General features: G+C 46.0%; 204 protein-coding genes, 5 pseudogenes and 1 other annotated feature (2 of these 210 only partly in view). Of the genes and pseudogenes, 73 read left to right on the top strand and 136 right to left on the bottom strand.

Annotated elements, in window-relative coordinates; genetic code table 11:
• The 4 genes from AC0OMA_RS02350 to AC0OMA_RS02335 all read right to left on the bottom strand — a co-directional run.
• On the bottom strand, window positions 1-691 hold the 5' portion of the coding sequence (locus AC0OMA_RS02350) for a putative hydro-lyase (protein WP_080262675.1). Its footprint begins 83 nt before the window's first position; only the first 691 of its 774 coding nucleotides appear in the window; it begins with the start codon at window positions 689-691; its stop codon lies beyond the left edge, outside the window.
• Window positions 692-714: 23 nt separating this feature from the next.
• The gene (locus AC0OMA_RS02345; protein WP_003234422.1) at window positions 715-1,929 is read right to left on the bottom strand and encodes an NRAMP family divalent metal transporter; all 1,215 of its coding nucleotides are present in this window, start codon (window positions 1,927-1,929) and stop codon (window positions 715-717) included.
• Window positions 1,930-1,943: 14 nt separating this feature from the next.
• Complete coding sequence (gene pxpA / locus AC0OMA_RS02340; RefSeq protein WP_474221860.1) at window positions 1,944-2,717, bottom strand: 5-oxoprolinase subunit PpxA; 774 nt, start codon at window positions 2,715-2,717, stop codon at window positions 1,944-1,946.
• 205 nt (window positions 2,718-2,922) lie between these two features.
• The gene (locus AC0OMA_RS02335) at window positions 2,923-3,672 is read right to left on the bottom strand and encodes a phosphoglycolate phosphatase (RefSeq protein ID WP_003234424.1); all 750 of its coding nucleotides are present in this window, start codon (window positions 3,670-3,672) and stop codon (window positions 2,923-2,925) included.
• 132 nt (window positions 3,673-3,804) lie between these two features.
• On the opposite strand from AC0OMA_RS02335, the gene AC0OMA_RS02330 reads away from it, so the two are divergent.
• Window positions 3,805-3,969 carry a hypothetical protein gene (locus AC0OMA_RS02330; RefSeq protein ID WP_003234425.1) on the top strand — a complete coding sequence of 55 codons (165 nt, stop codon included), beginning with the start codon at window positions 3,805-3,807 and terminating at the stop codon, window positions 3,967-3,969.
• 32 nt (window positions 3,970-4,001) lie between these two features.
• Here AC0OMA_RS02330 and AC0OMA_RS02325 read toward each other — a convergent pair whose 3' ends face one another.
• Window positions 4,002-4,394 carry a 3-hydroxyacyl-ACP dehydratase FabZ family protein gene (locus AC0OMA_RS02325; RefSeq protein ID WP_003246580.1) on the bottom strand — a complete coding sequence of 131 codons (393 nt, stop codon included), beginning with the start codon at window positions 4,392-4,394 and terminating at the stop codon, window positions 4,002-4,004.
• Window positions 4,395-4,479: 85 nt separating this feature from the next.
• Between AC0OMA_RS02325 and AC0OMA_RS02320 the strand changes: the two genes are divergently transcribed.
• Window positions 4,480-5,088, top strand: a complete 609-nt coding sequence (locus tag AC0OMA_RS02320) for a dienelactone hydrolase family protein (protein WP_047182102.1) — start codon at window positions 4,480-4,482, stop codon at window positions 5,086-5,088.
• A gap of 68 nt (window positions 5,089-5,156) precedes the next feature.
• Here AC0OMA_RS02320 and sipU read toward each other — a convergent pair whose 3' ends face one another.
• From sipU to AC0OMA_RS02290, 6 genes are all read right to left on the bottom strand, one after another.
• Complete coding sequence (gene sipU, locus AC0OMA_RS02315) at window positions 5,157-5,720, bottom strand: signal peptidase I sipU (RefSeq protein WP_015382785.1); 564 nt, start codon at window positions 5,718-5,720, stop codon at window positions 5,157-5,159.
• 133 nt (window positions 5,721-5,853) lie between these two features.
• Entirely contained in the window at window positions 5,854-6,918 is a 1,065-nt protein-coding gene (locus AC0OMA_RS02310; protein WP_003234436.1) for a tartrate dehydrogenase, read from the bottom strand.
• Between the two features lie 90 nt (window positions 6,919-7,008).
• Window positions 7,009-8,130 carry a mannitol-1-phosphate 5-dehydrogenase gene (locus AC0OMA_RS02305; RefSeq protein WP_047182101.1) on the bottom strand — a complete coding sequence of 374 codons (1,122 nt, stop codon included), beginning with the start codon at window positions 8,128-8,130 and terminating at the stop codon, window positions 7,009-7,011.
• A gap of 1 nt (window position 8,131) precedes the next feature.
• Window positions 8,132-8,563, bottom strand: coding sequence for a PTS mannitol transporter subunit IIA (locus AC0OMA_RS02300; RefSeq protein ID WP_003246714.1), 432 nt, complete (start codon window positions 8,561-8,563; stop codon window positions 8,132-8,134).
• 24 nt (window positions 8,564-8,587) lie between these two features.
• Window positions 8,588-10,024 (bottom strand): PTS mannitol transporter subunit IIBC, encoded by a 1,437-nt coding sequence (locus AC0OMA_RS02295; RefSeq protein WP_046340204.1) that lies wholly within the window; start codon window positions 10,022-10,024, stop codon window positions 8,588-8,590.
• 172 nt (window positions 10,025-10,196) lie between these two features.
• Window positions 10,197-10,550, bottom strand: a complete 354-nt coding sequence (locus AC0OMA_RS02290) for a hypothetical protein (RefSeq protein WP_003234445.1) — start codon at window positions 10,548-10,550, stop codon at window positions 10,197-10,199.
• A 164-nt stretch (window positions 10,551-10,714) separates the two neighbouring features.
• On the opposite strand from AC0OMA_RS02290, the gene ycnK reads away from it, so the two are divergent.
• From ycnK to AC0OMA_RS02275, 3 genes are read left to right on the top strand one after another with little or no spacing between them, the layout of a single operon-like run.
• Window positions 10,715-11,287 (top strand): copper uptake transcriptional regulator YcnK, encoded by a 573-nt coding sequence (gene ycnK / locus AC0OMA_RS02285; RefSeq protein ID WP_047182098.1) that lies wholly within the window; start codon window positions 10,715-10,717, stop codon window positions 11,285-11,287.
• Between the two features lie 34 nt (window positions 11,288-11,321).
• Window positions 11,322-12,947 carry a copper transporter YcnJ gene (gene ycnJ, locus AC0OMA_RS02280; protein ID WP_474222415.1) on the top strand — a complete coding sequence of 542 codons (1,626 nt, stop codon included), beginning with the start codon at window positions 11,322-11,324 and terminating at the stop codon, window positions 12,945-12,947.
• Window positions 12,948-12,959: 12 nt separating this feature from the next.
• Complete coding sequence (locus AC0OMA_RS02275; RefSeq protein ID WP_474221859.1) at window positions 12,960-13,574, top strand: YcnI family copper-binding membrane protein; 615 nt, start codon at window positions 12,960-12,962, stop codon at window positions 13,572-13,574.
• A 44-nt stretch (window positions 13,575-13,618) separates the two neighbouring features.
• Here the strand turns inward: AC0OMA_RS02275 and gdh are convergent, their stop codons facing one another.
• The 4 genes from gdh to gabT form a co-directional block, all read right to left on the bottom strand.
• On the bottom strand, window positions 13,619-14,404 hold the full coding sequence (gdh, locus tag AC0OMA_RS02270; protein WP_014475815.1) for a glucose 1-dehydrogenase: 786 nt from the start codon (window positions 14,402-14,404) through the stop codon (window positions 13,619-13,621).
• Between the two features lie 19 nt (window positions 14,405-14,423).
• Window positions 14,424-15,287, bottom strand: coding sequence for a glucose uptake protein GlcU (gene glcU, locus AC0OMA_RS02265; protein WP_003234455.1), 864 nt, complete (start codon window positions 15,285-15,287; stop codon window positions 14,424-14,426).
• 122 nt (window positions 15,288-15,409) lie between these two features.
• Window positions 15,410-16,798, bottom strand: coding sequence for a succinate-semialdehyde dehydrogenase (gene gabD, locus AC0OMA_RS02260; protein WP_015382777.1), 1,389 nt, complete (start codon window positions 16,796-16,798; stop codon window positions 15,410-15,412).
• Between the two features lie 68 nt (window positions 16,799-16,866).
• Window positions 16,867-18,177, bottom strand: a complete 1,311-nt coding sequence (gene gabT / locus AC0OMA_RS02255; protein WP_474221858.1) for a 4-aminobutyrate--2-oxoglutarate transaminase — start codon at window positions 18,175-18,177, stop codon at window positions 16,867-16,869.
• Window positions 18,178-18,282: 105 nt separating this feature from the next.
• On the opposite strand from gabT, the gene gabR reads away from it, so the two are divergent.
• Complete coding sequence (gene gabR, locus AC0OMA_RS02250) at window positions 18,283-19,722, top strand: MocR-like transcriptional regulator GabR (protein WP_474221857.1); 1,440 nt, start codon at window positions 18,283-18,285, stop codon at window positions 19,720-19,722.
• A gap of 1 nt (window position 19,723) precedes the next feature.
• Here gabR and AC0OMA_RS02245 read toward each other — a convergent pair whose 3' ends face one another.
• Window positions 19,724-20,038: an ArsR/SmtB family transcription factor gene (locus AC0OMA_RS02245; RefSeq protein ID WP_003234476.1), complete on the bottom strand. Its 315-nt coding sequence runs from the start codon at window positions 20,036-20,038 to the stop codon at window positions 19,724-19,726.
• A gap of 139 nt (window positions 20,039-20,177) precedes the next feature.
• Here AC0OMA_RS02245 and AC0OMA_RS02240 point away from each other — a divergent pair, with 139 nt between their 5' ends.
• From AC0OMA_RS02240 to AC0OMA_RS02225, 4 genes are all read left to right on the top strand, one after another.
• Entirely contained in the window at window positions 20,178-20,465 is a 288-nt protein-coding gene (locus tag AC0OMA_RS02240; protein ID WP_003234477.1) for a putative quinol monooxygenase, read from the top strand.
• A gap of 16 nt (window positions 20,466-20,481) precedes the next feature.
• Window positions 20,482-21,231 (top strand): oxygen-insensitive NADPH nitroreductase, encoded by a 750-nt coding sequence (gene nfsA / locus AC0OMA_RS02235; protein WP_003234479.1) that lies wholly within the window; start codon window positions 20,482-20,484, stop codon window positions 21,229-21,231.
• A gap of 163 nt (window positions 21,232-21,394) precedes the next feature.
• Window positions 21,395-22,273 carry a TetR/AcrR family transcriptional regulator gene (locus AC0OMA_RS02230; RefSeq protein WP_474221856.1) on the top strand — a complete coding sequence of 293 codons (879 nt, stop codon included), beginning with the start codon at window positions 21,395-21,397 and terminating at the stop codon, window positions 22,271-22,273.
• A gap of 19 nt (window positions 22,274-22,292) precedes the next feature.
• On the top strand, window positions 22,293-23,711 hold the full coding sequence (locus tag AC0OMA_RS02225) for an MDR family MFS transporter (RefSeq protein WP_014478836.1): 1,419 nt from the start codon (window positions 22,293-22,295) through the stop codon (window positions 23,709-23,711).
• 46 nt (window positions 23,712-23,757) lie between these two features.
• On the opposite strand, the gene yclQ is transcribed toward AC0OMA_RS02225, so the two are convergent.
• The 4 genes from yclQ to yclN are packed head-to-tail and all read right to left on the bottom strand — an operon-like array spanning window position 23,758 to window position 27,375.
• The gene (gene yclQ / locus AC0OMA_RS02220) at window positions 23,758-24,711 is read right to left on the bottom strand and encodes a petrobactin ABC transporter substrate-binding protein YclQ (protein ID WP_015482797.1); all 954 of its coding nucleotides are present in this window, start codon (window positions 24,709-24,711) and stop codon (window positions 23,758-23,760) included.
• 21 nt (window positions 24,712-24,732) lie between these two features.
• Window positions 24,733-25,491 (bottom strand): petrobactin ABC transporter ATP-binding protein YclP, encoded by a 759-nt coding sequence (gene yclP / locus AC0OMA_RS02215; RefSeq protein ID WP_003234487.1) that lies wholly within the window; start codon window positions 25,489-25,491, stop codon window positions 24,733-24,735.
• Entirely contained in the window at window positions 25,485-26,432 is a 948-nt protein-coding gene (gene yclO / locus AC0OMA_RS02210; RefSeq protein ID WP_003246705.1) for a petrobactin ABC transporter permease YclO, read from the bottom strand. The genes yclP and yclO overlap by 7 nt, the downstream gene beginning before the upstream one ends.
• Window positions 26,425-27,375, bottom strand: a complete 951-nt coding sequence (gene yclN, locus AC0OMA_RS02205; RefSeq protein ID WP_015382768.1) for a petrobactin ABC transporter permease YclN — start codon at window positions 27,373-27,375, stop codon at window positions 26,425-26,427. The genes yclO and yclN overlap by 8 nt, the downstream gene beginning before the upstream one ends.
• Window positions 27,376-27,759: 384 nt before the next feature.
• On the opposite strand from yclN, the gene AC0OMA_RS02200 reads away from it, so the two are divergent.
• The 3 genes from AC0OMA_RS02200 to AC0OMA_RS02190 all read left to right on the top strand — a co-directional run bounded on the left by AC0OMA_RS02200 (window position 27,760) and on the right by AC0OMA_RS02190 (window position 29,561).
• Window positions 27,760-29,124, top strand: a complete 1,365-nt coding sequence (locus AC0OMA_RS02200) for an aspartate kinase (protein ID WP_181218240.1) — start codon at window positions 27,760-27,762, stop codon at window positions 29,122-29,124.
• Between the two features lie 152 nt (window positions 29,125-29,276).
• Window positions 29,277-29,390 (top strand): YjcZ family sporulation protein, encoded by a 114-nt coding sequence (locus AC0OMA_RS02195; RefSeq protein WP_014478831.1) that lies wholly within the window; start codon window positions 29,277-29,279, stop codon window positions 29,388-29,390.
• Between the two features lie 81 nt (window positions 29,391-29,471).
• Window positions 29,472-29,561, top strand: a complete 90-nt coding sequence (locus tag AC0OMA_RS02190) for a YjcZ family sporulation protein (RefSeq protein WP_015482794.1) — start codon at window positions 29,472-29,474, stop codon at window positions 29,559-29,561.
• A 99-nt stretch (window positions 29,562-29,660) separates the two neighbouring features.
• On the opposite strand, the gene phrC is transcribed toward AC0OMA_RS02190, so the two are convergent.
• The 4 genes from phrC to yclJ form a co-directional block, all read right to left on the bottom strand.
• The gene (gene phrC / locus AC0OMA_RS02185) at window positions 29,661-29,783 is read right to left on the bottom strand and encodes a phosphatase RapC inhibitor PhrC (RefSeq protein ID WP_003224994.1); all 123 of its coding nucleotides are present in this window, start codon (window positions 29,781-29,783) and stop codon (window positions 29,661-29,663) included.
• A complete protein-coding gene (gene rapC, locus AC0OMA_RS02180) occupies window positions 29,767-30,915 on the bottom strand; it encodes a response regulator aspartate phosphatase RapC (RefSeq protein ID WP_014475800.1) in 1,149 nt (382 codons plus the stop codon). Before rapC ends, phrC begins: the two co-directional genes overlap by 17 nt.
• Before the next feature lie 163 nt (window positions 30,916-31,078).
• Entirely contained in the window at window positions 31,079-32,500 is a 1,422-nt protein-coding gene (yclK, locus tag AC0OMA_RS02175; protein WP_080467384.1) for a two-component system sensor histidine kinase YclK, read from the bottom strand.
• The gene (gene yclJ / locus AC0OMA_RS02170; protein ID WP_015482792.1) at window positions 32,487-33,170 is read right to left on the bottom strand and encodes a two-component system response regulator YclJ; all 684 of its coding nucleotides are present in this window, start codon (window positions 33,168-33,170) and stop codon (window positions 32,487-32,489) included. Before yclJ ends, yclK begins: the two co-directional genes overlap by 14 nt.
• 211 nt (window positions 33,171-33,381) lie before the next feature.
• Here yclJ and AC0OMA_RS02165 point away from each other — a divergent pair, with 211 nt between their 5' ends.
• Window positions 33,382-34,842 carry an ABC transporter permease gene (locus tag AC0OMA_RS02165; protein WP_474221855.1) on the top strand — a complete coding sequence of 487 codons (1,461 nt, stop codon included), beginning with the start codon at window positions 33,382-33,384 and terminating at the stop codon, window positions 34,840-34,842.
• 15 nt (window positions 34,843-34,857) lie between these two features.
• A complete protein-coding gene (locus tag AC0OMA_RS02160) occupies window positions 34,858-35,538 on the top strand; it encodes an ABC transporter ATP-binding protein (protein WP_015382762.1) in 681 nt (226 codons plus the stop codon).
• A gap of 104 nt (window positions 35,539-35,642) precedes the next feature.
• On the opposite strand, the gene gerKB is transcribed toward AC0OMA_RS02160, so the two are convergent.
• From gerKB to gerKA, 3 genes are read right to left on the bottom strand one after another with little or no spacing between them, the layout of a single operon-like run.
• The gene (gene gerKB / locus AC0OMA_RS02155) at window positions 35,643-36,764 is read right to left on the bottom strand and encodes a spore germination protein GerKB (protein WP_174616555.1); all 1,122 of its coding nucleotides are present in this window, start codon (window positions 36,762-36,764) and stop codon (window positions 35,643-35,645) included.
• A 24-nt stretch (window positions 36,765-36,788) separates the two neighbouring features.
• The gene (gerKC, locus tag AC0OMA_RS02150) at window positions 36,789-38,012 is read right to left on the bottom strand and encodes a spore germination protein GerKC (RefSeq protein ID WP_181218238.1); all 1,224 of its coding nucleotides are present in this window, start codon (window positions 38,010-38,012) and stop codon (window positions 36,789-36,791) included.
• Window positions 38,002-39,636 carry a spore germination protein GerKA gene (gene gerKA, locus AC0OMA_RS02145; RefSeq protein ID WP_474221854.1) on the bottom strand — a complete coding sequence of 545 codons (1,635 nt, stop codon included), beginning with the start codon at window positions 39,634-39,636 and terminating at the stop codon, window positions 38,002-38,004. Before gerKA ends, gerKC begins: the two co-directional genes overlap by 11 nt.
• 125 nt (window positions 39,637-39,761) lie before the next feature.
• Here gerKA and AC0OMA_RS02140 point away from each other — a divergent pair, with 125 nt between their 5' ends.
• Window positions 39,762-39,983 (top strand): YczF family membrane protein, encoded by a 222-nt coding sequence (locus tag AC0OMA_RS02140; RefSeq protein WP_014475793.1) that lies wholly within the window; start codon window positions 39,762-39,764, stop codon window positions 39,981-39,983.
• 14 nt (window positions 39,984-39,997) lie between these two features.
• Here the strand turns inward: AC0OMA_RS02140 and AC0OMA_RS02135 are convergent, their stop codons facing one another.
• The gene (locus AC0OMA_RS02135) at window positions 39,998-41,752 is read right to left on the bottom strand and encodes a right-handed parallel beta-helix repeat-containing protein (protein ID WP_474221853.1); all 1,755 of its coding nucleotides are present in this window, start codon (window positions 41,750-41,752) and stop codon (window positions 39,998-40,000) included.
• A 279-nt stretch (window positions 41,753-42,031) separates the two neighbouring features.
• Between AC0OMA_RS02135 and AC0OMA_RS02130 the strand changes: the two genes are divergently transcribed.
• Window positions 42,032-43,510 (top strand): peptide MFS transporter, encoded by a 1,479-nt coding sequence (locus AC0OMA_RS02130; protein WP_015482789.1) that lies wholly within the window; start codon window positions 42,032-42,034, stop codon window positions 43,508-43,510.
• A 40-nt stretch (window positions 43,511-43,550) separates the two neighbouring features.
• On the opposite strand, the gene AC0OMA_RS02125 is transcribed toward AC0OMA_RS02130, so the two are convergent.
• The 5 genes from AC0OMA_RS02125 to AC0OMA_RS02105 form a co-directional block, all read right to left on the bottom strand.
• Window positions 43,551-44,396, bottom strand: a complete 846-nt coding sequence (locus tag AC0OMA_RS02125; protein ID WP_327830917.1) for an alpha/beta hydrolase — start codon at window positions 44,394-44,396, stop codon at window positions 43,551-43,553.
• Window positions 44,397-44,461: 65 nt separating this feature from the next.
• Window positions 44,462-44,926, bottom strand: coding sequence for a pyridoxamine 5'-phosphate oxidase family protein (locus AC0OMA_RS02120; protein ID WP_015482788.1), 465 nt, complete (start codon window positions 44,924-44,926; stop codon window positions 44,462-44,464).
• The gene (bsdD, locus tag AC0OMA_RS02115) at window positions 44,923-45,150 is read right to left on the bottom strand and encodes a phenolic acid decarboxylase subunit BsdD (RefSeq protein ID WP_010886405.1); all 228 of its coding nucleotides are present in this window, start codon (window positions 45,148-45,150) and stop codon (window positions 44,923-44,925) included. Before bsdD ends, AC0OMA_RS02120 begins: the two co-directional genes overlap by 4 nt.
• Before the next feature lie 16 nt (window positions 45,151-45,166).
• On the bottom strand, window positions 45,167-46,588 hold the full coding sequence (gene bsdC, locus AC0OMA_RS02110; RefSeq protein ID WP_003234529.1) for a phenolic acid decarboxylase BsdC: 1,422 nt from the start codon (window positions 46,586-46,588) through the stop codon (window positions 45,167-45,169).
• 2 nt (window positions 46,589-46,590) lie between these two features.
• A complete protein-coding gene (locus tag AC0OMA_RS02105) occupies window positions 46,591-47,205 on the bottom strand; it encodes a non-oxidative hydroxyarylic acid decarboxylases subunit B (protein WP_014478815.1) in 615 nt (204 codons plus the stop codon).
• A gap of 89 nt (window positions 47,206-47,294) precedes the next feature.
• On the opposite strand from AC0OMA_RS02105, the gene bsdA reads away from it, so the two are divergent.
• The 6 genes from bsdA (at window position 47,295) to AC0OMA_RS02075 (ending at window position 52,283) form a co-directional block, all read left to right on the top strand.
• Window positions 47,295-48,167 (top strand): transcriptional regulator BsdA, encoded by an 873-nt coding sequence (bsdA, locus tag AC0OMA_RS02100; protein WP_309529874.1) that lies wholly within the window; start codon window positions 47,295-47,297, stop codon window positions 48,165-48,167.
• Window positions 48,168-48,282: 115 nt separating this feature from the next.
• A complete protein-coding gene (gene tcyA, locus AC0OMA_RS02095) occupies window positions 48,283-49,089 on the top strand; it encodes a cystine ABC transporter substrate-binding lipoprotein TcyA (protein WP_015382752.1) in 807 nt (268 codons plus the stop codon).
• On the top strand, window positions 49,076-49,780 hold the full coding sequence (gene tcyB, locus AC0OMA_RS02090) for a cystine ABC transporter permease TcyB (RefSeq protein WP_003234541.1): 705 nt from the start codon (window positions 49,076-49,078) through the stop codon (window positions 49,778-49,780). Before tcyA ends, tcyB begins: the two co-directional genes overlap by 14 nt.
• 13 nt (window positions 49,781-49,793) lie before the next feature.
• Window positions 49,794-50,537, top strand: a complete 744-nt coding sequence (gene tcyC / locus AC0OMA_RS02085) for a cystine ABC transporter ATP-binding protein TcyC (RefSeq protein ID WP_047182080.1) — start codon at window positions 49,794-49,796, stop codon at window positions 50,535-50,537.
• 319 nt (window positions 50,538-50,856) lie between these two features.
• Complete coding sequence (locus AC0OMA_RS02080) at window positions 50,857-51,504, top strand: YczE/YyaS/YitT family protein (RefSeq protein ID WP_003234545.1); 648 nt, start codon at window positions 50,857-50,859, stop codon at window positions 51,502-51,504.
• A gap of 104 nt (window positions 51,505-51,608) precedes the next feature.
• On the top strand, window positions 51,609-52,283 hold the full coding sequence (locus AC0OMA_RS02075; RefSeq protein WP_100506685.1) for a 4'-phosphopantetheinyl transferase: 675 nt from the start codon (window positions 51,609-51,611) through the stop codon (window positions 52,281-52,283).
• Here the strand turns inward: AC0OMA_RS02075 and AC0OMA_RS02070 are convergent.
• Entirely contained in the window at window positions 52,278-53,612 is a 1,335-nt protein-coding gene (locus AC0OMA_RS02070; RefSeq protein ID WP_416720774.1) for an aminotransferase-like domain-containing protein, read from the bottom strand. The genes AC0OMA_RS02075 and AC0OMA_RS02070 overlap by 6 nt on opposite strands.
• Window positions 53,613-53,735: 123 nt before the next feature.
• Here AC0OMA_RS02070 and AC0OMA_RS02065 point away from each other — a divergent pair, with 123 nt between their 5' ends.
• Both AC0OMA_RS02065 and AC0OMA_RS02060 read left to right on the top strand, forming a co-directional pair.
• Window positions 53,736-54,674: a DMT family transporter gene (locus tag AC0OMA_RS02065; protein WP_416720773.1), complete on the top strand. Its 939-nt coding sequence runs from the start codon at window positions 53,736-53,738 to the stop codon at window positions 54,672-54,674.
• Window positions 54,675-54,727: 53 nt separating this feature from the next.
• Window positions 54,728-55,285, top strand: coding sequence for a YcxB family protein (locus tag AC0OMA_RS02060; RefSeq protein ID WP_047182076.1), 558 nt, complete (start codon window positions 54,728-54,730; stop codon window positions 55,283-55,285).
• 14 nt (window positions 55,286-55,299) lie between these two features.
• On the opposite strand, the gene AC0OMA_RS02055 is transcribed toward AC0OMA_RS02060, so the two are convergent.
• The 6 genes from AC0OMA_RS02055 to hxlR form a co-directional block, all read right to left on the bottom strand.
• Window positions 55,300-56,526 carry an MFS transporter gene (locus AC0OMA_RS02055; protein WP_474221852.1) on the bottom strand — a complete coding sequence of 409 codons (1,227 nt, stop codon included), beginning with the start codon at window positions 56,524-56,526 and terminating at the stop codon, window positions 55,300-55,302.
• Between the two features lie 100 nt (window positions 56,527-56,626).
• Window positions 56,627-57,355 (bottom strand): surfactin biosynthesis thioesterase SrfAD, encoded by a 729-nt coding sequence (srfAD, locus tag AC0OMA_RS02050; protein ID WP_181218208.1) that lies wholly within the window; start codon window positions 57,353-57,355, stop codon window positions 56,627-56,629.
• 28 nt (window positions 57,356-57,383) lie between these two features.
• Window positions 57,384-61,211 (bottom strand): surfactin non-ribosomal peptide synthetase SrfAC, encoded by a 3,828-nt coding sequence (gene srfAC, locus AC0OMA_RS02045; RefSeq protein WP_474221851.1) that lies wholly within the window; start codon window positions 61,209-61,211, stop codon window positions 57,384-57,386.
• 36 nt (window positions 61,212-61,247) lie between these two features.
• Window positions 61,248-71,999 carry a surfactin non-ribosomal peptide synthetase SrfAB gene (srfAB, locus tag AC0OMA_RS02040; protein ID WP_474221850.1) on the bottom strand — a complete coding sequence of 3,584 codons (10,752 nt, stop codon included), beginning with the start codon at window positions 71,997-71,999 and terminating at the stop codon, window positions 61,248-61,250.
• 12 nt (window positions 72,000-72,011) lie between these two features.
• On the bottom strand, window positions 72,012-82,775 hold the full coding sequence (gene srfAA / locus AC0OMA_RS02035; protein ID WP_474221849.1) for a surfactin non-ribosomal peptide synthetase SrfAA: 10,764 nt from the start codon (window positions 82,773-82,775) through the stop codon (window positions 72,012-72,014).
• Between the two features lie 575 nt (window positions 82,776-83,350).
• The gene (gene hxlR, locus AC0OMA_RS02030; RefSeq protein WP_015482783.1) at window positions 83,351-83,713 is read right to left on the bottom strand and encodes a transcriptional activator HxlR; all 363 of its coding nucleotides are present in this window, start codon (window positions 83,711-83,713) and stop codon (window positions 83,351-83,353) included.
• A 231-nt stretch (window positions 83,714-83,944) separates the two neighbouring features.
• Between hxlR and hxlA the strand changes: the two genes are divergently transcribed.
• The 5 genes from hxlA to nin all read left to right on the top strand — a co-directional run bounded on the left by hxlA (window position 83,945) and on the right by nin (window position 88,014).
• On the top strand, window positions 83,945-84,577 hold the full coding sequence (gene hxlA, locus AC0OMA_RS02025) for a 3-hexulose-6-phosphate synthase (protein ID WP_063336040.1): 633 nt from the start codon (window positions 83,945-83,947) through the stop codon (window positions 84,575-84,577).
• A 5-nt stretch (window positions 84,578-84,582) separates the two neighbouring features.
• Window positions 84,583-85,140 (top strand): 6-phospho-3-hexuloisomerase, encoded by a 558-nt coding sequence (gene hxlB / locus AC0OMA_RS02020; RefSeq protein ID WP_474221848.1) that lies wholly within the window; start codon window positions 84,583-84,585, stop codon window positions 85,138-85,140.
• Between the two features lie 110 nt (window positions 85,141-85,250).
• Window positions 85,251-86,972: a methyl-accepting chemotaxis protein TlpC gene (tlpC, locus tag AC0OMA_RS02015; RefSeq protein ID WP_474221847.1), complete on the top strand. Its 1,722-nt coding sequence runs from the start codon at window positions 85,251-85,253 to the stop codon at window positions 86,970-86,972.
• A gap of 167 nt (window positions 86,973-87,139) precedes the next feature.
• The gene (gene nucA / locus AC0OMA_RS02010; RefSeq protein ID WP_014475770.1) at window positions 87,140-87,589 is read left to right on the top strand and encodes a DNA-entry nuclease; all 450 of its coding nucleotides are present in this window, start codon (window positions 87,140-87,142) and stop codon (window positions 87,587-87,589) included.
• Between the two features lie 26 nt (window positions 87,590-87,615).
• Window positions 87,616-88,014 carry a DNA-entry nuclease inhibitor gene (gene nin / locus AC0OMA_RS02005; protein ID WP_015252845.1) on the top strand — a complete coding sequence of 133 codons (399 nt, stop codon included), beginning with the start codon at window positions 87,616-87,618 and terminating at the stop codon, window positions 88,012-88,014.
• 36 nt (window positions 88,015-88,050) lie between these two features.
• On the opposite strand, the gene bglC is transcribed toward nin, so the two are convergent.
• From bglC to AC0OMA_RS01970, 7 genes are all read right to left on the bottom strand, one after another.
• Window positions 88,051-89,484: a 6-phospho-beta-glucosidase gene (bglC, locus tag AC0OMA_RS02000; protein ID WP_181218200.1), complete on the bottom strand. Its 1,434-nt coding sequence runs from the start codon at window positions 89,482-89,484 to the stop codon at window positions 88,051-88,053.
• A 72-nt stretch (window positions 89,485-89,556) separates the two neighbouring features.
• The gene (locus AC0OMA_RS01995; protein ID WP_021481826.1) at window positions 89,557-90,285 is read right to left on the bottom strand and encodes an AAA family ATPase; all 729 of its coding nucleotides are present in this window, start codon (window positions 90,283-90,285) and stop codon (window positions 89,557-89,559) included.
• Window positions 90,286-90,303: 18 nt separating this feature from the next.
• Complete coding sequence (locus AC0OMA_RS01990) at window positions 90,304-90,645, bottom strand: DUF3147 family protein (RefSeq protein ID WP_032724911.1); 342 nt, start codon at window positions 90,643-90,645, stop codon at window positions 90,304-90,306.
• Complete coding sequence (locus tag AC0OMA_RS01985; protein WP_181218387.1) at window positions 90,633-91,055, bottom strand: MarR family winged helix-turn-helix transcriptional regulator; 423 nt, start codon at window positions 91,053-91,055, stop codon at window positions 90,633-90,635. The genes AC0OMA_RS01990 and AC0OMA_RS01985 overlap by 13 nt, the downstream gene beginning before the upstream one ends.
• A 127-nt stretch (window positions 91,056-91,182) precedes the next feature.
• Window positions 91,183-91,515, bottom strand: coding sequence for a YckD family protein (locus AC0OMA_RS01980; RefSeq protein ID WP_015252849.1), 333 nt, complete (start codon window positions 91,513-91,515; stop codon window positions 91,183-91,185).
• Window positions 91,516-91,596: 81 nt separating this feature from the next.
• Window positions 91,597-92,022, bottom strand: a complete 426-nt coding sequence (locus tag AC0OMA_RS01975; protein ID WP_181218385.1) for an RDD family protein — start codon at window positions 92,020-92,022, stop codon at window positions 91,597-91,599.
• A 49-nt stretch (window positions 92,023-92,071) separates the two neighbouring features.
• On the bottom strand, window positions 92,072-92,269 hold the full coding sequence (locus AC0OMA_RS01970) for a hypothetical protein (RefSeq protein ID WP_144052033.1): 198 nt from the start codon (window positions 92,267-92,269) through the stop codon (window positions 92,072-92,074).
• A 161-nt stretch (window positions 92,270-92,430) separates the two neighbouring features.
• Here AC0OMA_RS01970 and AC0OMA_RS01965 point away from each other — a divergent pair, with 161 nt between their 5' ends.
• Window positions 92,431-93,294, top strand: coding sequence for a transporter substrate-binding domain-containing protein (locus AC0OMA_RS01965; protein ID WP_181218198.1), 864 nt, complete (start codon window positions 92,431-92,433; stop codon window positions 93,292-93,294).
• A 9-nt stretch (window positions 93,295-93,303) separates the two neighbouring features.
• Complete coding sequence (locus AC0OMA_RS01960) at window positions 93,304-93,984, top strand: amino acid ABC transporter permease (RefSeq protein ID WP_015382730.1); 681 nt, start codon at window positions 93,304-93,306, stop codon at window positions 93,982-93,984.
• 47 nt (window positions 93,985-94,031) lie between these two features.
• Here AC0OMA_RS01960 and zinU read toward each other — a convergent pair whose 3' ends face one another.
• The 5 genes and pseudogenes from zinU to AC0OMA_RS01935 all read right to left on the bottom strand — a co-directional run bounded on the left by zinU (window position 94,032) and on the right by AC0OMA_RS01935 (window position 98,479).
• The gene (gene zinU / locus AC0OMA_RS01955; RefSeq protein ID WP_133953712.1) at window positions 94,032-95,225 is read right to left on the bottom strand and encodes a zinc metallochaperone ZinU; all 1,194 of its coding nucleotides are present in this window, start codon (window positions 95,223-95,225) and stop codon (window positions 94,032-94,034) included.
• 27 nt (window positions 95,226-95,252) lie between these two features.
• A pseudogene (locus AC0OMA_RS01950) lies at window positions 95,253-95,433 on the bottom strand (hypothetical protein).
• Between the two features lie 228 nt (window positions 95,434-95,661).
• Window positions 95,662-96,246, bottom strand: coding sequence for a L,D-transpeptidase (locus tag AC0OMA_RS01945; protein WP_015382728.1), 585 nt, complete (start codon window positions 96,244-96,246; stop codon window positions 95,662-95,664).
• On the bottom strand, window positions 96,243-97,157 hold the full coding sequence (gene folE2, locus AC0OMA_RS01940) for a GTP cyclohydrolase FolE2 (protein ID WP_015382727.1): 915 nt from the start codon (window positions 97,155-97,157) through the stop codon (window positions 96,243-96,245). Before folE2 ends, AC0OMA_RS01945 begins: the two co-directional genes overlap by 4 nt.
• A 116-nt stretch (window positions 97,158-97,273) precedes the next feature.
• Window positions 97,274-98,479, bottom strand: a complete 1,206-nt coding sequence (locus tag AC0OMA_RS01935; RefSeq protein WP_003246358.1) for an MFS transporter — start codon at window positions 98,477-98,479, stop codon at window positions 97,274-97,276.
• A gap of 179 nt (window positions 98,480-98,658) precedes the next feature.
• Between AC0OMA_RS01935 and nasB the strand changes: the two genes are divergently transcribed.
• From nasB to cobA, 5 genes are all read left to right on the top strand, one after another.
• Window positions 98,659-100,974, top strand: a complete 2,316-nt coding sequence (gene nasB, locus AC0OMA_RS01930; RefSeq protein WP_174616573.1) for an assimilatory nitrate reductase electron transfer subunit NasB — start codon at window positions 98,659-98,661, stop codon at window positions 100,972-100,974.
• 6 nt (window positions 100,975-100,980) lie between these two features.
• Window positions 100,981-103,113, top strand: coding sequence for an assimilatory nitrate reductase catalytic subunit NasC (gene nasC / locus AC0OMA_RS01925; protein ID WP_181218194.1), 2,133 nt, complete (start codon window positions 100,981-100,983; stop codon window positions 103,111-103,113).
• Between the two features lie 120 nt (window positions 103,114-103,233).
• The gene (gene nasD / locus AC0OMA_RS01920) at window positions 103,234-105,651 is read left to right on the top strand and encodes an NADPH-nitrite reductase (RefSeq protein ID WP_047182058.1); all 2,418 of its coding nucleotides are present in this window, start codon (window positions 103,234-103,236) and stop codon (window positions 105,649-105,651) included.
• 31 nt (window positions 105,652-105,682) lie between these two features.
• Entirely contained in the window at window positions 105,683-106,003 is a 321-nt protein-coding gene (gene nirD, locus AC0OMA_RS01915) for a nitrite reductase small subunit NirD (protein WP_160221330.1), read from the top strand.
• 60 nt (window positions 106,004-106,063) lie between these two features.
• Window positions 106,064-107,515, top strand: coding sequence for a uroporphyrinogen-III C-methyltransferase (gene cobA, locus AC0OMA_RS01910; RefSeq protein WP_181218193.1), 1,452 nt, complete (start codon window positions 106,064-106,066; stop codon window positions 107,513-107,515).
• A gap of 31 nt (window positions 107,516-107,546) precedes the next feature.
• Here the strand turns inward: cobA and ffoR are convergent, their stop codons facing one another.
• Window positions 107,547-108,557, bottom strand: coding sequence for a ferredoxin--NADP(+) reductase (gene ffoR, locus AC0OMA_RS01905; RefSeq protein ID WP_181218191.1), 1,011 nt, complete (start codon window positions 108,555-108,557; stop codon window positions 107,547-107,549).
• Window positions 108,558-108,722: 165 nt separating this feature from the next.
• On the opposite strand from ffoR, the gene AC0OMA_RS01900 reads away from it, so the two are divergent.
• The 3 genes from AC0OMA_RS01900 to AC0OMA_RS01890 all read left to right on the top strand — a co-directional run bounded on the left by AC0OMA_RS01900 (window position 108,723) and on the right by AC0OMA_RS01890 (window position 111,420).
• Window positions 108,723-109,577, top strand: coding sequence for an alpha/beta fold hydrolase (locus AC0OMA_RS01900; RefSeq protein WP_181218189.1), 855 nt, complete (start codon window positions 108,723-108,725; stop codon window positions 109,575-109,577).
• A gap of 99 nt (window positions 109,578-109,676) precedes the next feature.
• Window positions 109,677-110,558 carry a permease gene (locus tag AC0OMA_RS01895; protein ID WP_181218188.1) on the top strand — a complete coding sequence of 294 codons (882 nt, stop codon included), beginning with the start codon at window positions 109,677-109,679 and terminating at the stop codon, window positions 110,556-110,558.
• Between the two features lie 4 nt (window positions 110,559-110,562).
• On the top strand, window positions 110,563-111,420 hold the full coding sequence (locus AC0OMA_RS01890) for a TIGR03943 family putative permease subunit (protein WP_163138452.1): 858 nt from the start codon (window positions 110,563-110,565) through the stop codon (window positions 111,418-111,420).
• A gap of 36 nt (window positions 111,421-111,456) precedes the next feature.
• Here AC0OMA_RS01890 and putR read toward each other — a convergent pair whose 3' ends face one another.
• The 7 genes and pseudogenes from putR to AC0OMA_RS01855 all read right to left on the bottom strand — a co-directional run bounded on the left by putR (window position 111,457) and on the right by AC0OMA_RS01855 (window position 119,922).
• Window positions 111,457-112,692, bottom strand: a complete 1,236-nt coding sequence (gene putR, locus AC0OMA_RS01885; protein ID WP_015382716.1) for a proline utilization transcriptional regulator PutR — start codon at window positions 112,690-112,692, stop codon at window positions 111,457-111,459.
• Window positions 112,693-112,844: 152 nt separating this feature from the next.
• Window positions 112,845-114,265 (bottom strand): annotated as a pseudogene (gene putP / locus AC0OMA_RS01880) (sodium/proline symporter PutP).
• A gap of 123 nt (window positions 114,266-114,388) precedes the next feature.
• Window positions 114,389-115,936: an L-glutamate gamma-semialdehyde dehydrogenase gene (pruA, locus tag AC0OMA_RS01875; protein ID WP_003234655.1), complete on the bottom strand. Its 1,548-nt coding sequence runs from the start codon at window positions 115,934-115,936 to the stop codon at window positions 114,389-114,391.
• Window positions 115,937-115,952: 16 nt separating this feature from the next.
• On the bottom strand, window positions 115,953-116,864 hold the full coding sequence (gene putB / locus AC0OMA_RS01870; protein ID WP_080030710.1) for a proline dehydrogenase PutB: 912 nt from the start codon (window positions 116,862-116,864) through the stop codon (window positions 115,953-115,955).
• Between the two features lie 189 nt (window positions 116,865-117,053).
• Window positions 117,054-117,836: a nucleotidyltransferase domain-containing protein gene (locus AC0OMA_RS01865; RefSeq protein WP_015482769.1), complete on the bottom strand. Its 783-nt coding sequence runs from the start codon at window positions 117,834-117,836 to the stop codon at window positions 117,054-117,056.
• A gap of 83 nt (window positions 117,837-117,919) precedes the next feature.
• Complete coding sequence (cah, locus tag AC0OMA_RS01860) at window positions 117,920-118,876, bottom strand: cephalosporin C deacetylase (RefSeq protein WP_015382711.1); 957 nt, start codon at window positions 118,874-118,876, stop codon at window positions 117,920-117,922.
• Window positions 118,877-118,947: 71 nt separating this feature from the next.
• The gene (locus AC0OMA_RS01855) at window positions 118,948-119,922 is read right to left on the bottom strand and encodes a LysR family transcriptional regulator (RefSeq protein WP_015482768.1); all 975 of its coding nucleotides are present in this window, start codon (window positions 119,920-119,922) and stop codon (window positions 118,948-118,950) included.
• Between the two features lie 116 nt (window positions 119,923-120,038).
• Between AC0OMA_RS01855 and AC0OMA_RS01850 the strand changes: the two genes are divergently transcribed.
• Complete coding sequence (locus AC0OMA_RS01850; protein WP_015382709.1) at window positions 120,039-120,800, top strand: class I SAM-dependent methyltransferase; 762 nt, start codon at window positions 120,039-120,041, stop codon at window positions 120,798-120,800.
• 27 nt (window positions 120,801-120,827) lie between these two features.
• Here the strand turns inward: AC0OMA_RS01850 and AC0OMA_RS01845 are convergent, their stop codons facing one another.
• Window positions 120,828-121,388 (bottom strand): shikimate kinase, encoded by a 561-nt coding sequence (locus AC0OMA_RS01845; protein ID WP_014475740.1) that lies wholly within the window; start codon window positions 121,386-121,388, stop codon window positions 120,828-120,830.
• 277 nt (window positions 121,389-121,665) lie between these two features.
• On the opposite strand from AC0OMA_RS01845, the gene tmrB reads away from it, so the two are divergent.
• Window positions 121,666-122,259 (top strand): tunicamycin resistance ATP-binding TmrB, encoded by a 594-nt coding sequence (gene tmrB, locus AC0OMA_RS01840; protein ID WP_063336043.1) that lies wholly within the window; start codon window positions 121,666-121,668, stop codon window positions 122,257-122,259.
• A gap of 49 nt (window positions 122,260-122,308) precedes the next feature.
• On the opposite strand, the gene nadE is transcribed toward tmrB, so the two are convergent.
• Together nadE and AC0OMA_RS01830 are read right to left on the bottom strand one after the other, a co-directional pair.
• Entirely contained in the window at window positions 122,309-123,127 is an 819-nt protein-coding gene (gene nadE / locus AC0OMA_RS01835) for an ammonia-dependent NAD(+) synthetase (protein ID WP_003246440.1), read from the bottom strand.
• Between the two features lie 129 nt (window positions 123,128-123,256).
• On the bottom strand, window positions 123,257-123,853 hold the full coding sequence (locus AC0OMA_RS01830) for a DUF1989 domain-containing protein (RefSeq protein ID WP_003246345.1): 597 nt from the start codon (window positions 123,851-123,853) through the stop codon (window positions 123,257-123,259).
• Window positions 123,854-123,982: 129 nt separating this feature from the next.
• Between AC0OMA_RS01830 and AC0OMA_RS01825 the strand changes: the two genes are divergently transcribed.
• Window positions 123,983-125,323, top strand: coding sequence for an amino acid permease (locus tag AC0OMA_RS01825; protein ID WP_063336022.1), 1,341 nt, complete (start codon window positions 123,983-123,985; stop codon window positions 125,321-125,323).
• Between the two features lie 4 nt (window positions 125,324-125,327).
• Here AC0OMA_RS01825 and AC0OMA_RS01820 read toward each other — a convergent pair whose 3' ends face one another.
• The 3 genes from AC0OMA_RS01820 to AC0OMA_RS01810 all read right to left on the bottom strand — a co-directional run bounded on the left by AC0OMA_RS01820 (window position 125,328) and on the right by AC0OMA_RS01810 (window position 127,326).
• Window positions 125,328-126,089 (bottom strand): YqcI/YcgG family protein, encoded by a 762-nt coding sequence (locus AC0OMA_RS01820; RefSeq protein WP_322840110.1) that lies wholly within the window; start codon window positions 126,087-126,089, stop codon window positions 125,328-125,330.
• A gap of 69 nt (window positions 126,090-126,158) precedes the next feature.
• Window positions 126,159-126,788 carry a LysE family translocator gene (locus AC0OMA_RS01815; RefSeq protein WP_003246469.1) on the bottom strand — a complete coding sequence of 210 codons (630 nt, stop codon included), beginning with the start codon at window positions 126,786-126,788 and terminating at the stop codon, window positions 126,159-126,161.
• A gap of 73 nt (window positions 126,789-126,861) precedes the next feature.
• A complete protein-coding gene (locus AC0OMA_RS01810) occupies window positions 126,862-127,326 on the bottom strand; it encodes a MarR family transcriptional regulator (protein WP_003246360.1) in 465 nt (154 codons plus the stop codon).
• 112 nt (window positions 127,327-127,438) lie between these two features.
• On the opposite strand from AC0OMA_RS01810, the gene bmr3 reads away from it, so the two are divergent.
• Window positions 127,439-128,977, top strand: a complete 1,539-nt coding sequence (gene bmr3, locus AC0OMA_RS01805) for a multidrug efflux MFS transporter Bmr3 (protein ID WP_474221846.1) — start codon at window positions 127,439-127,441, stop codon at window positions 128,975-128,977.
• Window positions 128,978-129,021: 44 nt separating this feature from the next.
• Here the strand turns inward: bmr3 and AC0OMA_RS01800 are convergent, their stop codons facing one another.
• The 5 genes and pseudogenes from AC0OMA_RS01800 to AC0OMA_RS01780 form a co-directional block, all read right to left on the bottom strand.
• Window positions 129,022-130,647: an L-lactate permease gene (locus AC0OMA_RS01800; RefSeq protein WP_322840112.1), complete on the bottom strand. Its 1,626-nt coding sequence runs from the start codon at window positions 130,645-130,647 to the stop codon at window positions 129,022-129,024.
• A 31-nt stretch (window positions 130,648-130,678) separates the two neighbouring features.
• A complete protein-coding gene (locus AC0OMA_RS01795; RefSeq protein ID WP_015382701.1) occupies window positions 130,679-131,644 on the bottom strand; it encodes an L-lactate dehydrogenase in 966 nt (321 codons plus the stop codon).
• A gap of 175 nt (window positions 131,645-131,819) precedes the next feature.
• Window positions 131,820-133,799: an alpha-amylase gene (gene amyE, locus AC0OMA_RS01790; protein WP_015382700.1), complete on the bottom strand. Its 1,980-nt coding sequence runs from the start codon at window positions 133,797-133,799 to the stop codon at window positions 131,820-131,822.
• 147 nt (window positions 133,800-133,946) lie between these two features.
• A pseudogene (locus tag AC0OMA_RS01785) lies at window positions 133,947-134,548 on the bottom strand (DUF6773 family protein).
• A 115-nt stretch (window positions 134,549-134,663) separates the two neighbouring features.
• Window positions 134,664-136,097, bottom strand: coding sequence for a YfcC family protein (locus tag AC0OMA_RS01780; protein ID WP_003246402.1), 1,434 nt, complete (start codon window positions 136,095-136,097; stop codon window positions 134,664-134,666).
• 149 nt (window positions 136,098-136,246) lie between these two features.
• Here AC0OMA_RS01780 and AC0OMA_RS01775 point away from each other — a divergent pair, with 149 nt between their 5' ends.
• Window positions 136,247-137,398 (top strand): M20 peptidase aminoacylase family protein, encoded by a 1,152-nt coding sequence (locus tag AC0OMA_RS01775; protein ID WP_474221845.1) that lies wholly within the window; start codon window positions 136,247-136,249, stop codon window positions 137,396-137,398.
• A 37-nt stretch (window positions 137,399-137,435) separates the two neighbouring features.
• On the opposite strand, the gene opuAC is transcribed toward AC0OMA_RS01775, so the two are convergent.
• The 3 genes from opuAC to opuAA are packed head-to-tail and all read right to left on the bottom strand — an operon-like array spanning window position 137,436 to window position 140,423.
• Entirely contained in the window at window positions 137,436-138,317 is an 882-nt protein-coding gene (opuAC, locus tag AC0OMA_RS01770; RefSeq protein ID WP_015382696.1) for a glycine/proline betaine ABC transporter substrate-binding protein OpuAC, read from the bottom strand.
• Window positions 138,317-139,165, bottom strand: a complete 849-nt coding sequence (gene opuAB / locus AC0OMA_RS01765; protein WP_003234703.1) for a glycine/proline betaine ABC transporter permease subunit OpuAB — start codon at window positions 139,163-139,165, stop codon at window positions 138,317-138,319. Before opuAB ends, opuAC begins: the two co-directional genes overlap by 1 nt.
• Window position 139,166: 1 nt before the next feature.
• Window positions 139,167-140,423, bottom strand: a complete 1,257-nt coding sequence (opuAA, locus tag AC0OMA_RS01760; protein WP_015382695.1) for a glycine/proline betaine ABC transporter ATP-binding protein OpuAA — start codon at window positions 140,421-140,423, stop codon at window positions 139,167-139,169.
• Between the two features lie 289 nt (window positions 140,424-140,712).
• Here opuAA and AC0OMA_RS01755 point away from each other — a divergent pair, with 289 nt between their 5' ends.
• Entirely contained in the window at window positions 140,713-141,015 is a 303-nt protein-coding gene (locus AC0OMA_RS01755) for an ArsR/SmtB family transcription factor (protein WP_010886398.1), read from the top strand.
• A gap of 68 nt (window positions 141,016-141,083) precedes the next feature.
• On the top strand, window positions 141,084-142,256 hold the full coding sequence (locus tag AC0OMA_RS01750) for an MFS transporter (protein WP_474221844.1): 1,173 nt from the start codon (window positions 141,084-141,086) through the stop codon (window positions 142,254-142,256).
• A gap of 286 nt (window positions 142,257-142,542) precedes the next feature.
• Here the strand turns inward: AC0OMA_RS01750 and niaP are convergent, their stop codons facing one another.
• The 7 genes from niaP to AC0OMA_RS01715 form a co-directional block, all read right to left on the bottom strand.
• A complete protein-coding gene (niaP, locus tag AC0OMA_RS01745) occupies window positions 142,543-143,745 on the bottom strand; it encodes a niacin permease NiaP (protein WP_474221843.1) in 1,203 nt (400 codons plus the stop codon).
• Between the two features lie 121 nt (window positions 143,746-143,866).
• The gene (locus tag AC0OMA_RS01740; RefSeq protein ID WP_003234715.1) at window positions 143,867-144,958 is read right to left on the bottom strand and encodes a toxic anion resistance protein; all 1,092 of its coding nucleotides are present in this window, start codon (window positions 144,956-144,958) and stop codon (window positions 143,867-143,869) included.
• A 15-nt stretch (window positions 144,959-144,973) separates the two neighbouring features.
• Window positions 144,974-146,587 (bottom strand): YceG family protein, encoded by a 1,614-nt coding sequence (locus tag AC0OMA_RS01735; protein WP_474222414.1) that lies wholly within the window; start codon window positions 146,585-146,587, stop codon window positions 144,974-144,976.
• Between the two features lie 83 nt (window positions 146,588-146,670).
• A complete protein-coding gene (locus AC0OMA_RS01730; protein WP_003246458.1) occupies window positions 146,671-147,444 on the bottom strand; it encodes a TerC family protein in 774 nt (257 codons plus the stop codon).
• 51 nt (window positions 147,445-147,495) lie between these two features.
• Window positions 147,496-148,074, bottom strand: a complete 579-nt coding sequence (locus tag AC0OMA_RS01725) for a TerD family protein (protein WP_003241242.1) — start codon at window positions 148,072-148,074, stop codon at window positions 147,496-147,498.
• Between the two features lie 34 nt (window positions 148,075-148,108).
• Window positions 148,109-148,690: a TerD family protein gene (locus AC0OMA_RS01720; protein ID WP_003234723.1), complete on the bottom strand. Its 582-nt coding sequence runs from the start codon at window positions 148,688-148,690 to the stop codon at window positions 148,109-148,111.
• Between the two features lie 21 nt (window positions 148,691-148,711).
• Entirely contained in the window at window positions 148,712-149,311 is a 600-nt protein-coding gene (locus AC0OMA_RS01715; protein WP_015482760.1) for a TerD family protein, read from the bottom strand.
• 283 nt (window positions 149,312-149,594) lie between these two features.
• Here AC0OMA_RS01715 and AC0OMA_RS01710 point away from each other — a divergent pair, with 283 nt between their 5' ends.
• Entirely contained in the window at window positions 149,595-150,590 is a 996-nt protein-coding gene (locus AC0OMA_RS01710) for an LLM class flavin-dependent oxidoreductase (protein ID WP_327844641.1), read from the top strand.
• Window positions 150,591-150,627: 37 nt separating this feature from the next.
• Here the strand turns inward: AC0OMA_RS01710 and znuB are convergent, their stop codons facing one another.
• The 6 genes from znuB to rapJ all read right to left on the bottom strand — a co-directional run bounded on the left by znuB (window position 150,628) and on the right by rapJ (window position 157,040).
• Complete coding sequence (gene znuB / locus AC0OMA_RS01705) at window positions 150,628-151,470, bottom strand: zinc ABC transporter permease ZnuB (RefSeq protein ID WP_041053073.1); 843 nt, start codon at window positions 151,468-151,470, stop codon at window positions 150,628-150,630.
• Window positions 151,428-152,123: a zinc ABC transporter ATP-binding protein ZnuC gene (gene znuC, locus AC0OMA_RS01700; RefSeq protein WP_014475714.1), complete on the bottom strand. Its 696-nt coding sequence runs from the start codon at window positions 152,121-152,123 to the stop codon at window positions 151,428-151,430. The genes znuB and znuC overlap by 43 nt, the downstream gene beginning before the upstream one ends.
• 54 nt (window positions 152,124-152,177) lie before the next feature.
• On the bottom strand, window positions 152,178-153,137 hold the full coding sequence (locus tag AC0OMA_RS01695) for a metal ABC transporter substrate-binding protein (protein WP_003234733.1): 960 nt from the start codon (window positions 153,135-153,137) through the stop codon (window positions 152,178-152,180).
• A 187-nt stretch (window positions 153,138-153,324) separates the two neighbouring features.
• Entirely contained in the window at window positions 153,325-155,010 is a 1,686-nt protein-coding gene (locus tag AC0OMA_RS01690) for a glycoside hydrolase family 13 protein (RefSeq protein ID WP_474221842.1), read from the bottom strand.
• Between the two features lie 24 nt (window positions 155,011-155,034).
• Complete coding sequence (locus AC0OMA_RS01685; protein WP_015382686.1) at window positions 155,035-155,811, bottom strand: SDR family oxidoreductase; 777 nt, start codon at window positions 155,809-155,811, stop codon at window positions 155,035-155,037.
• Window positions 155,812-155,918: 107 nt separating this feature from the next.
• Window positions 155,919-157,040 (bottom strand): response regulator aspartate phosphatase RapJ, encoded by a 1,122-nt coding sequence (rapJ, locus tag AC0OMA_RS01680; RefSeq protein ID WP_015715201.1) that lies wholly within the window; start codon window positions 157,038-157,040, stop codon window positions 155,919-155,921.
• Window positions 157,041-157,162: 122 nt separating this feature from the next.
• Between rapJ and cwlK the strand changes: the two genes are divergently transcribed.
• Window positions 157,163-157,666, top strand: coding sequence for a peptidoglycan L-alanyl-D-glutamate endopeptidase CwlK (gene cwlK / locus AC0OMA_RS01675; protein ID WP_047182036.1), 504 nt, complete (start codon window positions 157,163-157,165; stop codon window positions 157,664-157,666).
• A gap of 7 nt (window positions 157,667-157,673) precedes the next feature.
• Here the strand turns inward: cwlK and AC0OMA_RS01670 are convergent, their stop codons facing one another.
• A complete protein-coding gene (locus AC0OMA_RS01670) occupies window positions 157,674-159,035 on the bottom strand; it encodes a YcdB/YcdC domain-containing protein (RefSeq protein ID WP_474221841.1) in 1,362 nt (453 codons plus the stop codon).
• Window positions 159,036-159,221: 186 nt separating this feature from the next.
• Entirely contained in the window at window positions 159,222-160,643 is a 1,422-nt protein-coding gene (locus AC0OMA_RS01665) for a YcdB/YcdC domain-containing protein (RefSeq protein ID WP_474221840.1), read from the bottom strand.
• 173 nt (window positions 160,644-160,816) lie between these two features.
• Here AC0OMA_RS01665 and AC0OMA_RS01660 point away from each other — a divergent pair, with 173 nt between their 5' ends.
• Entirely contained in the window at window positions 160,817-160,948 is a 132-nt protein-coding gene (locus tag AC0OMA_RS01660) for a hypothetical protein (protein WP_003246334.1), read from the top strand.
• Between the two features lie 22 nt (window positions 160,949-160,970).
• The gene (locus AC0OMA_RS01655) at window positions 160,971-162,035 is read left to right on the top strand and encodes a DUF4352 domain-containing protein (RefSeq protein WP_003234750.1); all 1,065 of its coding nucleotides are present in this window, start codon (window positions 160,971-160,973) and stop codon (window positions 162,033-162,035) included.
• Window positions 162,036-162,073: 38 nt separating this feature from the next.
• Here AC0OMA_RS01655 and AC0OMA_RS01650 read toward each other — a convergent pair whose 3' ends face one another.
• The 3 genes from AC0OMA_RS01650 to natA all read right to left on the bottom strand — a co-directional run bounded on the left by AC0OMA_RS01650 (window position 162,074) and on the right by natA (window position 165,043).
• Window positions 162,074-163,006 carry an aldo/keto reductase gene (locus tag AC0OMA_RS01650; RefSeq protein ID WP_047182034.1) on the bottom strand — a complete coding sequence of 311 codons (933 nt, stop codon included), beginning with the start codon at window positions 163,004-163,006 and terminating at the stop codon, window positions 162,074-162,076.
• Between the two features lie 135 nt (window positions 163,007-163,141).
• A complete protein-coding gene (gene natB, locus AC0OMA_RS01645) occupies window positions 163,142-164,302 on the bottom strand; it encodes a sodium ABC transporter permease NatB (RefSeq protein WP_251218042.1) in 1,161 nt (386 codons plus the stop codon).
• On the bottom strand, window positions 164,303-165,043 hold the full coding sequence (natA, locus tag AC0OMA_RS01640; protein WP_015252894.1) for a sodium ABC transporter ATP-binding protein NatA: 741 nt from the start codon (window positions 165,041-165,043) through the stop codon (window positions 164,303-164,305).
• Between the two features lie 143 nt (window positions 165,044-165,186).
• On the opposite strand from natA, the gene natR reads away from it, so the two are divergent.
• The gene (natR, locus tag AC0OMA_RS01635) at window positions 165,187-165,888 is read left to right on the top strand and encodes a two-component system response regulator NatR (protein WP_003234759.1); all 702 of its coding nucleotides are present in this window, start codon (window positions 165,187-165,189) and stop codon (window positions 165,886-165,888) included.
• 12 nt (window positions 165,889-165,900) lie between these two features.
• The gene (gene natK / locus AC0OMA_RS01630) at window positions 165,901-166,857 is read left to right on the top strand and encodes a two-component system sensor histidine kinase NatK (RefSeq protein ID WP_047182032.1); all 957 of its coding nucleotides are present in this window, start codon (window positions 165,901-165,903) and stop codon (window positions 166,855-166,857) included.
• A 39-nt stretch (window positions 166,858-166,896) separates the two neighbouring features.
• On the opposite strand, the gene AC0OMA_RS01625 is transcribed toward natK, so the two are convergent.
• Complete coding sequence (locus AC0OMA_RS01625; RefSeq protein ID WP_474221839.1) at window positions 166,897-167,973, bottom strand: helix-turn-helix domain-containing protein; 1,077 nt, start codon at window positions 167,971-167,973, stop codon at window positions 166,897-166,899.
• Between the two features lie 234 nt (window positions 167,974-168,207).
• On the opposite strand from AC0OMA_RS01625, the gene AC0OMA_RS01620 reads away from it, so the two are divergent.
• Window positions 168,208-168,591 carry an RDD family protein gene (locus AC0OMA_RS01620; protein ID WP_015482755.1) on the top strand — a complete coding sequence of 128 codons (384 nt, stop codon included), beginning with the start codon at window positions 168,208-168,210 and terminating at the stop codon, window positions 168,589-168,591.
• 38 nt (window positions 168,592-168,629) lie between these two features.
• Here the strand turns inward: AC0OMA_RS01620 and lipA are convergent, their stop codons facing one another.
• Both lipA and ansZ read right to left on the bottom strand, forming a co-directional pair.
• Window positions 168,630-169,268, bottom strand: a complete 639-nt coding sequence (gene lipA, locus AC0OMA_RS01615) for a lipase LipA (RefSeq protein WP_474221838.1) — start codon at window positions 169,266-169,268, stop codon at window positions 168,630-168,632.
• 161 nt (window positions 169,269-169,429) lie between these two features.
• The gene (gene ansZ, locus AC0OMA_RS01610; protein WP_251218044.1) at window positions 169,430-170,557 is read right to left on the bottom strand and encodes an asparaginase AnsZ; all 1,128 of its coding nucleotides are present in this window, start codon (window positions 170,555-170,557) and stop codon (window positions 169,430-169,432) included.
• A gap of 216 nt (window positions 170,558-170,773) precedes the next feature.
• Between ansZ and lmrA the strand changes: the two genes are divergently transcribed.
• Together lmrA and lmr(B) are read left to right on the top strand one after the other, a co-directional pair.
• Window positions 170,774-171,340 carry a transcriptional regulator LmrA gene (gene lmrA, locus AC0OMA_RS01605; RefSeq protein ID WP_063336002.1) on the top strand — a complete coding sequence of 189 codons (567 nt, stop codon included), beginning with the start codon at window positions 170,774-170,776 and terminating at the stop codon, window positions 171,338-171,340.
• 38 nt (window positions 171,341-171,378) lie between these two features.
• Window positions 171,379-172,818, top strand: a complete 1,440-nt coding sequence (lmr(B), locus tag AC0OMA_RS01600) for a lincomycin efflux MFS transporter Lmr(B) (protein WP_063336001.1) — start codon at window positions 171,379-171,381, stop codon at window positions 172,816-172,818.
• Between the two features lie 42 nt (window positions 172,819-172,860).
• Here the strand turns inward: lmr(B) and AC0OMA_RS01595 are convergent, their stop codons facing one another.
• Window positions 172,861-173,973, bottom strand: a complete 1,113-nt coding sequence (locus AC0OMA_RS01595; RefSeq protein WP_474221837.1) for an aminotransferase class V-fold PLP-dependent enzyme — start codon at window positions 173,971-173,973, stop codon at window positions 172,861-172,863.
• Window positions 173,974-174,051: 78 nt separating this feature from the next.
• On the opposite strand from AC0OMA_RS01595, the gene pcp reads away from it, so the two are divergent.
• The gene (gene pcp / locus AC0OMA_RS01590) at window positions 174,052-174,699 is read left to right on the top strand and encodes a pyroglutamyl-peptidase I (RefSeq protein ID WP_474221836.1); all 648 of its coding nucleotides are present in this window, start codon (window positions 174,052-174,054) and stop codon (window positions 174,697-174,699) included.
• Here pcp and tatC read toward each other — a convergent pair.
• The 6 genes from tatC to cwlJ form a co-directional block, all read right to left on the bottom strand.
• The gene (gene tatC / locus AC0OMA_RS01585) at window positions 174,696-175,424 is read right to left on the bottom strand and encodes a twin-arginine translocase subunit TatC (protein ID WP_015382674.1); all 729 of its coding nucleotides are present in this window, start codon (window positions 175,422-175,424) and stop codon (window positions 174,696-174,698) included. The genes pcp and tatC overlap by 4 nt on opposite strands.
• A gap of 60 nt (window positions 175,425-175,484) precedes the next feature.
• Entirely contained in the window at window positions 175,485-175,697 is a 213-nt protein-coding gene (gene tatAD / locus AC0OMA_RS01580) for a sec-independent protein translocase protein TatAD (RefSeq protein WP_003223835.1), read from the bottom strand.
• Window positions 175,698-175,709: 12 nt separating this feature from the next.
• Window positions 175,710-177,461, bottom strand: coding sequence for an alkaline phosphatase PhoD (gene phoD / locus AC0OMA_RS01575; RefSeq protein WP_474221835.1), 1,752 nt, complete (start codon window positions 177,459-177,461; stop codon window positions 175,710-175,712).
• 18 nt (window positions 177,462-177,479) lie between these two features.
• Entirely contained in the window at window positions 177,480-177,656 is a 177-nt protein-coding gene (locus tag AC0OMA_RS01570; protein WP_003234785.1) for a hypothetical protein, read from the bottom strand.
• A 79-nt stretch (window positions 177,657-177,735) separates the two neighbouring features.
• A complete protein-coding gene (locus tag AC0OMA_RS01565) occupies window positions 177,736-178,467 on the bottom strand; it encodes a vWA domain-containing protein (RefSeq protein ID WP_474221834.1) in 732 nt (243 codons plus the stop codon).
• 105 nt (window positions 178,468-178,572) lie between these two features.
• On the bottom strand, window positions 178,573-179,001 hold the full coding sequence (gene cwlJ / locus AC0OMA_RS01560) for a cell wall hydrolase CwlJ (RefSeq protein WP_015715185.1): 429 nt from the start codon (window positions 178,999-179,001) through the stop codon (window positions 178,573-178,575).
• Window positions 179,002-179,286: 285 nt separating this feature from the next.
• Here cwlJ and AC0OMA_RS01555 point away from each other — a divergent pair, with 285 nt between their 5' ends.
• Together AC0OMA_RS01555 and AC0OMA_RS01550 are read left to right on the top strand one after the other, a co-directional pair.
• Window positions 179,287-179,673 (top strand): YndM family protein, encoded by a 387-nt coding sequence (locus AC0OMA_RS01555; protein WP_003246313.1) that lies wholly within the window; start codon window positions 179,287-179,289, stop codon window positions 179,671-179,673.
• Window positions 179,633-179,767, top strand: a complete 135-nt coding sequence (locus AC0OMA_RS01550; protein ID WP_119122840.1) for a hypothetical protein — start codon at window positions 179,633-179,635, stop codon at window positions 179,765-179,767. Before AC0OMA_RS01555 ends, AC0OMA_RS01550 begins: the two co-directional genes overlap by 41 nt.
• On the opposite strand, the gene AC0OMA_RS01545 is transcribed toward AC0OMA_RS01550, so the two are convergent.
• The 15 genes and pseudogenes from AC0OMA_RS01545 to glnK form a co-directional block, all read right to left on the bottom strand.
• A complete protein-coding gene (locus AC0OMA_RS01545) occupies window positions 179,728-180,414 on the bottom strand; it encodes an ABC transporter permease (RefSeq protein ID WP_080467383.1) in 687 nt (228 codons plus the stop codon). The genes AC0OMA_RS01550 and AC0OMA_RS01545 overlap by 40 nt on opposite strands.
• A gap of 18 nt (window positions 180,415-180,432) precedes the next feature.
• Window positions 180,433-181,356 (bottom strand): ABC transporter ATP-binding protein, encoded by a 924-nt coding sequence (locus AC0OMA_RS01540; RefSeq protein WP_251218046.1) that lies wholly within the window; start codon window positions 181,354-181,356, stop codon window positions 180,433-180,435.
• A 91-nt stretch (window positions 181,357-181,447) separates the two neighbouring features.
• Window positions 181,448-182,383 carry a two-component system sensor histidine kinase YcbM gene (gene ycbM / locus AC0OMA_RS01535; RefSeq protein WP_181218142.1) on the bottom strand — a complete coding sequence of 312 codons (936 nt, stop codon included), beginning with the start codon at window positions 182,381-182,383 and terminating at the stop codon, window positions 181,448-181,450.
• 1 nt (window position 182,384) lies between these two features.
• Window positions 182,385-183,065: a two-component system response regulator YcbL gene (ycbL, locus tag AC0OMA_RS01530; RefSeq protein WP_100506714.1), complete on the bottom strand. Its 681-nt coding sequence runs from the start codon at window positions 183,063-183,065 to the stop codon at window positions 182,385-182,387.
• A 96-nt stretch (window positions 183,066-183,161) separates the two neighbouring features.
• Complete coding sequence (locus tag AC0OMA_RS01525; protein ID WP_474221833.1) at window positions 183,162-184,100, bottom strand: DMT family transporter; 939 nt, start codon at window positions 184,098-184,100, stop codon at window positions 183,162-183,164.
• Between the two features lie 20 nt (window positions 184,101-184,120).
• Complete coding sequence (gene rtpA / locus AC0OMA_RS01520) at window positions 184,121-184,282, bottom strand: anti-TRAP regulator (protein ID WP_015382665.1); 162 nt, start codon at window positions 184,280-184,282, stop codon at window positions 184,121-184,123.
• A 96-nt stretch (window positions 184,283-184,378) separates the two neighbouring features.
• Window positions 184,379-184,626: a binding site (T-box leader), on the bottom strand.
• 56 nt (window positions 184,627-184,682) lie between these two features.
• Window positions 184,683-185,603 (bottom strand): macrolide 2'-phosphotransferase MphK, encoded by a 921-nt coding sequence (gene mphK / locus AC0OMA_RS01515; protein ID WP_047182023.1) that lies wholly within the window; start codon window positions 185,601-185,603, stop codon window positions 184,683-184,685.
• A gap of 277 nt (window positions 185,604-185,880) precedes the next feature.
• A pseudogene (gene garD, locus AC0OMA_RS01510) lies at window positions 185,881-187,412 on the bottom strand (galactarate dehydratase).
• A gap of 91 nt (window positions 187,413-187,503) precedes the next feature.
• Entirely contained in the window at window positions 187,504-188,205 is a 702-nt protein-coding gene (locus AC0OMA_RS01505; protein WP_100506649.1) for a FadR/GntR family transcriptional regulator, read from the bottom strand.
• Window positions 188,206-188,274: 69 nt separating this feature from the next.
• A complete protein-coding gene (gudD, locus tag AC0OMA_RS01500; RefSeq protein WP_041340032.1) occupies window positions 188,275-189,642 on the bottom strand; it encodes a glucarate dehydratase in 1,368 nt (455 codons plus the stop codon).
• Window positions 189,643-189,678: 36 nt separating this feature from the next.
• Window positions 189,679-191,046, bottom strand: a complete 1,368-nt coding sequence (gene gudP / locus AC0OMA_RS01495) for a glucarate transporter GudP (protein ID WP_003234818.1) — start codon at window positions 191,044-191,046, stop codon at window positions 189,679-189,681.
• An 84-nt stretch (window positions 191,047-191,130) separates the two neighbouring features.
• Complete coding sequence (gene gucD / locus AC0OMA_RS01490; protein WP_063335990.1) at window positions 191,131-192,597, bottom strand: alpha-ketoglutaric semialdehyde dehydrogenase GucD; 1,467 nt, start codon at window positions 192,595-192,597, stop codon at window positions 191,131-191,133.
• 29 nt (window positions 192,598-192,626) lie between these two features.
• Complete coding sequence (kdgD, locus tag AC0OMA_RS01485; RefSeq protein WP_003246372.1) at window positions 192,627-193,553, bottom strand: 5-dehydro-4-deoxyglucarate dehydratase; 927 nt, start codon at window positions 193,551-193,553, stop codon at window positions 192,627-192,629.
• Between the two features lie 226 nt (window positions 193,554-193,779).
• Window positions 193,780-194,724 carry a glutamine utilization two-component system response regulator GlnL gene (glnL, locus tag AC0OMA_RS01480; RefSeq protein WP_003234824.1) on the bottom strand — a complete coding sequence of 315 codons (945 nt, stop codon included), beginning with the start codon at window positions 194,722-194,724 and terminating at the stop codon, window positions 193,780-193,782.
• Between the two features lie 10 nt (window positions 194,725-194,734).
• On the bottom strand, window positions 194,735-195,967 hold the full coding sequence (gene glnK / locus AC0OMA_RS01475) for a two-component system sensor histidine kinase GlnK (protein ID WP_474222413.1): 1,233 nt from the start codon (window positions 195,965-195,967) through the stop codon (window positions 194,735-194,737).
• A gap of 301 nt (window positions 195,968-196,268) precedes the next feature.
• Here glnK and AC0OMA_RS01470 point away from each other — a divergent pair, with 301 nt between their 5' ends.
• The 4 genes from AC0OMA_RS01470 (at window position 196,269) to mmuP (ending at window position 201,321) form a co-directional block, all read left to right on the top strand.
• Entirely contained in the window at window positions 196,269-197,252 is a 984-nt protein-coding gene (locus AC0OMA_RS01470) for a glutaminase (RefSeq protein ID WP_063335988.1), read from the top strand.
• Window positions 197,253-197,274: 22 nt separating this feature from the next.
• Entirely contained in the window at window positions 197,275-198,711 is a 1,437-nt protein-coding gene (locus AC0OMA_RS01465; RefSeq protein WP_015382657.1) for an alanine/glycine:cation symporter family protein, read from the top strand.
• A gap of 128 nt (window positions 198,712-198,839) precedes the next feature.
• The gene (mmuM, locus tag AC0OMA_RS01460; RefSeq protein ID WP_474221832.1) at window positions 198,840-199,787 is read left to right on the top strand and encodes a homocysteine S-methyltransferase; all 948 of its coding nucleotides are present in this window, start codon (window positions 198,840-198,842) and stop codon (window positions 199,785-199,787) included.
• A 121-nt stretch (window positions 199,788-199,908) separates the two neighbouring features.
• Window positions 199,909-201,321: an S-methylmethionine permease gene (mmuP, locus tag AC0OMA_RS01455; RefSeq protein WP_015482742.1), complete on the top strand. Its 1,413-nt coding sequence runs from the start codon at window positions 199,909-199,911 to the stop codon at window positions 201,319-201,321.
• A 36-nt stretch (window positions 201,322-201,357) separates the two neighbouring features.
• On the opposite strand, the gene AC0OMA_RS01450 is transcribed toward mmuP, so the two are convergent.
• From AC0OMA_RS01450 to gamR, 3 genes are all read right to left on the bottom strand, one after another.
• Complete coding sequence (locus AC0OMA_RS01450) at window positions 201,358-202,428, bottom strand: branched-chain amino acid aminotransferase (protein ID WP_015482741.1); 1,071 nt, start codon at window positions 202,426-202,428, stop codon at window positions 201,358-201,360.
• Window positions 202,429-202,637: 209 nt separating this feature from the next.
• Entirely contained in the window at window positions 202,638-202,913 is a 276-nt protein-coding gene (locus AC0OMA_RS01445) for a DUF1648 domain-containing protein (protein WP_015382652.1), read from the bottom strand.
• 21 nt (window positions 202,914-202,934) lie between these two features.
• Window positions 202,935-203,651: a transcriptional regulator GamR gene (gene gamR / locus AC0OMA_RS01440; protein WP_015382651.1), complete on the bottom strand. Its 717-nt coding sequence runs from the start codon at window positions 203,649-203,651 to the stop codon at window positions 202,935-202,937.
• 218 nt (window positions 203,652-203,869) lie between these two features.
• Here gamR and nagB point away from each other — a divergent pair, with 218 nt between their 5' ends.
• The 3 genes from nagB (at window position 203,870) to gltP (ending at window position 207,924) form a co-directional block, all read left to right on the top strand.
• Window positions 203,870-204,619: a glucosamine-6-phosphate deaminase gene (gene nagB, locus AC0OMA_RS01435; protein ID WP_474221831.1), complete on the top strand. Its 750-nt coding sequence runs from the start codon at window positions 203,870-203,872 to the stop codon at window positions 204,617-204,619.
• Between the two features lie 20 nt (window positions 204,620-204,639).
• Window positions 204,640-206,535: a glucose-specific PTS transporter subunit IIBC gene (gene ptsG, locus AC0OMA_RS01430; protein WP_474221830.1), complete on the top strand. Its 1,896-nt coding sequence runs from the start codon at window positions 204,640-204,642 to the stop codon at window positions 206,533-206,535.
• 144 nt (window positions 206,536-206,679) lie between these two features.
• On the top strand, window positions 206,680-207,924 hold the full coding sequence (gltP, locus tag AC0OMA_RS01425; RefSeq protein ID WP_003234847.1) for a glutamate-aspartate/proton symporter GltP: 1,245 nt from the start codon (window positions 206,680-206,682) through the stop codon (window positions 207,922-207,924).
• A 35-nt stretch (window positions 207,925-207,959) separates the two neighbouring features.
• On the opposite strand, the gene trhO is transcribed toward gltP, so the two are convergent.
• The 11 genes and pseudogenes from trhO to purT all read right to left on the bottom strand — a co-directional run bounded on the left by trhO (window position 207,960) and on the right by purT (window position 217,570).
• Entirely contained in the window at window positions 207,960-208,928 is a 969-nt protein-coding gene (gene trhO, locus AC0OMA_RS01420) for an oxygen-dependent tRNA uridine(34) hydroxylase TrhO (protein WP_015382648.1), read from the bottom strand.
• Between the two features lie 199 nt (window positions 208,929-209,127).
• Complete coding sequence (locus AC0OMA_RS01415) at window positions 209,128-210,015, bottom strand: helix-turn-helix transcriptional regulator (protein ID WP_003246240.1); 888 nt, start codon at window positions 210,013-210,015, stop codon at window positions 209,128-209,130.
• A 107-nt stretch (window positions 210,016-210,122) separates the two neighbouring features.
• Window positions 210,123-211,463: an erythromycin esterase family protein gene (locus tag AC0OMA_RS01410; RefSeq protein WP_047182012.1), complete on the bottom strand. Its 1,341-nt coding sequence runs from the start codon at window positions 211,461-211,463 to the stop codon at window positions 210,123-210,125.
• Window positions 211,464-211,567: 104 nt separating this feature from the next.
• Window positions 211,568-211,846 carry a hypothetical protein gene (locus AC0OMA_RS01405; RefSeq protein WP_047182011.1) on the bottom strand — a complete coding sequence of 93 codons (279 nt, stop codon included), beginning with the start codon at window positions 211,844-211,846 and terminating at the stop codon, window positions 211,568-211,570.
• A gap of 54 nt (window positions 211,847-211,900) precedes the next feature.
• Window positions 211,901-212,692 (bottom strand): phosphatidylserine decarboxylase, encoded by a 792-nt coding sequence (locus AC0OMA_RS01400; protein ID WP_014475662.1) that lies wholly within the window; start codon window positions 212,690-212,692, stop codon window positions 211,901-211,903.
• On the bottom strand, window positions 212,685-213,173 hold the full coding sequence (locus tag AC0OMA_RS01395) for a DedA family protein (RefSeq protein WP_309529907.1): 489 nt from the start codon (window positions 213,171-213,173) through the stop codon (window positions 212,685-212,687). Before AC0OMA_RS01395 ends, AC0OMA_RS01400 begins: the two co-directional genes overlap by 8 nt.
• Window positions 213,164-213,698: pseudogene (pssA, locus tag AC0OMA_RS01390) on the bottom strand (CDP-diacylglycerol--serine O-phosphatidyltransferase). The gene AC0OMA_RS01395 and the pseudogene pssA overlap by 10 nt, the downstream one beginning before the upstream one ends.
• Before the next feature lie 194 nt (window positions 213,699-213,892).
• Window positions 213,893-214,783 (bottom strand): enantioselective carboxylesterase CesB, encoded by an 891-nt coding sequence (cesB, locus tag AC0OMA_RS01385; RefSeq protein WP_474221829.1) that lies wholly within the window; start codon window positions 214,781-214,783, stop codon window positions 213,893-213,895.
• Window positions 214,784-214,954: 171 nt separating this feature from the next.
• On the bottom strand, window positions 214,955-215,353 hold the full coding sequence (locus tag AC0OMA_RS01380; RefSeq protein ID WP_015482736.1) for a YbfJ family protein: 399 nt from the start codon (window positions 215,351-215,353) through the stop codon (window positions 214,955-214,957).
• Window positions 215,316-216,257, bottom strand: coding sequence for an extracellular metalloprotease Mpr (gene mpr, locus AC0OMA_RS01375; RefSeq protein ID WP_015252930.1), 942 nt, complete (start codon window positions 216,255-216,257; stop codon window positions 215,316-215,318). The genes AC0OMA_RS01380 and mpr overlap by 38 nt, the downstream gene beginning before the upstream one ends.
• 143 nt (window positions 216,258-216,400) lie before the next feature.
• Window positions 216,401-217,570: a phosphoribosylglycinamide formyltransferase 2 gene (purT, locus tag AC0OMA_RS01370; RefSeq protein WP_284692428.1), complete on the bottom strand. Its 1,170-nt coding sequence runs from the start codon at window positions 217,568-217,570 to the stop codon at window positions 216,401-216,403.
• A gap of 215 nt (window positions 217,571-217,785) precedes the next feature.
• Here purT and AC0OMA_RS01365 point away from each other — a divergent pair, with 215 nt between their 5' ends.
• The 4 genes from AC0OMA_RS01365 to AC0OMA_RS01350 all read left to right on the top strand — a co-directional run bounded on the left by AC0OMA_RS01365 (window position 217,786) and on the right by AC0OMA_RS01350 (window position 222,294).
• A complete protein-coding gene (locus AC0OMA_RS01365) occupies window positions 217,786-218,613 on the top strand; it encodes an AraC family ligand binding domain-containing protein (protein WP_015382640.1) in 828 nt (275 codons plus the stop codon).
• Entirely contained in the window at window positions 218,610-219,530 is a 921-nt protein-coding gene (locus tag AC0OMA_RS01360; RefSeq protein WP_474221828.1) for a DMT family transporter, read from the top strand. Before AC0OMA_RS01365 ends, AC0OMA_RS01360 begins: the two co-directional genes overlap by 4 nt.
• Window positions 219,531-219,604: 74 nt before the next feature.
• Window positions 219,605-221,794: a glycoside hydrolase domain-containing protein gene (locus AC0OMA_RS01355; protein WP_474221827.1), complete on the top strand. Its 2,190-nt coding sequence runs from the start codon at window positions 219,605-219,607 to the stop codon at window positions 221,792-221,794.
• Between the two features lie 74 nt (window positions 221,795-221,868).
• Complete coding sequence (locus AC0OMA_RS01350) at window positions 221,869-222,294, top strand: hypothetical protein (protein WP_335388817.1); 426 nt, start codon at window positions 221,869-221,871, stop codon at window positions 222,292-222,294.
• A gap of 33 nt (window positions 222,295-222,327) precedes the next feature.
• On the opposite strand, the gene AC0OMA_RS01345 is transcribed toward AC0OMA_RS01350, so the two are convergent.
• The 3 genes from AC0OMA_RS01345 to AC0OMA_RS01335 all read right to left on the bottom strand — a co-directional run bounded on the left by AC0OMA_RS01345 (window position 222,328) and on the right by AC0OMA_RS01335 (window position 224,832).
• Entirely contained in the window at window positions 222,328-223,578 is a 1,251-nt protein-coding gene (locus tag AC0OMA_RS01345) for an MFS transporter (protein ID WP_047183523.1), read from the bottom strand.
• Window positions 223,575-224,492 (bottom strand): bifunctional helix-turn-helix transcriptional regulator/GNAT family N-acetyltransferase, encoded by a 918-nt coding sequence (locus AC0OMA_RS01340; RefSeq protein WP_367148136.1) that lies wholly within the window; start codon window positions 224,490-224,492, stop codon window positions 223,575-223,577. The genes AC0OMA_RS01345 and AC0OMA_RS01340 overlap by 4 nt, the downstream gene beginning before the upstream one ends.
• Before the next feature lie 91 nt (window positions 224,493-224,583).
• Window positions 224,584-224,832: a YbeF family protein gene (locus AC0OMA_RS01335; protein WP_251218059.1), complete on the bottom strand. Its 249-nt coding sequence runs from the start codon at window positions 224,830-224,832 to the stop codon at window positions 224,584-224,586.
• 297 nt (window positions 224,833-225,129) lie between these two features.
• Between AC0OMA_RS01335 and glpT the strand changes: the two genes are divergently transcribed.
• Together glpT and AC0OMA_RS01325 are read left to right on the top strand one after the other, a co-directional pair.
• The gene (gene glpT, locus AC0OMA_RS01330; RefSeq protein ID WP_003246460.1) at window positions 225,130-226,464 is read left to right on the top strand and encodes a glycerol-3-phosphate transporter; all 1,335 of its coding nucleotides are present in this window, start codon (window positions 225,130-225,132) and stop codon (window positions 226,462-226,464) included.
• A gap of 98 nt (window positions 226,465-226,562) precedes the next feature.
• On the top strand, window positions 226,563-227,444 hold the full coding sequence (locus AC0OMA_RS01325; protein ID WP_124060143.1) for a glycerophosphodiester phosphodiesterase: 882 nt from the start codon (window positions 226,563-226,565) through the stop codon (window positions 227,442-227,444).
• Between the two features lie 46 nt (window positions 227,445-227,490).
• On the opposite strand, the gene AC0OMA_RS01320 is transcribed toward AC0OMA_RS01325, so the two are convergent.
• Complete coding sequence (locus AC0OMA_RS01320; protein ID WP_309529910.1) at window positions 227,491-229,110, bottom strand: APC family permease; 1,620 nt, start codon at window positions 229,108-229,110, stop codon at window positions 227,491-227,493.
• A 267-nt stretch (window positions 229,111-229,377) separates the two neighbouring features.
• On the opposite strand from AC0OMA_RS01320, the gene AC0OMA_RS01315 reads away from it, so the two are divergent.
• Window positions 229,378-229,638, top strand: coding sequence for a hypothetical protein (locus tag AC0OMA_RS01315; RefSeq protein WP_003234883.1), 261 nt, complete (start codon window positions 229,378-229,380; stop codon window positions 229,636-229,638).
• A gap of 40 nt (window positions 229,639-229,678) precedes the next feature.
• Here AC0OMA_RS01315 and cypC read toward each other — a convergent pair whose 3' ends face one another.
• Window positions 229,679-230,686 carry the 3' portion of a fatty-acid peroxygenase gene (gene cypC / locus AC0OMA_RS01310; RefSeq protein WP_015382632.1) on the bottom strand. The gene runs 246 nt beyond the window's last position, so only the last 1,008 of its 1,254 coding nucleotides appear in the window; the start codon falls outside the window, past its right edge; it ends in the stop codon at window positions 229,679-229,681.

Genomic DNA, 230,686 nt, shown 5'->3' with positions numbered 1-230,686 from the left:
CATTCATAGCCACGGCATGCGGGGTCACCCCGCATGCCCAAAAAACAGGAACCTCGCCGTCACGAATGGAAACGGCATCTCCGAAATCCGGTTTCCCGAGATCGCGAATCCCGATTGCTCCCGGATTGCCAATATGGATCGGCCCTCCGTGCACAGCCGGAAAACGCGAGGTCACTTGTGCGGCACGTACAGCCAGCCGTTCAGGAACCGGCCTCATGCTGACAACCATCTGTCCGTGAAACGCCCCCGCCGGAACACAATCGATATTCGTTTTATACATCGAGACGTTTGTCCCCTCATCAATATGCCGGACAGCTATCCCATTATTGATCAGTGCCTGTTCAAAGGAGAAACTGCATCCGATCAGAAAGCCGACAAAATCGTCCTCCCAGTATGGCGTAATATCAGATACTTCTTCCGTTAAGATACCGTGCCTGTAAATACGGTATTTCGGAAAGTCCGTTCTGATATCAGCATCAGGCGCAGCCAGAGACGGCACAGGCGAACCTGCTTCAGTCACATCCAGCACGGGGCAGGGCTTTTGATTTCGCTGGCAAAACAGCAGAAAATCAAAAGCAAGGTCCTTTTTCAAAACCACAAGATTCGCTTGGGCGTAGCCGCCGGACATGCCTGCGGTCGGCCCGTTTATTTTCCCCTCTCGTATCAGGGCGCGTACATCCTTTGGCGCCATTTTGTTTAATTGCTCCACTTATATCAGCTCCACAATTGAGGAAGTTGTGTACATAACGTGTAGATTCCCATAACTGCCATTACAATCACTACAAGCGCGCCTGTGCTTGTCAGCCAAAGCGGATGCTTATAATCACCGACAATGTTTTTCTTGTAGGCGGCAACAAGCAGCGTTCCGAGCGCAATCGGCAGAATTAAGCCGTTCAGTGAACCGACAAGGACGAGGATCTTCGCAGGCTGGCCGATTGTGACAAAAGCTAACGTAGAAACCACAATAAATCCGATAATAATACCGCGTGAATTCTTTTCAATTTTTGGAGAAAAAGTTTTAAAAAATGAAACAGATGTATAGGCTGCTCCAATAACAGACGTAATCGCCGCAGACCACATGATCAATCCGAAAATTTTATAACCGACATTTCCAGCAGCCAGCTTGAAGACAGAAGCCGCCGGGTTGCTTTCATCGATGTGCAGGCCTTTCGATACAACGCCTAGAACCGCAAGAAAAAGAGCGATACGCATGACAGATGTAATTAAAATGCCGACAACCGAGCTTTTTGTCACCTGCGGAATGGATTCCTTCCCTTTAATTCCGGCATCAAGCAAACGGTGTCCCCCGGCAAATGTGATATAACCGCCGACGGTTCCGCCCACTAGGGTGACAATGGCAAATATGCTGATGTGTTCCGGGACGAATGTATTTGCGACTGCCTGTCCGACCGGAGGAGCTGTCGTCGCCGCAACGTAGACCGTTAAAATAATCATCACGAACCCCGCGATTTGCGTAAAACGGTCCATCGCTTTTCCTGCTTCCTTGATGACAAAAATCAAAATGGCGATAACGGCACTGATTAAAGCGCCTGTTTCAGGTGTAATGCCGAACAGCACCTGAAGTCCCAGCCCGGCCCCTCCGATATTCCCAATATTAAAAGCTAGTCCGCCAAGCACGACGAGAATGGCGATGAAATACCCCAGTCCGGGAAGCACCATATTCGCAATTTCCTGACCTCGTTTTCCAGAAACTGCGATGATGCGCCACACATTGGTTTGAGCGAAAATATCTAAAATAATAGAGATTAAGATGACAAAACCGAAGCTTGCTGCGAGTGTGTTTGTGAATGTTGCGGTTTGGGTGAGGAAACCCGGTCCGATTGCTGATGTCGCCATTAAAAAGGCGGCGCCCATCAGCAATGACCAGCTGCCCGCTTTTTTTCCTGCTGTCTTTTTCTGCTGCTCCATCTATTGTTCCTCCTTTATGTTGACTTCTGTTCTGAAATAGCTGTCACTTCAATTCCAGCCGCTTTGAGCTGTTTTCTGATTTTTTGCGCAAATGTCAGCGCATGGGCTCCATCTCCATGAATGCAGACTGTATCTGCTTTTAATGGCACATCATGTCCTTGCTGAGATTTGACCGCCCCTTCTTTCACCATTTCGATGACCTGGGTGACGGCGGCATCATCACTTTCAATGAGTGCGTCCGGCTGGGAGCGCGGTGTCAGCGTGCCGTCCGATTGGTATGTTCTGTCGGCGAACACTTCATTTGCGGTCTGAAGTCCGATCCGTTCTCCCGCTTTTACAAGCTCGCTCTCAGCAAGACCGAAAAGAATCAGGCCTGGATCAACCTTATAGACAGCTTTCGCGATAGCATCCGACAGTTTTTGATCGACTGCCGCCATATTGTATAAAGCGCCATGCGGCTTGACGTGCTGCATGTGAAGTCCCTCTGCTTTTAGAAAGCCAGAGAGCGCGCCAATTTGATAAACGACAAGATCATACGCTTCCTCAGGAGAAATCGCCATATTTCGGCGCCCAAAACCGAGTAAATCCGGCAAGCCCGGATGCGCACCGATTTTTACGCCTTTTTCCGCTGCAAGCGCGACGGTTTTTCGCATAACACTAGGATCTCCTGCATGAAATCCGCATGCGATATTCGCTGATGTCACATACTCTAAAATATCTTGGTCAAGGCCTATCTTGTAGGCTCCGAAGCTTTCTCCTAAATCACAGTTTAAATCAATCTGAAACACAGAATCCCTCCTGCCAAAGCAAACGATATGCTTTATGTCATTTATTGTCCCGAAATTCGGAATGACTATTCCGAATTTTTGAACTTTATTTCATTATAAGTGAATCATATCAGTTTGTGAAATACTTTTGTCAGAAAACCTACCATGGTCCCAGAAGAAAACCTGCCAAACTAAAAAAGAGAGTCCATCTTAGGACTCTCTTTTTTTATAATACCCAATGGCGAATCGCTTTAGCGACACCATCCTCAATATTTGTATCCGTGATATAATCAGCCGTTTCTTTTACGATGTCTTGCGCATTGCCCATTGCGACGCCAAGACCCGCTTCTTTGATCATCGCAATGTCATTAAGGCTGTCACCCATCGCCATCACATTCTCCATTGTAAAGCCGAGTTTTTCCGTAACCTTGGCAAGGGCTGCAGCTTTGTTGATGCCAAGCGCGTTGACTTCAATGTTTGTCGGACTTGAATTTGTGATTTCGAGCTCTTTGTTTTTTCTCAGCTCCTCCAGCACTTCATTTCGGATATCATCATCCTCGATGTCAAAGCCGAATTTGAGCCATTCATGATCCGTAATGTTTTCCGGAAACTCGCCTCTCCATACTTTATTCACCGTAGAGGCCCAGAAATTAGTGTTGTGCTTATTCCGCAAATCCCACATCATTTGAATATGGTCCGTATGGAGCAGCTTCCGTTCCACCAAATTAAAATTCGAATCCCAAATTTCACTTCCGTTTGCCGTGATTAGAAAGGATGACAGCTTTAGCGATTCCGCCAGCTCCCGGCACGTCATCAGCGTCCGGCCCGTGCTGATCACCACATACACACCTTTATCCTCCGCTTCACGAATGGCTTTGCGGTTTTCATCCGAGATCAGCTGCTCGTCGTTCAGCAGTGTACCATCCATATCAATTGCGATCAGCTTGATATCTACATCTTCTCTTTGAACAGACATATATGTACCTCTCTTTATCTTTTTGTTGTGCTTCTCTCTATTCTAATACATTATACCCAGCGGGACAAAAAAGCGATTTCCTATGTTTGAGGAGAACGGATAAGAGGAAAACAAACGATGAGGTGATCAAACATGACAGAAAAAAAACAGCAAAACAAACCAAATGAAAACCCCGAGCACAACGACTTAACCGATCCGATTCCTAATGAAGAGCTGAAGGAAAATATGAATGATGAAAAACACAAACGCCAGCAAAGAGATAACTCTCAAAGCGAACGGGATTACGACACAAAATAGAACCCCTCACAAAATGTTGTGAAGGGTTTTTTTCATTTTTCAATATAGATGCCGATTTCAGCTTCAGCAACAGGCTGCTCTCCAACTGATGCCTTGGCATGTCCGAACACAAACCCGCGCCGATTGCGCGTGACTTCAAACGTAAGATCAAGCCGGTCACCGGGCACAGCTTCTCCCAGCTTTTCCGCTTTCTTCACCGAAGACAATAATCCCAAGCTGTTCTCATCTGTAATTCCTGTAAAAGCCGCGGTTTGCGCAAGCGCTTCAATCACAAGTGAAAACGGCATTTCTGTTTGCGTATCAGTGATAAACCAGTCGTTCTCACTAATCAGCTTATAAGCTGCCGCGTGTTTGCCGGGCTCGCTATCCGTCACGCCATCAATAAACAAAAATGGATAGCGGTGAGGCAAAGATAATGAGTTCATTTTATATCTCCTTTTTTTGACCATTATATCTCAGCCTAAAGCGAAACGATAGGATATAATGGAAAAAACACAAAAGGAGGCCGCTATGTCCCCAAAACCGCTTGTCATTCTCGCACACGAAATATACGGTGTAAACAGCCATATGAAAAAGATGGGCCGGCTGATCAAAATGGCTGGATATGATGTGTTGACGCCCAACCTGCTCGGCGAAGATGAAGTCTACACACTGCAAGAAGAAAAAACGGCATACGAACAATTTACAAAACACGAACGGCTGAAAACGGGAGAAACCATCATCCAGAATGTGATCAGGCAAAACGCCGGACGGCACATCTTTGTGATTGGCTTCAGCGTAGGGGCTACTATCGCATGGAAATGCAGCAGTATGCCTGAGGTGAGCGGATCGGTTTGTTATTACGGTTCCCGGATACGCGACTCTCTTCATCACGTGCCAGCCTGCCCGGTCCTATTGTTTTTCCCTAATTATGAGCCGTCGTTTGACGTAGCGCTTCTTATCAATAAACTGCGGGAAAAACAGCATACCCATCTTGAGATTTATCAATTCGATGCGCTTCACGGTTTCGCCAATCCTGATTCTGTTTATTTCAACAGGACCCTTTTCTTCCAAACGCTTTCTATCATAAAAAACGGGGCGGAAAAACGGCTCCGCCCTGTTTCATCAGAAATTTATTAATCGCTTACAGTGCTTTATTATCGCGTGTTTTGGTTCCATACGTTCCATGTTCTTTGTTGCACTGAGTTTTATTTTGCCTGTCTCATCTCACCGAATGGATAAAAGACGAGAGATTCAGTACCGATGATATCGTCCTCAGAAGGCATGCCCATTCCGTTTCTGCTATCCAGTGAATTGAGACGGTTATCTCCCATTACAAAATATTTACCGGTAGGAACCTCAACCTCGAAGTCACCCGTTAAGGTTACACCCGATTCTTTGACCTCTTGTTGTTGTTCCTTTAAGTACGGTTCTTCCACCTTTTTATCATTTATGTACAGCTGATCATTTTTCATTTTAATGCTGTCACCAGGCAAACCGATTAAACGTTTGACAAATGAGCGGCCGCTCTTTTTGTCATGAATGACTATGATGTCGCCTCTGTGAAACCCGCCAGTCCATTTGACTGCTTTATCAACCAGAATTCTTTCTGAGTCTTTAAGCGTTGGGGCCATTGATGATCCTTCAATAAGAAAAGGCTTGTAAAACACCAATCTGATCGTAAAAATGAGAGCTGCGATCATAATGATACTGAGTACAACGATCGTTTTGACTTTTCTTTTTTTCTTTAACGTGATTGTTTTTGCATTCAACTTCCTTCACCCGATGCTTTCCTAAGAATTCCAAATTATTATACAGCATTTGGAACTGCTTGGTTAGACTTTCGTGGAAATTTTCGTAAGGAAATGGACAGGCCGGGGCAGCCATCTGCCCCGGCCTGATTCATCAGAGCTTTCTTAAGCGCGAACAGATTTCATCAGTGACCTCAGCCGTTGTGCTTTGTCCCCCAATGTCGCGTGTTTTGATGCCGTCGGCAGTCACTTGCTCCATTACATCCAGAATTTTCGCCCCCAATTCTTCCTCTCCGAAGTGGTCGAGCATCAGCTTCGCTGTCCAAATCTGGCCGATCGGATTGGCAAGGCCCTGTCCGGCAATGTCAGGAGCAGAGCCGTGAACCGGTTCAAACATGGACGGATATTTGCCGGATGGATTGATGTTCGCAGAAGGCGCAATGCCGATGCTTCCCATCAGGCTTGAGCTGATGTCGGTTAAAATATCACCGAACAAGTTGCTCGCCACAATGACATCAAACGTTTCCGGACGCGTCACAAAAAAAGCGGCCAGCGCATCAATATGCTGAGATGATGTTTCGATTCCGCTATAATCAGCGGCTGTCTGCTGAAAGACTTCATCCCAAAACGGCATCGCGTGATAAATGCCGTTAGACTTTGTGGCGCTTGTCACATGGCTGCGCCGTTTTTTCGCCAATTCGAAGGCAAAGCGCATGACACGTTCTGTCGCTTTTCTCGTAAACACGGCATTCTGGATGGCGATTTCATCATCGCCTCTGTGAATGCGCCCGCCGACTTCACTGTATTCACCTTCACTGTTCTCGCGAATCACCACGAAGTCAAAATCATTTGGATGCAGAAGCGGCGACGTAATGCCTGCCATTTGTTTGGCGGGTCTCATATTAATGGAAAGCTCAAGCTCCCTCCGGATTTTCAGCAGCAGTCCCCATAACGATATATGATCGGGAACCAGCTTCGGATTTCCGACGGCTCCCAAAAAAACCGCTTCAAATTGAGTAAGCGTATGTATTCCATCTTCGGGCATCATTTTGCCGTGCTCCAAGTAATAATCACAGCTCCATGGAAAAGCCGTGAATGAGAATGACAAACCTCCGTGTACCTCAGCCGCTGTATGAAGCACTTTCTCAGCAGCAGCTACAACCTCTTTTCCTACTCCGTCTCCCGGTATTGCCGCAATCTCGAATTGTTTCATCGTCATTCTCCTTCCCCTGTTTTCGTAAGCGCTTTCTATTATACTAGATTGCGAGATAGTAAAAAAAGCCCGTGACATTGTGTCACGGGTGGTCGGTTATTGATTAAGTTTCTTTAAAATGATGGCGTGCAACGGTTCATGGGACTGAATGCCGCACACCTCTTGAAGTACGCCGCTGTATCCTTTTTCTTCGATCAGCGCTTGCAGTTCAACCGCTTCAGGGTCACCGGTGAAATCGAAGCGCAGTGCTGCGGCAATTCCTTCCGCCAGTGCATTCGGTTCTTTTATTTTCTTTGCCGGGCCTACAAGTCTATCATTTTCTCCCAGTTTTCTGAGAGGTGACCTCGCTACGCGGGTCACATCGTCCGAAATGAAAGGATTTTCAAAGCGACCGATGATTTTTTTGATATATTGTTCGTGTTCAGTTTGCTTAAAGCCATACGATTTGACGAGATAGTCACCAGTTTCAAGCAGCGCCGAATGAACAACACGGCGGATTTCCGGATGATCGATTGCTTCTTTGACCGTTTTGAGTCCGCGCTGATAGCCGACATATGCTGTCACCGCGTGTCCGGTATTGACCGTAAACAGCTTCCGTTCGATGTACGGGGTTAAATCATCAACAAACAGTGCGCCGTTTATGACTGGTGTTTTCCCTTTAAAGCCTGATTCATCAATGACCCATTCGAAAAATGGTTCAACCGATACTTTCAGCGGGTCTTCATGATGCTGAATTGGGACGATCCGGTCAACGGCAGAATTCGGAAAACCTACCGTTTCACTGACGGATTTCTGCTCTGCTTCCGTTAAATGGCTGTATATTTCTTTCTTTAAGAAGCTGCTTCCGCCAATCATATTTTCGCAGGCAATGATATTCAGTGTGTTTGCAGCGTTTCTCCGTCTTAAGCCTTCTGCGATCGACGGAGCAATCAGCTTCAGCACGTTCGGGCCGACAGCTGTTGTGATGAGCGCCGCCTCATTCATCAGCCGATACAGCTCTTCGGGCTGACTGCCGCTGTTAATCGCGCTGACCGGGCCAATGACCTCTGATGAACGTCCCTCTTCTGCCAGTTCGACTGTGTATTCTTTTTTTTCGTTGAGGAGGCTGACCATCGTGTCGTTTACATCCGCAAACACCACATCATAGCCGGAGTGGTGAAGCAGCGCGCCGATAAACCCTCTCCCAATATTCCCCGCACCGAAATGTAAGGCGATCATGTCAGTTCACCTCGTTGAAAATGGCGATCAAATCTTCTTCGCTTTTAGCGGAGATCAGGCGTTCAATATTTTCTTCTTCTGAGCAGATAATGGCGATGTTAGACAAAATGTCTAAATGCTCATTATTTTTACCCGCAATGCCGAATACCACTTTTGCCGTGTTGCCTTCTCCGTACTCAACACCCTCTGGAATCTGTATGATTGAAATCCCAGAGTGAAGCACTTCGCTTTTCGCTTCTTCTGTGCCGTGTGGAATGGCAATGAAATTCCCCATAAACGTAGAAGACGTTTCTTCACGTTCAAACATTTTGCTAATGTAATCCTCTGTCACGTAGCCGTTGTCAATCAGCGTCTGGCCTGCCAATTTGATGGCCTCTTCTTTTGATGATACCGTTTGATTGAGTTTAATATTTTCCTTTGCGAGTACTTGCATGAGTATCACTCTCTTTCTATAAGATTACTTTTTCAGCTTTTCAATCAGCTCGTCGTATTTCGGGCTGTTTAAGAAGTTATCCACTGATATGTGTGTCGCGTTCGGCAGCTTTGCTTTCGCGCGATCTGTTAAATCTTTGTGGGTGATGACAATATCCGCATCGCTTGGCAGAGTGTTAATGGCCGTGTTGGTCACACTAATGTCAAGTTCTGCTTTTTTCACCTTGTTTCTTAAGATGGATGCCCCCATCGCACTTGATCCCATTCCCGCATCACATGCAAAGATAATTTTGTTCACGCTTTCAGGAGACAGCTCAGACGCTTCCTCTGCTTTGGCTTGTTCCGCATCTAAAGCAGCTGCTGCCTGGCTTTTCTTCCCCTTCATGGACTGCATTTTTTCTGTTGCGGCAGCCAGGTCTTCTTCACTAGCTTTTGAGGATTTCAGGATCACTGCTGAAACGATGAACGATACAGCTGCAGCGACCAATACACCCGCTAATACGCCGAAATAGCCTCCTCTTGGCGTCATTGCCATCAATGCGATAATGCTTCCCGGTGACGCTGCCGCGACAAGTCCGGCATTAAAGATCGTAAACGTTAAGAGTCCGCTTGCTCCGCCGGCAATGGCTGCGAGAATCAGGGCCGGTTTCATCAGAATGTACGGGAAGTAAATCTCGTGAATCCCGCCGAAGAAATGGATGATCGCCGCACCAGGAGCCGTTGATTTTGAAGATCCTTTGCCAAAGAACATGTACGCCAGCAAAATGCCGAGCCCCGGTCCAGGGTTTGCTTCTACTAAAAACAGAATTGATTTTCCTGTTTGGGATGCTTGCTCGATTCCGATCGGGCTTAAGATTCCATGGTTAATGGCGTTGTTGAGGAACAACACTTTCGCCGGTTCTACAAAAACACTGGCTATCGGCAGTAAATTCGCGTGTACAATGACTTCCACACCAGCCGCCAGCAATTTATTTAGCGTCAGGACAACCGGGCCGATGGCGTAAAACGCGAGAATCGTTAAAGCCGCGCCGACAATCCCTGCCGTAAAGTTGTTGATCAGCATTTCAAAGCCTTGTTTGACTTTATCCTTGAATAATTTATCAGTCTGTTTAATGAGGTATCCGCCAAGCGGTCCCATAATCATTGCGCCTAAAAACATTGGAATATCCGATCCGACAATCACCCCAATTGCCGCTGTCGCTCCGACAACTCCGCCGCGGTGGTCGTAGATCATTTTTCCGCCTGTATACGCTATCAAAAGCGGCAATAAATACGTAATCATCGGGCTGACCAGCGTGTTCAGCTGTTCATTCGGAAACCATCCTGCCGGAATAAACAACGCGGTAATGATACCCCACGCGATAAACGCGCCGATATTCGGCATGATCATTCCGCTCAAATAACTCCCAAAGCGCTGCACTTTCACTTTCATGCCGCCTTGCTGCTGTTCTTGCTGCTGCATATATAAACCCTCCCTGTTTTGTTTGTCGCTGTAAGATACAAAAATATGCTCAGAGAATGATGCTTCCCTTTGACTCTATGTTAAAACGCTTACAGTCCCTATACAATTGAAAGTAAAGAGGACTTTGGCACATGACTGTGACAATTTTTTAAAAATAAAAAGGCTCCTGGTTTCAGGAGCCTTTTCTTTTTCCTCTATAAATAATGTTGCCGTTTTGAATCACGTACTTTGCGATCATTCGCTCACTCACAATAAAAACGGGATAGGCGCACACAAGCGCAAAAACAGCCATTGGCACGTGCTGTACGGCCGGCAGCATTGAACCTGCCGCATTGCGGAGGAGCAGCAAAAGATAAATGAGCAGCACAATGGCCGCTAATGATACCAGCATAATCGGAGCTGATACTTTATATTCATAAAGCCGTTCCCGGCAGTGTCCGCAGCGAAATTGACAAGGCACATTTGATGATCTGACCATGTCGCCTGTCAAAGGTTTGCCGCAGTTCGGGCATGGTGTTTCTTTCATAGGGTATTCCTCACTTTCTATTCCATATGTCTATTATACCAGAGTCTCTTCTGTTTCGTTTTGTTGCTGTTCAACACATTTTCACATTTTTTATCATCAGCTTACTTGTCTCTGTCTCTAAAATCCTCTACGCTTAAATAGATCTTAATGAAGAGGGTGTATGAATGCTTCCGATTAATAGACAGCAACACATACTGAAGTGGCTGAAAGAAGAAGGCGCGCTCAGAATTTCTGACATCAGCGCAAAGTTTGGCGTTTCGGAAATGACGGTATACAGAGATGTCAATCAGCTGGTTCAGTCAAATCAGGTCATTAAAACGGCCGGCGGCATCACGCTCCCCGCCAGAACACCTCAAACGGATCATATGTGCAGCTATTGCTTGAAGCCCGTCAATCAAGCTCATTCGGTTCAGATGATTACGGTAAACCAAGACATTGAACAGCTATGCTGCGCACATTGTGCGTTTTTGCGTTATGCCGATAAAACGGAAGAGGTTTCACACTTGATTTGCAGAGATTTTCTGTTACAGACAACCGTCAGTGCCGGTTCGGCTTATTTCGTCGTAAATGCTGAATTAAACCTGCACTGCTGCCAGCCGCAGGCCATTCCGTTTGCGACACTTGACCATGCCGAACGATTTCAAAAAGGATTCGGCGGAGCCGTCCGCACTTTCGACCAAGCGCTGGAAGACATGCTTCAAGACAGAAAGAAACGCTGCACCTGCACCAAGAAATAACACAACACATACAGCGGAAGGTGGTGTCTGAGTGATGAAGCGAAACAGATGGTGGATCATCCTTCTGCTTTTTCTTGTTTTCCTGCCGAAAACAAGCTTTGCTCACGCCTATATTGTCAAATCTTCACCTGGGGAAAACAGCGAATTAAAAAGCGCCCCTGCGCAGGTGGAAATCGAATTTAATGAACCGATTGAAGAAGGGTTTCATTACATTAAAGTCTATAATTCAAACGGCGACCGTGTGGATACGGACAAGACTGAAATCAGAAAAGATAATCATCACATCATGACAGTGAAGCTGAAGAAGAATCTGCCTAAAGATGTGTACAGAGCGGAATGGAATGCCGTATCCGCGGACGGGCATCCTGTTTCCGGCGTCATTCCGTTCAGTATCGGGAAAGCGGATGGCGGATTCAGCAGCCAAAAAGCAGCCGATTCAGCGCTGAATCCGGGAACAGCAGCAGATCGCGCGATTCTGTATACAGCCCTATCTCTGTTTATCGGAACGGTTTTCTTCCATCTTTTCTGGTATAAAGGGAAATCAGAACAGCTCGTCAAACGGACGAGACGTATCCTGACCGGCTCGATCGCAGCACTGGGTCTGGCGCTTTTGCTTCAGCTTCCGATTCAGACAAAAGCTAACGCAGGCGGCGGCTGGGGCAGCGCATTCCAGCTGGGCTACATCAGAGAAACACTGTTTGAGACAGCAGGCGGCTCCATTTGGATCATACAGGCCGCGCTGTTCGTGCTGCTCGCATTGTCTGTAATCCCTGCGATACGGAAAAACCGCTTTTCATCCTTTGGCTATTGGACAGCGCCGCTCATTTTCTTTTTCGGTCTCCTGCTTGCCAAGGCGTTTACAGGGCATGCTGCTGTCGTTGAAGAAAAAACGGTCGGCATTTTGATGGATTTCCTTCATTTAACTTCCGCTTCCATCTGGGTCGGCGGAATAGCGGCACTTGTTTTGCTGCTCTCAAAAGAATGGAGGCAGCCTGACAAAACGCTCGCGTGGGAGACGGTCAGACGGTTCTCCCCATGGGCGCTCACTGCAGTCGGCGTCATTTTGTTTTCAGGCTTGCTCAATGGATTTTTCATCATTCGTTCAATGGATTCACTGTTCCATACAGCGTACGGCCAAGCTCTTTTAGTGAAAAGCGGGCTGTTTGTTTTCATGCTGGTCTTAGGTGCGTTTCATTTTCTGCTTACCAGAAAGCAGCGCCGCACAGGAATCAGCCAAACGTTGAAAGCGGAGTGGGCAATCGGCATCGCTGTATTGATCACAGCGGCCGTGTTTACAAGCCTGCCAAGCCCGCCTGAGCCAGCGCCGGAACCGTTCTACCAAACCAAAGCGATTGAGAACGGACAAAGCGTTTCTCTCAGCATCAGCCCAAACCAGCCCGGAAAAAATGTTTTTGAGCTGCGGGTCACCGACCATAACGGAGATCCCGTGAAAAACATCCAGCAAATCACGTTAACCGTTTATAAAACAGGCCTGTCAGGCAGCGAAAACAAAAGCACCTTTACATTAAAAGAAAAAACAAAAGGCGTCTTCCAGGATCAAAACCTGTCGATTAATGAAAAAGGAAACTGGAAGATCAAAGTCCACGGCCTAACCGGCGACTTTAACGAAATCAATATCATGTTTACAAAGACCAATTAAGGAGTGTTTACGTTGTTGAAAAAAATCGCATTGACACTATGTCCGGCTATTGTCGGCTTCCTCTTATTCTTTACGGCCCCTGCCAGCGCGCACGTTTCTGTAAAACCGGCTGAGTCTGCTGCAGGCTCTTGGGAAACATATACAATGAAGGTTCCTTCTGAGAAAAATCTGCCGACAACGAAGGTTGTCCTCAAAATGCCGAAGGATGTTGAATTCCAGCAATATGAGCCAATTCCGGGCTGGAAGGTTTCCACTCAAAAACATGATGACAAATCAGTGTCCGTGACATGGGAGGCGACTGACGGAGGCATTCAGGAAGGACAGTTCCAGCAGTTTACCTTTGTTGCCAAAAACCCTGATAAAGCGGGGGAAGCTGCTTGGGACGCATACCAATATTACAAAGACGGCAGCATTGTTGAGTGGACAGGTGACGAGGATGCCGATACACCTCATTCCATTACAAACATCACGTCTGCAAAACAAGTGACAGATGAGCACGGCGCCACGAAAACAGAAGACGATTCCGAAAACTCAGGTTCTTCAGCTCTGGACATCACAGCGATTGTGCTGTCTGCGGCTGCTATTATTTTATCTGTAGCAGCACTTGTAAAGAAAAAGCGTGCCTAATAAAGAAAGCGATCCAGATGTCATGTCTGGGTCGCTTTTTATGTTTAACCGCGGCCTGCCTGGAAAGCAGGATATTTCGTCATTCCGCCGTCCGCAAACAACGTGATGCCTGTAACATAGCTGGATTCCTTCGAAGCAAGCCACACTGCCACTGCGGCAATCTCCTCCGGTTCGCCGATATAGCCCATCGGGATCATGCTCTCTACATCTGCTTTCTGTTTAGGGTCAGCGAATTTTTCAGCATTGATTGGCGTGTTGATCGCACCTGGCCCGATATTGTTGACGCGAATGCCTTTCGGCGCGTATTCCAAAGCCAACGTTTCAGACATCAGCTTAATTCCGCCTTTACTAGCTGCATAGTGGACAAATAACGGCCACGGAATCCTTTCATGCACGCTGGACATGTTGATGACATTTCCCTTGATATCGTTTTCTACGAAATATTTAATCGCTTCACGGCTTCCTAAAAAGGCACCTGTTAAGTTCGTGCCGATGACTTTATCCCAATCCTTGAGCGGCATTTCGTGAGACGGCACAGGATTTTCAAGACCGGCATTATTAATCATAATATCGAGTGTGCCGAACTCCTTGATTGCCGTTTGCACGATATTTTTTACATCTTCCTCTTTCGTGACATCTCCTTGGACGACAACAGCTTCACCGCCCGCCTTGATGACCTCTTCTTTTACCTCGTTCGGATCTTGTTTATTACTATAATAGTTGATAACCACTTTTGCCTGCTCCTTGCCGAAGCGAATGGCCATTGCCTTTCCGAGCCCTGAAGCAGCTCCTGTAATAGCGACGACTTTTCCTTTTAAATCCGGATACATATACATCCTCCTCCATTTGTTATGAATTTGTTTTGGCGATTCCTAAGAATACGGCAGCGGCAATAATCAGGATAATCCCGATCGCAATTGCTATAAGCTGGCGTTTCGTTTTCTTTTCACGCAGGATGAAAATACCGCCGAGCGTAGAAATGACAATTCCCATTTGTGAAAGGGAAAAGCTCGTTGCAACGCCGACTCGCGGCTGAGAAATAAACAAAAACATATTTCCGCCTGCCCAGATTAACCCTGGGAGAATATTTCTGATCGCATACTTGTTAAAGGGTTTGTGTCTATAGGTTAAAACTAACCCCCCGACCACCATGCCAATTGCCTGTGGCAGCAGCGCGGACCAGCCGGACACATTGAATAATCTAGCCACGACTACATAAACCAAATAACCAAGAGTCGAAACAAGGAGAATCAAAATGCCCTTTTTCAAATTGCTTGGCTCGCCCTCTTTTTTATCATTCTTATCTTCCAAGGACGTGAGAATGATTCCCACAATGATAAAGATCAAAGCGAGAACGCCAAGCGTAATCGCAATCGGTGTTGACCATTCGCGGAACACGATCACACCGAACAGCGAGGTGGAAACGAGCTGCATTCCTGTAGAAATCGGCATTGTTTTCGACACGCCCATCAATTGAATGCTTTTCAGCTGGTTGGCCTGTCCAAGTGACCAAAATAAGCCGGATACGATTCCAACAATAAAAATGCGAAGTGACAGAACGGGCTGAACAAAAAAGTAAATAACGATAGAAACAATGAGTGCCCCGATCGTCGTTCCCAGTGTCTGGCTGTACGGCCCGCCGCCTAATTTCACATTGAAGAGAACAATGCTCCCCCAAAACAAAGCCGGGAGAAGAGCCAATAATAAATCCATTGTTGGGGAACCTTCTTTCAAAATGTATTTGCTGTTATTTTGGCTGGAATTGTTGTGATTATTCGCCGGAACACAAAAAGAGCTGCCGGAAAATCCGGCAGCTCTCAGGAGCTTGCATTCTTTTATAAACCGATGGACAAATATTTTGTTTCAAGGTACGGCTCGATACCTTCTGAACCGCCTTCACGGCCAATGCCGCTTTCTTTCATTCCGCCGAATGGCGCTTGAACCGCTGACGGTCCGCCGTCATTCCAGCCGATAATGCCATACTCTAGATTCTCGGAAATATAGATGCCGCGGCGGTAGTTTTCTGTGAAGAAGTATGCAGCCAAGCCATACGGTGTATCGTTGGCAAGCTGAATCGCTTCATCAATATCAGAAAACGTGACGATCGGGGCGACCGGGCCGAATGTTTCCTCATGCATGATGTTCATGGACGTATCGACATCGGTGAGCACTGTCGGATTCACAAAGTAGCACCCTTTGTCATCGTTTCGGTCATATGTGCCCCCAGCAATCACTTTTGCGCCTTTTTCAACCGCATCATCTATTTGGCTGACGATTTTTTCGAAGCCTCGTTTGTTGATGATCGGTCCGACATTGACGCCTTCCTCAAGTCCATTTCCGACTTTCAGCTTAGACACTTGCTCGCTCAGTTTCGCAGCAAATTCATCCTTGATGGACTCATGAACGATCAGGCGGTTGGCACATACGCAGGTTTGGCCGGCGTTTCGGTATTTGGACGCCATCGCCTGTTCAACGGCAAGGTCAATGTCTGCATCTTCATCTACGATCAGCGGGGCATGTCCGCCGAGTTCCATTGAGACGTGCTTCACGGTGTCCGCGCTGTTTTTCATAAGGATTTTCCCTACAGGTGTTGAGCCTGTAAACGTGATTTTGCGGATTTTCGGACTGCTTGTGAACACATTTCCGATTTCTTCTCCATCACCGATCACAACCTGAAGAACATCCTTCGGAATGCCAGCTTCATATGCGAGGCGCGCTAGTTCATAAGCAGACAGCGGTGTGTCTGGCGCCGGCTTGATGATAAATGTACAGCCAGCGGCAAGAGCAGGCGCCGCTTTGCGTGTAATCATCGCATTCGGGAAATTCCAGGGCGTGATAGCAGCAACGGGGCCGACCGGCTGGCGTGTGACAACAATTCGTTTACCAGTTGTCGGGGCCGGGACCGTTCTTCCGTACACACGCTTCGCTTCCTCTGCGAACCATTCGATATAGCCTGCGCCGTAAAGTACCTCGCCGACTGCTTCCTGGTATGGTTTTCCGTTTTCCTTTGTAATTAAATCTGCAAGCTCTTCTTTATGTTCAACAATCAGCTCATACCATTTTTTCAAAAGAGACGCTCTTTCGTTCGCTGATGTTTTAGACCACGTTTTAAACGCTTGATGTGAACGTTCAATGGCTTCTTCTACCTCTGTGGCTGATTGCTGAGGAATCGTTTTGATCTCCTCGCCCGTAGCCGGGTTGTAGACCGTTAATTGATCTGGCATATTGAACATTCCTTTCTTTTCATGATTACTTAAAATGATAGCAGACCCAGCCGTTTTCTTTCCAATGATTAAGCTCGCAGGCCCGCCTCCAAGATACTGAGCCCTTCATTTAAAAGGCTGTCTGAGATGACGAGCGGTGTCAAAAAGCGGATGATATTACCGTTAATTCCCGCTGTCAGCAAAAGTAATCCGTTTTGATTCGCATAGGCCGCGATCGCTGCTGCTTTTGCTTTATCAGGCTCACGCGTGTCTGGATCCTTGACGATTTCGATTGCGGCCATCGCCCCGAGCCTGCGGATGTCACCGATGAACGGGAATTCTTCTTTCCACTCATACGCCTTGTCTTCAATGATTTTGCCAATTTCTTCAGATCGCTCATTCAGTCCTTCTTCTTCGATAATATCCAAGACTGCCAAAGCCGCCGCGCAGCCGAGCGGGCTGCCGGCATACGTGCCGCCCAGCTCCCCTGGCGCTGCCGCATCAAGCATTTCCGCACGCCCGATCACACCGCTTAATGGCAGGCCTGCCGCAAGCGATTTAGAAACCGTGATCAGATCGGGCACTACATCAAAGTGCTCAATTGCGAAATAAGTGCCAGTTCTGGCAAAGCCGGTTTGGATTTCATCAGCAACAAAAACAATGCCGTGTTCTTTGCAGAATGAAGCGACGTGCTGCACGAACCGTTTCGAAGGAATAATAAACCCGCCTTCTCCCTGCACTGGCTCCATCACGACACACGCCACCGTTTCAGGCGCCACTGAAGCGATAAAGAAATCATTGAATGCTTGAATGACCATATCGTCATAGCTTTCATCACTCATGCCGGCCGGCTTCTGATAATAATAAGGGAACGGCGCTTGATAAACCTCTGGCGCAAAAGGCCCGAAACCGAATTTATAAGGTTTTACCTTACTTGTCATGCTCATCGTCATATTCGTGCGTCCATGAAACCCGCGCGTAAACGAGACAACGCCTTGGCGCTTTGTATACTTTCTGGCAATTTTCACAGCGTTTTCGACCGCTTCTGCCCCTGAGTTAAGCAAAATCGCTTTTTTCTCATGGCTGCCCGGTGCAATGCCGCATAGTTTTTCGGCTAACTCGATATAAGACGGGTACATCATGACATTGAAGCCAGGATGAATCAGCTCCTCTGCCTGCCGCTTCACAGCCTCAACCACCTTCGGATGCGAGTGTCCGACATTTAACGTGCCGATGGCGCCTGCAAAATCAATAAATCTCCGGCCGTCCAGATCGTACAGCTCGGCCCCTTCTCCTTTGACCGCCAGACTGCGGTTGCCGTTGCTCACACCTTTTGACACAAATTGATCCCGTTTTTGCTGCCATTGTGCAGTTGTGATGCTTGCTGTTGTTTGACTCATATGAATATCCCCCTGTCGGTATTTTCTTATCATTCTGACTTCTCTTTGGTATGATGAAAAGTACCAATTATAACTTTTTGATGGTATCAGAAGGAGAAACTACAAATGGATATCACGATTACACTCGATCGTTCAGAACAAGCCGATTATATCTATCAGCAAATTTATCAAAAGCTGAAAAAAGAAATCCTCAGCCGCAATCTGCTGCCGCACTCGAAGGTTCCCTCCAAGCGGGAGCTGGCTGAAAATCTCAAGGTCAGCGTAAATTCAGTGAATTCAGCCTATCAGCAGCTGCTGGCTGAAGGGTATTTGTACGCCATTGAACGAAAGGGTTTCTTCGTGGAGGAGCTAGACATGTTTTCCGCCGAGGAGCACCCTCCATTTGCACTGCCGGATGACCTAAAAGAGATTCACATCGATCAGAGCGATTGGATATCGTTTTCACACATGAGTTCCGATACAGACCATTTTCCGATCAAAAGCTGGTTCCGCTGCGAGCAAAAAGCGGCCTCCCGTTCATACCGCACGCTCGGCGATATGTCACATCCGCAAGGGATATATGAAGTGAGAGCGGCCATTACCAGGCTCATTTCCCTGACGAGGGGTGTAAAATGCAGGCCGGAACAAATGATCATAGGGGCAGGCACACAGGTGCTCATGCAGCTGTTGACTGAGCTTTTACCCAAGGAAGCCGTGTATGCGATGGAGGAGCCTGGCTACAGGCGCATGTATCAGCTTTTGAAGAATGCCGGAAAACAAGTAAAGACGATCATGCTGGATGAAAAAGGCATGTCGATTGCTGAAATCACCAGACAGCAGCCTGATGTGCTGGTGACCACCCCGTCGCATCAGTTTCCGGCCGGAACGATTATGCCTGTATCCAGAAGAATTCAGCTGCTGAACTGGGCAGCCGAGGAGCCGCGCCGATATATCATTGAGGACGATTATGATAGTGAATTCACATATGATGTAGACAGTATTCCGGCGCTGCAAAGCCTCGACCGTTTTCAAAATGTCATCTATATGGGAACCTTTTCAAAATCCCTTCTCCCCGGCTTGCGGATCAGCTATATGGTGTTGCCGCCTGAGCTGTTGAGGACATACAAACAGCGGGGCTATGATCTGCAGACTTGCTCATCACTTACACAGCTCACCTTGCAGGAATTTATCGAGTCTGGTGAATATCAGAAGCATATAAAAAAATTGAAGCAGCATTATAAAGAAAAGAGAGAACGCCTGATCACCGCTTTAGAAGCAGAGTTCAGCGGAGAGGTTACCGTAAAAGGGGCAAATGCGGGGCTGCATTTTGTTACCGAATTTGATACCAGGCGCACCGAACAAGACATCCTGTCACATGCTGCCGGGCTGCAGCTTGAAATATTCGGAATGAGCCGATTTAACTTGAAGAAAAACAAGCGGCAAACGGGCAGGCCCGCTCTCATTATCGGCTTTGCACGGCTGAAGGAAGAAGATATTCAGGAGGGTGTGCAGCGGCTTTTCAAAGCGGTTTACGGACATAAAAAAATCCCCGTTACAGGGGATTGATTCACCAGCGGTCCTGGTCTACATTCAGCACGGCTTCAAGCAGGCCCGGAAATGCCTTTTCAAGGTCTTCAGCGCGAAGCGAATAATACCGGCGCTTTCCTTCTATCCGAACTTGAGCGATACCTGATTCTCTCAAAACTTTAAAATGATGCGACAAAGTCGATTTGGCAACCTGCACATCTGCACAGGTGCTGCACGTTTTTTCTTTTGCTTCAGCTAATTGCTTGACGAGCTCTAAACGAAGCGGATCACTAAGTGCATGAAGAACCTTTGTCAGCTGCAATGTTTCTGTTTCTGGATGGTTTGGAATGTTCATGACACAAATGTATCACACAACAATTAGAATGACAATTTTACTATTTAAGGGTTTTTCCTTTACCTCATTTAGAATACATGTTACATTTAGTTCGATGAAATTCGAACAATAAATTCACATAACAACGGAGGAGATTTACATGATCGTATTACAAGCTTACATCAAAGTAAAACCAGAAAAACGCGAGGAATTTTTGAGCGAGGCTCAATCACTTGTTCAGCATTCAAGAGCTGAGGAAGGCAACGCGCAATACGACCTATTTGAAAAAGTAGGCGAAGAAAATACATTTGTCATGCTTGAAAAATGGAAAGATGAAGCGGCAATGAAATTCCATAACGAAACTGCGCATTTCCAAGGATTTGTCGCAAAAGGAAAAGAACTGCTGAGCGCTCCTCTTGATGTTGTCCGCACAGAGCTTAGCGAGTAAAGGAAGGGTGTCTCATATGAATGAAGTGATTAAATCTTTAACAGACCACCGCTCGATTCGCAGCTACACAGATGAGCCTGTAGCTCAGGAGCAATTGGACCAAATCATTGAAGCGGTGCAATCAGCCCCTTCTTCTATCAACGGACAGCAAGTGACTGTGATCACAGTCCAGGATAAAGAGCGCAAAAAGAAAATCTCCGAGCTGGCAGGCGGCCAGCCATGGATCGATCAAGCTCCTGTTTTCCTGCTGTTCTGCGCAGATTTCAACCGGGCCAAAATCGCGCTTGAAGATCTGCATGATTTCAAAATGGAAATCACAAATGGATTGGAATCTGTTCTTGTCGGCGCAGTAGACGCTGGTATTGCCCTCGGCACAGCAACAGCAGCGGCTGAGTCACTCGGACTTGGCACAGTTCCGATCGGTGCGGTTCGCGGAAACCCTCAAGAGCTGATCGAACTGCTTGAGCTTCCAAAATACGTGTTCCCTTTATCCGGCCTTGTCATTGGGCATCCTGCCGACCGTTCAGCGAAAAAACCGCGCTTGCCGCAGGAAGCTGTCAATCATCAGGAAACTTATTTGAATCAGGATGAGCTGACGTCTCACATTCAGGCATACGACGAACAGATGTCTGAATACATGAATAAACGGACAAACGGAAAAGAAACAAGAAATTGGTCACAGAGCATCGCTTCCTACTATGAGCGCCTGTACTATCCGCACATCCGTGAAATGCTTGAAAAACAAGGATTTAAAGTTGAAAAATAAGCTCTTATTCGGCCTGTCGGATTTTCCGGCAGGCCTTTCATTTACCCGGTTAAAATCCATTGACTTCTATTTTGTTTATTTGGTAAAATTTTTTCATAGTTACTCATTGGTTTTCTGTGAACCAATGGGTTTTCTAATGTTCAAGAAAGAAGGAAGCCATGAGATGCTTGATAAAAAAACAGATATCTTGTTAGCCGCGCGAAAGCTTTTTTCGGAAAAGGATTTTACGTCGGTTTCCATGCAGGCGATCGCAGAAGAATGTAAGATGTCAAAAGCTTCGATATATAAGCTGTTCCAATCTAAAGAAGATCTGCTTTTGGAGCTGCTGTCATTTAACCAGAAGCAAATGGTGGCCGCAGCCTCAAGACTTCAGGAAAATACCGCACTTACACCGGAGGAGCGTTTGACGCAAAAGGTCAAAATGGAACTGGAGGGCTTCAGGCGGAATCAGCAGTTTTTCAATATGATGACCTACGGAAACCCCAAGCTGCATAATGACCGGGTCAAACAGCATATCCATCAGACCAGATCGACGATTATCTGCTGGCACCGCGATTCGCTGATCCAGGCGTATGGAGAAACCATTCTCCCGTTTGTGTGGGATTTGGTCATCATTCTTCACGGCATGATGCGTGAGTTTTTAATGCTGATCAAAATCGAGGAAAAACCGCTTGAGCTTGACCCGATCGCAGAGTTTATCATCAGCACCCTCAATCAGATTATCAAAAACAGGGAAACCCGCCAGTCTCTTCTTCCGCCCGAAGCAATCGAGCTTTATATTCATTCAGCATCCTCCTACAAGCCAAAGGATAAATCAGTCCTATTATCGGAAAGCCTGAAAGAATTACATAAAGGCATCTCTTCCCTGTCCGCCGCGGACTATGACGTAGATGAACTGACTTCCGCAGCCGCTATGCTGGAGGAAGAAGCCAAGAAGGAAGAACCCCGCGCTTTTTTACTCAAATCACTGATTGGCTATCTGGAACAAACCGGTGTTTTAACACAGCCCGTTTCCATGTTAAAAACACTGTTAATTACTTAGAGAAAAGAAGGGATATGTATTGAACACAAGTATTGAACAAAAACCTTTTAACCGTTCTGTCATTGTCGGCATTTTGTTAGCCGGAGCGTTTGTGGCGATTTTGAACCAGACATTGTTGATTACCGCACTTCCCCATATCATGAGGGATTTCAATGTCGATGCCAACCAAGCACAATGGCTGACCACATCATTTATGTTAACCAACGGGATTTTAATTCCGATTACTGCGTTTTTAATTGAGAAATTCACAAGCCGGGCGCTGCTCATCACAGCAATGAGCATTTTCACTGCCGGAACAGTCGTCGGAGCGTTCGCGCCGAACTTCCCGGTTCTGCTGACAGCACGTATCATTCAAGCGGCTGGAGCCGGCATTATGATGCCGCTCATGCAGACTGTATTCCTGACAATCTTTCCGATTGAAAAGCGCGGCCAGGCTATGGGTATGGTCGGATTGGTCATCTCATTCGCGCCTGCGATCGGACCGACTCTTTCCGGATGGGCTGTCGAAGCTTTCTCTTGGAGATCATTGTTTTATATTATTCTTCCGTTTGCTGTGATTGATTTGATTCTTGCCAGCATCCTGATGAAAAACGTGACGACTTTAAGAAAAACACAGATTGATATTTTATCAGTCATCCTTTCAACATTTGGGTTCGGCGGCCTTCTATACGGCTTCTCAAGCGTCGGCTCTTACGGCTGGTCCAGTTCAACCGTCTTGATTTCACTGCTGGTGGGTGTCATCGCGCTGCTCTTGTTTATCACAAGACAAATGAAGCTTGAAAAACCGATGCTGGAATTCCGCGTCTTCACGTTTGGCGTTTTCAGCTTAACAACACTGCTGGGAACCCTCGTCTTTGCATTATTGATCGGTACGGAAACCATCCTGCCGCTTTATACACAAAATGTCAGAGACGTCACAGCTTTTGATACAGGGCTTATGCTCCTTCCGGGAGCCGTTGTGATGGGCTTTATGTCGCCGATTATCGGCAGAATTTTTGACCGTGTCGGCGGAAGAGGGCTGGCGATTGCCGGTTTCTGCATCATCTTCCTGACATCTCTGCCGTTTATGCAGCTGACTGACCATACATCACTCGCTTGGATTGTCGTTTTATACACTGTTCGTCTCTTAGGCACCGCCATGATCATGATGCCGGTGACAACAGCCGGAATCAACGCGCTTCCGCGCCACTTGATTCCGCACGGAACTGCGATGAACAACACGATTCGCCAAGTCGGCGGCTCGATCGGAACCGCACTATTGGTTTCCGTGATGAGCAACCAGGCGGCACATGCAGGCACGACAAATGTGAAGCACGCCGCCCTGCACGGCATGAACGCCGCTTTTATTGTGGCTGCCGTCATTGCACTTGTCGGCTTCCTTCTCTCATTCACATTAAAGAAACCTCAGCGCCCTGCCGAACAGCAGCCGGCACGCTGATTAACAAAAAAAGAGCCCCGCTACTTAGCGGAGGCTCTTTGTGGTTTTACTTATCTAAACCGTCTTTCACTTCTTTGATCATTTGCGCCATAGACTCAAGACCGCCTCCTGATAAGTACCAAGTAGCAGAATCAAGGTAGACGACATGATCATTTTTCACTGCGTTTACATTTTTCACATAATCATTTTCAACGACTTGTTTAGTAGATGATGTTTCACCGATCGCTGTACCGCGGTCAATGACAAACAGGTAATCCGGGTTTGTTTTTGAAATGTACTCGTAAGAAACACTTTGTCCGTGAGTAGACGCTTTGATGTTTTTATCAGCCGGTGTCACGCCGAACACGTCATGGATCAGGCCGTATCTTGATTTAGGACCGAATGCGCTGATCTTCCCATCGTTCGCCATGATGACGAGACCGTTTTTGTTAAGCTTTTCAGCCGTTTTCTTTACATCTGCGATTGAATGATCGATTTTTGCGAGTTCATCCTTCACTTCATCTTCTTTATCGAAGATCTTACCGATTGTTTCTGCGTCAGACTTAAATGATTCCATATACTTCGCTGTGTCTACGCCAAGGTAAATTGTCGGCGCAATTTTAGAGAATTCTTTGTAAGACTCAGATTGTCTTCCTGAGATAATGATCAAGTCAGGGTCTAAATCTGCCACTTTCTCGAAGTCTGGCTCTTTTAAGCTTCCGACGTCAGCATATTTGTCATCCTTGAATTTGGACAGATATTTAGGAAGGGCTTGTTTCGGCAGTCCCGCTACTTTATCATCAAGACCAAGTTTATCTAGTGTATCTAAGCTTCCAAAGTCAAATACGACAACTTTTTTAGGGCTCTTCGGTACTTTTGTTCCGTTTTTGTCCAGCTGGTGTTTCACCGTGATTTGTTCTTCCTTAGAATCAGAACCTTTGCTGCTTGTGCTTTGGTTTCCGCATGCAGAAATCACAACTGCCGTCACCAAAGCGATGAATAGTAATGCGAACTTTTTCATGCTCTTCACCTCTTCTATATATTAAGAAAAATAGACACCTATTCTTTGATTATCAATCGTCTGAATCGGGATGGTCATATCGTAGATTTCCTCAAGCACTGATGTTTCTATCATTTCTTCAGGCGGTCCTTCTTTTACGATTCGGCCGTTTTTCAAAGCGACGATATAGTCAGAATAGACTGAAGCAAAATTGATATCGTGAATGACGATCACGATCGTTTTTCCAAGCTCCTCTACCAGCCGTTTCAGCAGTTTCATAATTTCAACTGAGTGTTTCATATCCAGATTGTTCAGCGGCTCATCCAGAAAGATATAATCTGTGTCCTGGGCAATGACCATAGCGATAAATGCCCTTTGGCACTGTCCGCCGCTCAGCTGATCCAAGTATTTGTCTTGAATGTCTTCCAGCTTCATATAGCTAAGCGCCTGGTTGATATGAACCCAGTCTTCCTCTGTCAGCCGGCCCTGTGAGTACGGAAACCTGCCAAAACTAACGAGGTCTTTGATCGTGAGCCTGATATTGATTTGGTTCGCCTGCTTCAAAATGCTCATTTTCTTGGCAAGCTCTTTGCTGTCACATGCTCCAATCTCTTGTCCGTCTATGTAAATCTCGCCGGAATCTTTTTTGATCAGGCGGCTCATGATAGACAGCAGCGTACTTTTGCCGGCGCCGTTAGGACCGATAAACGAGGTGATTTTGCCCTTTTGAATCGTGACTGACGTCTCTTCAAGGACAACTTTCCCGCCATATTGTTTGCTTACATTTCTGACCTCTACCATGATTTATTCTCCTTTAACAGCAAGTAGATAAAATAAATCCCGCCGGCAAAATTAATAATGACGCTCAGCGTCGTTGAGAAGGTAAACACTTTCTCAACCACAAACTGCCCTCCGACCAGCGCAATGATGCTGATGAAAACGGAGCCTGCGATTAAGTATGAATGCTTATAGGTTTTCAGGAATTCTCTCGCCAGGTTGACGACCAGAAGGCCTAAAAACATAATCGGCCCGACTAGCGCTGTTGAAACAGAAACCAAAATCGCAACCACGATCAGCATCTGCTTCACCACTTTGTCGTAGTCAATGCCCAAATTCACGGCGTGCTCGCGTCCGAGCGACAGCACATCGAAAAATTTTGTAAAACGCCAGACATAAACGCCTGTCAGCAGGAAGATGATGAACGCGAGCCATAACAAATCCGTATTGATATTGTTAAAGCTGGCAAACATCTTGTCCTGCACAACTTGGAACTCGTTCGGATCAATCAGCATCTGCATAAAGGAAGACAGGCTGCTGAACAGCGTGCCAAACACGATTCCGATAAGCAGAAGGAAAAAGATATTTCTCCCCTCACCCTTGAACATGATCTGATACAAAACAAGAGAGAACAGGATCATCAGCAGAACAGATATGATAAAGTTGATGTTTTTATTCATGATGACCATATTCGCAGAACCGAACAAAAAGATAATGCCAGTCTGAATCAGCATGTAGAGAGAATCAAGGCCCAAAATGCTCGGCGTCAGGATGCGGTTGTTCGTAATCGTTTGAAAGATCATGGTCGAAAACGCAATCGCTCCCCCCGTCAGCACAATGGCTGCGACCTTTTTGATTCGTCTCGGCAGGGTGTAATCCCAATTGCCTAAGTCATAAAACAGAAACAAGCCGATACATACAATGGCTAAACCAACGAGCAAAGCTATTTTCATCTGGTTACGCATAAGCTTTTCTCCTTAACAGCATAAACAGGAAAATGCCGCTGCCGATGATTCCGACCATCAGGCCAATCGAGATTTCATAAGGGAAGATAATGATTCTGCCCAGTATATCGCAAAACAGCACAAACACCGCTCCCAACAGCGCAGTATGCGGCAGGCTGCTCTTCAGATTGTCTCCTCTGTAAATCGATACAATATTCGGGATGATTAAACCGAGAAACGGCAGCATACCGACAGTCAAAATGACAAGGGACGTGATCAGGGACACGATAATGAGCCCGATGTTCACAACCCGTTTGTACTTGAGGCCTAGGTTGACAGAAAAGCTTTCACCCATACCGGCCAATGTGAATTTATCCGCATACACATAGGCAATGATGACGAGCGGAATACTCAGATAAAGAAGCTCGTATCTTCCTTTCACGACTAAAGAGAAGTCTCCCTGCAGCCATGATGACACATTCTGGATCAAGTCATATTTATATGCGATAAATGTCGCGATTGAACTGACGATATTCCCGAGCATTAAACCGACAAGCGGAATAAAGATGGTGTCGTTAAACTTGATTCTTTCAAGGATTTTCATAAACAGAAAATTTCCTGCAAGGGCAAAGACAAACGCAATCAGCATTTTGATTAAAGGACTGGCGGATGTAAACAGCAGCAAGGAAATTAAAATGCCGAGCCTCGCCCAATCCATCGTGCCGGCCGTCGTCGGTGACACGAATTTATTTCTGCTGATCTGTTGCATAATCAAACCGCAGATGCTCATGCTTAATCCCGCGATGACAATGCTGATCAATCGCGGCAAACGGCTTGCAAACAGCGTTGACGCCTCTTGTTTGCTTAAATCGAAGAGATCAAGCGGCGAAAGATCTTCTACACCGATAAATACAGATGTGACTGCTAATATGATAAGTAGAATAAATAAGTAACGTAGCTTCATGCTGCCTCCTTACATCCTTACAGCAAAAAGAACGTATCTCCTACTCCGCAAGGACTCAAAACAATATGGCCATATAGTAATTGATTATCATTATCATTTACATATTACCATTTTTCTAGGGTTAGTCAATATTCTTTAAAAATATTAACCTAGTCATTTATCCATTTTACTAATCATTCTGACCATTTTCCATCTCAAAACGTTAGGCTGTTTACCATATTTATCTTTATAACGCAGGTATACGGTCAGCAAACTTGACATTATTCCTTGTGAGAAATACAAATGTTCTCTCCAGAAAGAAATTAACCCTTGATTTACAGGACTGAAAGAGAGATAATAAATACTAAATTTGTGTGAAAATTTTAAACATTAGGAGATGTAAACATGAAGGTCGTTAAATTCGGAGGCAGCTCACTTGCTTCAGGCGCCCAGCTTGACAAGGTGTTTCACATCGTTACCTCAGACCCGGCACGGAAAGCTGTAGTCGTTTCAGCTCCGGGAAAACGCTATGCCGAGGATACGAAAGTGACTGATCTCTTAATCGCATGTGCAAAACAATATTTGGAAACAGGCAGCGCACCTGAACTGGCGGAAGCTGTTGTGGAACGGTACGCTCTCATCGCCAATGAGCTTCAGCTGGGGCAAAGCATTATCGAAAAAATCAGAGATGATCTGTTTACGCTTTTAGAAGGAGATAAAAGCAATCCCGAGCAATACCTTGACGCAGTCAAGGCCAGCGGGGAGGATAACAATGCCAAGCTGATTGCCGCTTATTTCCGCTATAAAGGCGTCAAAGCGGAATATGTAAACCCGAAGGATGCCGGCCTCTTTGTGACAAATGAACCCGGCAACGCGCAAGTTCTTCCTGAATCCTATCAAAACCTCTATCGTCTTCGGGAACGTGACGGACTCATCATTTTTCCCGGTTTTTTCGGATTCAGCAAGGATGGCGATGTGATCACATTCTCACGGAGCGGTTCTGATATTACCGGTTCGATTCTTGCCAACGGACTTCAAGCCGATTTGTACGAAAACTTTACAGACGTAGACGCTGTGTATTCTGTCAATCCGTCCTTCGTTCAGAATCCAAAGGAAATCAGCGAGCTGACATACAGAGAGATGCGGGAGCTGTCCTACGCGGGTTTTTCAGTGTTTCATGATGAAGCGCTCATTCCGGCATTCAGAGCGGGGATTCCTGTTCAGATCAAAAATACGAACAACCCCTCAGCCGAAGGCACCCGCGTCGTCAGCAAGCGGGATAACACAAACGGGCCTGTCGTCGGCATTGCCAGCGACACTGGTTTTTGCAGCATTTATATCAGCAAGTATCTCATGAACAGAGAAATCGGTTTTGGCCGCAGAGCCCTTCAAATCCTGGAGGAGCATGGTTTGACGTATGAGCATGTTCCATCGGGAATCGATGACATGACGATCATTTTACGGCAGGGGCAAATGGATGCCGTCACTGAGCGCAGCGTCATCAAACGGATCGAAGAGGATTTGCATGCCGATGAAGTCATCGTCGAGCATCATCTCGCCCTGATTATGGTTGTAGGGGAAGCGATGCGCCACAATGTCGGTACAACGGCAAGAGCCGCCAAAGCATTATCAGAGGCACAGGTGAATATCGAAATGATCAATCAGGGATCTTCTGAAGTAAGCATGATGTTTGGCGTAAAAGAAGCCGAAGAAAGAAAAGCCGTTCAAGCGTTATACCAGGAATTTTTCGCGGGCGTGCTGATCTCTTAATCGTACATAAATAGCGGGCGGCAGCGCCCGCTATTTTTTATATCACCTTCATATAGCCTGATTGTTCATTTTTTCTCTTGTCCACTATTATCCCTGCCAAATGGATCGGTTCAGCATATCTTATAGTATCCTTCATAGGGAGGTGAAACCTTATGTCAGGATACTCTAACGGCGGCGGTTACGGCGGCATCAGTTCTTTCGCTTTAATCGTTGTATTGTTTATTCTTTTAATTATCGTAGGGACTGCGTTTGTTGGCGGCTACTAAGCTGCTGACCGTCTCTGCGGGACCCTGTCCGCCACAGTTTTGCAGCATTTGCTGAAGCAATCTCGCAAGGAGGTGCACAAAATGTCAGGTTACGGAACTTCTTTCGCTTTGATTGTTGTGTTATTTATCCTCTTGATCATTGTGGGAACTGCATTTGTAGGAGGCTACTAAATAAACGTAATCTCCATGAAGGCGGCACCGCAAGACTATGTCTTGCGGTGTTTTTTTGAAAAGAAAAACCCCTTCTCGCTAATGAGAAGGGGCTTGTTCTTACGTCATTCCTCTTTCTGTCACATGAAAGTCGAGTGCTTCCGCATTAGCAGAAACGCCAGCCGCTGTAAAAATCGCGGCTGCGGCCAAACAAATAACAAACAACTTAGATTTCAATTTCATACAAACCTTCACTCCTTTGTATTTGTTTTCTTGCCTCTTCAACTTGTAGAAAATAGGAAGCAGACAGTTTAAACCATTTCTGTTCATAGTAGTATTTTGCTACTTCTAGGGCTAAATCCTCTATATCAGCGTACATATTTTTATTTTTTAAGTATTGGAAACATCGTTCGATTCCTTCTTCATTGGGCTGATCCTGATATAGGGATTGCAAAAACTCGAATTTTACGGCATAGTCTGCATCGTCTGTTTCTTTAGCATATTCATAGCCCCGCTTGTGATATTCCGAAGCTTTATCATGTTTTCCCTGTTTATAATAAATCAGGGTGATTAAAAAATAGGCTTGCGGGAGAGAATTGACGATCCTGCTGCTTTCAAACGTGGAGACCGCTTTTTCAAAGTAATCAATGGCAGGGTCTAGAAGGTCTTGATTGTAATAGCATAATCCGAGATTGTAGTATGCTCTTCCGACCAGCTGGGCTTTTTGTTCCGCTTGGGCCATATTGAGCGCCAATTTGAAATGGCGTGCGGCTTGTTCGAAATTTCTTTCATCCATCAGGTTGACCCCGAACACGAAATGGCATTGAATGATTCTCACATTATAGGTTTCCTGCTCCACGTAAATTTCATAAGCGTTTTTTATATTAATCAATGAAAAATACGTTTGCTTCATATAATAATAAGCTTCCGCGATTTTAAAATAGAATTCAGCCCGTTCAATATGGTCTGCGACAAAGGAGAGCTTTTTCTCCGCCTGTTTATAGTATGTAATGGCAGAAATAAATTCCCGCTTATCAAACTCATACATCCCGCGAAAAAAATTCACGTAATAGTCGAGCAGCCCTTTGAGATCTGCCTGGTTGCTGTCAATGTTTCTTGATAATTCAGACAGGCTTGGCTGGTCTTCGATATTTAATTTCTCTAACGGCTCAAGATAATCCAGCATAAGCTGGTGCCGGAATTCCATTAGTGAATAATAAAGCAGCAAGTTGGAATCATGCTGCATGTGTTTCAGTTCCTGCTGGATTTCAGCTTTTAACACTTCGGCATCCGGCACGCTGAATGTCCGGATATATCTGTACCACTCGTTAATTTTTTGACCGACCGCTGAAGAAGGAATTACCCCGCTCTTCATTCCTTCACCCTCTCCCATCAAAAACTGTTTATGTCATATTTTATCATGTTTATAGACCGTCCCAACCCGAAAAACACGCAATCTTTGTTTTCGGGAGCACGCAATAAACCGAAGCGGTGTATAAAAAAGGCGGCTCCATCAGATGATGCCGCCGCCCTGTATGCTATTGCTGTTTTGCCGTTAAAGGAAGGCGGATGATAAACTTTGTGCCTTTCCCTTCTTCACTCTTGATTTCTACTGTGCCCTGGTGCATTTCAATGAGCTGCTTGACGATCGAGAGACCGAGTCCGTATTCACCGTATGCCGTGTTCGTTCTTGAAATATCTGCTTTATAGAATCGCTCCCATATATGCTCAATATCCTCTTTTGGAATGCCGATACCCGTGTCTTCAATTTCAATAATCGTCTCTTTATAACCTTCCATTCCGCGCAGCCAAATGTCACCGTTTTGCGTAAATTGGATGCTGTTTTTCGTAATGTTGACGAGAATTTGAATGAACCGGTCATAATCGGCATGTACGATGACGTGATCCTCTACTTGGATCATCAGCTTGTTTTGTTTTTCTTCCGCCTGCTGCTGCAAGTGCTCTTTCACGATTTCAAACACCTCGATCAGAGGAACGTCTAGCTTGTTCAAGGTAATTTGCTGGGATCTGATTTTTTCATAATCCAGATTTTCTTTTACGAGCCGCAGCATGCGCTTCGTTTCCTCACTGATCAGCGAGAAGCATTTATCCTTCTTATCCTCAGGAATCGTATGGCTGTTCAGCCCTTCAACCAAACCGTTGATCGTCGTCAGCGGTGTTTTTAATTCATGTGACACGTCAGCGATAAACTGCCTTCTCCGCTTCTCGAGGCGATCGATTTCATCCCTTGACTGCTTTAGTTTTTTCGCCATGATATTAAAGTCAGACGCCAGTACGCCGATTTCGTCCCCGTAGCTGTTTTCCAAATGGATGTCATAATCGCCGGAAGCCACTTTATCTGTCGCTTCTCTCAGTTTTTGAATCCGCTTGACATGGAATTTGGACAGAAGCCAGCTTACGAGAATCGTAATCACAAGCGTGCTGATCACAGCGTAAAACATATAGAGATTGACCTGATTGACCATCTGTTCAACGCCGCTGATCGGAGAAATCAGCAGAACGGCGCCTTTAAATTCGTTCTGAACAAATATAGGCTGCGCCACAAGTGATACTTCATCATCAAAACGGCCATCTGCCCTGATCATGACAGTCTGCCCTTTTTTTAGCTTATTCCATTCTGATTTCTTCAGCTGTTCCCTTGGTGGGTGATGAAAGCCTTCAGGAAGAAAATAAGGCTGTTGCTCTTCATTAAAGATGATAAACTGCGTCTTTCTTGTGCTTAACATGTCCTGATAAGGATAGAGCCTGCGCATGTCCACCTGGCCAGCTTGGAATTCATTTGCAATCTGCACCGCATATGACGTCAATTCCTCTACTTTGTTTTGATAGGCAAATTCCTTCACAAAGTGGGAAAACAGAGAAATGATAATGACAAATGCTAAAATCAAAATGCTGATGTGGCTTAGCAGCAGCTGATATAAATATTTAATCTTCATCAAATTTATACCCTACTCCCCAAACAGTATACAGGAAAGGCTTGTCCTCGCTGGCAAGCTTTTTCCTTAGCCGTTTGATATGAACGTCAACCGTTCGTTCATCTCCATAAAACTGATAGCCCCATACCTGCTCGAGCAGCTGTTCTCTGGAGAACACCTGCCGCGGATTTTGGACAAGGTAATAAAGCAGATCGAATTCCTTCGGCGTGAGATTTTCTACAGGCTCTCCGTTTAATAATACTTCTCTCGTCTTCTTATTAATGGTAAAGCATTCTGATTCGATCATATCTTCATCAATAACAGCTTTGCCTGTCGCCTTGTATCTTCTGATGACGGCTTTGATGCGGGCAACCAATGTCAGCGGGCTGAACGGCTTTGTGACATAATCGTCCGCCCCCATCTCAAACCCGATGACCTGATCTGATTCAGTGTCTTTGGCAGTCAGCATGATAATCGGCACCGTGCTTGTCTCTCTAATTTTTCTGCAGATGGTCACGCCGTCCATAGATGGAAGCATGATATCCAAAATGATCAGATCCCAATTTTCTTCCGTAAAACGCTGGTACCCTTCTAACCCGTCATGAACGAATTCCGCTTCAAAACCTTCTTTAAAAAAGAACATCTCCGTCATCGTACATACACTAACATTATCTTCTATCATTAATATTTTCATTATATCCTCCGGTTGTTTTGATGCTTTTTTATATAATAGCACCATTTTAAACAGAAGGTTTTGCGTTTCACAATTGTTAGTTTTTATTTCATCAACTAGAAATAGATTGTTCATATTTTTTTCATACCTTTGGACTACTATTAATTTATCAGCAAGAGGCGCGCCCCACAGGTGGCCTTATCCATAAAAAAACCTATACGGAGGAACATAAATGAACTTTATCAAACGGGCCTTTTGGAATATGAAGGCTAAAAAGGGAAAAACGTTATTGCAATTATTTGTGTTTACAGTCATATGTGTCTTTGTTCTATCAGGACTCACCATCCAGTCTGCAGCACAAAAATCAAGCGAACTGGCCAGACAGGAATTTGGCGGAAGCGTGACACTTCAGGTTGACCGCCAAAAGCAAATGGAAAAACAGCAGGACAGCGGTGAAAAACGCAGCTTCGAATCAACACAGATCAAAGTGTCTGATGCGAATAAGCTTGCAGCGCTTGATCATGTGAAGAGCTACAATTACACCACATCAGCTTCAGCCAACGCAGGAAACTTTGATGCGATTGAAAGCTCTAGTTCAAGTGATTCCAGCTCCAGCAGTTCAAGCTCAAACGCTAAAAACAGCCAAGGCGGCGGACAAGGCGGACCGCAAATGGTGCAAGCCGATCTTTCGATTGAAGGTGTCATCAGCACAGCATTAGTTGATGACTTCTCTGACGGAGATTCAAAAATCACTGACGGACGCGCGATTACAAAATCAGATGTCGGCAAAAAAGTAACAGTGATCAACGAAACATTAGCGGAAGAAAATGATTTAAGCGTTGGCGATTCGATCACAATTGAATCAGCAACAGATGAGGATACAACAGTAAAGCTGAAGATCGTCGGTATTTATAAAACAACATCTTCAGGTGATGACCAAGCCCAAAATTTCTCTTTCTTAAATCCTTATAACAAGCTTTATACGCCTTACACAGCAACAGCGGCGCTGAAAGGCGACGACTATAAAAATACGATTGACTCAGCCGTTTACTATATGGACGACGCGAAAAATATGGATGCTTTCGTAAAAGCAGCGAAGAAAACATCAATTGACTTCGATACGTACACACTGAATACAAACGATCAGCTTTACCAGCAAATGGTCGGCCCGATTGAAAATGTGGCTTCTTTCTCTAAAAACGTGGTGTATCTTGTATCAGTGGCAGGCGCCGTCATCCTTGGCCTGATTGTCATGATGTCAATCAGGGAGCGCAAATACGAAATGGGCGTGTTATTGGCCATCGGTGAAAAACGATGGAAATTGATTGGACAGTTCTTGACTGAGATTCTGATTGTGGCCGTTTTCGCTATCGGTCTTGCATCTGTGACGGGAAATCTCGTCGCGAATCAGCTTGGAAATCAGCTTTTATCCCAGCAGATCAGTTCATCAACCGATTCAACGCAAACCGCAAGCGGACAAATGCCCGGCGGCGGTGGCGGCATGGGCGGCGGAATGTTCGGCCACAGTTCATCAAACGTGGACGTTATCGATTCACTGAACGTCGCGGTTTCTATGAACGACATGCTTATTCTTGGCGGGATCGGCATCCTTATCGCAATCATTGCAACATTGCTGCCGTCAATTTCAGTCCTGCGGCTTCATCCGAAAACGATATTGACAAAACAGGAATAGAAAGAGGCGGAACCTATGAGCTTATTAGAATTTCAACAAGTCGGCTACTGGTATAAAGACAAAAGCCAGCCATTGTTTCAGGATATTAACATCAGCTTTCAAAAAGGCAAATTCTACACAATCGTCGGCACATCAGGGACGGGGAAAACCACTTTCCTATCTCTGGCAGGCGGACTTGACGCACCAAAAGAAGGAAACATCCTTTACGACGGAAAAGCTGTTTCCAAAATCGGCTTAACCAATTTCAGAAATCAATATGTATCAATCGTCTTTCAGGCGTACAACCTGCTCCCGTATATGACGGCTTTGCAGAACGTCACAACCGCTATGGAAATCACAGGTTCTAAAGAAAAGAACAAAGAATCATATGCGCTTGACATGCTGCAGAAGGTTGGCATCAACGAAAAACAAGCCCGGCAAAAAGTGCTCACACTGAGCGGCGGACAGCAGCAGCGGGTATCAATTACAAGGGCTTTCTGCTGTGACACGGATCTTATCGTAGCCGATGAACCGACCGGAAACCTTGATGAGGACACATCAAAAGAGATCGTACGGCTCTTTCAAGATCTGGCGCACAAAGAAAATAAATGCGTCATTATGGTGACGCACGATGAACAAATTGCAAAAGTGTCAGACATCAATATCAGACTTTCAAGAGGAAGCTTTACTGTGAAGGAAAACGTCGCAGTCGTATAACAAAACGCGCCTCTGCCAGTGCAGACAGGGGCGCACCCTATATCCCCCTTTTATATAGAAGTGAACATAAAAAGAGCGGCGGCTGCATCCCCCCGCTCTTTTTATCATTTTTTTGCTTCCGCCCCTTTTGACTTCTCTCTTCGTTTCTTTTTCCAAACAGCCACAATAAACAGAAAGAGCGGAAACAATAATTGAAAAGGCAAATGAATATACAGCGGCACCACTTTCAAGCCTTCGTTCAAGTGCTCTGAAAAGTTAGTAGCGATCGTTATAGAAAGGATTAAGATGCCCAATCCCATCGGATAAGCCAATTGAGAGGGGTTCTTTTCCTTAAAGAGCGTAGATGTCCCAACCACAGTGGCATATAAGTAGAGGCTGACCTTAAAGAAGCCGCCGATGATCAGCGCCAGCATAAAAAAGACATCGAGCCGGTCTAAAAATTCTTCGACCTTGATTGTCTGAATCGTACTTAAAAGCGGGAACTGGGATCTGAGTGTAAGATCAACATCAAGCACGCTGATATTAATCGCCACGGTGAGCGCCACAACCAATCCGCTAATAGCCATGGCGATCATCCCCACTTTTTTCACATCTTTTCTGTCATTCAGGTTAGGGAAAATCATCACAAATAAAACGACTTCGCCAAACGGAACGTACATGGTCTGAGTGAAAACAGAGTAAAGGACAGGAGAAATGCCGTCTGCCAAAACCGGTTTTAAGTTATGCGGGTCTATAGAACCTGAGACAACAATCAGCAAGAGGCCGATTGCGCCCAGTAAATACATGGCTCCGAAAAGCAGCTCAGCCGCGCGGGCGAGCACTTCGATTCCTTTTCTTACGGCGTATATGCTAACTACCACTAACAAACCATTTACAATAATGATAGGTGTATCATGATAAGCAAATGTCAGCAACATTTCTCCAAAGTCACGCAGGACCCTTGCGGCAATATAGGCAAAGTACAAGATATAGAGAAATGAAAACAGCCAGCTCAGCTTGGTTCCCAGCATATCATCCATATATTCTTTCGGAGAAGAATTCGGGTAACATTGATAAATGCCTTGATACAAATAGAAAAGAAACAAACCGGCTGCACACCCCAACAGAACTGCAATCCAAGCATCCCTGCCCGCCATTGATCCCGGTGTAATCAATAAGGAGCTGCCCAGCTCAAAAATGATAATCATGACAAACAGTTGCCTGATGCTTATTCTGGCTTTTTCCATCTGTCACTTCCCCTTTCTCCAGACCTAATCATCTTTAAACTGGTGTTTGATCGGATTGTTTCGCAATCCCGTTCTTCTGATATACGTCTCGGCCTTCACATCGATAGGCAGTTCGGGCAAATATTCTTTGTCCCATGTGTCCTTCATTTTCTCCCACTGCTCCGGATACTTTCTATATATCGTGTCACCAAAACCGACAAAATCTATCTTATTCTTCTTGATCATTTTCACAGTATGGCTGATTTCCTTTTCAAGCTCTTTGTTGAGCGCTTTTTCAATAGCGGCCAGCACCTTCGGATTAGACAATTGGAAAGGGTATTTGACAGCATCTATAATTCCTTCAACCGTCACTTTCACATGGATGTGCGGACGTCCGTTCCGCATACCAGGTACCAGCTTTGTATCTTGATGGGTAACCTGCAAGCTGACCGCATCTTTCGTCTTGCCCCAATCAGCATTAATAAACGTATGCTGGACCTTATTCATAAGCCAGACTGCCCCCACGCTTTCATCATCTTCAATCCAATACTTTAAATACCCGGCCTTATCAAAAACCGCCAAACCGTCTGCCTGAAGAATGGCTTTCGGGTCAGTCGCCTGCGTGTTTTCCATGCTGACTCCTTTTTTATCATCGCCAATCATCAAATAACCCGGAATAATCGGTGCCCTTGTGTCGCTGGCAAGTGTTTTCAAAACGTCCTGAATATTGGTTTTGACCACCCGTCCGTATTGCGCCTCCGTGAAATCGAGTGTTTTATTGACTTTGTTTGACGGAATTTTATCAATCGGAGTCAGGATTTTCACGATATTTTCTGCTTTTGTTTTATGGGCAACGACGAAGGTCGCCGTTGTCCTGAATTCCGTGTCCCGGTCAAGATTGTCTAATACAAAATCCAGCCCTTCCTCTTTCGCCAGCTTTTCGCTGATTACGACCAGGTTGGTATGGGCAAAATAAAGCCGCCGCGATACCTTCATGGAGGCTTTTCTGAGTGCTTCCGTCAAATTGTCGCCTTCAATCGAATAGACAGATACAGGCGGCCTGTCTCCAGCACCGCCTCCCTGAAGCCCGCCGGCGACATTTCCGGGATTGATAATTTGAAGATGCAGCACGTAGTTGCCTTCGTTTGTCCGATCGATGCCAATTGCCGAGATAATCGCAAGATCTGTCAGTTCCCGCTTATCCCAGCAGCCGGGCAGCACAATGACGCTCAAAATCATGAGAACGGCTAATAGACATTTACGTACCATTCTGATCCCCTTCTTCCAAATCTTTGTTCACCATTCCTCGTGAAGCGGCCGGCTCTGGGCGTTGATCTTGCCCCTGCCGCACCTTATCTTCCTTACTGACCGATTCCGGCCTTTTTTCATCGGCCCACCACGGAACACGGAAAAGCGCGTCCTTTACGCCTTGTGAAGAAAAAGGTGCAAGCGGCGACATATATGGAACGCCGAATGAACGAAGACTGCATAAGTGGACAAACATCATAATGATCCCTAAAATCAGCCCGTAAAAACCCAAAACAGCTGAGGCAATAATAAAAATAAACCGAATAAGCCGGGCTGAAATGGCCATCGCGAACGCAGGTGTTGCGAAGCTCGCAATCGCGGTGAGTGCAACGACAATAACCATTGCCGGGGAGACGATGCCAGCCTGTACGGCAGCCTGGCCGATTACGAGCGCGCCTACGATTGACACTGCCGAGCCGACAACCCGGGGCAGCCTGACTCCCGCTTCCCTCAGAATCTCAAAAGCAACCTCCATCGTCAGCGCCTCCACAACAGCCGGAAACGGAACAATTTCCCGCTGGGCCGCAATGACCACTAACAGCTGAGTCGGTATCATTTCTTGATGAAACGTCGTGGCTGCCACGTATACAGCCGGAGCCACAAGCGAAATGAAAAAGACTAAAACACGAAGAATCCGTATGCTTGTCGCAATGTCAAAACGTGAATAATAATCCTCAACAGACTGAAAAAATTGAACAAATAAGGCCGGAGCAATAAGCACAAACGGTGTTCCATCCACAATTATCGCGAATCTTCCTTCTAACAGATTTCCCGCTACAACATCAGGACGTTCTGTATGATACATGGTCGGAAATGTCGTAAAGGTTTCATCTTCAATCAGCTGCTCAATATATCCAGATTCCAAAATACTGTCAATATCTATTTTTTCTAGGCGCTGTTTCACTTCCTTCAGCACCTTTTCATCACATATTCCTTGAATGTACATGAGAGCGATATCCGTATTCGTAACAGAACCTTTTTTCATTTTTTCAACCCATAAATTCGGATTTTTAATGTATCGCCGGATCATGGAAATATTGGTTTGCAGAGACTCTGTAAACCCTTGGCGCGGGCCGCGGAATGACACCTGGGTGCTCGGCTCTTGGATGGAGCGCTGCTCTCCCCCTTGAGTGCTGCAAATCAAAGCTTCATCATAGCCATCTGCAAAAACGAGCGCATTGCCGAGCATTAACTCGGAAAAAAGCTTGCCCCAGCTCTTTTCCGCTTTCACTCCGCCCAGGGGGAGCGTTTTTTCAAGAATTTGCTGGATCGCATGGGAATTCTGGATAGACTCATCCTGTACCAAAGGATCGATTAACGACTCATGGATTGTGTTATTATCGACCAGGCCTGCAATATAAATAACAGCCAAATGGACATGATCCTGCTCCCCGATTTTAATCTCACGAATGATGACGTCAGAGCTGCTTCCGACTTCCTTTTTCGTTTCCGCTATATTCTTTGCCAAACTTGGAGAAATGAGAACCGGCCATTCTTTTTCTTGCTGCTGTTCCTGATTCCTTTCGTCTGTATTCTGCTTGTCTTTTGCATCGGTATTGTTCTTTTGCTTAGAAAATAAAGGCATACACAAATACCTTTCCTTGTCGTTTTCTCATATTCTTCCTTTTAAAATTGAGATTATGCATTAGGTTTAGATGCGGTATAACTTCTCCGCCAACGATAGACACTAAAAACGGAGGATGATGAAGCATGAAGATATTGGGCGTGACAGGAGTTATATTAATTTGTTTATTAGCTATTTCTGTATTGATGGACATGCTTCAAGGGTTCAGTTTAACAAAAGCCATTTATAACAATATGTCCAGCTTTAAGATGACAACATTTGCGGAATGGGTCGTGCTTTTATTTTTTGTTTTAGTACTTGTGAGAGAAATGTACGTGATCTATAAATCGAAAAAAAAGAACCCCTAGAGGGGGCGCTTTTTTCAGACAATAATATTGCCGTCTATTGTGTCACTGCTGTGTTTGTTGATGGTCCCTTTAAAAATGCGGTTGCCGATGATTTTAGAATTGGTTGCCGTGTTTGTTTGAATAGCTATCGCAGTGCCCGCGGAGAGGTTATTGATGGTGTTTCCTGAGATGATAGAGCCTGCCGAGCCATTGATATAAATCACAATCGGATTCCCGGCTGTTCTGTTGACTGAAATGGTATTATCAAAAATCTCATGCACACCGGCGCTGATATAGATGGTGACCAAAAGCGGAGATCTCTCTAAGTGGTTGCCGATAATTGAGGTTTTTGCACTTGTGGAGCAATAAATGGGGTAATTTTTGAACTCTTTAAATGTATTGTTTTTGATGATAGCGCCGGCATTGTTTGTGACGGAAACAGAATATGATTCCGGCACTACTTCAAACGCATCAGGATTCAGTGTATTCCCTTCAATCACCGCGTTCCCTTGAGCAATCCAAATGCCCCGGCTGAATTTTCTCAGGAGATTATCTTTAATGATCATATTGCCGCCGGAAACGTTCACACCGTCAACGACTTGAATGAGACAGTTATTCAGAAAAGCGATGTCATCTGACAGCACTGCGCGAAGACCGATGCTGCGCCTTGTTTCAGACAGTCCGTTTTGAATTTGGTTTCCGTCTACCTTTACGTCGGAGGACTGATAAACCAATATCCCTGTGTTTTCAAAGTTGCTGATTTTGTTGTTCGTCACAAGAACGCTCTTTCCCCTGACATCAATTCCTGTTGAAAATCCGGTAATGAGGTTGCCAGCGATCACTGCATCACTGGACTCTTTTCCTTGTGATACACCGAGTCCGGTTATCCCGACTCTTGGCGCAGCCGCCGCGTCTTCAGGGCGTCTCAGTATATTTCCTTTGATCACTGTTTGCGTCCCATATCCGTAGCTGATTGTATTGTCTGAGTGATTTCCTTCTATTAAAATGCCATACCCGTTAAAATTGGTCACAGAACTTGAAACGTTTCCAACAAAGTGGTTATTGCGAATTGATACATTAATCGGTTCCTCATAATCAACGTCACCTTCGCCATATCCTTCAATGTCAATTCCGAATTTCGGGGCTGTTCCATTCCCCGTTCCGGCATCTTCAATCAAGCATTCCTCCACCGTGACCATGTCACATCCGGTAATGGAAATGTTATTTCTCCTCGACCGCCGAACCTCACAGCGGCGGATGATAATTTGCTCTGACGTTCGATAGTCTTGATTGGTCTTTAATCCCCTTGGGCTGACTATGATCCCATCGCCGGTAAAATCAGAAATTTTCACATCATCAATGACAACATTCGAGCATCCTTCAATACATATGCCAAAGCCCCATTCATGGGTTGATCTTATCCCCGCCGAAGCATACGTATGCTCATCCCGTTCGCCGATAATTTGTCCCCCGGAAATGGTTATATTCTCTTGCTTGCCTACATAAAATGCGGAATAACCCCACGAACTATTCGGTATCACTTTCATGATACATTCGGGGTCCATCATAATCTCAAGGTTGCCGGGAACAATGATCCCCGCGTTTCGAAACTTCTGATTAAGATCTCCGCCAAGCGTTCCGTCTATTAAATATGTTCCCTTTGGAAACCAGACAGTATGATAGCCTTTCGATACAGCTGTACTGAGGCACTGATTAATCCGTTCTGTCGAATCCGTTTTACCATCTCCAGGAACACCGAAATCCGCTGCATTTAATATGAATTCAGCCAATTGCGAGCCTCCTTCTCTATGATTACTATCATGTTACTCACAAAGGCCCGATCTGCTTGTACATTTCTCTAAAATTTTATTAAAAAAATATAAAGGAAGAGTTATGTAAGAAAATCTCACGATAAAAAGTTTAAAAATTAGGAGGAAATCACTATTTTTAGGTATTTATAATTTTTCCAATATGGAACTATTTGAAATGAGTATAAATTATATTGACACAAGTATTATATAAGAATATGATTTTTATAATACACTTTTTTTAGAAAGGGTTTGGCTGACATGGCTTCGATTGATAACGAAAGTATCATTAAAAGCGTCCCGCAAAAAGGGTTCTTTGGTCACCCGCGAGGACTATTTACACTATTTTTCACCGAATTTTGGGAGCGTTTCTCTTACTATGGAATGAGAGCAATCTTACTTTACTATTTGTATACAGAGACGGTAAACGGAGGGCTCGGCTTTGACAAGGGCACTGCGGTTGCCATTATGTCGATTTACGGATCACTCGTATACATGTCCACTATTATTGGCGGATGGCTCGCTGACCGGGTATTCGGTACCGCAAACACCGTGTTTTACGGCGGCATATTCATTATGTTCGGCCACATTGCACTCGCCTATCCGGGCAGCGCGATCGCATTCTATATCAGCATGGTGCTTATTATTGTCGGAACAGGCTTATTAAAACCAAACGTTTCAAGCGTGGTTGGGGATCTTTACACGAAAGAAGACCCGCGCCGCGACTCAGGTTTCAGTATTTTCTACATGGGGATTAACCTCGGTGGTTTACTTGCGCCATTAATTGTCGGAACACTCGGACAGAAGTACAACTATCATCTCGGCTTCGGAGCTGCCGCGGTCGGAATGCTTCTCGGACTTATCGTATTTGCTTTGACAAGGAAGAAAAACCTCGGGCTTGCAGGTTCCAATGTGCCGAATCCGCTGTCTAAAAAATCTGCGATTGGCACCGGAATCGGTGTTATCATCGTGGCGATCGCAGTGATTATCTCTGTACAAACAGGCGTGCTGACGATCAATCGTTTTATCGACCTTGTAAGTATTCTCGGTATTTTGATTCCTGTCATTTATTTCATCATCATGTTTACAAGCAAAAAAGCGGACAGCACAGAAAAATCCCGTCTTGCCGCTTACGTTCCTTTGTTTATCGGTGCTGTCATGTTCTGGGCCATTCAGGAACAGGGGGCGACCATTCTTGCGGTATACGCTGATGAACGCATTAGACTTTCATTGGGCGGATTCGAACTTCAGTCATCATGGTTCCAATCATTAAATCCATTGTTTGTTGTCATTTTTGCGCCAATATTCGCATGGCTCTGGATGAAGCTTGGCAAACGCCAGCCGTCTACACCAGTTAAATTCTCAATCGGAATTATTTTAGCCGGATTGTCTTTTATCATTATGGTATTCCCTGCTATGCAAGGAAAAGAAGCACTCGTAAGCCCGCTTTGGCTCGTTCTCAGCTTCCTGCTTGTCGTGCTTGGAGAGCTGTGCCTGTCTCCAGTCGGTTTATCCGTAACAACGAAACTGGCGCCAGCTGCATTCTCTGCACAGACAATGAGTATGTGGTTTCTGACTAACGCAGCAGCCCAAGCGATCAATGCCCAAGTAGCCGGATTGTTTGATAAAATTCCTGAAACAATGTACTTCGGCACCATCGGTTTGATTTCTATCGTTCTTGGCGGCATTCTCCTGCTGCTCTCGCCGATGATCAAACGCGCGATGAAAGGGGTCTTATAATCAGAAACAGCCCGCGGATTTTGATCTGCGGGCTGTTTTTTTATTGATCCAGCCATTTGCCGAAGCTTTGATCAAAGGCTTCCGGTTCTTCCAGCATCGGCTGATGGCCGCTCCTTTCAAAAATAACCTTATCCACATGGGGATATAAACCGTCAACTGCATCCCATAGCGAAATGGGCGCAACCAAATAATCATATCTCCCTAATCCAATATACACCGGCATACGAACATCAGCTAACCGCTGAATAAGATCAAGCCGGGCAAATGTATTGCCCCATAATTCATCAATGATCGGCATATTCGTGAATACACCGTCCCATAAGGCAGCTGCATGCGGCCGCTCTTGATAAAAGCTTTTCGCTTCAGCGCGAATACACATGTGCACAAAGCGCCTTTCAGGATCTTTGTCGATGTCCTGCGGCAAATTCGCGATGTCTTTTTCAAAGCGTTTCTTTCTCTCAAGACTGGCTGCTTCCATGAAAAATGATTCGCTTTTTCGCTGTCTTTCTTCACTGTTATCAGGCGCAGTATTGAAGAGCGCCACCTTCCGAACTTGTTTGGGATATGTCCTGGCATACTCTAAAGCCATAAAAGCGTGCCCGGAATGTCCCAGGATAGTAACATCCTCAAGCTGAAGAAATGTTCTCATCCTTTCGATATCAGCCAAGACGGCATCAAGCCTCGAATCCTCCGCACGAAGCTCCCGCTTAGGCTTAGCAAATCCCCTATGGTCGACAAAGACCCATTGATATTTCTGTTTGATATCTGAGGAAAAAAGGCGCGGATAGTAAACCGCACTCCCGATCACAAGGATGGGTGCACCCTCGCCCTCAATTCGATAAGCTAAATCAAAGCCGTCCGAATGACAGATCCCCGCACGTTCCATTTTTCACGCCCCCTTTGTTTTCATTATATAAAAAAAGCCTGACGCATTGCGTCAGGCTATCGATATTACCGCTTTAAATCTTCCAGGGTCTTTTCCCATCTGCCCAGCACCTCTTCAGCGCTATGAAGCTGTATACGGACACCAGAAGTCAAATCAGCGTATTTCGCAACGTCCTCCTTCACTGAAACGATGCGGCAGGAAAAACGGTCTCTATCATATTCGGCATCTTTCAAAGGCGGTAAAGGCGCGCATTCAAGCTTTACATAATAGGCCGCTCCCTTCCACCATGCCGTGAACTGTGCTTTTCCTGTACGAAGGATGTTGGCCGAAGTCATTGTGTTTTTCCACAGAGCGATTCGGATATCAGTTCGGCTCAGCGCGATGATTTCACCTGCACTGATCATAGCGGCATGCGGCCAGCCATCCTCTGATACTGTTTGCAGAACGAAGGCCTCATGCTGCTTCTCATTCAGGCAGCTCCCGTCAAGCAGCTCAAAGAGACGGTCTGACATACAGTTCACGCGGATCAAGCCTTTCGTTCCGGCACCGCCGGAACTTCAATTGCTGTTTCTGTTTCCTTTGGATCAATTTTAAACGCTGGATTGTATTTTTCGGGATTTGTAATGCTTTCCGGTTCACAGGATCTCCATGTAAAAAAGCATGTTTGGCACTGATAAACTTCCCATGCGCCTTCTACAGGCGATTTGCTCATGACTTCTCCCTTTTTTGAGTCACATCGAGGACATGTATGCATTTCGAACATCCTTTCCTTATTTATTCATTAAGTCCATTAGTTTTTGTTCCCATTCTTTCGTTGTTAGCGGAGAATCAAGCGGCTGTGAATAATGGCCTCTTGTTTCCGGCGCAACCGGTGTAGTGGCGTCAAGAATCATTTTGTGAGTGATTCCTGATGGATTGGATCCCGGATCAAGCGGCAGGACAGATAAGTCCGGAATGATGACCGCATCGTGTTTCGGATGCATTTTGGTCGAAAGCGCCCACATGACCTGCGGAAGGTTGAATGGATCGACATCCTCATCAACGACAATGACCATTTTGCAATAGCCAAGTCCGTGCGGCGTTGTGAGTGCACGCATGCCGACCGCTTTCGCAAATCCGCCATAGCGGGTTTTTGTGGAAACAATCGCGATTAAACCGTGTGTGTACATGGCGTTCACTGCCACAATTTCGTTCGGGTACGCTTCTTTTAACTGCTGATAAAGCGGCACGCATGTGTTAATGCCGATCATGTAATCGCATTCTGTCCAAGGCATGCCTAAGTATAAATGTTCAAAGATCGGATTGTTTCTGTGATAGACGCGTTTAATTTTAATAATCGGCATGCTGCGTCCGCCGGAATAATGGCCTGTGAATTCACCGAACGGCCCTTCATATTCGCGCTCTCCAGCAATGATCTCACCTTCAAGCACCACTTCAGCGCCCCACGGAACATCAAGATCAGACAACTTTGATTTGACGATGCGATATGGTTCGCCTTGAATCGCACCTGCCATTTCGTATTCTGATTGATCATAGAGAAGCGGAGTCGATGCCGCCGTTGTAATGACCGGCTCACAGCCGAGTGCAATGGTGACCGGAAGATTGATGCCGCGTTCTTCAGCTTGGCGCAGATGGATTGCAATATCGTGCTGCGGGACAGGCTGAATGCCGAGACGGTCTTTTCCTTTGACCTGCATTCTGTAAATGCCGACATTTTGTTTGCCGAAGTTGTCAGGGTCCTCAAGATCACGGGAAATAACACACGCTTTGTCTAGATAGTAGCCTCCGTCTCCTTGGTTTATTCTGAAAAGAGGCAGTATATCGAACAAATTGATATCTTCTGTGATTTCATTTTCATGAAATGGCGCTGTTTCCTCACGTTTGACCGGCATCGGAAACTGGTCATAACGCTTTGCGAATTCAAAAAACTGTTCTTTTACCGGTGTGTCTTTCGGCATGCCCAGCATCATGGCATGGTTTGGCCAAGAGCCGATGACATTCATCGCAATTCGCGCGTTATGATAGCCGTAAATGTTGTTAAATAAGAGCGCGGGGCTTTTATCGCCAAGATTGCTGGCTGCCCGTGCGGCGGCCCCTAAATCCGGTTCCGGCTTTACCTCTTCATTCACTGTAAGCAGCTGTCCTTCTTTTTCAAGGGCAGCGAGAAATTCTCTGAAATCTTGATAAGCCATGATCAAGCTCCTCCTTTTTGTTTTTCAATCCCATTCCAGCGTTTCGCTTCAGGAAGCCGAATGCCGAATTGGTCCAACGTTCTGAATACAATATGGTCAACCATTTCCTCTAAGCTGCTCGGCTGATTATAAAATGCCGGCATCGGAGGAAGAATGATGGTGCCCATTTTCGTAAGCGCTAGCATATTTTCGAGATGTATTTGGTTCAAAGGCGTCTCTCTCGTTAAGAGGACGAGTTTTTTTCTCTCCTTGAGCATGACATCCGCCGCACGTGTCAGCAGATTATCCGCCATGCCGGTGCGAATGCTTGCGAGAGATTTCATGCTGCACGGCGCAACAATCATTCCATCGGTATCAAACGACCCGCTTGAAATGGCTGCCGCCTGATCCTTATGTGAGTAAGTGTATGTGGCCAGTTGTTCTACTTCTTGTAAGGTATAGCCTGTTTCGTGTTTGATCGTGACGTTTGCCCAAGGAGACACAACGAGATGGGTTTCCACTCCGGCGGCCTTCAGCCACTGTAGCAGCCTGACCCCGAAAATGGCCCCTGTTGCCCCTGTCATTCCGACAACGAGTTTCACTTTGCCCCCTCCTTTACGCTTGAATTCTGCTTTCATTTCAATCATACTCCTGATATATCCATATGAAAAATATCTATTAAATCTATATTTAATACCTAAAAGGTATGATAAGGAGGCGCTTTCTTTTGGACATTCGCCAGCTTCGATACTTCATTACCATTGCCCAAGAACAGAAAATCACGTCCGCAGCCAAAAAGCTTCACATGGCGCAGCCGCCTTTAAGCAGGCAGCTCAAACAGCTGGAGGACGAACTTGGTGTTGTTCTGTTTGACCGGAACAAGAAAAAACAAATGACTCTTACATATGAAGGAGCTGTTTTTCTAAAAAGAGCAAAAGAGATTCTGCATAGGTTTGAAGATGCAGTCATTGAGGTACAGGAGCTGAAGGAAGAAGTAGCCGGCACACTTGCCGTGGGATCAACGATTTATTGCGCGGCTCTGATGCTTGAAAAAGTAACAAAAATCAAAGAGAGATACCCCCATCTCACCTTTAATATTTGGGAAAATGAGCCCGCAACACTGTTGGAACTGCTGGAAAGCCGGCAAATCGATGCAGCGGTCACGACAACACTGATCAAAAGTGACACAGTACAATTCAAGCAGCTTGATGACATTCCATGTGTGCTCGTGCTTTCAGATGAAGCCGGATATCCGTGCGGAGACACCATTAAGATGGAGGACATTCCTTCATTTCCGCTGATCCTGCTGCGGCCTGTCAACGGAAAAGGCGTTTATAATCAGGTCATGAATGAATTTCATCGTTTGAACCTGGAGCCGCGCATTGTTTGTGAATGCCACGACTCTGCAACTTTGCTCAGCCTCGTGTCATCCGGATTCGGCGCGTCTATTTTGCCCGTCACAATGATTCCCGTTCATATGAGAAATCACGTTCACACCGTCCATATCGAAAATAATCCCTTCATTATGACACCGGCTGTCATGTGGAGAACGGACAGTTATTTGCCTAAACCGGCACAGCAATTTTTGGATTTATTTTAAAAGATTTTGCCTTATGAAAACCAATTACTTGACTCATACTAAAAAAAAGTTATCCTTTAGATTTGTAAGCTATTTTTTTATTTCAATAAAATCAACCAGAAAAGTGGGGAATAAGATGAAAAAAGCATTATTGGCTTTATTCATGGTCGTAAGTATTGCAGCTCTTGCAGCTTGCGGAGCAGGAAATGACAATCAGTCAAAAGATAATGCCAAAGATGGCGATCTTTGGGCTTCAATTAAGAAAAAAGGTGTGCTCACAGTCGGAACGGAAGGAACATATGAGCCGTTCACTTACCACGACAAAGACACTGATAAACTGACTGGCTATGATGTCGAAGTTATCACAGAAGTCGCAAAACGCCTCGGGCTTAAAGTCGACTTTAAGGAAACACAGTGGGACAGTATGTTTGCCGGCCTTAATTCCAAACGGTTTGACGTTGTTGCCAACCAAGTCGGAAAAACAGATCGTGAAGACAAATATGATTTCTCAGATAAATACACAACATCAAGAGCCGTTGTCGTAACGAAAAAAGACAACAACGATATTAAGTCTGAAGCAGATGTAAAAGGAAAAACGTCAGCTCAATCACTGACAAGCAACTACAACAAATTAGCTACAAATGCCGGCGCTAAAGTAGAAGGCGTTGAAGGCATGGCGCAGGCCCTTCAAATGATCCAGCAAGGCCGTGTCGATATGACATACAACGATAAGCTTGCCGTATTGAACTACTTAAAAACATCTGGCAATAAAAACGTGAAAATCGCGTTTGAAACAGGTGATCCTCAGTCAACATATTTCACGTTCCGTAAAGGAAGCGGCGAGGTTGTTGATCAAGTCAACAAAGCATTAAAAGAAATGAAAGAGGACGGGACTCTTTCTAAAATATCTAAAAAATGGTTCGGCGAAGATGTTTCTAAATAATCTGCCGGCATTGACGCTTGGCACGGCGATCCCGTGGGATCTGGTGCAGCAGTCATTCTGGCCGATACTTTCAGGGGGAATCTACTATACGATTCCCCTTACGATTCTTTCCTTTATATTCGGAATGATCCTGGCGCTGATTACGGCGCTTGCCAGAATGTCGAAAGTGAGACCTTTGAGATGGGTGTTCAGCGTATACGTATCCGCAATACGCGGCACTCCTCTTCTCGTTCAATTGTTCATCATTTTCTATCTGTTCCCGGCCTTTAACGTCACATTAGATCCATTTCCAAGCGCAGTTATCGCCTTTTCTTTAAACGTCGGCGCCTATGCATCTGAAATCATTCGGGCATCTATTTTATCCGTGCCGAAAGGGCAATGGGAAGCCGGCTACACAATTGGCATGACACATCAAAAAACGCTGTTCCGCGTCATTTTGCCGCAGGCGTTTCGTGTGTCGATCCCGCCATTATCCAATACCTTTATCAGCCTGATTAAAGATACATCCCTCGCCTCTCAAATTCTGGTCGCTGAGCTGTTCAGAAAAGCCCAGGAAATCGGCGCGCGGAATCTTGATCAAATTTTAGTGATCTATATTGAAGCAGCCTTTATTTATTGGATTATCTGCTTCCTGCTCTCACTCGTCCAGCATGTCATCGAACGGCGTCTTGACCGCTACGTGGCCAAATAAGGAGGTTCCGAGTATGCTTACCGTTAAAGGATTAAACAAATCATTCGGTGAAAATGAAATTTTAAAAAAGATAGATATGAAGATTGAAAAAGGAAAAGTCATCGCCATACTTGGGCCTTCAGGTTCAGGGAAAACGACGCTGCTCCGCTGCCTGAACGCTCTGGAGATCCCGAATCGCGGAGAGCTTGCATTTGATGATTTCTCCATCGATTTCTCCAAAAAGGTGAAACAGGCGGATATCCTAAAGCTTCGCCGAAAATCCGGAATGGTGTTTCAGGCGTATCACCTGTTCCCGCACCGCACAGCCCTCGAAAACGTGATGGAGGGCCCTGTTCAGGTGCAAAAACGAAACAAAGAGGAAGTCAAAAAAGAAGCGATTCAGCTTCTTGATAAAGTCGGATTGAAGGACAAAATGGATTTATATCCGTTCCAGCTTTCCGGCGGCCAGCAGCAGCGCGTCGGCATCGCCCGCGCACTGGCGATTCAGCCTGAGCTCATGCTGTTTGACGAACCGACCTCAGCGCTTGATCCCGAGCTTGTCGGAGAGGTGCTGAAGGTTATCAAGGACTTGGCCAATGAAGGCTGGACCATGGTCGTCGTGACCCACGAAATCAAGTTCGCACAGGAAGTTGCGGATGAAGTCATCTTCATCGACGGCGGCGTTATCGTGGAGCAAGGACCGCCGGAGCAAATTTTCTCCGCACCAAAAGAAGAACGGACACAGCGGTTCTTGAACCGGATTTTGAACCCGCTGTAATAAGAAAAACAGGGCGCCTGCGCCCTGTTACAGATTGTTGACAAAATCCTAAAACGATTTTCGTTTTAGGATTTGTCATTTTCAGCGTGATTGAAAACCTTTGAAGTCTAGGAAGGGCGAGCATTGGAGCACAGCGAATGTTAAATTCGTGAGCACCGAAGCGCAGGCCTGACAACGAATGCAAGGGTTTTCCAACACGCTGAAACAGGGCGCCCGCGGCGGACCTGTTTTTTTGTTGAGCTCCTTTCGCCTATTCCGCCCTTCTGTCAGATGTGCTACAATGACAATCGACTGATTTTTACGAAAGAAGGGACCTCACGTGAAGCAAGAACTTGTTCTGCGCTGGACATTTTATTTTGCCGGTTTGATCATTTTGGCTTTTGGTGTATCCCTGACGATAGAAGGAAAAGCACTCGGCATTAGTCCGTGGGATGCATTTCATTACAGCCTGTTTCAGCACTTCGGGCTTACCGTCGGCCAGTGGTCCATCATTATTGGAGCGCTCATCGTCGGATTCACGTCATTGTTTACGAGAGCTTGGCCGAAAATTGGGGCCCTCCTGAATATGGTGCTCATTGGTGTATTTATAGATTTTTTCAATTTCATTCTGCCTGCCCCCTCGACCTACACAGGCTCGATCATCGTCTTCTCTCTCGGCGTAGTGCTAATCGGTTACGGCGTCGGTGTTTATGTATCAGCAGGCCTTGGCGCGGGGCCGCGTGATTCACTGATGATGCTGATTACAGAAAAAACCGGATGGAATGTGCAATGGGTGCGGAACGGCATGGAATTAACCATTTTGTTTGCGGCATGGGGCATGGGCGGCCCGATCGGTTTTGGCACCATCTTGACCGCCATCCTCACCGGACTTATTTTGCGCTTTTCATTGCCCCAGTCAATCCAGTTGCTGAATTATGCTGTGGCAAGGCGGACAGCCGCTGTGAAAGCATCTCCGCCTGTACACTAAAACAAAGCCGCCTTGGCTTTGTTTTTTTATTTTCTCCTCTATATGAGTCTTGTTGAAGTATGATAGGATGGTTTTGACAATCTTTTGCAGACGGAGGATCTAGAATGAAGATTTACGGAATTTATATGGACCGCCCGCTTTCACAGGAAGAAAATGAACGGTTCATGTCTTTCATATCACCTGAAAAACGGGAGAAATGCCGGAGATTTTATCATAAAGAAGATGCTCACCGCACCCTGCTGGGAGATGTGCTCGTTCGCTCAGTCATAAGCAGGCAGTATCAGTTGGACAAATCCGATATCCGCTTTAGCACGCAGGAATACGGGAAGCCGTGCATCCCTGATCTTCCCGACGCTCATTTCAACATTTCTCACTCCGGCCGCTGGGTCATTTGCGCGTTTGATTCACAGCCGATCGGCATAGATATCGAAAAAACGAAACCGATCAGCCTTGAGATCGCCAAGCGCTTCTTTTCAAAAACAGAGTACAGCGACCTTTTAGCAAAAGACAAGGACGAGCAGACAGACTATTTTTATCATCTATGGTCAATGAAAGAAAGCTTTATCAAACAGGAAGGCAAAGGCTTATCGCTTCCGCTTGATTCCTTTTCAGTGCGCCTGCATCAGGACGGACAAGTATCCATTGAGCTTCCGGACAGCCATTCCCCATGCTATATCAAAACGTATGAGGTCGATCCCGACTACAAAATGGCTGTATGCGCCGCACACCCTGATTTCCCCGAGGATATCACAATGGTCTCGTACGAAGAGCTTTTATAAATGGCTCATCAACAGCTTGACACCGCGCTCAATATCTTCCGTTTTCACATTGGAAATATTGATTTTTAATAGATTTTCTTTCTGATAATCTGATAAATAATGACGGTCTATCGCCTCAAGGGTCACCCCTTGTTTTTTCAGTCTATGAATCACTCTTGAGGCGGGCAGATCCTGAGGAAGCACCAGATGGGTGTGCATACAGGGTGCCTGCCCGCTGGAGAACGTAAAGCGGCCGCTTCCCAGCTGCCTGTGTGTTTGAATGGCTTGATGTAGCCTCAGCGACCGCTCTTTATAAGAATCTCTGATTTTCTCCTTATGCCTGCCGTACATACCGCTTTTCAGGTAAATCTCCAATGCCGCTTGAGAAATCATCGAACAGTCGATGTCGTTCAGTTTTTTGTACGCATAGAACGTGTCAGTCAGCGCTTCGGGCAAAACAGCCGCCCCCACGCGGAGGCCGGGGAACATCATTTTCGAGAAGCTTTTCAAATAGATGACATGTGAGGACAGATCATATGCGTACAGCGGATCTGCCTTTTTATTTTCCTCCAGATCACCGAGGTAATCATCCTCAACGAGATAGACATCATACGCTTCTGCCAGTCTCACAAGCTCCTGTTTATCACGCTCTGACAAAGAGCAGCCAAGCGGGTTATGGAAGCGGGGCATCGTATAAAAAAATTTAATCGATTCTGTTTGAAATAACCGCTCAACCTCGGCTATATCAAGCCCTTCTTCCGTTCGTTTCACCCCGATGGCGGGAATCCCTAGCGTCTCAAGCTGTTCGACCATCAAATAGTAGCCCGGCTGTTCAATGGCGATCTTTTCTTTCCCATTTGGAAATGGCATGGCACAAAGCAGAGATAACGCCTGCTGGACACCTGATGTAATGAAAATATGCCGTTCATCCGCAAATACCTGCTGATTGGCCAAGAGCTTTCGGAGTACACGGATGAGTGATGGAAGCCCCTTTGGCGTCCCATAAATAAACAAATCGTTTTTGTATGTATCAATCGCTTTGTTGATACAGTGCTGAAAATCAAGATACGGAAACACATCTGGGTCCGGCGCAGATGTGGCAAAGTCGATGGGACCCTGCTGCCCGCTTTTGGCTTTTCCCGTCTTTTTCACAATATAATAGCCGCTTTTCGGAACAGAATAGATAAGGTGGCGCTTTTCCAGCTCCTGCAGCGCGCGGATCACTGTGCTTTTGCTGACTTGGTAGCGGGCGGACAGCTGACGGATAGATGGAAGCCTGTCTCCTTCTTGATAGGCGGTGCTTTGCATCATCTCCTCTATCCTCGTTAATAGACTCATATATTTCTCCATGCCTTCTCCCCCTGTTTTGTACCGGTACAGTTCATTGTTTTTCTCATTGTACCGTTCTGACCGCGGCCATACAATAAAGGGAGCGACCGGCGCTGCAATTCAGGTAAAGGAGCACTTCCCATTATGGTTAAACATCAGCAAGCCCCCGCTTATATAGCGGCTATTTTATATTCGTTCATTATCGGTTTATCCTTTCTATTCGTAAAAATCGCACTGCAAACAGCAGAGCCGTTTGATATTTTGGCGCATCGGTTCACCATTGCGTTTGCTGCGGCCACTATACCGATCTTATTCGGCTGGGTAAAGCTATCAATCCGCGTAGAGGACGTCATTGCCATTTTGCCGCTCGCCCTGCTGTATCCCGCGTTATTTTTCAGCTTTCAGGCATTCGGCCTTGTGTACTCGTCCTCCTCTGAAGCGGGAATTATTCAGGCAGCCATTCCGATTTTCACGATGGTCTTTGCCGCTTATGTTTTAAAGGAACGCCCAACGTGGACGCAAAAGGGGTTCACGGTTTTATCCGTTGCCGGCGTCATGTTTATTTTTGTGATGAAAGGCGTTGACGTGGAATCAGCCAGCTTAAAAGGGTCTTTGCTGATCCTATTGTCCGCTTTGTCTTCAGCGATGTACAATACTGCTGCCAGAAAAATGACGCAGCGGTTCAAGCTGACCGAGCTCACCTACATCATGTCATCCATCGGCTTTGTCGTCTTCAACGCCATCGCCCTTGTGCGTCACGGAGCGGCGGGAACAGTCGGCACTTATTTTCTGCCGTTCCGGGAGCCCGGCTTCGTTCTCGCCATCGTGTATTTGGGCGTGCTGTCTTCACTCGTCACTTCATTTCTGTCTAACTATACGCTGTCGCGAATTGAGGCGTTTAAAATGAGCGCTTTTAATCATGTATCTACCATTGTGACGATGATTGCAGGAGTTGTGATTCTCAACGAAAGCCTGGCCTGGTATCATCTTGCCGGAGCTGTTTGTATTATGATTGGCGTGGTGGGGAGCAATATCAATCTGGAGAAAAAAACAAAGCGCCCTGGTATGCCTGCAAAAAAATGAGAAATTATGCTAGACTGAAAGGAAAAACATGGTTAGAGGTGTAGGTTTACCGTATGGTTCAATATGCTAGTGAAAGTATCAATCTTCCAGGAGAAATCACTTTTAAGGATGTAAGAGAAATCTTTTTTTATCAAATCGCAAAATTATCATGTTTTTACTTTCTGTTGTTTTGCGCCATATTTGCTGCAGTTAACTTCATTAACGGATGGCCCCGTATCGTTTATGGCAGTGACGCGCTTAACTTGTTTATGAACAGTATGTTGATTATCGTGATGTCCGTTCTGTTTACACTTCTGCTCCTCCTTCTTCTATATGTGAAGTTTTCCAGAGCATACAAGAAGAACGAACGGATGAAATCTAAAAGAACATATACTCTGAACCAAGAAGGAATTCGTATATGTTCTAAAAAATATGACCTCATTTTCAATTGGGATGAAATCACAGCTGTTTTCGAATATAAAAATATCTTCAGGGTCAATACATCAAGCGGCCAATATATTGCGATCCCAAAACGTTTTTTTCATTCCAAAGAGGAAATGAACAGATTCAAGGAGATTATCCTTAAAAATACCGAAACAAAAAAACTCAAATTTAAAAAGGATCAGCATTGACAGTGCTGATCCTTTTATATTGATTGGTGGGTTTCTTTTGCCTTTTGTTTATCTAAAAACGGCACCAGCTCTATTACAGCCGATAAACCCACAAACACGATGCACACAGCGACAATCAGCAAATAACCATGAGTCATGTCAAAAAACAAACCGCCCGCATACACGCTGAGAGCTCCGGCAACCTGATGGATAAAGAAATTGATGCCTAACAGCGATCCGATCAATCCTGTTTGATAGCTTTCCGAAATTGACGCCGCGGTCAGCGGGATCACGCCTGTGTAACTGAGTCCAAATAACAGGATAAAGCCAAAATACCAAAGTTCGCTGTGATGAATTCCGAGAATGGGAATGAGCAGGCAAATGAGGCTGAGCAGCCGAATGAAAAATAAGATGGATAGCATGACGCTTCTGCTGCCGAGGAGATCGGACAGCCAGCCCGCCAATAATCCGCCAATGATGATAAATGCTCCGAACGCGGCCATCATTCCGTTGACATGAGAGACATGCGCATCCTTCAGTATCGGGACGAGGTGAGCATCAATAATTCCCATCGTAAATCCGCAAGTAAACACGCCAAAGTACAGGATATGAATGAGGCGGGATTGCTTCATCACGTTCCAAAATCCCCGCCAATCATAAGATTTTTTCACAGACTCTGCTTGCGCATGTGGCGGGTGCTTCATCCCAAAGACGAGGAGCGGCAGCAGAACAGCCGCCATGACGATTCCCAAAATCGTATAGGTGCTCTGCCAGCCGGCATGATACGGAGCCGCAGCCCAAATGGGCGAGAGAAGCAGCAGGCCCGCAGAGTTGGCATTGGTCAAAATAGTAAGCGCCAGACCTTTGTGTGTGTCAAACCAACGGCTGATGAAATACTGGGTCGTCACGCCGACCGCGCAGGAATAGCCGATTCCGCCAAGCACACCGTAAATGGCGGAAAACACATGAACATTCGGTGAATAAGGAAGCACCAAAAAGCTTGCGCTGATGCAGACAGCTCCAAGCGCCATAATTTTTCTGACACTGAAACGGTCGATGAAAAAACCGACAAAAAACTGGACGATGCCGGTTGTGATCATAAAAATGCTGACAGAAACCGAGATCAGCGACCTGTCGGCATGGAAGGCATCCGCCATTGGCAGCATAAAAAATTGAAAGGAATTTCTGAATGAGTTCATTCCGATGGCGAAAACAAACGTAAACAGCAATACAAACCATTTCATCCTGGGAGACGTGCGCATGTTTCGACCTGCCTTTGTTTGAGTATTTCGACTATTATACCATGCAAAAGTTGGCATTCTACACAAAAAAAGCGGAACAGCCGAAGCTGTCCGCTTTTGATCACGGTTGAATGATCGGATGCTGATTCAAGATCGCAAAAATCCGTTCTGCGACTTCTTCCGTTTGTGACAGCAGGAACATGTGCCCGCCGTCAAATTGATGGAATGTGATGTCTTTTGCCCACTTCTTCCAGCCTTCCGCATCTCGTATGCATTTTTTATCACCAAGCCCGTTAAAGACATGAACAGGCGACTGGATCTGGGCCAGATCGTGAAGCTCAAATTGTTCAAGAGCCCGGTAATCTGATCGGAAAGAAGGCAGGAAAAAGGACATGACCTCCTTATTTTCAACAAGCTCTGCGGGCATTCCGCCTAATTGGATAATATGATCGAGAAACTGATCATCAGGCAGGTGGGACACTTTCTTCCGCTGAATATGAGGCGGCTGGATTGCAGAAATGATAACCGCCTGCGGATAGACGCCTTCACGCTCAAGCTTTTGCGCCAGCCTGAAGGTGATCATTCCGCCCATACTGTGTCCGAACAGCACAAACGGCCGATCAGGGCGAAGGTTCAGTTCTTGCTTGTACAAATCCGTCAGCTCTTCGAGATCCTCAATAGCTGACGTTTGATTCGTGCCGTGTCCCGGCGGCTCGGCAGCGAGCATCTCGCACTCCCCCTGCAAAAAAGCATGGAGAGGGCGAAACGACGCCGAGTAGCCGCCGGCAAACGGAAAACAGATGAGCTGCGTTTTTTCCGACGCATCAAATGATTTGAAGAGTTGGCTCATTGGCTGTCTCCTCCTTTCATCACTTCATTTATGAAACCGTTACGGTTTGTGTATTAAGAAATTCGAGCAAAATCCCGGCATTCCTATCTAGCGTTTCGCCCTGCAGCATTTCTGCGTGTGTTCCGAAGCCTCTTTTCACACGGTAAGCACCTGTTGTAGCTTCTTCCCATGATGCAAGCCATTCCGGCATGTCAAAATCAGCGCCGGAAGTCAACAGATCAATATCTGCTTTCACCTGGCCTGTGCTGATCAGATTGACGTAGTATGAGTAAAAGGCATGTGTTTTTTGCTTGAGGCCTTGTTTGACGGCTTCGCTGTTGAGCGCTTCATTGTCCCGATTGACATTCATCAACGCTTCGACATCACTTTCAACCGTGCGTCCGTCCAGATCACTGACACCTTGTTTTTTATAGGAATCCACCATGATGATCCGCTGAACAATACGGCCTTGTTCCTCAAGCTTTTTGGCAGCTTCAAACGCCAGGCTGCATCCCGCTGAATATCCAAACAATGTTAAAGGCCCTTCCGGCTGCAGCTTCTGGATCAAATCCGCATAGCGGTCAAGCCGGTCTTCCTCCTCAATAAAATCAAAGGCGCACAGCTTGTATGACGGCAAGCGGCTGGACAGATTTTGGTACATAAGGCCATAGCCCAAGACCGGCGGAAATGCGAAAATGATCTGCTCCTGATCCTGATTCATTATCGTTACATCCTGCAAGCCATCAGGGCCCCCGTTTTTCACATACGCTGAAATGCCGGCGATCGTCGGCGCTTCAAACAAAAGCTTTACTGGAAGATCAATCCCGAGCTCTTTCTTGATTCGGGAAGCGGCGGTCATGGCCTTCAAGGAATGCCCTCCGAGCGCAAAGAAATCGTCATGAATGCCAATTTGCTTTCTGCCGAGAACCTCAGACCAGATTTGTGCGATTGTTTCTTCCATCTCGTTCCGCGGTCCGATCCATTCTTCCGCCAGCTGATCCTGATCAGGTTTTGGAAGCAGCCGTTTATTGACTTTCCCGTTCGTCGTTAAAGGAAGCTCATCCAAGAAGGTAAAGGTTTGCGGCACCATATAAGCAGGAAGCTGTTTTTTCAGGTGCGCCTTCACGTCTTCAGCTGAAAGCTGCGTTCGGTTCACAAGGTATGCGTTGATTGATGCATCGCCAGACTCAGGGCGGTCCGCCACAACGACCGCATCTTTCACACCTGGGTATTCCTGCAGCTGCTTTTCGATTTCTTCAAGCTCAATCCGGTGTCCGCGTATTTTGACCTGGTCGTCAATACGGCCGGCGTATTCAATCGTTCCATCCGGCAGCCAGCGTGCTAAATCCCCTGTGCGGTAAAGCGTTTCTCCCAGCTTGAACGGGTTCTTAATAAACTTTTCCTTCGTGAGGTCAGCACGATTTACATATCCTTTTGACACGCCCATTCCGCTGATGCACAGTTCACCGATCGCCCCGAATGGCTGGAGCTGGCTTTGCTCGTTCAGAATATAAACACTGGCATTGCTGATCGGCTTTCCGATCGGCAATGAGGAGATGGAATCCGGTATATCATGCACGACGTGAGCAGTCGCAAACACTGTTCCCTCAGTCGGCCCGTAGCAGTTAATCAGCTTGCCCGGCCCCATGACCCGTAGCGCTTTTCTGACATGAGGCACTGAGGCGCGCTCTCCGCCGAATAATATACAGCGTAGTCCCTTCATCCAATCCTCTCCCGTATCTGTGAGAAGATTAAATAGTGCGGTTGTCGCAAACATGACATTGACATTCTCTTGCAGGATCAGATCTGTGAGCCGTTCTGTATCAAGCAGCGTATGTTCATCTGCGATAATGAGACGTGACGCATTCAATATTGAAGCGTAGAAATCAAAGGTAAATGCGTCAAAGGCGTAATTGGAAACAGATAAGAATGTATCTTTCTCAGAGAATGCCATGTAGTCTACATGCTTGACCAATCCTTGAATATTGGCATGAGTGGTGATATTGCCCTTTGGCTTTCCGGTTGTGCCGGACGTGTACATGATATATGCCGGATCATTAGGATCAATCGCGGTTGCAGGATCGCTTGCCTGTTCTTCAAACCGTGTTTGATCATCAATGAAGAGCGTTGTGCCTGTATACGGCAGCTCAGCCGCTTGTTCTTTCATCTCCTGATGCGTCAGAAGACAGGCTGCCGCACTGTCAGCCAGCATATACGAGATTCGGTCCTCTGGCAGCTTCGGATCAACCGGCAGATAGGCTGCTCCCGCCTTTAATACACCGAGAATGCCGATCACCAGTTCAAGTGAGCGCTTCGTGTACAGCGCTACAACAGAGCCTTTGCCCGCACCGTGTTTTTGCAGCCGGCGTGCAAGGCGGTTCGCTTCCTCATCTAATTCGCGATAAGACAGGGTCTGGCCGGAATACGTAAGCGCCGGCGCATCCGGATTGCCGTTCACTGCTTCCTTGAACCAATCCGTCAGAGGCTTTGTTTCATGAGCTTGAGCCGGCGGGTTTAAGCCGGTTAGCAAAAATTCTCTCTCCCTGTCGTCAACGAGGTTGATCGTGCTGACAGGCTGATCCGGATTCTGGATGAGCTGCTGAATTGCTGTAAGAAGCTGAGATTTCAAGCGCAGGATAAACGCCTCATCAAACACATTCTCATTATAGGCAAGCTTAATCAGCATCTCATCTCCCGGGGAAGCCATCAGGTTTAGATCATAATTCGACTTCTCAAAAACATGAACATCCACCATATCAAAGCCGTTTTCACTGCTTTCTTCATTTTTCGCATCCTGAAGCGGATAGTTCTCAAAAACAATGATGTGGTCAATCAGTTTCGGCTGATCAGCCTGGCTTTGGATGTCATAAAGCGGCACATATTGATGCGGCTCAGACTGCAGCGATTGCTCCTGCAGCTGCTTGAGCAAGCCGTTAAATGTGATACCCTCAGACAGCTTCACACGTCTCGGGACGACGTTGATAAACAGCCCAACCATATGTTCAACGCCTTTGATTTCCGCGGGACGCCCTGAAACAACTGTACCGAAGGCCAAATCGCCAGACTGCTGATAGCGGCTGATCAATACGCTCCAGACTGCCTGCAGCGCCGTACTTAAAGTGGTATGCTGCGATTTTGCAAGCTCGGTAAAGGCCTTTGTTTCCGCCTCCGGCAGTGAAAAGAGCAGCTCTTTCGGCTCATAGCCGTCCTTTTGTTTCTTTCTTTGCTCCGCAAACGTCGTTTGTCCTTCAAAGTCCTCTAAATACTCGCGCCAGTAACGCAGTGATGCTTGTTTATCCTGCTTTTCAAGCCACTTGATGTAGTCTTTATACGGTTTGACGGGCGGCAGGCTGTACGGCTTTTGTTCGCGCAGAGCATTGTATACCTTAAATAGATCCTGTACGACGATGCCGAAGCACCATCCGTCCAAAATAATGTGGTGGTAGCTCCACACCCATTCAAAGCTTTCTTCAGCTTTCTTGAAAATGGCTGCCCGCATCGGAATATCCCGCGTCAAATCAAAACCCCTGATCTTATCCTGTTCTTTGTACTCATTGATTTTGGCTGTTTGCTCGCTGCCCGTTAAGTGTATCAGATCGATTTCTTCTATATGGAACTGCCGTTTTTTCAATACGACTTGGACAGGTCTTTTTACTTTTTCGTGAATGAACACGGTACGAAATACATCGTACCGGTCCATGATGACATTCATGCTTTCTTCAAGACATTTGATATTCAAGCTGCCTTTTACTTTCATCGTGATTTGTTCAAGGTAAAAGCTTTGGCCGGGATTCAGGATGGCATGAAAAAGCATCCCTTCCTGCATCGGCGATAGGTAATACATATCTTGAACCTGATCCTTGCTAAATTGACTCATATGTTTCGCTCCCGCCTTCTGTAATTCCCTTGCGTTTTATTTTAAATTCTCCTCAAGCATGTCAAAGATATCTCCCATCTCGTCCATTTCAAGGTCTTCTGCGCTGAAGTCGCTTGGTGTGAATTCCTTGTCTTCTTTTTCCGTGCAATGGCGGATTAGCATCAGGAGGTTTTCTTTAAACCGTTCCATTCGCTCTTCAATCGTGGCTCTTTCAAACTCCTTTTCATTGTAGGAGCAGGAAAGCACAAACCGGCCATTTCTGATCATGCCGCTGAAGCTTAAAGCGTACAGCGCCTCTGATTCTCCGCTTACTTGGCGCCCCATATCGAAAGCGGACGGTTCAAAGAAATCGGTTTTGACTTCACTGTCGAATTGGCCCAAATAGTTGAAGCTGATTTCCGGTGTGAAGCCCTTTGTTTCCGCTGTTTCTGTGAAATAACGAAGAATGCCGTAGCCAACACCTTTGTCCGGAATGCGGCGCAGGTTTTCTTTGACTGTTTTGATCACAGCTGAGGCATCTGCTTCAGATATGTCGAGCACAACAGGGTATTGTGCCGTAAACCAGCCGACCGTTCTGGAGATATTCACATTCGGGATAATGTCCTCCCGGCCGTGTCCCTCAAGGTTAATGCCAATTTTGGCACCCTTTGTCCATTCTTTCATTGTCAAACCGAGCGCGCTGAGAAGAATATCGTTGATTTCAGTTCCATATGGCTGATGAACATCTGTTAAAAGATGCTTCGTGTCTTCTTCCGTTAGTTCACATAGGACGGATGATGTATCCTTGACGATCCGCTGCTCTGTTTCACAATCCTTCGGTAAAGGAGAAACCTGTTCAGCGGCAATTTGCGACCAGTATTCAGCCTGCTGTAAAAGATGCGCTGATTGGCTGAATGCCGCCAGTTCTTCCGCCCAGTCCTTGAAGGAGTTTGTTTTTTGCGGGAAGACAAGGCTCTCTTCTTTCTCAGCCTGCATGTAGCCTGAAGCAAAATCTTCAAGCAAAATCCGCCATGACACACCGTCGACCACGAGATGGTGTACAGCAATGAGCAGGTGATCCCCAGCTTCTGTGCGATATTGCTCCGCCTTTAAAAGCGGCCCGTTTCGCAGATCGAGACTGCTTTGCAGCTTGTTCGCGAGAATCTTAATCTGGCTTCTCAGCATCTCTTCATCGGAGCCGTACAGATCCACGATTTCAAAGCTGACCTTGCTCTCACCGATCGGTTTATACGCCTGAACAATGTCCCCGTTTTCCTCACGATAGACCATGCGGAGCGCGTCATGATGCTCGATCAGCGCCTGCAATGTTTTCTCCACCCGTTCAGGATCAAAGCCCTTCTTGGCGTGAAGCATCACCGATTGGTTCCAGTGGTGCTTGTTCGTGAAGTTCTTTTCAAAGAACCAGCGCTGGATCGGCGTCAGGATGACTTCGCCCTCCACCGGGCCTTGGTCTGCCTGTTTGCCTTCGGCACGCTCTACATATTGGGTAAGCTCTTCGATCGTCGGGTGCTGGAAGAGATCTTTCATTTCCAGCTTCCAGCCGTGCTGGTTCAAGCGGCTCGCCATTTGAATTCCTTTGATGGAATCTCCGCCAAGCGAGAAGAAATTGTCGGTGACACCGACTTCAGACATTCCAAGCACATCCTGCCAGATGCCGGCAAGCAGCTCTTCCATGTCGGTCGTCGGCGCTTTGTATTCTCCGCTTCCCGCTTCGATGTCCGGCTCAGGCAAGGCTTTGCGGTCCACTTTGCCGTTTGCCGTAACCGGAAGCTCGTTCAGCGTCACCCAGAACGCCGGGATCATGTAATCCGGCAGGGTTTCCTTCAGTGCTGATTTCAGAGCTTCTATGTCAGCTGTTTCCGGTGTGACATACGCCGCGATCGCTGTGTTGCCGCCTTTATCTTTGACAGCTGTCACCGCCGCATCCTGCACCTCAGAAAGCTGGGCGAGCTGGACTTCAATTTCTGAGAGCTCGATCCGGTAGCCGCGGACCTTGACCTGCTGGTCGATCCGGCCGATGTACTCAATGCCGCCGCCCGTCCATTTCACTAAATCGCCGGTACGGTACATGCGCTCACCCGGCACAAACGGATCAGCGACAAACCGCTTCGCGGTTTCGTCTTCTCGATTCAGATAGCCGCGTGCCAGTCCGCGCCCCGCCACGCAAAGCTCTCCGGCTACGCCTTCCGGCTGCACCTGATTGCCCTCGCCGAGAATGTATACTCTCGTATTGGCGATGGCCCTTCCGATGGAAAGCGAGCCTTCCTCCGGATGGATTTCTCCGCTTGTGGCAACGACCGTATTCTCTGTCGGCCCGTAGTTATTGACGAGTGTGTACGGCTTTTTCACTGCGCGCTTCAGCTTGTCTCCGCCTGTGAGCAATACGCGTAGCGATGTGTTCTCTAGCTCCATGAACTGTTCCGCAAGCTGTGTCGGCAGGAACGTGATCGTTATGCCGTTCGTTTCAAAATAATCGTTCAGGCGGACGATATCGAGGCGGATCGCTTCATCAATGACGTGAAGCTCAGCACCGATCGTCCAGGTCGGGAACATCTCCCAAATGGAAGCGTCGAACCCAAAGCCTGCGTACTTCGCACTGCGGTCCTCCGCTGTCATGCTGAACGCGTCGTGGTGCCAGAAGCACAGGTTCACAAGCGCATGATGCTCGACCATGACACCCTTCGGCTGTCCGGTCGTTCCAGACGTGTAAATCATGTACGCCAAGTTCTCCGTGGTTACAGCCGTCTCTGGATTTTCCTCGTCGTTTTCATCAAGCGGCAGGCTTAGAATCGTGCGGCTTCCGTCGAGAAGAATGACATCTCCCGTATAGCTGTCCGGCACTGAAATGCCTTCCTGTTTCAAGAGAAGCTTCGCGCCGCTGTCCTGTAAAATATATTCAATCCGCTGATCCGGGTAGTCAGGATCAATCGGCACAAACGCCGCTCCCGCCTTTAAGACACCGAGCACCGCGGCGGACATTTCAAGCGACGGCTTCGTGAGAATGCCGACGCGGTCATCCGGGCTGATGCCGCAGTCCATCAGAATCCGCGCAAGACGATTTGCCTTCGCATTCAGCTCGCCGTACGTCCAAGACTGGCCGTTGTATGTGACAGCCGGGCGGTCTTTGTGGCGCTGGACAGTCTCTTCGAATAGCTGATGAACCGTTTTGTCTGTCGGCACAGGCAGCGATTTGCCCTTCCATGCCTCAAGAAGCGCTTGTTTTTCTGTTTCAGTGACAAATGACAGGCTGGAAAGCGGCTGGTTCGGGTTATCCGCAACAGCCTTTAGTAGCCGCAGAACGTATTCGCTCCATTTTTCAGCTGTTTCTTTCGCGAACAGATCTGTCGCATATTCGAGCTGCAAGCCAATGCCATTTTCATCGGTAAATCCGCCCAGTGTCAGATCAAACTTAGAAGTTCCCTGATGAGCCTCATAAGGTGAAATGCTCAGATTTTGCAATGCAAGCTGTTCTTTATCAGGGTTTTCTGTCGTCACCATCACATTAAACAATGGGTTTCGGCTCATATCCCGAGGGAGATCAAGCTGATTAACCAGATCTTCAAACGGATACTCCTGATGCTCAAGCGCTGACAGGTTCGTCTGCTTTGCTTGCTCCAAAAGCTCCGCAAATGTTTGCTGTTCTTTCGCTTCCATTCTCAGGGCAAGTGTATTGACGAACATTCCCGGCATGTCCTGAATATCAGCATTCGTCCGGCCGGCAGTAACGGAGCCGATGACGATATCCCGCTGTCCGGAAATTTTGCTTAAAAAGACGTGGAAAACAGCATGGAGCACCATGTGCAAGGTCGTTCCGGTTTCCGTAAGCAGTTTTTCTACCGCCTTTGCCGTCTCACTTTCCGTACGGAAACGGATCGTATCTCCTTTAAAGCTTTGCACAGGCGGACGGGCGTAATCGAGCGGGAGATCAAGCTCTGGCAGCTCTCCTGAAAGAACCGACAGCCAGTACGCCTCATGCTCCTTCATTCGTTCTTTTTGCTCAGCTTCATTTTGCCAAACGGCGAAATCTTTATAATGAAGCGCCGGCTCCGGAAGCTGCTCTCCTTTGTAAAGCAGCGCCAATTCTTTTACAAAAATGCCTCTTGAGACGCCGTCTGCGATGATATGATGCATATCTAAAAGCAGCAAATGTTTTTTCGCTTCTATTCGAAGCAAAGCTGCGCGAATGAGCGGTGCGTCGTTTAAGTCGAATGGCCGGATAAATTCCTTAATCTTTTGGTCCGCTTCGTCTTCTTTGGCTTCAAACAGATGAAGATCAACCTCCGCCTTCTCAATGATGCGCTGAACAGGCTCACCATTAGCTTCCATAAATGACGTCCGCAATGATTCGTGACGATTCACAAGCTGATTGAGTGAGTCGCGCAGGCGCGAAATATCAAGCTCGCCTTCCATTAGAAGAACAGATGGCATGTTGTAGCTTATCGTCTGGCGGTCAAGCTGATTGAGCACGTACATCCGTTTCTGTGCGGATGACAATGGATACATATCCTGCTTGTCAGCCGGTTTGAGGACTTGATGGCCGCCTGAAACGGCAGACGCCTCCATATAAGCCGCCAGCTGGCGAACAGTCGGCTGCTCGAACAGTGCTTTAAGCGGTACGCTTTTCTCCAATTCCGCCTGAATGTTGGCAATCAGCATCATCCCTTTTAATGAATGGCCGCCTAAATCGAAAAAATTGTCGTCAATGCCGATGGCTTCTATGCCAAGCGTTTTCTGCCAAATGCGGTATAAGCTTTCTTCAAGCGCTGTCTCCGGTGCGGCCAAGGCCTTGCCTCCGGATTGTGCCGCGTTCGGCTTCGGCAAAGCGTTTCTGTCGGTTTTTCCGTTTGCCGTCAGCGGAATCGCGTCAACCTGCACAAAGAAAGCAGGAATCATATGAGACGGCAGTGTTAGGGAAAGCTGGTTCCGGAGCTCTGCTTTTTCAATAGCTTGATCCGACGTATAATACGCGCAAAGCTCTTGAAGGCCGCCCTCGGAAACCGCTAATACAACCGCTTCTTGAATTCTGCTGAGGCTGAGCATGACCGTTTCAATTTCTTTCGGCTCAATGCGGTAGCCGCGGATTTTCACCTGATCATCAGCCCGGCCGATAAATGCAAGCGTACCGTCAGAAAGTTTTCGTACGACATCTCCGGTTTTGTACATGAGACTGCCCGGCGAATATGGATTTTCCACAAATCTCTCGGCTGTCAGCTGAGGCCTGTTGAGATACCCTCTCGCAAGCCCCTGTCCCGTGATATAGAGATGTCCGCTCGCTCCCGGCGGCACAAGCTTCAATGCTTCATTTAAGACAAGCGCGCCGGCATTCGCAATCGGCCGTCCGATTGTCGGGCGGTTCGCAAATGCATCCGGCTCAGACAGATCAACCCGCCCGGCGATGGCGCCGATTGTTGCTTCTGTCGGGCCGTAGTGATTGATAAATTCGGTGTGTCCATACATCTTACGGAAGGCGAGAACATCAGTCGGGATGATTTTTTCTCCTCCCAAGACGATCAAGCGCAAGGATTCAAAGTTCGCATCTTTTGCAAAACTGGCTGAGTTCACTATTGTATGGAACAGAGACGGTGTCAGTTTGATATATGTGATCCCATGCTCCTTGATATAGTGCGCTATTTCATCCGGCGCCGTATAGGTTTCCTTCTGTACGATATGGAGCTCGCCCCCGCCCAGAAGTACGGGGAACATGCTCGTATAGCCAAGGTCAAATGCGTAAGATGAAAGCAATACAGTCTTATCATTTTCCTTCAGGCTCGCCTCTTCACTAAACCAAGAGACATAGTTTGTCAGATTGCGATGCTCAATCTGCACGCCCTTCGGCTTTCCGGTCGTGCCGGACGTATAAATGACGTATGCAAGATTGCGAGACCCGGAAATCGATGATGGGCGCTCCTTGCTTTCATTTCTCCACTTATCGTCATCAAGGCTGACGATTGTCCCTTCATATTGCCCAATAGCCGTCATGTTTCTTTCATTCACGACCGCAATTTTTGCTCCGCTGTCCTCTAATGAATAACGGATTCGTTCTTCAGGTGTATCAGGATCAATCGGAAGGAAAGCTGCCCCCGCCTTCATGACACCGAGAATGGATACCATAACTTCAGCTGACCGGTCCATAACAATCGCGACAATGTCTTCATTTCCGGCCCCTTGGGCACGAAGATGATGCGCCAGCTGGTTCGCCTGTTCATCAAGCTCGCGATAGGTCAACAGATTTCCGCCAGCCTTCACCGCAGGATGGTCAGGTGTTTGCTGGGCCTGTTTTTCAAAAAGAGCGGCAAAGGTTGCTTCGGTAATTTGAGTCATATGTCTTTCTTCTAGCAAAGCAGCCGTTTCTGCAGATGAAAGCAGATCTACATCAGACAGCCGAACGTTCGGATTAGCCGCGGCCGCTTTGATGATATTGACAAAGTGGCGGCTCCAGCGGCGGATCGTCTCGTCCTTAAACAAGGCAGTCGCATAGTCAAAGCTTAGGCCGATATCCTCTTCACGCTCGACCGCTTCCAAGGAAAGATCAAATTTCGCAACATGATGAAGCATGGAATACGAGGAAATCTTCAAATCTCCTAATCTTAATGAAGGAATCTCCATATTCTGCATGTTGAACATCACGCTGAACAGCGGACTTCTGCTTGTATCCCTTGTAAGCGGAAGCTTTTCAATCAGCTCCTCAAGCGGATAGCTCTGGTGCTCGAATGCTTGAAGGCTGGCTGTTTTGACCTCTTCAAGGAATTGCGCGAAGGTTTTATCCCCCGCTGGTGCCGTTCTGAGTGCCACCGTGTTGACAAACATACCCGGCACACCTTGCAGATCAGGATGTGTTCTGCCAGCTGTCGGCGAGCCGACAATGATATCATCCTGTGACGCGTACTTGGAAAGGAGTACATTGAACGCCGCCAGCAAAAACATGTACATTGTCGTATCTGTTTCTGCCATGAGCGATTTGATTTGAGCCGTGATTTGCTTATCAAGCCCAAACATCACGCGCTCTCCCGCAAAGCTCCGTTCAGCAGGCCGCTCGAAATCCGCGGGAAGATCCAGTATTGGCAATTCGCCTTTAAAGACATCGAGCCAGTATTCCTCATCTTTTTGATTATCAGTTTGTTCTTTGTGCCAAACTGCATAATCTTTATAGTGAATTTGTGGCAGTTCCAGATCTGCGCCTTGATATATTTTGGCAAGATCACCGATTAGAATGCCTGTTGAACTGCCGTCAGTAATAATATGATGCATATCAATGAGCAGCAGGTGGCGTTTTTCTTCCAGCTGGACAAGCTTCGAACGGACGAGCGGCGCGCGGTTTAATTCAAACGGCTGAACAAATGCTTTGATTATCTCTTCCGCGTCTTCTTCCTGTCCCTTGGCAGCCTCCAGCTGGAACGATATGTTTTTATGAACGGTTTGCACAACCTCTCCGTCGATCATGTCAAACGATGTACGGAGGATTTCGTGCCGATTGATTAATTGCTGTATCGCGTTTTCAAGCCGGTCTTTATCTACTTCTCCCTCCAGCAGAAGTACAGCGGGGACGTTGTAGCTTGTGTTTGCTTGTCCAAGCTGATTGAGGATATACATTCTCCGCTGGGCCGGGGATACAGGATAATGCTGCTGATAAGGTGCTTGCCTGATCGGTTCAAACGTCTGCTCCTCCTTGCTCTCGTTCTCTTCCAAATACAGTGCCAGTTCTTGAATAGTCGGCTTTTCAAAAAGCACTTTTATCGGAACTTCCTTATGAAAATGCTCTTGAATTTTCGCCGTCATCATCATCGCTTTCAAAGAATGACCGCCGATCATAAAGAAGTTATCGGTAACGCCTGCTCTGACGCCGAGTATTCCTTCCCAGATCTCCGCTAATTTCTTTTCACTCTCTGTTTCTGGTGCTGCGTATTCCGGCTGCACGGCTTCTGATTGCGGTGCAGGCAGTTCCTTTTTGTTGATTTTCCCGTTTGGCGTGAGCGGCAGACTTTCCATTTGAATCAGGTGGGCAGGGACCATATAGTCAGGCAAAGACTGAGACAGTGTTTTTCTCAGCTCACTCACAGCCACTTCACGATCCGCCGTAAAGTACGCGCAAATTTCATTTTCATCCGCTTTGTTCTTGCGGATGATCACCGCAGCTTCTGTCACATGCTCAGCCATGTTCAGTTTTGTTTCAATTTCGCCAAGCTCAATTCGGAAGCCGCGCACCTTCACTTGGTTGTCGATTCTGCCTAAAAATTCGATATTGCCGTCCGGCAGCCATCTTGCCAAGTCACCAGTGCGATAAATTCTCTCACCCGGTCTGAACGGGTCTTCGAGAAATTGCTTCTCCGTCAGCTCAGGGAGATTCACATATCCTCGCGCTACACCGATTCCGCCTACGCAAAGCTCACCAGGCGCGCCGATTGGCTGCAGACATTGCTGCTCATCCAGGATGTAGGCAGTGGAATTTCCGATCGGCTTCCCGATTGGGATAGAGCCGCCATACTCACGGTCGATCAGAAAACTGGTTGAAAACGTCGTGTTTTCTGTCGGGCCGTATCCGTTCCACAATGAAAGTGACGGCGATGCCTGTTTTACTTTGCTGACTATATGCGGGACAAGTGCGTCTCCGCCGATGATTAAATGGCGCAGTGTGCCGAACATACCAGCATCCTTTGCGGCAAGCTGGTTGAATAAAGGTGACGTCAGCCACATCGTCGAGATTCTTTGCTCACGCAGAAATGCAGCAAATTGTTTCGCATCAAGCAGCGTCTCTTTTTTGACCGGATAAAGCGCTGCGCCATTTAGCAGTGCGCCGAATACCTCAAACGTTCCGGCATCAAAGCTGACAGCTCCCGTTTGCGCCATGCGGTCCTCTTCAGTAACAGGAACGTACCCGGCATTTTTGACGAGGCGCAGAATGCTTTTATGTTCGATCATGACGCCTTTCGGTTTGCCCGTTGAACCGGATGTGTACATGATGTACGCCAAATCAGACGGGGCGGATGGCAGGTTGAGATTGTCAGCCGCTTCACTCTCTTCAAAGCCTATGTCCAGTGTAAGAACCGGCACCTGCAGCTGATGTGCCTGCCCTGTATAAGAATTTCCGGTCAAAACCATTCGAACAGAGCTGTCCTCTGCCATGAAACGAAGACGATCCCCAGGAAGCGCTGGATCAAGCGGCACATATGCGGCGCCTGCTTTTAACACAGCCAGCATGCCGACAACGGTTTCTACTGAGCGGTCGTTCATAATCGCTGCTGTTTCCCCTTTTTGAAGCCCTTGTTCGACAAGCTTTCCCGCAAGACGGTTAGCCGCTGCATTCAGCTCGCGGTATGTCAGCTCGGTTCCTTCATATACGACGGCAGTGCTCGCCGGCGTCCGTTTCGCTTGCTCTTCAAATACTTGGTGAACAGCCCTTCCTTCAGGGAGTTCGGCTTTCGTGCTGTTAAACACCTCGACAATTTGCCGCTGCTCTCCGTCTCCCACAAGCCCGTACTCACGCACAAAAGCGGCCGGCTGATCGACAGCTGCTTCCATCATGCGGGTAAGGTGCTCCGCTATCCGTTCGATAAAAGCGGAATCAAAGGCGGCTCCGTTATATTTAATTTTGACGGTCCACGTTTTGCCCGGATACACAATCAGGTTGAAATCGAAGCTCGTTTGTTCAAATGCGCTTTCTACTTTGATCGAAAACCCGAGGCGGTCTTCCATGCTGCCGTTTTCAAGCTCTTGATCAAGCGGATAATTTTCAAACGCGACCAGATGGTTTAAGAGATTGCCATCAAGGGCTGAGCGTTTTTGAATCTCATAGAGCGGCACGTAATCGTAACGCTCCGCCTCTACTGCATGCTGCTGAACAGCTGTGAAAATATCAGCGAATGAAGCATCTCGTTCAACTTTCACCCGCACCGGAATGGTGTTGATAAACAGCCCCGCCATCGTTTCGATTCCGTTGATTTCAGACGGTCGTCCCGAGACGACCGTTCCGAAGACAACATCATCCGTAAAGTTGTATTTGCTGAGAACAATGCCCCAAACAGCCTGAAATAGGTTAGGCCCTGTCACTTGATGAAGGTTTGCGGTTTTCTGAATGCGGGCAACCAGTGTTTCGTCCCATGTAAAGGAATATTCTTTATTGACGTATTCGCCTTTTTTTACAGGCAGGCGGCCCGGGAGCACGCTTGGCTGTTCAAAACCCGCCAAGCGCTCGCTCCAGTAGCTCTCCGCTTCTTCATTTTCCTGTTTTCCAAGCCATTTGATGTAGTCGGAGTAAGGCTTGCCTTGACCGTTTGCAGGTGTCCTTCCTGCTCTGAGCGCTTCATAGTTTTGGAACAGGCTTTTCATGAGGACGCCCATGCTCCAGCCGTCCATCATAATATGATGATTGCTCCAGACAAGATACAGCTGATCTGCAGCAAGGCGGAAAACCGCCACCTTGAACAATATGTCTTTTGCCAGGTTAAAGCCTTGGCGCTGAACGTCTTGTTTGTAACGCTCAATGTGCTCTTTCTGGCGGTTCTCGTCTGCATGACTGATATCCTCATAATGCACCTTTGTTTTGCGTTCCGCTAACACGACCTGACGCGGTTTTTGCAGCTGCTGATGCACAAATACCGTACGGAGAATATCGTATGACCGAATCAGTTCATTGACGCTTTTCTCAAAGATTTCAAGATCAAAAGCGCCGTGAATCCCAAGCTCTAATTGTGTGAAGTACGAGGAAGAATGCGGATCAAGCATCGCATGATACAGCATTCCCTCCTGCATTGGTGTCAGTGCGTACACCTTTTGAATCGATTTTTTGCTCATATGCCACCTCTATTAGAAAATTTCCATTAATTTATCCAGCTCATCCAGCGTTAAATCGTCGTCACCAAGATCACTCGGGGTCAGTTCCGTACCGTCTTGAGATAGGCAATGTTCAATGATTCTGAGAAGATGCGCTTTAAAGCTGTCACTGAATGTTTGTACTGTTTTTTCATGAAATTCAAGAGAATGATAGGCCAGTGACATCGTCAGTTTTCCGTTTTCGATATATCCGACAACATCCAGCGCATTCGGTTTTTCTGTTTCAGGGCTTAATGACTGTCCTGATGGCAGCTCTGATCTCGTAAACAAACCTGCATCCGACATTTCGTCAAACTGACCTAAATAGTTGAAGCTGACATCCGGCTGAATCGAGAACGCCACATCTTCTTTATGTTCCGGTGCCGTCAGATAGCGCAGAATGCCGTATCCGACTCCCTTATTCGGCACATGTCTGATATCTTCTTTCATTTGCTTCAGCTGGTAGCCCAGATCATCCGCATGCTTCATATCGAGCACCATTGGGTACATACTTGTAAACCAGCCGACTGTGCGGGAAATGGTCAGGTCTTCTATGATTTCTTCACGTCCATGCCCCTCTAAATGAACACTTACTCGATCTTGACCCGTCCACTCCTTCATTGCCAATCCGAATGCCGTCAGCAAAATATCATTCATTTCTGTGTGATATGCCTCATGCACCTTTGTGGTGAGCTGTTCTGTCTCTTCAGCAGTCAGCGAGAATTCAATTGTCTTTGTATGTTTCATTCGCTGATCACCAGATTCGCGGTCTTTCGGAAGCTTTGCTGCGACTGCTTGTTCTTCAAGCTGTCTCCAATACTCTTTTTCTTTCAAAAAGGCTTTGGAGTTCGCGTAGTCTTGCAATCTCTCTGCATACTCTGCAAATGAATGTGTTTTCTGCGGGAGAACCGGTTCATTGCCTTGCTCAAGCTGTGTATATACTGCGGCGAAATCCTCCAGTAGAATCCGCCACGACACGCCGTCAACCACTAAGTGATGAATGGCAAGAAGCAAGTGGTCTCCGTCTTCCGCTTGGAACAAGCCTGCTTTTAACAAGCCGCCTTCCTGCAAGTCGATGCTGCTTTGCAAACGCTCCGCTTCTCTCTCTATACGGTCTTCGTAATCTGCAGCTTGGCCCTCAATCTGGATGACCTCCAATTGAGCTGAAGCAGCTTCAAGATCTCTGTTGTATTGAATGACGTCTTCCTGTCCCTCACGGTAGATCATACGGAGCGCGTCATGATGCTCGATCAGCGCCTGCAATGTTTTCTCCACCCGTTCAGGATCAAAGCCCTTCTTGACGTGAAGCATCACCGATTGGTTCCAGTGGTGCTTGTTCGTGAAGTTCTTTTCAAAGAACCAGCGCTGGATCGGCGTCAGGATGACTTCGCCCTCCACCGGGCCTTGGTCTGCCTGTTTGCCTTCGGCACGCTCTACATATTGGGTAAGCTCTTCGATCGTCGGATGCTGGAAGAGATCTTTCATTTCCAGCTTCCAGCCGTGCTGGTTCAAGCGGCTCGCCATTTGAATTCCTTTGATGGAATCTCCGCCAAGCGAGAAGAAATTGTCGGTGACACCGACTTCAGACATTCCAAGCACGTCCTGCCAGATGCCGGCAAGCAGCTCTTCCATGTCGGTCGTCGGCGCTTTGTATTCTCCGCTTCCCGCTTCGATGTCCGGCTCAGGCAAGGCTTTGCGGTCCACTTTGCCGTTTGCCGTAACCGGAAGCTCGTTCAGCGTCACCCAGAACGCCGGGATCATGTAATCCGGCAGGGTTTCCTTCAGTGCTGATTTCAGTGCTTCTATGTCAGCTGTTTCCGGTGTGACATACGCCGCGATCGCTGTGTTGCCGCCTTTATCTTTGACAGCTGTCACCGCCGCATCCTGCACCTCAGAAAGCTGGGCGAGCTGGACTTCAATTTCCGAGAGCTCGATCCGGTAGCCGCGGACCTTGACCTGCTGGTCGATCCGGCCGATGTACTCAATGCCGCCGCCTGTCCACTTCACTAAATCGCCGGTACGGTACATGCGCTCACCCGGCACAAACGGATCAGCGACAAACCGCTTCGCGGTTTCGTCTTCTCGATTCAGATAGCCGCGTGCCAGTCCGCGCCCCGCCACGCAAAGCTCTCCGGCTACGCCTTCCGGCTGCACCTGATTGCCCTCGCCGAGAATGTATACTCTCGTATTGGCAATGGCCCGTCCGATGGAAAGTGAGCCTTCCTCCGGATGGATTTCTGTGCTTGTGGCAACGACCGTATTCTCTGTCGGCCCGTAGTTGTTGACGAGTGTGTACGGCTTTTTCACTGCGCGCTTCAGCTTGTCTCCGCCTGTGAGCAATACGCGTAGCGATGTGTTCTCAAGCTCCATGAACTGTTCCGCAAGCTGTGTCGGCAGGAACGTGATCGTTATGCCGTTCGTTTCAAAATAATCGTTCAGGCGGACGATATCGAGGCGGATCGCTTCATCAATGACGTGAAGCTCAGCACCGATCGTCCAGGTCGGGAACATCTCCCAAATGGAAGCGTCAAATCCAAAGCCCGCGTACTTCGCACTGCGGTCCTCCGCTGTCATGCCGAACGCGTCGTGGTGCCAGAAGCACAGGTTCACAAGCGCGTGGTGCTCGACCATGACACCCTTCGGCTGTCCGGTCGTTCCAGACGTGTAAATCATGTACGCCAAGTTCTCCGCGGTTACAGCCGTCTCTGGATTTTCCTCGTCGTTTTCATCAAGCGGCAGGCTTAGAATCGTGCGGCTTCCGTCGAGAAGAATGACATCTCCCGTATAGCTGTCCGGCACTGAAATGCCTTCCTGTTTCAAGAGAAGCTTCGCGCCGCTGTCCTGTAAAATATACTCAATCCGCTGATCCGGGTAGTCAGGATCAATCGGCACAAACGCCGCTCCCGCTTTCAAGACGCCGAGCACCGCGGCGGACATTTCAAGCGACGGCTTCGTGAGAACGCCGACGCGGTCATCCGGGCTGATGCCGCAGTCCATCAGAATCCGCGCAAGACGATTTGCCTTCGCATTCAGCTCGCCGTACGTCCAAGACTGGCCGTTGTATGTGACAGCCGGACGGTCTTTGTGGCGCTGGACAGTCTCTTCGAATAGCTGATGAACCGTTTTGTCTGTCGGCACAGGCAGCGCTTTACCCTTCCATGCCTCAAGAAGCGCTTGTTTTTCTGTTTCAGTGACAAATGACAGGCTGGAAAGCGGCTGGTTCGGGTTCCCAGTAACAGCATCCAAAAGCTGCATCCAATATTGCTTCCATCGTTCAATCGTTTCCTGCTTAAACAGAGCTGTATTGTATTCGAGTACGAATGTAAGCCCTCCGTCGGTTTCGTCAGCCGTCAGCGTGAGGTCAAACTTGGCTGTTTTCCGTTCAAATGGATGAGGCTCAAGCTGAATCCCTTTCATTGTTAAATCCTTTATGTTCGCATTTTGCATTGAAAAAACTGCATCAAATAACGGATTTCTGCTTGTGTCACGCTGAACCTGAACATTTCCGATCAAGTCCTCAAGCGGATAATCCTGCGCATCAAAAGCGCTTAGTGCCGTTTCTTTCACTTCGTTAAGATAGTCAGCAAACGTCTTTTCACCCTTCGGATACGTGCGGAGCGCCAGTGTATTGACGAACATTCCGATGACACGGCTGACGTCCGCTTGAGATCGTCCGGCCACAGGTGAACCGACGATGATATCGTTTTGCCCGCTAAGTTTTGATAAAAACGCACTGTATGAAGCCAGAAGCACCATGTAAAGCGTGGAATCCGTTTCTTTTGCAAGCCTGCGCAGAGCATCAGCTTTGCCTGCTTCTAATGAAAATGCAATGCGGTCTCCCTCAAATGTTTGAACGGCAGGCCGACTGTAATCAGTCGGAAGCGTCAACACCGGCAGCTCTCCGTCCAGCTCCTTCAGCCAATGCTCCTCTTGCTTCTTGTAAAGCTCAGACTGAATGAACTGCTGCTGCCACACGGCATAATCCTTATATTGAATACGGAGCGGCTCAAGGATTTCTCCGTCGTACAGCTTTGAAAGCTCCTCAATCAGCACACCGACAGACGCACCGTCAGAAATAATGTGATGCATATCGAACAGCAGCACATGCTCAGTGTCTGAATGCTTGATCAGTCCTATTCTGAACAGTGGAAGTTGGTCGATTTTGAAAGGCTTAATAAACTCAGAAACGATCCGCTCTGTCTCTTCTTCCGGGGCTTCGAAATAGGCTATCTCACACTCAGCCTCTTCCCAGATCCGCTGCACCGTTTCTCCATCTTTTATTTCAAACGTGGTTCTCAAGGCTTCATGACGCTGCATTAACTGCTGCATGACGCTGTTAAGCCTTTCAATATCAAGCTCACCTGTAAGGCGCAGAACCGCAGGCATGTTATAGCTCGTTTGCGCATCCTCAAGCTGCTGAAGCACGTACATCCGTTTTTGCGGTGAAGAAACAGGATACGTATCTTGTTTCTCTGCTGGGCTGATACTGGCGGCTGTCCCTTTTTCAGCAGAGGCAATCACCTGTGCCAAGCCCTCAACCGTCGGTGACTGGAAGAGATCCTTGAGTGACAGCTCAACGCCCAGTTCCTGATGAACCAAGGCAAGCATCTTCATGCCTGCTAATGAATGTCCGCCAACGTCAAAGAAGTGGTCATAAACGCCGACTTGTTCAGCCTGAAGCACCTGCGCCCAAATGTCTGCGACTTTTTGTTCCGTTTCATTGCGTGGCGCCACATATGAAACACCTCTTGAAACGTTGGCATCAGGAATCGGCAGCGCTCTTCGGTCAATTTTTCCGTTCCCTGTCAGCGGCAGCTCGTCCATTTGGATAAACACCGCAGGAACCATATATGCCGGCAAGTCCTTCGCAGCATGCTCTCTCATCTCTTGTGATGAGATGTCTCCCTCTCCGACATAGTAAGCGCAAAGCAGTTTATCTCCCGCTCCTTGATCAACGGCAAGCACAACACTTTCCTGAACACGATCATGGGTTTGCAGCTGATGTTCGATTTCTCCAAGCTCGATGCGCTGTCCGCGAATCTTCACCTGATGGTCGATTCGCCCGATAAATTCGATGTCGCCATTCGGCAGCCATCTCGCAAGGTCTCCCGTTTTATACATGCGTTCGCCGGATGTAAACGGATGGGGAACAAATTTCTCCTCAGTCAGTTCTGGACGGTTGTAATAGCCTTTCACGAGTCCTTCGCCGCTGACGCAAAGCTCTCCGGCAATCCCGGCAGGCTGCACGTGTCCCGTACGGTCAAGAATGTATACTTCCGTATTGCTGACCGGTTTTCCAATCGGAACAGACAGCGTGTGCTCCTCCAATTCATCAACCGGATGATACGTCGCGAAAACCGTGCTTTCAGACGGTCCATACATGTGAAGGAGCTTGCCCTTTCCAACCGTTTGCAAAGCTTTTCTGACATGCTCAACCGAAGCCCGTTCCCCGCCAAACATAATCTTGCGAAGCGTTGACAAGCACGCCGGATTCAAGTCCACAAGCAAGTGGAACAAAGCGGTTGTAATCATGAGAATGCTGATGTTCTCCCGTTCAATGACGCGGGACAGGCGAGCCATGTCCAAAACGGTTTCCTTCGGTATCAGCACCAGCTTGGCTCCGTTTAACAAAGAGCCGAACATATCGAACATAAACGCGTCAAACACGTAATTGGAAAGACCGAGAATCGTATCCTGTTCTGTAATGCTGAGATAATTCGTTTCCTTCACTGTGCGGAGAATATTGGCATGTGTCACGATATTCCCCTTAGGTGTTCCAGTCGTTCCAGAGGTATACGTCAGGTTTGCCATTGCTTCAGAATCAAGAGGCAGTGCGAGATTGCGCGCATCGGCATGATAGCTTTCTTCCTCATCGGCTAGCACGATAACGCCCTTAAATTCCGCTTCTTCCGCCAAAGCCTTTAATTTCCTCTGAGTGAGAAGCACCTTTGCTCCGCTGTCACGAAAGAAATGCTGCATCCGCTGAATCGGATGTTCCGGATCAATCGGAACATAAGCCGAACCTGATTTTAATACTGCCAAGATCGACACAATCATATCCATTGACCGCTCGCATAAGACAGCCGCAGTTCTGCCTTCGCCAGCTCCAAGAGAAAGAATGCCGCGGGCTAAACGATTGGCCCGTTCATTCAGCTCACGATAAGTGAGTGTTTCACCTTCATATTGAAGTGCCGGCTGGTCTGGCGTTTTCGCCGCTTGCTCCTCAAACAGCTGAACAATTGTTTTGTCTTTCGGATAAGGTGTTCTGCCCGGGTTAAACTGCTGAATTTGCGAAGCAGCCTCCTCTTCAGAAAGAAGCTTATACTCGGAAATCCGCTTCTCCGGATCAGCCGCAGCATCTTCAAGCAAACGCGCAAAATGCGTAAGCAGCCTGTCTGCCGTGCTTTGTTTAAACAGCTTCGTGCTGTAGTCCAAATCAAGCTCAATGCCTTCATCGGTTTCTCTCGCCTGCACCGTCAAATCAAATTTGGCAATCTTAAAATTGGTCTCATGAACAGACAAGGACAGATCGCCGACAGCCGGAATGCCCTCTGTCGCGTTTTGAAGGCTGAACATCGTGTCAAACAGCGGATGCCTGCTTACATCACGCGGGATATTCAAGTCTTCAACAAGCCACTCAAACGGATAGTCCTGATGAGAAAAGGCATCCAGCACCTGTTTACGAACACGCGAGATCAATTGGGTAAACGTCTCATCCTGCTTCACCTCACTGCGAATCGCAAGCGTATTGACGAACATCCCGATAATGCCCTCTGTATCGGAGTGATTTCTGCCGGCTGACGGCGTCCCGACAATGATGTCATCCTGTCCCGCATACTTTGACAAAAGCGTATAGTAAGCGGACAGCATCACCATATACAAAGTGGCGCCGTTTTGTTCAGCCAAACGATTGAGGCGATCCTTTATCCCCGCATCCAGCTTGATTGACACCCGATCCCCTTCAAAGCTCTGAACAGGCGGTCTTGGGTAATCGGACAGAAGCTGAAGCACCGGGAGCTCGCCTGCAAAGACTTCCTTCCAATAAGCCTGGTCCTTCTTGTATCCTTCAGCAGCCTGTCTGCTTTGCCATACAGCGTAGTCCTTATACTGAAGACGAAGCTCAGGAAGCTGTTCGCCTTTATAAATGCGTGCTAACTCCTCCAGCATAATGCCAATGGATACACCGTCAGAAATCAAATGGTGCATGTCAAACAGCAGCATATGACGGTTCTCTTCAAGCTCCAGCAAACCGATTCTGAACAGCGGCGCTTTCGCCAAATCAAATTTCCGAACGAATGAAGCCATAATTGCCTCATCTGAGCGGCCGCCTCTTTCAATCATTTCGATGTTGAAATCAACGCTATCGTGAATTTTCTGTCTCGGCGTGCTGTTTTCAAGAACAAATGATGTTCTCAACGACTCGTGGCGTCGGATTAACCCCTGAAATGCGCGCTCCAGCTTTTGAATATCTAAAGGCCCTTCTAGAATTGCTGCTGCCGGCATGTTGTAGCCGACTCCCGCATCCTCGAACTGGCTGACGATATATGTTCGCTGCTGTGCCAGAGAAAGCGGATAATGTTCCTGTTTTTCAGCAGGTTCAATCACCGAAAATGCCCGGCTTTCTCTGTGATCAGCTTCCTCTGCAAGAGCCGCAATCGTCGGATGCTCAAACAAATATTGAAGCGGAATCTCGACGCCTGTTTGCTTATGAATCTTTGTTAAAAGGGTCATGGCTTTCAATGAATGCCCGCCGGTTTCAAAGAAATTGTCAAAGATCCCCGCCTTCTCAACGTTCAGCACGTCCTGCCAAATGGCTGCGATTGCTTTTTCAGTCTCATTTCGCGGCGCTGTATAGGCAGTGCCGCTGACAGCCTTCACCTCTAGTGCAAACAGCTTGCGGCGGTCGACTTTGCCGCTTGGCGTAAGCGGAATTTCTGTCACTTCTGTAAAGTAAGCCGGCACCATATAGTCAGGAAGCTGTCTGGCCGCATGCTCCCTCAAGCCGGCTGGCGCAAATTCGCTTCCAGGCTTCTGCACAACATATGCGCAAACCTCAAGATTTCCCTGTTCGTCAGGGCGTGCCAAAACAACGGCTTTTGCAACGTCTGGCGCCTGCTGAATCACGGCTTCAATTTCCCCAAGCTCAATCCGGTATCCGCGGACTTTGACCTGGTCATCCTCTCTGCCTAAATATTCGATTGTTCCATCTGGAAGCCAGCGCACCACGTCTCCGGTCCGGTACATGCGATCGCCCGGCACGAATGGATCTTGTAAAAACTTCTCTTCCGTTAATTCAGGCAAATGCAAATAGCCTCGGCCCACACCGTCTCCCGCGATATAAAGCTCGCCAGCCACACCTTCAGGCTGCAGCCGGCCTTTTTGATCCAAAATATATAAGCGGTTATTCCCCAGCGCTTTCCCGATCGGCACATACGCTGATTGAACTGCACTCTCCGGGATAACCGGATGAACAGACGCGTCAACGCACGTTTCCGTCGGCCCGTACACATTGGTCAAAAGCGGCGCTGTGCCGGCTTCTTTAAACAGCTTCAGCAACTTGTCCGCAACAACAGATGACAGGCCTTCTCCTCCGATCAGCATATGTTTCAGTTTTAGGCCTTCAAAATCGCCTGCTGCTGCCAGCATTTGCAAATGAGCCGGTGTTCCGTCCGTCGCCTCAATGCTGTTCTTCCGATAATATGCAGCAAGGGCGGCCCCGTTCGTCACTGTTTTCTTCGGTACGATAAAAAGGGTTTGTCCCAAAAGAAGCGACGCGAAGATCTGCTTCACTGACGCATCGAAGTGGAACGGCGCAAGCAATGCCATCCGCAGGGTTTGGCTGCCGCTTTGATAAATCGTCTGCTGCAGAGATTCAACCAAATGATGAACCTGGCGATGCTCGATCATAACGCCTTTCGGGCGTCCGGTTGTTCCCGATGTGTAAATAATGTAGGCAAGGTTCCGTGCGTTCACATCTGCATTCAGGCTTTCTTCTGCACCTTCCGCAATCGCTTGATCTAAGTCAATCAGCTCAGCATCGGCTTCAGGCGCCGCAACCTTCGATTCAGTCAGGATGAAGTCCGCCCCGCAGTCCTCCAAAATATATTGAATGCGCTCAGCAGGAAAACCCGGATCAATCGGCACATAGGCTCCGCCGGCTTGTAAAATCCCCATGATAGCTGTAATCATCCGTTCAGAACGTTCAATCAAAACCGCGACAGGACTGTCCGGGCCAACCCCCTTCTGTTTCAGCACATTGGCGATGCGTGCAGATTGTTCATGTAACGTTCGATAGGACAATGTGCGATCTTCAAATACAACCGCTGGATAATCTGAAAGCTGCTCAGCCTTTTCTTGGAACAGTTCCGGGATCGTCATGTCCTTACGGTAGCTCACAGATTTACCGCCGGCCCTCGCAAGCAGCTTCTCTTTCTCCGCATCAGAAATCATCGTTAATTCATCAATTGTATGTTCTGGATGCGTTAACGCGTCCTCCAGCATTGTAATCATGCGCTCACAAATCATGTTGATTTCTTCACGTGAAAATAAATCAGTGCGGTAATCAAAATCTATGGTGAGTTTCCCAGTATCCCATCGATCCTTTACATGGATCGAGACATCATTTAATCCGCTGCCGCTGAAAATCGGCTCAGTCAAAAAGGCAAGGTCCTCTTCTTTTTGCCACTGCATCACCTGATATTCAAGAGAAACAGTAAACAGCTTGGTCAGAGAGCTCTTTGTTTCACGCAAATCGTTGATCAGGAGATTATACGGGTACTTTTGGTGGCGAAGCGTCTTCATGAGATCCTTCATCCGGTCTTTGACAAATTCTAAAAACGCCTGCCCGCCGTCAATGTTTGTCCGAAGCGGAACCGTAGAAACAAACATGCCAAGCATCTGCTTCTCTTTCGCATTTGTCCGGTTGCCCATAAAGGTTCCCGTCACAACATCATTCTGGCCGCTGACCCTGTATAAATAGGCGGCGAGCAACGATTGAAATACCGAAAGAACACTGACTTTATTCGCCTCACAAAACGACAGAATCTGCTGATGAAGCGCTTCAGGCACATCTTTAGAGAACCTCTCAGCATCTAAACTTCCTCCTGCGGAAGCATTCCGTTTCAAGGAAACAAGTTCAGGCACCGATTCAAATTGTTTGTTCCAAAACGCCTTGTCCTTTTCAAACCGCTTCGATTGAGCATAGTCCTGTTCAGATAAAACATGATCGATAAATGAATGCGAGATTCCTTCTTTTGTCTCTGAGCCGCTGGCTAATTCTAAATAAATGTGCATGATCGCATTTCCGAGAATATTCATGGAGATACCATCAGAAATCACGTGATGAACATTTGCGTAAAACCACACTTCATTTTCCTTTATGGTGAACAAGGAAAAACGGAACAAATCACAATCGTACAACGGCAACGGTTTCTTCGTTTCCTCCCGGCTCCATTGTGAAATAAACTCTATCGCATTCGGATCTTCAGTAGTGTCAGTATGTTTTATATCAACAGGCCGATACTCGCTAATATATTGAACAGGCTCCCCGTTTTCATCTAGCCGCAACCGAAGGCGCATGGCGTCATTTCTGCGAATAAACTCTTGAATCGCCTGCTCAACAAGCACATAATCAATCGCATCAGCTGAAACCAGCTTACCAATCCCCGCAAGATTTGAAATGCTCGTGTGAGGATAAAATTTTTCTGTGTACCAAATTCGTTTTTGTGCATCCGTTAAAGGGTAAAAAGTTATTTCCATATTGTCATACCTCCCCTAATCTTTATAAGCAGTGAACATGTGCAACGCATTTTCTCTTTCTTATCCATATCAGCTTTTAATGCTTATGAACTAACAGCCGAAATAGCCCAAAGTACTACACTTAAAAAGCAATGCTTCCAAACAAAAAAACAGATTGCCGCTATTAAAACGGGCAGCCGTCAGTCAGCATTGCGGCGTTTAACATAAGCGGATAAAGACCGCAAGATCCCCTATCCTAATAGGAAACAATTTTGGCTATTTATTCATTGTTTTCAATATTTTTTATCTTACTACCGTTCACTTTAAATGAAAAAAATGTTTTTATCACCGAAAAATGGGTGAAAAGTTTCATGCGGGATGCCGAAAGATTCCAGATTATTTACAGGGATATTTTTGCGGGATGCCGCAATCATTTCCACTAAACATTATTTACAGAAAAATAAAAATTTTTAAACCAAACTCCTGCGTTTAATCTTTTTTTATTGCTGACTGCAATTTACAATCTTTACATGACTATGTGTACCGCGCAAAAACCGAAAAAAAGGCAAAAAAAAGACACCCTTGCGAAGAGCGTCTTACAACGATTCTTTCATGATATTTTTGTCGATATCAATCAATTCCATATAGCCTTTCCCCCACTCATACATGGCTTCAAGAATAGGCATGAGGCTTTCTCCGTGCGGGGTCAGAGAATATTCAACCTTCGGCGGGACAACCGGATACACTTCCCTGTGAACAATCATATCCTGCTCAAGCTCTCTCAGCTGATTCACGAGGATCTTCTGCGTAATATCAGGAATCAATGTTTTTAATTCATTGAACCGTTTTGTGCCTTCTTTTCCTAAATGCCACAAAATGAGCATTTTCCATTTACCGCCAATCACTGCAAGCGTTAATTCCTTCTCACAATTAAACCTTTTGTCGTCCATCCGGCTCAATAGAATCCCCCCTTAGTAACCTTTTTGTATGTTAGATACGTATCATCACTTACTTACTTTTTTGCAGACTCTTTTTTCATTATACTCACTCATAAAATTAAGCGAAAGAAATCTGATTGCCTCTCCTCACAGTATCCTCCAAGTAACTTGTTGACTTTAAAGTGCCTACTTCTCAACAAAAGAGGGAACCTATAGAATGGACAATAATTCGAAAAAGGGAGTGGATCAACAATGGAATTACAGCTTGCATTAGACCTCGTCAACATCCCAGAAGCCATTGAGCTAGTCAAAGAGGTAGAACAATACATCGACGTAGTTGAAATCGGAACACCGGTCGTCATTAATGAAGGCCTAAGAGCCGTTAAAGAAATAAAAGAAGCATTTCCTCAATTGAAGGTTCTTGCAGACCTGAAAATCATGGATGCCGGAGGCTACGAAATTATGAAAGCGTCGGAAGCAGGCGCTGACATCATCACCGTTTTAGGTGCTACAGACGATGCAACGATTAAAGGCGCAGTAGAAGAAGCCAAAAAACAAAAGAAGAAAATCTTAGTGGACATGATTAACGTGAAAGATATCGAATCCCGTGCGAAAGAAATTGACGCACTCGGTGTTGACTACATCTGCGTCCACACTGGCTATGATCTTCAAGCAGAGGGTAAAAACTCTTTCGAAGAATTAACGACAATCAAAAATACCGTAAAAAACGCAAAAACCGCAATCGCGGGCGGCATCAAACTTGATACATTGCCAGAAGTGATCCAGCAAAAGCCTGACCTTGTCATTGTTGGGGGCGGAATTACAAGCGCAGCTGATAAGGCAGAAACAGCTTCAAAAATGAAGCAGCTTATTGCCCAAGGATAAATCAGATGAAAACGACTGAATACGTAACGGAAATTCTCAATGAGTTACACCGTTCAGCGGCTTATATTTCTAATAAAGAAGCTGACCAGCTTGCCGATCACATTCTTTCGTCCAATCAAATTTTCACTGCGGGCGCAGGTCGTTCTGGCCTGATGGCAAAATCCTTCGCAATGAGATTGATGCACATGGACTTCAACGCCCATATTGTCGGTGAGATTCTCACTCCGCCGCTCCGCGAAGGAGATCTAGTTATTATCGGCTCAGGATCAGGCGAGACAAAAAGCTTGATTCATACCGCAGCAAAAGCAAAAAGCTTACACGGAATTGTTGCCGCTTTAACCATCAATCCGGAATCAAGCATCGGAAAACAAGCGGACCTCATCATCAGAATGCCTGGTTCTCCTAAAGACCAGTCAAACGGAAGCTATAAAACCATTCAGCCAATGGGATCATTATTTGAACAAACTTTGCTGCTCTTCTATGATGCAGTGATTTTAAAACTCATGGAGAAAAAAGGACTCGATTCTGAAACTATGTTCACTCACCACGCAAACCTTGAATAGCATCACACAACCGGCCTGAAGATCAGGCCGGTTTTATTTTTTCTAAAATAAAACTTTAAACCTAAAAACCCGATAAGTAATATGACCTACAAATCATAAAAGGAGGAATTATGTTGATAAAACGACTTAAGATGAAGCTAGGAACTAAAATTCTTTGCCTTGTTTTCGTGGTTATTCTTTTGTTTTCGGCATCAGTTGGCACTGTGATGCTTAAGGAAATTACAGAAAGCATGAAACAAATGGCAACTGAAAAAGCGAAAGGTGATCTCGCTTTAAGCAGCACTTATATTGATGATGTCGTGTCAGGCGACTGGCAGGTGAAAAACAATAAGCTCTATAAAGGGCAAACACAAATCAATGGAAATGAAGATATTGTTGATCTGCTTGGTGAAAAAACAGGTGATACAATTACCATTTTCCAAGGCGATACTCGTGTTGCAACCAATGTCATGAAGAATGGCGAAAGAGCTGTCGGCACCCAGGCTTCTTCTGAAGTTATTGCCGCTGTTTTAAAGAAAGGAAAGCGTTTTTACGGACAAGCAGATGTAGCAGGTTCTTCTTATCAGACTGCATACATGCCTTTAAAAGATCAAAATGGGAACATCATCGGCATGCTGTATGCCGGAGCTAATCAAAGTATTTTAGCATCACTTACACAATCACTTTTCACTCAATTCGCTATCGTTCTTGTTATCGTCATTATGGTATCAGTCATCCTTGTCTTGGTTTTCACCAGAAAAATCAACAAGCGGCTGAACTCTTTAAAAAGCGCCTTTGAAAGTGCCGGAAACGGAGATATGACAATAGAGGTGTCAGACAAAACCGGTGACGAGCTATCAGAACTAAGCAACTATTATAATAAGATGAGAATGAAGCTGAACGATACCATACAAACCGTACAACAATCAGCCCTTCAGCTTGCGTCAGCCTCTCAGCAGCTCTCAGCCGGAGCAGAGGAAACAAATCAAGCTTCAGAAAAGATCACAGAAGCTGTACAGCAGATTGCAAATGGAGCCCAAGATCAGATCGCCCGAATTGAAAACAGTGAAAGCTCATTAAAACAAGCTTCAGCAGACATCCGGGATATTTCTGCAAATACTGCCGCTATCGCTGACAAAGGGCAGCTCGCTCAATCAAAAGCAGACATTGGACAAAAGGAAATTGCAAATGTACAGGCGCAAATGGATGCGATTCACCAGTCAATTCAGAAAAGCGGAGAAATCATACACCAGTTAGACGGCCGCTCTAAACAAATTGAGCAAATTTTATCGGTCATCACCCAAATTGCCGATCAGACAAACCTGCTTGCGCTGAATGCAGCGATTGAAGCTGCCAGAGCCGGTGAACAAGGAAAAGGCTTTGCTGTTGTTGCTGATGAAGTACGGAAATTAGCAGAAGAGTCTCAACAGTCTGCGGGACAGATTTCAAAACTGATCATAGAAATACAAAAGGATATGAACCGGTCTGCAAGATCTGTTGAGCATGTGAAAACAGAAGCTGCAGAAGGAGTCACCATGATCCAGCGCACCAGAGATGCATTTAAGGAAATTGCAGCTGCAACAGGTGAAATCAGCGCCGAGATCAGTGATTTATCAGCATCTGTAACAAACATTTCAGCCAGTGCACATCAAATAAATGATTCCTTTGCAGCCAATACGGCCGACATTAAAGAATCTACTAAAAATACCCGGCAAGCGGCTGCATTAACAGAGGAGCAATTTGCTGCAATGGAGGAGATTACCGCAGCTTCTGAAACGCTTTCTCAATTAGCTGAGGAGCTTACCGGTATCATAAGCCAATTTAAAATGATTAATCAAGCCGAAAACGGCTGATGACTTACTATCATTATTGTAAATTGGCAATCGTATTTTGCTGAAAACAAATATTTCGACCTGCTAAAATTACGATTTCTGCAATAAACTGAGCGTAAAACATAAAATTTAAACCTTTACACCAAATGCTTTCTGGATTACTCTTGTGTCAGTTTTAAAAGCGGGAGGTGAACATCACGACGGACATCATAAAAACGATACTTCTCGTCATCGTCATCATAGCAGCTGCAGCTGTCGGCCTGATAAAAGGAGACTTTTTCTCAGCTGATCAAAAAACGTCTCAAACGAAAGAATATGATGAAACAATCGCCTTCCCATCTGACCGGTATCCAGAAACCGCCAAGCATATTAAGGATGCGATAAATGAGGGGCACTCAGAGGTGTGCACTATTGACAGAGACGGAGCTGAAGAACGCCGCGAGCAATCATTAAAGGACGTACCTTCCAAAAAGGGGTATGACAGAGATGAATGGCCAATGGCCATGTGCAAAGAAGGCGGTGAGGGAGCTTCTGTAGAATACATTTCTCCCGCTGACAACCGCGGAGCAGGCTCTTGGGTCGGGCATCAACTTACCGATTACCCAGACGGCACAAAGGTTTTATTCACAATTCAGTAAACAGTACATAGAGGAGGAACAGCACATTGATCAAATCATGGAAGCCGCAAGAACTTTCGATTTCATATCATCAATTTACTGTATTTCAAAAGGATTCTACACCTCCTGTAATGGATTGGACTGACGAAGCGATTGAAAAAGGATATGCTGCGGCAGACGGAGCCATTTCCTTTGAGGCACAGCGAAATACAAAGGCCTTTATTCTTTTGCGCCTGAACAGTTCAGAAACAGTAAACTCCTACGAAACAAAAGTGACTGTTCCTTTTCATGTCACAGAAAACGGAATTCATATTGAAAGCATTATGTCTAAAAGACTGTCCTTTGATCTCCCTAAAGGAGACTATCAATTGACATGCTGGACTGTGCCGGCTGAAATGTCAGATTTGCACGCCGACACTTATATTATTGATGCTGTTTCTGTGTAATGAAAAACCCCTGAGAGAATAACTCTCAGGGACTCTTTATAAACTTTCTCCGTTCGTCTTGATGACACCTTGATACCAATAAAAGCTTTTTTTCTTCAAGCGTTTTAAATCGCATGTGCTTTCTTCATCACGATTGACATATACAAATCCGTATCTTTTTTGGTAGCCGTTCAGCCAGCTTAACAGGTCAGTAAACGACCAGCTGCAATAGCCGATTAAATCGACACCGTCACTGATGGCTTGTCTGCATTGCTCAAGATGCGAACGTAAATAATCAATTCGATAATCATCCTGTACAGTACCGTTCTCAACTTTATCAAATTCACCCAAACCGTTCTCTGTTATAAACACTGGAAGCTGATAGCGGCTTGTAATTCGGCGAAGACCGATACGCAGCCCAATTGGGTCAATTGTCCAATCCCAGTTGCTCGTTGTCAGATGCGGATTTTTTTTCGTTTTGAACACTCCGGGTATCCCCGTCTCCTGATTGGTTCCCTTTTGGCCTGTCGTATTCATTTTCCCTTCAGACACACCATCAAGCGGATTTCGTTCATAGGTGATTGTCTGATAATAATTGACACCTACAAAATCAGGCTTCCCTTTGGCAAGCAGCTCCATATCTCCTGCTTCGATTGTTGGCGCCCATCCCTGTTTTTCCAAGTAGCGGAATGGAATTTGCGGGTAGGTTCCCCAGCAATACATGTCAAGCCACCAATTGTTCGTAAATTCTTCGGCGTTTTCAAATGCCAGTATATCCTCTGGATGGCTTGATAAAGGGTAAGCCGGAGAATAAGCAAAGCTAGGACCTATTTTGCCTTCAGGCACATATTCTCTAAATGATTCGATGGCTTTTGCATTAGCCAGAAACGCAATATGGTTTGCTTCGTAAAATCGTTTTCTGTCTTTCACTCCAGGCGGATGCATGGCTGTAATAAATCCGTGATTAAAATTGTAGTTCTGTTCGTTTAACGTAACCCAATATTTCACCCTGTCTCCAAAACGTTTATAAAGAGTAATACAGTAGTGATTAAAATCCTCTATGATGTTTCTGGATTCAAACCCGCCGTATTCGTCCATAAGCGCTTGAGGCAAATCCCAGTGATATAAAGTCAGAACCGGCTCGATGTGATGAGAAAGCAATTCATCAATCAGACTATCGTAAAACGCTAGACCTGCTTCATTGATCTCTCCTTTTCCTTTTGGAAAAACCCGTGGCCAGCTGACGGAAAATCGATATGCTTTTAACCCCATCTCAGCCATCAGAGCGACATCTTCTTTAAATCGGTGATAATGGTCAACCGCAATGTCGCCATTGGTTCCTTTAAACGTTTTGCCCGGTATTTTCGTAAACACATCCCAAACAGAGGGGCCCTTGCCATCTTCATTCCAAGCGCCTTCAATCTGGTACGCTGCAGAAGCAGAGCCCCACAAAAAATGTTTCGGAAAAGATTCTGGATGCTGGTGAATCATAGTGTTTATCACTCCTGAATTATTTGATAAACCTATCATAGGCTATGAAACGCGTTTCATATCAACTCGATGTTAGTCGCGGAACAGCTCAGCTAATATTTTTTCTCTTTGTCCAAGAAAATATCGTGTTAATTGAACATGCTCTGTATTCTCATATTCAATATGATGTATTCTTCCACCATCAAAGCTTAAAATATTAGCATTGGGATAGCCCAGTAGGATTGGGGAGTGAGTCGCAATGATCATCTGTACATTTCCGCCCTTCACCAAATCATGTATAACTCTCAAAAAAGCTAATTGTCTAGCTGGAGAAAGTGCTGCTTCTGGCTCATCTAAAAGGTAAATCGCTTTCTCTTTAAAACGATGACGGAATAGAGACATAAAGGACTCTCCATGTGATTGATTGTGTAGCGGCCTCCCTCCATAGGAACGGTATGGCTGAGGAGCATCTAGTTCCATCTCATCCAGATGAAGAGAAAGATGATAAAACGATTCAGCCCTTAAGAAGAAGCCATTTGTTACCTTTGGAAGCCAAGATAAACGTATGTAATCTCCTAAATGGGAATCTGACTCCCGTAATTCATAGACATTATTTCGGCTTCCGCCCGCTGTATTGAATTCACACTTATCTGCTATCGCTTCAAGCAAAGTAGATTTTCCAGATCCATTTTCCCCCACAAAAAAAGTCACTTGGCTAGTAAATAAGATGTCATTTAATTGACTTATAGCCGGGATAGTAAAAGGAAATCTGTCAAAGTCCAAAATCTTATCTCGAAGAAGAGTAACCTTTTTTAAAAACATAGCATCTCCTTTCTATACTCAGTTAAATAATATATTGAGAAAGATCTTCTGCATCCATAAAAACATAGCCCATCCTAGTATTCCAACACATAATGCAAACCAAAACGGCACATGAATTTTTAGCAAAAAAGCCAAAATAGCTAGTAAACAAACTGTAGCTGGGATTCCTGTAAGCACACCAGATGCAAATTGACTTAATTGAGCTGTTTTTTCACCTTGTATTTGCATCCAAAAAAGGCTTAATAAACTGACCAAGGGCAAAGCGGCAATGATGCCGCCATAGGTCGGATGTCTTTTTGATATTTCAGTAACAAAACCGATAATCAACGCAGAGATGATTACTTTACTTAAAACTGCCATTGTTTAGCTTCCCTACTTAAAAGTTCAAATGCCTGTTCAAGTAATTCCTTTTCTGATGTGCTCATTCGTTCAATCATTTCTTTTAATTTCTCTTTATCTAGCTGTGTGTGCTGTTCAAGAACAGATCTTCCTTCTTGTGTTAAGAAAACTAAAACTTTTCGTTCATCCTGTTGACTTCGCCGTTTAGCTATAAATCCCTTTTGAATCAAACGTTTAGTATGCTCTGACGCTGTATTGTGAGAGACAGACAAGTATTCAGCCAAAGCTCCTATTGTCGCCTCACCTTGCTTTTCAATATGCTGCATAATCCGTATTGCCTGGTGAGAAATATTATCTTTATGTTGATAATGTAATAAATAATAAATATCTGTCCACTGCTGATTAAGTTTAGAGATTAAATCCATTTCCATCATTATACACCCCATTTATATCTTATTATAAGATATAATCAACAAAAGCGATATATTTTTTCGGAAAATTCATTCAGTAACTTTTAACAATAAAAAAGCACCCAATTCCCATTGGATGCTTTCCATCTTAATGTCTTTTTTCAAATTTATGCGGATGAGGATGATGCTTTGGAACAAAGCCGTTTTGTTTCATCATTTCAAAGTGTTTGTCCAAGTGATTTTTGATGTGTTCTCCTCTTTCTTTAGGCAGGATACCGTATTGTACATACTTTGAGATCACGTCTTTGCGCTTTTTAAGAATCTCTGCTTCCAGTTGTTCAATCTCTTTCTTTTGCTGATCTGTCAGTGTAACATTTGCGGGAGGCTGCTGCTGTTTTTCAGCGGCCTCAGCTGTACCGGTCAGAGAAATGACAGCCGCTGCAATGAACATTGTGATGATGTTGATCGTTATTCGTTTCATCCAGTTTATTCCTCCAATCCTATTTTTCATATGGTTTGCTGCCTTGTATTTTTTATGCATAAAAATAAAAAGAGCGAACCATTATTCGCTCTTTCTAATCTCTTCGTCAGCATTAAGTTCTTCTTCACCTGGTGTCGCATAAGTGACATATGTTCCCGCGATTAAATCATGCAGGGTCCGTTTGTCTTCTCGTACGGCAATCAGAATCAGGCTGGCGATCAAGCCGGGTCCGAAGGTTATACCGTAAACCAGGCCGGCTACAATAACCCGTAAAAACATTGTTAACAGGCTGACCTGTGATCCGTCTTTTTTTACGATTCTGATTCCGCATATCCTTTTTCCGATAAGATAACCGCGCCAAAACACTGGCAGCAAAATAGAGTACAGCAGAACAACCAAACTGATGAACATGCTGTCGTTCGGGTCTTTTCCTGTAATCAGCCAATAGATCAGCAAAAGAGGCACGGAGACTATAATGTAGTCTAACAATGCAGCTCCAAGTCTGATCCAAAATCAGGCTGGTTTGTAAATATTCATTTGACTCCCCCATTATGGTTTAAATGTTTCCATTTTCTTTCTCATCGAATATATCATATGCCTTAGGGGCATCAGCAAAACTTAAATTTATTCTGAAGATCGGTTTCATGCCTCTTGACCATTTCTTCCGGTATTGGCATAGATGAGTGACGGGTCTGCTGCATCCTTCACTTTCACATGCGTTTCCTTGGTACGCCTGGCATTCATCCTTGGACAACTCCTTTTTTCATCACCTCTTCCCTTCATAGACGCTTTTAAACACCCACCCATGCCTTTTGTATACACAATTCGAACTTTTTGAAAACGTCATCAACATATTGCAACCCCTTATGTTCAATGCTATCTTTTTAGTTGATTAACAGATTGGGGGAACTATAGGTGAAATCATTCATGCATTCCAAAGCCGTTATATTCAGTTTCACAATGGCTTTCTTTCTTATATTGGCAGCCTGTTCCGGCAAAAATGAATCCGATTCCAAGGATACAGGCTGGGAGCAAATCAAGGACAAAGGGAAAATCGTAGTCGCTACATCAGGCACGCTCTATCCCACTTCTTATCACGATACTGACTCAGGCTCCGATAAGCTGACGGGCTACGAGGTTGAAGTTGTTCGTGAAGCGGCAAAACGCTTGGGGCTGAAGGTTGAGTTCAAGGAGATGGGCATTGACGGGATGCTGACAGCGGTGAACAGCGGACAGGTTGACGCAGCCGCAAATGACATCGATGTCACGAAGGACCGTGAGGAGAAGTTCGCATTTTCCACTCCATATAAATATTCATACGGCACGGCAATTGTCCGAAAAGACGATTTATCAGGGATTAAAACGCTTAAGGATTTAAAAGGGAAGAAAGCGGCTGGCGCGGCTACCACCGTCTACATGGATGTCGCGAGAAAATACGGCGCCAAAGAAGTGATTTATGATAATGCGACGAATGAGCAATATTTAAAAGATGTTGCCAACGGACGCACTGACGTCATTTTAAACGACTATTACCTGCAGACACTTGCGCTCGCGGCATTCCCGGATCTCAACATTACAATTCATCCTGACATCAAGTACATGCCGAACAAACAGGCCCTTGTCATGAAAAAAAGCAATGCGGCACTTCAGCAAAAGATGAACGAAGCATTGAAAGAGATGAGCAAGGATGGCTCTTTGACTAAACTGTCGAAACAATTCTTCAATAAAGCAGATGTATCAAAAAAAATTGATGCCGACGTTCAGGACGTTGATTTGTAATCGGACGCCATGATTAGTAGCATTCAATGGGAATATATTTTCAACACGAAGCTGGCTATTGAATCGTTCCCTTATGTCATAAAAGGCATTGGGTATACACTGCTCATCTCTTTTGTAAGCATGTTTGCGGGAACTGTGATCGGCCTGTTTATATCACTCGCCAGAATGTCTAAACTTGCTTTGTTAAGATGGCCGGCGAAGCTCTATATCTCATTTATGCGGGGCGTTCCGATTTTGGTGATTTTGTTTATCCTTTATTTCGGGTTTCCTTATATCGGCATTGAATTTTCCGCTGTCACGGCTGCTTTAATCGGGTTTAGCCTAAACAGCGCCGCCTACATTGCGGAAATTAACCGTTCAGCCATTTCATCCGTCGAAAAAGGGCAGTGGGAAGCCGCATCCTCGCTGGGTCTTTCCTATTGGCAGACGATGAGGGGCATCATTTTGCCGCAATCGATACGTATTGCGCTGCCTCCGCTTGCCAATGTATTGCTCGACTTAATCAAGGCGTCATCTCTCGCTGCGATGATTACAGTGCCGGAATTGCTCCAGCATGCGAAAATCATCGGGGGCAGAGAGTTTGATTATATGACCATGTATATTCTGACCGCTCTCATTTATTGGGCCATCTGCTCCATTGCCGCGGTCTTTCAGAATATCCTTGAGAAAAAATACGCTCATTATGTTTAAACAAACGTTTCATTAAAAAAAGCCGCCCCCAGGGGACGGCTTTTTTTCTATTGATTCAGCTTCCATTTAAACGGGTCCTCAAACAGCGACCAGTCGGAATCAAATTCATATTCAGTCAGCAGGCATTGATCAAGCTCTTTCGTGATCGCTTCTTCATCCAGGTCAGTTCCGATAAAAACTAGCTGTGTTAGGCGGTCGCCGAACTCCGGGTCCCACTCCTCCAGGATTTCCGGCTCCTGCTGCTTGACTTGCTCCTGCTCAAGCTTCGGCAGCGCCGCCACCCAATAAGATACAGGCTCAATCGTAACCGACGGACCTGCTTGCGACATCAGCAAAGCGAGGTTGTTATGAGATGCGCACCAGACGATTCCTTTGGCACGTACCACGTTCTTTGGCATTTGATCCAGCCAACGGTAAAATCGTGTAGAATGAAACGGCAAACGTCTCTTATATACAAATGAAGAGATACCGTATTCTTCTGTTTCCGGGGTGTGTTCCGCATGGCCTGCCGTCAGCTCTTGAATCCAGCCGGCCGATCCGCTCGCTTCCTCGAAGTTAAATAATCCTGTATGCAAAATCTCCTGCGGTTTTACATTTCCTTTGACGGAACGAATGAACCTGGCTCTTGGCTGCAGTTTACGAAGAACGTTTTGAAGCTGTTCGAGCTCTTGCTCGCTGACCAAATCACATTTATTTAAGATCAGTACATCGCAAAACTCAATTTGATCGATCAAGAGGTCGGCGATTTCTCTTTCATCCTCTTCCCCCAATGCTTCTTTGCGGTCCAGAAGGCTTTCGCCTGACTGATAATCATGCCAAAAACGGTTGGCATCAACCACTGTCACCATCGTATCCAGCTGACAGAATTTTGTAAGATCGATTCCCATCTCTTCATCGATATAAGAGAAAGTCTGGGCCACCGGGATAGGTTCGCTGATTCCTGTCGATTCGATGACGATATAATCAAACCGTCCGTCTTTTGCCAGCTTCTCAACTTCAATTAATAAGTCTTCGCGAAGCGTGCAGCAAATGCAGCCGTTTGACATTTCCACAAGCTTTTCATCTGTTCTGGAAAGGCCCCCTTCCTGCTTAACCAAGCCCGCGTCAATGTTCACCTCGCTCATATCGTTTACGATAACCGCTATTTTCAAGCCTTCGCGATTTTGCAGAATGCTGTTCAGCAATGTTGTTTTTCCCGCACCTAGATAACCGCTCAGTACGGTAACCGGAATTTTTTTCATAATAGTGCCTCCATTAAAATAGAATGATTACGATTTAAATTGAATACTTCGCCGTATGTACAATGGTGTAGAGCAGCTTTTCGCGCTCATTTCTCGCTGCCACCCGATTTCTAAATCCGTAAAGGCTCCAATCGCGTTTAATCCTTTTTCCCCACCGCAAATCCCTGCCCTTGCCTACAATCGGAAAACCGCAGCTTGCATAAGGCAATTGCTCCACTTGCGTTACTGAACCGATGGAGAGCGCAAATATCTCATCAGAATGCGGTGGGTTTCGTTTCGCATTCAAGAGGTCCTTCACGGGGATCAATGACAGCAAGATCCTTAGCCTTTCCGCTTTTCACAGATGCACAGCCATTGATAAGCTATTTATCACAAAACGTAATTGTTACGATTTAAATTGTATGGTCTTTTTTCCTTTTTGTCAACGGTTTTCAATTCAGCTGATCACCACTTTTGTATGTTCAGGGATATTTTCATATACCCATTTCGCATCTGGAATGGTCAGCCTGATACATCCGTGAGATGCTTTCGTTCCTAGTTTTTCTGCTTCCGTTTTGATGACTTTTTGATCCTTAGTCATTGGCACACTATGAAATAGAAATTCACCGTGATTTTTCCATGATACCCAGTATTCTGCGCCTTCCTGGTATCCTTCGGAGAAAAACCATTCTCCCCGTTCAGGCTCTACATAAAAGGTGCCCTTTGGCGTAGCATCATCTTTTGTTTGATCAAGACCAGAAGAGATCATCATTGTATAGATGGTGTTGCTTCCTTCCTTGATGTAAGCCTTCTGCTCCTTCACATTCACATCAATCCAGACATGCTTCTGTTTAATATCCGGGTATTCTCCGCCCGAAGGCTTTGTCCAATCAATGCTTGTTTTTGCTGTTTTTCGAACGTCCGTTATGTTTTCGACCGTTTTCTTTGTATTGATACTTGCGTGTTCTTCTGCATGATCGGAGCAGGCTGACAGCAGGCAGGCTGGCATAAGAACTGCAATAATGAATAATGAGAGTTTCATATTTTATCCACTTCCTTCGAAAAACACAGCTTCGCATAGGCATCGTGGAGATGGATCGATTCTTCATTGCGGCATTCAATCTCAAAGGCTGACACCCATTCAAGCTCAAACAAATCTGCAGCAATCAGCCGGGCGAGATCCTCAACAAACCTCGGATTTTCATAGGCCGTTTCTGTCACGGCTTTTTCATCAGGCCGCTTCAATACCGGATGCAGTCTCGCAGAAGCATTTGATTCTGCGGCGTGAAGCAAATCAGCTTTAACATCACTTGGCAGCGATGCGGCCGGATGAATATCCGCCCAAATGCTGACCGTTCCCCTCTGATTATGGGCACTGTATTCGCTGATTTCCTTGGAGCAAGGGCACAGAGTCGTTACTTTTGCTGAGATGCCGGCACGCTGTTTAAACGGCTGATCTTTGCGATAGGTGACAGACATGAATATATCAGCATGCATCAAACCCGCTTTCTCAAGCTTCGGGCTTTTCCGTTCGAAAAACCACGGAAACCTCACTTCAACTGTGGCAGATGATATGTCCATGTTTTCTGCAAGCTCTTTCGCAAATTGTTGAAGAGAGGAAAATGAGAGAACCCAGCCGTTTTGATGATAGACTTGCAGCAGCTCTGTTAACCGGCTCATATTAGTCCCCTTCTGATTTCTCGGCAAATTACAAGTCATTGTAAAGTTCGCAGCCGTTGTTTGCTCGGCAGGCATCATGGCAGAAGTGATTGTGACTGGATGGGACACATTAGCGACACCTACATGCTGAATGTCAAAAAAATAATCCTTCCTGATATTTTGCAGGTCCTTCATTTTCTCTTTTTCCACTGGTTTCTCGCCTTTGATCGGACTGACCGATCCAAAGTATTGAAGACGCTCCGTTTTTTTCGGGAGCAGCGTATGTTGATTCATTCAGAAAACTCCTCTCACTAACAAATCGTAATAATTACTATTTATTTTGATCGGTTCACTGTTGAAAATCAAGAGAAAATAAAAAAGACACGCACAAATGCGTGTCCGTCAAAATCCTAAACATCCGCCGGGCTGCTTTCCGCGCTCCAGCTTTTCCGCCAGTAATAGCCTGCGGCAAGGACAAGTGCAAACGCCAGCAGCGCGATACAGGAAAACGTGATAAAACCGATAGCATATGTGCCTGTCATCTGTTTGAGAGATCCTAAGATGTTCGGCAGGAAAAACCCTCCGATTCCTCCGGCCGCACCGACGATTCCCGTCACCATGCCAATTTCTTTGCGAAAACGCTGCGGCACGAGCTGGAATACTGCACCGTTACCCATTCCGAGCCCCATCATTCCGACAAACAATAGAACAATAACCATTGAAAGAGATGGCAGGCTGCTGACTCCGGCCATACACAGTGCCACGATGACAAACAGTACAGAAAGAACTTTCGTGCCGCCGACACGATCCGAAATCAAGCCCCCGACAGGCCGGAAAAAGCTCCCCGCCGCCACACATAATGTAACGAAGTCGCCCGCGTGAATTTTTGACAGCTGGTATTGATCAACAAAGAAAATTGATAAAAAGCTTGAGAGCCCGACAAATCCGCCAAATGTGACGCTGTACAGCAGGCAGAAAAACCATGTTTCCTTTTGCCCGAACACATGCAGATAGCTTTTGAGCGGCTGGGGAGACGGCTGTGCAGGAGAATCCTTTGCCATGGATACAAAAAGAATAAAGACGATCAATAATGGAATAAGCGCAATTCCCATGACAATGTGCCAGCCGAACTGCTCTGCCAGACGAGGGCCAAACAGGGTTGCAAACAACGTGCCGCTGTTCCCCGCTCCAGCAATCCCCATCGCAAGTCCCTGCAAATGAGGCGGATACCAGCGGCTGGCCATAGGCAGCGCTACAGCAAAGCTTGCCCCCGCCACGCCAAGCAGAATCCCGATGGCATACAGCTCAGTCAGGGAACGGCCGCCGAATGTCCCCCAAAGCAGCGGAATCATCGTCACCAGCATCCCGATCACTGCCGTTTTTTTCGGTCCGATTCTGTCCGTTAAAATACCAAGAATGATACGAAACACAGATCCAGATAAAATCGGCACAGCTACGACAAGCCCTTTCTCAAAAGGAGACAGGCCAAAATCCTGAGAAATATAAACACCCAGCGCCCCAAGCATAACCCATATCATAAAACTGACATCAAAGTATAAAAAGGAACAGAGCAAAGTGAGTGGATGACCGCTAGTTTTCAGTTCCGACAGCTTCATAAGATTCCCCTTTCTAGACCCTCATTATTTTACATTTTCTGAATCAAGGATATAGGACCATTATTTTCTGGAAAAGACATGTGTAAGTTTTTGTGACACGTTTAATGCGTTAACAGTGCATTGTGACATAATTTTTAATAGGAGAAAACTTACGAGCTTCGCCAAAGGAGGTCTGATACATGAAGAAACAAAGATTGGTGTTAGCGGGAAACGGCATGGCCGGAATCCGCTGTATTGAAGAAGTATTAAAGCTGAATCGCCACATGTTTGAGATTGTCATTTTCGGCAGCGAGCCGCATCCCAATTACAATCGCATTCTCTTATCCTCTGTATTGCAGGGTGAAGCGTCACTCGATGATATTACACTGAACAGCAAGGATTGGTACGACAAGCACGGGATCACGCTTTACACAGGCGAAACGGTTATTCAAATTGATACAGATCAGCAGCAGGTCATAACGGATCGCAAGCGCATCCTGTCTTATGACAAATTCATTGTGGCAACAGGTTCCTCCCCTCATATTCTCCCTATCCCCGGGGCAGACAAAGAAGGCGTCTATGGATTTCGGACAATAGGAGACTGCCAAGCGCTGATGAACATGGCCCAGCACTTTCAAAAGGCTGCGGTAATCGGAGCCGGCTTATTAGGACTGGAAGCTGCAGTCGGTTTACAGCATCTCGGTATGGATGTCAGTGTCATTCACCACTCCGCCGGCATTATGCAAAAACAGCTCGATCAAACAGCGGCGCGGCTGCTGCAAACAGAGCTGGAACAAAAAGGCCTAACCTTTCTTTTGGAGAAAGACACCGTCTCCATTTCCGGCACCACCAAGGCAGACCGACTCCATTTTAAAGATGGCTCTTCATTAAAAGCAGACTTGATTGTGATGGCGGCCGGCGTCAGACCGAATATTGAATTGGCTGTATCCGCTGGAATCAAAGTGAACCGCGGGATCATCGTGAATGACTTCATGCAGACAAGCGAACCGAATATCTACGCCGTTGGTGAATGCGCCGAGCATAACGGAACGGTGTACGGATTGGTGGCTCCGCTTTATGAGCAGGGAAAAGCTCTCGCCTGTCATATTTGCGGCGTTCCATGTGAGAAATATCAAGGCTCAGCACCATCTGCGGCGTTAAAAATAGCTGGAATCGATGTGTGGTCAGCAGGAAAGATCCAAGAGGATGAACGCACGACGAGCATCAAAATCTACGACGAACAAGCAGGCGTTTATAAAAAAGCGCTTTTTGTAGATGACAAACTGGCCGGCGTTATTTTATTCGGAGACACCCGTGACAAGCAGCGGCTTCTCGACAGCCTGCTTAAACAACGAGACATCTCCATTGTCAAAAAGCAGATCATCGAACCGGAGACAAGCGGCCCTTTATTTGAATCCATGCCTTCCAGTGAAACGATTTGCCAATGCAACACAGTGACGAAAGGCGCGATTGAAGACGCGGTGAACACGAAAAGCTTAACAACTGTTGAGGAAGTCAAGCACTGCACCAAAGCCACTGGGTCCTGCGGAGGATGCAAACCGCTCGTTGAAGACCTTTTGAGGCACATGACCAACAGCGAATATACGAAGCCCGCCGGCACACCTTCGTTTTGCAGCTGTACTGATTTTACAGAAGACGACATCATCGCTGAGCTTCAGCGCAGGCCATTCACTAATCCGGCAGAAGTGATGAACCAGCTTGACTGGAAAACAAAAAAAGGATGCAGTACTTGTGTTCCTGCGATTCAATACTATCTGGAAATGCTGTACCCCGGGTTTGTCCAGCCGGAGCCAGCCACTGAAGAGGCATGCATCCTGATTCCGCAAATGTACGGCGGACGGACAAACGCGGAGCAGCTAAGAACCATCGCCAACATCATTGAGGCATACAGCATTCCCGACGTATCCATCACTCACGGCCAAAGGCTGAAGCTTTCCGGGATCAAGCCTGCGGATCTCCCGAATATAAAAAAAGACCTGAAAATGCCCGTTTACACCAATGAACACCGACACGCGCTGCAAAGCATCAAAGCATGTACATGCGGGCAAAATCGATCGATTCAGCAGCTGGCAGCCCAAATCGAAAGACAACTTGAGATGCTTCCCTTACCTGCTCCCATTTCTATCAGCTTATCATGTGAAACAGACTGCACCGATGCCGCCCTGCAAGATGTCGGCGCAATTCGGACACAAGCTGGCTGGGACATTTACATCGGCGGCGTCCGGGGAACTCATGCCCGTTCAGGAGCTCTGTTTTGCGTGACTGAGAATGAAGACAGCACTGCCGGCATGATCAAAGGACTGATCCAGTATTATCGGGAAACGGCTCATTACTTAGAAGCTGTTCATCAGTGGATAGACCGTCTCGGGATCGTTCATATCAGAGAAGTGCTATTCGAAGAAGACCTAAGGGCACAGCTGCTGGAAAGCCTCCAAACAGATCTGTCACTGATTCAAAACCCGACTGTAGAGACGGGCGCATATAAGAAAGGATGAGGCATTTTGACTGAACGACTGCTTAGATATTTCCGTGATAAACAGCAAGACGTCCAATCAGAAAAAACATATGACACTCAATGCCCGTTTTGCAGCATGCAGTGCAAAATGCAGCTCGTGGAACAAACCATCGTCACGCGCAAAAAATACACTGCGATCGGGATTGATAATCCTACAACACAGGGTCGGCTATGCATGAAGGGCATGAATGCTCACCAGCATGCCTTGAACTCCTCTCGCATCACCCGCCCTCTGCTGAAGAAAAACGGCGAGTTTATCCCTGTTTCCTGGGAAGAAGCATTGAATTACATGAAAGACCAAGTGACGATGATCCAGGCAGAACACAGCCATGACGCCATGGCGGTATACGGAAGCGCCTCGATTACAAATGAAGAGGCGTATTTGTTAGGGAAATTCGCACGGGTGGGCTTACAGACAAAATACATCGACTACAACGGGAGGCTTTGTATGTCCGCCGCAGCAACCGCAGCCAACCAAACATTCGGCGCGGACAGAGGCTTAACGAATCCCTTATCAGACATTCCCCACACCCGTGTGATCATTCTGGCCGGCACCAATATCGCGGAGTGCCAGCCTACGATTATGCCATATTTTGAAAAAGCGAAAGAAAACGGAGCTTACATCATTGCCATTGATCCGCGTGAAACAGCGACAACAAAAATCGCCGATCTTCATCTGAAAATCAAACCCGGCACAGACGCCGCTCTTGCCAACGGCCTCGTCAAAATCATCATTGACGAACAGCTTATAAACGAGGATTTCATTCAATCACGAACAAATGGATTCGAAGAGCTGAAGCAGCATACTGACTCGTTGGACCTGAATGACATCGCCGAACAGACGAGTGTCCCGCTGGTGGATATAAGAAAAGCTGCTGTAAAGTTTGCCAAGGAAACATCCGGCATGCTGTTTACAGCCCGCGGGATTGAACAGCAAACCGATGGAACAGCGGCTGTGAAAGGCTTCTTAAACATGGTGCTGATCACAGGGAAAATCGGCAAGCCTTACTCAGGTTACGGGGCGATCACCGGACAAGGCAACGGGCAAGGTGCAAGAGAGCATGGCCAAAAAGCCGATCAGCTTCCGGGCTATCGATCTATTGAAAACGAACAACACCGGGCACATATTGCGAAAGTGTGGGGAATCCATCAGGATGATCTGCCGCGAAAAGGTGTCTCAGCCTATGAAATGATGGAAAAAATCAATGACGGCGACATCAAAGGACTGTTCCTTATGTGCTCCAATCCTGCTGTCTCCAGCCCAAATGCAAATCTCGTGAAAAAGGCTTTAAGTAAACTGACATTCTTTGTTGCAATCGATTTGTTTATTTCTGAGACTGCGAAATACGCAGATGTGATTTTACCCGCCTCCTCTTACTTAGAAGATGAAGGCACCATGACAAATGTAGAAGGACGCGTGACATTAAGAGAAGCAAGCCGGCCATGTCCCGGCGAAGCAAAGCATGATTGGCAGATCATTTGTGATCTCGCATCCGCTCTCGGCAAGGGCCGCTACTTTTCTTATACGTCAGCGGAGGATATTTTTAATGAATTGAGAGAAGCGAGCCGAGGCGGGATTGCCGATTATTCAGGCATTTCATACGGCAGGCTCAGACGTGAAGGCGGAATTCATTGGCCGTGTCCGGAACCTGATCATCCCGGAACTCGGCGCTTGTTTACAGAATCATTTGCTCATCCGGATCAAAAAGCGGCATTAAGTGTGATTCCAAACGAACCGCCTGTTCCAAAAGAGAAGCCGACAGCCGATTATCCGCTTTATTTAACGACAGGCAGAGTCATGTCTCACTACTTAACAGGCGTCCAAACAAGAAAAAGCGCCGCCCTTGCCGCGAGACATTTTGAATCGTTTATGGAAATCCATCCGCAAACAGCAGCGACCTACAATATCGAGGACCGTGTACTGGTAAAAATAGAATCGCCGCGGGGAAGCATCACCGTCCGCAGCAAATTATCAGAACAAATCAGAAAAGATACCGTTTTTGTTCCCATCCATTGGACAGACGCTCAAAATGTGAATGATTTAATCGGGGAAGCCTTAGATCCAGCCTGTAAAATGCCCGGTTTTAAGGTATGCGCCGTCCGAATCAGACCTATTTAAATTTTTCATAAAATTTTTAGAACTTTTCGTATATTTTGTTACATTTTATAACATGTATCTTAAATATTCCTTTTTGCTGTGCTACGCTGGAAAAAACATTGATAAGGAGCGGATCATCTGATGGGAAAAAAACAGCTAGTTCTTGTTGGTAATGGAATGGCCGGGGTAAGGGCCATTGAAGAGATACTGAGTGTTGCTAAAGACGAGTTTCAGATCACAATTTTCGGTGCCGAACCGCATCCCAATTACAACCGAATCCTTTTGTCAAAAGTGCTTCAAGGCGATACAGATATTAAAGATATTACGTTAAACGATTGGGACTGGTACGAAGAAAACAACATTCAATTGTATACAAATGAAACAGTCATCAAAGTGGACACGGAAAACAAAACAGTCATCACAGATGCAGACAGAATCCAGCCTTACGATGAATTGATTCTGGCGACAGGCTCGGTCCCTTTTATCCTTCCGATTCCGGGTGCAGACAAAAAAGGCGTCACAGCTTTCCGGGATATAAAAGATACAGACACAATGCTCGCCGCGTCAAAACAATATAAAAAAGCAGCCGTCATCGGCGGAGGACTTCTTGGTTTGGAAGCAGCTCGCGGACTGCTGAATCTTGGCATGGATGTGTCCGTCATCCACCTTGCCCCATTCCTGATGGAGCGCCAGCTTGATGCAACGGCAGGACGCCTGCTGCAAAACGAGTTAGAAAAACAAGGTATGACCTTTTTACTTGAAAAGCAAACCGAAGAAATTGTCGGTGATGACCGTGTCGAAGGCCTCCGCTTCAAAGATGGCACAAGCATTGAAGCTGATTTAGTCGTCATGGCTGTCGGCATTCGTCCGAATACAACACTCGGGGCCGAGAGCGGCATTCCGGTTAACCGCGGCATCATCGTCAACGATTATATGCAGACTGAAATCCCGCACATTTACGCGGTCGGCGAATGTGCCGAGCACCGCGGAATCGCCTACGGGCTTGTGGCGCCGCTCTATGAACAGGCAAAAGTGCTGGCAAAGCATATTTGCGGCATCGAAACAAAACCGTATGAGGGCTCCGTTCTCTCCACACAGTTAAAGGTATCAGGCGTCGAGGTCTTCTCTGCCGGTGACTTTAACGAATCAGAGGAGAAAAAAGCGATTAAAGTCTTCGATGAGCAGGACGGCATCTATAAAAAAATCGTCCTGAGAGGCAATCAAATTGTCGGTGCTGTTTTATTCGGCGACAGCAGTGAAGGCAATCGCCTGTTTTCTATGATTCAAAAAGAAGCCGATATCTCTGAAACCTCTAAAATATCAATCTTACAGCCTCTCAGCCAAGAAGCAGGCACAAGCATTACCGCAGCGATGAGCGACGATGAAATCATCTGCGGCTGCAACGGCGTGTCAAAAGGTGCGATTATTCAAGCCATACAGGAAAAGGGCTGCTCGTCAACGGACGAAATCAAAGCATGCACTGGCGCATCCCGCTCATGCGGAGGCTGTAAGCCGCTCGTAGAAGAAATCCTCCAGCATACGCTCGGATCAGACTTTGATGCGTCAGCGCAAAAAGAAGCCATTTGCGGCTGCACCACATTGTCGAGAGATGAAGTCGTAGAAGAAATCAAAGCCAAAGGGCTGTCACATACAAGAGAAATCATGAATGTGCTCGGCTGGAAAACACCAGAAGGCTGTTCCAAATGCCGGCCGGCTCTGAACTACTACTTAGGCATGATCAATCCAACCAAATACGAGGATGACCGGACATCCCGCTTTGTTAATGAACGAATGCACGCCAATATTCAAAAAGACGGAACATACTCAGTCGTTCCTCGGATGTACGGCGGCGTGACCAACTCCACAGATTTGCGCAAGATCGCCGATGTCGTTGACAAATATGAGATCCCGCTCGTGAAAATGACAGGCGGCCAGCGAATTGATCTTATCGGCGTGAAAAAAGAAGACCTTCCGAAGGTATGGGAAGATCTTGATATGCCGTCGGGCTATGCGTACGGAAAAACGCTCCGCACAGTGAAAACATGTGTAGGCGAGCAATTCTGCCGCTTCGGCACACAAGACTCCATGGCACTGGGCATTGCGCTTGAGAAAAAATTCGAAGGGCTGAACACGCCTCACAAAGTCAAAATGGCCGTGTCTGCCTGCCCGCGAAACTGTGCGGAATCCGGCATTAAGGACCTTGGCGTTGTCGGCATCGACGGAGGCTGGGAGCTTTATGTCGGCGGAAACGGCGGAACCCACTTGCGTGCCGGCGATTTGCTGATGAAGGTGAAAACAAATGAAGAAGTCTTAGAATACGCAGGCGCTTACCTGCAATATTACAGGGAAACCGCAAACTATCTGGAGCGTACGTCCGCATGGCTTGAGCGCGTCGGTTTATCCCATGTCCAATCCGTGTTAAACGATCCGGAAAAGCGGCAGGAGCTTAACGACCGAATGAATGAAACACTCTCTGTCCACAAGGATCCGTGGAAAGACTTTTTAGAGGATAAACAAACCTCTAAAGAATTATTTGAAAATGTCGTGACCACATCATAATGACAAAAACAATCATTGAGGAGGAATGGACATGGTAAACAAAGACGTAACAAAAGTATGTATCGGAAAAATTGAAGAATTGCCTGAACAATTAGGCAAAACAGTGTATATTGAAGATAAGGAGCTCGCGGTTTTCAAGCTTTCAGACGGAAGCATCCGCGCCATCGAAAACCGCTGTCCGCATAAAGGCGGCGTCCTGGCAGAAGGCATCGTCAGCGGTGAATATGTTTTCTGCCCGATGCATGACTGGAAAATTTCCTTAAAAGACGGAATCGTCCAAGAACCTGACCACGGATGCGTCAAAACATATGAAACGCTGATCGAAGGAGAACATGTTTATCTCGTATATTGATCAAAAGACCGGATCACTTTTCTAGTGGTCCTTCATTTTTTACAGTGACGGAAGGATGACATGATCATGAAGAACGGAATCGTATATTTCGTGGGAGCCGGACCCGGCGACCCAGGCCTGCTCACCATCAAAGGAAAACAGGCGCTCGAGGAAGCAGATGTGATTTTATATGACCGGCTCGCCAACCCGAAGCTGCTCGAATTTGCATCACCGGATTGTCAGTTTATTTATTGCGGAAAACTGCCAGACCGCCATTTTATGAAACAAAAAGAAATTAACGCCCTGCTGGTTGAAAAAGCATTAAATGGGTTAACCGTCGTTCGCTTGAAGGGCGGAGATCCGAGCGTATTCGGCAGAGTCGGCGAGGAAGCAGATGCTCTTCATGAGCACGGCATTCGCTATGAAATGGTGCCGGGAATCACCTCTGGAATTGCAGCGCCGCTATATGCGGGCATCCCCGTCACGCATCGGGATTTTGCATCGTCTTTTGCCATGATTACAGCGCATGATAAATCATTAAAAGGCACGCCGAACCTTGACTGGGAAGGGCTGGCCCGAAGCGTTCAAACCCTTGTTTTTTACATGGGTGTCAAGAACTTGTCTTATATTTGCCAGCAGCTTATTTCATACGGGAAATCGCCTTCTGTCCCTGTCATTGTCATCCAATGGGGAACGTGGGGCCGCCAGCGGAGTGTGAAAGGAACACTTGAGAACATCCAGCAAAAAGTGCAGGAACACCAGATTACAAACCCCGCGATTATCGTCATCGGAGACATCGTCAACTTTCAAACACACAGCTGGTTTGAAAGCAAACCGCTTATCGGACGGCATTTGATGGTTGTGACTCATGGCGAAGATGAAGACCCGCTTGCAGACAAGCTGCGCGATTCCGGCGCCGATGTCATCGAGTGGCCGAAATGGCGTACCGAAAACATGCCAGTCAATGAAGACATTCTTCGAAAGATTGGCACCTTTAAAGACGTTTTTTTCACATCGCGCCGGGCGGTTTGTGAATTTTTCAGAGCACTGGCTTCTCAGAAAATCGACATCCGCCAGCTGACAGCCAAACTGAGTGCAGCATCTGAGCAAGCAAAGACAGAGCTTGAGAAACGGGGCTTTCTTGTCACCGCCATTCAGCCTGATTCAGAGAAACGTCTTGTTGTGGGAAGCCGCCATGCAGTGGAAAACATGCAAAAGCATGAATCCTGTTCGTTTTATATCACTCATGAAAACGTCATAGATGACCGGTTCACCCACATGATTCAGCGTACCATCAGTGAATCCCCGCTGCACATGGTCATTTGCCCGAACAAGCTGTCCGTTCAGCAATTGATCAATACTGGCGAACAAATTGGCATGTCGCCGGAACCGTCAGCAAGCCGGCCTCCTATCGTCTGTATAGGCGATGACTCAGCTGCCGGGGCTTATGGATTCACAGCCATCCAAGATCAGGATGAATTATTTGCTTTCATCCAAAACCAACAAGCGGAAAGAAAACTCCTTCACAGCTGATGGCAAACAGCCCTTTCCCCCAAGGGCTGTTTTATTTATGTACCAATTTTTTATGATGGGTTGAATACATCGCCATATTCTCAGCCTTAGGATCCAAATAAGCCTTAGCGCTGTTGACTGCTGTCGGGCCTTCAGTAAAGCCGCCGGCAATTAATCTCAGCTTGCTTTCATAAAAAGCCGCGTCGCCCGCCACAAAAACGCCCGGAAGATTCGTTCGCATATGTCTGTCGGCTTTCACCCTGCCTTCTTCAATCTCCAGCCCCCACTCCATCATCGGCCCGAGATCAATTTTGAAACCATGATTAATGATCAGCTCATCAACCTCTATATCTTCCCTTTGGCCTGATTCAGTATGACAAATCGTCACGCTTTTGATGCGCTCTTCATCGCCGCTCAGCTGCTCCAGACAATAAGGAGTAAGCACCCGCACCGATGATTGTTTCATTTTCGTCACGCTGCTTTCCATTCCTCCGAATTCCTCGCGGCGATGAACGACAGTCACAGACGCCGCAAGCGGTTCAAGCTCATTAGCCCAATCAACCGCAGTATCTCCGCCGCCTGATATCACCACGCGCTTATCTTTAAACGCATCGAGCTTCTCCACTCCATAATGAAGATTTTTGCCCGCATATCGGGCCGCATCCTCGCTGTCAAACTCATTGACCTCAAGCGTACCCATGCCGCAAGCCAAAATCACAGTTCTTGTATAGTGCTTTTCCCCTTCAGAACCCGTCAGTACAATGGTGCCGTCATCTAGGCGTTCAAACCCGGTCACACGCTGATTCAATACGATATCAGGATCAAACGTTGCCGCCTGCTCCTTCAGTTGCTCGATCAGCTGCTTTCCCGCAATCCACGGTATGCCGCCGATATCGCGAATGATTTTCTCAGGAAAGAATAAAGACACCTTCCCTCCGAGCTTCGGCAAAAATTCGATTACCTTTGTTTTCAGCTCCCGCATCCCGCAGTAAAAAGCAGTAAACAGCCCAATCGGCCCCCCGCCTATAATCGTAACGTCATATACCTCTTGATTCTCAGCCATGCGTCCTGCCTCCCGTTCGTTCACATCTATATCAAAATTTTAATTGAGAATGAATATCAATACAAAGTATATCATATTTCAAGGGCCTTTGTTTATTCATTTCTTCTACCTTGTGGTCAATTGCTGAAAACTCTATAATAGGCAAAAAACAAATGGGTGAAACAGATGAAAAGACGAGTCGAAACGATCACCTTCGATGGCCGTACACTAGAATATTCTGTGACAGGCAAGGGAACCCCAATCCTTGTCATGCATGGCGGGCATTCAAATTGTTACGAGGAATTCGGATACACAGCGTTGATTTTGCAAGGGTATTCCATCATTACGCCTTCAAGGCCCGGCTATGGACGAACGTCAAAAGAAATTGGAAAAAGTCTTGCCAACGCCTGCCGTTTCTATGTGAAATTATTAGATCATCTACAAATCGATAGTGTCCATGTGATCGCCATCTCAGCAGGAGGGCCGAGCGGCATATGCTTTGCCTCACATTATCCGGAAAGAGTAAATACATTGACCCTGCAATCCGCGGTCACCAAAGAGTGGCTCACTCCAAAAAACACTGAATATAAATTGGGGAGAATTCTCTTCCGCCCGCCGGTGGAAAAGTGGATATGGAAGCTGATTTCTTCTTTGAATAACGCTTTCCCGCGTTTGATGTTTCGAGCTATGAGCCCCCAATTCAGCACCATTCCGTTTCAGCGAATCAAGTCCTTGATGGATGAAAAAGACATAGAAGCATTTCGGAAAATGAACAGCCGGCAGCGCTCGGGTGAAGGATTTCTGCTTGACTTGTCACAAACCGCCGCTGTCTCTTCAAAAGAGCTGCAAGCCATCATATGTCCCGTGCTGATTATGCAAAGTGTTTATGATGGATTGGTTGACTTGTCACATGCACATCATGCAAAAGAGCACATTCGTGGCGCTTCTCTCTGTTTGCTTCACTCATGGGGGCATCTGATTTGGCTCGGAAAAGAAGCTGCAGAAACAGACAGTATCCTACTCGGCTTTTTGGAAACCTAACCAAAGTGAAACGATCCTTTCCCCTCCTCCGTCAAACAAGCAGTGCCTTTTTTTCTGGTATCATAAGAAAGGCAGCTTAACATGAGCGGAGGTTTTATTGTGACAGCACAATCATCTTTTCTTCAGCTGAATTCTATTTTTATCAGCATTTTAATAGAAGCCATTCCGTTTATTCTGATTGGCGTCATACTTTCCGGAATCATTCAAATGTTTGTTTCTGAAGAAGTGATTGCAAGAATCATGCCGAAAAACCGTTTTCTCGCCGTTTTATTCGGTGCGCTGGCCGGCGTTTTATTTCCCGCCTGCGAATGCGGCATCATCCCGATTACGAGGCGGCTTCTGTTAAAGGGAGTTCCTCTGCATGCGGGCGTTGCTTTCATGCTGACCGCGCCTATCATTAATCCTATCGTTTTATTTTCTACTTATATTGCGTTCGGGAATAGATGGAGCGTTGTCTTTTACAGAGGCGGACTGGCTCTCGCCGTCTCGCTGATCATCGGGATCATCTTATCCTATCAATTTAGGGATAACCAGCTTTTAAAGCCTGATGAACCCGGCCACCATCATCATCATCACACCCTGCTTCAAAAGCTGGGAGGGACCTTGCGTCACGCCATTGATGAATTTTTCTCCGTGGGAAAATATTTAATCATCGGCGCCTTTATCGCAGCCGCTATGCAGACGTATGTCAAAACATCCACTTTGCTTGCGATCGGGCAGAATGATGTATCCTCTTCACTCGTGATGATGGGACTGGCGTTTGTCTTGTCGCTTTGTTCAGAGGTCGATGCGTTCATCGCGTCTTCCTTCAGCAGCACATTTTCATTAGGCTCGTTAATCGCCTTTCTCGTCTTTGGCGCGATGGTGGATATTAAGAATCTATTGATGATGCTTGCGGCCTTCAAAAAACGATTTGTTTTCCTGCTGATTACGTACATTGTCGTGATTGTTTTAGCGGGATCACTACTGGTAAAGGGGTGATTGGATGTTTCGTTTATTGGTGCTGATGGGATTTACGTTTTTCTTTTATCATCTGCATGCCTCAGGAAATCTAACAAAATATATCAATATGAAATATGCCTATCTATCCTTTATTGCGATCTTCCTGCTGGCCATTTTGACAGCCGTTCAAGCGTACCTATTTATCAAGTCGCCTGAAAAAAGAAGGCATCATCATGACCATGATTGCGGGTGCGGCCATGATCATGAGCATGACCATGAACAAAACAAGCCATTTTATCAGCGTTATTTGATTTATGTTGTTTTTCTTTTTCCTTTGGTGTCAGGCATCTTCTTCCCGATTGCAACGCTTGACTCATCCATAGTCAAAACAAAAGGGTTCTCGTTTAAGGCGATGGAGAGCGGAGATCACTACTCCCAAACACAGTATTTGCGGCCTGATGCCAGCCTTTATTACGCGCAAGACAGCTATGACAAACAAATGAAACAGCTGTTTAATAAGTATTCCAGCAAAAAAGAGATTTCTCTGACCGATGACGATTTCCTAAAAGGAATGGAAACCATCTATAACTATCCGGGTGAATTTCTCGGACGGACGATAGAATTTCATGGATTTGCTTACAAAGGAAACGCAATTAACAAAAATCAGTTGTTCGTATTAAGGTTTGGCATCATTCACTGTATCGCTGATTCCGGCGTGTACGGGATGCTTGTGGAATTTCCGAAGGACATGGACATCAAGGATGATGAATGGATTCACATTAAGGGCACTCTGGCCTCAGAATATTACCAGCCATTCAAGTCAACTCTCCCTGTCGTCAAAGTAACTGACTGGAATACCATTAAAAAACCTGATGATCCGTATGTTTACAGAGGATTTTAAGTGAAGACGAAACCAGTACAAGTACTGGTTTCTTTTTTATTTCTTTTTCATCAGCATCAAATCGAGATAGAGCTGGCACCTCGTTCTGAAATCGCTTAAATCGATCGACGTCATCTCAGTAATCTGTTTGATGCGGTAATTCAATGTATTTTGATGAATAAACAGCTGTTCTGCCGCTGGTTTTGTTTTGCAGTTGTTGAGGAGATAGATTTCCAAGGTTTTGAGCAGCTCAGTGCTGCTTTCTTCGTCTTTCGCTTTTAATAAAGCTAAATCTTTATTCTCGTATTCTAAAAATTCATTTTTCTGTTCGATGCTTTCTAAATAGCGGTAAATGCCGAGTTTGGCATATTCATATGGAATGTTTTCCTGATTGCCGGTGATTTCTGCGGCTTTGATGACTTCAAGTGCTTCTGTGTAACTCTTGCCAAGTTTTAATAGGTGATTATATTCGTTTCCGATACCGATATAAATAGGGGTAGGTATTTTTTGAAAGTGAAAATGTGTTAACAGCTTGTTAATAAACTCAGAAGCTGCTGAGGAGACGGAGCTTTTTTGGGAAAAACTCGCTACGACGATGACAATATTTGATTCGATCGTTAAGACATGACTGACCTTATCCCGTAAATTCAGGTACGACCTGATATTTTCCTTTAGATCCTCAACCGCTTCCCCATCCCCATTTGCGGCGTGCAGGATAACAACTGAAAACATGGAAGGCAGCACGGTGTTGATCCTTTCAGCTTCCCGTCTGAGTTCCTTCTCAGAGGTAAATTGCTGATAGATCGCCCGTTTGATGAGATTCTCTGCTTTTTCTTCCTTTTCCTGTTTCAATTTATTCGTTTTATAAATGATTTTCCCGACATGGAAGGAGGTCTCGTACAAAAAGTCGAGCTCTTCATCCGTCAGATTTTGGTCCAGCTCCTGTATCCAGATGTAGCCCATGACTTCCCCTTTGTGCTTTGCACTCACGACCACCCTCTGGTTTAACCCGATGCTTTCAATTTTATTGACGCGAAAAGGCTCAGGCTCTGTTTTCAATTTTTCAATAATTCCGTCCTTCAGAAACCTCTCAAAAATCTGGACCGGACACTTTTTCGAAAAAATAGTCTGCTGGTTGGCAGAATCAAAATGGTTAATATAGTAAGAATTATAGGCTAACAAAAAGAAATCCGCGCTTTCCAGTATCACTGGCTTTTGCAGCTCATAGCTAATAAAATCAATCAGCTTATCAACATCTGAAAATGAAAAAACTCTCTCTAAAAGCTCTTCCATACCTTTTTCTCCTATACTTTTTTTACTTTAATCATATCCATACGGGGTCTTTTTGTATAGAAAAAAATACGTTTGTTTCCAAAAGAAAAAAATAGCCGCTTAAAAGGAGAAAAGAGGAAAAAGGGACAGCCCCTTCCTCCTCCTTTCGATCTTTATTGTGACATTGTATCTTGGTAGTCGTTGAACTGGTCTGTGACAGCTTGTGACGGAGCCTGCGTCAATATGCTGACAAAAAAGACAGATAATAGACTCGCAGCAAAACCAGGTATCATTTCATACAGAAAGTCCGAAAGACCGGCATTCGCCCAAATGATTACAGTCGCTGCTCCCACAATCATGCCGGCGAGTGCCCCCCATTTGGTCATTCGTTTCCAAAACAGACTGAGCAGTACAACTGGCCCGAATGATGCACCGAAGCCCGCCCACGCGTAGCTGACCAATCCAAGGATGGTGTTATTTTTCTCCCAAGCCAGAACCAACGCGACAATTGAAACAGCCAGAACAGCCAGTCGGCCTAAAAACACCAGTTCTTTATCTGAAGCTGAGCGTCTGAACATCGACTTATACAAATCTTCTACCAGAGAGCTTGATGTCACAAGCAGCTGAGAAGAAATGGTACTCATAATCGCAGCCAAAATCGCTGAAATCAGAAAACCCGTGATAATCGGATGGAACAAGATATTCCCTAACTGAATAAAAATCGTCTCAGGGTCCTTCAGTGTCATGCCCCGCTGATGGTAATAAGCGATTCCGCCCAAACCGGTCAGCACTGCGCCTACTGCAGACAAAATCATCCAGCCCATCCCGATTCTGCGCGCTCTTTTGATCTCTTTGACAGACGTGATCGCCATAAAACGCACAATAATATGCGGCTGGCCAAAGTATCCCAGCCCCCAGGCAAACAAAGAAATAATGCCAAGGACGCTCGTTCCTTTGAAAATATTAAACATATCAGGGTCTACAGAGCGGATTTCAGCAACTGTATCACCTGCTCCTCCTGTGTGGAAAAACGTAACGATCGGCACAAGAATGAGTGCGGCAAACATAATGATCCCCTGAACAAAATCTGTCCAGCTGACTGCCAAAAAGCCGCCAAACAGGGTATATGCCACAACAACACCCGTCACAATCCACAGGCCGGTGTGATAATCCATCCCCAAGATGCTGTTGAATAAGACGCCGCCGGACACCATTCCGGACGATACATAAAACGTGAAAAAGACTAAAATGACAATTCCCGAAAACAGTCTGAGAAGCTTTGTTTGATCTCCGAAGCGATTCTCCAGGAATCCGGGAATTGTAATTGAATTCCCCGCTTTTTCAGTATAGGTTCTCAGCCGCGGCGCAACGTAGAGCCAGTTCGCCCATGCTCCAAGGCAAAGTCCGAACACAATCCAAACTCCGCTCAGACCTGTTGAAAACATGGCGCCGGGAGCCCCATTAGCAGCCAGCCGCTCATATCGGCAGCGCCGGCACTGAGAGCGGTTACTGCCGGACCCAAAGAGCGTCCTCCCAGCATGTAATCCGTCAGATTCGACGTACGCTTGTAAGCAAAGTAGCCGATCAGCAGCATTCCCGCCATATAAATACAAATCGAAATAATCAGCTGTGTGTTTTCTATGGCACTTCCTCCTCTTTTTTATAGTATATGGATGAAATGGACACCCCCGCAGGGAGGATGCCCATTTAGTCCCGCTTAGAACATTTCACTGATTGTTTTTGCTTGCATATGCAGAGCCAAGTAATCCGGCCCGCCTGCTTTTGAATCCGTTCCCGACATTTTGAAGCCGCCAAACGGATGGTAGCCGACGATAGCACCTGTACAGTTGCGGTTGAAGTATAGGTTTCCGACATGGAATTCCTGTTTCGCACGCTCGATGTGCTTGCGGTTGTTTGTGATAACCGCGCCTGTCAAACCATATTCAGTATTGTTTGCCACTTCTAAAGCTTCATCAAAGTCTGACACTTTACAAAATGCAACGACAGGTCCGAAAATTTCTTCCTGCATGAGTCTTGCTTTCGGATCAAGGTCAGCGAAGATCGTCGGTTTGATGAAGTATCCTTTCGAATCATCACCGGTACCGCCGCTTACTAAACGCCCTTCCTGTTTTCCGATTTCAATATAGCTCATAATTTTATCATAAGAACCTTGGTCAATGACAGGTCCCATATAAACATCTGCACTGTCAGGTTTAGCTGTTACTTTTGATTCCGTAATTTCAATGACACGCTCTAATACTTGATCATACACTTTTTCATGAACAACTGCACGTGAACCTGCAGAGCATTTTTGTCCCGCAAAGCCGAATGCTGAAGTAAAGATCGATTGAGCCGCTAATTCAATGTCCGCATCCTCATCAACAACAACCGTATCTTTACCGCCCATTTCAGCGATGACACGCTTTAAATGCTGCTGGCCCGGCTGAACCTTCGCCGCGCGTTCGAAAATTCTCGTACCAACTTCTCTTGATCCCGTAAATGTGATAAGGCTTGTTTTCGGATGGTCAACAAGATAGTCGCCTACTTCCGCTCCGCTTCCCGGAACAAAGTTGACTACGCCTTTTGGCAATCCGGACTCTTCAAGCACCTCAACAAATTTTGCTGCAATAACAGGTGTAGCACTCGCAGGTTTCAGAACCACTGTGTTTCCAGTAACGATCGGCGCCACTGTTGTGCCTGCCATGATCGCAAACAAGAAGTTCCAAGGCGGGATCACGACTGTCACTCCAGTCGGCGTGTATACATATTGGTTTTTCTCGCCTTCACGGCTGTTGACCGGTTTGCCTTTTGCCAGTTCGATCATTTGGCGTGCATAATACTCCATGAAGTCGATCGCTTCAGCCGTATCGGCATCCGCCTCGTTCCAAGGCTTTCCTGCTTCTTTCACAAGCAAAGCTGAGAATTCATGTTTTCTTCTGCGGACTTTGGCAGCAGCGCGGAACAGGACAGCCGCTCTCTCTTCAGGAGACGTGTATCTCCACTCTTCAAATGCTTTTGCAGCCGCTTGAATCGCTTGCTCAGCGTGCTCTTGAGACGCTTTTGACACTCGGCCGACGACTTCTTCTTTATCAGCCGGGTTGATTGAAACGATTTTCGCTTCCGTTTCCACTCTCTCGCCGTTAATGACAAGCGGATAGTCTTTTCCTAAATATTCGCTTACTGTCGCAAGCGCTTTTTTAAACGCTTCCACGTTGTTTTGATCTTGGAAATTTGTGAATGGCTCGTGTTTGTAAGGTGTTGTCATGATAATCTCTCCTTTTTTACTTCTTTGTCATTCCTTTGAAAGCAAATGCAATGTTTGACGGACGTTCTGCAAGGCGTCTCATAAAGTAGCCGTACCAATCCTCGCCGTATGGCAGGTAGACTCTCATGTTATAACCTTCTTTTACGAGGCTGAGCTGGGTTTGCGACCGCATGCCGTACAGCATCTGAAATTCAAACTTGTCATGGGCAATGCCATGTTCCTTGGCAAGCTGCTTTGTAAAGTCGATCATTTTGTCGTCATGTGTGGCAATCGCTGTATAGTGACCGTTTAAGAGCTGCTTTCGGATGATTTTTTTGTAATTTTCATCGACATCGCTTTTCTCCGGGAAAGCTACTTTTTCTGATTCTTTATAAGCTCCTTTTACAAGGCGAAGGAACGGGTTTAAAGAATCCAAATCGTCAATGTCTTTTTCCGTCCGGTACAGATAGGCTTGCAGCACTGTGCTCACATGCTCGTATTTCTTTCTGAAATCTTTGAAAATATCAAGCGTTTTCTGGCATCTGACTTCGTCCTCCATGTCAATGGTGACCATGATTTTATGTTTCTCGGCCGTCTGAAGGATTTTTGTCATATTTTCATACACCAAATCCATATCTATATCCAAACCTAAAGACGTCATTTTTAAAGAAACGTGTGAGTTCAGCTCCTGATCCGCGATGGTCGCAATGGTTTGAATGCACTCTTCCGTACGCTCCCGTGCGACCTCGGCGCTGTTCACGAACTCGCCTAAATGATCGACAGTAACTGACAGGCCTTGGCTGTTAAGCTGTCGAATGGTCGGGATTGAACTGTTAAAGTCATTCCCGCCGATAATTTTACCCGCTGCTACCCGGCTTCCCCAGTTCCTCGCCATTTTATTGAGAAAGCCGCTTTTGGATAAAAATAAGAAAAAATCTCTTGTGATCACTTCCAACCTCAACACCCCGCAATCTAAGAAGTATTTGTATGAGTTTATTGTAAATGGACAAAACCGGCGTTCACAATATTCTCAAAATACAAAGATTCTGATTATTTTTGTGGGTTTGCCACAATCAGATAGTTAGAAAGTCGGGGGGGATTTTGTCGAATAAAGGAGAAAAGGAAGCGACAAAAAACATCAGCTTCCTCCATCCTTCCACACTTCTTCAACCGTATTCAAAAGCAAACGGTTCAACTCAGGTGTCATATCTTTTTTCTCTGCCTTCAGTTCTTTTGCCGCTTCCATGATTCTTTCGATTTCCGTTTCAATGAATTGGTGAATAACATCGATTCTTGCTTCGAGGTCAAGCTCTTCTCCTCTTCTTTTCCGTTCAAGCAAAGTTTCCATTTCAGCCTTCAGCTCGGGTTCAGCAATAAGTTCATTCATCAAAACAGTAAAGTCCATTGGCGGAATGGTTCCGTGCTTTTCAATCCATTGGCAGGCCAAAATAGGCCGAAGAACGTAGAAGTACTTTTTAATTTTGACCTCTTGTCCTTGTAGATAATCCTTGACGTTCCTTCTCGCCATATTGATATAGTGATACACGCTTGCTTCAGGCTTAAATGCCTCCTTCCGCAGTTTTCTTAACTGCTCTGCGGTCGTAAATGCTTCGTAATACACAATGTCTGAGGACAGCCATTCAAGGAGCGGCGGGTTTGATTTTTTGAAGAGGCGCAGCGTCTTTCTCAGCTCCCAGCCGCTGATATCCAGTAAATCGTGAATCGGTTCCTCAATCACATCCCGCTCCTGCTCAATTGAAAAATACCACTCCTTTTTCGGCACATAAATAAAGCGGACGTCGTAATCACTATCCTGCGAGGGAAATCCCCATGCGCGGCTTCCTGACTCGACGGCATACACGATTTTGACTCCGTATGACTGCTCGATCCGTTTTAATTCATCAATGATTCTTTGTTTCATATCTATTCGTCTCCAGTCTGTTCTCATTCCGGCAGTTTGCAGAAAAAAACCGCCTGATGATATGCGGCGGCTTTTCACATTTATCAGCCTTTAAGATGCTGCTTAAAGAAAGCAAGTTTTTCCGTTTGAAAAGCAGGGATATACTCATGTCCGAAGTAGCGGTACACCTTCAGCTCTTTCTCTGTTTCCAAATGATTGTAGGCGGCAAACACGGTGGACGGTGGCGTGACCTTGTCAATCAGGCCGATTGACATCAGGACAGGCACCTTCACTCGGTCAGCGAGATTCATAATATCGAAATATGAAAGTGTCTTCATCGCCTGCACTTCTGTTTCCGGGCTGCCATTTCTTCTGAAGAAGGAATTGATTTCAAGGTACGGCTGTTCAAGCGCCACATCAATGGCCCGTTCAAAGTTGCTTAAATAAGGATAATCGGCAACCGCGGCTTTTGGAATGTCTGACAGCGCTGCTGCGGCAATGGTTAAACCTCCGCCTTGGCTTCCTCCTGTCACACCGATCCTTGTTTCGTCAACCTCGTCGAAGCTGCTGATGACCTCAAGCGCGCGGACGGCGTCCAAATAAACACCGCGGTAATAGTATGTATCTTTATCAAGAATTCCTTTCGTCATCCAGCCCAAAGCGTGACCGTGCGGTGAAATACTCGTATCCTCGCTGCTCTGCTGGCCGCGGACAAGCATGCCGAATGCGGCGTAGCCATGGAGTGCCCAGTTTACCATTTCATGAATCTCACCATCATAGCTTGCATTGTAGCCATGATATTTCACGATCGCCGGATGCGGGCCTTCCTTGTCAGGCACCGCGTACCATCCGGTAATGCGGGCGTTTTCGAAGCTTTTATATGTGAGACGGTACACTTTTACTCCGTCAGCAGGATAGTCAACCGGCTGTAAATCAGGTTCTGCTTGGACTTTTGCAAGTTCCTCCAAAGACAATTTCCAAAACTCAGAAAAATCTTTCGGTGCTGTTTTTTCAGGCTTATATGTTTGCAATTGGTCGAGCGGCAGATCGAATAGTTGCATTTCCGATTATTCCCCTTTGTTTTATAAGATTTAGTTTGTATTCCTATACTACCACGTTTCGGCTTTGTTTTCTAAATATTTTCAGCTTTGTTTCCCAGACAGCCTTCATCAAACGTTTGTTTAAGACTTTCCCGGCTTAGTTCCATAAAGGCCTGGGCGGTCAGACTGACATAGCGGTTCTTTAAAAAGACAAAGACGAGGGTTCGTGATGGCGCGGATTGAATCGATAAATAGATTACACCCGGATCTTTATCCCTTTTGACCATATTCGGTGCCATTGTCACACCTAATCCGTTAGCCACAAGAGATTGGGCGGTTTCAATATGGCTCGTCTTAAAGGCAGCATTCGGCTTAAAGCCGCTTTCTGCACAGAGATCGAGAACTGTCCTGCGAAAGCCGAAGCCTTCTTTTAACAGAATAAAGGGCACGTTCCTTACCATGGCAAGCGGCACACACGGATGGCGGCCCTCATCTTCTTCCAGCGCTTTCTCAATCAGCGCGACCATTTCCGGCGGCATCCACCTTTGTTTTTCCTTCGGCACCGCGAGAACAACCGGTTCCGTGAGCAAGGGTGTAATGGAGAGCCGTTCATCCTCGATCGGCAAGGATAAAACAGAAAGGTCAACTTCTCCCTTTGCCGTCATCTCCTCTAATGAAACCGGATCTTTTTCAACAAGCTGAACCTCCACATGAGGATAGCGCGCCAAAAACTGCTTCAGCAGCGGAGGAAAGAGATATCTCCCTGTTACAGCAGGAATTCCGATGGATAATTTATGACCGATTCCCTGTGATCGCTCCTGCATTTCCCGAAGCAAATCATCTCTGGAACGAATGATGTCCTCGGCTTTTTCAATGAAACGCCTGCCGTGAGGTGTCAGTGTAACAGAGCCATGAGATCTGTGAAAAAGGGTAAGCCCCAGCTCAGCCTCAAGCTTTTTGATTTGCTGGCTGAGAGACGGCTGTGCGATATGAAGATGTTCCGCCGCCTTTGTAAAGCTTTGGCGCCGGGCAATTTCCGCTGCATATTCCATCACTTTAATATCCATTTCAGCCTCCATAGGTTGAACCTATCGTTTTCATCATTTTTATATCTTGGACGAATCATAACAGAAATTGCTAACATAATCCATATCATCATTTACAAAAGAAGGAGCTGGTTCAAATGACAAATGAAACACCGTTTTCTAAAAACGCCGAGATGTATCGGGATGAAAAGGTATTTGCCGAGGGGGAAGATTTGGGGTTGATGATCAAAACAGCGGAATGCCGGGCAGAGCATCGGGTGCTGGATATCGGAGCGGGCGCCGGCCATACGGCCCTGGCATTTTCTCCTTATGTACAGGAGTGCATCGGTGTTGATGCAACGAAAGAGATGGTAGAGGTTGCGTCCTCCTTCGCGCAAGAAAAAGGAGCTGAAAACGTACGCTTTCAGCAAGGAACGGCAGAGTCACTCCCCTTCCCCGACGATTCATTTGATATCATCACCTGCCGATACGCAGCCCACCATTTTTCAGATGTCCGCAAAGCTGTCAGCGAGGTTGCACGCGTACTGAAACAGGACGGACGTTTTCTCTTAGTTGATCATTACGCGCCTGAAGATCCCATTCTTGATGAGTTTGTCAATCAGTTGAACCGGCTTCGAGACCCTTCCCATGTTCGAGAAAGCTCATTATCAGAATGGCAGGCGATGTTCAGCGCCAATCAACTGGCTTATCAAGACATCCAAAAGTGGAACTTGCCGATTCAATACGATAGCTGGATCAAACGAGGCGGAACCCCCGCTGACCGGGAAAAACAAATCATTGCCCACTTGAACCACACATCAGACGAAGCACGCGACACGTTCTGTATTACATTAAACCGAAACGGACAGCCCGTCTCCTTTTGTTTAAAAGCGATTTTGATACAAGGGATAAAACGATAAAAAAAGCCGTGCGCTGCGCACGGCTTTTTACATCGGCTGATAAAGATCCCAGCCAATTTTTAATGTCTCAACAATGTAATCGGCAACCTCTTCCGGGGAAAGGTTGTCTGTTGCCACTTTTGAATTGTGCTTGTCATAAATGACTTTTCTTTCGTTAAACAGCTGTTCCATTTCATCCATTGAACGGTTATGCAGTACAGGGCGGCTTTCGATCAATAAATCCGCGCGCTGCTTCCAATTCTCCCATGACAGGTCAAGATGAAGCACGAGACAGTTTTCCAGACAGCAATTTCTGATTTCTTCTTGTTTAAAAGATCCCCCGCCCAGAGATACGATTTTGAATCGTTTATGATGGCAGATGTCTAAAATATATTCCTTCTCCGTTTTCCGGAAAAAGTCTTCTCCCTTTTTCTCAAATATCTCAGGAATTGACATATTGAAATCCTTTTCGATCTCTTGGTCAATATCAATAAAATCTCTATATAATTTTTTAGCGACCAATTGGCCGATTGTCGTTTTTCCTACACCCATGAATCCAATCAGGACGATATTTCTTTCTCTTACTGGGATGGCTCGTTTAGCGTTCATCTTCGGCGAAATCCTCCTAAGGAATGAAAGTTTATCTTCATTATATGCTTAATTAGCGAATATTTATATAGATACCGGCTTTACTGGTCAAGCTTATAGTGCGCTTTGTTGTTTAGCCATTTTTGCCTGAATGACATTCATTGTACAACATTTCTGCAGGTATTTTAATACTTCGACGCAAAAAAGCATTAAAACCTTCCGCCTTTATTGTTTTTCCAGCTGACTCTTCGATGGAAGGGTCTTTTTCTGTATGATAAATAGGAAGGGAGAAATGGCGATGATCATTTGGATAAACGGGGCATTCGGTTCCGGAAAAACACAAACAGCCTTCGAACTGCACAGAAGGCTGAACCCATCTTACGTGTATGATCCCGAGAAAATGGGTTTTGCGCTGCGCTCCATGGTGCCGCAGGAGATCGCAAAGGACGATTTTCAAAGCTATCCCTTATGGCGGGCGTTCAATTACAGTTTGCTAGCTTCTCTGACAGATACATACCGCGGCATCATTATTGTGCCTATGACGATTGTACATCCTGAATACTTCAATGAGATCATCGGCAGGCTCAGACATGAAGGCAGGATCGTTCACCACTTTACACTAATGGCTTCAAAGGAAACCTTGTTAAAAAGGCTGCAAACCAGAGCAGAAGGAAAAAACTCATGGGCCGCCAAACAAATTGACCGCTGCGTTGAAGGTTTATCATCACCCATTTTTGAGGACCACATTCAAACAGACCACCTGTCGATTCAGGATGTGGCAGAGAACATTGCCGCGAGAGCCGAACTCCCATTAGATCCTGATACGAGAGGCAGCCTCCGAAGGTTCACCGACAGATTAATGGTAAAGCTGAATCATATCCGCATCAAATAAAGCTTCTGTACACGACAAAAGCCCGCTCCGAGAGCGGGCTTTCTTCAACTTATTTCCACCAGTCATCAAACATAGACGCCGGAACCTGGCGTTTATGTTCAGTCATGCTGTAGCGTTTTTCCAGCGCTTCTGATACTTTCGCTGATACTTCTTTTCCTTCGAGATAATCGTCAATCTCGTCGTAGGAAATGCCAAGCTCTGTTTCATCCGACTGCTGCGGTTTTTCGTCGAGCAGATCGGCAGTCGGTTCTTTTAAGTATAAGCGTTCCGGTGCACCCAGCTCTTTCAGCAGTGTTCTTCCCTGGCGCTTCGTCAAGCCTGTCAGCGGCAGGAGGTCTGCTCCGCCGTCACCGTACTTCGTAAAGAAACCAGTCACTGCTTCAGCAGCATGGTCTGTTCCTAACACAAGAAGGCCTTCCTGGCCGCCGATCGCGTATTGCGCGATCATTCTTGTTCTTGCTTTTACGTTTCCTTTATTAAAGTCAGTCAGCTGATCGCCTGTTTCCTGCTGATACTGATCAGAAAAAGCGCTGACTGTCGATTTAATATCAAACTTCCATGATTTATCCGGCTTAATAAACTTTAAAGCAAGCTGGGCATCGTCTTCATCCTGCTGTGTGCCATGCGGAAGACGGACCGCGATAAATTGAGCGTCTCCGCCCTCCTCGCGAATGCTCTCCACCGCAAGCTGAGCGAGTCTTCCCGCAAGTGTTGAATCCTGGCCTCCGCTGATTCCCAATACAAAGCCTTTAGCACCGGTTTTCTTTACATATTGTTTTAAAAAATTGACTCGGTCCTCAATTTCTTGCTTTGGATCAATTGAGGGCTTCACATGTAACTCACGCATAATCTTTTCCTGCATGCTCATCCCAATCATTCCTCCTGTACATTTTCCCTTGTTACTGATCATTTCCCCAAATCAATGAAAATGAATCATGACTGTTATGTATCCCTATTAAATATAGCACAGGTCTTCATTCACAGTGAACAAGAGAGATCAGCTGACTTCAACCCGTATGGATGTCACACTGTCGCCATTGCATTTCCCTTTTTCAATCGGGCAGGAAGAAAACGCGACAATTAAATCCATCTCCGCCCTGAGCCTTACATAATCTCCGGCATTCGAAAGCGGCGTTTCCACAGACAGATTCCCTTTCTCATCAAGGACAGTATTCATAAAAATCGCAAATGGGTAATGCATGTGAGGCTTCGGTACGCCAAACTGCTCAAGCGCACGGTTCATATTGTCATAGCACGTATCCTGAAACTCATCCTTTTGCTTCCCATATAAGAGCCTGTTCATATCAGGACGGCAGGCGGGCAGCAGCAGATCATGCTTGCCGACCGTATCTTCAATCAGGGTTAACATCGGCTTATACAGGTTGGAGTAGAGATGGTCGTTGACCTTCACATGAATGGAGTGATTGGCATCTATCGTCGCTCCCTGATCAAGATGTTCATAAAAATCCTTGGCATGGTATGCGACAAAATCAGCCACCTGCTGCCCTTCTACATCAACCACCTTTAAAATCTGCCCCTTTTTCAGCTTCAGTCCAAGCCCTTTTTTCGGCTCCACAATATATTGCTGTGTCATTGGTTTGCTCCTTTTTTCATTAGTATGAGCGTCCGCTTCCTTCTCCATGTAAAAAGAGGCAAAAATCCGATGTATATAAGCTTCGGACAGATCACAATCTAACCTTAGATAAAAGGGGTTGAATAAATAATGAGCCAAACAAAAAAAGACCAGCCAAAAGGGAATCTGGCTTGGTGGCAGCTGTCACTGATCGGAGTCGGCTGCACGATTGGAACAGGCTTCTTTCTCGGTTCCAGCATCGCTATTGTAAAAAGCGGTTTTTCCGTTCTCCTTTCATTTCTGATCGCAGGGATCGGTACGTATTTTGTCTTTGAACAGCTCGCCAAGCTGTCGGCGAAGCAGCCGGAGAAAGGTTCGTTTTGTGCGTATGCCCGAAAAGCATTCGGCAAATGGGCAGGCTTCAGCAACGGCTGGGTGTACTGGTCATCAGAAATGCTGATTACCGGAAGCCAGCTGACAGCCATTTCGCTATTTACGAAGCATTGGTTTCCTCAAGTGCCGCTATGGGTGTTTGCCTCAATCTACGCGGTACTGGGGCTCCTTATTATTTTCACCGGCCTGTCCGTCTTTGAAAAAACAGAAAACGTGCTGGCAGTCATTAAAACAGCTGCTATTTTTATGTTTATTGTCATTGCCATCCTGGCATTATGCGGTATCCTGTCCGGCGGGAATCATGGCATACATGTTCCAAATAAGACGAGAGAGCTTTTCCCATACGGCGCCATGGGGCTGTGGACAGGTTTAATCTATGCGTTTTACGCTTTTGGCGGAATTGAGGTCATGGGGTTGATGGCGGTTCACTTAAAAAAACCTGAGGAAGCGTCTAAATCAGGGAAACTGATGCTGGCGACGCTGGCGATTATTTATATCATTTCAATCGGGCTTGCTCTGCTTTTGGTTCCGTTACACGCGTTTACTGAACAGGACAGTCCGTTCATTACGTCATTAAAAGGATATAACCTTGAGATCATCCTTGATATATTTAACGGGATTTTCATCATCGCCGGGTTCTCGACCCTTGTCGCTTCGCTTTTTGCCGTTACGACATTGCTTTGTACAATGGCTGATGACGGCGACGCGCCGAAATGCTTTACTCTAAAGGAAGGCAAAAAAATATGCTGGCCGGCACTTGGGCTGACGTTTGCGGGGCTTGTTCTCTCCATTATTCTGTCGTTAGTGCTGCCTAAAAACATTTATGAGCATATGACAACAGCTGCGGGGCTTATGCTTTTATACACTTGGCTGTTTATCCTGTTCTCCAGCAAAAAGCTGACTGATCCCGAGGGCATGGGAAAAACGCAAATTTATTTAGCGATGGTTCTGATTGCTGCAGCTGTGTCCGGTACATTGTTTGAAAAATCAAGCCGGCCCGGTTTTTTCGTCAGCATAGGTTTTCTCGTGATCATCGCCATTGTAACCATGATCTATCAAAAAAAGCAGGGTCATAAAGATCGCCCTGCCAGTCCTTGATTATTTATTTCATTTTGTTGAACATGTTCTTTAAATAAGAAAACGGGCACTTCGATACCTGTTTTTCGTCATCACGGAGGAAATACTGCTTCCATTCACGATTATCCTTTCCTCCGTACCAGCCTAATTGCGGGTGAATCGGAGCCTGATCATAGGCCTCTAAACGAGATCGGATCAGCCTGCTCATGTTACGGCCAAATGCAGTTGATCCATTTAGGTCCTCAAACACCCACCTTGGCTGAAACGTGACCATAAAAAAAGGAAAGCTCCGGCTTCTTCTTGCCTCGTGCCCCGGTGTAGCGCACAGAATGAAATACGGCTCGCCGTCAAAACAAAACTCCCATTTATAATGCTCGGGATCGGCCGGAATGTCTTCCGGCCATTCTTTTTCGTCTTGATGACTCAGTCTATTTAAAAAGCGCCAAAACAGCTCTTCATACGCTTCAATCGAATAATGCTCCGCCAAATCTTCCGGTGTATCAAACAACACAACGAGGGATGCGTATTTTCCCGTGTCCCGCGATATCTTGCCGTACTCCGCAAGCAACGGAGCCAGGTCCTCCGCTGTACGGTTTTCCCGCGGATCTCCGGCAAAAGCAATCCGAAGCTGATCAGTCAGAAACGCCTGGCGTCCGGGAATGCACGGAAACGTATCCGCGTCGTCCGCCAGCGTTTCTGCCAGCAGCTCAAAAGCGATTCTTTGCCATTCAGGAAGCTCTTCCTGAATACGTTCCAGAAAACTTTTGGTGTAAATCCCATTCACCATTGATCCACCTCCAGTATCATCTGAATACTATATTAAAACTGGAAGCGGCAGGTGACTGTCCTTCATGAATCAGCCCAATAACTGTTTGATGCCCTGATAACCAAAGTAAAAGCCAAACACGAGGAGGGATACACCGGCGATTCCGGTCAATCCTCTCAATAGCTTTTCATGAAGCAGGTTTCTGAACGTACTGGCTGTGATAGCCATGCAGAAATCCCAGATTAAAATGCCGATCATGATGCCGGAGCTATAGATTAGAAGCTGATTCATATTGTAGGCCTCTGCTGTTTTCGCAAGAATGCTTCCGTAAATTCCAAGCCAAAAAAGGATGCTCAATGGGTTTGACAATGAAATGAGAAAACCCGATGCGAATGTTTTCCTGTATGACGGTTTCCCCCGCGAGCTTCGCACATCCATCGGTTCTCTGACGTTTTTCAGCGTTTCAATTCCGGTATAGGTCAGGACAAAAAAGCCGAACAGCCACAAAAACGTTTTCACAAATGGAGCAGTCAAGAACTGTGACAGCCCGAAATAGATAAAAAGCATGTACAGCCCATCCGCTGTCATGGCGCCTAAACCGAAAATCCATGCATGCCAAAAACCGTTTTTAATTCCTTTGTCTATTTGCGCCGCATTCACTGGCCCCACAGGCGCAGACAAGGACAGTCCTAGCACAATATAGCTCAAAAAAATGTTCACCGGCCCGTACTCCCTTCTCTTATGTAACTTGTACAATTTATTCGGGAACGGGCCAAGCTATGCACAAATTCACTTACTGTTTCAGACGTTCAAGCTCTTCCTCCATAATATCGGCGGCTTTGCCGACAAAACTGAAAATGAGTTCCAGCTCCTCCTCCGTATATTCGCGGCACAAATCCATCGTCGACTCAGACAGAGGACGGAACAAATCCTTTATATGTTTTTTCGAAGCAGTCAAAGGGACGATTACGACTCTCCTGCGATCGTTCGGGTCCTTTTCACGAGCCACATACCCCGCTTTTTCCAGCCGGTCAACAAGCGCCGTGACGGAACCCGTGCTGAGGCCGGTTTTTTTTCCCAGCTCTCCGGCCGTCATCGGCCCTGCTTCATTTAAAATGTCAGCTGATTTCAAATCGGTGGGAAACAGACCGAGAGCTTGAGCGGCTGCCTGATGAAACAGAACCGTTCTTGTGCCCAGTTTTCGAAAAAGCTGAACAGCAGTCTTTTCCAACTCACTTCTGGAATTTCTTGTTGACAACTGACAGTCCTCCCTATAAAATCGAGTTTATCTTGATAATCGAGATATTCAACAATCAAACTATTATCATGATATCAGAACTTACATAGAAAAGTAAGAGGAGGTAGAACAAATGGACACAACAACAGCAAAACAGGCTTCCACCAAATTTGTGGTCCTCGGTCTCCTGCTGGGCATCTTGATGTCTGCAATGGACAATACGATTGTTGCCACCGCGATGGGCAATATCGTAGCCGATCTTGGAAGCTTCGATAAATTTGCCTGGGTGACGGCATCCTATATGGTGGCGGTTATGGCTGGCATGCCGATTTACGGCAAGCTTTCCGATATGTACGGCCGAAAACGGTTTTTCCTGTTTGGACTTATTTTTTTCTTAATCGGCTCGGCTTTATGCGGGATTGCCCAGACGATGAATCAGCTGATCATCTTCCGGGCCATTCAAGGGATAGGAGGCGGCGCGCTCCTGCCGATTGCCTTTACCATTATCTTTGATTTGTTTCCGCCGGAAAAACGCGGAAAAATGTCCGGCATGTTCGGTGCTGTATTTGGATTATCCAGTGTTCTTGGTCCGCTCTTAGGCGCGATCATAACAGATTCGATCAGCTGGCACTGGGTGTTTTACATCAATGTACCGATCGGCGCATTGTCATTGTTTTTCATTATTCGCTACTACAAAGAATCTCTGGAGCACAGAAAGCAGAAAATAGACTGGGGCGGCGCAATTACCTTAGTCGTATCCATTGTATGCCTGATGTTCGCCCTTGAGCTTGGCGGCAAAACATTCGATTGGAACTCCATTCAGATCATTGGGCTGTTTATTGTATTCGCCGTTTTCTTCATTGCCTTTTTTATTGTGGAGAGAAAAGCAGAAGAGCCGATTATTTCTTTCTGGATGTTTAAGAACCGCTTGTTTGCCACAGCGCAGATTCTCGCTTTTCTGTATGGCGGAACATTTATTATTTTAGCGGTATTTATTCCGATTTTCGTTCAGGCGGTCTACGGCAGCTCGGCGACAAGCGCGGGCTTCATTCTGACGCCGATGATGATTGGATCAGTCATCGGAAGCATGATCGGCGGAATCTTCCAAACGAAGGCAAGCTTCCGCAATTTGATGCTGATATCTGTTATAGCTTTCTTTATCGGCATGCTGCTTCTTTCCAATATGACGCCTGACACAGCACGGGTATGGCTGACAGTCTTTATGATGATTTCAGGCTTTGGTGTAGGCTTTAACTTCTCCCTGCTGCCGGCGGCATCGATGAATGATCTTGAACCTCGCTTTCGGGGAACAGCAAACTCTACAAATTCATTTTTGCGATCATTTGGCATGACCTTAGGCGTCACCATTTTCGGAACGGTGCAAACAAACGTATTCACGAACAAGCTGACCGACTCCTTCAGCGGTATGAAAGGCTCAGCGGGATCAGGCGCTGCGCAAAATATTGGCGACCCGCAGGAGATATTCCAAGCGGGAACACGTTCCCAGATTCCTGATGCGATCCTGAATCGCATTATTGACGCGATGTCATCAAGTATTACGTATGTCTTTTTGCTCGCTTTGATTCCAATTGTCCTCGCGGCGGTTACCATTTTGTTTATGGGAAAAGCCAGAGTGAAAACAACAGCCGAAATGACAAAGAAAGCAAATTAACATAAAAAAAGCAGTACATGCTGAGCATGTACTGCTTTTTTCTATTACACTCCTAATCTTGCAAGAATAAACGTCCATATACAAATGATCAATAACAGAATCAGGCTATACGCCACTGTCCTTTTAAACAGTTTAGATTCCTTGCCTGTTTGGCCGACCGCTGCGGCAGCGATGGCGATAGATTGAGGAGAAACAAGTTTCGCCATGACACCGCCCGCCGTATTTGCGGCTAACAGCAAGTCTGAACCCGCACCGATCTGCGCTCCGGTGACAACCTGCAAATGGCCAAACAAAGCGTTATTGCTGACAACAGAACCTGTGATAAACACGCCAATCCAGCCGAGAACAGGACTGACAAACGGGAACAGGTCTCCTGTTTTCGCCAATGCTAACCCAATTGAAGAGCTGAGCCCTGCGAAGTTGGCCAGATTGGCAAAACCCATCACGAAGCAGATCGTCATAATCGGCACCCACAGCTCTTTTCCTGTCTCCTTCAGGGAAGCAAAGGCATCCCGGGAGGAGAACTTTTTGCTGAACAGCCCTGTCACGATGACCGCCGCTAAAATCGCTGTACCAGTCGCTGACAGCAGATCAACTTTAAAGACTGCATCTAACGGCATGGCAGATGGCGCGATCGGCGGCATTTTCATAATTTGCTGATGCAGAAAAGGCATTTTGAACAGGAGCGTTGATTGATATAACAGTCCGCCTTCTTGGAAAAGCGCTTTGAAGGCAGGAAGGCTCCAGATGGTGATCGCCGCAGTTAAAATGTAGAAAGGAGACCACGCTTTCGCAATATCAGCGGCACGGTATGCCTTTTTCTCACCAGCATCGCCGGCCCCTTCCTCGCGGTAAATCTCTTTCGGCTGCCATTTGCGGAGGAAGAGGGCAAGCCCGCCCATGCTGAATAGGGCCGCCAAAATGTTTGCTAATTCCGGCCCGAGCACCGCCATTGTCAGTGTCTGAACCGCTGTATACCCACCGCTCACAACCAGAAGAGCGGGCCATGTCTGTTTGATTCCTTTCATTCGGTCTAATAAGAATACAAGCAGGAATGGTATTAAAAATGAGATCATCGGCAGTGTCCACATTAATGTCCGTGACAGCTCAAGAGCAGACAAATCACCAATCTGCGCCCCTGTGATGACAGGAATCCCGATCGCCCCAAAGGCTCCGGAGGCGGCGTTTGCAATCAAGCAGAGCGCCGCCGCTTTTAACGGTTTAAAACCAAGTTCGACGAGCAGCGCCGCACTAATCGCAATCGGAACACCAAAACCGGCCGCGCCTTCTAAAAACGCGTTAAAACAAAAACCAATTAATAATAGCTGTAATCGTGAATCAGGCGAAATGCCGGCAATGCTGGACCGAATAATGGTAAATTTCCCGGTTTTCACTGCGATTTTATAAAGCCACACCGCCATCAGGACGATGTAGCCAATGGGCCACAGCCCGCTCCCGATTCCTAACAAAACAGAAGAAATCGCTTTTTCAACCGGCATATGAAATGCCAAAACGGAGACGAAGAAACTGACGGCTAGGGTAAGAAATGCCGCAAGAATGCCTTTCATTTTCAAAACAGTTAAAGCCAAAAGAAAAAAGAGAATCGGAGTGAGCGCCACAAGTGCGCTCACATACTCGTTTCCAAACGGATCATACAACTGCTCCCACATTGACAATCAGCCCTTTACTCTAAAGTTGCGGTTAGTTGACTTTTTGTTCTGCAAAATGAGGTTTTAAAATGTTTTTAAGGACACCGGCGCTGTGAAGAAACTGTTCTTTTTCTTTCTCATTTAAGTTCAGCTCAGTGATACCTGCGATCCCTCCGCGGTTCACGACAGCCGGCACACCGATGTACACGTCATCTGCACCGTATTGCCCGTCCACATATGTGCTGACAGTTAATATGCTGTTTTCATTATGAAGAATGGCTTTTGTAATGCGAGCAAGACTCATCGCAACTCCATAATAAGTCGCGCCTTTTTTCTCAATGATATGGTAAGCTGCGTTTTTCACATCATCTACAATTTGGTCCAGCTCCTCTTGTTTGTACGCATCGTTTTTCTCAACGAGTTCACTGACCGGCACACCGCCGACATTCGCGCGGCTCCAAACAGGAAGCTCTGTGTCGCCGTGCTCTCCGATAATATGCGCGTGCACGTTTTGAGGCGCTGCGCCAAAGTATTCGCTCAGCATGAAACGGAATCTCGCAGAATCAAGTGTTGTGCCACTTCCGATCACCCGCTCTTTTGGCAGGCCGCTGAATTTCCATGTAGCGTAAGTCAGGATATCAACCGGATTTGTCGCGATTAAGAAAATGCCGTCAAATCCGCTCGCCATGACTTCACTGACGATGCCTTTGAAAATCTTCAAGTTCTTTTCTACTAATTCAAGGCGTGTCTCACCAGGTTTTTGGTTTGCTCCGGCGCAAATGCAGACAATATCAGCATCCTTGCAGTCTTCATATGTTCCGTAAGATGTTTTGACCGGTTGTGGCGCAAACGCCTTTCCGTGGTTTAAATCCATCACATCGCCCATTGCTTTTTCTTTATTTACATCAATGACCACAAGCTCATCTGTGATCCCTTGGTTAATTAACGCAAATGCATAACTGCTTCCAACAAAACCCGCTCCGATTAAAGCTACTTTATTTACTTGTTTGTTCATCATTAATCATCCTTCCAGGGTATGTTTCTCTTTGATGTCTTTTGTTTGTGAAGTATTTCACATTTATATTGTGCAACATTTCACAAACTTTTGCAAGAGAAAAGTTTTGTCTGATTTATGAACAAAAAAGAAACCATCATTGATGGTTTCTTTCGGTAAGTCCCGTCTAGCATTGCCCTCAATGAGGAAGAGAACCGCTTAAGCCCGAGTCATTATATAAACCATTTTGCACATAATCAAAGCCAGGCTGATTCTGACCGGGCACTTGGGCGCTGCCATTATTAAAAATCACTTTGGCGTTGGTTGTATCCGTGTCCGCGGGCAGCGTCAGCGTGTAAATTCCATCTGCATTTTTAGTCATTGGTTTTCCAGGCCAAGATCCGGTCAATTCAATTGCCCGGCCCCCATCATGTTTATAGATATAAGCATTTACTTGGCTCCAATGATTCGGATTTTGATAGCCGATGGTTTTGGCCGAAGCTGGATCTCTTTTAACAAAGCTGTATTCCTCGGTCTTCGTTACCCCATCACTGTTCGTTCCTTTTAATATGATGGTGTATGTTTTGCCAAATGGATCTCCTTTTCCGATTGTGAATTGATCTCCATCCTTAAACGCTGTCTCTGGTCCATTATTGATTTGATAAACGGCTTTTGTTGTATTCGCATCTGCACGCAAGGTAATCGTCAGTTGATCATTGAAAGAATGTGTTACACCTGTTTTGTAATTCTCAAGGAAAACATGAGGCGCTTTTGCAATATCATCAGGATAAAGCACAGCCACAGATCTGGCATTGATCGTGCCTGTCAGTTTACCATCGTTCACTTGAAATGAACCCGCCCCAGCTTTATTATCATACCTGCCATTAGGCAATTTTGTTGGCGTATTGATAGAAACAGAGGAAGAACCTGTATTTGCCAGCACAACGCCATGTGAGCCGCGCTGATTCATAAATATCTGGTTGTTTCCATTCGGGTTCGAGAGTTCCTCAGGCTGTCCAGCCATCACATTGTGAAATCTATTGACCGCAGTGATAGCCTGATCTTCAAATAAAGCACTCCCGCGATCGCCTATTTGGCTTTTCCCCGGGAATCTCACACCATTTCCGCCTCCCTCAGGTCTAGAAAAGAAAAGAGGCGTACTGCCTGAACGAGAAGCTATCACCGCCCAGCCTAAACGGATATCATCATCGCTCATCCATGTCGACTCTTCATCATCATTGGCATACGTATCATGCGACTCTACCCATGTCACTAGCTTGTCCGCAGACACATCTGATGCATAGTGGGAGATATTCGACACGCCCAGATTACGATTCTTTAAAGCGGACCTTATGGAATGCCCATAGTTAGACGCTGTCACATTCATATAATTCGCATAGGCAGCATCTCTTGAGGCACTATCCTGCAGGATTTCTCCGTATTGGAACTCTGCAGATGTATTTGTGATATTCGGCCAAAATTGACTGCCGTAACTCCCATCATCCGGAAGCTCTATATGTTTGGCGGCATCAAATCGAAAACCGTCTGCCCCGTCATTCAATGCTCTTTCTAAGAAACGTTTCAAATAGGACTGTACTTGTGTATTTTGTGTATTCCAGTCATACAGCCCGAGCAATGAATTCTGCGTGACATCCCATCGATCAGACCAGTTTTTAATTTGTGTGTTTCCATGTGTCCAGTTTGGAATACTCTTAATCTCATTGGAAATCGCGGCATAGTCACTGGTGGTATGATTGATGACCGCGTCAACAATGACCTTTATGCCATATTCTTCAGCGGCTGCACACATTTCTTTAAATTCTTGTTCAGTTCCTAAGTAACGGTTGCCAATTTGGTACGATGTCGGCTGATAGAGCCAGTACCAGTTCGACATGCTTTTATTTCCTTGGTTCCCTTCCTTTACTTGGTTAATCGGAGACGTCTGAATGGCTGTATATCCTGCATCATGAATATCCTTCATATTGTGTTTTAACGTATTAAACGACCAATTCCAAGCATGAAGAATGGTTCCGCTTTTGATCGATGGCGCTGTAAGCTCATTTGATTTGTTAGCCGTTTCAGCATTCGCAGCCGTTGGTCCTGCCAGAACCAAATGAAACAGCAATAAAAATCCAGCGAATAACGGCAGTAAAGAGGTTTTGAATCGTTTTGCAAACATTCTTGACACTCCTTATTTGATTTTTGAAGACTTACTTCGGAGTCAAAAATCCCTCTTACTTCATTCTTCCGCTTCCTCCTTTCAAACTGATGTGAAGACTGGAGAATTTTGTTAACGCTTACATTTTAAATTATCACAATCACTCTATCAAAACAACTTGGCAGAGTGAATACAAATCAATGTTCCTATAAAAAAAGCTGCCCGAAACTGTGAACGCTTCCCTCGCTTTCCAAACAAAAAAAGAAACCATCTATTTTTCAAGATGATTTCTTTTTTATTTCTTCTTTTACCGCTCTTCTGTAAGCCAGCTTCACAATCACATACCGAAGCAGAAACAGAACGCCGCCGCAGACGATAAAAAGAAGAATCATTTTCAGCCAAGCGAAGAATGTATGGGGAATCCCCCTGTCGTACATCGTAAGCACCACTACCGCAAAGGCGACCGCAATTGATTCTATTCGCTGCTGCTTCACCCGTTTTTGCAGTTCTTCTTTGGTGTCTATTCTCGGCATGAGCATTCCGGATGCCGCAGCCCTGATGCAGTAATATAAGATAATGATGAACAAAAACACAAGGCTTGCAGCCCATTCTTTAAACGGAAATTCAAACATAATGCCGCGGATGATCACATCAAGCAGCGCAAATGCTCCCGCTATCATCCCAATCTCCGACCAGATTTTTTGTTCTTTTTCTTTTACTCTCTTATTTTTCCCATTCACGCCTGAAAGTCTATTACGCAGATTATTCATGACCTTCCTCCCGCACTTTTACGAATGGCTTATGGCTTACATGTTACAATAACAGCCTGCGCTTCTGCAATGAATAACTCAAAAGCCCGCCGTACAAGCCGGCGGGCAGTAATCGTTAAAACGGCCCCCAATTGATCATGACGCCGATCACGATAAAGACAAGCCCGATCAAGAACCAAATCAGAGCAAGCGGCACCATAAACCGCAGCCACTTGACATACGGAATACCGCTGGCGGCAAGCACTGCCATGAGAACGCCGGATGTCGGGTTCACACAGTTGACGACCCCTTCTCCAAGCATAACTGCCTCCACTGCAACCTGTCTCGTGATTCCCATCAAATCAGCGAGCGGCGCCAGGATTGGAATAAATACAACGGCTTCGCCAGACCCTGAAGAGATGAGAAAATGAAGCAGCGCACTGGCGATATACATGCCGATTGCCCCGGCAATCGGGCTGAATCCGTCCAAAAGTGAAGCCAAAGCATTGACGACAGTATCGAGGAGCTTTCCATTTTCAAGGATAACGGAAATGCTTCGTGCCATCCCGACAATCAGCGCCCCGTATACAAGGCTTTGGCAGCCCGTAATGAAGGTTTTGGCAATATCGTTCGCCGCAAGCCCGCCTATTAAACCGGCAAGGACAGAAATAAAAATAAATGTCGCAGCCATTTGGGAATCTGACCAGCCAAGCTTCAAAGCGCCGTATAAAAATCCGACAAGTGAGAGTCCCGCCACAGCTAAAATCAGCTTATGGCGAACGGTAAACGGCACTGACTGATCTTCTTCTTTACCGGCTTCGCCCATTCCTGCCGCAGGGAACCAATCTGTTCCTAACACGCTGGCATCTTTTGATTTTTTTAATTTTCTCGTATACAAATAGATATAAATAATAGAAGACAGCAAAAAGCATATGTATATCACAACTCGCAGGCCGATTCCAGAAAAAAGAGGGAGCTCCGCGATTGATTGTGATAAACCGAGCGGTGACGGTGACAATATGGTGGAGTTAAATCCAGCGTAGCAGCCGATGTAAATAACAGCGGCTCCCGCGACTGCGTCCCATTTTAAGGATCGTGCCACAATGAGGCCGATGGGGATAAAACCGATAACTGAATTCACGACAATCCCGGTGGTTCCGAGAATGGAGAACAACGCGCCGACAATACAAATAAATAATAATTGCTTTGTGCGGAATTTGCTGATGACATTGTAAATCAGGCCATTGATGGCACCCGTTTTTTCTAGAATAGCAATGGTGCCGCCTGTGAATAAGATCAGAAAGATGATGGGTGCTGATCCAACCATTCCATCCTGTAGAGAAGTAAAAAAGCTGATCAAGCTGACCGGAGACTGTTCAATTGAATGATAGCTTCCTGGAACAGCGGTCGTGACATCCCCCTTTGTCACGCGGTCAAATTCACCTGCCGGCACAATATATGAAGCGATTGCGCAAATGAAAGCAATCATAAATAAGAGGACATAGGCGTCAGGCATTTTAAATGTCATACGTTTTTTCTTAGGCTGTGTTTCGGCTGCTGGCATACTCATATTTCGATCCATCCCCTCTGTTTGAAAATATTAATTATTCTGAAAAGTAGCAATATGTGCTATATTATATACAGCCTATCTTCCTGTTTCAATATAAATAAAGTAAAGAAGGTAAAAATTCATTCTGATAGAAGGAGGTATTTCTTACCATGCAAAAGCTTTCAGAAGACATGAAACAAACCCTTATGGATATCTTCGAGCATCTGCACGCGAACCCTGAAGTCAGCTGGAAGGAATATGAAACAACTTCATTTTTGAAACAAAAGCTTGAGGATTTAGGGTGCCGGACGCGCACGTTTTCAGACTGCACCGGGGTTGTCGGCGAAATCGGCTCAGGCTCACCTGTTGTAGCGGTACGCGCTGATATTGACGCGCTGTGGCAGGAGGTTAACGGCACATTTCGCGCCAACCATTCCTGCGGACACGATTCACATATGACAATGGCATTGGGCACGTTAATGCTGCTCAAAAAACAACCTGAGCTTTCGAAGGGCACAATCCGTTTTATCTTTCAGCCGGCAGAAGAAAAAGGCGGCGGCGCCTTGAAAATGATAGAAGAAGGCGTGCTTGATGATGTCGACTATTTGTACGGCGTTCACGTCCGTCCGATTCAGGAAACACAGAACGGCCGCTGCGCTCCGTCTATTCTGCACGGATCAAGCCAGCACATTGAGGGAACGATCATCGGGGAAGAGGCTCATGGCGCCCGTCCGCACCTCGGGAAAAACAGCATTGAAATTGCGGCATTTCTTGTACATAAGCTCGGACTCATTCATATTGACCCGCAAATCCCGCATACCGTCAAAATGACAAAACTTCAAGCCGGCGGTGAAAGCTCTAACATCATTCCAGGAAAAGCATCGTTCAGCCTTGATTTGCGCGCACAGACCAATGAAGCCATGGAGGCGTTAATCGCCGAAACAGAAAGAGCCTGTGAAGCGGCCGCCGCTGCATTCGGCGCAAAAATCGAGCTGCAAAAAGAACACAGCCTTCCTGCAGCAACACAAAACAAAGAAGCTGAAGCGATCATGGCAGAAGCCATTACAGATATCATCGGGGCTGAGGGGCTTGATGACCCGCTTGTCACCACCGGCGGCGAGGATTTTCATTTTTACGCCGTGAAGGTGCCGAATCTGAAAACAACGATGCTCGGACTAGGCTGCGGGCTCCAGCCGGGGCTCCATCATCCGCACATGACCTTTGACAGAAATGCGATGTTCAACGGCATTCACATTTTAGCGAATGCCGTATTAAAAACTTTTCAAAAGGCTGATTCACCCGCTGCCGCTTACGTAAAATAACGCAAAAAAAGCAGCCTGACACAGGCTGCTTTTTTGATTACTTCTTCAAATCTTCAATTGAGTTGACATTTTTCATATATTGAGGAACAACAAGCCCCATCTTCACACCAGTCATACTGGTGCCAATATCATCATATTTGCCTTTATATTTAGCGGCGTATGCTTTATGGGTATTCGGCAGCCATGCGGAAAGGGATGCATCCGCACTTCCCGTCGCAATTGCAGTCCACATCGGCCCAGCCTCTACCTGAGTAAGTGTTACCTCATAGCCCAAGTCTTCTAAGACTTTGCCTATGACGTTTGTACTTGCAATCTCACTGTCCCACGCAACATAGGCAAGGTTGATTTTGTCTCCCTTCACCTTTTGAACGCCTTTTGTCCATTCGGCAATCTGATCCTTGTGTTTATTGACGTACTCAGCAGCAACTTTGGAAGGTTTCTCGCCTTCTTCCACCTTGATCATGATTTCGCCCATTTCGTCTTGCGTCCATTTAAACTGGCTCAGAAGCTTTGCGGCATTCGGCTGTTCTTTGCTGAAGCCTTTGCGTGTGATCGTATGGATTTCCTCTGCGCTGCCATAAGATTGTTTCGGATCATCGAGATATTTCAGCTTATATCTGGAGAACATCCAGTGCGGTGTCCATCCTGTAATGATAATCGGTTTCTTACGGTCGTATGACTTTTTAAGTGTAGCGGTCATCGCAGCACTTGACGCTGAAATCAATGTCCAGTCATTCAGGTCATAATCCTTCATCGCTTTGTCAGTCAGGGACATAATCCCTGAACCGGGGTCAATCCCGATGATGGTCTTATTCACCTGTTCTGCTGCGGATGCATTTTCATCGTTTTCTGAACCGCAGGCCGCAAGTGAGAGCGCCAGCATGGCGGAAACGCCGATGCCGATGATTTTTTTAAGCATCAGGCATTCCCCCTGCTTTTCTTCTTCACTTTAATATTTTGAGTAATACGGTCCAGGGTAATGGCAACGATAACGATGGCGATACCGGCCTCTACTCCGACCCCGGTTTTCAGCTGTGTAACGGCACTGTATACTTCAGAACCAAGTCCCGGTGCACCGACCATTGCGGCGATAACAACCATTGATAACGCAAGCATGATGCTTTGGTTAATTCCGGCCAAAATGGTTTTTGTCGCAAGCGGCAGCTGAACTTTAAACAAACGCTGAGCTGTTGTAGAACCGAATGCCTCAGTCGCTTCAATCAGATCCGCCGGCACTTGTTTAATACCGAGAACAGTCATGCGGATTGTCGGCGGCATCGCGAAGATAACAGATGCAACAACACCCGGCACAACACCGATGTTAAAGAAGAAAATCGCCGGCAATAGATATACGAAAGCAGGCATTGTCTGCATTAAATCAAGAATTGGCGTTACAATACGGCGAACCGTTTCTTTCTGGGACGCCCAAATTCCGATCGGAACTCCGACCACAATCGAAATAATCACAGATGTCAAAACAAGCGCCAATGTTTGCAGCATTGGGTCCCAATATCCTAAATAATCGATCAGGAGGAATCCAATCAATGTAAATAACGCAATTCCCCTTGTACTGATCCACCACGCAAGTGCGGCGAAAATAATCGTTAACAAAATAGATGGAATAAATCCAAGACCAGTGACAATTCCATTTACAAAAGCGGCCAATCCGTTTGCAATTCCGTCGAAGAATCCGCCAAACGTCATCGTAATCCAGTCAACAAAACGGTCAATGATATCTGCTAAAGGTATTCTAGGCAGTCTATCCATCTTACTTCACCTCCTGTGCAGAAGGATCTTGAGTTTGTCCGTCAGTGCCTTCAGCATTGATATACTCGTTATTGCCGGCAAGTGCGCCAATCAGCGCGCCTCTTACGACAATCCCTTTCATTCTTTGCTTCTCATCTACAACCGCAATTGGAATATTCGCGTCAGACACAACGTCAAAAATCTCTGTCAGATACGTATTCTCTGGTACAGTCGTAAATTCTGTATTCAAGATGTCTTGAAGTGACAAATCAGACTCAGCCGCTTTTTTCGCATCAGACGCATAGATAACACCTAACAATTTCTTTTGTTTATCCACTGCGTAAATCGAAGAAATTCCAAGGTTTTTCATCAGCGTCAATGCTACGCGAGGCCCTTTATCAATCCGCACTGTTTCAGCGCGTTTCATAATGTGGCCTGCTGTGAGGACTTTAGACAAATCAACATCCTCGACGAATTTTGCAACATATTCGTTAGATGGATTCATCAAGATTTCTTCAGGCGTGCCAATCTGAACGATGTTACCGTCCTTCATTAGGACAATTCTGTCGCCGATCCGCAACGCTTCATCCAAGTCGTGCGTAATAAAGATAATTGTTTTTCCAACATTATCGTGAAGATCAAGGAGCTCATCCTGCATATCTTTACGAATCAATGGATCAAGCGCACTGAACGCTTCGTCCATCAGAAGGATGTCAGGATCATTCGTCAACGCGCGGGCAAGGCCGACACGCTGCTGCATCCCGCCGGAGAGCTGGTCAGGATATTGATGTTCAAATCCTTCGAGCCCGACGAGCTTAAGAGACTCAAGCGCTTTTTGCTCCCGCTCTTGTTTGTCTACGCCTTGAAGCTCCAGTCCGTATTCTGTGTTTTCAAGTATCGTTCTGTGCGGGAACAGAGCGAACTTTTGGAAGACCATGCTGATTTTTTTCCGGCGGACTTCCCGGAGCTGGTCTTTTGACATATTTGTTATCATGTCACCATCAATGTAAATACTTCCGGCAGTCGGTTCAATAAGCCGGTTTAACATCCGTACTAAAGTTGATTTACCGCTCCCTGATAGACCCATGATGACAAATATCTCACCATCATATACTTCAAAATCTGCCTGATTAACCCCAACGGTTGATCCGGTTGCTTTCAGGATCTCTTTTTTTGTCTTTCCGTTGGCAAGCATTTGAACTGCCTTCTTTGTTTGTTTTCCAAAAATCTTAGAGACTTTCTCGACTTTTATCTTAATTGGTTTCTCATCTACACTCATATTTTCCCTCCATATTAAGCAATCTTTATTACCGTAACATTTATGTAACTCCCCGCACAAACAGCATATTCTCTTTTATTCTGTACCATTTCTTTATAAACATCCATGTGACCACATAATCTTATTTATGCTTCTAAATGCTCTGTAATCCTCCTATATGATTGTATTTTACGGGTGATTTTTCGCCTATCTTTAGTTGAAAACGCTTTTATTGGAATTGAATTCCTCCTTCCTCTTATGACTTCCTGCTCCTTTACTGGAAAAATAAGTTGCTTTTTCAACACCCATTATGTATTATAGTTTCATGACTATGAAACAATCAGATGATCAAATCAGAGCGCAAATTTTCAAAGCACTGTCTGATGAATCAAGGCTTGCCATTATTCGTACGCTTTATGTCAGCGGAAAAGAACTCAGCTGCGGTGAAGTAGGTGAAAAGTGCAATATTGTCAAAACCACGGCATCTTATCATTTTAAAACGCTGCGTGAAGCGGGATTGACGGCAACTCGGAAAGATTCGCGGACAAAATACGTCAGTCTGCGTGAAGACACATTTCAAACTTACCTGCCTGGCTTTTTGGAAACCCTCTAACAAAGGGTTTTCTCTATACATATCTGTTTCATAGTTTCAAAGTTATAAAACAATAGGAGTGATAAAATTTGAATCGCATTTGGCTTTTCTTCAGTGTCATGTTTGTCATTGGCACGGATACCTTTTTGCTTTCGCCGCTTCTCCCCCTTTTACAGGATCAGTTTCATGTTTCTACTGATTTGTCAGGCTGGATGGTCAGTGCTTATGCACTCGGTTATGCGCTCTTCGCTTTCATTGCAGGCCCAATCTCAGACCGGCTGAACAGGAAAACAGTCATGCTGTGGGGACTTGCAGGCTTTATCGTATCCACGTTTTTATGCGGTATCGCTCATTCTTTTGCCGCCATGTGCCTGTTCCGTTTTGCCGCAGGCGTTAGCGCTGCGTTTGTGACGCCTCAAATTTGGGCGTCCATCCCAGTCATTGTCCACCCTTCTCAGATCATAAAAGGCATGGGGATTGCGACAGCAGGTTTGGCCGCTTCACAAATGCTCGGACTTCCTATTGGAGGGTTTCTCGCTTCCTTTACATGGCATACGCCATTTTTCGTTTTGTCAGCGTGCTCGCTCATTCTTCTATTGCTCCTGGCGGCGGTCATGCCTGATATCCGGCCTTCTGAACAATTGATACGCCCATCAATTGTAAACCCCTATCGGGAGCTTTTTTCATTGCCGAAAACATCGGTTATTCTGCTTGCCTATTTTCTGTTTCAAACCGGAAACTTCGCTTCGTTCAGCTTTCTGGGTACTTGGCTTTCCGCAGATTATCATTTAACCGTGTCACAAATTGGCGCAGCTATGCTTGTACTCGGACTGGGAAATATGCTCGGGAGCCTTATCGGCAGCCGGGTTTCAGAAAAGCTGGGCATGTTTAAAACACTGATCAGCGGGATGCTGCTAATGTGCGCTCTCTATTTCGCTCTTCCGTTCTTTCCAAACTTGTTTTTAGTAGAAGCCGGCTTTTTTCTCACGTTCTTTACAGCTGGCATCATCTTTCCGTTAATGATGGGTGTCTTTCAATCCATTGCACCAAATGCGCGAGGAACCATCGCTTCCCTTTCCAATGCCGCTATGTATGCCGGAACCACTGTCGGTACAAGTATTGCAGGTTTTTTATATCAAAGCACACAGCATTTCGGAGCTGTCACAGGATTTACTGCCATTCTGTTCATACTTTCTATGACGCTCTACCAGACAATCAGTAAAACCGGGAAACGCCAATCCGCAGCCCGGGCGCAATTGTAAAAAAAGCACCTCATTCAAGAGGTGCCTCAGATTGTTGACAAAATCCTAAAATGGTTTTCATTTTAGGATTTTGTCATCTTTTCAGCGTGATTGAAAACCCTTGAAGTCTAGGAAGGACGAGCATAGGAGCGGACATTCACAGGATGTGATGACGACGGCGTTTAGGCAGGACGCCTGAGAATTTAGCCGTTGATCCACTTCGCATTGAGCACCGAAGCGCAGTCCTGACACCGAATGCGAGGGTTTGTCGACACGCTGAAAGCACCTCTTTCAAGAGGTGCTTTTCCTATTCCAGCTCAGTTTGTTTCGTTTCTTTCCCCATAATCAAAATACAAGCAACCGCGAGTAAGATTGCAATGCAAAAGATTGAAAAGATGATCGAAAACGAAATATGACGGGCTGCCAGGGTTCCGACGAGCAAAGGCCCGAAGATGCCGCCGATTCTTCCAAACGCTGCTGTCGTTCCTGAACCTGTTGCTCGAATCGCAGTCGGGTATTGCTCCGGGGTATAAGCATACAGCACGCCCCACGCACCGAGATTAAAAAACGATAACAGCATTCCAGCCGTAAGCAGAAGACTTAAGGAATCCGCCGTTCCGAAGAAATAGGCGCTTCCTGCTGTACCAATCAAGTAAATGACGAGTATCCACTTCCGGCCTGCTTTTTCAATCAGCCAGGCGGCAGAGAAATAGCCCGGTAGCTGAGCAAGCGTCATCAGCAGGACATATTCAAAGCTTTGAATCATGCTGAAGCCTTTCAGCAGCATGACACTCGGCAGCCATAAGAACATGCCGTAATAAGAAAACACCACACAGAACCAAACGATCGACAGCATTACGGTCGGCCGTATATACTGTCTTGCCCAGACGCTTTTTACATTCTCCCACACCGACCTCTTTTTGGCAGAAAGCGATTCATATTTCGGCGAATCAGGCAGACTCGTCCGCAGGTACAGCGCATAAAAAGCAGTCAGCGCAGTTAACAGCAGGGCAGCCTGCCAGCCGAAACTTGGTATCACAAAGTAAGAAATCAAGGCCGCTGCGAGCCAGCCCACGGCCCAAAAGCTTTCCAAAAGCACAATCACTCTGCCCCGCTTTTCAGGCACAACCGCTTCCGAAACGAGTGTTGAAGCGACTGGAAGCTCGCCGCCAAGTCCCATACCAATCACGAAACGAAGGATTAGAAATGCCGATAAGCTCGTCACAAAAGCAGAAATGCCGCTTCCGATGGAAAAGCATAAAAGGGTAATGATAAACACTTTTTTGCGGCCAATTCGATCAGCAAGCAAACCAAACAAAAACGCACCCGCAGCCATGCCGATGGAATTGACGCTTCCAATCCATTTCATTTCCTCGGGCGACAGATTCCACTCTACATGGAGCGCGGCGATAATAAACGATAATATTCCGACATCCATTGCATCAAACAGCCACCCCAAACCGGCGACGCCCAGCAGTTTACGCTGGGATATAGGCTGTTGTTTTCCCATTGCCAACACCTCTGATATGCAAAATGATTACCGTTTAAGTTTACACCTGTCTTTACACATTGTCATTAACTAAATGATGTAATTGAAAAACCCCGCTTATGTTCCACAAGCGGGGTTTTTATTATTGCTGCAATGCTGCTTTTTTAATATTATCCTGAAGCTGTGCAATTCGTCTCGCGCCGTCTTCGCGGAGGCGTTTGTTTTCTTCCTCGATTTGTTTTGTTTCCTGCATGCCGCTGACAATCGTGTTCCAAGACGATTCGATCGTTTCAATATCTATGCTCGGTCTGCCGGCCATTCTGGCAATTTCAACACTTTGGCTCGAGATGTTTTCAGCATTTCGTTTCAGCATCTCGTTTGTCCGGCGGTCAAGCTCGCTCATGGAATCAGCCACAAGCTTTTGCCGCTTTACCGTAACAGCCTGAATAATGCCGTTTTTGAAAATCGGAATGGTAATGATAAACGCGGAGTTGATTTTCCCGATCAGCTTTGCATTTCCTCGCTGCAGGAGACGGATTTGAGGTGCGGTTTGAAGCGCCACCATCCGTGCCATGTCCAGATCATACACCCGTTCCTCAAGCGCCTGAATGCCGTTGCGCAACGTATCGAGCTGCATTTGCGCCAGCTGGTTCCCGCTTGCCGCTTTTTCCTCATATGAAGGAAGGATCGACTGCATCTCTTCCAGTTTCATCTGGCCGGCAACGACGTATTTTTCAAGCTCCATATAGTATTTGATATTGTTTTCATACATTTCATCGAGCGTGTAGTTCGTCTTCGTCATCTCATCTTTGTATTTTGAAATCTCAACGTGGATTTTTTCAATCTCTCCGCCAAGTGTCTGATACTTTTTAAAGATTTTTTCAATCATGCTGCCGCCGCGTTTGAAAATTTTCGCCATTAATCCCTTTGGCTCATCAAAATCATTTTTGTCGAAGCGGTCCATGATTTTCCCAAGCTGAGTCAGCATTGTGCCGGAGTCTGTCACGCTTGTTGTTTTCATCATCCCCAAGATGCGGTCAGAGAACTTGGATATTTCAACGGCCGGCTCCTTGCCATACTCAAGCAGCTCCATTTGGTTTTTGACGTCAATTTGTTGAGCAAGCCGCTTTACTTCTGGTTCCTGACGGAGCTGAAGACGAATATCGTCAGCTTTTTGCTGGGAAATCTCTTCATTTTTATCGAGAACAAGCGGATTTTGATTTTCTGTTGTCATGCTTTTCTTCTCTCCTTATTTTTGGGTAATGGTTCTGAAGAGCCTTTTTACAAGCGAAGGCTCTTTGTAGTCCTGCTGAAACACCATGTCGTCCAGCCAGTGGATATCATACTGGTCCTCTTCAATAAACTGCTCAATATCTTGGTGTCCGGGCGGATTATAAGTGATGATATCGATTCCGATTTCATTCAGGAACAGCAGGGCGGCAGCATCCGATCGCGTGAGTCCGCCGCTCATTTCCGTATGATATAAAACGAGTTTCGGAACGGTTTGCGCATAGTCGAACATTTGAATCAATTTCAGCAGATTAGCAGGCAGGTTTGTTGTTTGTTTAAACAAATAGATTTGAACATCCTTGACTTGTTCCTGATGCAAAGCCTTAAGCCGCGGGTGCCTGCACATTCTCGAAATCGTTTTGGCAATGGCAGTCTGAACGCCCGCCGGCAGCTGTTTGTACTGCCACACATTGCTTGCCATCAGCTTGTCCGGATCAATGTTCCCTTCTTGATCAAGTGCGTGGCTGTAGTGAAATTGATAGTTCGACTTTATTTCTTCTGTAAATGGAAAGCTTCTTACCATTTCTGTTTCCTGATAATCCGCTAGAGTATGAAGCCTGTTCCAATATTCCTTATTGTCTTTCGACACGCCCATAATTTTGGCGAATACATTCGGAATCTCAATTGAATGTTTATCTGCTTTGAAATTCGGCCGAATAAAGGCGCGTTCTTTCGTGATTAAAAACAATTCATCATAGGTCGTTTTCAGCGTAACGGACACCGGTGTGTGATCTCTGAACTGCCACGGCTTATACAGCAAAGATTCCTCGTGATTCAGCACATGTTCAATTTCCTTTGTTGAGCGGTAAGCCACTGTTGATTTCCGGTCTGGTTTTTCTTTCGGAAACGGCTGAAGCTCCGAAACATCCGGGAGCTTTTCCGTAAAACCGAGCTCCTGCTTCGGGTCGACAAGCGCCAGCTGATCCGTTCCCGCCGGATGGAACAGTAGTACATCACAGCCGACTAGCATCAGAAAATATAAGAAATAGAGCTGGCTTTTCGTCGCATCTCCATACCAAACAACCTTCGGCATCTCCCGCTCTATATCGGTTTTTTCCAGCCAAGGATTCAGGTGGTTTAAGGAAAACTTCGAGACATCAAGCAGCACTCTGCGAAAATCAGGATGATTCAACCCCTTTTCATGACTGTCCGCAAAGGTATGTAAAAGCGTCATCAGCGCTTTTCTTAAATGGCGGTGCATCAAGGGATTTGAGTGCTTCGCAATCAGCTTTTCCCCGTCCAGAAAGGCAACAAAGCGGCTGACTGACAGCCCTTTTTCTTTCTGATTGATGGAATGAATATGCTGAAGCTTTTGAAATGTTTCCGGTTCGATTGTTTTATCAAGCGTTTCACTCAAAATCGTTATGCGGTCGTTTACAGACAGCTCATACAGCTCGTTATAGTAGTCCGTCTCATCAATAGGCGTGCCCAATATCTGACCGGCAAGACGAGAAAAAGAAAGGCCTTGTGCAGTTTCATAGTGATCCCGCTCCGGCAATGGCTGAAACAGCAGGCTTTTCCAATCGCCATCAGCCGGAAGTGCTTTATGAATGGTTAGTTCTTCTTGTCTCATCATATCCTCCTTTCCGGTTTGTCATTGAACGATATTTCGGTAACAAAAAAGGAAGGACATTGAACCTCCCTCCTTGTTTTGTTTTATTCTTCTTTTGAAGCGGCTGTTTGTTCGCGCACCTGCTTTTGTTTATTGATGTAGTGAATAATCAATGTTACCGCAAATGCAGCGATAATGATGATGAAGAATACGGAGTGCGGCATTTCGTAATGGAAAGCGCTCCCCGCCATTTTCAGCGCGATAATGCCGATTAAGACGAATGCTGTGTTTTCCAGCTCAGGAATTTTATCAATCAGCACAAGGAACACTTTTGCCACTGTACGCATCATTAAAATACCAAGCATACCGCCGATCAGAAGCACCCATACTTTTTCAGATACTGCAAACGCGGCCAGGATGCTGTCCACAGAGAAGGCAAGATCCATTAATTCTACTGAAATGACAGTCGCCCAGAAGATCCCGAACGTGCGGACCATCCAAGAGTTTTTCTTCATGCCGTCCGCTTCCTCTTCTTTTTCGCCTATCCAGAAGTGCTTAATGACGAGCCAAGCCAGGTAAAGCGCGCCAAGCACCTTGATCCACCAGAATTTAATGAGAAGCATACCGAGCCCGATGAAAATAAACCTGAAAATATAAGCTCCAAACAAACCATATGTTAACGCTTTTTTCCGCTGTTTTTCCGGCAGGTGTTTAACCATGACCGCAAGAACAAGCGCGTTATCGGCCGATAAAAGGCCTTCCAGAACAACAAGGGAACCGATTAAACCCCAGGAAACAGGATCAGTCAGAACTTCCCCCCACATTTTCCAATCGAAAAATGAAGCATACGTAGACAAAATATGATGTAAAAAGTCCAAGTTTTTTCCTCCTATTAATTTGAAACGGTGACTTCTCTATTTGTCACTCGCTTACACTTGCAAACCGTAATTCCGGCACAATGCAGCCAGCCCGCCGGAAAATCCGCTGCCGATCGCATTGAATTTCCACTCGCCGCCGTGTCTGTAAAGCTCACAAACGACAACAGCTGTTTCAATGGAGAAGTCTTCTCCCAAATCGAAGCGAAGAAGCTCATTCTGCGTTTCTTCATCCACAACGCGGACAAATGCATTGGAAACTTGTCCAAAGTTTTGGCTGCGTGCTTCAGCGTCGTGAATGGTCACTGTGATGCCGATTTTCTCAATGTGAGCAGGGATTTTTGAGAAATCAACGATAATCTGCTCATCATCTCCGTCGCCCTCACCCGTGCGGTTGTCACCCGTATGGATGACACCGCCGCTCGGATGTTCAAGGTTATTATAGAAGACGAAATCGAGATCATTTACGCAGTTATCATGCGCATCAACTAAAAAGGCCGAAGCATCCAGGTCAAAATCGTGTCCGCCGGAGTACTTGTTTGTATCCCAGCCTAAGCCGATCACCGCTTTTGTCAGTCCCGGATTTGTTTTTGTTAAATCAATGCGCTGTCCTTTTGATAATTGAATGGCCATACTGCCTCTCTCCTTTCTGCTCTTCGTATTTGTCTTAACCGACTTGCAAACCGTAGTCTGTTGCAATGCGGGCAAGGCCGCCTTGGTAGCCTGAGCCGATTGCGGAGAATTTCCACTCGCCGTTATGTCTGTAAAGCTCCCCTGCAATGATTGCCGTTTCAATAGAGAAATCTTCTGCAAGATCGTAACGGATGAGCTCTTCATTTGTTTCTTCATTTACGATGCGGACAAACGCGTTTGATACTTGTCCAAAGTTTTGGCTGCGCGCTTCTGCATCGTGAATGGTAATAACAAATGAGATTTTATCAATGTTTGCCGGTACAGCGCTGAGATTTACTTTTACATTCTCATCGTCGCCTTCGCCAGCACCAGTCAGGTTGTCGCCTGAATGAACGACTGAACCGTTGCCGCCTTCAAGCTGGTTGTAGAAAATAAAGTCGTTTGGAGATGCGCATTTGCCTGCAGCGTCTAACAGAAACACACTTGAGTCAAGATCAAAGTCGTGCCCGCCGTCATACTTGTTCGTATCCCAGCCTAAACCGACAACAACCTTTGAAAGACCCGGATTTGTTTTTGTTAAATCTACTTTTTGTCCTTTTGCCAATGAAATTGTCATGTTTCATCCACTCCTTTTCTTTTATACGTATCTGCTGATAATATCTTCTAATCTCGTATCGTTTGTGCCCTCACCGATCGCCGCAAACTTCCACTCACTGCCGCTGCGGTAGATTTCTGCTGTAATCAGGCTTGTTCTGCCGGCATAATTGTCTCTCAAATTGTACTTGAGCATTTCTTCATGATGAGATTGATCAACTACGCGGATAAACGCATTTTGAATCATGCCGAAATCTTGTTTTCTTCTGACACAATCGTAAATGTTTACTACAAATACAAGCTTATCGATGTTTGCAGGCACTTTATCTAAATCTATCATAATTTGCTCGTCATCGCCCGCACCGTCACCCGTCAGGTTGTCGCCTGTATGCTGTACACCGCCGCAGCGGCTTTTCAGGTTGCCGAAATAAATCAGGTTTTTCTTATCGGTAAATTTTCCGTTTTCCAGCATCAGCACTGAAGCGTCACAGTCGATATTCGGACCGCCTCCGCCAAGCAGTTTGCTGAAGAATCCTCCGCCTGAGGACACTGGGTCCCAGCCGAGACCGACCATCAATTTTGACAGACCGGCTTTTCCTTTTGTTAAATCAATTCGTTGACCTTTTTCTAATGAAATTGCCACACGATTCACTCCTACTCATCGAAATGTGAAGATAGTCACATTTATTTTTACGCTCACAAGGAAAATAAGCCGTAAATTACTAATATATACGTTTGTTATTATATCAAAGTTTCGTAAAAGTTAAGAATAATTGACGAAAAACCTCGAAAAAAAACTTCCATATTTGATATATGATTTGCAAATGCTATAAAGTGCGCTTCTTAAACAAACCATTTGACGCGGGCAAGTCATTTTGCCTATTCTGGTGTCACCATCTAAAAACAGACAGAAAGGAAGCGGCCTTTTGATTCATTTAAGCATACTTGATCAGGCACCTGTTTCTAAAGGAGAAAGCCCTGTGACAACTCTTCAGCATTCGGTTGAGCTTGCCCAATTAAGCGAAGAGTGGGGCTATAAGCGTTATTGGTTTGCCGAGCATCACAGCACGAAAGGACTGGCAAGCACAGCGCCTGAAATCATGATCGCCCGCATCGCAGCACAGACAAACACCATTCGTGTCGGATCAGGCGGCGTGCTTCTGCCCCAATACAGCCCATTTAAAGTGGCTGAAACCTTTCGCCAGCTTGAGGCCCTGTATCCAAACCGGATTGACCTCGGCGTCGGTCGTTCTCCCGGCGGCACGACAAAAACCAGGCTTGCATTAACGGACGGGGTGAAAAAAAGCTTAACCGAATTTAACAGACAGCTGCAGGATGTCTCTTATTTTCTAACAGATTCCCTTCCTCCCGACCATCCGTATGCCGGAATCAAAGCGGCGCCCCTTATTGGCACGGCACCCGAGCTATGGGTGCTCGGTCTTGGTGAAAACAGCGCAAGACGCGCGGCGCAACAGGGGATTGGATATGTATTTGGGCATTTCATTAATCCCGAGCGAGGAGAAAATGCATTCCGCATCTACCGGGAAAGCTTTCGGCCCTCAGCCCATTTTTCGAATCCATCCGCACTGTTTACGATTTTTGTCATTTGCGCAAAAACAGATGAAGAGGCAGAAGAACTCGCATTAAGCCAGGATTTGTGGCTTCTTCGCGTCGGAAAAGGCTTGGACAGCCGCGTGCCAAGCATCGAGGAAGCGAAAGCCCATCTCTACACAGCGTCCGATAAAAAACTCATAGAAGAAAACAGAAAGCGGATGGTGATCGGTTCTCCAACCACTGTCAAACAACAGCTGTTAGACCTCACAGACCGCTATGAAACAAATGAAATCATGGTACTGTGCAATGTATTTGATTTTGAGGCGAAAAAAGAATCGTATGAGCGCCTTGCCGGATTGTTTCTATAAAAAAAGCAGTTTTCCCTGGGGAAAACTGCTTTTCATGTTATCGGCGCCTTTTTTTGCGCTGAGCTTCTTTTTTGATAAACGTCCAAACTCCCTGAACTGCAAATCCGATTAATAGCAAAACGATCAATAGCAGGGTAATAGACGGACCTGGCGGCGTCCCGAGCTGATAGGATGATGTCAGTCCCGTAAATACACTGAATAACGAAATGAGTATGGCTGTAATGAAAACCATGTTAAAGCCTTTTGCAATTCTGATGGCGAATGCTGCCGGCAATACGAGCAGGGCCGAGACAAGAAGGACCCCGATGATCGGAATAATGACTGAAATCGCAAGGCCTGTGACAATACTGAATGACAATGAAAGAACGTTTGTATTGATTCCCGATGTTTTGGCTGTTGCTTCATCAAACGTCAGCAGGTAGAGCGGCCTTCTCAGTACGATAAAATAAAGCAGGATCAGCAGTGTGATAATACTGATAATATAGACCTGCTGCTGGTTTACTGTCACAAGCGATCCAAATAGGTATTGATCGATGCTCATATTGGCTGTGCCTTTGGAAAGGCTGATTAAAAACATCGCGAAGGACAAACCAGCTGCCATCAAGATCGCAATGGACACTTCTGAATAAGTCCGATACGCCCGCCGCATGTATTCAATTCCGATTGCGCCGATGGTCACGACGACTATGCTTGCTGCGGTTATATTGGTGCTGAGAAAAAAGCCGATGGCAACACCTGACAATGAGATATGTGAAAGTGTGTCAGCCATTAAGGCCTGTCTTCTGAGAACGAGATACACTCCTAGTATCGGAGCCATGACGGCGATCATGCCGCCTGCTAGAAAAGCTCGTCGCATGAATTCCAAGTCAAACATTTCCATCCGCCTTTTTCTCCTCTCTCTAATCGAATCACTTTATCTAAAAATTGCTGTACTTCGTTTTGTTCGTGAGTAACCATCACAACTGTGCGGTTGTGATTTTTCACAAGGTGATGCATAAATTCGTAAAATCCTTTTCTGCTGTCGTAATCAACAGCTGTCGTCGGTTCGTCCAGCATCAGCAGATCCGGGTTGCTGGCAAGCATTCTGGCGATACAGATTTTCTGTTTCTGTCCGCCTGATAAATCACCGATTTTACGGTGACGGAGCTCCCACATTTCCACCATTTTCAGTGCTTTTTCTACTTCAAGATGATCTTCTTCATTTAAACGTTTAAACCATTTCCCTTTTGTGTAGCGGCCTGATTGAACAAGCTCCAGCACCGTGCTCGGAAAGCCGGCATTAAATGAAGAAATTTGCTGCGGGACGTACCCTATGGTCAGGCGTTTCCCTTCTGTATTCCTTTTACTGATCGTCACTGTGCCTTCCCACGGTTTCAGCATGCCGAGCATTACCTTTATGAGCGTCGATTTAGAGGCGCCGTTTGGTCCAGTGATGCCGACGAACTCACCGCTTTCAATATCAAGTGATACTTTATCTAAAACAGGCGTATGGGAATAGCCGAAAACGATATCTTTCAATGAGACGAGATTCATGTTAATCTTCCTTTCTCACAAAGAAATAGTGTGCACCCTCCGGCGCACACTATCTTATGATTTAACCAATAGTGAATCTTTCAGGGCATCGAGATTTTGTTTCATAATGTCGATATACCCTAAACCTTTATCCTGTTCTTCTTTGCTCAAGCCTTCCAGTGTATTCAGCACTTCTGTCTTCGCGCCGATTTCACTGGCGAGCGTATCTGCGACCTTTGAGGATGCAATTTCTTCAAAGTAAATGACTTTTACATTATGTTCTTTGGCATATGTTTTCAGCTTTGCCAAGCTGGCTGCGCTCGGTTCTTGGTCAGGTGAAAGCCCTGCAATCGGAACCTGCTTCAAGCCGTATTCTTTTGCCAGATAGCCAAAAGCTGTATGCTGCGTGATAAATTCTTTTTTCTCCGCTTTTTTTGCGGTTGTACGATATAGTTTATCAAGATCCTGCAGTTTTGCAATATATTCTTTACTATTTTTCTCATAGTATTCTTTGTTATCCGGGTCCTGCTTCACGATTTGCGCCGTAATATTTTTAACTTCCTTCTGTGCCAGAACAGGGCTGAGCCATACGTGAGGGTCCATTGCATGACTGTGCTCATGCTCCCCATGATCATGCTCTTCGTGTTCTTCTTCAGAGCCTTCCATTAAATCAATGCCTTTGCTTGCATTAACGAAAACGGCATGGCCTTGGCCCATGCTTTTTTCAGCTGACGGAACCCATGTCTCCATGTATTCACTATTATAAACGAACAAATCAGCATCCTGAATGTTGGCAATGTCTTTCGGCGTCGGTTCCCAATCATGCGGTTCAACGGAAGATGGGATTAACAGATCCACATCGCCTTTGTCTTTTACAATTTGTTTTGTGAATTCATACATCGGGTAGAACGTTGTGACAACGTGCAGTTTATCACCCTTTGAATCCGCCGACCCTTTTGTTGATGAGTTGCCGCATGCTGCAACTAATAAAAAGCACGCTGCAATCACAAACAAACCGCTCCATTTTTTAAACATATCGTATATCCCCTCTTTTTCAGTAACTTTAAATCAAAATGATAACGATTTTGTAATCCTATATCATAATAAACCGAAGTCATTACGTTTTGCAAGAATAAATTTCATTTTCATTTATTCTTCCCGCCTGCAGAGCGAATATATGTACTAAAAAAACCCGGCTAAGAATGCCGGGCTACTTAAATCATTAGTTTGTTTTGTCCAGAAGATAGACCCTGCTCTCATAAGGCCGGAACACCATTTCGTCAGCAAGATCATCGTTGTTATAATTGCTGAGAAGCAGAGAGGCCTGAGCTTTGCCGCAGTTCTTAGGCCACTGAAAAACAGCCTGCTCTTTTGAAAAATTATTGACCGACAAAAGCTGCTGTTTACTGTTTTCTCTCATGTATACAAACAACTGCGGATCGTCCGGAAGCAAAAGATCAAAGCTCCCTTTCATGAGGTCAGCGTACTGCTTTCTCAGGCTGATCAGCTTTTTGTAATAGATTAAGACCGAATTAGGATCTCCTTGCGCTTCCTCCACATTGATTGCGGTGAAGTTCGGATTGACCTTCAGCCAAGGCGTGCCGTCAGTAAATCCGGCATTTTTGCCGCTGTTCCACTGCATCGGGGTCCGGGCGTGATCCCGGCTTTTGGCTAAGATCGATCTCATCACATCATTTGGATCATAGCCTTTTTCAAACACCCGTTTATGATACATATTGATCGTTTGGATATCTTTGTAGTCTTCAATCCGGGTAAACGGCGCATTTGTCATCCCGATTTCTTCTCCCTGATAAATATACGGCGTGCCCTTCATAAAATAAAGTACGGTTGCCAGCATTTTCGCTGATGTTTTACGGTATTCCCCATCGTCTCCGAATCTGGACACAATCCGGGGCTGGTCGTGGTTGCACCAAAACAATGTATTCCAGCCTTGATGTTCAAGCTTCTTTTGCCATTTTGTCAAAACCGATTTTAAATCAGAAAGCTCAAGGGGCTTCAAATCCCAATGTTCTTTTCCGGGCTGCTGATCAAGCTCCATATGCTGAAAGTGAAAAATCATATTCAGCTCATGCTTATCTGTTCCCGTATATTTCAGGCCTTCTTCCGGTGTGACACTGCCGACCTCTCCGACAGACATGACATCATATTGAGAAAACACTTCATCTGTCATTTCTTTTAAATAGTCATGGATTCTTTCGCCATTTGGCTGAAAGGGCCTCGGCTCTGCCTGCTGATTGATATAGTCCTCATACGAAGGAAGATATTCTTTCTTAGAAATGAGATGGAGCTGATCAATTCGCAAACCGTCGACCCCTTTATCGAGCCAAAATTTCATCATGTCATACACCGCCTGGCGAACTTCGGGATTTTCCCAGTTTAAATCAGCTTGTTTGACGGCATTCATATGGAGATAGTACTCTCCGGTGTGCTCTTCGTATTGCCAGACCGGGCATCCATAGTCTGAGAGCCAGTCCGTCGGCGGGCCGTTCTTTGTGCCGGGACGCCAATAATAATAGCTGCGGTATTTACTGTTTTTGTCCAGCTCCGCTTCTTTAAACCACGGATGCTCGACCGAGGTGTGATTTAACACAAAGTCCATCACCAGCTTTAATCCCCGCTGATGCACCTGGTCCAGCAGCTCGTGAAAATCGTCCATTGTTCCGTAAGAATCCATAATCGCCTTATGGTTTGTCACATCATAGCCGTAATCAACATTCGGAGAAGGATAGATCGGGCAAATCCAAATCACATCTGCCCCGAGCTCCTTTATGTAGTCAAGACGGGAAATAATCCCCCGCAAGTCCCCAATTCCGTCTCCATTGCTGTCCTGAAAGCTTCTCGGGTAAATTTGGTACACCACTGCATCCTTCCACCAGTCTGTTTTCATCCCGCAATCCCCCTGTTTTGTCTTCTATTCAAGCTGAGATGGATAAAGTGTCATTCCGCCGTCGACGAAAAGTGTTGTGCCGGTCACATAGCTTGCTTCCTCAGATACGAGCCAAGCTGCTGCTGCCGCCACTTCTTCAGGCTTTCCGAAGGCTTTCATCGGAATTTTTTTCAATTGTTTTTGCCTGCTCTCTTCCTTTTTCGTATCAACATTTGATTCTGTGGCAATGGTGCCGGGCGCTATCGCATTGACGCGGATTCCTTTATCCGCATAATTGAGCGCCAGCGTTTCCGTCATCATCTTGATGCCGCCTTTGGATGTGGAATACTGAACGTTGACTGGGCGCGGAATCTGCTGATGAACACTTGAGATATTCAGCACATTGCCCTTGATATTGTTTTTCATCATGTGGTTAAGTGCTGCTTTTGCTCCCAGAAAGGTTCCGGTAACATTGACATCAATCACTCTCTGCCAATCTTCAAGACTCATCTCATGCGGCATCGCCTCAACGCCGTTAAAACCGGAGTTGTTTACCATCACATCGAGCGTGCCGAAATGCTCTAAAGCTGTGTCCAAGAGCGCCTGAATCCCCTCTTCTTTTGACACGTCCGCCTCAACTGCGACGGCTTTCCCTCCGTTCTGCTTAATGATTTCCAGAGTTTCATCGGCTCCAGACGGGTCGCTGTGGTAGTTTACAACAACATTCATTTTCTCCTGTCCGAACCGTTCTGCAATGGCTTTCCCGATTCCTTTTGAAGACCCTGTCACAATCGCTGTTTTTCCGGTTAAATCTTTGTACATACTTGATATCCTCCTCTGATTTCTCACTATGCAGTGGAAAATACCCTGTTTTTCCGAGTTGAAAACAGCACAAAAAAAGCAGAGAACCTGTAGTTCTCTGCCATTTCCTATTGAAAACGCTGCTCGGCAAGCTTCTTTTTAATATTCATCAGCCTGCGGTAAAAGAAAGCAGCGGACTCGTAATGTTCCAGCTGATTGAAACGTTCCGCTGTATCATGCAGCAGATCTTCGGCGTCGGCAAGAAGCTGCCTGGATTCCAGCAGGTCAAAGCATTCTGTAAGCACGTTCAGGTCGCCGCTTCCAAGATACAGCTCATGAATGAGGCGGAATTTCGTCAAGTACATGTCATCCTCCCATTCAGCCGCGCTCTTTATCCCGCGGTCATACGCCTCTACTGCCTTGTCGTATTTTCCCTCTTTACAGTAGATATGGGTCAGTGAAAATACAGCTTGAACAGCTTGCTGAAAGTTGTGCTCCTCAAAAATGGCGGCGGCTGTTTTGAAATAGCCCTCCGCTTCTTTGTAATCACCCAGACTGTACTTACAGTGTCCGACATTATAATAGGCAGCGGCGATCATGTATGCTTCTTCAAGCTGCCTGGCATGATCTAAAGCGCTGCACAAGTGGGTCAGTGCTTTTTCATGATGATACACATCGGTCAAATTTCCGGCGATGATAAATTCACACTGAACCCGGCGGCGACCGTACAGTTCATATTTCGTATAGATATCAAGCGCCTGGCTCGCATAATTCATGGAAAAATACGTTTGTTTGATGTGATAATACACTTCTGCGACTTTAAAAAGAAACTCAGCTTTTTCGATCTCATCCTCGACATACTCGAGCTTTTCCTCGGCATGTTTATAATGGTCGATCGCTAATATGAAATTTTTCTGCTTGAATTCGTACATTCCTCTGAAATAATAAAAGTAGTATTCCAATAAGCCCGTGAGTTTTTGCTGATTGCTTTCAATTTCGTTCAGCATATCAGAGAACGGAGGCTTGGTGTCGCTGTCTTTCACCGGCATCAGCTTATCAAGCATGATTCGATGGCGGAATTCCATCAAAGAAAAATATAAAAGCAAGTCCTGGTTCTCTTCCATATCTTCTAAATCGTATTCAATCTCCTGCTTTAACGCTTCTGCTTGATCTGCTTCAAATGCGCGAATGAGCTTGTACCATTCATTCAGCTTTACTGCTACTTCTTCTGATGGAATCTTTGCTCTCATCGGTCTGCCTCCTTCCTCCTGCTACTATTTATGTTATATTTTATCATAGCTGTTCGCTTTTAGAGAGAGTCAATCACTTAAAAGCGTTAACATTCAGCACATCTTGAGAAAGTGAGACCGATATGAAGTTACCCGCAAAAACATTTGTCATCTTATGTATTCTATTTCTTCTAGATCTTTGTTTTAGTTATATTCGGCATGAATGGCATTCTCAAAACGCCTTGCAGGACATGCCTGTCCCTTCGGATCTTCATCCGATTGTGAAGCAGAATGCCGATGCACTCAAAGCCGCTGCAGCGAATAAAGGCATTACCGTCGTCATTACTGAAGGATTCAGGTCCTTTAAGGAACAAGATGAATTATATAAACAGGGACGTACAAAAAAAGGGAATATTGTCACCTATGCAAGAGGAGGGGAATCGTATCATAACTATGGTTTAGCGATTGATTTCGCCCTTCAAAAAAAGGATGGAAGCATCATATGGGATATGGAATATGACGGCAATCAAAACGGAAAATCAGATTGGCTGGAGGTTGTCGGGATCGCTAAGACACTCGGTTTTGAATGGGGCGGGGATTGGAAACGATTCAAGGACTACCCCCACTTGGAGATGATTCCTAACTAGACACCCCTCACAGCCTTTTCTTTTTCCTTATGTGCGCATCAATATAGGAAGGGTAAACCGGCTTATAGACAAGTTTGTAGTGCTGGTCACTGCCTGCAGTAAAATCAGGCTGCCATTCCAGCTTCACATCAAAAGCGGCTAAAAACGCTTCTCTCGCTTCTTCAGCGGAAACATCCGGCCTGTGATTTATCGCTTCCAATTGTTCAGGTTCAATATCAGGCGCCATAAAAGCGTCAATCAACCCAGTTTCCGGATTGACAATGATGCGGGCAGCGCCGAACCGCAGCGGCACTCCTTTATACCAGACAGAAAAATGGTTGCGGACTCTCCCTCTCTCATCAATTCGGACGGGATTCACCCTGAAAAACTCAGCCGCTCTCGGATAGAGGGCATACAAAAATTGAAGCGCTATCTCTTGGCATTCTTCCGTGGAGCATTGGCGGTTGTTCGGCCGCTCCATAAAAGAAAGCGCTGCTTTTAATTTTCCAGTTCTTTTATCCGTCTTCATTTTGATTGTGTTTTTATTTCTCGTTTCAAAATAGCTTCCTATGCTTAAATCCTTACGCTCCGGCGCAGCGCCCCTGCGCCATGTGCTTCCAATTTGTTCTCCAAAGTCTCTTTCACTGACTTTCTGCATATCAGAGGTAAAACCCAGCAAGGCAAATATATCAACTTCTTCCTTGTTCTGAAGCGGCGGCAGTGACGCCGTGTTTTCTATTCTTTCATCTGCGATATGCTGGTCGGGCACAATTTCGCCTATATCTGCGGGATAGCTGTATCCCGGGAGAATCGGTTCATAAACAAGCCTTGGTTCCTGTTCGCCATCAATGACATCATACATCAGCTCAAAAGACATTGTGTTTAAGTAATGGGACACAACCTTCTCTTTTGCTACAAATTCTGTCGGAACTTCGGCTTTATGCCCTTCCCCGTAATATAGAAAGTGGACAATCTGACCGCTTCGTGTCATATCAATTAAAAAGCCTGAATTGGGAATCGGAAGCCCCAGCTCCATTTTGGTATAGACAAACCGGATGTGCTGCCCCCGTTCTTCCTTGCCTTGAAAATGAAAATTCATAAATGTGCCGGGATGATTGGCAGCGGCAAACTGAAGAGCCGTCAGCTTCAGCTCGGCATCTGGAAGTTGTTTGTCTGTCTCGGAGCGGACAGTTGTTGAAAAGGTGAGCAAAGCGCCGTCATTTCTAAGTTCAACTGTAATGTGCTTTTCCGGATCTTTAGGGTCCTTCCAGATAAAATATGCCTGCCCGTTCTTCTTTTGCTTTTGGTCGTAATCTTCTATCTCAAGCTCATAATGCGTCGGTACATTTCCGATCTCCTGCGCCTTCTTTTTCAGCTGTTTATTAACCAATGAAGTCATCCCTTTCAAAGAGTCTACGACAAAGAGAATCCTGTTTATTATATAAAAAGACCTTTCTTCATTTAAAGTGAAGAAAGGTCCTTTTCTATTATTGTCATTGTTTTTCGAGATTCTTTCTGTTACTTTCATCACATACTCTCTTCTATATCCGAGGCAATTGCGTGACTTTTGACTGTTTCACCATAAGCTGAAGACAGCCTCTCCTGTATGTGCATCGATAAAATGCGGATACACCGGCCTATAGACGAGCCGGTAGCTGTGTTCTTCATTATCGTGATATTCTCTTTCCCAGCCAAGCTCAACTTTAAAATGCTGCCAAAAGATAGACTTGGCTTGTTCAACTGAAATGGCCGGCACAGGATTAATGGTTGCCAGCTCATTTGGGTCAATATCCGGTCCCATATAAACGGTGATATACCCTGTCTGGCGGCTGACACAAATTTTGATCTGCCCAAATCGGATCGGAACTCCGTGACAATGCGCTTCAAATGTAAAAACAGCGACTGCGTTTTCCTCTTCATCCTTTTCGTCGTATCTGATCCTAAAATATTGATCGGCATTCGGAAATAAAGCAAACAGAAAGCGAAGCGCGATTTTTTCGCACTCTGCCAAAGTTACTGTCAGCGGCCCTTTTTCCTCCATAAATGACATGACGCCTTCGAGTTTTCCGGTTTCTTTATTATAGATGGTTTTCAGCACTTGATGAGTCCGTCCCTTAAACCAGCTGTCCATGCTTTTATCCGCCGGCTGATACACAGGGTCATCCGGATTCCGCCAAACGATTCCGATTCTCCCATCTCCCAAATCCGCTTCCCGCTCTTTGACAAACCCATTTTCAATACCAATCATGCTGTCAGGATCGGCCTTTTCCTGGATGCCCTCGAATAAAGGGAGAGGAAAGCTCTCAGGCTCCCTGTAATTATCGTCATCATCAACTCCTCCTTGTTCTTCTTGAACCAAATCCGCAGGTACGGTAATCGCCCTACATTCAGGCTCATACACCAAATGCGGCTGATCATCTCCATTTTTGTAAACAGAACGATGGAGAACCTGAAACAAAAGGTCGAACTCCACGTCCTTCTTGATAAAGGCAAGTGCCTCTTCAACATCCGCGACCCTCTTTGGCTTGATGATGCTGCCTGCTTCGCCGTAATAGCGGAAGTAAACGATCTCACCTGATAAGGAAACATCAGCCATAAATCCGCTCATGGGGAGAGGAAGCCCAGCCTCCATTTGAACATATGAAAATCTCACTTTATTGCCGTATGCACGGTCACTTTCTTCACGAACAAAGGCAGAGAGTGCCCCCGGATGATGAGTCTCGACAAATTGGCGCATGATATCCTCTAGTTTCTCCTCAGACAGCCTTTCTCCGCTTTCAGGTTCAATATCACGGGAAAGGGATTCCAGCTCTCCGTCCGGTCCAAGTTCCACGATAATGCCGATATTCTCATCCTGAGGATCTGCCCAACAAAAATGAGCTCTTTTGTCATCACCGCCATAATCTTCAATTTCCAGTTTTAAGTGTGTCGGCACCCGGCCGATTTCCAGTGCTTTTTGTTTCAGTCCCTCTTTCTTCACAAAGGCAGCCCCTTTCATCCTTCTTAAGTTCCCTCCAACTAATCAAAAAGTAATAGTCTAAAATACACAGTTTTCTGAGTTTACCAGTTTTACCAGAACATTTTTCACCAAAAATAGGATGATGAACCTATTCAATATAAAAGCTAATAATCTTAAAATTAATTCCGTTGTAACTTTTTATAGGTCCATTCATGACAAAGGAGGGCGGAGTTTCCAGAAAATCCGGTGAAAACCGTGAGAAAAGAACTGATTTTTTTGGTTATATGATGCTAATCCATTCAAAAAGATCCATTTCTCAAAGACAAAAGACTCCCCTTTCCTAAACCATTTGAGGAGGAAAAATGAATGTTTCAGAAAAAAACGTACGCTGTTTTCCTAATTCTTCTGCTGATGATGTTTACAGCTGCTTGTTCCGGCAGCAAAACAAGCGCGGAGAAGAAAGAATCAGAAACAGAAAAAAGCTCAGATATAGCTCAAGTCAAAATCAAGGATGTCTCTTACACGCTTCCGTCTAAATATGATAAGTCCACTTCAGATGACCAGCTTGTGTTAAAAGTCAATGTCGCGGTGAAAAACACAGGAAAAGACCCGCTGAATGTAGACAGTATGGATTTCACATTGTATCAAGGTGATACCAAAATGTCTGACACAGACCCTGAAGACTATAGCGAAAAGCTTCAAGGCAGCACGATTAACGCTGACAAATCCGTTGAAGGAAATCTTTTCTTCGTTGTAGATAAAGGCAAGCAATACGAGCTTAACTATACGCCGGAATCTTACGGTGATAAAAAGCCAAAATCAGTTACTTTTAAAATTGACGGAAAAGACAAAAAAATCCTGGCGACGGCAGATAAGCTCCAAGATTCTGCAAAAGCGTTATCAGCTTATGTTGATGTCCTTCTTTTCGGCAAAGATAACGCCGATTTCGAAAAAATCACCGGCGCTAACAAAAATGAAATTGTAAATGATTTTAATGAATCAGCCAAAGACGGTTATCTCTCAGCTTCCGGCCTTTCCAGCACATATGCGGACAGCAAAGCGCTTGATAATATCGTGAACGGCATTAAAGAGGGATTAAGCAAAAACTCTTCCATTCAGGCAAAAACGACTTCAATCTCTAAAGACGAAGCAATTGTTGAAGCCACAGTTAAACCTGTAGATGCATCTTCTCTTTCAGACCGTATCGAAGACAAAGTGAAAGACTACTACAGTAAAAACTCTAGTGCCAGCTATGAAGAGGCAGTGAAATACGCGCTTCAAGTCTATCCTGAGGAATTCAAAAAGCTTGGACCTGCTTCATCTGAAAAAACAGTTGAAGTGAAAATGAAGAAAAATGACATCGACCAATGGCAGCTTGATATGGATGATTACAGAGCAGCAGAATTAGTCGAAGCATTCATCAAAGAATAAAACACCAAAAGGAAATAGCCGTGACGGCTATTTCCTTTTTATTTAAAAATGTCGCTGATGAAATTCACTTCGTCTTCGGTCAGTTCAATGTTCAAGGTTTTCAGGTTATCCTGTAATTGCTCAGGTCGTTTAGCTCCTGGAATAATGGCATCAATCGCCGGTCTCGTTAACAGCCACGCCAAGGCGACATGTGCCGTATCCGCTTGTTTTTCCTCCGCTACTGCTTTCAGCTTATCTACTTTTTTGAGATTGTGGATAAACGTTTCACCCTGAAATTGAGGTTTATCCTTTCTGAAATCATCAAAGACGGTGTCTCGCGTGAATTTTCCTGTCAGCAGTCCGGACGCAAGCGGAAAGTAAGGAATAAAGGAGATGCCTTGTTTTTCACAGTACGGAAGAAGCTCTTTCTCGGCATCACGCTGTATGAGAGAATATTCGGCCTGGAAGACCTCCAAATAGCCGTCAGCATTAAATTCCTGCAATTGCTGATAATCGAGGTTCGAAGCGCCGATTGCTTTGATTTTCCCCTCATCCTTCAGCTCTTTCAAAGTGCCCGCCACTTCAGCGAGAGGTGTTTTTCCATCCGGAAAGTGAACATAATACAAATCAATGTAATCTGTTTTCAGCCGCTTCAGGCTCTTCTCGACCTCGCTGCGAAGAAACTCCCGGCTATTGTCTAATTCAATGCTGCCGTCCACTTCTTTATGAGCTCCTTTGGTGGCGATGATGAGCTCATTCCGCACGCCGCGTTCCTGTAAGACTTCGCCGATTAATTCTTCAGATCGCCCCAATCCATATATAAAGGCGGTATCGATAAAATTGACGCCGCCATCCAATGCCGTGCGCACTAAATCCTTCCCTGTTTCATCATTTAGATTTGGAAATAGATTATGCCCGCCGACCGCATTCGCGCCGAATCCGATCCGCTTCACCTTCAGCTTCGTTTTGCCGAGTGTACGTGTTTGATCCATTGTTCCTTCTCCTTTGAAACCAATTTTGATGAAAAATAGTGCAGGGTCACTTTTTGTATTAGATATCCTTTTTCTATTTTCCTTCTTTTTTCAGGATATACAAAAAGGAGAAAGTGTATTTCTCCTTTCGCAAGTTTATTTTGGAAGAACCCATTTGTCTTTCAGGAAGCAGGCTCTGGCTAGTAAAAAGAAGATGGCGATGAGCACGGCGATGGTTCCTGACGTAGACAAAATGGCAGCCGGGTCAACCATCCCGAATAAAAGCTGTTTAAATAACGCATGCAGGTTCAGAAACGGGATGAGAAAGTATGATAAGTCAAATTGGTTCGGTGCCTTGCTGAAGATGAAAAACATCGGGAACACAGGCAGAAAGACGACGAGAGACATATAACTTTGCGCTTCTTTTACCGAGCTGGACATGATGCTGATGAAAAGCTCCATCGCAGAGATCAGCAATGCAGAGAGCACAATGATTAAGGCTGAAGCGCCGATTACACTCCACATATGATCTCCCAGCTGGAAGGCCGTTTTTAAATTTTCGGTAAATAACACGGTGGACAAAATCAAAAACACCAAAGCCAATACACCTGAAGCCACGCCAAAAGTGGAAACCGCAAGCCACTTGCCGACCAGCATTTTGTTTCTGCTGACTGGCGTTAATAGCAGCGCCTCGATTGACTTCCGGTCCTTTTCACCGGCCATGATATCAAGAGCGATCGGCATTGCGCCGGAAACAATGGAAGTCAGAATCAGCATGGGCAGAATGGCGGAAAGCATAATAGCGGAAGTCCCTTTCTCCTCATCCGCTTCCTTTTGCTGAATCGTAAACGGCTGGATCACCGATTGATCAATATGCTTATTTGTTAAACGTTGCTGCACAATTTCATTTTTGTACTGATCTAAGGCAGACTGCACAAACTGCATGGCATTTGACGACCCTTGATCGATTGAATTGCCGTAAACATCAACCTTAAAAGGTGTCATGCTGTTGACATAAGAGTCGAACTCTTTCGGGACGTTCAGATAGGCATCTGCTTTTCCTTCATCAACTGCCTCTTCAGGCTTTGCAAATGTTTTTACGCTGATTTCGTCAATCTCATTAAGCTTGCTTTCCAGTGCGGGCGGAAGCGAATGGCCGACAGCCAGCGTGTACTGCTCCCCTTTGTCGGACAGCATGCTTTCATAAAAGAAGACAAGTCCAAGCATCATAATCATCGGCACTAAGATTGTGAGTAAAATCGTTTTTCTGTCGCGCAAAGCGTCGATCATTTCTTTTTTATAAATATGGCTCAGCATTTAAGAAATCCCCCTGACAAGCTTAGACATAAAGATGTAATTCAAATCCTCACTGCGCTCGCTCTCGTATAGAGATTCAAGCGCTCCTCGGTAAATCACCTCTCCGCTGTGAATCATGATGACACTGTCACAGAGCGCCTGCACTTCCTCCATAATGTGGCTGGAGAAAAGAATCGTTTTTTGTTCTCTTTTCAGCTGCTGAATAAATTCGCGGAAGATGTTGCTTGACGTAATATCAAGCCCAGTTGTCGGCTCATCAAATAAAATGATGTCCGGATCGTGAATCAGCGCTCTGGCAATGGCGACTTTCTGCCTCATGCCTTTCGAAAACCCGCCCACTCTCCGGTTCATATAATCGCGCATGCCGAACCGTTTCGATAAATCTTCTATTCTTGCTTTGATCTCGTGGCGGTTCAGCCCATACAGCCTGCCGAAGTATTGGAGATTTTCTTTAGCGGTCATCCTGTCGTAAAGCCCGGTTTCTCCTCCGAATAAGACACCGATTCTTTTTTTGACCTCAGCCGGCTGCTTGACCGTGTCAAAGCCGTCTACTGTGATTACACCCTGTGATGGTTCAAGCAAGGAAGCAATCATTCTCAGCATCGTGGTTTTGCCGGCACCGTTTTCTCCGAGAATGCCGACGACTTCTCCTTTTTCAATTGTTAAACTTACATCTCGCACCGCTTTGACTACTTTTTTCTTATCCTGAAACCTGCGGCTGCAATCGGTCAGTGTAATCATGTCACAATCTCCCTTATCTTTATTTCTAGTAATGACTATATACGAAAAGCTGGATTAGTTGGATAAAGTTGTCGCGAAGAGTTCTTTTTATGTCGCGAAATGGGATAGAATAAAGATGATTCTATGTAACTAGGGGAATGATAATGGTAAAAGTCGGACTTGTAGATGATTATCGAGTAGATTTAGAGAAGCTGGAAGCGATCGTGTCCAGAATGCAGGACGTCGAAATTGTCTTTTCCACCGATTCAGCGAAGGAAGCCTACAGGCGGGTAAAGAACGGAGACATTGATCTGCTGCTTGCCGATATCGAGATGCCCCATATGTCTGGCTACGAGCTTGCTGATTTGATCAAATCCCATTCACTTGATGTGGATGTGATTTTTGTTACCGGCCACGGCGGTTATGCGGTTCACGCCTTTGACCTGAACGTCCATGATTATATTATGAAGCCGTACTATGCCGACCGTCTGGCCGCTTCCTTCGACCGGTACTTGAAAAAGAAAACGGAAACGAGTTTGAATGGGCGTATATTGATAAAGCAAAAGTCTGAAATGCATGTCCTGCAAAAGAAGGATATTATTTTCGCAGAACGGACGGGACGTTCGACGACGATTGTGACAACCGCCGAAGAGGTGCAAACGTATCAAACATTAAATGATATTAAAGGCGACCTGCCCGAAAAAGATTTTCTTCGTTCGCATCGTTCCTTTATTATCAACATTCATTACATAAAGCATTTTTCCGCTTATACCAAGCATTCATTTACAGTTTCCTTTGAGGGAACGTCTAAAAAAGCGATGATCACCAAGCAGCAGCTTGATTATTTTCAAAACTACTATTTTTGAGGAGTTTAGTACGTGATTACCCTTTTTCAATGTCTTTATCTGATTTTATTTAGTTTCATATGTTATCAGGGAGCTGCTGCTCTTTCACACAGCACAGCCGTCTCTTGGCTCACCGCTGTTTTAGGCGCAGCTGCTGCAGGATTGTACATTTGGAAAACGAAGCGGGTGTGGAAACACTGTTCCTCAGGTCTTTGTGCATGGATTGCCGTGATTCAAGTGATGTCGGCGGGAGTGGTGCTGATCGGCACAAACATCATGCCGGCATTATGTGTAATCGCGATATTTGCAGGGTGTGAAGGGCTCCGTATCGGACAGTCTGCTTTGCAGGCAAGGCTTTCTGATCAAATTGATAAGCTGACTCAGGCTGAACAGCACGCCAATCAAATGCTGATTGATGTCAGAAGCCGGAATCATGACACAATGAAACATATCACTGCAATCAAATCAGCTCAGCCCAAGGCAGATACACAAGCATATATTCAAAACTGGGCGGATCAATACAGTCAATATGACCGTTTTTTGAAAGGAGAGAACGCGTACGTTGCAGGGGTGCTTTATGATTTTTTAGAAAAAGCCCGCGCCTCGAATGTGAGTGTTTCGCTGCATATGCATACACCGCTTTCTTCCCTTCCGTTTTCGCCTGCTGATCAGGTCAGCTTGGTCGGCAACATATTAGAAAATGCGCTCGACAGCGCGGCGGAGGCCCGAGAAAAAGCAGAGATTAAACTGGAGACTTCACTGCGCAGCGGACTTTATGTACTGACTTGTGAAAACAGCACTCCCGGGATGGACCCAAAAGTGCTCGATACAATCTATCAATCGTTTGGCCGCTCAACGAAAAACGGCGCTCATGAAGGCATGGGCACATATATCATTCAAAAACTGGTGAAGAGCGCTTTTGGCAGACTGGATTTTACCTACCGCCACCCCGTCTTCCGGTTAGAAATCAAAATTCCGTTTCAGAAATAAAAAAACCTTGAAAAGCCTGGCTTTTCAAGGTTTTTTTCATTATGAGGATAACGCTTGTGCAAAACGATCCGCTTCATCCTGCAGCGTGCTTTCAATTTCTTTGTAACGGCTGGAAATCGTTGATGCGCTGACGCCGTATTTTTTCGCCAGTTTAGCTTGAGAAACGGACGCGCCGTTAAGAGAAATCGCGTTTACATAATATTCAACTGCCGCCGCAAAAGCTTCGGGCTTTCTGATGACAGGTGATTTTTTCTCGCAGAATGTTTTCCAGATGTCAATAACAGCTGGGATCAATTCAGTCGGATACTCTTCACCGCTCATGCCTTCTTCAATAGCCACAGCGGTTTCTTTCTCCAAGTCGTTTGCCCACTCAACAGTGCTTACTTCCGCTTTCTCTGCTTGTGGCTCTTCATCTTTCTCAGCTAACAACGCGAACAGAACGTTGTTGAATTCCTGCTTCATGAAGTCCTCCGGCGTTTTGCCGTCCTTCACAGCGGCATCCGCATATTTCTTCACCTTGCTGATCAGCGCTTCTGTTCTCTTCACCGGGAAGATCGTGAACTGCATGAAGAATTCTGCTTTTTCCGCTTCGTGGATTGGGTATCCAAGAATCAGGCTTCCCACTGGAGGAAGGTCTTGATTGCTGGCGTCCATTTCCACTTCGAATTGTTTTGCCGTAATGACATCTTCAAAGTGAATGATGCCTTCCTTCAGGTCCTTCAGCAGCAATAAAGCAGGCGTCATGCTCTGCCATGATTCTACGATCTCACGCGTTTTCGGACGAGTGATCGAATCGCCTTTTTTCTGAAGGTACTCTTCGAAGATTGTCTTCTCACCAGCAAGCGGGTGGAAGAAGATTCCCCAGATTCCTAAGTTAAATACGCTGATGTCTTTCGTCTGTCTGTCCATAGCAGAAAGAAAATCATGCTGGTTGATAAAGCCTGAAATGCTTTCTCTATGTACTGTGAAGGCATACTCCACTAAGTCTTCCTGAATTTGTTTCGCTTCTTTTGCCGCTAGTTCCGCCGGGAAGTCGACAACTTTACTTCCGCAGCATTTTTTATATTTCTTGCCGCTGCCGCATGGGCAAGGGGCATTTCGTTTCACTTTTCCCACAATAAACCCTCCGAATTCTGTTGTAACTTTTCTATTTTAACAAAAATAACTTCTGAGGGCTTGGTTTCGGGCTAAAAAAGAATTTGGTAATGTGATAAGCTGGCTGATTATGCCAATTTACCTATGACATTTTCACCAACTTTTGTGATTTAAGGCTTATCACCTATTCCCACTTTAGGCCCTTCTTTTTTACAATCATTAGGTGTTTATCTAAAATTTTAAGGAGTGTTTAAGTTGGAACTAGCTGGTTTTATGCTGCGCGCCTGCGCTCTTGTACTTGACGTGATCATTGCCGCAGCAGTGATTTTGGCAGCCGGATTTACGTTTGGCGATGGGTCCGCTGGTGTCATTATTGTCGCCATATTGATGCTGATTGTGTATCCTTTGCTGATGCCGCTGACAAATTGGAAGGGCACACTGGGCAAAAAAATCATCGGGCTGCAAATCGTAAGAGACGAAACACACGAGAAAATTTCTTTCCTACAGGCGATTGTCCGTTACATCATAGCGTGGGTGCATGTGTTCTCCCGCCTGATCTATTTGACTGCCGCATTTACGAAGAAAAAACAAACCGTTCATGATATGGCGGCGAAAACCATTGTGCTGAAAGCAGAATAACCTTGAAGAATAGAACTCTTCAAGGTTATTTGATCTCATTAGTTTGTATTCTGGCCCCCGCCGTTCAGTCCTTCTTTAATCAGGCTGTTGACTTGGCTGCTGTACAGAAGGCCGATGTGTCCAACGCCATGGATTTGAACGTTTCTAGCACCGTCTAATCTTGATAAATAATTCATGACAATCATATCGGCACTGCTGTAAATGGATGTGTATAAAATCTTTTGATTTGGATCTGTTCCCGGAAGCGCCTTGCCTGTCGTCAAACGATTGGCGCCGCCAAGCGTCACGACGTTTTCAACTTTATTTCCGCCGTCCAGATTTTTTATGTAGTAAAGTGTGTTCGCGCCCCCCATGCTGTGAGCGACAATATCCACTTTTTTCGCACCCGTTTCATCTAAAACCTTTTGCACAAATCGTGATAATACCGGGCCATTGTTATAATTTGTCCCTGTCTTGTCCCAAAAATCAACTGCATACAGCTTGTCCCGCGACCAGCCCTGAGATACGAGATAGCTCTTAATTCCCGCAAAATTGAATGATGCCCCTCCAATACCGTGAACCATAACGACTGGATTGTGTTCAGCGGCTTTTGCTGACGGCTGCAACGCAAACAGCGATGTAACAGACAGCATCAAAATTGTTACAAGTGCAATGAACTTACTTTTTACAAATTTCATAATATCCTCCTTTTTTTGTAACAAATTCTCCAATTATATTACGTTACCAAATTAATTAAGTAAAGGGTAATTTTGGCTTATTTTTAAAGAAATTTTAAGATTCAGAGGTCATTATTGGTCCTAAAAAGCCAAAAAAAGAAGGCTTATTCGCCTTCTTTTCTTCAATACTCATTGAAATAAGCTTGGATTTTTTGAGGATCATTTGTTTTGGTAAGCGCAAGCATCAGCAACATCCGTGCTTTTTGGGGGTTTAAAGAGTTCGATGCCAGCAGGTCCTTTTCCGCATAGTCTTGGTTTGGTGTGACGACACCATTTCCCGTGCGGGTAGAGCGCACCACTGTGACGCCTTTTTTGACTGCGCTGTCCGCCCCTTTTTCGGCTGCATCAGATAAAGACCCGTTCCCAGAACCGGCAAATACAATCCCCTTTGCTCCGGCTTTTACAGCAGCGTCAAACAGGTAGCTTCCGTCATTTTGGTATCCATAGATAATGTCAACCTGCGGCAGTTCATCAAGATTAGAAACCGAGAAATCCGTGTCCTTCGTATGCTTACGGGTAATCTCATTATTAAAATAGATATCATCTGCAATTGTTCCGACGAAGCCCATTTCTTCTGATTTAAATGTATCTGTTGTGGTTGTGTTTGTTTTGGTGACATATCGGGCTGAGGCAATCCGGTCGTTTAGAACAACAAGCGTCCCTTTCCCTTTTGCCACAGGTGCACCTGCCACTTTCACTGCATTGTACAGGTTAGAAGGCCCATCAGCGCTGATGGCTGTGGAAGGTCTCATCGAACCGACAATAACAACCGGTTTATCACTTTTCACGGTAAGATTCAAAAAATAAGCGGTTTCCTCCAATGTATCTGTTCCATGAGTCACGACGATTCCGTCTACATCATCTGTAGCGAGCAAGTGGTTGATGCGTTTCGCCAGCTTCAGCAATATTTTATTATCAATATTTGTGCTGCCGACGTTAACAATCTGCTCGCCGCTGACGTTTGCAATGTCCTTCATTTCTGGAACTGCCTCGATCAGTGATTCAACGCCGACAACACCTGCTTTATATTCAGTTGTTGAGGTTTTCGATTGATCGGCACCAGCTATCGTGCCTCCTGTCGCTAAAATTCTAATATTCGGCAGATCCTTTTTTTCAGAGGCAGAAGCCGAAGAGACTTTTTGTGTCTGCGTTTTTTCTTTCGGGGATTCTTTTGTTTCAGGAGAATGTGAACATCCGGTAAAAACAAACAATAGTGCGGTAAAAAGTACGAGCATTCGTTGTTTTTTCATCTATTTCTCTCCTTGCATCCATATGATGATTAATCTTTGAATATTTTATCTATTCAGTCAAAAGATCAGTCAGCTTTTCTCTCAGTATTTTTTGTTGTCATATCCTTCTTTTTTTGTCTTTTCATACAATGATTTTTTCTTGACAATTGATGATTGAATCAAGATAATAGACCAGTCACTATATTTTTGATTGCAATTCAGTAAGGTGGGAATGTTATGAGTTATGGAGATTCCCGTGAGAAAATCCTTTCGGCAGCTACCCGGCTTTTTCAGCTGCAAGGGTATTACGGCACGGGGCTGAACCAGATTATAAAGGAAAGCGGCGCGCCTAAAGGCTCTCTTTACTACCACTTTCCCGGGGGTAAAGAACAGCTTGCGATGGAAGCCGTGAATGAGATGAAGGAGTATATCCGTCAGAAAATCGCGGACTGCATGGAAGCCTACACCGATCCAGCGGAAGGCATTCAAGCCTTTTTGAAGGAGCTCTCCTGCCAGTTTTCATGTACGGAAGACATTGAAGGCTTGCCTGTGGGCTTGCTAGCGGCTGAGACGTCATTGAAAAGCGAACCGTTGCGCGAAGCCTGTCATGAAGCCTACAAAGAATGGGCCTCTGTGTATGAGGAAAAACTGCGGCAGACTGGCTGCAGCGAGAGCCGTGCAAAAGAAGCCAGCACTGTGGTTAATGCGATGATTGAAGGCGGCATCCTTTTATCTTTGACGGCAAAAAACAGTACGCCGCTCCTTCATATCTCCAGCTGCATTCCTGACCTGCTGAAGAGATAAAAAAACGACATACTACATGCAGTTGATAGAGAGGGGAAATAATTTTGGAAACAACAGCTAAAGCATCTCAGCAATACAAAGTGATGCCGATTATGATTTCCTTGCTGTTGGCCGGTTTTATCGGCATGTTCAGTGAAACAGCGCTGAATATTGCGTTAACCGACCTTATGAAGGAATTGAACATTACAGCGGCAACCGTCCAATGGTTAACGACGGGCTACCTGCTCGTACTCGGTATCCTTGTTCCTGTTTCAGGACTGCTGTTGCAGTGGTTCACAACAAGACAGCTTTTTACCGTGTCACTTATCTTTTCAATTTTAGGTACATTCATTGCGGCGCTTGCGCCGAGCTTCTCGTTTTTATTAGCGGCAAGGATCGTTCAGGCACTTGGAACCGGTCTTTTACTGCCCCTAATGTTTAACACAATCTTGGTGATTTTCCCGCCTCATAAACGGGGCGCCGCAATGGGAACGATCGGTCTTGTCATTATGTTCGCGCCCGCCATCGGCCCAACTTTCTCAGGATTGGTTCTGGAGCATCTCAACTGGCACTGGATTTTCTGGATCTCTCTTCCATTCCTTGTGCTGGCGCTTGTTTTCGGTATCGCATATATGCAGAATGTATCTGAAACGACAAAGCCGAAAATCGATGTATTGTCTATCATCCTGTCGACGATTGGCTTCGGCGGCATTGTGTTCGGATTCAGCAACGCGGGTGAAGGCTCCGGGGGATGGTCCAGCCCGACTGTTATCGTGTCGCTGATTGTCGGCGTTGTCGGCCTTATCCTATTTTCAATCCGCCAGCTGACAATGAAGCAGCCGATGATGAACCTCCGTGCGTTCAAATACCCGATGTTTATTTTGGGTGTGATCATGGTGTTCATTTGTATGATGGTCATTCTGTCATCTATGCTGCTTCTGCCGATGTATCTGCAAGGCGGCTTAGTCCTGACTGCATTTGCAGCTGGTCTTGTTCTCTTGCCGGGCGGTATTTTAAATGGATTTATGTCCCCTGTTACAGGCCGCTTGTTCGATAAATACGGGCCGAAATGGCTTGTCATTCCGGGATTTGTGATTGTCACCGTTGTACTATGGTTCTTCTCAAATGTCACGACCACTTCAACGGCTGTGCTGATTATCATCCTGCACACCTGCTTGATGATCGGGATTTCTATGATCATGATGCCTGCACAGACAAACGGTTTAAACCAACTGCCGCGCGAATTTTATCCAGACGGCACCGCCATTATGAACACGCTGCAGCAAATGGCCGGCGCTATCGGAACAGCGGTTGCGGTCAGCATTATGGCTGCAGGCCAGCATGATTATATGAGTACAGTTAAAAACCCTGCCGATCCGGCAGTCATCCCGCAAGCTTTGACAGCGGGTGTACAGCACGCATTTGTGTTTGCAATGATTGTTGCCATTATCGGTTTAATTGGCGCTTTCTTTATGAAGCGCGTGAAGGTAGATCATTAATATGAAAAACCCCTGACCTAGTGTTCAGGGGTTTTTCTATGTTTACTTATAGACCATTTTCGCCGCGATTTCATCAATCGCGTGCCGCATTTCCTCCTTCGTATTATAAAAATGGGGAGCGAGACGGATAACATTGTCCCGCGGCGCGCAAATCACTTTTTTCTTCTTCAGCAACGCCGCCGTTTCCGATGCCCGCTCATCCCGGATCGCAACCATGCCCGGCTGAATCCCCTCTTGTCCTGCCGCCAGCTTCAGGCCTTTTTCAGCGGTATATTGAACTGCATCGGCACAGATCGTTTTCACATGATCCCGGATATGAGAAACCCCAATATGATTCAGCAGCGATAAAGCCGCTGCAGCTGCGTATACGCTGATAAAAGCTGGGGTGCCCGTTTGAAAACGACGCGCGTCTTTTGCATAAACCCCATCAAATCCGTTCTCTCTGCCGAACCAAGCTGATGCTTTCGGCTTCAGTGCGTCAGCCAGCTCCTTTCTCACATAAAGAAACGCCACACCCGGTATGCCGAGCAAATACTTCCGGGTGCCTGCTGCCAGCATATCTACGCCCCATTCCTTCACATCAATGGGAATATGCCCGGCTGATTGATAAGCATCTACAAACAATAAAGAGCCCTTTCTCTGAGAAATCTCGGCAATCGCTTTTATATCCTGAACATAGCCGTCACGATAATGAACGTGAGGAACACACGTCAGTACTGTTTCATCCGAAATATGCGTTTCATACTGTTCAAGCGGCAGCACGCCGTCTATTGATGGAATGACGGATACGGTATAATCGGAGTGTGCCTGCCAAACATGAGGCACCGCCGGAAAATCCATATCTGTATATACAACGTGCTTCTTTCCAAATGCAGTTAAGGACGATGCTACAGAAACCAGCGCATCAGAAACTGACGGCACAATCGCCACTTCATCCGGTTCAGCCCCGATCAGCTTTGCAAACTCGTTTCTCGCAAACTCTGTTTTTTCGATCGCTTCTTTCCAGTTCGTCCCCATATACAGCAGGCTATCATGATAATCCTGGATCGCCCTTGATACTGACTCTGCCAATGCGCTCTGAGAACAGCTGGCAAGCATCGTATGCGTCTGCAAGGTTGGGAATAAATGACGATACTGCTGCGGCAAATGCTCCATTATGATTCACTCCTTTACATTATTTTGATGAAAAACCCATAAATAAACAATAGAATAAAAGAAAAAGGAGATGGGAGAATGAGAAAAAAAGTGCTGATCACTGGCTTTGACCCTTTTGACAAAGAAACCGTCAATCCATCATGGGAAGCGGCGAAACGGCTTAATGGTTTCGAGACGGAAGAAGCAATCATTACAGCGGAACAAATTCCTACTGTCTTTAGATCCGCTCTGGACACTCTGCGCCAAGCCATTCAAAAACATCAGCCAGATATCGTGATTTGTGTCGGCCAAGCAGGAGGACGGATGCAGATTACACCGGAACGAGTGGCGATCAACCTTGCAGATGCGCGAATCCCCGATAACGAAGGACAGCAGCCGATTGATGAAGAGATTTCTCCAGACGGACCCGCCGCTTACTGGACAGGGCTTCCCGTGAAACGAATGACTGCTAAGATGAAGGAACACGGCATTCCAGCTGCGGTTTCCTACACAGCGGGGACCTTTGTATGCAACTATTTGTTCTACGGGTTAATGGATCACATTAGCCGGACATCCCCGCGCATTCGCGGCGGTTTTATTCATATTCCTTACATTCCGGAGCAAACAATCGACAAAACAGCGCCGAGCCTCAGCCTGGACACGATTGTCCGGGCATTGAGAATCGCCGCTGTTACGGCCGCACAATATGATGAGGATGTGAAGTCACCGGGCGGTACGCTGCACTAAGCGGCCGCCGCTGTTTCTTCCCTCAGCCTCTTTTTATAGACAAACGCCGATAGGGTGACACTCACTTCAAACAGGACAAGAAGCGGGATCATCACGAGAAAATCAGAAATAAAATCAGGCGGTGTAATCAATATGGACACGACAATCAGCAGAAAATAGGAAAGCTTTCTCGCTTTGGCCAGTCTGTAAGGATTTAAGAGGCCCAGCCTTGTTAAAAACATCACCACCAAGGGCATCTCAAACAAGAAGCCGAACGGCAGGCTCAAATTCACCATAAACCTAAAGTAGCGGTCAGCCGTAAACATCGTTTCAAAGTGGCCGGAGGATAAATGAGTCAAAAAGCTGAGCACGATCGGAAACAAGACAAAGTATCCGAAGGAGATGCCCGCCAAAAACAACGCAAATAAACCTGGTATGTACATGAGCGTCACCTTGCGCTCCGTTTTCGTCAGCGCCGGTGCAACGAAACGCCACAGCTGGTACGCGGCAACAGGAATAGAAGCTGCAATGGCACAAATGCCGGAAAGCATCATATACACCCAGAGGATTTCACTCGGCCCAAGCACAGCCAGCTTTCCATCCAAATCCCTGATCAGCCAGTCATAAATGTCCTGTACGAACAAAAAAGCCGTGATGAGAAATAGTAAAAATGCCGCAAGGGTGACGATAATCCGGCGGCGAAGCTCTTCTAAATGCCCGATCAGATGGGTTTCTTTTTTATCCATTCAAAAAAGCCCTCCCTTTCATAAAAAAAGAGGCAGACCCGGTGTCTGCCTCATCAGCATTCAGCCCGCGTTTTTGTCCTGCTTTACCGCTGTCAGCTCAGCTGATTTCTCTTCTTTTTCATCACCAGACACAAGTGATTTTGTGGCGCTTTTAAATTCCAGCAGTGTCCGTCCGGCGGCACGCCCGATTTCCGGCAGCTTGGAAGGGCCAAAAATAATGAGGGCGATGACGAAGATCAGAATCAAGCCCGGTATTCCAATGTTTGAAAACATAATTTCCACTCCTTAATTCGTGATTTTTGCCCGCTTCTTAATCATTTGTTTTTCGTGGGCTTTGTTGTGCGCAAAGAAACGATCCTCTTCGACCTCATCGGATTGCTTCACCCCGCCTTGGATTGTTGTGGATGATACCTTTCTCAACCCAGTTTGGTCTTTCTGGTAAACGAATGAAGCCCGCGTGGAAATGGCTGCGCCCGGCTCGGTCACAAACGGCATCACCCGATAATCGGCTTTCCACTGGTGAGGCGTCACTGTACAGCGGACATATCCGCGATAGTCGTTAAAGAACTTGATGTGCGGATTTTCTTTTAAAATTTGGTCCGTATCCGCTCGCTTATCGGCTCCGTTTCCTCCGGATGTGATCGAGGTTCCAACAAATTCGGCTCCGAATATTTTTGAACTTGTCTTCTCGAAATCGACATGCAAATTCGATGCCCAGCTTGCGTGTACATCACCTGTCAGTACGACAACATTATTCAGATTTTTGCTTTTAATGAAATTGATAACCCGTTCGCGCTGAGCCGGGTAGCCGTCCCACGAATCCATGCTGTAGATCGGACTTGCGCTTGTCCCGAAATTCCACTTTGCAAAGAAAATCTGCTGCGCCAGCACATTCCAGTGGGCTGTCGAGCTGCCCAAATTGTCGAAGAGCCACTGCTCCTGTTCTTTTCCAAGCAGGGTCCGATTCGGATTGCGCGATTCATCAGAAGGCGGCTTATTGCCGTCGTTATTGGCTTGGTCGTCCCTGTACTGGCGGGTATCAAGCACATTGAAGGACGCCAGGTTTCCGTACGTAAAGTGCCGGTACAGCTGCATATCTGGGCCATTCGGCAAAGAGGAAATGCGGAGCGGCATATGTTCATAGTATGCCTGGTATGCTGCCGCGCGGCGGAGCACGAATGCTTCAACCGACTGTCCTTTTTCAGGTATTTTATTGGCATAGTTGTTTTCAACTTCATGGTCATCCCAAGTTACAACCCAAGGGAATGCCGCATGTGCAGCTTTAAGATTGGCGTCAGAACGGTATTGAGCGTGACGGTTCCGATAGTCTTGCAGCGTAATGATTTCCGCGCTGTTGTGCGTGCGGACATTGCCTGTTTTTGATACATATTCATTTGGGCCGTATTCATATATGTAATCACCGAGATGGAAGACAAGATCAAGCTTTTCCTTTGCCATATGCTTGTAGGCCGTATAATATCCGTGCTCATATTGCTGGCAGGAAGCAAATGCAAAGGTCATTTGCGGCACATTGGCGCCAGGGGCAGGCAGTGTTTTTGTTTTTCCGACAGGGCTTAGTTCATGGCCGGTTTTGAAACGGTAATAGTACACTTTGTTTGGCTCAAGCCCGTCCGCTTCCACATGAACGGAATGGGCAAGACTCGGTTTAGCCATTTCAGTGCCTTTTCTTACGATTTTACGGAAATGCTCATCCTTTGCGACCTCCCATTTGACAGGCACTGCTTGCTTCGGCATTCCCCCGCCATTCAGCGGATCTGGTGCCAGGCGTGTCCAAAGCACGACGCTGTCAGAAAGCGGATCACCTGACGCTACCCCTAATGTAAACGGATAGCTTGAGAATTTAGGCGCAGCATTTACTTCAAAGGCCCCAACCGACTGGGCAATCGTTAATCCAAGAGAAAGTCCTGCAATCTTCCCCGCTCCTTGAATAAATTTACGGCGGTCAAACGTATTGTTTTGAAAGCTTTCCTCTTTCAGTTTCTGTACCCATTCATCAAAACGTCTGTCGTATGCCATTCAAGATCCCCTCTCTCCTCATTGATCGTCTCCATTATAGGAAATCATTGTTAAACGACTGTGAAGAAGTGTGAACCGATTGTAAGCGCTGAACATCAAAAACAGGTCTTCCCTCACAAGCCTGCCGCTGAAACATGCCGAAAGCTGGCTGAATGACGCGTTTTCTGCATATCCTGTCGTTTGCAAGCCGCCCATTCGGACTATTTTTCTTCACATGATCTTAAAAAAACAAAAACACCGAGCCATTTCGCAGAATGACTCAGTGCCTTATCAGTTATTTCGAAAACAATCTGCTGAAAAAGCCCTTCTTTTTCGGCTTTTCAGCAGGAGGCTCTTGTTCTCTTACAATCCCTTTTTCCTTCGCTTCTTTCAGCCAAAATGGAAATTCAGCAAGCAGAGCATCATAAAGCTCATCATCAGAAATGCGGTCAATCTCTTCGATATGCAGGAAGTTCGTGTTATCAATGACACGCCCTTCTAACGTATTTAGTTTATTGAGAAAATCAAAGTTTCCGTTTCCGATGCCGACAAACTGCCAGAACACCGGTTTATCAGAAGAAGCTTCAATTATCGGTTTGATTGACTTTTTACAGCCCCCGTCATTGATAAAAACAATGAAAGCAGGATACGAGCTCGGTTCCTCCGCAACATATTTGCGCAGCACGTCCTTCATGACTGGCGGCTCATCATTTCTGCCGAATTTATGCAAGCTGTCATTATTTAAAATTTCACGATCGACATAGCCCGAAAAATCCTTTTCTGAAACTGGCTTTAATCGGGAAAATTCATTATCATACACCCATACATCCAGCAAACCGTTATCATCAAACTGATCAGCCACTGCCAAAATCCGCTCCACCACATTTTGAACCGTCCCGTTTTTGTAGAGCGGTCTCATCGATCCCGTCATATCAAGAACCAGTCCGACACGAGCCGTCACCTTCGTTAACTGCTTTTTCTCCAGTACGATCTTTACACTTTTCTTTTGCAGGTCAATTGTTGCCATTCTGTCATCTCCGTCAACTCTTTTTTTTTCGATTATCTCACAGGCATATTTTCCATTGCATCTTTTCAAAGAAAAACACCGTTCAATTTGAACGGTGTCCTGTCTCTAAAATGTGTTATATACATTTTCACACGTCTCCGCCGTCGGCTGATAAAAGCAGTGTGACTTAAATCTGGCCACAAACGGCTGGTTATACCACTGGGCTGGACAGTCCCCCTCCGGCCTGAAGTACCACAAACTAAATTTTGCCGGCCAGCGTCTTTCACCGTTAATCGACCGCCGTGCAAGGGCACGCTCGCTATCTCGCGCCCTTTGATAAAAATATCCATGAGTCACAGCCTCAAACGCGTGTGGCTGATAAATCATCTGCCTGATGGTGCGGAGGCCTTTAAAATCTGAGCAATTCGCCCGCAGCCGATTAATTCCAACGTTGCCGACAAGCAGCATCCCCTGCTTGCCTTCACCTTCCGCTTCCGCTCTGAGCAGCCTTGCCATCAAATCAACATCCGCACTCGTTGCTCTCACGACCGCCATCACGTCACCTCCCCTTCATCTCTTTTCATCATATTTCATTACTTCAAAAGTGATGACGGAGGGACAGAGAAGTTTTTAAATTCATTCATCTAACGTCAAAGCAGCGTCCGGTGCGGTACAAGCTTCATGTTTCCGCTGTCGAAGCGCCGCAGCCTCAATTCCTGGATTCACATCATTGACCCCTCCCCAGCAGATTTGCACCCGCCTCCGAAAAGAAATAAGGTTTAACTTTTTACATTTGAGGAATTATACATAACAAATCAAATGACAAAAGGAGGAATTGCAATGACACATGTGAAAGCGCTCGCTATTAAAGGTATTATGACGATTATTGTGTTGTATCTGGTGCTTGGTCTGGGCTTTGGTTTCACGTTTGGTGATACGCTGCTAATGACGATTGTGTTAGGGGTTATTTCTTATTTGCTGGGCGATCTTTATGTATTGCCGAAATGGAATAATATGATTGCAACTTTGGCTGATTTTGGCTTGGCCTTTCTCGTGATTTGGCTGATGGGCATGCCGCTTTCTATGGGGATGACTGGCGGTGAAGTTGCATTGGCGGCTTTATTCGGCGCGATCGTCATGGCAATCGGTGAATATTGCTTCCATTTCTATATGATGAGCAAAGAGATTGGCAAGAAGCATTATCTTGAAACAAGAACAGACTCATAATGGAAAGGCCGGTGCTGACAGCATCGGCCTTTTATACATATTGGGCGCCTTTGTTTACGCATCCTGCTTGTCCGCATTCCTGATCGCCATGTAGGAAAAGAACAATCCGAATGCCGCTAACGATAACGGGATATACACAACAGATGAAATCGAGAAGCCCGGACTTGTTGAACTGATGAGCATCACAATTACTACAGATGAAATGATGGTCGCCGGAACTGAGTGTCTACGCATCCCAAAAAAGATGGGAACTAAACTGGTTCCAGCGGCGCCAAAAGCGAAAACCGCCATTTTGACCGCCTGTTGAGAAATGATCTCGGAAGTAAGCTCTCCCGGTATGAAATGGTAGATCGAGTTCAGCCAAAAGAAACCAGCGGCTATGAGTATATTTGAAAGTAAAATCGTGATAAACGTCAGTCCGCTCGCGATCATGAGCTTAGCGGTGAGCAGCTTTTTACGGCTGATCGGGTACGTGAACATCACAAGAATGGTTTTGTTTTTATATTCCGAAATCACCAATTTTACGATCAGCACAGCGCCAAATACGATAAATACTGCTCTGACGAAGGTGCCGATGATGAGGAATGCTTCATCCGTACTTTGGAACGAAACCCCGCCATCGGCTTTTTCGGAATAACTGATCAGCCACATAAAGCCCATAATGATCACGTTGGCAATGAGGGCACCTCTGATATACCAGCCCATTTTCATTTTTCTTAATTCGATTCTGATCAAATTCATCAACGTGTCTCTCCTCCTTTACGCACTGATGCTATTGCCGTTGATCAATTTGATAAAATAATCCTCCAGCGACGTATACTTTCTGTTCAATGATTCAATGTCTACATCATTTAAAATCAGCGCTTTGGATATAGAAGCCTGTGAGGCTTCGGCTTCGTAAATTCGGATTGTTTTCTCATTTAAAATTTTAAAGTTGGTTAATTGCAGCTCTTTCTCAAGAACGAAGCAGGCCTTTGTCTGATTCGATGTAACAAGCTCGATGTATTCAGTGTTCTGTCCCCTGACATCCTCCATTGATACCTCTTCAAGCAGCCTGCCGTCCCGAATGACGCCGATCGTGTCCGCAATTTGTTCGATTTCACTCAGCAAGTGGCTTGAGATCAGCAGCGTCATCCCGTACTCTTTGCTCAGCACTTGAAACAATTGCCTGATCTTTTTAATGCCGATAGGGTCAAGACCATTCACCGGCTCATCCAGAATGAGCAGATCCGGCTTCGTGAGGATGGCACGCGCAATTCCAAGGCGCTGCTTCATCCCGAGGGAAAAGGTTTTGACGGGTTTTTTGTCGATTTGTTTTAAATTCACCATATCCAGCACTTCTTGTATGGCTTTTTTATTGTGGTATCCCATATATTCACAATGCAGATCTAAATTTTCTTCAGCTGTCAGGTTTTCATAAAAAATCGGATATTCAATCATGCTGCCGATGTTCCCCAGTACCTCATATGACGTGTGGGTGAACTTGTTCCCAAGGATGATGATTTCACCGCTAGTCGGTTTGACAAGGCTCGTCAGCATTTTCATAATGGTTGTTTTCCCCGCGCCGTTCGGGCCGAGAAAGCCATAGATTTCACCTTTTTTAATATGCATGCTGACATTGGATACGACCTCTTTGCCCTGATACGTTTTGGTCAGTCCGTTTGTTTGTACGATATAAGTCAACTTTGTTGCTCCTTCCCTCTCTTTTCCTGTTTTCTATTGTAGCGGCGAGCCCTGTCATTTTTATTTCTCAAACCTTAAGAAATTCTTACGATTAATATGTCATGCGTTTCAATGTGATCGTAAATGCAGTCCGTTCGTACGGCTTGCTTTGGACGGATATGGTGCCTCCCATTTTTTCTATAAGCCGTTTTGTGATGGTTAAACCCAGTCCGCTTCCTTGAAATGCTTTATTTCTGGATTCTTCAAGTGTGTACAGCCTCTCAAACACCCGCTGCTGATCGGTTTCACTAATCCCTTTTCCGCGATCCCATACGGTGATGGCGATGTTCCTCTCATCATAAGACAGCGTCAGGCCGATTAACTTGCCGGCCGCGCCATATTGAATCGCATTGGACAATAGGTTTTGCAGGATTCTGTCCAGAGCCTCTTCATTCGCCTGCGCATACACCGGCGTATCGGGAATATCGATGGCTGCTTGAAAGCCTTTTGACTGAACAGTGTCATAATAGTGAAGGATATTTCGTTTGCATATGTCGTTCATATGTACTTTGGTGATCGGGATCTCTTTATCTTCAGATTCTAATTTCGCTAAATCAAAAAAGGAATTGATCATCTGAATAAGTTCATTTGTTTTCTGGCGGAGCTTCCCCAGCAATCTTTCCCGCTCTTCGTCCGGCATGTTCGGGTCACTTTGAATGGCTTCGATATAACCGAGAATGACCGTTAACGGCGTTTTCAGGTCGTGCGACATATTGGTCAGCATCCGCTTCATGGATTGCTCTGTTTTGGCAAATTGGGCGCTGATCTGCTGACGATTCTCAACGATAAGATTGATGTTTACAAGCAAGTCTTTGAGCGCATGATCGTCTGTAGGAAGCAAAATTTGTCCTGCCGAATCCCGGCTGAGCATGTAGCTAAGCTGGTCAGCCGTGTAAGCCAGATTCCCGTCCCGCTTCTTTTTCATTATGAATTGAATCACATTCAGACACGCCAGAGCGATGACAGCGGCCACCCATAGCACTGTCATTCTAAAACTCTCCTAATTTATAACCGATGCCCCATAGCGTTTTAATATATTGAGGGGAGGAGGGGTCATCCTCAATCTTTTCTCTGAGCCGCCGCATATGTACGTTAATGATGTTCTGATCATCAAAGTACTCTTCATTCCAGACGGAACGATAGATTTGTTCTTTCGTAAACACTTTTTTAGGATTTGATGCAAATAAGCACAGCAGCTGCCATTCTGTTGACGTCAGCTGGAGCGGTTGTCCGTTTTTCAAAACGGAAACATTGTCTACGTCTATCGCAAGCTGGTGAATCCGGATCACCTTATTCACAGCCGGCTCCTCTGCCGAATATTGCGTCGCCCGCCGTATCGCGGCTTTTACTCTGGCTGTCAGCTCAATCATCGAAAACGGTTTGGCGATATAATCATCCGCCCCAAAGCCCAGTCCCAATGCCTTGTCCACATCACCGTCTTTTGCCGAAATCATTAAGACCGGTATATTGCTTTTTTCCCGGATGATTTTCAGAAAATCCATGCCGTTCAGCTTCGGGAGCATGATATCAAGGAGGACCAAATCGTATGAACCCTGCTGAAACAGCCGGATGCCCTCTTCTCCGTCGAAAGCATGCACAATTTCAAAGCCTTCTTTTGTTAAATAATGATCCACCATTTCACTGATTGAGTGGTCGTCTTCTACAAGCAATATGCGCTGCATCTTCTCACCTAACCTTTACAAAATCAAAAAACACACACGTAATTACACTTATTGTAATTGAAAAACGTGTGTGTTTTATAAAAATTATTCTTTTTTTCCTGTTTTCAGCTTCCTGTATTCTATGCCCGTAATGACAAAGAATACGGCAGCGCATCCAATGACTTGAATAAGCCCCAGCCGTTCACCGAGAAATAAAGCTCCATAGAAAATCGTCAGGATAGGCCCTGCCATTGAAATGGCGGCGGCTCGCTGTGCCCCGATTCGTTTTATGCCCTCAAGCATTAGCACAAATGGAATCACAGTGGTCACGACTGCAATTACCGCGAACAAACCATACATAGCAAGCGGATATGCTGCCATTGGCGTATTCATGCCAGCCGCCGATTTTATCCCTGTGTAAAGCATCATGGCAGCTCCAGCAGCTGTCATCCCGTATGCATTGAGACGGATCCCCCCGATTTGATGGACGAGATGCCCGGAAAGGACAAGATAAGCAGCATAGACCGCCGAAGATAACAAAATGAATACAGCTCCAATCATATTCGCCTGGAAAAGCTCAGCATTCCAGCCGCCCAGCGCCAAGAAAAGCCCAAACATGACCGCCAGAACTGCGAAAAGGTCCTGAATTGAGGACATTTTCCGGTCACGACACGCGGTGAATCCAAACACAAACAACGGATAGCTCATCAGCAATATACGTTCAACCATTGCGGATACATGGTTCAGCCCGATAAAATCAAGCAAGGGAGACAGAAAAAAACAAAACACTCCCGCGCCACAAGCCTTCCATAGGTCTCCTTTTTTCTTACCGTCTGGCATTGGAGGTCGGTATATTAAAAAAATCAGCCAAAACAGCGGAACAGCCAGCAGCTGCCTGTATAGCAGCACGGCATCTGGCTCAGCACCCATTTGGTATGCCCATTTTATCCAAATCGATTTAGACGCAAAACAAACTGTTCCGATCAGCAAAAAAATCGTACCTGCTGCGGCCTCACGAATCTTACTCTGCTCTTCTGCTCTCATCTCAGCTCAGCTTTTCTCCTTTACTTATTCAAATGCTTTTGGATAAAATCCAGAAGCGTATATCCTTGAGCAGTCAGAATAACACCTTTGCCGCTGCAGGCCGGGCAAGGTGTTCCTTTGATTTCTCCCGCTCTTTCACATTTAGGACATGCGACCTCAAGATCATCAGTTGCAATGACCATTTGATATCCTCCTTTCTAACTCATCTGCTATGCCACCACCAGCCATCGTCCATTGGCCGTCACCTCCTTTAAGAAACACAAAAACCCCCGTCCTATGCAAAGGACGAGGGTCTCGCGGTACCACCTTTATTAACAGCTATACAGCCATTCACTCTAAGTACAGAAAACCTATGTTTCGATACTCCTCTCTTGGTAACGGGGAGAGAAACCCGGCATCGCCTACTATCCGTTCAGCAAAGCAATTCAGAAGCCCATTCGGCATCAGGGGAGGATCGGTTCACACCTGCCACCGACTCTCTGAACCTCCATTCTGATGCGTACTTGCTCTTCCTCACGATTGTTGATCCGTTCTATTATTTGTAGAGTTTATAATACTCGGTTCATGAAACGAAGTCAATTCTTAATCCGATGTTACACCGAGTGCTTCTAGCGCCATATTGACGTGCTCCTCCTGCTGTGTTTGCAGAGCGAATTTAGCTATTTCCAGCGGATATGCCGCTTGCATCTCTGAGATGTGTTCCTGCATTTTGGCCCATTTCCGGCCGCCTGCTTGATCATAGTATTCAAGCAAACGGGCAGTTTCTTTTTCTCCGAAAATGGTTTGATAAAGAACAAAATCCTTGGCTGGGTCAGCAACCTTCGCTTCTGTCCAATCCAGAAGTCCTGTGACACGTCCATTTTGATCGATAAGGATATGCGGCGGGTGGAGATCGCCGTGTATCAAAGAAGAGAAACCCGGCCAGTATGCATCATCATCTATCCACTTTTGCCATCTTTCCCAAAGCGTCGTAGATACGCCAAGCTTATTCTTCACATCAACCATAGAGTCTGCTGTCATTTGCCTGAAATCTTCTGGCCTTATCACTTCTATTCCGGATTGCCCAGCAGATATTTGATCCGTGCCATGTAATTCAGCCAGTATGTCGGCAAGTGTGCGGACAAAGTCGTCTGACGGCGGCTGATGATTCATATTCCAAACATATTGCTTTTGTTCCAAATCAATCCCGGCCGCCGGCGTTCCTTTTAACATGGGGTAAGCGATCAATTCCGGCGTGTGAATTCTCCAATCCGGCACATCAGCAGTCAGATTCGCGCGGAGAAAGGCAAGCGTTCTGCCTTCCGCGGATGCTCTTTCCACAACATCACTTCGCCGCGGTTTTCGCAGCACCCATGGCATACCTGTGTCGTCCTTGGCAAATACAACTTGAAAGTCCATTCCGGTTTCATTCAATTGCGCGTTCTCAGAATGAACCGTCAAACCTTGGCTGCGTGCAAGCCCGACAATCTCAGTGATAAGCTGTTTTTCGTTAAGGTTTGTCATCCCATTTCCCCTTTCTCATGCTCCGGCCTGCAGTAGAGAGAAGGGATGCTTGAAGGCACAAAAAAGGGCAGGCACGCCACCCTCTTTTTTGATAATCATGTAAGGGCTCATACATAGGCGGATTCATCCCGATTCTCTCGCATTCAGGCGAGAGTTGTTCACTATTGAATTCGTGTCACTCGGAATCTCATGAATGCCATGCTGGAACCCCTCCGTTCTTTGTTTGTTGATTATCATTTTACATCATATTCCAATTTCAATCTACTAGAACAATAAATCAAGTCACTGGAGCAGGATTAAACAAGCACAAATCATTATGAAGACCCCAACGGTCTGCCCACGTTTGTTTGCGGCCGCTTGCCACATCCAAAATCGTCCTGAAGATTTCCCAGCCTACATCTTCGATACTGGCCTCTCCTGTCGCGATTCGGCCGGCATTGATATCGATTAAATCTGCCCAATGCTCTGATAAGGAATGCCGCGTCGATACTTTCAGCACCGGCGCAGCAGCCAGGCCATATGGTGTTCCCCTCCCTGTCGTAAACACCTGCAGATTCATGCCCGCAGCCAGCTGCAGGGTGCCGCACACAAAATCGCTTGCCGGTGTCGCCGCGAACAGCAGGCCTTTTTGCTCTGCTCTTTCACCAGGACCGAGCACGCCGGAGATGGGGCTTGTGCCTGATTTCGCTACCGAGCCTAACGCTTTTTCCACCACATTGGATAATCCGCCTTTTTTATTGCCTGGTGACGGGTTTGCGCTTCGGTCTGCGTCTCCCCGCCGGAGATAGCTGTCATACCACTTCATCTCTTTGATCAGTGATTGTCCGACCTCTTCACTGACAGCCCGCGGCGTTAATAAATGAATGGCATCCCGCACCTCTGTCACTTCAGAAAACAAAACCGTTGCACCTGCGCGAACCAATAAATCAGCCGCATACCCCACGGCAGGGTTCGCCGTCACGCCGGAAAACGCATCACTGCCGCCGCATTGCAGGCCGATAACCAGATCCGAAACAGGGCATGACACCCGGGTTCTGCTGTTCAGCCTGATTAACCGTTCCTCCGCCATTTCCAAAATGGATTGGATCATCGCCGCAAAACCCCGGTGATCCTGGAGCGATAGAATGTCATCATCATTTTCGGAGGCAATTCTTTCCGGGAGGAGCTTTTCACATCCCAATCCGATTACCATTACTTCTCCGCCGAAGTTCGGATGCTTCGCGAGATTTTGAATCGTGCGGATCGGAATAACAGCGTCGGGCGCATTGATCGCCACGCCGCATCCGTATTGATGATGCAGCGGCACAACGTCATCGACATTTGGGTATTTCGGCAGCAGCTCTTCTTTTATTCGTTTGACTGCATAATCCAAAACGCCAACAACACATTGAACACTTGTCGTGATGCCGAGAATATTTTTTGTCCCCGCACTGCCATCCGCATTTCGGTATCCTTCAAACGTGTAGCCTTCAAGAGGGGCCGCGGCTGCGGCACCCTGTTTGCGAGAGGAAGATCGTCTAACGCCGGAGGAGCGGGCATCCTCACGAGGGCTTCCCGTATCCAGCTCCCGCGTTTGATCGTCTCATCAGCAAATCCGATCACCTCTCCGTAACGCACGATCTCGTCCCCTTGATTGAGATCGGTGAGGGCCACCTTATGGCCTTGAGGAACATCCTCTTCAAGTACGAGCCCGCATGAGAAAACTGTACCCTTTGGCAGTCCTCCATCATTTACAATAATCGCGGTGTTATCTATTTCATGCACTTTGATGTAAAGGGGCGCTTGGTTCTTCCTGAGGTTCATCGCCATATGAAAATCACTCCTCATATCTTAGTAAGCGTTTTCTAAATTGGTTTTAAAAAAACCGCAGCTCTTACGTTTCAACTGCGGTTGCTCACCATTATTTTTCATCCATTCCTTTTAGAATTTTGTCACGGACAAATTTCAGATGCTCATACATGTGGTAATGTGCTTTGTACGGATCTCTTTTGGCAAGGGCGTCGTAGATTTTTTTGTGATATTCGACCGTTACATCTCTCTCCCTGTACGGAATTTGGCTGTCAATTTTCGCATGGGTGATCAGCAGGGACTGAATCATCCCTTCAACGACGGGGTTATTGGCGCTTAACGCAATAATTCGATGGAACTCTTTATCCGCTTCACCATAAAGATTGTCAGTGCTGTTGGCAATATCGTCGATCGTCTTCTGCAAGCGCTGAAGCTCTTCCTCATTGATTTTTTCCGCGGCAATTGTCACGAGTCCGAGTTCTAGCGCCATCCGCGCTTCAATGATAGCCGGAAGATTATCAGTGGCCAAGGCAAGCATGACGGAAAATGGCTGCATGCCGATTTTATCGTTGAAATATGTGCCCCCTCGTGTTTTTCTCGTAATGACGCCCAGCGTTTCAAGTGAACTGAGTGCCTCCCGAAGCACCGGCCTGCTGACATGCAAAATGTCCATCAGTTCCATTTCTGTCGGCAATTTGTCTCCGGCCCTCAACTGTCCGCTCAATAATAAATGGACAATCCGTTCGATGACCTGCTTGGCTAATGTTTTCCGATTGACTGTATCGACTTTCAAATCCTCTAAACCTTCGTACACGAACAACTCTCCCTTCAGTTGTTCAATTGTAAGACAAAATAGCGGATATGACAATATTTACAAACAAACTTATCGCACAAGACACGGGCGCTTCCGGTCAAATTCCCAGTTGCTGATCAGGAACTGCATTGGGATCGCGTCATTCCGTGCGCCTAAATTCATTTTCCGGTAGATCTCATGCGCTTTTTCCACTTGTTCCATATCAATATCGACGCCTAGCCCTGGCTTATCCGGCACCTTGACACAGCCAGAAGAAATCTCAAAAGGCTGTTTCGTTAATCGCTGCCCGTCCTGCCAGATCCAATGGGTATCAATCGCCGTGATCCGCCCCGGAGCCGCTGCTGCCACATGGGTAAACATCGCAAGGGAAATATCAAAGTGGTTGTTGGAGTGCGAGCCCCATGTCAAACCCCAATCATGGCACATTTGCGCAACCCGCACCGACCCTTGCATCGTCCAAAAATGCGGATCAGCCAGCGGTATATCCACCGCATGGAGCTGAATTGCGTGACCCATTTCCCGCCAGTCAGTCGCAATCATATTTGTCGCAGTCGGAAGCCCTGTCGCACGGCGGAATTCAGCCATTACTTCACGAGCGGAGTAGCCATTCTCATCCCCGCACGGATCTTCCGCATACGCGAGCACATCTTGCTTTCCTTTGCATAATGCAATAGCTTCCTCTAATGACCATGCCCCGTTCGGATCAAGAGTGATCCTTGCCTCTGGAAAACGTTTCGATAATGCGGTAACAGCTTCGATTTCCTCTTCTCCCCGCAGCACCCCGCCTTTCAACTTGAAATCCTGAAAGCCATAGCGCTCCTGTGCTGATTCGGCAAGACGCACAATGGCCTCCGGCGTCAGCGCTTCCTCATGGCGCAGACGGAACCACGCACAATCTGACTGCTCATCGCTTTGATACGGCAAGGTCGTCCGCTTTCGGTCGCCGATGTAAAAGAGGTAACCGAGCATTTTTACTTCATCACGCTGCTTCCCTTCGCCCAGCAAAGCCGCGACCGGTTCCTGAAGAAACTTTCCAAGCAAATCTAACAAAGCCGCTTCCAGTGCGGTGACGGCGTGCACAGTGGTGCGCAAATCAAACGTCTGGTTTCCTCGCCCTCCCCTGTCCTGATCGCCAAACTGCTTTCTGACCGTTTGCAATATCGCTTGGTACGCACCGATAGATTTTCCGACAACAAGCGGCTCTGACAGCTCCAGTGTGCGGCGAATATGCTCTCCGCCAGGCACCTCGCCGACTCCCTGATTTCCGCTGCTGTCCGTTAAGATTACGATATTCCGGGTAAAAAACGGGCTGTGTGCTCCGCTTAGATTCAGCAGCATGCTGTCATGTCCCGCAACAGGAATCACCTTCATTTCAGAAATTGAGGGAATATTCGATCTTTTCTCTTTTTGAACCTGCTCTTGTATCGGTGAACTCATGCATTTTCCTCCCTTTATAAAGCGCTTTCATAAATATTAGACAGGCAACGATTGATCGGGGTCTTGTTCTTGTTTCTTTAACACGACCCGTTTGATCGGCCCGACCAGCAGCAAATAGCTGAGGATCGCCGCAATCGCGTTAGCGCCGACAAACACAAGCGCGCCATTAAAAGATCCAGTGGCATTAACAATGTATCCGATAATAATCGGTGTTGTAATCGAGGCAATATTGCCGAAAGTGTTGAACAAACCGCCGCTTAATCCTGCACATTCTTTCGGAGACGTGTCCGACACGACAGCCCAGCCCAATGCGCCGAAGCCTTTTCCGAAAAACGCGAGCGACATAATAACAACGACAAGCCACGCTGAATCTGTATAGTTGCAGACAATCATACTGCAAGACAGCAGCATGCCGGCAATGATTGGCACTTTTCTTGCAAAGGTCAGTGAACGGCCTTTTTTGAGTAAGATGTCTGACACAATGCCCCCAAGGACGCCGCCGGCAAATCCGCACAGCGCCGGCAGGGAAGCGACAAACCCAGCTTCAAGAATAGACATGCCGCGGGCCTGAACCAAATATACCGGAAACCATGTGAGAAAGAAATAGGTGAGAGTCGTAATACAGTATTGCGCGATGTACACGCCAATCAGCATGCGGTTCGTTAACAGCTGTTTGATATACGGCCATTTCGATTCTGTTTCTTGTTTGCTTTTACTGTCATCCATGGAAATCAGCCCGCCGCCCTGTTCGATGTACGCAAGCTCAGCTTCATTAACCTTTGGGTGTTTTTTCGGTTCATACACCGTTTTTAGCCAGATGACAGCCAGAAGAATGCCCGCAATACCCATGACAACGAAGACGGAATGCCAGCCGAAAGAGTGGGTAAGCCAGCCCATTAAAGGAGAAAAAATGACGATTGCGAAGTATTGTGCTGAATTAAAAAAGGCTGAAGCTGTCCCGCGCTCGGAGCTTGGAAACCATGAGGCAACAACTCTGCCGTTTCCGGGAAATGAAGGCGCTTCTGATAAACCAACCAGAAAACGCAGTGCAAACAGCAGGATAATCGCTGTGCCGGCGGAGAAAAAGCCAATCGCCCCTTGCAGCAGCGTAAAAAACGACCAGAAAAAGATGCTTAACGCAATGATAGTCTTTGAACCAAAACGGTCCAGCAGCCAGCCGCCCGGAAGCTGTCCGATGACATAGGCCCAGCCAAAGGCAGAAAAGACATATCCCATGGCGACCGAGTCCAATCCCAAATCATGCTGGACGGAATCTCCAGTGATGGAAAGCGTCGCTCGATCCGCGTAGTTAATAGAGGTCACAAGAAACAGCATAAACACGATGAACCAGCGCACGGACGTTTTTTTGCCCGCCGGTGTAACACTCGCAAAGTCTTTTTTCATAGTATCTTCTCCTTTTCAAAGTAGAGAATCATATGCTGGCTGTGATAAAGCTGGGAAAGAGACGCACGCCTCTTTCCAGCACCATTACGGCTTCACAAAAACGGTTTTGATCGCTGTGAAAAAGTCCTTCGCTGCCTCACCCTGTTCTCGGGAGTGGGAGCTCGACTGCTTCATGCCGCCAAAAGGCGCCTGCAGCTCAACACCTGCGCTTTCTGCATTGATCCGAACCAGCCCGGCATCGATTTCATCAATGAAAGAAAGCATTCGGCCGATGTTTTCCGTGAAGATGGATGCACTTAAACCGAACTTCACATCATTGGCGATGTTCAGCGCCTCCTCCATCGAGTCCACCTTGATCAAGGCGATCACCGGACCGAAAATTTCCTCCTGGGCAATTGTCATCTCAGATGCCACATTGTCAAAGATGGCAGGCTGAACATAATAGCCGCTTTGATACTTTCCGTTCTCCAGCTTTTCTCCTCCTATTAAAAGGGAAGCCCCCTCCTGTTTGCCTTTCTCAATGTATGACAGGCAGTTATCAAGCTGATTCTTGCTGGCAATCGGTCCCATCCAGACATCCTCTTTTAAGCTGTCTCCGATTGTAATATCTTTTGTGCGGTGGAGCAGTTTTTCTTTAAAGCGCTCATAAATTCCGCTTTGCACGATGACACGGCTTGTCGCGGTGCATTTCTGGCCGGTTGAACGGAAGGCCCCCGTTATGACAGCTTCTGCCGCAGCTTCAAGGTCAGCGTCATCGGCTACGATGACAGGGTTTTTGCCGCCCATCTCAAGTTGATATTTGGCTCCCCTCGCTAAAGCGGCTTGCCCGATGATTTTTCCGACTTGATTTGAACCGGTAAACGTAACGGCGTTTACACCGTCATGCTCAGCAAGCCCCTGCCCGACAACAGAACCCGGGCCTGTCACCAAATTGATGACCCCTGCCGGGAGCCCCGCTTCCTCAAAGCAGGCAATGATCTTCGCGCATGTCACAGCTGTTTCTGTCGCCGGTTTGATGACAACGGTATTGCCGTATACCAATGCCGGCGCCATTTTCCAAATCGGAATCGCCACTGGGAAGTTCCACGGAGAAATCACGCCGACCACACCGAGCGGAACACGGGTGGTAAACATGAGCGCGTCTTTGTCAGTAGACGGAATGACGTCACCCGTTTTTCGCATGCCCTCTCCGGCGTAATAGCGCAGAATGGCAATCCCCCGGGCTGTTTCTCCCTTCGCTTCCGGCAATGTTTTACCCATTTCACGCGTTGCGCAGGCGGCGATTTCCTCCAAGCGCTGCTCCATGATATCCGCTGTTTTGTATAAGTATTGGCCGCGCTCGGCACCCGTCAGCTTTCTCCAAGCCGTTTTGGCTTCATTGGCGGCGGCGACGGCACGTTCCACATCTTCAGCCGTTGAATTCTGTACATATCCGACAATATCATTCACATCGGCAGGGTTTTCGACCTTGACCATATCGCCTGATTGAGACTTAACCCACTCTCCGTTAATAAAGTTGAGGTACGTGTTTTGTTCCGTGATCACAGACATGCCCATTGCCCCTTTCGTGTTTTTTCTGGTCAAACCGTCGCGGCTTTTTTCGGAAAACGGTCAGCCGCCTGCTTCAAAATTGCTTCCAATTGCTGATAATGATCTTTTTCAACCGGGCCGACAGGCGGTCTGGCTGTATTCCTTACATTCAAACCCATGATTTCCATACCGGCTTTAATCAAGGATACGGCGTAGCCTTTTCGTTGTTTGCGAATGTCGTTGATCGGCAGAATCACATGCCGATAGAGTTCCTTCACAAGCTCGTCATTTCCGTTTTTCAATGCATCATAGAACATTCGCGAAATATGCGGGATATAATTTGAAATCGCTGAAGAGTAAGAGTGGAACCCGATCGGCAGATAAGCCGGCATCGTCACTTCAGCCATCGGCATTCCGTTAAGCCATCCTAAGCGGTCGCCGATCGTATAGACGAGGTTGATATTCAAATCCATATTTCCTACCCCGTCTTTGACACCGACAAGCTGTTCACATTCGGTCAGACGTTTGATCTGTTCAACTGAGAGAACGGCATTATCGCGCTGATAAAGAATCGCGTTCAAGTCAGTGCTTTCAATAATCGTTTTCGCATACTGGTACAGCCCCTCCTGTTCGCCATGCACCAAATACGGAGGCAGAATCAAGTAGCCGTCGGCGCCTTTTTTCTCCGACAGCTGCGCCCAATCAAGCGCTGTGCTGAGGTTGCCGCCCACCCCCGTGTAGACCGGCACCTTTCCTCCGGCTGCCGAGACTGCGACTTCCACCATTTGCTCATATTCCTTCTGGCTGAGTGATTGGAATTCACCAGACCCGCAAGCGATAAATATCGCTTCCAAGCCTTCATTCAGCAAAAACTCAATGTTTTGAAAAAGAGCTTCTTCCTCCAGTTTTCCTTGTGTGTTAAAAGGAGCAACCGGAAAACCTAAAATTCCAGCGGGTGCTTTTCTGATACGGCTCATCAACATAACCTCCTGTTATTTGTGTATACAGCCCTTGACTGAAAGCGCTTTTATTAATTTTTCTTTTACAACCGCCCCTTCCCGTATATCCTTTTGTTTAATTGTAAGACAAATAAACAATAAGTCAATATCTTTATTTTCTGATATTTTATAAAAAAGCGGTAAATCACTGTCCGGCCGGGATTCTGCGCAGCAAAAAAACAGCCTGGTCAGCCGGCTGTTTGGTTTATATCCTTCTTTGTTTCATCGTTTCATGCAAAAGCTTTGCTTCCAAAAAAAACACGTGGATGAATTTTTTCATATTTATTCTAGCAGGTGCAAGGGGTTTTGCATCCTTGGATTGGAGTTCTTTCATTTTCTGGCTGACAACCGGAAAATCAAAGAATTTCGATGCATAGGTTTCAAATTTTGGATTCGAAAAATCAGTTGTGCCCAGTGAAGCAAAATGGTGCAGCGAATGAATAATCGCTCTGCGGATACGCTGCTCCGAGGCTTTCATTTCGCGATTGACTTCCGTCTGTGAGGCCCCTGTCCCCAGCTTCCGTACCGCTACTTGGGTGAATATTTGTTTTAGCGAAGGGCTTTGTTTTTCGTGCGGCTCGGATTGCTCGTGTTCTGCTAAATACTGCAGGACCGCCATGAGATCATGTGCGCCGCCTTCTCCCATCATGCCCAGCTCGGACAACAGGAATGTTCCTGCCTCTTTTAAACCGCTGTCACTCTTCTGCTGGGGACGCGCTTTCCGTTCAGTCCGATTGACAAGCCGGCTTAGAGAATGCTGAATGGCTCCAATCGAGTGTTCAAGCTCGATCCGCTCCTTCACCTTTTGGAGAACCGTGACAATTTCAATGCGGTTAATCGGCTTATGGATAAAATATTCGATGCCGAGCGAGTACGCTTCCCCGACCATTTCCTTCGCCTCCACTTGAGAGATCATTACGATTTTGCCGGAGTACGTATTCTGGATCTGACGAATCGTCTCAATGCCGTCTCTTCCGGGCATTAACAGATCGATTAATAAAATATCAATCTGCTTAAATTGCAGCATATGCCCTTCCACTTGGCTTCCGTCGTCTGCTTCACCAGCAGCTTCCCCGAGATCTTCGTCCTCAATGATCTGCCTTAAAATTGACCGCACTGCACGGTCATCATCTGCAATAAAAAAACGCATAGCTTTTGGTTCACCCTTTCTGAATCAAATGCCGGACAGGCAGCCTGATGGCAAACACCACTCCCCGCTGCTGATTATCAAACGTGATATCCCCTTCTAGCTCTGTCACGATTTCCTTTACGTAGGAAAGTCCGATACCCGTAGAAGGCGTGCCAAATTCGTCATATTTTGAAGTAAAGCCCGTGTCAAACACAATGTCTCCGATTTTCTCGGAAATCCCGGGGCCATTGTCTTCCACCTGGAATTCTACCATACTCTCATTTGGCTTACGGAGCCTCAGGCTGACCATTCCCTCTTCATCCATAGCCTCTACCGCATTTGCTGTTAGATTATTAATGATCGAAAGCACGATAAATACGTGATATTCGTCATGCTCTCCCTCGATCGAGCAGTAAAAATCAATCTGCTTCCCTAGTGCTTCAGCGTACTTTTCATTCATTCGAATCACGAGCTGCAGCAAATCAGAAGCCCTCATATAATCTCTCAAACTCTCATTCGAAATCAATTTTGAAAGCCCTGCGAATATCCGCTGGTTGTCCTTTTTCACTTCATGAATCTCTCCGGCCAGTCTCAGGATTCTGCCGCTCAGCTGAACATCCTTGCCCTTCATTTCCCGATAGAGCTGATACGAATCGTTTGTCACTTTCTCTGTCGTTTTCAATGTCTTTTTTAGGTGCACCGTTTCTTCATATAAATTGGAAACGATCATCAGCATGTGCTCGTGCTGCTGCCTTGTCTGTTTTTCTCTCGATTGTGTTTCATACAGCTTCAGCACACTATAAAAGCTCATCACAATAAATGTGTGAGAAATCGCAATCACCGCAATGTCAGTGATTTTCTCAGGCGTGACAACCGTATGAAAAATGAGAAATTGCACAGCCAGCTCGACACAATCTGACACAACTTCAATCATAAACCCAATGAAACCGAGCATAATCGGCCGTTCACGGAAACGATTGGCCTTTAATATGGAAAACAGACAGGCGTAAGTCATATAAAAGAAAAAGCCAGACGCTTGATCATACAGAATCGGAGTCAGTCCATTGTGTCCTCCGCCCCATAATTCCAGTAAGACGCGAAAGATGAAAACAGCCGCTCCAGTCAGAAAACCCGGCAGCACAGCGGGCACATGCCGCAACAACGATAAAAAGAAGAAAAAAACCGGTGCCCCAAAGCTGACCCGGAATTCTTCATTGAGGGGATAAAATTTCAGTTCACCGGCCAGCGGCACCGTTATCAGCATGAGGGCCAGTATATATCCGTCTTTTTCAATAAACCGTTCCAGTTTTATGTTGATCACATCCTCGCTTTTTATTTTGGGGAATCGGGCGAAAACCTGCAAATTGCTTTTGACCCAGAAAATAAGGTTTTTATAAATCTTACTGCTTATTTTCAAAATGTTTTTGTCGTATTTTGTATGATTCTGTAGTCGCCATTATACAGTAATTATACCTTCCGCTATCATGAAAGCGTTTAACGCCCCTTTAGCCTTCGTTTTGATACACCTCAGTCCTTTAAGAAAAAAATCAGTGAGGAGGAATTCGATGAAAGAATTGATAAAAGAGCACCAGAAAGACATAAACCCGACGTTACAGCTGCATGATTGGGTTGAGTACTATCGCCCTTTTGCCGCCAATGGACAAAGTGCAAACTATATCCCCGCATTAGGAAAAATCAATGATTCACAGCTCGGCATCTGTGTATTGGAGCCTGATGGAACGATGATACACGCCGGCGACTGGAACGTCTCTTTTACCCTGCAAAGCATTTCAAAAGTGATTAGCTTTATTGCCGCCTGCATGAGCCGCGGCATTCCCTATGTGCTGGACCGCGTAGATGTCGAGCCGACAGGCGACGCCTTTAATTCAATCATTCGACTCGAAATCAACAAGCCGGGAAAGCCCTTCAACCCCATGATCAACGCCGGCGCCCTTACCATCGCTTCGATTCTTCCCGGAGAATCGGCATACGAAAAGCTCGAGTTTCTTTACTCGGTGATGGAAACTTTGATAGGAAAACGGCCAAGAATTCACGAGGAAGTATTCCGTTCTGAATGGGAAACCGCCCACCGCAACAGAGCGCTGGCCTACTATTTAAAAGAAACAAACTTTTTAGAAGCTGAAGTAGAAGAAACACTTGAGGTGTACTTGAAGCAATGCGCTATGGAGAGCACTACAGAAGATATTGCGTTGATCGGCCTGATCCTTGCTCATGACGGGTATCATCCGATTCGACGCAAGCAGGTGATTCCAAAAGATGTCGCAAAATTGGCCAAGGCATTAATGCTGACGTGCGGCATGTACAACGCTTCAGGCAAATATGCGGCGTTTGTCGGCGTGCCGGCCAAAAGCGGCGTCTCCGGCGGCATCATGGCGCTGGTGCCTCCAAGCGCCAGAAGAGAACAGCCTTTTCAATCCGGATGCGGCATCGGCATTTACGGGCCTGCCATTGATGAATACGGCAACAGCCTCACTGGCGGTATGCTGCTGAAGCATATGGCGCAGGAATGGGAGCTCAGCATTTTTTAAATATGAAAAAAGAGGTGATTCTATGCAGCAAATCCTGGAACATATCGTCGGTATTGCAAATGATCTTTTGTGGTCAAAGCTATTAATTGTTTTGCTCCTTTCTTTTGGAATCTATTTTACGTTCAGGCTGAAGTTTTTACAGGTTCGCATGCTGAAAGAAATGGTCAGGGTATTAAGAGAAGGTGCTGCTTCCCGGTCGAAAAACAGCATTTCTCCGTTTCAAGCCTTTTGCATCAGCATGGCGGCCCGTGTCGGAACGGGAAATATTACGGGCATTGCCATCGCCATTGCACTCGGCGGGCCCGGTGCAATCTTCTGGATGTGGATTATCGCCATTATCGGATCAGCATCTAGCTTTGTGGAAAGCACACTGGCTCAGATTTATAAAGTAAAAGATGTAAACGGCTTCCGCGGCGGGCCGGCGTATTACATGGAAAAAGGGCTGAACAAAAGGTGGATGGGCGCGCTGTTCGCTGTGTTAATCACCTTATCGTTCGGTATCGTCTTCAACTCGGTTCAATCCAATACAGTCAGCCTTGCCTTTGAAAACGCGTTTGGCACAAACCGCCTGACATTGGGACTCATTTTAATTGCTGTATTCGGCACGATTATTTTTGGCGGAGTCAAGCGCATTGCAAAGCTGGCTGAATCCATTGTCGTCGTATTGGCTGTCCTGTATATCGGAGTTGCGTTTTTCGTCATTTTTACCAACATTACGCAGCTGCCAGGTGTGCTTGCGCTAATCGTGAAAAATGCGTTTGGTTTTGACCAGGCCGCCGGCGGGGCTTTGGGCGCGGCACTCATGCAAGGCGTCAGACGGGGAATTTTTTCAAACGAAGCGGGAATGGGGAGCGCACCGAATGCCGCTGCCACCGCCACAACAAGCCATCCTGTCAAACAGGGGCTGATTCAAGCGCTTGGTGTCCTGTCAGATACGCTAATCATTTGTACAAGCACCGCCTTTATCATCCTGTTTTCGGACGCCTATCATACTCCGGGTCTGAGCGGAATCGCCTTGACACAAGCCTCCCTCAGCTCCCATGTCGGATCATGGGCATCAGGCTTTCTCGCCATTCTGATTTTGTTATTCGGATTCTGTGCTCTAATTGGAAACTATTATTATGGCGAAACCAATATCGGCTTTTTGAACAAAAGCAAAAAACTGATTTTTGTCTACCGTATCGGCGTGCTTGCAATGATCGTGTTTGGCTGTGTTGCCAAAGTCCAGCTCGTCTGGGATCTTGCTGATTTGTTCATGGGTTTGATGGTCGTCGTGAATTTAATCGCGATTTTCTTACTATCAAAGGTCGTTTTTACGGCGCTGAAAGACTATACACGCCAGAAAAAAGCAGGCAAGGATCCGGTCTTTTATAAAGATGTGCTCAAAAACCATAATGGCATTGAGTGCTGGCCGGTTTCAGACACAAAGACTGACACGCACAACAAACAAATATCATAAGAAAAGGGTGTTCAGACTTATGGGCTGAACACCTTTCCCTTTTTGCGTTTATTGACAAACACGTAAGCCTCCATTACGATTTTCATATCTTTTTCAAAAAAATCTGAAAGAAGGCATCGGTACATTCTATGAATCCTATCCAACACATATTAGATACATACCCGCTTATTGTGCTAGACGGCGCCATGGCGACCGAGCTTGAACGCAAGGGCTGTGATTTGAACGACAGTCTGTGGTCGGCAAAAATCCTGATGGAAGAGCCAAATCTGATTAAACAAGTTCATACTGATTATTTCGCGGCAGGCGCCGATTGTGCAATCACTGCCAGCTATCAGTCTACATTTGAAGGCTTTGCCGCACGCGGGCTGAGCGAAGCGGAAGCACGCCGGCTCATCGAGTTGTCCGTCAGCATCGCAGCTGAAGCACGTGATGAATTTTGGTCGCTTGAAGAGAACCGTTTGAATCGGCCAAAACCGATCATTGCGGCTTCTGTAGGCCCTTATGGCGCTTATCTTGCAGACGGGTCTGAATATCGCGGCAACTACGCAATACCAGAAGATGAACTGATTGAATTTCATCGTCCCCGGATGAAGGCGCTGATTGAAGCCGGAGCTGATGTTTTGGCATGCGAAACGATTCCGTGTCTGACTGAAGCCAAAGCGATTGTTCGGCTGTTGAAGGAATTTCCTGAAACGTATGCGTGGATCAGCTTCAGTGCTAAAGACGGCCTGCATATCAGTGACGGAACACCTGCCGCTGACTGCGCATCGTGGCTTGATGAACACCGCCAAATTGCAGCACTCGGCATCAACTGCACGCCGCTTCAGCATATCCCTTCCTTGATAGAGGAGTTAAAAAAGAACACGTCAAAACCGATCATTGTCTACCCGAATTCAGGTGAGCAATATGATCCGGAAACAAAAACGTGGAACGGCGCAGCATGCGCAGAATCTTACGGGGCGAGCGCCCGCACCTGGCATGAAAAAGGAGCGAGGCTGATTGGCGGCTGCTGCCGGACAAAACCCGAAAATATTCAAGAAATTGCGGCTTGGGCCCGCTCTTTAAAAATAACTTGACTTATCGGAATAGTTTGTATATTCTAACTTAAAGCCGGTTCGCCGGAGTCTCGTGTCACTTTCTGACATGAGATTTTTTATATTAGGAGGAAATAAATCGCTGATAGAAAGTTGGAAAAAGATGAACTCTGTCCACAACAAGAATGAGACAACCTTTCAGAGAAGTATGAAAAGCCGGCACCTCTTTATGCTTTCCTTGGGAGGTGTCATCGGAACCGGGCTGTTTTTAAGCTCAGGTTATACCATTCAGCAAGCAGGCCCGGCCGGAACGATACTTGCCTACTTAGTCGGGGCCGGCATCGTCTATCTGGTCATGCTATGCCTCGGTGAGCTGTCAGTCGCCATGCCTGTGACCGGCGCCTTTCACACCTATGCAGCCAAATACATAGGGCCGGGCACCGGATTTACGGTCGCTTGGCTGTACTGGCTGACATGGACCGTGGCATTGGGATCAGAATTCACAGCAGCCGGCCTGTTAATGCAGCGCTGGTTCCCCCATACATCGGTTTGGATGTGGAGTGCCGTCTTTGCGCTGTTCATTTTCTTGCTTAACGCATTTTCGGTCAAGTTTTTCGCTGAATCAGAATTTTGGTTTTCCAGCATCAAAGTATTAGCCATTGTATTATTTATTCTTTTAGGCGGCTCTGCCATGTTCGGCATCATCCCGATCAAAGGCGGAGAAGCCGCTCCGATGCTGTCCAACTTCATGGCGGAAGGCGGGCTTTTTCCAAATGGATTTGTCCCGATTTTGATGACGATGCTGTCCGTTAATTTTGCATTTTCGGGAACGGAACTAATCGGAATCGCAGCCGGTGAAAGCGTTGATCCTGACAAGACAATACCAAAAGCGATTAAAACAACGGTCTGGCGTCTCTCACTCTTCTTTGTCGGAACAATTTTTGTGCTGTCAGGACTGATTCCGATTCAAGATGCAGGTGTCATTAAAAGCCCGTTTGTCGCTGTCTTTGACAGAGTCGGTGTACCATACGCAGCCGATATCATGAACTTTGTTATCCTGACAGCGATCCTGTCAGCGGCTAATTCCGGACTCTACGCTTCTTCCCGGATGCTGTGGTCTTTATCAAAAGAAAAAACGCTTCATCCGACATTTGCTAAGCTGACGTCAAAAGGAACCCCTTTTAACGCGCTGGTGTTCAGCATGATCGGCGGCATTCTGTCGTTGCTGTCCAGCGTATTTGCACCAGACACTGTATACGTTGTGCTCGTGTCGATTTCCGGTTTTGCCGTCGTTGTCGTGTGGATGGGAATCGCTGCTTCTCAATTCATGTTCAGAAAACGTTATATCGAAGCGGGAAACAAGGTTACTGATTTGAAATACAGAACCCCTTTGTATCCGTTCGTGCCGATTGCCGCGTTCCTGTTATGCCTGGCTTCCGTTGTTGGCATTGCCTTTGATCCGAATCAAAGAATCGCACTCTATTGCGGCGTTCCATTTATGGCCATTTGCTATGCAACATATTATGTGAAAAACCGCAAAAGCCAGCCGGCTGCTGATATGACTCATTCAAAATAAAAAGAACCTGCCTCCGGGCAGGTTCTTTTTCGATTTTCACACTTCCACTGTCCAGTTAAACGGGCCTTTCATCTTGCCAAGCTGAATATCTGTTATCGTTTCATACAGCTTTTTCGAGAGCTCCCCGATTTTCCCGTCGCCTACAATCACCGTTTTTCCATGAATGTTGAGTTCACCGACAGGCGTAACGACTGCTGCCGTGCCTGTGCCGAAGACCTCTGTCAATTCTCCGCGTGCAGAGGCCGCATACACCTCATCAATCGATATTCTCTCTTCACGAACCGGAATGCCCCAGCTTCGAATCAGTTCAATCGCAGACGCACGTGTCACCCCGCTTAAAATACTTCCGCTTAAAGCAGGTGTGACAGCTTCCCCGTTTATGACGAAAAAGATGTTCATGCTCCCTACCTCTTCCACATATTTCCTTTCAATGGCATCCAGCCACAGCACCTGGTCATAACCCAGCTCATTCGCTTTCCGCTGTGCCTGAAGACTAGCCGCGTAATTTCCAGACGTTTTTGCACATCCGACTCCGCCGTTCACCGCCCGCACGTACTCATCTTCGACGTAGATTCTTACCGGCTTCAGCTGATCGTCGCCATAGTAGGAGCCTACAGGCGAAAGCACGATCATGAATGTATAGCTCTTGGATGCCTTCACACCAAGACTCGGTTCTGTGGCAATCACAAAAGGACGAATATACAGTGACGTTCCTTTTTCCTTTGGAACCCAATCTTTCTCCAGCTCAACTAATTGCGTCAATGCCTCAAGCACCAGCTCTTCGTCTAAAGGAGGCATACTCATGCGCTCACACGATCTGTTCAGCCGTTTGACATTTTGATCCGGACGGAACAGCAGCACCCTGCCGTCGTCTGTTCTGTATGCTTTTAATCCTTCAAAAACAGCCTGGCCGTAATGAAAAACAGATGAAGACGGATCAAGCGTAAGCGGTGCGTACGGCGCAATTCTCGGATGATGCCATCCAATTCCCTCTTCGTAGTCCATCACAAACATATAATCTGTAAAATATTGACCAAATCCCAAGGATGACGGATCGGGCTTTTCCTTATGAAATACAGTTTTTTCTCGTTCAATAAGCTTATTCAATCTAATCAGCACACCTTTCACATAATTGTTTAAATATTCAGTCTTTTTAAAGCTGCAAAAAGTATACAGCCTTTCCTTTGATCATACGCCGCTTCACACCTATAAATTTCAGAATATTCTTTAGGATCATCAGCTATTATACACCACATTCATTGTCAGATGAAGCTGAAATTAAAGAAAAACAGCCAGTTTTATTCTGGCTGTTTGATTTAGAGCGCTAAATAAAGGACGACAATGTGGCAAATCAGCAAAATATACACCGCGAATACAAATTGCCAATTGATCTTCCGCGCCCATGCAAACACCACCATCAAAACAGGCAGTATCACAATCCCCGCCAGCTTGTTAACTGTCAGATCCGGGCTGTTCGCTACATCATAATGAATCGGCATCTGCGTCGGCAGAAAAGGGTAAAATACAATTGAAAAGATGAATGCAGCAATTACTGCTCCCCACAGCACTTTTCCATTCGTCAATAGAAACATAGAACGACCATTCCCTTCTTATCACGTATTGCTTGAATGATATGACTGTTCTACGGTGAATTTCGTTCGGTCTCCCCGGGTAATAATTTGCGCATATTCCACCACTTCTTCATTTTTATCATAGGTAAGGGATTCTGATAAAAACGCAGGCGCTCCGACATTGGTTAATAAGTGGCCGCTGATCGTTTCATCCGTTAAAATTGGTTCGATCGATTCCGTGCCCCTGCTGATTTCAATATTGTATTTTGTCCTTAACAATTCAAACAGCGAGCCGGTGCATTCCTCCTGCGCCAGCCCCGGTGCCGCCTTCCAGGGAATATATGAGGTATGATACTGCAAAGGTTCCCCCTCGGCGTATCTGACTCGAACAAGCTTGTTGACAGGTTCATTCTCTTTCATTTTCAAAAGCTCGGCAATGGAGTGATCGGCAGGAATCACCACAAGCTCAAGCACTTTTGATTCAGAACGAAGGCCTCTCATTTGTTCTGCAAAGCTCGTAATCTTATGCGGAATCGGCGTTTGTATTTTTGCCGCCGATACAAATGTCCCTTTTCCTTGAATTCTTTTAATATATCCCTCAAGCTCTAGCTGCTGCAGAGCCAGTCTCACAGTTGTTCTGCTGACATCATATTGTTCGCAAAACTCACTCTCCGTCGGCAGCTGATCATTCGCCTGATATTTGCCCGATTTAATTAACTCAATGATTTTAAACTTAATAACAGAATATAAAGCTGTCATTTCATTCTCCCCATTCTGTATGCAATCCGTTCTTTTTCATTGAGACCATAATACCATTTGCCATCCCAATATGAAAGATTTGTATCCTTCTTTTATAACAAATTTTCAGAAATTAATATTGACAGTTTGATAAGGACGGTGCTAAATTCGTAATGACAAGTATCATAAATTGGTCATAACAAATATGATGATTGTCTATCTCTTTGAGGGGGTGTCACATGAAGATTCTGATCGCTGAGCACTACGCAGAACTCTGTAAGTTAAGCGCTGCCATTATTAAAGAACAAATACAAGCTAAGAAAGATGCCGTTCTCGGCCTGGCAACAGGAAGCACACCGGTCGGCTTGTATAAGCAGTTAATTTCAGACTATCAGGCAGGCGAAATTGATTTTTCAAAGGTTACTACATTTAATTTGGATGAATACGCTGGTCTCTCTCCATCTCATCCGCAAAGTTATAACCATTTTATGCATGAGCATCTTTTTCAGCATATCAATATGCAGCTTGATCTTATTCATATCCCGCAAGGAGACAATCCGCAGCTTGAGGCTCAATGTAAAGTATACGAAGATCTCATCTGCCAGGCGGGAGGCATTGATGTCCAGATTCTCGGCATCGGCGCCAATGGCCATATCGGTTTCAATGAACCGGGATCTGATTTTGAAGACCGGACACGTGTTGTGAAGCTCTCGGAAAGCACGATACAGGCAAATGCCAGATTCTTCGGCGGCGATCCGGTGCTGGTTCCGAGACTCGCGATTTCAATGGGCATTAAAACCATCATGGAATTCAGCAAACATATTGTGCTTTTAGCAAGCGGAGAGGAAAAAGCAGACGCCATTCAAAAGATGGCTGAAGGTCCTGTCACGACAGAAGTACCAGCCTCCATTCTTCAAAAACACAATCATGTAACCGTTATCGCCGATTATAAAGCAGCTCAAAAATTAAAGAGTGCACCATGCTCATAACACAATAAAAGGAGACTGTCATGTTTAAAAAGGCATTTCAAATTCTGCAGCAGCTTGGCCGCGCGTTGATGACTCCGGTTGCCGTCCTGCCGGCAGCAGGTCTTTTGCTCCGTTTCGGAGACAAGGATCTACTGAACATCCCTATTATAAAGGATGCGGGCGGCGTTGTATTCGATAATCTCCCGCTGATTTTCGCCGTGGGGGTCGCGATCGGATTAGCCGGCGGAGAAGGTGTAGCCGGACTTGCCGCTGTCATCGGATACTTAATTTTAACCGTCACCCTCGACAATATGGGAAAATTGCTCGGCCTTCAGCCTCCGTATGAAGGAGCCGAGCACCTGATTGATATGGGGGTTTTCGGAGGAATCATCATCGGGCTTCTCGCCGCCTATTTATATAAGCGATTTTCATCAATCGAGCTGCATCCGGTCCTTGGATTTTTCTCTGGAAAACGCTTTGTCCCGATTATTACTTCCGTCAGTTCATTGGTGATCGGCGTCATTTTCTCATTTGTTTGGCCGCTGATCCAAAACGGAATCAACGCAGCCAGCAGTTTAATCGCCGATTCAACGGTCGGACTGTTCTTTTATGCAACGATCTATCGTTTACTGATTCCTTTTGGCCTGCATCATATTTTTTATACACCTTTCTATTTTATGATGGGAGAATACACAGACCCATCAACAGGCAACACCGTAACCGGCGACCTGACAAGGTTTTTCGCGGGAGACCCGACAGCCGGGCGCTTTATGATGGGGGATTTCCCTTACATGATTTTCTGTCTGCCGGCAGTTGCTCTTGCCATTATCCATACCGCGCGTCCGGAAAAGAAAAAAATGATCTCTGGCGTGATGATTTCTGCGGCGCTCACATCTATGCTGACCGGAATTACAGAACCGGTTGAGTTTTCTTTCTTGTTCGTTGCGCCCGTGCTCTATTTGATTACCTCTATTCTTGCCGGCGTCATCTTTGTCGTTTGTGATTTATTCCATGTCCGCCACGGCTATACGTTCTCAGGCGGCGGAATTGACTACGTCTTGAACTACGGACTGTCTACAAACGGCTGGGTTGTCATTCCTGTCGGGATCGTGTTTGCTTTCATTTATTATTATTTGTTCCGATTTGCGATTCTGAAATGGAATTTGAAAACGCCCGGCCGTGAGACAGATGAAGACGGTCAGAAAGAGGAGAAAGCTCCAGTTGCAAAAGACCAGCTTGCCTTTCATGTGCTGCAGGCCTTGGGCGGACAGCAAAATATCGCTAACCTGGATGCGTGTATCACTAGGCTTCGTGTGACCGTTCATCAGCCAAGCCAAGTCAGCAAGGATGAATTAAAACGGCTTGGTGCAGTAGGTGTGCTGGAGGTCAACAACAACTTCCAGGCAATATTCGGAACCAAGTCCGATGCCTTAAAAGACGACATCAAAACAATCATGGCCGGAGGCGTCCCTGCCACCGCCGCCGCACTGGACACGGTAACTGACAAACCGCAGAAGCCGATTTCCGGTGAGACCTTTATTTATCCGATTAAAGGAGAAACTGTCTCTTTAAAAGATGTGCCTGATCAAGTCTTTTCAGAAAAAATGATGGGCGAGGGATTTGCGATTATACCATCAGAAGGAAAAGTCGTTGCACCTGCGGACGGCGAGATCGTCTCGATTTTTCCGACAAAACACGCCATCGGCTTTATGAGCGCCGGCGGCACTGAAATCCTGATTCATGTCGGCGTTGATACCGTCAAACTAAATGGGGAAGGCTTTGAAGCACATGTCACAAGCGGACAAGCGGTCAAACAAGGCGAACTGCTTCTCACCTTTGATCTCAATTACATCAAGCAGCATGCCGCTTCAGCCATAACACCGGTTATTTTCACAAATACCTCTGAAGAAGGTCTAAAGCACATTCAAATGAAGTAAAAAAGTCCCCCCTGCTGCGGGGGACTTTTTCGCCAACATAATGAAAGCGCTATCAAAATAAAATAACTTGAAAAAAGGTGTTTGCATTTGAATCACGAATGATATGAATATGCCTACATTCTATCGTTCTAAAGGGGGATTCATTTGAAAAAATTAATCGCGTTTCAAATTTTAATCGCTTTGGCTGTCGGCGCGGTGATCGGCCACTTTTTTCCTGATTTCGGGATGGCACTGAGGCCTGTCGGAGATGGATTTATCCGCCTGATTAAAATGATTGTTGTTCCGATTGTATTTTCTACCATTGTCATTGGAGCCGCAGGAAGCGGAAGCATGAAAAAAATGGGCAGCCTCGGCATCAAGACGATCATTTGGTTCGAAGTGATTACAACATTGGTATTAGGGCTTGGACTTTTATTAGCGAATGTCTTAAAACCAGGTGTCGGGCTTGACCTCTCCCATTTGGCAAAAAAAGATATTCATGAACTTTCCGGCTACACAGACAAAGTTGTTGATTTCAAGCAAATGATCCTGGATATTATCCCTACAAACATTATTGATGTCATGGCCAGAAATGATTTGCTTGCCGTTATTTTCTTCGCCATTTTATTTGGTGTCGCCGCAGCTGGTATCGGCAAAGCTTCTGAACCAGTAATGAAGTTTTTTGAATCTACAGCTCAGATTATGTTCAAGCTCACGCAAATCGTCATGGTCACTGCTCCTATCGGCGTGTTAGCCCTGATGGCTGCTTCTGTAGGCCAATATGGCATTGAACTCCTCCTCCCTATGTTTAAGCTGGTTGGCACCGTATTCCTTGGCCTGTTCCTGATCCTCTTTGTCCTCTTTCCGCTTGTCGGTCTCATCTTTCAGATTAAGTATTTCGAAGTATTGAAAATGATATGGGATCTGTTTTTAATTGCATTTTCCACCACAAGCACTGAAACCATTCTCCCTCAGCTGATGGATAGAATGGAGAAATACGGCTGTCCCAAACGAGTGGTATCATTTGTCGTTCCCTCCGGCTTGTCATTGAACTGTGACGGCTCCAGCTTATATTTATCGGTTTCTTGTATCTTTCTCGCACAGGCCTTTCAAGTAGACATGACATTGTCCCAGCAGCTGCTCATGATGCTTGTGCTTGTGATGACCAGTAAAGGCATTGCAGCTGTACCCTCAGGATCGCTTGTAGTTCTTCTGGCGACTGCCAATGCTGTAGGACTGCCGGCTGAAGGCGTTGCCATTATCGCGGGTGTTGACCGCGTCATGGACATGGCGAGAACAGGCGTGAACGTACCGGGACATGCGATCGCCTGTATCGTGGTATCAAAATGGGAAAAGGCCTTCCGCCAAAAAGAATGGGTTTCCGCAAACAGCCAAACTGAAAGCATATAGAAAAAAGAACACCTCAATCCGAGGTGTTCTTTTTATTATTCAGCAGCAGCGTGATCTTCTGTTTCAATCGCTGCCAGTCTTGCGTTTACTTCTTCTTCTGTCATATTATGCTCTTTCACATACAGGTTTCTTGGGTTCGTGCGGCATTCGTGGCTGCAGCTGCGCATATATTTATACTCATTTTCCGGTGTGCATATCAATTTTTTATTGCAAGATGGATTTGCGCAGTTCACATAACGCTCACACGGTTCTCCTGTAAAGTAGTCCTTGCCGACAATCACATGCTCAACACGGTTGACAGGCACGCTGATTCTTTCATCAAATACGTAGCACTGGCCGTCCCAAAGCTTGCCTTGCACCTCAGGATCTTTTCCGTATGTCACGATTCCGCCGTCAAGCTGTGCTACATCTTCAAAGCCTTGCTTCACCAGCCACCCTGAGAACTTTTCACAGCGTACGCCGCCTGTACAGTACGTTAAAATCTTTTTGCCTTCAAGCATATCTTTGTGTTCTTCAATCCATTCGGGTAATTCGCGGAAGGCTTCGATGTCAGGACGGACCGCACCTCTGAAATGGCCAAGGTCATACTCGTAATCGTTACGCGCGTCGATTACAATTGTGTTTGGATCCTGCATCTTCTCATAAAATTCTGCAGGCTTCAAATGCTGGCCTGTTGTTTCGTTCGGATCGACATCATCTTCAAGACGAAGCGTTACAAGCTCTTTTTTATGGCGGACGAAGATTTTTTTGAAGGCATGGCCTTCTGCTTCATCAATTTTAAATACCATGTCCGCAAAACGAGGATCAGCTTTCATTGTTTCCATATATTTTTCAGTCTGTTCAACCGTACCTGATACCGTACCGTTAATTCCTTCAGAAGAAACAAGGATACGGCCCAACAAACCAAGCTCCTTACAAAAAGCCAGATGCTGCTCTCTAAACGCCTCTGGATCTTCAATCGGAACATATTTATAGTAAAGTAATACTCTGTATTGTTTTTCCATGTTTTAAACACCCTGTTCAATTATAGTTAGTTGCTATGCACACTCTTACTATATCATACAGGAAAATGCCGCAAAGATGAACAGATCCGCCCAGACTGATAAAAATATCCAAGCTCTTACAAACCTAAGCGGCACAAGGGTTTCTCAATAACAAATAGTATTTTCCATTAACTTACTAATAAATGTAGTTGTCTGAAAACTATTTTTGTAGTTCCTCTTCAAAAGATAAATTTACCGGTTCATCTAAAAGTTCTCCCGGCATTTCAAGGTTTGTTGAAGGAACGCTCTCATCTACCTCTTCAAAAACAACATGATCCATCCACACCTGACCCGGCCCAGATAATTGAACGCCAAAAGATATCACAGCGCTATTTTCAGGGACATCTAAAACGATAGCATAATGATTCCAATTGGTTGTTCCGGTAATAGGTCTGTTGCTCATATTATCAAATTGGAGAACATCATCAGCAGCACTGTCAACCCGCATCCAAAGTGAGGCAAAATGCTGCACCCCCTTTGTTTTGATAAAACTTGATAGACGAAGCCTTTTTCCTAGATAGCGATCTGCTTTGAATTGCTGCATCATCGTCGCAAATTCACCGATATCCTGCACCATCGTTGACTTTAAATACCCTGAAGCTTTTCCCTGATGTACATTTTCCCGGTCAATCCCCATTTCGAATTGGAACGGATGGCTCCCGCTCAATACCCAGCCTTTCATTTTTTTCTCCATGTAAGATTCCTCCTTTTTTGAAGTAAAGCGTTTCATAAATGTTCGGTATGCTCCTGGCGGCATGTGATACATCTTTTTGAACGTCCTCGTAAATGCTTCTTGAGATTCAAACTGATAATACAAAGCAATATCGATAATACGATGATCTGTATAAAGCAAAGCTGCCGCCGCATTCGCAAGACGTCTTAACCGAATATAAGAAGCAACCGACATGCCGACTTCTTTTTGAAAAATCCGATGAAAATGGAATTTTGAAAAGCTTGAAACGTTAACAATATCCTCGTTTGATATTTGCTCATGTAAATGTGATTCAATCCAATTGATTGTTTTCTGGACAGCTTTTTCATAATACATTGCAAGCTCCAATCTCCTTTCTGTTTTAGAATAATGGATCACGGATTATATGTTTTGATTATTTTTGCGATATGTAAAAATCCCCTGTTTACCACAGGGGACACCGTTCACTTGATAATGACAGATGGCGTGATATGCTCCAGCCAAATGACACCATCATATTGTTCCTTAAGGATCATCTGCTCTTCTGTGAATCCCCAATAGAGTGCTGTGCGCGGGGTATACATCCACGAAGTGCCTTTCTTGTTTTTTGTATGGAGAAAATCAACAAAAACAGCCGGCCGGTCCGCAGCTTTCAGCAAAGCTTCAAGACTTCCAGACGGCGGCGGGCTTGTAACCGGCATAACCGTCTTATTATCAGAACTATCCAGACTTGCACCTGAGTAAGCATAAATGCCAATCGTATATGTTTGTTTTTTCAGCCGCTCCGGCAAATAATCACCCATGTTAGGGCCGTTTAGCTGTACCCAGTCCTTTATCATCTTCGTATTCTGTTTGCGCAGATGGTAATTGTGGCCCCAGACAATGATTTTCTTTTTCGGATAAAGGGTGTCAGCTACCCACTGAAATTGCTCAGCCATCATGCGGTCTCTCATAAAGAATGAAAAATCCTCAATATTCTCCGGATACTCCTCTAGTTTTTCTTTCATTTCTTCCAGCATATACGTTTCCATTACGTCAATTCTCAGCTGAAGAGAATGCATAAACATCTCATAAGCTTTCGGCTCTTTTGGAAGGTTATCTTTTAGCTCTGAAGCATGTGTTTTAGCGAACTTGATCAGCTTCTGATAGTTTTTCACAAGCTCTTGCTTCTTTTGCGTAAATTCATCAAACGTGTTGCTGTCTGTCACCAATGTCGAAAACTCATTTTCTGATTGGGAGAGCAACTCTGCTTTCTCAGGGTCCACCGCTTTTACCCATTGAGTCGCAGCATCATTGAATGAATTCTTCATGCTTTGAATATCAAAACCGGTAAGGATCAGCGGATCGCCTTTCTCTTTTTGCTCTTTCATGTAATCAAACAATTCAACGACATCTTCTGTGTGCCATACAGCGTAAATGGAGTTTTTCATCGTGCTTTTAGGGGTTAATTGGTCCATATTAAGGTAGGATGCATTTGTATCAGGAAAGCCGGACTCAAAGGCCAATACATCGTATCCCAGCTCTTCGTGGAGATATTTGATCATGCGGACCTTTGTGGCGTTGATTTCACCAGCGCCGTGTGTGGTTTCTCCTAACTGAACGATTCGTTTTCCCTTCAGCACCTTCTTCAGAAAGCGAAGGTCTTTGTTTGAAGCATTGGAAGCATCCAGCGGCTGTGCATGTCGTTCAATCCATGAATCCCAATATTTTTCTTCAGAAGCAGCACGGGCAGAGGCTGAAAAAGAAGAAAACGCCAGACAAACGATCAGCAGCGGCAGGGTCATTCTCACTATCATTCGTTTCAATTCTATCTCTCCTTTTCTGCTAGGTTCTCTAGTCATTACGAGATAGATATAGAAAAAGTTTCCTTTTCCTGCCAACAAAAAAAGCTTCTCTGTTGAAAGAAGCTTTAGCTGGATTCTCTCATCACCTGATGAAAGTAAAACCGATACGTATTTCGTAAAAATGTCTCAACCGGAAGCTGCACATCCGCTTGGTATTTGCTGATGATGAATGGAAACCGCTCAATTCCTTTTTCGCGCAAATTGTTCGCTTGCTCTTCATCTATTGCCTTCTCATGCAAAACTGTTTCAACGATCGGCCAGCATACTTCTCGCACTTGCCGCAGGACGGCTTCATCTCCGGTGTTCTGATAATCTGTAATCCAGCTGATGATTTGTTTCTCCATGAGTCTCACCTTTCTTCAAAAAAAGAGGCGCTGCGTTTATGCAAGCTCCTCTTTTTACTCTTCGTAACCTATCAGTTCTCCGACTTGAACTTCTTGGCCTTCTGTTAAATTGGCGGACGGCTGGAACGCGTCTTTTTCAAAAATCAAAATGACGGTTGACCCGAATGAAAAGTATCCCAGCTCCTCGCCGATCTCCAATTCAGCACGAGTATTCGTCTGCACGATAGAATTAATATTCATCGCGCCGACAGGAATCATCAAGACATTTCGGCTGCCGCTATTCAGCTCGTACACAAACCGGTAATTTTTCGACAGCACATCTTTCCCGTATTTTAAGCCTAGTTGATTTACCGGGTATGAGCGATTTCCGAGCTCGGCCAGCTTTTGATACCTGCAGCTGATCGGAGAATGGAAACGGTGATAATGCCTCGGGCTTAGATACAGCACGACGAAGTAACCGCCATTGTATTGATGGTCTGCGCTTTTACAGCCGGTCAGCTCAGCGAATGAGTAATCTTTCCCCTTCACCGTAAAGGTTTGATTCGGGTTGATGATTCCTACCGTCTGAACCACACCGTCAACAGGGCTGACCACCGCATGCGCCTCTTTTGATACAGGGCGCCGCTCCAGATTTATTTGTCGAATGAACAATTCGGACAGCGATCCGTAATCAGCAGCCGTACCGTCCACATCATCCCAATTCAGCCGAAAATGTTTTGAGAAAAGCGGAATGACCGGTTTGCTGATTTTTGACTCGCAAAATCCTTTAATCAGATAGGATGACAGACGATGATTCGTCAGCTCTATCAATGATCGATACAGAATCTTTACAGCCGTATTAAACATGAATAATCCCTATAACCCTTCCGATTGTAATAAAAACAAAGCACCATAAAAAGGCGCCGATTGCCGCAAACGCAACATACGTTTTCAGATCCATTTTGCCGATCCCCGAAAAGTAGCACGTCACATGTCTGACGCCGGGAATAAAATAACCTAAAATAAGAGAATATGGACCGTATTTCTTCATCCACTTCTCCACTTTCATCATTCTTTTTTCTTTTAAGCCGACCCACTTGCCGTACTTGTCGATAAACGGGCGTCCGGCTTTTCTGCCAATCATGTAGCTGATCAGCATACCTAACAAAGCCCCGATAAAACTGATCAATATCGAAAGCTCATAATTCAATACATCGGTATGCGTGAAATAGCCAACAACGGTCATCATCACTTCATCTGGAATCGGCAATCCTACAATTCCTAATACGAGCATCAAAAAAATAGCGAGATAACCGTAATCCGCTATGAGCTGCTGAACTAATTCCATCTCCCGGACTCCAGGTTTTCTGCCGCATGTTTTTTAAAATGAGGGAATTTTATTTTACTCACCATCAAATATGAAAGTCCGCAAGTGCCGATTGCCAGAAGGATCGGGTTATAGGTAAAGCTTAAAATAACGAGACACATGCCCGCAAACGGAATCGGCATACCGATAAATGTCGGGAGCTTGCTTTGTTCAATGTTAAATTTAGAGAGGCGAAGCATTCCGCAAATGCTGTACGTCAATGCGCATAAGATCCCGATAAATGGCAGGGTATACAACGCGACACTGTAAGCAAGCATAGAAGTGAGCCACCCCAAACGTAACCAGATCGGCAAACGAATCCAGTTCTTTCCCCATATCAGAAACGGCATTCAGCTTACGAGCAGCCATCCCGTCAAAGAAATCAAGGAACATGCCTGTAAAAATAAAAAGCACTGCTGAATGAATGTTGTGATATAGCAAGGAATGAATCGCCAGCAATCCGCAAATGAAGTTTCCTATCGTAATCATACAGGGGATGTAATTCACAGTGTAACCAAACCTCCAATTGTAAAACCATCTATATTATTTGACGATAGTGATCGAATAGCGTTACAGGAAAAATTTTTCTCCAATAAGCATGATAACATAGAATGCTCCAAAAAAAGCAGCATTCAAATTCTATTATTATACAACATTTGTTACCTTTTGAAAAATGAATGCCAATCTTTTCATGTTCCTTACTATTTTATCCCCCCGCATAAAAAGGACAAGACGCGTTGATTGACGTACTCTGGCTGCTCCAGAGATAACAGATGTCCGGCGTTCTTTACGATTTCAGCCTGAATTCCCGGCACCAATACCGAAGCCCGCTCAAAGGCCATTTGCTGATGGTACATGACCTCGTGCTCACCGAACATCAGAAGTACCGGGACTTGTATCGATTTCAATTCCTGGTCTGTGAACACGTACGGAAAGCCGTTTTCTGTCGGCTTCAGGCTCCTTTGTTCCTCCTGCCATTCCACGCCCGCCACAATTTGTCTTTGCAGTAAAGGATGCAGATCATAACTGTTGCCTGTGATCCACTTGATATATGATTCAGCTCCTCTTGCCCCTGTAAGCTCTGCAGCGTATTTATAGACATCCGGATGAAATGAAATAAACGCTTCAGCGGGACTCATAACAACCGCCCGCTCTACTCTTTCAGGCGCGCGGAGTAAGAAATTCACGATATGGAAGCCGCCAAGCGAAAGGCCGGCCAGGTGTGCCGTCTCAAGTCCAAGAGAATCAAAGACATCTTTCATCCATTCTGCAAAATCAGCTCTCGTTTCCATGACTGCTGATGGTATACTTTTATTTTTGTCTCCTATTATATCGACCGCATACGTACGAAATTGACGGCTCAACGCCGCGATATTCGGATACCACATCGCAGAGCTGAAAAGGCCCCCGTGAAGCAAAATGAGCGAAGGTGCGTCCTTTGGCCCACTTGCAATAATATGTGTTTTTCCAAAACGAGTAGAAACATAGAATGCTTCCGACTCAATCGGCCACAAAGAAAGGCTTTGATCATATGCCTGGTAAAAGCGCAGACCACTTTCAACCGCGGCAAACTGCATTGAATCTTGTATCATCTTCTTCTTTTTCCTCCGGGTTTGATTAATATAAAATAAGGGATAGCGCCCCTTTTGTCTCGTAAGAAAAAATACCTATTTCTTATTATCTCACATAATAAATTTCCAGTATATAGTTTGGTTTCCTGCAATAAATAAAAAAAGGCAGTTCCCTTAAAATCAAGGAAACTGCTATTCTTTGAAGACTAACGGAATGGCATGATCTTTCTTATCCTCTGTTAACGAGATGTGATGGGTTACTGATATTTCACCCTTCGTCAACGCGACTGAGTAATCGCCTTTTCTGCCGGTATCCCATTTGATATCTCCGTTTTTGTCTGTTTTACCGAGTATCTCGCCAATCTCTGTACTCGGCTCCTCATCTGAAGAGGGCGCTTTGACAATCGTCACTTGAACCCCTTCGACCGGCAGCCCCTTAGCATCCTCCACATGAAGAGTGACAGGAATAGTCGTTTCTTTTTGAGAAGAATGCGTCTGCGAACTGCATCCGCATAAAAACAAAATAGACATGAATATGGCTAGTTTGCTGTATTTATTGATTTGCCCAATATTGAATATTGTTGAATACATCGTTCGTCACCCTTGTTCCCAAGTTATATGACGATCCTCCGTTCGTGTGAATGGCAATAGCTGTCTGCCCTGTATCACTGTAGTTTCGATAAACAGGCGAGCCGCTTTGGCAGCCGTACGTATCGGTTGTATAGGTCAGCTTATACGTTTCAGCGGAGCGTATCGGCTTTGTATCAGACCACATCGTGCCAAAGGTTTTGTCACACGGGAATCCTGTCACTGACGAGGAAAGGCCCACGGGACTGCTGCTGTTTGTAGTCCGGTAGCCGTACCAGCCAACCGTGTTTCCAGGAGAACCGTTTAATTTAATAGCTCCGTAATCATAATTGGTGTCTTTGCTTTCCGTCCATCCTTTGACGGAGTAAAACATCGTGCCTGAATAAGTACCGTACGGATAGGAAGAACCATTGCGGCCCGGCGCGGCGGTTATCGTCGAAGCCCATCCATGATCCTGGCTGTACACACAATGTCCAGCCGTGACGACTGTATTTGGATTGACTAAAAATCCGGTACATCCATAAGTGCTTGAAGTGTTGGGATACTTGATTGACAGTTGAACGGTTGCTCTATATGGAAAAGATGTCGTGCTGGAGATTCTGGTGCGTTCATCAGTTCCGATAATGCTCGAAGGCTGTAAGGTTTGAATGTTTTTCTCCAGTTCCGTTTGGCCGCCGTATAACGATTTACTTGTTTTTCCGGTTCCCTCATAAGGGGCAGAAACCTGTTCTGCTTTTGACGTTTGGTTTTTCGTGGCATCAGCTTCTTTACCGGTATTCGATACAGAAGTTTGCGGGTTCTCTGCCGCTTTTGCCGGTACGCCAAAAGATACCGCTGCTGCCAAAGCCAAACACAAAACCGTTAAGTAAGCGAACCATTGTTTTCTGAATCTTGGAACTAATTTCATTTTGTCATCTCCCTCCTTTAGTGTCAACCACCCGTATTGATGGAAGACTTTTACATTATAATCAGGTTTCTGATTCTTATGATAAAACTTTTACGGAGAAAGAAAAAAACAGGCCTTGTACCATGACAAGGCCTGCTCAAACTCTATTTTATCGTTAGCTGGTCCAACGCTTTCTTTGCATTCTCTCTTGCCGTTTCAACTGAATCAGCAGCAGAGAGCGCAACTGCCATACGACGTCCGGCTTTCGTTATCGGCTTTCCAAAGACGCGCACTTGAGTCTTTGGGACTGCCAGTGCGTTTTCCAATCCTTCAACAGTGTAATCCGCTAATTCTTCCGGCGCTTTGAGGGGCCTGCTGGCGCCAGGAGAAAGCTGTGTGATTTCTGTAATCGGAAAGCCTAGAATCGCCCGGACATGCAGTGCAAATTCTGACAAATTTTGCGTCACCAGCGTGACAAGGCCTGTATCATGCGGACGGGGAGATACCTCACTGAAATATACCCTATCTTTCGCAAGGAACAGCTCAACACCAAACAGGCCGTATCCGCCAAGCTCATCCGTGATCGTTTTCGCAATATGCTTCGCTTCTTCTATTTGCTGCTCTGTCATATCATGCGGCTGCCATGATTCGATATAATCCCCGTCCTTTTGCACATGACCGATCGGCTCGCAAAATGCCGTACCGTTAACCGCACGTACGGTTAAAAGTGTAATTTCTGATTCGAATGGGATAAACTCCTCAACGATTACGCGGCCGTTTTTCACCCGTCCGCCTTCCATCGCCGTCTCCCAGCAGCTCTCTAAATCCGCTTCAGAGCGGCAGATACTTTGGCCTTTTCCAGAAGAACTCATCAATGGTTTAACGACACAAGGAAAACCGATCTGTGCTGCCGCTTGTATAAATTCATCATATGTATTCGCAAATTCATAGCCAGCCGTCGCAAGTCCGAGCGTTTCCGCCGCAAGCCGTCTAATGCCTTCCCGATCCATCGTCAGCTTGGCCGCACGGGCATTCGGGATGACGTGAAATCCTTCCTCTTCAAGCTTCAGCAATTCATCCGTCGCGATCGCCTCCACCTCAGGCACAATCAAATCCGGCTTTTCTTTCTCAATGATGGCTCTGATCTGCTCGTGGTCCAGCATATCAACGACATAGCTATTATGCGCAACCTGCATCGCCGGAGCATGCTCGTAACTGTCAACTGCCACCGTCTGTACCCCAAGACGCTGGGCTTCAATCACTACCTCTTTACCTAATTCACCTGAACCTAACAATAAAACCTTCTTTGATTGATACATCTTTGCCCCTCCTATCTGTTCCAAACCATTATAACTGAAATATTTGAAAAATAAATTTTTATTAAAAAAGATAAAATTATTATTGAGGGTTAAAATCTTTTAAATTCTTAAACGAAAGCAGACCAATAACGGTCTGCTTTCTCTATTCCTAAACAGCAACATCATACAAGAAATCCCCCTAAATCATGCTACACTTAATCCAAGACCACCACACCGACAGGAGGCATCCCATGCAAAACGAAACCCGCACACTGCAGCTTGACCCACACCTTCATATAGAAGCCTACCGTTTCAAGGGAATTATGCAAAAGTTCCCGAACCACTTTCACGATTATTATGTGATTGGATTTATTGAAAAAGGGCAACGGTATCTGGCCTGTCAGGATCAAGAATATATCATCAATCCTGGTGATCTTCTCCTCTTTAACCCCCGTGACACGCATAGCTGTGAACAGATTGACGGCCGGACGCTTGATTATCGGTGTATCAATGTCATGCCGGATATCATGGAGAAGGCGGTGAAAGAGATTACTGGCGCCGGGCATCTCCCTTATTTCTCCCAGCATGTGTTATTCCGCCATGAGCTGACAGCCAGCCTGCAGGAATTGCATATTTTGATATCCGAGGAAAAACAAGCTTTGCGTAAGGAGGAGCTGTTTCTTCATCTATTAGAGGAGCTGATCCGCCATTATTCAGATGTCACGTTCCTTAGCAGCGTTCCAGAACCATCAGACGAAGTCAAAATGGTTTGTGAATTTTTAGAAGAGCATTATGCAGAAAATGTCACGCTCAATGATTTGAGTGAATTAACAGGCTGGAGCAAGTATCATTTATTGCGTTCATTTACAAAACAAAAAGGCATTACCCCTAATAGCTACATGGAAACAATCCGAATTAATCAAGCGAAAAAACTCCTTGAACAAGGGGTAAGGCCGATTGATGCGGCTTTTCAGACAGGATTCAGCGATCAGAGCCATATGACGAAGTTTTTTAAACGGCAGGTGGGGCTGACGCCGAAGCAATACATGAAGATTTTTGAAAAGGAGCTTCACAGATGAACATACAAAGAGAAACTGCGGGGCATATCGCAGCCATTGTGACCATTCTGATTTGGGGGACGACCTTTATTTCGACAAAAGTTCTGCTGGCTGACTTCTCTCCAATGGAAATATTATTTTATCGGTTTTTGATGGGCTTTATCGCTCTTATCCTCGTCCGTCCCAACATGATTCCTTTCAGGAATTGGCGACAGGAGCTGTTATTTGCCGGGGCTGGTTTATTTGGCGTAACCTTATACTTTCTATTAGAAAATATAGCTCTCACCTATACATACGCATCCAATGTCGGCATGATCGTGTCCATTATTCCGATGATCACTGCGGTTTTGGCCCATTTTCTGCTTGAAGGCGAAAAACTGCGGCTGACTTTTTTCATTGGATTTGGCTCAGCACTGATCGGGCTTTTATTGATTACGTTCAACGGCAATATCGTACTGCGTCTAAATCCGCTCGGAGACATCATGGCTGCCGGGGCTGCTCTCGTGTTTGGCGGATACTCGATATTCATGAAAAAATTAAGCGCTTACGAACACCACATCATCGAGCTGACACAGAGAGTATTTTTGTATGGTTTATTGTTTATGGTTCCCGCTTTATTTTTGTTCGACTTCCATTTTGACCTAAGCCGATTTTCATCAGCTTCAAATATACTCAACATGCTTTTCTTAGGGATTGGCGCTTCGGCCCTGTGCTTCGCCACTTGGAATTACTCAGTCGGCGTGCTCGGAGCCGTCAAATCCAGTGCGTATATATACATGGTCCCGGTTATCACAATCGCCGCTTCCGTCCTGATCCTGCATGAAAACATGACATGGATCGCTCTTCTAGGAGGCGCCCTTACGCTTTTAGGCCTCTACATCTCGGAGATGAAACCGAAAACGAAGCTGATGGAGAACGGATGTAAAATGGATGCTTAACGGCATCCATTTTTTTATTTTGTCCTACGTTTGCCACCTATAAATGAACGCAATCTAACAAAGGAGGAATCGAAATGGTTGATGAAATGGTCTTAATCACACAGCAATGGCTGAACGATACGTACAGCGGCAAACATGGGTATAACCCTGTAGAAGAAAGCGGGAAAACTGGGTGGGATACGATCTACGGTCTGACTCGGGCGCTTCAAATTGAATTGGGTATTTCAGAGCCAGCCGATAACTTCGGGCCGACAACACAGCGCTTATTTAAACCTCTTAAACGCCAAGCTCCAGATTCAAAACCAAGCAACATGAATTATATTTTACAGGGTGCTTTATGGTGCAAAGGCTTTAATCCCGGCGGTTTTACAGGCGTCTTTTACGAAAAAACAGAAAATGCGGTGAAAGAATTTCAAAAAGCTGCCGGACTGACAACACAGGATGGGATTGTCACCACGTTAATTATGAAAGCCTTATTAGACATGAGCGCTTTTAAGCTAGTGTCTGGGGGTGATTCAAGAATTCGCCAGATTCAACAAAACTTAAATCGGGACTACAATGACTATATCGGGTTAATGCCTTGTGACGGACTGTATGGCCGCGATACAAACAAAGCTCTTATTTATGCCCTGCAAAAAGAAGAAGGCATGAGCACAAGTGTTGCCAATGGATTTTTCGGAAACGGCACCACAAGTTTATGCCCTACTTTAACTCCCGGCGATTCAAGAACAGGATTTGTCTTAATTGTTCAGTACGCCCTTTATTGTAACGGAAAATCGTTCGATCCTGGTGAGTTTGACGGCAAATATGGTGTGGGTGTTGTTTCAGCTGTTAAAGCATTTCAAGAGTTCATGTGCCTACCGCAAACAGGTTATGCAGATATGCCAACCATTAAAGCTTTATTATCAAGCTCTGGAGACACAACTCGCGCCGCTTCTGCTTGTGACACTGCTACAATTATAACCGCAGAAAAAGCTCAAACACTGCGGAATAACGGTTATAAAACGGTTGGCAGATATTTGACCGGAAATGTGCGGACAAGCAGCGGCCTCACATCAAAAGCCCTGACATCTAAAGAGCTTGCAGTTATTCTCGATGCCGGATTGAAGGTTTTCCCAATTTATCAAGACGGCGGCTATGAATCTTCTTATTTTGTCAAAGACCAAGGCACAAGAGATGCATATAGTGCCGCTTCTGCTGCTAGAAGATTAGGTTTTCCGTCAGGCACGACCATTTATTTCGCTGTCGATTTTGATGCATACGATTATGAAGTGACCGATAAAATCATTCCTTATTTCCAAGAGATTAAGTCAGCATTTACAAAAATGCAGACATTTTCAACCGCACCTAAGTATGAAATAGGGGTTTACGGACCAAGAAACATTTGTATCCGTACATCAGAAGCAGGCCTGACAAAGTATAGTTTTGTGGCAAATATGTCAACAGGATTTAGTGGCAATCTCGGCTATCCGATGCCAAACAACTGGGCCTTTGATCAATTTTATGAAGGAACCATCGGAAGCGGTTCTGGAAGCATCGGGATTGATAAAGACGGATTTTCAGGAAGAGACTCAGGTGCAAGCAATGTAAATCCGCCGTCTGATCCGGTATATGATGCAAGGCTGCGTACACTGACAGACATTTTATCTACCATTCCGGCTTTAGAAAATCTAACAAGTTTGGCAAACGCAATGTTTGAATTTGATACGACAGAAACCATTTTCACATCACCTGAATTGGATATTATTCTATCAACTTCACTTCTGGCAACCATACCAAGTGAAGGTTCACCAAACACAATTACCATTATAAATGGTAAACCAGGTGCCTATATCACGGGTTTATTGGGCGACACTCAAACGTCTCTCACTGCGTCACAAATCGACTCTTATCAAAACCTTTTAAATAGTCTCAGCTTATCAGTACGCAACGGTTATTTGGAGATTTATGTAAATCCAACAGCTGAATCTTTAAATATTCAATTTAAAATTTATACACCTGATATTCCAGTAGGTGACATTGCCACAACTGGACTTACGACTACGATTACGTTTAAAATAAAACAGAAGCACTTTACTTTACCAGATACTGAGGAAGTATACTCACCAGATTGGGAATCTACTCTCACTCATATTACATTTGGAGTTGCTGCTGTATTAGGAATTGCTGCCTTGCTAACAGCTATACCTGAAACCTTAGCAGTAGGTGGAGCTGTAGCTTTTATAAGTGCGTTTTTAGCTTTATTCCCTTCTGCAAATAAATAATATATCAGCACTGCATGGGTCTATGGATCTATATCATTCCTCATGTAGTGCTTTACTTTTAAGGAGGATACTGGATGACTCTAAATCAACAAACATTTAAAGAAACCGTAAAAATAGCCGAAACTATTAAACAGTACAAGGAAAATGATAAAGAAATCCTGACTTTTCTAACCAAGCAGAATTCTATCATGCTGAATCAACTAAAAGTATTCTTTAGTGAGCCTCAGCTAACTCTTATACATAGTATAAAAACAGTAATCTACGGTACATTAGTTACTCTATTTTTATATTTTACAACTAATGAATTACCCCATGCAGGGAGTTTACTTGCTAGATTATTTTTTGTTGTTGTCGGGTTTATCTGGCTTGCCTCTTGTTTTAAAAACGCAAAAGCCATTCAAGTCTCCCAAAACTTCAAACAAAAATCCGAAAACGCCCGCATAGTCGGTATGATCGACTTCGTATTAGAACAAAAATACAAAAAAAGCATCTCTGAATAATCCCACATCAGAGATGCTTTCCCTTTGTCCTCATCACTTGTCTACCACAGCCGCACTGTCACGCGTAACCGCAGCTGGCTCCCTCAGCATCACATTCATTACGCTCGCAAGCACGAGCATTCCAATCGACAAATAAAAAGCCAGTGTATACTCACCCGTTACCGTATAGATGACGCCGGGCACATACGCACCTAGTGCCGATCCGATCTGATGGGCGAGTGACAGCCAGCCAATCATGAGGCCGATCGAGTAGTTTTGAAAGTACTGGGTGGCGAGCATTTGAGTCGGTGCTACCGTTGCAAAGTCCACTAATCCAAACAGAATCGCAAAGGCTAAAAGCAAGTAGGGCTCGTGACTGTAAATAAGAATCACGATCGACAGCGCCCGCACCGCATATAAAAAGCACAGGATTTTCCGGCTGCTCCACCGATCCGCTACAATTCCGGACAGCAAGATGCCAGCAATATTAAAGCCTGCCAGCAGACTGACAGCAGCACTCGTGACTGTCGTTGAAAAGCCATGATCATGAGAAAACGGAATCAAATGGGTATCCATCAGCCCCACGGTCGTAAATCCACAGATCAAAAACGGAAAAATCAAGAACCAGAATTGCCTCATACGAAACATCCCGGCCACTGAAAGAGCTGTTGTTTTGGGTGCTGTTTCTTTTTCTGATGCAGCCAGTCCGCCTATCGGCTCTGTATTCTTTTCTGAAGGATTGTTCCGCAGCATCAGCAGCGCAGCCGGAAAGACAATCACGATTAACAGCAGTCCCAACACCACAACCGTCAGCTTCCAGCTAAACCAATGGATCAACATGAGTGAGCCGGGAACGAGAAGCATTTGCCCCGCGCCAAAGCCTGCTTCCATGATCCCAAAGGCTAGTCCCCGCTTTTTGCTGAACCAATTGACGACCAATACACTTGCCGCCACATTCGATGCTCCGCCCACTCCAAGTGAGACACCCAGCCCATAAAGCAGAAACAGCTGCCAAGGTGAAGTCACAAGGTATGTTAAGAAAATGCTGACTCCTGTCAGTAACGCACTCCATGCCAAAACAGCCCGGGCACCCCATTTGTCCACAAGCCGCCCGATCACAGGCTGTGATATGCCATAAACAATAAAACTCATCGTCGAAATCAGCGAGATGGTGCTTCTATCCATTGAAAATTGCCGTTCCCACGGCTCCACAAACGCACCAAACGACAGCCGCACCCCCTGAACCGCCAATAAGATCAAAAAGGTGACGGAGACGATGATCCAAGCATAATGCAGTCTTTTCATGACAGCTCCAAATCCCACCGTTCTTCTGTCAGCTGCTGTCCCCATAATGGCGCTTCTTGTTTTACTTCACTTATCCTGAATCCAAATTTTTTATAGAGCGGACGAGCCTCAGCCATGGTGCTCACCGTCCAAAGGAAAATGCGGTCAAACTTCATGTCTTGGCAGTATGCAACCAGATGCTCCAGCAATTGCGTGCCGAGCCCCCTGCCCCGAAAATCCGCATCAACCAGAAACCATCTGAGCTGGACTGTCTTTGCATCATGCTTGACCAACCCGACAGAGCCGGCAAATTTCCCGCCGCTTTCCGCAATCCATATTTTTTCGATGTCAGCGTCAAATGTCTCCTGAAGATAAGCTAAAAACGTGTCATCCCAACCGTGAGCCTCCGCGTAAAATTGTCTTTGTTTCTCAATAAGGAGTTGAAGATCCTCCGAAAGAAAATAATCTCTAATCGATATCTCTGATGTTCTGGCAGAAAGCGACTGTGAAAGGATTGCTTCAATCTCTGCCATCGCCTCGGCAAGCTTGTGCTGCTCCTTTTGGTTGATTTCCTTCAGCATCAGTTCTACTTGTTCGTTGGCTTTCTCCTCCAGCTTTTTATAAATCATTTTTCCTGTTTCTGTGACAAAAATATAATGGTGGCGGGCGTCATCTTTGCTCCTCTGTTTATAGATCAAATCTTCTTTTTCAAACTGCTTCACAATCCTGCTGACATATCCCCTGTCAAGCCCCAGCTTATCCTGAAGAGCTTTTGCCGTACAATTAGGCGTATTATAAATCTCAAATAAAATCCGTGTTTCTGTTAAGGAAAACGGGCTGTCGTAAATGTGCTCATTAAGGAAACCAAGGACGTTTGTATAAAATCGATTGAACTTTCTGAATTTTAACCCGACAGATGATTCTCTTGTTTTCAAATCAATCCCCACTTTCTAATATTGTTGACTAAGGCAATTATAATCACATATAGTTGCTTTAGTCAACGATATGTTAGAAAGTGAGGTCTTTTTAATTTCCTGATTTCTTCCTTTTCCTTACCACAATCAATGTGATATAGGATAAAGCCAGAGAAACCAAGCTATAGACAACAGCCCATCCCAAAAATGATTCATTAAAAATGGTAAAGGTGAGCACAAGAGAAATCACCAAACTAAGCATTGGCATCAGATACGGGTTTTTACAAATACAGGTCCCGACAATCGATAGCAGCATAATTCCTAACGGTAAAATAAAGAATGCGATATCTAATTCATCCACCTTTAAACAGCCTCCCTCCAGATTTTTATGTTACTAGTAAAAAAACATAACTGCATTTAGTAAAAGGATAATATTTACTTCCCTAAGGCCCAATTTGAAAATTACCCGTTTACATTCGCTCCGGACTATGATAATTTAAGAAAGCGCTATCATGATAAGTTAATAGCTTGGATGGAGATGAGGAGAGCCAGGAATCCAACCCCTTTTTGACAAGGGGTGTTTTCTGGCTCTTTTTGTTTTTTGGGAAAGGAGGCACGCCACACATCCAGCACAAACAGCAAAGGGGGATAATTGTTAATGCTTAATATATTTAAACCGGCTCCTCATATTGAGAGACTGGATGATTCAAAGATGGATGCGGCATACAAACGGCTCAGGCTGCAAGTATTCATTGGTATTTTCATTGGCTACGCAGGCTACTACCTGCTGCGGAAAAACTTTGCCTTTGCCATTCCTTATCTGCAGGAACAGGGATTTTCGAAAACAGAACTAGGTTTGGTGCTGGCCGCTGTGTCCATTGCGTACGGCTTCAGCAAATTCATCATGGGAATGGTGTCTGACCGCTGTAATCCGAGATATTTTCTGGCGACAGGCCTATTTTTATCAGCAATCGTTAATATTCTATTCGTTTCAATGCCTTGGGTGACTTCGAGCGTCACCATCATGTTTATTTTTATGTTTATCAACGGATGGTTTCAAGGAATGGGCTGGCCGCCATGCGGCAGGACGATGGCCCATTGGTTCTCCATAAGTGAACGCGGCACAAAAATGTCGATCTGGAATGTCGCCCATAACATAGGCGGCGGTATTCTTGCTCCGCTTGTCACTCTTGGGATCGCGATGTTCGTCACTTGGAAAAGCGTGTTTTTCTTCCCTGCCATCATCGCCATTATCATTTCATTTTTAATTGTTTTATTGGTTCGTGATACGCCTCAATCCTGCGGACTCCCGCCAATTGAAGAGTATCGGAATGACTATCCAAAACACGCTTTTAAAAATCAGGAAAAAGAATTAACAACAAAAGAAATTCTTTTTCAATATGTGCTGAACAACAAATTTCTTTGGTACATCGCTTTTGCCAATGTATTTGTTTATTTCGTGCGGTACGGCGTGGTTGACTGGGCGCCTACTTACTTAACAGAAGCCAAAGGCTTTTCTCCTGAAGACTCGCGCTGGTCGTATTTTCTTTACGAATACGCAGGCATACCGGGAACGATCTTGTGCGGCTGGATCAGTGACCGATTCTTCAAAAGCCGCCGGGCACCGGCAGGCGTTTTGTTTATGGCGGGTGTTTTCATTGCCGTATTGGTGTACTGGCTGAATCCGGCCGGCAATCCGCTCGTAGACAATATCGCCTTGATCAGCATTGGCTTCTTAATCTACGGACCTGTTATGCTGATCGGCCTGCAAGCGATCGATCTAGCACCGAAAAAAGCAGCCGGAACTGCAGCCGGTTTAACCGGATTTTTCGGATACATCGGCGGATCCGCTTTCGCAAACGCCATTATGGGCTTTGTCGTTGACCGCTTTAACTGGAACGGCGGCTTTATCATGCTGATCTCTTCCTGCATTCTTGCCATCGTCTTCTTGGCTTTGACGTGGAATACAGGAAAACGGGCAGAGCATGTTTAAGAAAGACACATAAAAGATTAATAGTTTTCCAACACGCCGTTTACATCCGTTTTTTAATATGAAAGACAGGTAGTGCTTATCTATAAGGAGGAGAAATCATGAGAAAAAATAGAATACTGGCCTTGTTTGTTCTGTCGCTGGGCTTACTCTCATTTATGGTAACGCCAGTGTCGGCAGCGTCAAAAGGAAACCTGCTGTCACCTGACCGTATCCTGACCGTCGCGCACAGAGGGGCTTCTGGATATGTGCCTGAGCACACGATTCTGTCTTACGAAACCGCTCAGAAAATGAAAGCTGATTATATTGAATTGGATCTGCAAATGACAAAAGACGGGAAATTGATTGTCATGCATGACGAAAAACTGGACCGTACCACAAACGGAACGGGCTGGGTGAAAGACCATACGCTCGCAGACATTAAGAAGCTTGACGCCGGTTCTTGGTTTAATGAAGCCTATCCTGAAAAAGCAAAGCCGCAGTACGTCGGCCTTAAAGTTCCTACATTAGAAGAGGTATTAGACCGTTTCGGAAAGCACGCGAACTACTACATTGAAACAAAATCGCCTGACACCTACCCAGGTATGGAAGAAAAACTGATCGCTTCTTTGCAGAAACATAAATTACTGGGGAAGCATTCTAAGCCTGGCCAGGTGATCATTCAATCGTTCAGCAAAGAAAGCCTGGTAAAAGTCCATCAATTACAGCCAAACCTGCCGACCGTTCAATTGTTGGAAGCCAAACAAATGGCGTCAATGACAGATGCTGCCCTGGAAGAAATCAAAACATACGCTGTCGGTGCGGGCCCGGATTATAAAGCTTTAAATCAAGAAAACGTCCGTATGATCCGCAGCCACGGCCTCCTGCTTCATCCTTACACAGTCAATAATGAAGCAGATATGCATCGCCTCCTTGATTGGGGCGTAACAGGAGTGTTCACCAACTATCCTGATCTTTTCCACAAAGTAAAAAAGGGTTATTAAACGAAAAAAACCTTGCGACAACTATCGCAAGGTTTTCTTCTATATTTTATTCTTTTCCGGCAGCAGCTTCTGACTGTCCATTATGCAGCTGAGAATTTATCTCTTTCGCATCCTTTAAGTATTCTGTCTGGTAGCCGCTCTTCAGCGCCCACACATAGAATACAAGTGATACCATCGCAATCAGAACCATATCCCAGCCATAATGAATGACATTTAGGCCGCCAAATTTATCACTGCCCAAATAAGAAATGACCATCATGGCCAGCAGATAAAACACCATCCAGACGCCGGCTTTAAAGTTCCGGCCAAACCCTTTCCATTTCGCCTTCGCCTGATAATAGAAATAAATCGGAAGACCGATCAGGATAATAAACAGAACCTGTCCTGTTAACGGCCAGCGTGCCCAATACAGCACCAGTGACGCAAAGATAAATCCAAGCGGCGCAATCACGCTTAAGCCTTTTAAACGAAGAGGCCTGTACAGGTCTTTCCCCGTCCGTCTCAATGTCATCACTGTGATCGGGCCGGTGATATAAGAAATTAACGTAGCAACGGAAATAATTTCCGCTAATACGCCCCACCCTCTGAACAGGAACAAAAAGATGAACGACACAATCAAGTTAAAGAACATTGCTTGTCGCGGAACGCCGTAAATCGGATGAAGCTTCCCGAATATACTCGGCATGTATTTGTTTTTTTCCATTCCGTAAATCATTCGGGACGTTGTCGCCGTATACGTAATCCCTGTTCCAGACGGTGATACAAATGCATCTGCATATAACACAATAACAAGCCAGTTAATATTCAGCGCAATCGCCAGATCAGCAAAAGGAGAATTAAAATTCAGATGGCTCCAGCCGTGAGCAATATCAGAAGGATTCACCGCTCCGATGAAGGCGATCTGCAGCAGGACATAAATCACTGTTGCAACGAAAAGAGAGCCGACAACCGCAATCGGAATTGATTTCCCCGGATTTTTTGCTTCTCCCGCCATATTAATTGGGCTTTGGAAACCATTAAACGCAAAAACGATACCTGAAGTGGCAACCGCCGTCAGCACACTTGCCCAGCCATTCGGCGCAATGCTTTGACCGCCAGTAAAGTTTTCTCCGTGGAATCCGACAAACAGCAAAGCTCCAATCGTAAGACCCGGAATAATAATTTTAAAAATCGTAATTAATGAATTCGCTTTCGAAAATAGATTGACTGTCCAGTAGTTCAACAGAAAATAAATGAGAAGCAATACAGAGGCAAATGCTAGTCCTTCCCCAGTCAGCGTTCCATTCTTCACCAAACCGCTTGTCCATTTCGCCCATTCCCAAGGCCAAGAACTCATATATTGAACGGAGGCCACCGCTTCAACCGGAATGACGGACACAATCGCAATCCAGTTGGCCCAGCCCGCAATAAAACCGATAAACGAACCGTGTGAATATTGCGTATATTTTACCATTCCCCCCGCTTCAGGGAACATAGAACCTAGTTCACTATAAGAAAGAGCAATAAATAAAATGACGACCATTCCAATAACCCATGAAATAATAGCAGCTGGCCCTGCTATTTGAGCCGCACGCCAAGCCCCGAACAGCCAGCCTGAACCGATCATCGATCCGAGCCCGACCATCATGAGGGAAAACGTTCCCATTCTTCGATGCAATTGATTCATATCGTAAACACCTTTCATGTATGATGACATTCTCTTGCTAATTATATTATTATTCTGATTACTTTACTTTGTCAATATTTATCGAATTTTGACTGAAACTATAATAAGTCAATGTATATTACCTTCCAATACAGGAATGAAGTCACTAGTTTCTTCTTAAATGGAATTTACTGTGAACCCCAATGATAAAAACACAATAGGTTTAGCTATTTCCAAAACGGGAATGATACAGGAAACACTATTCTTAAAATAGAAAGGAGTATCACCATGAAACAAAAGCTGTTACTTTCAGGTCTCGCTGTTTCAACTGTCGGCATCACTTCTTATCTATTAAAAGACCCGTCAAATCGCCAAAAGGCAAGAGAATTCATTCACAGCATGAAGATGAAAATAACAAAACAGCCAGACATGGAAACGTTCCCAGTCGATAAAGCCGGCCACCCGGACCCGCAAGATATCGAGGACAACAAAATGGTATCAGAGGGCTCCATGTATCCCGTCCAATACTACGATGAAAAAAAGAAGTAATCAAAAAGCTCTCTTCGATAAAGGAAGAGAGCTTTTTAATTTAACCTTTTCGTCTGATTCCGCTCATTACAAAGCCGCTTTCAGGCAATGACGGCATTCTGGCGAGACTGTAATGCAGTGATTGTTCCGGAACATCGTATTCAATCTGATGGACGAGGAAATCCAGGCTCGCTTTCATGACTTCAATTGTAATGCCTTCCCCTGGACAGCGGTGGCCTTTCTCGGCGTGCCCCCCGCCTTGAGGAATCATATCAAACAGATTTTCTTCCCGCTCCGCAAATCGTTCCGGTCGGAATTCATCGGGATGATCCCATAGACGAGGGTCGTGGTTCGTTCCATATACATCAAGCAGCACCGATGTGCCCTTCTTAAACTCACAGTTATTCCATACAAAATCTTTTTTGACAAGCGCCCCTAAAAATGGGCCGAACGGATAATATCTGCGGACCTCCTGCACAAACATTTCTCTTTCCCGGCTGTTTCCAGACCGCAGCCATTCCTTATATTTCGGATGCTCATGAAGCGCCAAAGCTGAAAACACAAGAAAGTAAGAAATGGCGACAATAGGCCGCAATACATTAATCAGCTCAATGGCTGCCATACGGGAATCCAGCTGGCTTCCATCTTCTTGTGTGTGAAAAGCCATTTCATGCAGCGCTGTTCCGGGAGTCGTTTTCAGCAAGCCGGCACGAGCATCTTCAATCATGACTTCAATCCACTCTTCCGCACGCGGCCTTGCTCTTCTTCCCTTCCAATGCCGCGGTCCCACAGCACCGAACGCATCGACCATGTCAATGAAGTCATCCGCTCTCTCTTTGACTTCCGTTTCCTTCAACGGAACACCTGCCCAATAGCACGCTACCCGGCACAGGATTTCTTTTGCTTCTTCAAATAACACAACCTCATCTGCCTTCTCCCATCTTGTGACTGCTGCTTTCCACTCCTCTGTCATCAACTCAGCCAAACGTTTTTGATGCGGCGGTGTCATCAATGACAGAAAAAGCATCTTCCGATGGATATGCGCGCTGCCATCCATTCCCTGAATCGC

This window comes from Bacillus sp. AMCV2, from assembly GCF_056033925.1.
The sequence above is the reverse complement of the archived record's forward strand: the minus strand, read 5'-3'. Positions and strand labels throughout refer to the sequence as shown.

What these genes read in the sequence shown, in the direction of transcription:
- AC0OMA_RS02345 (WP_003234422.1), bottom strand. Translation starts at nt 1,929, where the DNA reads ATGGAGCAGCAGAAAAAGACAGCAGGAAAAAAAGCGGGCAGCTGGTCA.
- AC0OMA_RS02335 (WP_003234424.1), bottom strand. Translation starts at nt 3,672, where the DNA reads ATGTCTGTTCAAAGAGAAGATGTAGATATCAAGCTGATCGCAATTGAT.
- AC0OMA_RS02330 (WP_003234425.1), top strand. Translation starts at nt 3,805, where the DNA reads ATGACAGAAAAAAAACAGCAAAACAAACCAAATGAAAACCCCGAGCAC.
- AC0OMA_RS02325 (WP_003246580.1), bottom strand. Translation starts at nt 4,394, where the DNA reads ATGAACTCATTATCTTTGCCTCACCGCTATCCATTTTTGTTTATTGAT.
- AC0OMA_RS02320 (WP_047182102.1), top strand. Translation starts at nt 4,480, where the DNA reads ATGTCCCCAAAACCGCTTGTCATTCTCGCACACGAAATATACGGTGTA.
- AC0OMA_RS02310 (WP_003234436.1), bottom strand. Translation starts at nt 6,918, where the DNA reads ATGACGATGAAACAATTCGAGATTGCGGCAATACCGGGAGACGGAGTA.
- AC0OMA_RS02305 (WP_047182101.1), bottom strand. Translation starts at nt 8,130, where the DNA reads ATGATCGCCTTACATTTCGGTGCGGGGAATATTGGGAGAGGGTTTATC.
- AC0OMA_RS02300 (WP_003246714.1), bottom strand. Translation starts at nt 8,563, where the DNA reads ATGCAAGTACTCGCAAAGGAAAATATTAAACTCAATCAAACGGTATCA.
- AC0OMA_RS02295 (WP_046340204.1), bottom strand. Translation starts at nt 10,024, where the DNA reads ATGCAGCAGCAAGAACAGCAGCAAGGCGGCATGAAAGTGAAAGTGCAG.
- AC0OMA_RS02290 (WP_003234445.1), bottom strand. Translation starts at nt 10,550, where the DNA reads ATGAAAGAAACACCATGCCCGAACTGCGGCAAACCTTTGACAGGCGAC.
- ycnK (WP_047182098.1), top strand. Translation starts at nt 10,715, where the DNA reads ATGCTTCCGATTAATAGACAGCAACACATACTGAAGTGGCTGAAAGAA.
- ycnJ (WP_474222415.1), top strand. Translation starts at nt 11,322, where the DNA reads ATGAAGCGAAACAGATGGTGGATCATCCTTCTGCTTTTTCTTGTTTTC.
- gdh (WP_014475815.1), bottom strand. Translation starts at nt 14,404, where the DNA reads ATGTATCCGGATTTAAAAGGAAAAGTCGTCGCTATTACAGGAGCTGCT.
- glcU (WP_003234455.1), bottom strand. Translation starts at nt 15,287, where the DNA reads ATGGATTTATTATTGGCTCTTCTCCCGGCTTTGTTTTGGGGGAGCATT.
- gabD (WP_015382777.1), bottom strand. Translation starts at nt 16,798, where the DNA reads ATGCCAGATCAATTAACGGTCTACAACCCGGCTACGGGCGAGGAGATC.
- gabT (WP_474221858.1), bottom strand. Translation starts at nt 18,177, where the DNA reads ATGAGTCAAACAACAGCAAGCATCACAACTGCACAATGGCAGCAAAAA.
- gabR (WP_474221857.1), top strand. Translation starts at nt 18,283, where the DNA reads ATGGATATCACGATTACACTCGATCGTTCAGAACAAGCCGATTATATC.
- AC0OMA_RS02245 (WP_003234476.1), bottom strand. Translation starts at nt 20,038, where the DNA reads ATGAACATTCCAAACCATCCAGAAACAGAAACATTGCAGCTGACAAAG.
- AC0OMA_RS02240 (WP_003234477.1), top strand. Translation starts at nt 20,178, where the DNA reads ATGATCGTATTACAAGCTTACATCAAAGTAAAACCAGAAAAACGCGAG.
- nfsA (WP_003234479.1), top strand. Translation starts at nt 20,482, where the DNA reads ATGAATGAAGTGATTAAATCTTTAACAGACCACCGCTCGATTCGCAGC.
- AC0OMA_RS02230 (WP_474221856.1), top strand. Translation starts at nt 21,395, where the DNA reads ATGCTTGATAAAAAAACAGATATCTTGTTAGCCGCGCGAAAGCTTTTT.
- yclQ (WP_015482797.1), bottom strand. Translation starts at nt 24,711, where the DNA reads ATGAAAAAGTTCGCATTACTATTCATCGCTTTGGTGACGGCAGTTGTG.
- yclP (WP_003234487.1), bottom strand. Translation starts at nt 25,491, where the DNA reads ATGGTAGAGGTCAGAAATGTAAGCAAACAATATGGCGGGAAAGTTGTC.
- yclO (WP_003246705.1), bottom strand. Translation starts at nt 26,432, where the DNA reads ATGCGTAACCAGATGAAAATAGCTTTGCTCGTTGGTTTAGCCATTGTA.
- yclN (WP_015382768.1), bottom strand. Translation starts at nt 27,375, where the DNA reads ATGAAGCTACGTTACTTATTTATTCTACTTATCATATTAGCAGTCACA.
- AC0OMA_RS02200 (WP_181218240.1), top strand. Translation starts at nt 27,760, where the DNA reads ATGAAGGTCGTTAAATTCGGAGGCAGCTCACTTGCTTCAGGCGCCCAG.
- AC0OMA_RS02195 (WP_014478831.1), top strand. Translation starts at nt 29,277, where the DNA reads ATGTCAGGATACTCTAACGGCGGCGGTTACGGCGGCATCAGTTCTTTC.
- AC0OMA_RS02190 (WP_015482794.1), top strand. Translation starts at nt 29,472, where the DNA reads ATGTCAGGTTACGGAACTTCTTTCGCTTTGATTGTTGTGTTATTTATC.
- phrC (WP_003224994.1), bottom strand. Translation starts at nt 29,783, where the DNA reads ATGAAATTGAAATCTAAGTTGTTTGTTATTTGTTTGGCCGCAGCCGCG.
- rapC (WP_014475800.1), bottom strand. Translation starts at nt 30,915, where the DNA reads ATGAAGAGCGGGGTAATTCCTTCTTCAGCGGTCGGTCAAAAAATTAAC.
- yclJ (WP_015482792.1), bottom strand. Translation starts at nt 33,170, where the DNA reads ATGAAAATATTAATGATAGAAGATAATGTTAGTGTATGTACGATGACG.
- AC0OMA_RS02165 (WP_474221855.1), top strand. Translation starts at nt 33,382, where the DNA reads ATGAACTTTATCAAACGGGCCTTTTGGAATATGAAGGCTAAAAAGGGA.
- AC0OMA_RS02160 (WP_015382762.1), top strand. Translation starts at nt 34,858, where the DNA reads ATGAGCTTATTAGAATTTCAACAAGTCGGCTACTGGTATAAAGACAAA.
- gerKB (WP_174616555.1), bottom strand. Translation starts at nt 36,764, where the DNA reads ATGGAAAAAGCCAGAATAAGCATCAGGCAACTGTTTGTCATGATTATC.
- gerKC (WP_181218238.1), bottom strand. Translation starts at nt 38,012, where the DNA reads ATGGTACGTAAATGTCTATTAGCCGTTCTCATGATTTTGAGCGTCATT.
- gerKA (WP_474221854.1), bottom strand. Translation starts at nt 39,636, where the DNA reads ATGCCTTTATTTTCTAAGCAAAAGAACAATACCGATGCAAAAGACAAG.
- AC0OMA_RS02140 (WP_014475793.1), top strand. Translation starts at nt 39,762, where the DNA reads ATGAAGATATTGGGCGTGACAGGAGTTATATTAATTTGTTTATTAGCT.
- AC0OMA_RS02130 (WP_015482789.1), top strand. Translation starts at nt 42,032, where the DNA reads ATGGCTTCGATTGATAACGAAAGTATCATTAAAAGCGTCCCGCAAAAA.
- AC0OMA_RS02125 (WP_327830917.1), bottom strand. Translation starts at nt 44,396, where the DNA reads ATGGAACGTGCGGGGATCTGTCATTCGGACGGCTTTGATTTAGCTTAT.
- bsdD (WP_010886405.1), bottom strand. Translation starts at nt 45,150, where the DNA reads ATGCATACATGTCCTCGATGTGACTCAAAAAAGGGAGAAGTCATGAGC.
- bsdC (WP_003234529.1), bottom strand. Translation starts at nt 46,588, where the DNA reads ATGGCTTATCAAGATTTCAGAGAATTTCTCGCTGCCCTTGAAAAAGAA.
- AC0OMA_RS02105 (WP_014478815.1), bottom strand. Translation starts at nt 47,205, where the DNA reads ATGAAAGCAGAATTCAAGCGTAAAGGAGGGGGCAAAGTGAAACTCGTT.
- tcyA (WP_015382752.1), top strand. Translation starts at nt 48,283, where the DNA reads ATGAAAAAAGCATTATTGGCTTTATTCATGGTCGTAAGTATTGCAGCT.
- tcyB (WP_003234541.1), top strand. Translation starts at nt 49,076, where the DNA reads ATGTTTCTAAATAATCTGCCGGCATTGACGCTTGGCACGGCGATCCCG.
- tcyC (WP_047182080.1), top strand. Translation starts at nt 49,794, where the DNA reads ATGCTTACCGTTAAAGGATTAAACAAATCATTCGGTGAAAATGAAATT.
- AC0OMA_RS02075 (WP_100506685.1), top strand. Translation starts at nt 51,609, where the DNA reads ATGAAGATTTACGGAATTTATATGGACCGCCCGCTTTCACAGGAAGAA.
- AC0OMA_RS02070 (WP_416720774.1), bottom strand. Translation starts at nt 53,612, where the DNA reads ATGGAGAAATATATGAGTCTATTAACGAGGATAGAGGAGATGATGCAA.
- AC0OMA_RS02065 (WP_416720773.1), top strand. Translation starts at nt 53,736, where the DNA reads ATGGTTAAACATCAGCAAGCCCCCGCTTATATAGCGGCTATTTTATAT.
- AC0OMA_RS02060 (WP_047182076.1), top strand. Translation starts at nt 54,728, where the DNA reads ATGGTTCAATATGCTAGTGAAAGTATCAATCTTCCAGGAGAAATCACT.
- AC0OMA_RS02055 (WP_474221852.1), bottom strand. Translation starts at nt 56,526, where the DNA reads ATGCGCACGTCTCCCAGGATGAAATGGTTTGTATTGCTGTTTACGTTT.
- srfAD (WP_181218208.1), bottom strand. Translation starts at nt 57,355, where the DNA reads ATGAGCCAACTCTTCAAATCATTTGATGCGTCGGAAAAAACGCAGCTC.
- srfAC (WP_474221851.1), bottom strand. Translation starts at nt 61,211, where the DNA reads ATGAGTCAATTTAGCAAGGATCAGGTTCAAGATATGTATTACCTATCG.
- srfAB (WP_474221850.1), bottom strand. Translation starts at nt 71,999, where the DNA reads ATGAGCAAAAAATCGATTCAAAAGGTGTACGCACTGACACCAATGCAG.
- srfAA (WP_474221849.1), bottom strand. Translation starts at nt 82,775, where the DNA reads ATGGAAATAACTTTTTACCCTTTAACGGATGCACAAAAACGAATTTGG.
- hxlA (WP_063336040.1), top strand. Translation starts at nt 83,945, where the DNA reads ATGGAATTACAGCTTGCATTAGACCTCGTCAACATCCCAGAAGCCATT.
- hxlB (WP_474221848.1), top strand. Translation starts at nt 84,583, where the DNA reads ATGAAAACGACTGAATACGTAACGGAAATTCTCAATGAGTTACACCGT.
- tlpC (WP_474221847.1), top strand. Translation starts at nt 85,251, where the DNA reads ATGTTGATAAAACGACTTAAGATGAAGCTAGGAACTAAAATTCTTTGC.
- bglC (WP_181218200.1), bottom strand. Translation starts at nt 89,484, where the DNA reads ATGATTCACCAGCATCCAGAATCTTTTCCGAAACATTTTTTGTGGGGC.
- AC0OMA_RS01995 (WP_021481826.1), bottom strand. Translation starts at nt 90,285, where the DNA reads ATGTTTTTAAAAAAGGTTACTCTTCTTCGAGATAAGATTTTGGACTTT.
- AC0OMA_RS01990 (WP_032724911.1), bottom strand. Translation starts at nt 90,645, where the DNA reads ATGGCAGTTTTAAGTAAAGTAATCATCTCTGCGTTGATTATCGGTTTT.
- AC0OMA_RS01985 (WP_181218387.1), bottom strand. Translation starts at nt 91,055, where the DNA reads ATGGAAATGGATTTAATCTCTAAACTTAATCAGCAGTGGACAGATATT.
- AC0OMA_RS01980 (WP_015252849.1), bottom strand. Translation starts at nt 91,515, where the DNA reads ATGAAACGAATAACGATCAACATCATCACAATGTTCATTGCAGCGGCT.
- AC0OMA_RS01960 (WP_015382730.1), top strand. Translation starts at nt 93,304, where the DNA reads ATGATTAGTAGCATTCAATGGGAATATATTTTCAACACGAAGCTGGCT.
- zinU (WP_133953712.1), bottom strand. Translation starts at nt 95,225, where the DNA reads ATGAAAAAAATTCCGGTTACCGTACTGAGCGGTTATCTAGGTGCGGGA.
- AC0OMA_RS01945 (WP_015382728.1), bottom strand. Translation starts at nt 96,246, where the DNA reads ATGAAACTCTCATTATTCATTATTGCAGTTCTTATGCCAGCCTGCCTG.
- folE2 (WP_015382727.1), bottom strand. Translation starts at nt 97,157, where the DNA reads ATGAATCAACATACGCTGCTCCCGAAAAAAACGGAGCGTCTTCAATAC.
- AC0OMA_RS01935 (WP_003246358.1), bottom strand. Translation starts at nt 98,479, where the DNA reads ATGAAGCTGTCGGAACTGAAAACTAGCGGTCATCCACTCACTTTGCTC.
- nasB (WP_174616573.1), top strand. Translation starts at nt 98,659, where the DNA reads ATGAAGAAACAAAGATTGGTGTTAGCGGGAAACGGCATGGCCGGAATC.
- nasD (WP_047182058.1), top strand. Translation starts at nt 103,234, where the DNA reads ATGGGAAAAAAACAGCTAGTTCTTGTTGGTAATGGAATGGCCGGGGTA.
- nirD (WP_160221330.1), top strand. Translation starts at nt 105,683, where the DNA reads ATGGTAAACAAAGACGTAACAAAAGTATGTATCGGAAAAATTGAAGAA.
- cobA (WP_181218193.1), top strand. Translation starts at nt 106,064, where the DNA reads ATGATCATGAAGAACGGAATCGTATATTTCGTGGGAGCCGGACCCGGC.
- ffoR (WP_181218191.1), bottom strand. Translation starts at nt 108,557, where the DNA reads ATGGCTGAGAATCAAGAGGTATATGACGTTACGATTATAGGCGGGGGG.
- AC0OMA_RS01900 (WP_181218189.1), top strand. Translation starts at nt 108,723, where the DNA reads ATGAAAAGACGAGTCGAAACGATCACCTTCGATGGCCGTACACTAGAA.
- AC0OMA_RS01890 (WP_163138452.1), top strand. Translation starts at nt 110,563, where the DNA reads ATGTTTCGTTTATTGGTGCTGATGGGATTTACGTTTTTCTTTTATCAT.
- putR (WP_015382716.1), bottom strand. Translation starts at nt 112,692, where the DNA reads ATGGAAGAGCTTTTAGAGAGAGTTTTTTCATTTTCAGATGTTGATAAG.
- pruA (WP_003234655.1), bottom strand. Translation starts at nt 115,936, where the DNA reads ATGACAACACCTTACAAACACGAGCCATTCACAAATTTCCAAGATCAA.
- AC0OMA_RS01865 (WP_015482769.1), bottom strand. Translation starts at nt 117,836, where the DNA reads ATGAAACAAAGAATCATTGATGAATTAAAACGGATCGAGCAGTCATAC.
- cah (WP_015382711.1), bottom strand. Translation starts at nt 118,876, where the DNA reads ATGCAACTATTCGATCTGCCGCTCGACCAATTGCAAACATATAAGCCT.
- AC0OMA_RS01855 (WP_015482768.1), bottom strand. Translation starts at nt 119,922, where the DNA reads ATGGATATTAAAGTGATGGAATATGCAGCGGAAATTGCCCGGCGCCAA.
- AC0OMA_RS01850 (WP_015382709.1), top strand. Translation starts at nt 120,039, where the DNA reads ATGACAAATGAAACACCGTTTTCTAAAAACGCCGAGATGTATCGGGAT.
- AC0OMA_RS01845 (WP_014475740.1), bottom strand. Translation starts at nt 121,388, where the DNA reads ATGAACGCTAAACGAGCCATCCCAGTAAGAGAAAGAAATATCGTCCTG.
- tmrB (WP_063336043.1), top strand. Translation starts at nt 121,666, where the DNA reads ATGATCATTTGGATAAACGGGGCATTCGGTTCCGGAAAAACACAAACA.
- nadE (WP_003246440.1), bottom strand. Translation starts at nt 123,127, where the DNA reads ATGAGCATGCAGGAAAAGATTATGCGTGAGTTACATGTGAAGCCCTCA.
- AC0OMA_RS01830 (WP_003246345.1), bottom strand. Translation starts at nt 123,853, where the DNA reads ATGACACAGCAATATATTGTGGAGCCGAAAAAAGGGCTTGGACTGAAG.
- AC0OMA_RS01825 (WP_063336022.1), top strand. Translation starts at nt 123,983, where the DNA reads ATGAGCCAAACAAAAAAAGACCAGCCAAAAGGGAATCTGGCTTGGTGG.
- AC0OMA_RS01820 (WP_322840110.1), bottom strand. Translation starts at nt 126,089, where the DNA reads ATGGTGAATGGGATTTACACCAAAAGTTTTCTGGAACGTATTCAGGAA.
- bmr3 (WP_474221846.1), top strand. Translation starts at nt 127,439, where the DNA reads ATGGACACAACAACAGCAAAACAGGCTTCCACCAAATTTGTGGTCCTC.
- AC0OMA_RS01800 (WP_322840112.1), bottom strand. Translation starts at nt 130,647, where the DNA reads ATGTGGGAGCAGTTGTATGATCCGTTTGGAAACGAGTATGTGAGCGCA.
- AC0OMA_RS01795 (WP_015382701.1), bottom strand. Translation starts at nt 131,644, where the DNA reads ATGATGAACAAACAAGTAAATAAAGTAGCTTTAATCGGAGCGGGTTTT.
- amyE (WP_015382700.1), bottom strand. Translation starts at nt 133,799, where the DNA reads ATGTTTGCAAAACGATTCAAAACCTCTTTACTGCCGTTATTCGCTGGA.
- AC0OMA_RS01780 (WP_003246402.1), bottom strand. Translation starts at nt 136,097, where the DNA reads ATGAGTATGCCAGCAGCCGAAACACAGCCTAAGAAAAAACGTATGACA.
- AC0OMA_RS01775 (WP_474221845.1), top strand. Translation starts at nt 136,247, where the DNA reads ATGCAAAAGCTTTCAGAAGACATGAAACAAACCCTTATGGATATCTTC.
- opuAC (WP_015382696.1), bottom strand. Translation starts at nt 138,317, where the DNA reads ATGCTTAAAAAAATCATCGGCATCGGCGTTTCCGCCATGCTGGCGCTC.
- opuAB (WP_003234703.1), bottom strand. Translation starts at nt 139,165, where the DNA reads ATGGATAGACTGCCTAGAATACCTTTAGCAGATATCATTGACCGTTTT.
- opuAA (WP_015382695.1), bottom strand. Translation starts at nt 140,423, where the DNA reads ATGAGTGTAGATGAGAAACCAATTAAGATAAAAGTCGAGAAAGTCTCT.
- AC0OMA_RS01755 (WP_010886398.1), top strand. Translation starts at nt 140,713, where the DNA reads ATGTATTATAGTTTCATGACTATGAAACAATCAGATGATCAAATCAGA.
- niaP (WP_474221843.1), bottom strand. Translation starts at nt 143,745, where the DNA reads ATGGGAAAACAACAGCCTATATCCCAGCGTAAACTGCTGGGCGTCGCC.
- AC0OMA_RS01740 (WP_003234715.1), bottom strand. Translation starts at nt 144,958, where the DNA reads ATGACAACAGAAAATCAAAATCCGCTTGTTCTCGATAAAAATGAAGAG.
- AC0OMA_RS01735 (WP_474222414.1), bottom strand. Translation starts at nt 146,587, where the DNA reads ATGAGACAAGAAGAACTAACCATTCATAAAGCACTTCCGGCTGATGGC.
- AC0OMA_RS01725 (WP_003241242.1), bottom strand. Translation starts at nt 148,074, where the DNA reads ATGGCCATTCAATTATCAAAAGGACAGCGCATTGATTTAACAAAAACA.
- AC0OMA_RS01720 (WP_003234723.1), bottom strand. Translation starts at nt 148,690, where the DNA reads ATGACAATTTCATTGGCAAAAGGACAAAAAGTAGATTTAACAAAAACA.
- znuB (WP_041053073.1), bottom strand. Translation starts at nt 151,470, where the DNA reads ATGGAAATGTTTGACTTGGAATTCATGCGACGAGCTTTTCTAGCAGGC.
- znuC (WP_014475714.1), bottom strand. Translation starts at nt 152,123, where the DNA reads ATGAATCTCGTCTCATTGAAAGATATCGTTTTCGGCTATTCCCATACG.
- AC0OMA_RS01695 (WP_003234733.1), bottom strand. Translation starts at nt 153,137, where the DNA reads ATGTTTAAAAAATGGAGCGGTTTGTTTGTGATTGCAGCGTGCTTTTTA.
- AC0OMA_RS01690 (WP_474221842.1), bottom strand. Translation starts at nt 155,010, where the DNA reads ATGAAAACAGACTGGTGGAAGGATGCAGTGGTGTACCAAATTTACCCG.
- AC0OMA_RS01685 (WP_015382686.1), bottom strand. Translation starts at nt 155,811, where the DNA reads ATGTACAAAGATTTAACCGGAAAAACAGCGATTGTGACAGGGTCTTCA.
- rapJ (WP_015715201.1), bottom strand. Translation starts at nt 157,040, where the DNA reads ATGAGAGCAAAGATTCCATCAGAAGAAGTAGCAGTAAAGCTGAATGAA.
- cwlK (WP_047182036.1), top strand. Translation starts at nt 157,163, where the DNA reads ATGAAGTTACCCGCAAAAACATTTGTCATCTTATGTATTCTATTTCTT.
- AC0OMA_RS01665 (WP_474221840.1), bottom strand. Translation starts at nt 160,643, where the DNA reads ATGAAAGGGGCTGCCTTTGTGAAGAAAGAGGGACTGAAACAAAAAGCA.
- AC0OMA_RS01660 (WP_003246334.1), top strand. Translation starts at nt 160,817, where the DNA reads ATGACAAAGGAGGGCGGAGTTTCCAGAAAATCCGGTGAAAACCGTGAG.
- AC0OMA_RS01655 (WP_003234750.1), top strand. Translation starts at nt 160,971, where the DNA reads ATGTTTCAGAAAAAAACGTACGCTGTTTTCCTAATTCTTCTGCTGATG.
- AC0OMA_RS01650 (WP_047182034.1), bottom strand. Translation starts at nt 163,006, where the DNA reads ATGGATCAAACACGTACACTCGGCAAAACGAAGCTGAAGGTGAAGCGG.
- natB (WP_251218042.1), bottom strand. Translation starts at nt 164,302, where the DNA reads ATGCTGAGCCATATTTATAAAAAAGAAATGATCGACGCTTTGCGCGAC.
- natA (WP_015252894.1), bottom strand. Translation starts at nt 165,043, where the DNA reads ATGATTACACTGACCGATTGCAGCCGCAGGTTTCAGGATAAGAAAAAA.
- natR (WP_003234759.1), top strand. Translation starts at nt 165,187, where the DNA reads ATGGTAAAAGTCGGACTTGTAGATGATTATCGAGTAGATTTAGAGAAG.
- lipA (WP_474221838.1), bottom strand. Translation starts at nt 169,268, where the DNA reads ATGAAATTTGTAAAAAGTAAGTTCATTGCACTTGTAACAATTTTGATG.
- ansZ (WP_251218044.1), bottom strand. Translation starts at nt 170,557, where the DNA reads ATGAAAAAACAACGAATGCTCGTACTTTTTACCGCACTATTGTTTGTT.
- lmrA (WP_063336002.1), top strand. Translation starts at nt 170,774, where the DNA reads ATGAGTTATGGAGATTCCCGTGAGAAAATCCTTTCGGCAGCTACCCGG.
- AC0OMA_RS01595 (WP_474221837.1), bottom strand. Translation starts at nt 173,973, where the DNA reads ATGGAGCATTTGCCGCAGCAGTATCGTCATTTATTCCCAACCTTGCAG.
- pcp (WP_474221836.1), top strand. Translation starts at nt 174,052, where the DNA reads ATGAGAAAAAAAGTGCTGATCACTGGCTTTGACCCTTTTGACAAAGAA.
- tatC (WP_015382674.1), bottom strand. Translation starts at nt 175,424, where the DNA reads ATGGATAAAAAAGAAACCCATCTGATCGGGCATTTAGAAGAGCTTCGC.
- tatAD (WP_003223835.1), bottom strand. Translation starts at nt 175,697, where the DNA reads ATGTTTTCAAACATTGGAATACCGGGCTTGATTCTGATCTTCGTCATC.
- phoD (WP_474221835.1), bottom strand. Translation starts at nt 177,461, where the DNA reads ATGGCATACGACAGACGTTTTGATGAATGGGTACAGAAACTGAAAGAG.
- AC0OMA_RS01570 (WP_003234785.1), bottom strand. Translation starts at nt 177,656, where the DNA reads ATGGGCGGCTTGCAAACGACAGGATATGCAGAAAACGCGTCATTCAGC.
- AC0OMA_RS01565 (WP_474221834.1), bottom strand. Translation starts at nt 178,467, where the DNA reads ATGGCAACAATTGACCTGCAAAAGAAAAGTGTAAAGATCGTACTGGAG.
- cwlJ (WP_015715185.1), bottom strand. Translation starts at nt 179,001, where the DNA reads ATGGCGGTCGTGAGAGCAACGAGTGCGGATGTTGATTTGATGGCAAGG.
- AC0OMA_RS01555 (WP_003246313.1), top strand. Translation starts at nt 179,287, where the DNA reads ATGACACATGTGAAAGCGCTCGCTATTAAAGGTATTATGACGATTATT.
- AC0OMA_RS01545 (WP_080467383.1), bottom strand. Translation starts at nt 180,414, where the DNA reads ATGAATTTGATCAGAATCGAATTAAGAAAAATGAAAATGGGCTGGTAT.
- ycbM (WP_181218142.1), bottom strand. Translation starts at nt 182,383, where the DNA reads ATGACAGTGCTATGGGTGGCCGCTGTCATCGCTCTGGCGTGTCTGAAT.
- AC0OMA_RS01525 (WP_474221833.1), bottom strand. Translation starts at nt 184,100, where the DNA reads ATGAGAGCAGAAGAGCAGAGTAAGATTCGTGAGGCCGCAGCAGGTACG.
- rtpA (WP_015382665.1), bottom strand. Translation starts at nt 184,282, where the DNA reads ATGGTCATTGCAACTGATGATCTTGAGGTCGCATGTCCTAAATGTGAA.
- mphK (WP_047182023.1), bottom strand. Translation starts at nt 185,603, where the DNA reads ATGACAAACCTTAACGAAAAACAGCTTATCACTGAGATTGTCGGGCTT.
- gudD (WP_041340032.1), bottom strand. Translation starts at nt 189,642, where the DNA reads ATGAGTTCACCGATACAAGAGCAGGTTCAAAAAGAGAAAAGATCGAAT.
- gudP (WP_003234818.1), bottom strand. Translation starts at nt 191,046, where the DNA reads ATGAAAAAAGACTTTGCGAGTGTTACACCGGCGGGCAAAAAAACGTCC.
- gucD (WP_063335990.1), bottom strand. Translation starts at nt 192,597, where the DNA reads ATGTCTGTGATCACGGAACAAAACACGTACCTCAACTTTATTAACGGA.
- kdgD (WP_003246372.1), bottom strand. Translation starts at nt 193,553, where the DNA reads ATGAGCCGTATCAGAAAAGCACCCGCTGGAATTTTAGGTTTTCCGGTT.
- glnL (WP_003234824.1), bottom strand. Translation starts at nt 194,724, where the DNA reads ATGCGTTTTTTTATTGCAGATGATGACCGTGCAGTGCGGTCAATTTTA.
- glnK (WP_474222413.1), bottom strand. Translation starts at nt 195,967, where the DNA reads ATGCTGATAACGGTGCCGCTGGCCGGTGAACTGAAATTTTATCCCCTC.
- AC0OMA_RS01470 (WP_063335988.1), top strand. Translation starts at nt 196,269, where the DNA reads ATGAAAGAATTGATAAAAGAGCACCAGAAAGACATAAACCCGACGTTA.
- AC0OMA_RS01465 (WP_015382657.1), top strand. Translation starts at nt 197,275, where the DNA reads ATGCAGCAAATCCTGGAACATATCGTCGGTATTGCAAATGATCTTTTG.
- mmuM (WP_474221832.1), top strand. Translation starts at nt 198,840, where the DNA reads ATGAATCCTATCCAACACATATTAGATACATACCCGCTTATTGTGCTA.
- mmuP (WP_015482742.1), top strand. Translation starts at nt 199,909, where the DNA reads ATGAACTCTGTCCACAACAAGAATGAGACAACCTTTCAGAGAAGTATG.
- AC0OMA_RS01445 (WP_015382652.1), bottom strand. Translation starts at nt 202,913, where the DNA reads ATGTTTCTATTGACGAATGGAAAAGTGCTGTGGGGAGCAGTAATTGCT.
- gamR (WP_015382651.1), bottom strand. Translation starts at nt 203,651, where the DNA reads ATGACAGCTTTATATTCTGTTATTAAGTTTAAAATCATTGAGTTAATT.
- nagB (WP_474221831.1), top strand. Translation starts at nt 203,870, where the DNA reads ATGAAGATTCTGATCGCTGAGCACTACGCAGAACTCTGTAAGTTAAGC.
- ptsG (WP_474221830.1), top strand. Translation starts at nt 204,640, where the DNA reads ATGTTTAAAAAGGCATTTCAAATTCTGCAGCAGCTTGGCCGCGCGTTG.
- trhO (WP_015382648.1), bottom strand. Translation starts at nt 208,928, where the DNA reads ATGGAAAAACAATACAGAGTATTACTTTACTATAAATATGTTCCGATT.
- AC0OMA_RS01415 (WP_003246240.1), bottom strand. Translation starts at nt 210,015, where the DNA reads ATGTATTATGAAAAAGCTGTCCAGAAAACAATCAATTGGATTGAATCA.
- AC0OMA_RS01405 (WP_047182011.1), bottom strand. Translation starts at nt 211,846, where the DNA reads ATGGAGAAACAAATCATCAGCTGGATTACAGATTATCAGAACACCGGA.
- AC0OMA_RS01400 (WP_014475662.1), bottom strand. Translation starts at nt 212,692, where the DNA reads ATGTTTAATACGGCTGTAAAGATTCTGTATCGATCATTGATAGAGCTG.
- AC0OMA_RS01395 (WP_309529907.1), bottom strand. Translation starts at nt 213,173, where the DNA reads ATGGAATTAGTTCAGCAGCTCATAGCGGATTACGGTTATCTCGCTATT.
- cesB (WP_474221829.1), bottom strand. Translation starts at nt 214,783, where the DNA reads ATGATACAAGATTCAATGCAGTTTGCCGCGGTTGAAAGTGGTCTGCGC.
- AC0OMA_RS01380 (WP_015482736.1), bottom strand. Translation starts at nt 215,353, where the DNA reads ATGTATTCAACAATATTCAATATTGGGCAAATCAATAAATACAGCAAA.
- mpr (WP_015252930.1), bottom strand. Translation starts at nt 216,257, where the DNA reads ATGAAATTAGTTCCAAGATTCAGAAAACAATGGTTCGCTTACTTAACG.
- AC0OMA_RS01365 (WP_015382640.1), top strand. Translation starts at nt 217,786, where the DNA reads ATGCAAAACGAAACCCGCACACTGCAGCTTGACCCACACCTTCATATA.
- AC0OMA_RS01360 (WP_474221828.1), top strand. Translation starts at nt 218,610, where the DNA reads ATGAACATACAAAGAGAAACTGCGGGGCATATCGCAGCCATTGTGACC.
- AC0OMA_RS01355 (WP_474221827.1), top strand. Translation starts at nt 219,605, where the DNA reads ATGGTTGATGAAATGGTCTTAATCACACAGCAATGGCTGAACGATACG.
- AC0OMA_RS01350 (WP_335388817.1), top strand. Translation starts at nt 221,869, where the DNA reads ATGACTCTAAATCAACAAACATTTAAAGAAACCGTAAAAATAGCCGAA.
- AC0OMA_RS01345 (WP_047183523.1), bottom strand. Translation starts at nt 223,578, where the DNA reads ATGAAAAGACTGCATTATGCTTGGATCATCGTCTCCGTCACCTTTTTG.
- glpT (WP_003246460.1), top strand. Translation starts at nt 225,130, where the DNA reads ATGCTTAATATATTTAAACCGGCTCCTCATATTGAGAGACTGGATGAT.
- AC0OMA_RS01325 (WP_124060143.1), top strand. Translation starts at nt 226,563, where the DNA reads ATGAGAAAAAATAGAATACTGGCCTTGTTTGTTCTGTCGCTGGGCTTA.
- AC0OMA_RS01320 (WP_309529910.1), bottom strand. Translation starts at nt 229,110, where the DNA reads ATGAATCAATTGCATCGAAGAATGGGAACGTTTTCCCTCATGATGGTC.
- AC0OMA_RS01315 (WP_003234883.1), top strand. Translation starts at nt 229,378, where the DNA reads ATGAAACAAAAGCTGTTACTTTCAGGTCTCGCTGTTTCAACTGTCGGC.